General features: G+C 37.0%; 208 protein-coding genes, 1 tRNA gene, 2 other RNA genes and 1 other annotated feature (2 of these 212 only partly in view). Of the genes, 103 read left to right on the plus strand and 108 right to left on the minus strand.

Features of this window, described 5'->3' with window-relative positions:
- The 4 genes from O3793_RS00260 to thiI form a co-directional block, all read left to right on the plus strand.
- Positions 1-1,476 carry the 3' portion of a LysM peptidoglycan-binding domain-containing protein gene (locus O3793_RS00260; RefSeq protein WP_371444712.1) on the plus strand. 405 nt of this gene lie to the left of the window's left edge, so 1,476 of the gene's 1,881 nt are visible here — the last part of the coding sequence; the start codon falls outside the window, past its left edge; it ends in the stop codon at positions 1,474-1,476.
- Between the two features lie 18 nt (positions 1,477-1,494).
- Positions 1,495-1,689, plus strand: a binding site (T-box leader).
- 46 nt (positions 1,690-1,735) lie between these two features.
- Positions 1,736-4,150 carry a leucine--tRNA ligase gene (gene leuS / locus O3793_RS00265; protein WP_371444713.1) on the plus strand — a complete coding sequence of 805 codons (2,415 nt, stop codon included), beginning with the start codon at positions 1,736-1,738 and terminating at the stop codon, positions 4,148-4,150.
- A 22-nt stretch (positions 4,151-4,172) separates the two neighbouring features.
- A complete protein-coding gene (locus tag O3793_RS00270; protein ID WP_371444715.1) occupies positions 4,173-5,297 on the plus strand; it encodes a cysteine desulfurase family protein in 1,125 nt (374 codons plus the stop codon).
- A gap of 13 nt (positions 5,298-5,310) precedes the next feature.
- Positions 5,311-6,528 carry a tRNA uracil 4-sulfurtransferase ThiI gene (gene thiI / locus O3793_RS00275; RefSeq protein ID WP_371444717.1) on the plus strand — a complete coding sequence of 406 codons (1,218 nt, stop codon included), beginning with the start codon at positions 5,311-5,313 and terminating at the stop codon, positions 6,526-6,528.
- Positions 6,529-6,580: 52 nt separating this feature from the next.
- Here thiI and O3793_RS00280 read toward each other — a convergent pair whose 3' ends face one another.
- Positions 6,581-7,996: an N-acetylmuramoyl-L-alanine amidase gene (locus O3793_RS00280; RefSeq protein WP_371444719.1), complete on the minus strand. Its 1,416-nt coding sequence runs from the start codon at positions 7,994-7,996 to the stop codon at positions 6,581-6,583.
- Positions 7,997-8,139: 143 nt separating this feature from the next.
- On the opposite strand from O3793_RS00280, the gene O3793_RS00285 reads away from it, so the two are divergent.
- From O3793_RS00285 to O3793_RS00375, 19 genes are all read left to right on the plus strand, one after another.
- Positions 8,140-9,042, plus strand: a complete 903-nt coding sequence (locus O3793_RS00285) for a deoxyribonuclease IV (RefSeq protein ID WP_371444721.1) — start codon at positions 8,140-8,142, stop codon at positions 9,040-9,042.
- 1 nt (position 9,043) lies between these two features.
- A complete protein-coding gene (locus O3793_RS00290) occupies positions 9,044-9,538 on the plus strand; it encodes a Fur family transcriptional regulator (RefSeq protein ID WP_285252198.1) in 495 nt (164 codons plus the stop codon).
- 157 nt (positions 9,539-9,695) lie between these two features.
- Positions 9,696-9,869, plus strand: coding sequence for a 30S ribosomal protein S21 (gene rpsU / locus O3793_RS00295; protein ID WP_005605651.1), 174 nt, complete (start codon positions 9,696-9,698; stop codon positions 9,867-9,869).
- A 95-nt stretch (positions 9,870-9,964) separates the two neighbouring features.
- The gene (locus O3793_RS00300; protein WP_371444723.1) at positions 9,965-10,411 is read left to right on the plus strand and encodes a GatB/YqeY domain-containing protein; all 447 of its coding nucleotides are present in this window, start codon (positions 9,965-9,967) and stop codon (positions 10,409-10,411) included.
- A gap of 22 nt (positions 10,412-10,433) precedes the next feature.
- Complete coding sequence (locus O3793_RS00305; RefSeq protein WP_371444725.1) at positions 10,434-11,441, plus strand: PhoH family protein; 1,008 nt, start codon at positions 10,434-10,436, stop codon at positions 11,439-11,441.
- The gene (locus tag O3793_RS00310; protein ID WP_371444727.1) at positions 11,413-13,614 is read left to right on the plus strand and encodes an HD family phosphohydrolase; all 2,202 of its coding nucleotides are present in this window, start codon (positions 11,413-11,415) and stop codon (positions 13,612-13,614) included. The genes O3793_RS00305 and O3793_RS00310 overlap by 29 nt, the downstream gene beginning before the upstream one ends.
- Positions 13,615-13,747: 133 nt before the next feature.
- On the plus strand, positions 13,748-14,236 hold the full coding sequence (ybeY, locus tag O3793_RS00315) for an rRNA maturation RNase YbeY (RefSeq protein WP_371444729.1): 489 nt from the start codon (positions 13,748-13,750) through the stop codon (positions 14,234-14,236).
- Positions 14,226-14,606 (plus strand): diacylglycerol kinase family protein, encoded by a 381-nt coding sequence (locus tag O3793_RS00320; protein WP_371444731.1) that lies wholly within the window; start codon positions 14,226-14,228, stop codon positions 14,604-14,606. Before ybeY ends, O3793_RS00320 begins: the two co-directional genes overlap by 11 nt.
- A 9-nt stretch (positions 14,607-14,615) precedes the next feature.
- A complete protein-coding gene (gene era / locus O3793_RS00325) occupies positions 14,616-15,524 on the plus strand; it encodes a GTPase Era (protein ID WP_371444732.1) in 909 nt (302 codons plus the stop codon).
- 11 nt (positions 15,525-15,535) lie between these two features.
- Entirely contained in the window at positions 15,536-16,318 is a 783-nt protein-coding gene (gene recO, locus O3793_RS00330; RefSeq protein ID WP_371444733.1) for a DNA repair protein RecO, read from the plus strand.
- Between the two features lie 285 nt (positions 16,319-16,603).
- Positions 16,604-16,846 (plus strand): hypothetical protein, encoded by a 243-nt coding sequence (locus O3793_RS00335; protein ID WP_371444735.1) that lies wholly within the window; start codon positions 16,604-16,606, stop codon positions 16,844-16,846.
- 14 nt (positions 16,847-16,860) lie between these two features.
- Positions 16,861-17,745 (plus strand): glycine--tRNA ligase subunit alpha, encoded by an 885-nt coding sequence (gene glyQ / locus O3793_RS00340; RefSeq protein WP_005605637.1) that lies wholly within the window; start codon positions 16,861-16,863, stop codon positions 17,743-17,745.
- 20 nt (positions 17,746-17,765) lie between these two features.
- Positions 17,766-19,835 (plus strand): glycine--tRNA ligase subunit beta, encoded by a 2,070-nt coding sequence (gene glyS / locus O3793_RS00345; protein WP_371444736.1) that lies wholly within the window; start codon positions 17,766-17,768, stop codon positions 19,833-19,835.
- Positions 19,836-19,866: 31 nt separating this feature from the next.
- Entirely contained in the window at positions 19,867-21,174 is a 1,308-nt protein-coding gene (gene obgE, locus O3793_RS00350) for a GTPase ObgE (RefSeq protein WP_371444738.1), read from the plus strand.
- A gap of 12 nt (positions 21,175-21,186) precedes the next feature.
- A complete protein-coding gene (locus O3793_RS00355) occupies positions 21,187-23,010 on the plus strand; it encodes an acyltransferase family protein (RefSeq protein WP_371444740.1) in 1,824 nt (607 codons plus the stop codon).
- Between the two features lies 1 nt (position 23,011).
- Positions 23,012-23,956: a ribonuclease Z gene (rnz, locus tag O3793_RS00360; RefSeq protein ID WP_371444741.1), complete on the plus strand. Its 945-nt coding sequence runs from the start codon at positions 23,012-23,014 to the stop codon at positions 23,954-23,956.
- Positions 23,943-24,740, plus strand: coding sequence for an SDR family NAD(P)-dependent oxidoreductase (locus O3793_RS00365; RefSeq protein ID WP_371444743.1), 798 nt, complete (start codon positions 23,943-23,945; stop codon positions 24,738-24,740). Before rnz ends, O3793_RS00365 begins: the two co-directional genes overlap by 14 nt.
- Positions 24,741-24,752: 12 nt before the next feature.
- A complete protein-coding gene (gene recJ / locus O3793_RS00370; RefSeq protein WP_371444745.1) occupies positions 24,753-27,077 on the plus strand; it encodes a single-stranded-DNA-specific exonuclease RecJ in 2,325 nt (774 codons plus the stop codon).
- Positions 27,078-27,092: 15 nt separating this feature from the next.
- Positions 27,093-27,620 (plus strand): adenine phosphoribosyltransferase, encoded by a 528-nt coding sequence (locus O3793_RS00375; protein ID WP_371444747.1) that lies wholly within the window; start codon positions 27,093-27,095, stop codon positions 27,618-27,620.
- A gap of 47 nt (positions 27,621-27,667) precedes the next feature.
- On the opposite strand, the gene O3793_RS00380 is transcribed toward O3793_RS00375, so the two are convergent.
- Entirely contained in the window at positions 27,668-28,948 is a 1,281-nt protein-coding gene (locus tag O3793_RS00380) for a hydroxymethylglutaryl-CoA reductase, degradative (RefSeq protein ID WP_371444749.1), read from the minus strand.
- 116 nt (positions 28,949-29,064) lie between these two features.
- Between O3793_RS00380 and O3793_RS00385 the strand changes: the two genes are divergently transcribed.
- The 8 genes from O3793_RS00385 to O3793_RS00420 all read left to right on the plus strand — a co-directional run bounded on the left by O3793_RS00385 (position 29,065) and on the right by O3793_RS00420 (position 34,059).
- Positions 29,065-29,655, plus strand: coding sequence for a hypothetical protein (locus tag O3793_RS00385; protein WP_371444751.1), 591 nt, complete (start codon positions 29,065-29,067; stop codon positions 29,653-29,655).
- A gap of 21 nt (positions 29,656-29,676) precedes the next feature.
- Positions 29,677-30,420 (plus strand): acyl-[acyl-carrier-protein] thioesterase, encoded by a 744-nt coding sequence (locus O3793_RS00390; RefSeq protein ID WP_371444753.1) that lies wholly within the window; start codon positions 29,677-29,679, stop codon positions 30,418-30,420.
- A gap of 205 nt (positions 30,421-30,625) precedes the next feature.
- Positions 30,626-31,237 (plus strand): 30S ribosomal protein S4, encoded by a 612-nt coding sequence (rpsD, locus tag O3793_RS00395; RefSeq protein ID WP_005605618.1) that lies wholly within the window; start codon positions 30,626-30,628, stop codon positions 31,235-31,237.
- A gap of 111 nt (positions 31,238-31,348) precedes the next feature.
- Entirely contained in the window at positions 31,349-31,765 is a 417-nt protein-coding gene (locus O3793_RS00400) for a GNAT family N-acetyltransferase (protein ID WP_371444755.1), read from the plus strand.
- Between the two features lie 70 nt (positions 31,766-31,835).
- Positions 31,836-32,135 (plus strand): HesB/YadR/YfhF family protein, encoded by a 300-nt coding sequence (locus O3793_RS00405; protein ID WP_371444757.1) that lies wholly within the window; start codon positions 31,836-31,838, stop codon positions 32,133-32,135.
- Between the two features lie 115 nt (positions 32,136-32,250).
- Entirely contained in the window at positions 32,251-33,396 is a 1,146-nt protein-coding gene (gene tgt, locus O3793_RS00410; RefSeq protein ID WP_371444759.1) for a tRNA guanosine(34) transglycosylase Tgt, read from the plus strand.
- A 66-nt stretch (positions 33,397-33,462) separates the two neighbouring features.
- Positions 33,463-33,780: a preprotein translocase subunit YajC gene (yajC, locus tag O3793_RS00415; RefSeq protein WP_371444760.1), complete on the plus strand. Its 318-nt coding sequence runs from the start codon at positions 33,463-33,465 to the stop codon at positions 33,778-33,780.
- 3 nt (positions 33,781-33,783) lie between these two features.
- Positions 33,784-34,059, plus strand: a complete 276-nt coding sequence (locus tag O3793_RS00420) for a post-transcriptional regulator (protein WP_371444761.1) — start codon at positions 33,784-33,786, stop codon at positions 34,057-34,059.
- Positions 34,060-34,112: 53 nt separating this feature from the next.
- Here the strand turns inward: O3793_RS00420 and O3793_RS00425 are convergent, their stop codons facing one another.
- Positions 34,113-34,967 (minus strand): IS3 family transposase, encoded by an 855-nt coding sequence (locus O3793_RS00425; RefSeq protein WP_371445090.1) that lies wholly within the window; start codon positions 34,965-34,967, stop codon positions 34,113-34,115.
- Complete coding sequence (locus tag O3793_RS00430; protein ID WP_371444763.1) at positions 34,943-35,497, minus strand: transposase; 555 nt, start codon at positions 35,495-35,497, stop codon at positions 34,943-34,945. The genes O3793_RS00425 and O3793_RS00430 overlap by 25 nt, the downstream gene beginning before the upstream one ends.
- A 295-nt stretch (positions 35,498-35,792) precedes the next feature.
- Between O3793_RS00430 and adhE the strand changes: the two genes are divergently transcribed.
- The 7 genes from adhE (at position 35,793) to rny (ending at position 48,371) form a co-directional block, all read left to right on the plus strand.
- On the plus strand, positions 35,793-38,426 hold the full coding sequence (adhE, locus tag O3793_RS00435) for a bifunctional acetaldehyde-CoA/alcohol dehydrogenase (protein ID WP_371444765.1): 2,634 nt from the start codon (positions 35,793-35,795) through the stop codon (positions 38,424-38,426).
- A 108-nt stretch (positions 38,427-38,534) separates the two neighbouring features.
- Positions 38,535-38,939 carry a metal-dependent transcriptional regulator gene (locus O3793_RS00440; RefSeq protein ID WP_371444767.1) on the plus strand — a complete coding sequence of 135 codons (405 nt, stop codon included), beginning with the start codon at positions 38,535-38,537 and terminating at the stop codon, positions 38,937-38,939.
- A gap of 129 nt (positions 38,940-39,068) precedes the next feature.
- A complete protein-coding gene (locus O3793_RS00445; RefSeq protein ID WP_371444769.1) occupies positions 39,069-40,385 on the plus strand; it encodes a DRTGG domain-containing protein in 1,317 nt (438 codons plus the stop codon).
- Between the two features lie 2 nt (positions 40,386-40,387).
- On the plus strand, positions 40,388-41,350 hold the full coding sequence (locus tag O3793_RS00450; RefSeq protein ID WP_371444771.1) for a bifunctional oligoribonuclease/PAP phosphatase NrnA: 963 nt from the start codon (positions 40,388-40,390) through the stop codon (positions 41,348-41,350).
- A gap of 85 nt (positions 41,351-41,435) precedes the next feature.
- Positions 41,436-42,398, plus strand: a complete 963-nt coding sequence (locus O3793_RS00455; protein ID WP_371444773.1) for a bifunctional oligoribonuclease/PAP phosphatase NrnA — start codon at positions 41,436-41,438, stop codon at positions 42,396-42,398.
- A 178-nt stretch (positions 42,399-42,576) separates the two neighbouring features.
- Entirely contained in the window at positions 42,577-46,593 is a 4,017-nt protein-coding gene (locus O3793_RS00460) for a Cna B-type domain-containing protein (RefSeq protein ID WP_371444775.1), read from the plus strand.
- 215 nt (positions 46,594-46,808) lie between these two features.
- Positions 46,809-48,371, plus strand: coding sequence for a ribonuclease Y (gene rny / locus O3793_RS00465; RefSeq protein ID WP_371444776.1), 1,563 nt, complete (start codon positions 46,809-46,811; stop codon positions 48,369-48,371).
- 136 nt (positions 48,372-48,507) lie between these two features.
- Here rny and O3793_RS00470 read toward each other — a convergent pair whose 3' ends face one another.
- Complete coding sequence (locus O3793_RS00470; protein ID WP_371444777.1) at positions 48,508-51,012, minus strand: transglycosylase domain-containing protein; 2,505 nt, start codon at positions 51,010-51,012, stop codon at positions 48,508-48,510.
- A 13-nt stretch (positions 51,013-51,025) separates the two neighbouring features.
- On the minus strand, positions 51,026-51,610 hold the full coding sequence (gene recU / locus O3793_RS00475) for a Holliday junction resolvase RecU (protein ID WP_371444778.1): 585 nt from the start codon (positions 51,608-51,610) through the stop codon (positions 51,026-51,028).
- Positions 51,611-51,826: 216 nt separating this feature from the next.
- Here recU and tig point away from each other — a divergent pair, with 216 nt between their 5' ends.
- From tig to O3793_RS00525, 10 genes are all read left to right on the plus strand, one after another.
- Positions 51,827-53,107 carry a trigger factor gene (gene tig, locus O3793_RS00480; protein WP_371444779.1) on the plus strand — a complete coding sequence of 427 codons (1,281 nt, stop codon included), beginning with the start codon at positions 51,827-51,829 and terminating at the stop codon, positions 53,105-53,107.
- A gap of 132 nt (positions 53,108-53,239) precedes the next feature.
- Complete coding sequence (gene clpX, locus O3793_RS00485) at positions 53,240-54,478, plus strand: ATP-dependent Clp protease ATP-binding subunit ClpX (protein ID WP_285252061.1); 1,239 nt, start codon at positions 53,240-53,242, stop codon at positions 54,476-54,478.
- Between the two features lie 106 nt (positions 54,479-54,584).
- Positions 54,585-55,862 (plus strand): MFS transporter, encoded by a 1,278-nt coding sequence (locus O3793_RS00490; RefSeq protein WP_371444782.1) that lies wholly within the window; start codon positions 54,585-54,587, stop codon positions 55,860-55,862.
- A complete protein-coding gene (yihA, locus tag O3793_RS00495) occupies positions 55,852-56,439 on the plus strand; it encodes a ribosome biogenesis GTP-binding protein YihA/YsxC (protein WP_371444784.1) in 588 nt (195 codons plus the stop codon). Before O3793_RS00490 ends, yihA begins: the two co-directional genes overlap by 11 nt.
- A gap of 157 nt (positions 56,440-56,596) precedes the next feature.
- Positions 56,597-58,429 (plus strand): DNA primase, encoded by a 1,833-nt coding sequence (dnaG, locus tag O3793_RS00500; protein WP_371444786.1) that lies wholly within the window; start codon positions 56,597-56,599, stop codon positions 58,427-58,429.
- 49 nt (positions 58,430-58,478) lie between these two features.
- Positions 58,479-59,570 carry an RNA polymerase sigma factor RpoD gene (gene rpoD / locus O3793_RS00505; protein ID WP_371445092.1) on the plus strand — a complete coding sequence of 364 codons (1,092 nt, stop codon included), beginning with the start codon at positions 58,479-58,481 and terminating at the stop codon, positions 59,568-59,570.
- A gap of 163 nt (positions 59,571-59,733) precedes the next feature.
- The gene (locus O3793_RS00510; protein ID WP_371444787.1) at positions 59,734-60,696 is read left to right on the plus strand and encodes an ABC transporter permease; all 963 of its coding nucleotides are present in this window, start codon (positions 59,734-59,736) and stop codon (positions 60,694-60,696) included.
- Complete coding sequence (locus O3793_RS00515; protein ID WP_371444788.1) at positions 60,693-61,670, plus strand: iron chelate uptake ABC transporter family permease subunit; 978 nt, start codon at positions 60,693-60,695, stop codon at positions 61,668-61,670. Before O3793_RS00510 ends, O3793_RS00515 begins: the two co-directional genes overlap by 4 nt.
- Positions 61,660-62,418 carry an ATP-binding cassette domain-containing protein gene (locus tag O3793_RS00520; protein WP_371444790.1) on the plus strand — a complete coding sequence of 253 codons (759 nt, stop codon included), beginning with the start codon at positions 61,660-61,662 and terminating at the stop codon, positions 62,416-62,418. The genes O3793_RS00515 and O3793_RS00520 overlap by 11 nt, the downstream gene beginning before the upstream one ends.
- Positions 62,394-63,395 carry a siderophore ABC transporter substrate-binding protein gene (locus tag O3793_RS00525; protein WP_371444792.1) on the plus strand — a complete coding sequence of 334 codons (1,002 nt, stop codon included), beginning with the start codon at positions 62,394-62,396 and terminating at the stop codon, positions 63,393-63,395. The genes O3793_RS00520 and O3793_RS00525 overlap by 25 nt, the downstream gene beginning before the upstream one ends.
- 79 nt (positions 63,396-63,474) lie before the next feature.
- On the opposite strand, the gene rnjA is transcribed toward O3793_RS00525, so the two are convergent.
- The 4 genes from rnjA to def all read right to left on the minus strand — a co-directional run bounded on the left by rnjA (position 63,475) and on the right by def (position 66,721).
- A complete protein-coding gene (gene rnjA / locus O3793_RS00530) occupies positions 63,475-65,172 on the minus strand; it encodes a ribonuclease J1 (RefSeq protein WP_048712102.1) in 1,698 nt (565 codons plus the stop codon).
- A 1-nt stretch (position 65,173) separates the two neighbouring features.
- Entirely contained in the window at positions 65,174-65,389 is a 216-nt protein-coding gene (locus O3793_RS00535; protein WP_005605573.1) for a DNA-directed RNA polymerase subunit epsilon, read from the minus strand.
- A 74-nt stretch (positions 65,390-65,463) separates the two neighbouring features.
- Entirely contained in the window at positions 65,464-66,171 is a 708-nt protein-coding gene (locus tag O3793_RS00540; protein WP_371444795.1) for an HAD family hydrolase, read from the minus strand.
- The gene (def, locus tag O3793_RS00545) at positions 66,161-66,721 is read right to left on the minus strand and encodes a peptide deformylase (RefSeq protein WP_048712097.1); all 561 of its coding nucleotides are present in this window, start codon (positions 66,719-66,721) and stop codon (positions 66,161-66,163) included. The genes O3793_RS00540 and def overlap by 11 nt, the downstream gene beginning before the upstream one ends.
- 173 nt (positions 66,722-66,894) lie before the next feature.
- Between def and O3793_RS00550 the strand changes: the two genes are divergently transcribed.
- The 11 genes from O3793_RS00550 (at position 66,895) to O3793_RS00600 (ending at position 80,984) form a co-directional block, all read left to right on the plus strand.
- Positions 66,895-67,668 (plus strand): isoprenyl transferase, encoded by a 774-nt coding sequence (locus O3793_RS00550; RefSeq protein ID WP_371445094.1) that lies wholly within the window; start codon positions 66,895-66,897, stop codon positions 67,666-67,668.
- Positions 67,669-68,469 (plus strand): phosphatidate cytidylyltransferase, encoded by an 801-nt coding sequence (locus O3793_RS00555; RefSeq protein WP_371444797.1) that lies wholly within the window; start codon positions 67,669-67,671, stop codon positions 68,467-68,469.
- Positions 68,470-68,483: 14 nt separating this feature from the next.
- Positions 68,484-69,749, plus strand: coding sequence for an RIP metalloprotease RseP (gene rseP, locus O3793_RS00560; protein ID WP_371444799.1), 1,266 nt, complete (start codon positions 68,484-68,486; stop codon positions 69,747-69,749).
- 61 nt (positions 69,750-69,810) lie between these two features.
- Positions 69,811-74,145, plus strand: a complete 4,335-nt coding sequence (locus tag O3793_RS00565) for a PolC-type DNA polymerase III (protein ID WP_371444801.1) — start codon at positions 69,811-69,813, stop codon at positions 74,143-74,145.
- A 131-nt stretch (positions 74,146-74,276) separates the two neighbouring features.
- Positions 74,277-74,750 (plus strand): ribosome maturation factor RimP, encoded by a 474-nt coding sequence (gene rimP / locus O3793_RS00570; protein WP_371444803.1) that lies wholly within the window; start codon positions 74,277-74,279, stop codon positions 74,748-74,750.
- Positions 74,751-74,769: 19 nt separating this feature from the next.
- Positions 74,770-75,870 (plus strand): transcription termination factor NusA, encoded by a 1,101-nt coding sequence (gene nusA / locus O3793_RS00575; RefSeq protein ID WP_371444805.1) that lies wholly within the window; start codon positions 74,770-74,772, stop codon positions 75,868-75,870.
- A gap of 17 nt (positions 75,871-75,887) precedes the next feature.
- Positions 75,888-76,193, plus strand: a complete 306-nt coding sequence (gene rnpM, locus O3793_RS00580) for an RNase P modulator RnpM (RefSeq protein ID WP_048712070.1) — start codon at positions 75,888-75,890, stop codon at positions 76,191-76,193.
- Complete coding sequence (locus O3793_RS00585; protein WP_263089572.1) at positions 76,177-76,503, plus strand: ribosomal L7Ae/L30e/S12e/Gadd45 family protein; 327 nt, start codon at positions 76,177-76,179, stop codon at positions 76,501-76,503. Before rnpM ends, O3793_RS00585 begins: the two co-directional genes overlap by 17 nt.
- Positions 76,504-76,515: 12 nt before the next feature.
- Positions 76,516-78,984, plus strand: coding sequence for a translation initiation factor IF-2 (gene infB, locus O3793_RS00590; protein WP_371444807.1), 2,469 nt, complete (start codon positions 76,516-76,518; stop codon positions 78,982-78,984).
- Between the two features lie 371 nt (positions 78,985-79,355).
- Entirely contained in the window at positions 79,356-79,715 is a 360-nt protein-coding gene (gene rbfA / locus O3793_RS00595; RefSeq protein ID WP_371444808.1) for a 30S ribosome-binding factor RbfA, read from the plus strand.
- A gap of 114 nt (positions 79,716-79,829) precedes the next feature.
- On the plus strand, positions 79,830-80,984 hold the full coding sequence (locus tag O3793_RS00600) for a DUF819 domain-containing protein (RefSeq protein ID WP_371444810.1): 1,155 nt from the start codon (positions 79,830-79,832) through the stop codon (positions 80,982-80,984).
- A 45-nt stretch (positions 80,985-81,029) separates the two neighbouring features.
- Here the strand turns inward: O3793_RS00600 and O3793_RS00605 are convergent, their stop codons facing one another.
- Positions 81,030-81,878 carry a DegV family protein gene (locus O3793_RS00605; protein ID WP_371444811.1) on the minus strand — a complete coding sequence of 283 codons (849 nt, stop codon included), beginning with the start codon at positions 81,876-81,878 and terminating at the stop codon, positions 81,030-81,032.
- Positions 81,879-82,018: 140 nt separating this feature from the next.
- Between O3793_RS00605 and truB the strand changes: the two genes are divergently transcribed.
- The 7 genes from truB (at position 82,019) to O3793_RS00640 (ending at position 87,642) form a co-directional block, all read left to right on the plus strand.
- Complete coding sequence (truB, locus tag O3793_RS00610; protein WP_371444813.1) at positions 82,019-82,921, plus strand: tRNA pseudouridine(55) synthase TruB; 903 nt, start codon at positions 82,019-82,021, stop codon at positions 82,919-82,921.
- A 13-nt stretch (positions 82,922-82,934) separates the two neighbouring features.
- Entirely contained in the window at positions 82,935-83,885 is a 951-nt protein-coding gene (gene ribF, locus O3793_RS00615) for a riboflavin biosynthesis protein RibF (protein WP_371444815.1), read from the plus strand.
- Positions 83,886-83,891: 6 nt separating this feature from the next.
- Complete coding sequence (locus O3793_RS00620) at positions 83,892-84,323, plus strand: GNAT family N-acetyltransferase (protein ID WP_371444817.1); 432 nt, start codon at positions 83,892-83,894, stop codon at positions 84,321-84,323.
- Positions 84,324-84,332: 9 nt separating this feature from the next.
- Positions 84,333-85,628 (plus strand): adenylosuccinate lyase, encoded by a 1,296-nt coding sequence (purB, locus tag O3793_RS00625; protein WP_048711164.1) that lies wholly within the window; start codon positions 84,333-84,335, stop codon positions 85,626-85,628.
- 85 nt (positions 85,629-85,713) lie between these two features.
- Entirely contained in the window at positions 85,714-86,277 is a 564-nt protein-coding gene (gene efp / locus O3793_RS00630) for an elongation factor P (protein ID WP_005605540.1), read from the plus strand.
- Positions 86,278-86,341: 64 nt separating this feature from the next.
- Positions 86,342-87,004 carry a glutamate racemase gene (locus tag O3793_RS00635; protein WP_371444820.1) on the plus strand — a complete coding sequence of 221 codons (663 nt, stop codon included), beginning with the start codon at positions 86,342-86,344 and terminating at the stop codon, positions 87,002-87,004.
- Positions 87,001-87,642 (plus strand): HI_0552 family protein, encoded by a 642-nt coding sequence (locus O3793_RS00640; protein ID WP_371444821.1) that lies wholly within the window; start codon positions 87,001-87,003, stop codon positions 87,640-87,642. Before O3793_RS00635 ends, O3793_RS00640 begins: the two co-directional genes overlap by 4 nt.
- Positions 87,643-87,688: 46 nt before the next feature.
- Here O3793_RS00640 and O3793_RS00645 read toward each other — a convergent pair whose 3' ends face one another.
- Entirely contained in the window at positions 87,689-88,414 is a 726-nt protein-coding gene (locus O3793_RS00645; RefSeq protein WP_371444823.1) for an LPXTG cell wall anchor domain-containing protein, read from the minus strand.
- Between the two features lie 153 nt (positions 88,415-88,567).
- A complete protein-coding gene (locus O3793_RS00650) occupies positions 88,568-89,251 on the minus strand; it encodes an LPXTG cell wall anchor domain-containing protein (protein ID WP_371444825.1) in 684 nt (227 codons plus the stop codon).
- A 235-nt stretch (positions 89,252-89,486) separates the two neighbouring features.
- On the opposite strand from O3793_RS00650, the gene hrcA reads away from it, so the two are divergent.
- The 4 genes from hrcA (at position 89,487) to dnaJ (ending at position 94,257) form a co-directional block, all read left to right on the plus strand.
- Complete coding sequence (hrcA, locus tag O3793_RS00655) at positions 89,487-90,530, plus strand: heat-inducible transcriptional repressor HrcA (RefSeq protein WP_285252147.1); 1,044 nt, start codon at positions 89,487-89,489, stop codon at positions 90,528-90,530.
- A gap of 17 nt (positions 90,531-90,547) precedes the next feature.
- Positions 90,548-91,102, plus strand: a complete 555-nt coding sequence (grpE, locus tag O3793_RS00660; RefSeq protein WP_285252146.1) for a nucleotide exchange factor GrpE — start codon at positions 90,548-90,550, stop codon at positions 91,100-91,102.
- 48 nt (positions 91,103-91,150) lie between these two features.
- The gene (gene dnaK, locus O3793_RS00665) at positions 91,151-92,986 is read left to right on the plus strand and encodes a molecular chaperone DnaK (protein ID WP_285252145.1); all 1,836 of its coding nucleotides are present in this window, start codon (positions 91,151-91,153) and stop codon (positions 92,984-92,986) included.
- A gap of 89 nt (positions 92,987-93,075) precedes the next feature.
- Positions 93,076-94,257, plus strand: a complete 1,182-nt coding sequence (gene dnaJ, locus O3793_RS00670; protein WP_371444828.1) for a molecular chaperone DnaJ — start codon at positions 93,076-93,078, stop codon at positions 94,255-94,257.
- Between the two features lie 43 nt (positions 94,258-94,300).
- Here the strand turns inward: dnaJ and O3793_RS00675 are convergent, their stop codons facing one another.
- Positions 94,301-94,795 (minus strand): cupin domain-containing protein, encoded by a 495-nt coding sequence (locus O3793_RS00675; RefSeq protein ID WP_371444829.1) that lies wholly within the window; start codon positions 94,793-94,795, stop codon positions 94,301-94,303.
- A 117-nt stretch (positions 94,796-94,912) separates the two neighbouring features.
- Here O3793_RS00675 and mgtE point away from each other — a divergent pair, with 117 nt between their 5' ends.
- The 3 genes from mgtE to O3793_RS00690 are packed head-to-tail and all read left to right on the plus strand — an operon-like array spanning position 94,913 to position 99,537.
- Entirely contained in the window at positions 94,913-96,244 is a 1,332-nt protein-coding gene (gene mgtE / locus O3793_RS00680; RefSeq protein WP_048782000.1) for a magnesium transporter, read from the plus strand.
- Positions 96,245-96,295: 51 nt separating this feature from the next.
- Positions 96,296-98,125, plus strand: a complete 1,830-nt coding sequence (lepA, locus tag O3793_RS00685; protein ID WP_371444832.1) for a translation elongation factor 4 — start codon at positions 96,296-96,298, stop codon at positions 98,123-98,125.
- 56 nt (positions 98,126-98,181) lie between these two features.
- Positions 98,182-99,537 (plus strand): MATE family efflux transporter, encoded by a 1,356-nt coding sequence (locus tag O3793_RS00690; RefSeq protein ID WP_285252526.1) that lies wholly within the window; start codon positions 98,182-98,184, stop codon positions 99,535-99,537.
- A gap of 30 nt (positions 99,538-99,567) precedes the next feature.
- On the opposite strand, the gene O3793_RS00695 is transcribed toward O3793_RS00690, so the two are convergent.
- Complete coding sequence (locus O3793_RS00695) at positions 99,568-101,025, minus strand: sucrose-6-phosphate hydrolase (RefSeq protein ID WP_371444834.1); 1,458 nt, start codon at positions 101,023-101,025, stop codon at positions 99,568-99,570.
- Positions 101,026-101,219: 194 nt separating this feature from the next.
- Here O3793_RS00695 and O3793_RS00700 point away from each other — a divergent pair, with 194 nt between their 5' ends.
- The 3 genes from O3793_RS00700 (at position 101,220) to O3793_RS00710 (ending at position 104,457) form a co-directional block, all read left to right on the plus strand.
- Positions 101,220-103,115, plus strand: a complete 1,896-nt coding sequence (locus O3793_RS00700) for a glucose PTS transporter subunit IIA (RefSeq protein ID WP_371444836.1) — start codon at positions 101,220-101,222, stop codon at positions 103,113-103,115.
- Positions 103,116-103,214: 99 nt separating this feature from the next.
- Positions 103,215-104,102: a fructokinase ScrK gene (scrK, locus tag O3793_RS00705; protein ID WP_371444838.1), complete on the plus strand. Its 888-nt coding sequence runs from the start codon at positions 103,215-103,217 to the stop codon at positions 104,100-104,102.
- A 121-nt stretch (positions 104,103-104,223) separates the two neighbouring features.
- Entirely contained in the window at positions 104,224-104,457 is a 234-nt protein-coding gene (locus O3793_RS00710) for a YneF family protein (protein WP_005605509.1), read from the plus strand.
- Between the two features lie 61 nt (positions 104,458-104,518).
- Here O3793_RS00710 and O3793_RS00715 read toward each other — a convergent pair whose 3' ends face one another.
- Positions 104,519-105,142 (minus strand): lysophospholipid acyltransferase family protein, encoded by a 624-nt coding sequence (locus tag O3793_RS00715; RefSeq protein ID WP_371444841.1) that lies wholly within the window; start codon positions 105,140-105,142, stop codon positions 104,519-104,521.
- Between the two features lie 139 nt (positions 105,143-105,281).
- Between O3793_RS00715 and O3793_RS00720 the strand changes: the two genes are divergently transcribed.
- The 12 genes from O3793_RS00720 (at position 105,282) to O3793_RS00775 (ending at position 120,885) form a co-directional block, all read left to right on the plus strand.
- Positions 105,282-106,562, plus strand: a complete 1,281-nt coding sequence (locus tag O3793_RS00720; protein ID WP_371444842.1) for a hypothetical protein — start codon at positions 105,282-105,284, stop codon at positions 106,560-106,562.
- 24 nt (positions 106,563-106,586) lie between these two features.
- Positions 106,587-107,879 (plus strand): hypothetical protein, encoded by a 1,293-nt coding sequence (locus O3793_RS00725; protein ID WP_371444844.1) that lies wholly within the window; start codon positions 106,587-106,589, stop codon positions 107,877-107,879.
- 14 nt (positions 107,880-107,893) lie between these two features.
- Positions 107,894-108,307, plus strand: coding sequence for a hypothetical protein (locus O3793_RS00730; protein WP_371444846.1), 414 nt, complete (start codon positions 107,894-107,896; stop codon positions 108,305-108,307).
- 163 nt (positions 108,308-108,470) lie between these two features.
- On the plus strand, positions 108,471-109,241 hold the full coding sequence (rpsB, locus tag O3793_RS00735) for a 30S ribosomal protein S2 (protein WP_039848780.1): 771 nt from the start codon (positions 108,471-108,473) through the stop codon (positions 109,239-109,241).
- Between the two features lie 115 nt (positions 109,242-109,356).
- Positions 109,357-110,238, plus strand: coding sequence for a translation elongation factor Ts (gene tsf, locus O3793_RS00740; protein ID WP_371444848.1), 882 nt, complete (start codon positions 109,357-109,359; stop codon positions 110,236-110,238).
- Positions 110,239-110,314: 76 nt separating this feature from the next.
- Positions 110,315-111,037 carry a UMP kinase gene (gene pyrH, locus O3793_RS00745; RefSeq protein ID WP_048712948.1) on the plus strand — a complete coding sequence of 241 codons (723 nt, stop codon included), beginning with the start codon at positions 110,315-110,317 and terminating at the stop codon, positions 111,035-111,037.
- A gap of 3 nt (positions 111,038-111,040) precedes the next feature.
- Positions 111,041-111,601: a ribosome recycling factor gene (frr, locus tag O3793_RS00750; protein ID WP_048712951.1), complete on the plus strand. Its 561-nt coding sequence runs from the start codon at positions 111,041-111,043 to the stop codon at positions 111,599-111,601.
- A gap of 53 nt (positions 111,602-111,654) precedes the next feature.
- Complete coding sequence (locus O3793_RS00755) at positions 111,655-112,299, plus strand: thermonuclease family protein (RefSeq protein WP_371444851.1); 645 nt, start codon at positions 111,655-111,657, stop codon at positions 112,297-112,299.
- 125 nt (positions 112,300-112,424) lie between these two features.
- A complete protein-coding gene (gene nrdH / locus O3793_RS00760) occupies positions 112,425-112,661 on the plus strand; it encodes a glutaredoxin-like protein NrdH (RefSeq protein WP_039848779.1) in 237 nt (78 codons plus the stop codon).
- Between the two features lie 129 nt (positions 112,662-112,790).
- Positions 112,791-116,360 carry a PD-(D/E)XK nuclease family protein gene (locus O3793_RS00765; protein ID WP_371444854.1) on the plus strand — a complete coding sequence of 1,190 codons (3,570 nt, stop codon included), beginning with the start codon at positions 112,791-112,793 and terminating at the stop codon, positions 116,358-116,360.
- Positions 116,357-120,052, plus strand: a complete 3,696-nt coding sequence (addA, locus tag O3793_RS00770; protein WP_371444856.1) for a helicase-exonuclease AddAB subunit AddA — start codon at positions 116,357-116,359, stop codon at positions 120,050-120,052. The genes O3793_RS00765 and addA overlap by 4 nt, the downstream gene beginning before the upstream one ends.
- Before the next feature lie 206 nt (positions 120,053-120,258).
- Positions 120,259-120,885, plus strand: a complete 627-nt coding sequence (locus O3793_RS00775; protein ID WP_371444858.1) for a DUF624 domain-containing protein — start codon at positions 120,259-120,261, stop codon at positions 120,883-120,885.
- A 70-nt stretch (positions 120,886-120,955) separates the two neighbouring features.
- On the opposite strand, the gene phnE (O3793_RS00780) is transcribed toward O3793_RS00775, so the two are convergent.
- The 14 genes from phnE (O3793_RS00780) to lspA all read right to left on the minus strand — a co-directional run bounded on the left by phnE (O3793_RS00780) (position 120,956) and on the right by lspA (position 132,680).
- Positions 120,956-121,765, minus strand: coding sequence for a phosphonate ABC transporter, permease protein PhnE (gene phnE / locus O3793_RS00780; protein ID WP_371444859.1), 810 nt, complete (start codon positions 121,763-121,765; stop codon positions 120,956-120,958).
- Positions 121,766-121,777: 12 nt separating this feature from the next.
- Positions 121,778-122,596 (minus strand): phosphonate ABC transporter, permease protein PhnE, encoded by an 819-nt coding sequence (phnE, locus tag O3793_RS00785; protein WP_371444861.1) that lies wholly within the window; start codon positions 122,594-122,596, stop codon positions 121,778-121,780.
- Positions 122,586-123,347 (minus strand): phosphonate ABC transporter ATP-binding protein, encoded by a 762-nt coding sequence (gene phnC, locus O3793_RS00790; protein ID WP_285252281.1) that lies wholly within the window; start codon positions 123,345-123,347, stop codon positions 122,586-122,588. Before phnC ends, phnE (O3793_RS00785) begins: the two co-directional genes overlap by 11 nt.
- A 72-nt stretch (positions 123,348-123,419) precedes the next feature.
- The gene (locus O3793_RS00795) at positions 123,420-124,478 is read right to left on the minus strand and encodes a phosphate/phosphite/phosphonate ABC transporter substrate-binding protein (RefSeq protein WP_371444864.1); all 1,059 of its coding nucleotides are present in this window, start codon (positions 124,476-124,478) and stop codon (positions 123,420-123,422) included.
- Between the two features lie 253 nt (positions 124,479-124,731).
- On the minus strand, positions 124,732-125,583 hold the full coding sequence (locus tag O3793_RS00800) for an L-ribulose-5-phosphate 3-epimerase (protein ID WP_285252283.1): 852 nt from the start codon (positions 125,581-125,583) through the stop codon (positions 124,732-124,734).
- Positions 125,573-126,262, minus strand: a complete 690-nt coding sequence (locus tag O3793_RS00805) for an L-ribulose-5-phosphate 4-epimerase (RefSeq protein ID WP_048711881.1) — start codon at positions 126,260-126,262, stop codon at positions 125,573-125,575. Before O3793_RS00805 ends, O3793_RS00800 begins: the two co-directional genes overlap by 11 nt.
- 14 nt (positions 126,263-126,276) lie before the next feature.
- Entirely contained in the window at positions 126,277-126,561 is a 285-nt protein-coding gene (locus O3793_RS00810) for a PTS sugar transporter subunit IIB (RefSeq protein ID WP_005605475.1), read from the minus strand.
- Between the two features lie 85 nt (positions 126,562-126,646).
- On the minus strand, positions 126,647-128,143 hold the full coding sequence (locus tag O3793_RS00815) for a PTS ascorbate transporter subunit IIC (protein ID WP_048781965.1): 1,497 nt from the start codon (positions 128,141-128,143) through the stop codon (positions 126,647-126,649).
- Between the two features lie 2 nt (positions 128,144-128,145).
- On the minus strand, positions 128,146-128,595 hold the full coding sequence (locus O3793_RS00820) for a PTS sugar transporter subunit IIA (protein ID WP_371444867.1): 450 nt from the start codon (positions 128,593-128,595) through the stop codon (positions 128,146-128,148).
- Between the two features lie 102 nt (positions 128,596-128,697).
- Complete coding sequence (gene ulaG / locus O3793_RS00825) at positions 128,698-129,759, minus strand: L-ascorbate 6-phosphate lactonase (RefSeq protein ID WP_005605469.1); 1,062 nt, start codon at positions 129,757-129,759, stop codon at positions 128,698-128,700.
- An 18-nt stretch (positions 129,760-129,777) separates the two neighbouring features.
- Complete coding sequence (locus tag O3793_RS00830; protein ID WP_048711867.1) at positions 129,778-130,416, minus strand: 3-keto-L-gulonate-6-phosphate decarboxylase UlaD; 639 nt, start codon at positions 130,414-130,416, stop codon at positions 129,778-129,780.
- A gap of 330 nt (positions 130,417-130,746) precedes the next feature.
- Positions 130,747-131,283: a bifunctional pyr operon transcriptional regulator/uracil phosphoribosyltransferase PyrR gene (pyrR, locus tag O3793_RS00835; RefSeq protein ID WP_371444870.1), complete on the minus strand. Its 537-nt coding sequence runs from the start codon at positions 131,281-131,283 to the stop codon at positions 130,747-130,749.
- A gap of 11 nt (positions 131,284-131,294) precedes the next feature.
- Positions 131,295-132,221, minus strand: coding sequence for an RluA family pseudouridine synthase (locus O3793_RS00840; RefSeq protein ID WP_371444872.1), 927 nt, complete (start codon positions 132,219-132,221; stop codon positions 131,295-131,297).
- 9 nt (positions 132,222-132,230) lie between these two features.
- Complete coding sequence (gene lspA, locus O3793_RS00845) at positions 132,231-132,680, minus strand: signal peptidase II (protein WP_371444874.1); 450 nt, start codon at positions 132,678-132,680, stop codon at positions 132,231-132,233.
- Positions 132,681-132,913: 233 nt separating this feature from the next.
- On the opposite strand from lspA, the gene O3793_RS00850 reads away from it, so the two are divergent.
- Complete coding sequence (locus tag O3793_RS00850) at positions 132,914-133,552, plus strand: YkyA family protein (RefSeq protein ID WP_371444876.1); 639 nt, start codon at positions 132,914-132,916, stop codon at positions 133,550-133,552.
- A gap of 5 nt (positions 133,553-133,557) precedes the next feature.
- Positions 133,558-134,760 (plus strand): putative glycoside hydrolase, encoded by a 1,203-nt coding sequence (locus O3793_RS00855; protein ID WP_371444877.1) that lies wholly within the window; start codon positions 133,558-133,560, stop codon positions 134,758-134,760.
- 48 nt (positions 134,761-134,808) lie between these two features.
- Here the strand turns inward: O3793_RS00855 and parC are convergent, their stop codons facing one another.
- The gene (gene parC / locus O3793_RS00860) at positions 134,809-137,274 is read right to left on the minus strand and encodes a DNA topoisomerase IV subunit A (protein WP_371444879.1); all 2,466 of its coding nucleotides are present in this window, start codon (positions 137,272-137,274) and stop codon (positions 134,809-134,811) included.
- Position 137,275: 1 nt separating this feature from the next.
- Entirely contained in the window at positions 137,276-139,336 is a 2,061-nt protein-coding gene (parE, locus tag O3793_RS00865; protein ID WP_371444881.1) for a DNA topoisomerase IV subunit B, read from the minus strand.
- Positions 139,337-139,501: 165 nt separating this feature from the next.
- Here parE and plsY point away from each other — a divergent pair, with 165 nt between their 5' ends.
- The gene (gene plsY / locus O3793_RS00870; protein ID WP_371444883.1) at positions 139,502-140,122 is read left to right on the plus strand and encodes a glycerol-3-phosphate 1-O-acyltransferase PlsY; all 621 of its coding nucleotides are present in this window, start codon (positions 139,502-139,504) and stop codon (positions 140,120-140,122) included.
- 19 nt (positions 140,123-140,141) lie between these two features.
- On the opposite strand, the gene O3793_RS00875 is transcribed toward plsY, so the two are convergent.
- From O3793_RS00875 to O3793_RS00945, 15 genes are all read right to left on the minus strand, one after another.
- Positions 140,142-141,014 (minus strand): aldose 1-epimerase family protein, encoded by an 873-nt coding sequence (locus O3793_RS00875; protein WP_371444885.1) that lies wholly within the window; start codon positions 141,012-141,014, stop codon positions 140,142-140,144.
- A 15-nt stretch (positions 141,015-141,029) separates the two neighbouring features.
- On the minus strand, positions 141,030-141,833 hold the full coding sequence (gene codY / locus O3793_RS00880; RefSeq protein WP_371444887.1) for a GTP-sensing pleiotropic transcriptional regulator CodY: 804 nt from the start codon (positions 141,831-141,833) through the stop codon (positions 141,030-141,032).
- A gap of 18 nt (positions 141,834-141,851) precedes the next feature.
- On the minus strand, positions 141,852-143,258 hold the full coding sequence (hslU, locus tag O3793_RS00885) for an ATP-dependent protease ATPase subunit HslU (RefSeq protein WP_371444889.1): 1,407 nt from the start codon (positions 143,256-143,258) through the stop codon (positions 141,852-141,854).
- A gap of 12 nt (positions 143,259-143,270) precedes the next feature.
- Positions 143,271-143,801 carry an HslVU peptidase proteolytic subunit gene (hslV, locus tag O3793_RS00890; RefSeq protein ID WP_371444891.1) on the minus strand — a complete coding sequence of 177 codons (531 nt, stop codon included), beginning with the start codon at positions 143,799-143,801 and terminating at the stop codon, positions 143,271-143,273.
- Positions 143,798-144,751, minus strand: coding sequence for a tyrosine recombinase XerC (xerC, locus tag O3793_RS00895; RefSeq protein ID WP_371444893.1), 954 nt, complete (start codon positions 144,749-144,751; stop codon positions 143,798-143,800). Before xerC ends, hslV begins: the two co-directional genes overlap by 4 nt.
- A 412-nt stretch (positions 144,752-145,163) precedes the next feature.
- Positions 145,164-147,236, minus strand: coding sequence for a type I DNA topoisomerase (topA, locus tag O3793_RS00900; protein WP_371444895.1), 2,073 nt, complete (start codon positions 147,234-147,236; stop codon positions 145,164-145,166).
- Positions 147,237-147,395: 159 nt separating this feature from the next.
- Positions 147,396-148,262, minus strand: coding sequence for a DNA-processing protein DprA (gene dprA, locus O3793_RS00905; RefSeq protein WP_371444897.1), 867 nt, complete (start codon positions 148,260-148,262; stop codon positions 147,396-147,398).
- Positions 148,263-148,326: 64 nt separating this feature from the next.
- Complete coding sequence (locus tag O3793_RS00910) at positions 148,327-149,094, minus strand: ribonuclease HII (RefSeq protein WP_371444899.1); 768 nt, start codon at positions 149,092-149,094, stop codon at positions 148,327-148,329.
- Positions 149,094-149,954 (minus strand): ribosome biogenesis GTPase YlqF, encoded by an 861-nt coding sequence (ylqF, locus tag O3793_RS00915; RefSeq protein ID WP_371444901.1) that lies wholly within the window; start codon positions 149,952-149,954, stop codon positions 149,094-149,096. Before ylqF ends, O3793_RS00910 begins: the two co-directional genes overlap by 1 nt.
- 174 nt (positions 149,955-150,128) lie before the next feature.
- On the minus strand, positions 150,129-150,785 hold the full coding sequence (locus tag O3793_RS00920; RefSeq protein ID WP_371444903.1) for an NAD(P)H-dependent oxidoreductase: 657 nt from the start codon (positions 150,783-150,785) through the stop codon (positions 150,129-150,131).
- Positions 150,786-150,907: 122 nt separating this feature from the next.
- Positions 150,908-151,609: an MgtC/SapB family protein gene (locus O3793_RS00925; protein ID WP_048711194.1), complete on the minus strand. Its 702-nt coding sequence runs from the start codon at positions 151,607-151,609 to the stop codon at positions 150,908-150,910.
- 136 nt (positions 151,610-151,745) lie between these two features.
- Positions 151,746-152,408 (minus strand): signal peptidase I, encoded by a 663-nt coding sequence (gene lepB / locus O3793_RS00930; RefSeq protein WP_371444906.1) that lies wholly within the window; start codon positions 152,406-152,408, stop codon positions 151,746-151,748.
- A 15-nt stretch (positions 152,409-152,423) separates the two neighbouring features.
- Positions 152,424-153,926 (minus strand): S41 family peptidase, encoded by a 1,503-nt coding sequence (locus O3793_RS00935; protein WP_371444908.1) that lies wholly within the window; start codon positions 153,924-153,926, stop codon positions 152,424-152,426.
- 27 nt (positions 153,927-153,953) lie between these two features.
- On the minus strand, positions 153,954-154,658 hold the full coding sequence (gene deoD / locus O3793_RS00940; RefSeq protein ID WP_048711192.1) for a purine-nucleoside phosphorylase: 705 nt from the start codon (positions 154,656-154,658) through the stop codon (positions 153,954-153,956).
- Between the two features lie 370 nt (positions 154,659-155,028).
- Positions 155,029-155,343, minus strand: a complete 315-nt coding sequence (locus O3793_RS00945) for a winged helix-turn-helix transcriptional regulator (protein WP_371444910.1) — start codon at positions 155,341-155,343, stop codon at positions 155,029-155,031.
- Positions 155,344-155,629: 286 nt separating this feature from the next.
- Here O3793_RS00945 and O3793_RS00950 point away from each other — a divergent pair, with 286 nt between their 5' ends.
- Positions 155,630-157,000 carry an MFS transporter gene (locus O3793_RS00950; RefSeq protein WP_371444912.1) on the plus strand — a complete coding sequence of 457 codons (1,371 nt, stop codon included), beginning with the start codon at positions 155,630-155,632 and terminating at the stop codon, positions 156,998-157,000.
- Between the two features lie 349 nt (positions 157,001-157,349).
- Positions 157,350-158,015: a hemolysin III family protein gene (locus O3793_RS00955; protein ID WP_371444914.1), complete on the plus strand. Its 666-nt coding sequence runs from the start codon at positions 157,350-157,352 to the stop codon at positions 158,013-158,015.
- 56 nt (positions 158,016-158,071) lie between these two features.
- On the opposite strand, the gene O3793_RS00960 is transcribed toward O3793_RS00955, so the two are convergent.
- The 26 genes from O3793_RS00960 to mnmA form a co-directional block, all read right to left on the minus strand.
- A complete protein-coding gene (locus O3793_RS00960; protein WP_371444916.1) occupies positions 158,072-159,070 on the minus strand; it encodes a 2-hydroxyacid dehydrogenase in 999 nt (332 codons plus the stop codon).
- Positions 159,071-159,131: 61 nt separating this feature from the next.
- Complete coding sequence (locus O3793_RS00965) at positions 159,132-160,178, minus strand: AEC family transporter (protein WP_371444918.1); 1,047 nt, start codon at positions 160,176-160,178, stop codon at positions 159,132-159,134.
- Positions 160,179-160,280: 102 nt separating this feature from the next.
- A complete protein-coding gene (hemW, locus tag O3793_RS00970) occupies positions 160,281-161,441 on the minus strand; it encodes a radical SAM family heme chaperone HemW (protein ID WP_371444920.1) in 1,161 nt (386 codons plus the stop codon).
- Between the two features lie 18 nt (positions 161,442-161,459).
- A complete protein-coding gene (pcp, locus tag O3793_RS00975) occupies positions 161,460-162,095 on the minus strand; it encodes a pyroglutamyl-peptidase I (protein WP_371444921.1) in 636 nt (211 codons plus the stop codon).
- A 9-nt stretch (positions 162,096-162,104) separates the two neighbouring features.
- Entirely contained in the window at positions 162,105-163,820 is a 1,716-nt protein-coding gene (locus tag O3793_RS00980; RefSeq protein ID WP_371444922.1) for an NFACT RNA binding domain-containing protein, read from the minus strand.
- 31 nt (positions 163,821-163,851) lie between these two features.
- Positions 163,852-165,078, minus strand: a complete 1,227-nt coding sequence (gene pepT, locus O3793_RS00985) for a peptidase T (protein WP_371444924.1) — start codon at positions 165,076-165,078, stop codon at positions 163,852-163,854.
- Positions 165,071-166,216 (minus strand): Nif3-like dinuclear metal center hexameric protein, encoded by a 1,146-nt coding sequence (locus O3793_RS00990; RefSeq protein WP_371444926.1) that lies wholly within the window; start codon positions 166,214-166,216, stop codon positions 165,071-165,073. Before O3793_RS00990 ends, pepT begins: the two co-directional genes overlap by 8 nt.
- A complete protein-coding gene (locus tag O3793_RS00995) occupies positions 166,203-166,910 on the minus strand; it encodes a tRNA (adenine(22)-N(1))-methyltransferase TrmK (RefSeq protein WP_371444928.1) in 708 nt (235 codons plus the stop codon). The genes O3793_RS00990 and O3793_RS00995 overlap by 14 nt, the downstream gene beginning before the upstream one ends.
- Before the next feature lie 24 nt (positions 166,911-166,934).
- The gene (locus O3793_RS01000; protein ID WP_371444930.1) at positions 166,935-167,702 is read right to left on the minus strand and encodes a DeoR/GlpR family DNA-binding transcription regulator; all 768 of its coding nucleotides are present in this window, start codon (positions 167,700-167,702) and stop codon (positions 166,935-166,937) included.
- A gap of 34 nt (positions 167,703-167,736) precedes the next feature.
- Positions 167,737-169,494, minus strand: a complete 1,758-nt coding sequence (gene aspS, locus O3793_RS01005) for an aspartate--tRNA ligase (protein ID WP_371444932.1) — start codon at positions 169,492-169,494, stop codon at positions 167,737-167,739.
- 14 nt (positions 169,495-169,508) lie between these two features.
- The gene (gene hisS, locus O3793_RS01010; RefSeq protein WP_371444934.1) at positions 169,509-170,825 is read right to left on the minus strand and encodes a histidine--tRNA ligase; all 1,317 of its coding nucleotides are present in this window, start codon (positions 170,823-170,825) and stop codon (positions 169,509-169,511) included.
- Positions 170,826-171,194: 369 nt separating this feature from the next.
- Positions 171,195-172,004 (minus strand): Cof-type HAD-IIB family hydrolase, encoded by an 810-nt coding sequence (locus O3793_RS01015; RefSeq protein WP_371444936.1) that lies wholly within the window; start codon positions 172,002-172,004, stop codon positions 171,195-171,197.
- A gap of 101 nt (positions 172,005-172,105) precedes the next feature.
- Complete coding sequence (locus tag O3793_RS01020) at positions 172,106-173,182, minus strand: 3D domain-containing protein (protein ID WP_371445095.1); 1,077 nt, start codon at positions 173,180-173,182, stop codon at positions 172,106-172,108.
- A 114-nt stretch (positions 173,183-173,296) separates the two neighbouring features.
- Positions 173,297-173,782 (minus strand): nucleoside 2-deoxyribosyltransferase, encoded by a 486-nt coding sequence (locus O3793_RS01025; RefSeq protein ID WP_371444937.1) that lies wholly within the window; start codon positions 173,780-173,782, stop codon positions 173,297-173,299.
- Positions 173,783-173,866: 84 nt separating this feature from the next.
- Positions 173,867-175,492, minus strand: a complete 1,626-nt coding sequence (locus O3793_RS01030) for an ABC-F family ATP-binding cassette domain-containing protein (RefSeq protein ID WP_048711337.1) — start codon at positions 175,490-175,492, stop codon at positions 173,867-173,869.
- A 127-nt stretch (positions 175,493-175,619) separates the two neighbouring features.
- Positions 175,620-175,871, minus strand: coding sequence for a helix-turn-helix domain-containing protein (locus tag O3793_RS01035; RefSeq protein ID WP_048711335.1), 252 nt, complete (start codon positions 175,869-175,871; stop codon positions 175,620-175,622).
- Positions 175,849-176,109 carry a hypothetical protein gene (locus O3793_RS01040; RefSeq protein ID WP_048781895.1) on the minus strand — a complete coding sequence of 87 codons (261 nt, stop codon included), beginning with the start codon at positions 176,107-176,109 and terminating at the stop codon, positions 175,849-175,851. Before O3793_RS01040 ends, O3793_RS01035 begins: the two co-directional genes overlap by 23 nt.
- Positions 176,110-176,218: 109 nt before the next feature.
- Positions 176,219-177,850, minus strand: coding sequence for a Na/Pi cotransporter family protein (locus tag O3793_RS01045; protein ID WP_371444941.1), 1,632 nt, complete (start codon positions 177,848-177,850; stop codon positions 176,219-176,221).
- Between the two features lie 72 nt (positions 177,851-177,922).
- The gene (locus tag O3793_RS01050) at positions 177,923-179,140 is read right to left on the minus strand and encodes a DUF438 domain-containing protein (protein ID WP_371444942.1); all 1,218 of its coding nucleotides are present in this window, start codon (positions 179,138-179,140) and stop codon (positions 177,923-177,925) included.
- Positions 179,141-179,374 carry a DUF1858 domain-containing protein gene (locus tag O3793_RS01055; RefSeq protein ID WP_371444944.1) on the minus strand — a complete coding sequence of 78 codons (234 nt, stop codon included), beginning with the start codon at positions 179,372-179,374 and terminating at the stop codon, positions 179,141-179,143.
- 11 nt (positions 179,375-179,385) lie between these two features.
- Positions 179,386-180,399, minus strand: coding sequence for a lysostaphin resistance A-like protein (locus O3793_RS01060; RefSeq protein WP_371444945.1), 1,014 nt, complete (start codon positions 180,397-180,399; stop codon positions 179,386-179,388).
- Entirely contained in the window at positions 180,400-181,755 is a 1,356-nt protein-coding gene (locus tag O3793_RS01065) for an MATE family efflux transporter (RefSeq protein WP_371444947.1), read from the minus strand.
- Positions 181,756-181,764: 9 nt separating this feature from the next.
- Positions 181,765-182,487, minus strand: a complete 723-nt coding sequence (locus O3793_RS01070; protein ID WP_371444949.1) for an HAD family hydrolase — start codon at positions 182,485-182,487, stop codon at positions 181,765-181,767.
- A complete protein-coding gene (locus O3793_RS01075; RefSeq protein WP_065426994.1) occupies positions 182,487-182,927 on the minus strand; it encodes an ACT domain-containing protein in 441 nt (146 codons plus the stop codon). Before O3793_RS01075 ends, O3793_RS01070 begins: the two co-directional genes overlap by 1 nt.
- Positions 182,928-183,031: 104 nt before the next feature.
- Positions 183,032-185,440, minus strand: a complete 2,409-nt coding sequence (locus tag O3793_RS01080) for an ATP-dependent RecD-like DNA helicase (protein WP_371444951.1) — start codon at positions 185,438-185,440, stop codon at positions 183,032-183,034.
- Positions 185,441-185,465: 25 nt separating this feature from the next.
- On the minus strand, positions 185,466-186,590 hold the full coding sequence (gene mnmA / locus O3793_RS01085) for a tRNA 2-thiouridine(34) synthase MnmA (RefSeq protein ID WP_371444953.1): 1,125 nt from the start codon (positions 186,588-186,590) through the stop codon (positions 185,466-185,468).
- A 217-nt stretch (positions 186,591-186,807) separates the two neighbouring features.
- Between mnmA and O3793_RS01090 the strand changes: the two genes are divergently transcribed.
- Entirely contained in the window at positions 186,808-187,044 is a 237-nt protein-coding gene (locus tag O3793_RS01090) for a helix-turn-helix transcriptional regulator (protein WP_048713376.1), read from the plus strand.
- Positions 187,045-187,121: 77 nt separating this feature from the next.
- On the opposite strand, the gene O3793_RS01095 is transcribed toward O3793_RS01090, so the two are convergent.
- Together O3793_RS01095 and O3793_RS01100 are read right to left on the minus strand one after the other, a co-directional pair.
- The gene (locus tag O3793_RS01095) at positions 187,122-187,469 is read right to left on the minus strand and encodes a cysteine desulfurase (protein ID WP_048713379.1); all 348 of its coding nucleotides are present in this window, start codon (positions 187,467-187,469) and stop codon (positions 187,122-187,124) included.
- A gap of 70 nt (positions 187,470-187,539) precedes the next feature.
- Positions 187,540-188,646 carry a cysteine desulfurase family protein gene (locus O3793_RS01100; RefSeq protein ID WP_371444955.1) on the minus strand — a complete coding sequence of 369 codons (1,107 nt, stop codon included), beginning with the start codon at positions 188,644-188,646 and terminating at the stop codon, positions 187,540-187,542.
- 140 nt (positions 188,647-188,786) lie between these two features.
- Here O3793_RS01100 and O3793_RS01105 point away from each other — a divergent pair, with 140 nt between their 5' ends.
- The 3 genes from O3793_RS01105 to O3793_RS01115 all read left to right on the plus strand — a co-directional run bounded on the left by O3793_RS01105 (position 188,787) and on the right by O3793_RS01115 (position 190,917).
- Positions 188,787-190,055 (plus strand): replication-associated recombination protein A, encoded by a 1,269-nt coding sequence (locus O3793_RS01105; RefSeq protein ID WP_371444957.1) that lies wholly within the window; start codon positions 188,787-188,789, stop codon positions 190,053-190,055.
- Positions 190,056-190,128: 73 nt separating this feature from the next.
- A non-coding RNA gene (ssrS, locus tag O3793_RS01110) (6S RNA) lies at positions 190,129-190,318 on the plus strand.
- Positions 190,319-190,458: 140 nt separating this feature from the next.
- Positions 190,459-190,917, plus strand: coding sequence for a universal stress protein (locus tag O3793_RS01115; protein ID WP_371444959.1), 459 nt, complete (start codon positions 190,459-190,461; stop codon positions 190,915-190,917).
- A 48-nt stretch (positions 190,918-190,965) separates the two neighbouring features.
- Here O3793_RS01115 and dtd read toward each other — a convergent pair whose 3' ends face one another.
- The 4 genes from dtd to prmA all read right to left on the minus strand — a co-directional run bounded on the left by dtd (position 190,966) and on the right by prmA (position 195,410).
- Positions 190,966-191,415, minus strand: coding sequence for a D-aminoacyl-tRNA deacylase (gene dtd / locus O3793_RS01120; RefSeq protein WP_371444961.1), 450 nt, complete (start codon positions 191,413-191,415; stop codon positions 190,966-190,968).
- Positions 191,416-191,424: 9 nt separating this feature from the next.
- Entirely contained in the window at positions 191,425-193,641 is a 2,217-nt protein-coding gene (locus O3793_RS01125) for a bifunctional (p)ppGpp synthetase/guanosine-3',5'-bis(diphosphate) 3'-pyrophosphohydrolase (RefSeq protein WP_371444963.1), read from the minus strand.
- A 78-nt stretch (positions 193,642-193,719) separates the two neighbouring features.
- Positions 193,720-194,466 carry a 16S rRNA (uracil(1498)-N(3))-methyltransferase gene (locus O3793_RS01130; RefSeq protein WP_371444965.1) on the minus strand — a complete coding sequence of 249 codons (747 nt, stop codon included), beginning with the start codon at positions 194,464-194,466 and terminating at the stop codon, positions 193,720-193,722.
- Entirely contained in the window at positions 194,466-195,410 is a 945-nt protein-coding gene (gene prmA, locus O3793_RS01135) for a 50S ribosomal protein L11 methyltransferase (RefSeq protein ID WP_371444967.1), read from the minus strand. Before prmA ends, O3793_RS01130 begins: the two co-directional genes overlap by 1 nt.
- A 165-nt stretch (positions 195,411-195,575) precedes the next feature.
- On the opposite strand from prmA, the gene gpsB reads away from it, so the two are divergent.
- The 3 genes from gpsB (at position 195,576) to O3793_RS01150 (ending at position 197,615) form a co-directional block, all read left to right on the plus strand.
- Positions 195,576-195,989, plus strand: a complete 414-nt coding sequence (gene gpsB, locus O3793_RS01140; protein ID WP_048781860.1) for a cell division regulator GpsB — start codon at positions 195,576-195,578, stop codon at positions 195,987-195,989.
- 40 nt (positions 195,990-196,029) lie between these two features.
- Positions 196,030-196,387: RNase P RNA component class B (gene rnpB / locus O3793_RS01145), an RNA gene on the plus strand.
- A 79-nt stretch (positions 196,388-196,466) separates the two neighbouring features.
- Positions 196,467-197,615 carry a class I SAM-dependent RNA methyltransferase gene (locus O3793_RS01150; protein ID WP_371444970.1) on the plus strand — a complete coding sequence of 383 codons (1,149 nt, stop codon included), beginning with the start codon at positions 196,467-196,469 and terminating at the stop codon, positions 197,613-197,615.
- A gap of 51 nt (positions 197,616-197,666) precedes the next feature.
- Here O3793_RS01150 and clpB read toward each other — a convergent pair whose 3' ends face one another.
- Complete coding sequence (gene clpB, locus O3793_RS01155) at positions 197,667-200,273, minus strand: ATP-dependent chaperone ClpB (RefSeq protein ID WP_371444972.1); 2,607 nt, start codon at positions 200,271-200,273, stop codon at positions 197,667-197,669.
- A gap of 139 nt (positions 200,274-200,412) precedes the next feature.
- On the minus strand, positions 200,413-201,525 hold the full coding sequence (locus O3793_RS01160; protein WP_371444974.1) for a hypothetical protein: 1,113 nt from the start codon (positions 201,523-201,525) through the stop codon (positions 200,413-200,415).
- 98 nt (positions 201,526-201,623) lie between these two features.
- On the opposite strand from O3793_RS01160, the gene O3793_RS01165 reads away from it, so the two are divergent.
- On the plus strand, positions 201,624-202,571 hold the full coding sequence (locus O3793_RS01165) for a diacylglycerol kinase family protein (protein ID WP_371444976.1): 948 nt from the start codon (positions 201,624-201,626) through the stop codon (positions 202,569-202,571).
- Between the two features lie 32 nt (positions 202,572-202,603).
- On the opposite strand, the gene O3793_RS01170 is transcribed toward O3793_RS01165, so the two are convergent.
- The 21 genes from O3793_RS01170 to O3793_RS01270 form a co-directional block, all read right to left on the minus strand.
- Positions 202,604-202,966 carry a DUF956 family protein gene (locus O3793_RS01170; protein WP_371444978.1) on the minus strand — a complete coding sequence of 121 codons (363 nt, stop codon included), beginning with the start codon at positions 202,964-202,966 and terminating at the stop codon, positions 202,604-202,606.
- Between the two features lie 23 nt (positions 202,967-202,989).
- Positions 202,990-203,916, minus strand: a complete 927-nt coding sequence (locus O3793_RS01175; RefSeq protein WP_048710437.1) for a PTS system mannose/fructose/sorbose family transporter subunit IID — start codon at positions 203,914-203,916, stop codon at positions 202,990-202,992.
- A 14-nt stretch (positions 203,917-203,930) separates the two neighbouring features.
- Positions 203,931-204,746 carry a PTS mannose/fructose/sorbose transporter subunit IIC gene (locus O3793_RS01180; RefSeq protein ID WP_371445097.1) on the minus strand — a complete coding sequence of 272 codons (816 nt, stop codon included), beginning with the start codon at positions 204,744-204,746 and terminating at the stop codon, positions 203,931-203,933.
- Between the two features lie 17 nt (positions 204,747-204,763).
- Positions 204,764-205,756 (minus strand): mannose/fructose/sorbose PTS transporter subunit IIA, encoded by a 993-nt coding sequence (locus tag O3793_RS01185; protein ID WP_371444980.1) that lies wholly within the window; start codon positions 205,754-205,756, stop codon positions 204,764-204,766.
- Positions 205,757-206,080: 324 nt separating this feature from the next.
- Positions 206,081-206,959 carry a YitT family protein gene (locus O3793_RS01190; RefSeq protein WP_371444982.1) on the minus strand — a complete coding sequence of 293 codons (879 nt, stop codon included), beginning with the start codon at positions 206,957-206,959 and terminating at the stop codon, positions 206,081-206,083.
- Positions 206,960-206,971: 12 nt separating this feature from the next.
- The gene (locus O3793_RS01195; RefSeq protein ID WP_371444984.1) at positions 206,972-207,865 is read right to left on the minus strand and encodes a YitT family protein; all 894 of its coding nucleotides are present in this window, start codon (positions 207,863-207,865) and stop codon (positions 206,972-206,974) included.
- Positions 207,862-208,740 carry a VOC family protein gene (locus O3793_RS01200; RefSeq protein WP_371444986.1) on the minus strand — a complete coding sequence of 293 codons (879 nt, stop codon included), beginning with the start codon at positions 208,738-208,740 and terminating at the stop codon, positions 207,862-207,864. Before O3793_RS01200 ends, O3793_RS01195 begins: the two co-directional genes overlap by 4 nt.
- Before the next feature lie 67 nt (positions 208,741-208,807).
- Positions 208,808-209,737 (minus strand): manganese-dependent inorganic pyrophosphatase, encoded by a 930-nt coding sequence (locus O3793_RS01205; protein ID WP_048710458.1) that lies wholly within the window; start codon positions 209,735-209,737, stop codon positions 208,808-208,810.
- A 138-nt stretch (positions 209,738-209,875) separates the two neighbouring features.
- On the minus strand, positions 209,876-210,637 hold the full coding sequence (pflA, locus tag O3793_RS01210) for a pyruvate formate-lyase-activating protein (protein ID WP_371444989.1): 762 nt from the start codon (positions 210,635-210,637) through the stop codon (positions 209,876-209,878).
- Positions 210,638-210,794: 157 nt separating this feature from the next.
- A complete protein-coding gene (gene pflB, locus O3793_RS01215) occupies positions 210,795-213,023 on the minus strand; it encodes a formate C-acetyltransferase (protein ID WP_371444991.1) in 2,229 nt (742 codons plus the stop codon).
- A gap of 336 nt (positions 213,024-213,359) precedes the next feature.
- Positions 213,360-213,433 (minus strand) — tRNA-Arg (locus O3793_RS01220).
- A 57-nt stretch (positions 213,434-213,490) separates the two neighbouring features.
- Entirely contained in the window at positions 213,491-213,718 is a 228-nt protein-coding gene (locus O3793_RS01225; RefSeq protein WP_371444993.1) for a hypothetical protein, read from the minus strand.
- Between the two features lie 2 nt (positions 213,719-213,720).
- Positions 213,721-214,491 carry a TrmH family RNA methyltransferase gene (locus O3793_RS01230; protein WP_371444995.1) on the minus strand — a complete coding sequence of 257 codons (771 nt, stop codon included), beginning with the start codon at positions 214,489-214,491 and terminating at the stop codon, positions 213,721-213,723.
- Between the two features lie 4 nt (positions 214,492-214,495).
- Positions 214,496-214,861 carry a hypothetical protein gene (locus O3793_RS01235; RefSeq protein ID WP_371444996.1) on the minus strand — a complete coding sequence of 122 codons (366 nt, stop codon included), beginning with the start codon at positions 214,859-214,861 and terminating at the stop codon, positions 214,496-214,498.
- Entirely contained in the window at positions 214,827-216,014 is a 1,188-nt protein-coding gene (locus tag O3793_RS01240) for a DEAD/DEAH box helicase (protein WP_371444998.1), read from the minus strand. The genes O3793_RS01235 and O3793_RS01240 overlap by 35 nt, the downstream gene beginning before the upstream one ends.
- 134 nt (positions 216,015-216,148) lie before the next feature.
- Positions 216,149-216,796 (minus strand): amino acid ABC transporter permease, encoded by a 648-nt coding sequence (locus tag O3793_RS01245; RefSeq protein WP_048710510.1) that lies wholly within the window; start codon positions 216,794-216,796, stop codon positions 216,149-216,151.
- A gap of 13 nt (positions 216,797-216,809) precedes the next feature.
- Positions 216,810-217,685 (minus strand): transporter substrate-binding domain-containing protein, encoded by an 876-nt coding sequence (locus O3793_RS01250; RefSeq protein ID WP_048710478.1) that lies wholly within the window; start codon positions 217,683-217,685, stop codon positions 216,810-216,812.
- Between the two features lie 141 nt (positions 217,686-217,826).
- Positions 217,827-219,602: an excinuclease ABC subunit UvrC gene (gene uvrC / locus O3793_RS01255; protein ID WP_048710481.1), complete on the minus strand. Its 1,776-nt coding sequence runs from the start codon at positions 219,600-219,602 to the stop codon at positions 217,827-217,829.
- Positions 219,603-219,622: 20 nt separating this feature from the next.
- Positions 219,623-221,122, minus strand: a complete 1,500-nt coding sequence (locus tag O3793_RS01260; protein WP_371445000.1) for a hypothetical protein — start codon at positions 221,120-221,122, stop codon at positions 219,623-219,625.
- A 40-nt stretch (positions 221,123-221,162) separates the two neighbouring features.
- Positions 221,163-222,341 (minus strand): iron-containing alcohol dehydrogenase, encoded by a 1,179-nt coding sequence (locus O3793_RS01265; protein ID WP_048710485.1) that lies wholly within the window; start codon positions 222,339-222,341, stop codon positions 221,163-221,165.
- Between the two features lie 111 nt (positions 222,342-222,452).
- Positions 222,453-222,779 carry a hypothetical protein gene (locus O3793_RS01270; protein WP_371445002.1) on the minus strand — a complete coding sequence of 109 codons (327 nt, stop codon included), beginning with the start codon at positions 222,777-222,779 and terminating at the stop codon, positions 222,453-222,455.
- Between the two features lie 150 nt (positions 222,780-222,929).
- Between O3793_RS01270 and O3793_RS01275 the strand changes: the two genes are divergently transcribed.
- Positions 222,930-223,964 (plus strand): glycosyltransferase family 4 protein, encoded by a 1,035-nt coding sequence (locus tag O3793_RS01275; protein ID WP_371445003.1) that lies wholly within the window; start codon positions 222,930-222,932, stop codon positions 223,962-223,964.
- An 11-nt stretch (positions 223,965-223,975) separates the two neighbouring features.
- Complete coding sequence (locus O3793_RS01280; RefSeq protein ID WP_217950528.1) at positions 223,976-224,602, plus strand: TVP38/TMEM64 family protein; 627 nt, start codon at positions 223,976-223,978, stop codon at positions 224,600-224,602.
- 46 nt (positions 224,603-224,648) lie between these two features.
- Here the strand turns inward: O3793_RS01280 and O3793_RS01285 are convergent, their stop codons facing one another.
- The 6 genes from O3793_RS01285 to O3793_RS01310 form a co-directional block, all read right to left on the minus strand.
- Positions 224,649-226,157 (minus strand): serine hydrolase, encoded by a 1,509-nt coding sequence (locus tag O3793_RS01285; RefSeq protein ID WP_371445005.1) that lies wholly within the window; start codon positions 226,155-226,157, stop codon positions 224,649-224,651.
- Positions 226,158-226,247: 90 nt separating this feature from the next.
- On the minus strand, positions 226,248-226,847 hold the full coding sequence (locus O3793_RS01290) for a hypothetical protein (RefSeq protein WP_371445006.1): 600 nt from the start codon (positions 226,845-226,847) through the stop codon (positions 226,248-226,250).
- 114 nt (positions 226,848-226,961) lie between these two features.
- Positions 226,962-227,948 carry a GMP reductase gene (guaC, locus tag O3793_RS01295; protein WP_048710500.1) on the minus strand — a complete coding sequence of 329 codons (987 nt, stop codon included), beginning with the start codon at positions 227,946-227,948 and terminating at the stop codon, positions 226,962-226,964.
- Positions 227,949-228,098: 150 nt separating this feature from the next.
- The gene (locus tag O3793_RS01300; protein WP_371445009.1) at positions 228,099-228,815 is read right to left on the minus strand and encodes a Bax inhibitor-1 family protein; all 717 of its coding nucleotides are present in this window, start codon (positions 228,813-228,815) and stop codon (positions 228,099-228,101) included.
- A gap of 35 nt (positions 228,816-228,850) precedes the next feature.
- Positions 228,851-229,855 carry a signal recognition particle-docking protein FtsY gene (ftsY, locus tag O3793_RS01305; RefSeq protein ID WP_371445010.1) on the minus strand — a complete coding sequence of 335 codons (1,005 nt, stop codon included), beginning with the start codon at positions 229,853-229,855 and terminating at the stop codon, positions 228,851-228,853.
- 14 nt (positions 229,856-229,869) lie between these two features.
- Positions 229,870-230,686 carry the 3' portion of a Cof-type HAD-IIB family hydrolase gene (locus O3793_RS01310; protein ID WP_371445012.1) on the minus strand. It continues 5 nt past the right edge of the window, so only the last 817 of its 822 coding nucleotides appear in the window; the start codon falls outside the window, past its right edge — the gene reads right to left on this strand; its stop codon occupies positions 229,870-229,872.

Consider the following 230,686-nt stretch of genomic DNA (forward strand, 5'->3'; position numbering starts at 1 on the left):
TACTATGGTATTTACGATAACTTCAGAAAATATCCTTCTTACAAAGAGTCTATGGATGACTATGTAGATAAAATCATCAACGGTATTAAAGGTGCACCATTGTTCTATTCAGGTGCTTGGAAGAGCCGTACAAACAGCTATCAAGATGCTACACGTTATTTAACAGGACGTTATGCAACAGATACTGCTTACTATGCAAAATTAAACCGTATCATCGAACAATACGGATTAACAAAATATGATAATGGGACTGCAACTGCGATTGCTGCTAGTATTGAAGAAAGAACTTCTTCTACTGGCGGACAATATACAGTTCAAGCAGGTGATACCTTATACGGTATCAGTCGTAAAGCGGGTGTAAGTGTAGACCAATTATTAACTGTGAATGGTTTATCAACTTCATCAGTGATTCGTCCTGGTCAATCATTATCTTTAGGCACACCAGCAAAACAAACAAATTCTACAGTAGCTACAACAGTAAGCACAAAATCAGTTTCAAATACTGCTAAAGCAACTGCAAATGGATACTACACAGTTAAAGCAGGGGATACATTATATGGAATTAGCCGTAAATTTGGTATGAGTTTATCTCAATTAGTTTCAGCAAATGGAATTTCTACTTCAAGTGTAATTCAACCAGGTCAAACTTTACGTGTTGTAGGTGGAGAATCTGCATCAACAGTCGTTAAAACAAATACTGCTTCAACTCGTACAAGCTCTGGTAACTACATTGTTCAACCAGGTGATACTTTATACAGTATTGCACGTCGTTCAGGTATGAGCTTAAACACATTATTAAGCATTAACGGATTATCACAATCATCAGTGATTTTCCCTGGACAAAGCTTAACAGTTGGTCAATCAGATGGACGTACTGTATCTGCAGGATACACACCATCTAAAACAACAGCGACTTCAACATCAACTTCTGGAACATATACAGTTCAAGCAGGTGATACTTTATACAGTATCGCTCGTCGTTCAGGCATGAGCTTAAATACATTATTAAGCATCAATGGATTATCACAATCTTCAGTAATCCGTCCTGGCCAAACATTATCTGTTTCAGGAAATGCTAGCCAAGCAACTGCTACACAAGTAAGCTACCAATCAGCTGGGTCAACATCTGGTAACGGTACTTATACTGTTAAAGCAGGAGATACTTTATACCGTATTGCTTACAACCACGGTATTTCATTAACAACATTGTTATCAATCAACGGCTTATCAGAAACAAGCACAATTCGTCCTGGTCAACAATTAGTAGTATCTGGTTCAGCAAAAGCAACAACTTCAACTACTAAAGCGACTACAGTAAGCTATTCAACTGGTGCATCAACTCACACAGTTCAAGCAGGTGATACTTTATTCCGTATCGCTAAGAATAACGGCTTAACATTATCTGAATTAAGAGCTTTAAACGGCTTAACTTCAAATACTATCCGAGTTGGTCAAGTGTTGAAAGTTTCTAAATAATCTGCTAGAATAATACTCACAAAAGCAGATAGAGGAATAGTAAGTTTCTTTGATAGACGTAGAGAGTGCATGGTTGGTGAAAATGCATCATTTCAATAAACTGAACTCGCCTTTTAGCCGAACTCTGAACTGATAGTAAGAGTATCCGCCTCGCCCGCGTTACAGGTAAGATGAGTAAAATTATTAGGTGGTAACACGTATTGCGTCCTATCTGTCAATGACAGGTGGGGCGTTTTTTATTTTGAAAGGAGTGAATCAGATGACATTTAATCATCTAGAAATCGAGCCTAAATGGCAAAAATATTGGAAAGAACATCATACGTTCAAAACAACAGAAGATCCTTCTAAGAAAAACTTCTACGCGTTAGATATGTTCCCTTATCCTTCAGGACAAGGACTTCACGTAGGACATCCAGAAGGTTATACAGCAACAGATGCCATTTCTCGTATGAAACGTGCACAAGGATACAATGTACTTCACCCAATGGGATGGGATGCATTTGGACTTCCTGCAGAACAATACGCTCTTGATACAGGAAATGACCCAGCAGAATTCACGAAAGTAAACGTTGCGAACTTCAAACGTCAAATTAATGAATTAGGGTTCAGCTATGACTGGGACCGCGAAATTAATACAACGGATCCAGAATACTATAAATGGACTCAATGGATTTTCACAAAATTAGTGGAAATGGGACTTGCTTATGAAGCTGAAATTCCAGTGAACTGGTGCCCAGCGCTTGGAACAGTACTAGCAAACGAAGAAGTTATTGATGGTAAGAGTGAACGTGGAGGACATCCTGTTTACCGTAAACCAATGAAACAATGGATGCTTAAAATTACTGCATACGCTGATCGTCTTTTAGAAGATTTGGATGATTTAGATTGGCCAGAAAGCATCAAAGATATGCAAAGAAATTGGATTGGTCGTTCAGAAGGAGCTCAAGTTCGTTTCAACGTTAAAGGTACAGACGAAAGCTTCGAAGTCTTCACAACACGTCCGGATACATTATTTGGAGCGACTTACAATGTATTAGCGCCAGAACATGAATTGGTTCAAAAGATTGTCACTCCTGAACAAAAAGAAGCAGTGGATGCTTATATTGCAGCTGTTTCTACAAAATCAGACTTAGAACGTACAGAACTTTCTAAAGAAAAAACAGGGGTATTTACTGGTGCGTACGCGGTTAACCCAGTAAACGGAAAAGAAATTCCGATCTGGATTGCAGACTATGTATTAAGTACTTATGGTACAGGTGCGATCATGGCTGTTCCAGCTCACGATGAACGCGACTACGAATTCGCTAAAGTATTTGGATTAGACATCATTCCAGTCATCGAAGGCGGAAACGTCGAAGAAGAAGCATACACTGGTGACGGTGTGCATATTCATTCAGATTTCCTAGATGGATTGAATAAAGCTGATGCGATTGCAAAAATGAATGAATGGCTAGAAGAACATGGCGTAGGAGCAGCTAAAGTAAGCTATCGTCTACGCGACTGGTTGTTCTCACGCCAACGTTATTGGGGTGAACCAATTCCAGTGATTCATTGGGAAGACGGTACTATGACAACTGTTCCTGAATCTGAATTGCCATTAGTATTGCCTAAAACAGATAAAATTCGTCCTAGTGGTACTGGGGAATCTCCACTGGCTGCAATTGAAGACTGGCTTTATGTCACAGACCCTGTAACAGGTAAGAAGGGTCGTCGTGAAACAAATACAATGCCACAATGGGCAGGAAGCTCATGGTACTTTGTACGTTATGTTGATCCACATAACAAAGAAAAAATTGTAGATCCAGAGAAAGTAAAACAATGGTTACCAGTTGATTTATATATTGGTGGTGCGGAGCATGCCGTTCTACACTTACTATATGCTCGTTTCTGGTATAAAGTGTTATACGATTTAGGCGTTGTTCCAAACAAAGAACCATTCCAAAAATTATTTAACCAAGGGATGATTCTCGGTGAAGGTAATGAGAAAATGTCTAAATCTAAAGGGAACGTTGTAAACCCTGATGATGTTGTTCGTGAATATGGTGCGGATACATTACGTGTCTATGAAATGTTCATGGGACCTCTTGACGCATCGATTGCTTGGAGTGAAAAAGGACTTGAAGGTAGCCGTAAGTTCCTAGATCGCTTCTGGAGATTGATGATTGATGATAATGGTAAGATGCGTGACCGTATCACAAAACTAAACGATGGTAAATTGGATAAAGTGTACCATCAAACAGTGAAGAAAGTGACAGAAGACTTCGAAGAGTTGCATTTCAACACTGCAATTTCTCAAATGATGATTTTTGTCAACGAAGCTTATAAAGCAGACGCATTGCCATTCGATTACATGAAAGGTCTTGTACAATTGATTGCGCCATTAGCACCACATATGGCTGAAGAAATCTGGAGTAAATTTGGATTTACAGAATCAATCAGTTATGAACCATGGCCAACTTACGATGAATCTAAATTAGTCGAAGATGAAGTTGAAGTCATTTTCCAAGTGAATGGTAAGATTAAAGCACGCGTAATGGTTCCAACCGACGCAGATGCTGCAGCTCTTGAGGCACTTGCCAAAGACCATGAATCAGTGAAATCTGCCATCGAAGGAAAAACAATCCGTAATGTGATTGCCGTTCCAGGACGTTTAGTAAACATCGTTGCAAACTAATGGAGTTTGAAAGGAAAGTAGAATGATTTATTTTGATAATGCAGCAACAACGGAAATTTATGATGATGCATTAACGAGCTATGTTCAAGTTAGCCAAAAGTTCTTCGGAAATCCATCTAGCTTACATCAATTAGGAGTCGATGCATATCAAGTGTTGACCAAGGCAAGAGCACAAGTGGCTAGTTTATTATCAGTTCAACCTGAGGAGATTTTCTTCACCTCAGGCGGGACTGAATCGAATAACTGGGCGATTAAAGGGACAGCGCTTGAGAAGTCTGTTTTTGGGAAACATATCATCACCACAAAAATTGAACATCCATCAGTCCTTCAAACGTGTAAGCAACTCGAACGCTTCGGGTTTGAAGTAACTTATTTAGATGTCGATTCAAAAGGAATTGTAAATGTAGAACAATTAAAAGAGAGTCTTCGCAAAGAGACGATTCTAGTAAGTGTGATGGCTGTCAATAATGAAGTCGGAGCAGTTCAACCAATTGCTGGAATTGCTAAAGTACTTGAGGAATACCCATCGATTCATTTTCATGTGGACGCTGTTCAGGCAGTGGAACGCGCAAGTCAGCTCCTTGCCATTGGACGTATTGACTTATTGAGCCTTTCTGCGCATAAATTCCATGGACCACGAGGCGTTGGGATTATGTATAAGAAATTTGGACGAAAGATTCAAGCGCTCTTAACAGGTGGCGGACAAGAAAAGGGGGAACGTAGTACGACTGAAAACCTTCCAGGAATTGTAGCTACAACAAAAGCTCTACGAATGGCTTTAGAAGAAAAGTCAGTTACAGGAGAACTTCGTAGCCAACTATGGAAGGAGCTTGCTACAAAACCCGAAATCCGCATCTTCTCGCCTGAAGATGGAGCAAGTCATGTATTATGCTTTGCTATTAAAGGCGTTCGTGGAGAAGTGGTTGTCCATGCCTTTGAAAATCACGGCATTTATATTTCTACGACTTCTGCTTGTTCAAGTAAAAAAGCAGATTCATCTAGTACGCTTTACGCGATGGATGTGCCAACTGAATGGGCGACAGGAGCTGTTCGTGTAAGCTTCTCAAACGACAATACAAAAGAAGAAGTAGAACAGTTTATAAAGGTTCTGCATCAGTTAATGAAACAATTTTCGTTTTTAAAATAAAAGGAGGAAATCGTTGAAAACTAGAATTTTGATTCGCTATGGTGAACTTTCTACAAAGGGTAGAAACAAAAAAATGTTCACTCAAAAATTAGCGTCAAATATTAAAAAAGCCTTAGTAGACTTTCCTCAGGTAAAGGTGATTCCTGATTATGACTTTATGTATTTAGATTTACATGAAGCACCTGAAGAAGCAGTCATCGAAAAGGTAAAACCAATTTTTGGGATTCAGTCTATTTCGCCAGTATATATTGTTGAAAAAGATATGGAAGTGGCTAAAAAAGTTGTTCTAGACTTATTAAGCCAAGAAGATCTTGAAGACAAAACATTTAAGATTATGACAAGACGCTCGGATCACACATTCGAGATGGATACGAATCAAATCAACTTGTTTTTAGGGGATGCTGTTTTAGAAGCTTTTCCAGATATCAAAGTTCAATTAAAACAACCGGATATTACGGTCCGTATCGATGTGCGCCGTGAACACTTAATGGTGAGTTTGAAGACTATCCAAGGAGCAGGGGGACTTCCTGTTGGTACAAGTGGTCGCGCGATGCTTATGCTATCTGGCGGGATTGATTCACCAGTAGCCGGATATCTTGCGATGAAACGTGGAATGGAAATTCAATGCGTGCACTTTGCAAGCCCACCGTATACGAGCCCACAAGCGTTAGAGAAAACAAAACTCTTAGCAGCTAAAATTGCTCGTTTTGGTGGAAGTATTCAATTCTTAACGGTACCTTTTTCAAGAATTCAAGAGGAAATCAAGAAGAGTGTACCGGAAGCGTATTTAATGACAATTATGCGTCGTTTCATGCTTCGTATTACGGATCAACTTAGAGAAAATGCACGTGCTCTTGCGATTGCCAATGGGGAATCAGTGGGGCAAGTGGCTTCTCAAACATTAGATAGCATGGTGGCGATTAATGATGTGACCAATACACCAATTATCCGTCCAGTAGCTACAATGGATAAACTCGATATTATTAAAGTTGCTGAAGAAATTGATACATTCGAGTTATCGATTCAACCGTTTGAGGATTGTTGTACGGTGTTTGCGCCGCCAAGTCCTAAGACAAAACCGAAACTGGAGAAGGCACGTCAATATGAAGCACGTCTTGATGTGGAAGGGTTAATTAAAGAGGCTGTAGAGGGGACAGTGATTGAAGAAATTACTGCTAACTATACAACTCCAGTAGAAACAGTAAGTCAAGAGATTGACGATTTATTTTAAGATAAAAAGAAGCGATGCTATTCCGTTCGGAGTAGCATCGCTTTTCGTTTGTCTATTGGAAATATTCTTTTAGAGCATTTGCAATACTTTTAGCGATGTTTTGTTGATATTCTTCAGAAGAAATCACTTTATTATCGCCTTGGTTATTTAAATATCCAAGTTCTAAAAGAATCGATGGACGAGCATTATCACGAAGAACCATGAAGTTTTGGAATCTGCTTCCTTGGTTTTTCAATGGAAGATTTCGAGCTAAGTATTTATTCACAGTCTGACTGAGACTTTCGCTCTTATCACTGTAGTAGTAGGCTGTTGTTCCGCTTGCGCTATCATCTTCAGACGAGTCGAAGTGAATACTAATAAATGCATTTGCATTATTTTTATTACTAATTTCAGCACGTTCAGCAAGTGAAACAGAAGTGTCGCTTGTTCTAGTCAAGATAACTTTTGCTCCCATTGCTTCGAGTTCTTTCTTCAAAAGAAGAGCGGTTGTTAATGTATGGTCTGCTTCGTGTTTTTCACTGAAGTTTACAACAGCACCTGGATCTTCACCACCGTGCCCTGGATCGATGACAATTGTTGCATTCTTAATCCCTTGAGGAATCGTTTCATCTGTTTCGATTCCGGCAAAGTTTGTAGTCACTAGCCAGTAAGGAATATAACCGTATTTTCCATTACCAACAGATACTTTATAGAAATCGCCTTCGCGGTCTTCATACACAAATTGTGTTCCTTTATCTACTGTACCGATTAATTCGGAAGTGACGTTGGAAGCTGAGTAAATAGGTGTTTCTTTTAGTTTTGTAACAAACATTTTGTTAGAGTCAATGGTTGTTGGAAGACTAGCTTGTTTGTTGAGAATTTCTTGAATCAATTCAATCGCGTAGTTTGTAGAGTCGCTATCTACATAACCTTCTTTATCAAAGTAACGAACTTTTAAGACTTTATCGTTCAATTCTTCAATGAGGTAGAAGAGTTCGCCGTTAGGAATCGTTAAGAGAACTTTTGAATTTTCATCCTGTGTTTCGCGTAATTTCAATCCGCCAGAAGCATATCCTTTCATCATCGTAGTAAGAAGGATATCTTTATCCTCGATATAGGCTACTTGATCGTCATATTGAACTTGAATCCAACCGTTATCGAGTTTATGCAGGGCCAACAAGTATTGGTTCTTCGTAATTTCACCAACTGGAATGCCTTTAGCATCCATCGTATGGTATACCTTTAACGCCTTATCGCTTGTATTGACTGCGAATTCTACAATTTTATTCTTAACTACTGTAGATGTTTGAGTAGCCGTATTGCCACTATTCGTATCCGTATTTGCTTGGTGCGTATTTGCTTGCGGTTTTATTGTTGAACTTTCACTTACTAATGGATAGGCGATAATCCACAGAAGTAGAAGAGAAACAAGAAAGCCCAGCAGTTGCTGTATATTTTTCTTCTTAAAGAATTTCAGTAATGAATCCATAAGGGCTCCTTTTTATTTGTATATTTCTTCCTTATTATACCAATAAAAGCGCTATTTGTGTATAAAAAATAGCTTACAGCTTGATTGCAGAAGAATTATTTTAGTAAAATGATAGAGAATAATGAAATATTTGGAGGATGATTATGTTAATTGGGTCTCACGTTTCGATGAGCGGAAAAGAAATGCTCTTGAATTCAGCAAAGGAAGCAGCAAGTTATAACGCAAATGTCATGATGGTTTATACAGGTGCTCCGCAAAACACAAGAAGAAAACCAATTGAAGAGTTAAATGTTGAAGCTGGGAAACAGTACATGAAAGAGCATGGGATTGAAGAAGTTGTTGTTCATGCTCCTTATATTATTAACTTAGCCAACACTACAAAAGAAGGATATATTGATTTTGCAATCGAATTTTTAAGAGAAGAATTGAAACGTGCAGAGGCGGTTGGCGCTACACAAGTTGTTCTACATCCTGGTTCTCACGTAGGGGCTGGTGTGGATGTTGGTTTAAATCAAATTATCTACGGATTAAATCAAGTTTTAACGAAAGACCAAAAAATCCAAATCGCATTAGAAACAATGGCTGGAAAAGGAACAGAGCTTGCTCGTACCTTTGAAGAACTAGCTCGTATTATCGACGGAGTAACGCATAATGAACATTTATCCGTAACGTTTGATACTTGCCACGTTCATGATGCAGGGTATGATATTAAAAATGATTTATCAGGTGTGTTAACACAGTTTGATAAAACCGTTGGACTTGATCGAATTAAAGTACTTCACGTAAACGATTCAAAAAATCCAGTTGGAGCTCATAAAGATAGACACGAGAACTTTGGTTTTGGAGAAATAGGTTTCGACGCATTAATGAACGTTATCAAAGTTCCTGAATTCAAAAATCTTCCAAAAATTCTCGAAACACCTTGGATTAAAGTGGAAGATAAAGTTCAAATTGCGCCATACAAAGAAGAAATTGAAATGATTCGTTCTGGAAAATTTGATCCAAACTGGATTGAAGAGTTATTAAAACAAGAAAGAGGGAAGTAATATGCATTCACACGATCATTGCTGTGGTCACGACCACTCAGGTCATAAAGAACATCATCATCATGACCATTCACATAATCATGTAGAAGAAGCGTTAGAAATCTTAAAAGAAGCGGGTTATAAACATACGAATAAACGCCAACGTCTTGTTGAAATTTTAAATGATGCCAACCGTTACTTGTCAGCAAAGCAAGTGCAAGAATTGATTGCGCCTGAATTCCCACAATTAAGTTATGATACGATTTATCGTAATTTATATACTTTTGTACAATTGAATATTTTAGAAGAAACAGAATTGAACGGTGAAAAATTATTTAGATTCCGTTGCCAAGCTCATGGCCATCATCATCATTTCATTTGCGAAAAATGTGGTAGCACAAGAGAGATTGATATGTGCCCAATGGATTTCTTTAAAGATCAATTAGAAGGATGCGAAATTCATTCACATCGTTTTGAAATTTTTGGTCTTTGCGAAAAGTGCGCGGCAAAAGCGTAGTTTAAGGCTTTCCTAAAAAAGTTGAAAGAACCTTAGTAAAGTTGATTGACATTTTATGGAACCTTTCCTATAATAAAAAAAGGACATTTCGTTTGTTTGGTTATTCTATTCAAAAGAAAACAGTTACTTTTTATTGCTCGGAGGGAGGGAATAGGATATGTCAAAAACAGTTGTTCGTAAAAACGAATCACTTGATGATGCTCTTCGTCGCTTCAAACGTACTGTTTCTAAAACCGGAACTTTACAAGAGGCTCGCAAACGTGAGTTTTATGAAAAACCAAGTGTAAGACGTAAGAAAAAATCAGAGGCAGCTCGTAAACGCAAGTTCTAGTCAACTCTGTGTATCATAGACTATGTCAGGCTGGGGCTATTAGTCCCAGTCTTTTTTTATCAATCAAACGAAATTAAAAGAATGGAGCGATTATAATGTCATTAAAAGAAACAATTAATAACGATATCAAAACAGCGATGAAAGCAAAAGACAAAGAAACATTAGCTGTATTACGTATGATTAAAACAGCGATTCAAGCTGCTGAAATTGACAAAAAATCAGATTTAACACCTGAGGAAGAATTGACAATTTTATCTCGCGAAGCAAAACAACGTCGTGATTCTATTGTTGAATTTGAAAAAGCAGGCCGCCAAGAATTAGTTGAAAAAACACAAGGCGAATTAGCAATCGTTGAGAAATACTTACCAGCACAACTTTCACTAGAAGAAGTTCAAGCGAAAATTGCCGAAATTGCTGAACAAGTAGGAGCAACAACACAAAAAGAATTCGGTAAATTAATGGGTGCCGTAATGCAAGCTCTTAAAGGGCAAGCAGACGGTAATGTCATTAAAGAACAAGTAAAAGCACACTTAAATAAATAAGTGTGGATTGGAGGATAACTGATTGGAAAAAGAAACCTTTAAAGCAAGTGTTGAATTAAGCGATAATCCTCAATTAATTCAATTATTTGGTTCTCAAGATCAGAATATTCGTTTTATTGAAGATTCATTCCAAGTACAAATTACTCATCGTGGGGAGCAACTCTTTATTACTGGAGAAGAAGAGACTGTTTCGCAAGTAAAAGAACTGCTGAATCAGCTTCAAGACTTAATTGCACGTGGAATCAGTATTTCAAAAACTGATATCATTACAGCTGTAAAGATGGCCAAACGTGGGACTTTGGATTACTTTGTTAATTTATATAACGAAGAAATCGGACGCACATTTGCGGGAAAAGCGATTCGTGCCAAAACGTATGGTCAACAACAATACATTCATGCGATTAAGAAAACGGATGTGGTATTTGGTATTGGGCCTGCCGGAACTGGTAAAACATTCGTAGCCGTAGTGATGGCTGTTCAAGCGTTAAAAAAAGGCGAAGTGAAGAAAATCATTTTGACACGTCCAGCCGTTGAAGCCGGTGAAAATTTAGGGTTCTTACCAGGGGACTTAAAAGAAAAAGTGGATCCATATTTACGTCCGTTATACGATGCTTTATATACCGTATACGGTATGGAGCACACAAATCGTCTTCTAGAACGAGGCGTCATCGAAGTGGCACCACTAGCGTATATGCGTGGGCGTACATTAGAAGATTCATTTATCATTCTAGATGAAGCTCAAAATACAACAAGAGCGCAAATGAAGATGTTCTTAACACGTCTAGGATTTGGCTCGAAAATGATCGTCAATGGAGATAAATCGCAAATTGACTTACCAAAAGGACATCAAGCTAGTGGTCTTCTAGATGCAGAACGAAAACTAAAAGGAATCAATGGCATTGCCTTTGTAGAATTTGATGCAGGAGACGTTGTGCGTCATCCAATCGTATCTGAAATTATTAATGCCTACTCAGCTTCTAATAGTACTGAGAAGGAACGAGGTGAAGAAAGTGAGACAAAAGCTCCGTAAATTTCAAGAATCATTAGGGATTTTCTATTTACCTGCACTATTAGGTGTTACATTCCTATTCTTATTAATATTGGGATGGAGTAATGTCCAACCAACCTCTTATTCATTTGAATTAAATCAAGTTGCAAGAGAAACAATCCGCGCGCCAAGAACTGTAGAGGATAAAGAACAGACTGAAAAGAATCAGCAGATGGCGATGGATGGTGTTGGTGATATTTATGTATTTGATCAAAATCGCGAGCAACAACAAATCGACAAAGTGAAACAATTTTTCCAAGCGATTAAGACAGTCGCAGCAAAAGCTTCAAGCGAAATTTTTGCAACTGATTCTACAACTACGACTTCTGGTGAAGTATCAACAAAAGTAGCAACGATTCAAGATCGACTTACTTATTTTAAGAAGAGTTTAGAATCTGAAAATAAAGCGATTCGTGATTTTGCATTGTATATTCCAGATAGCGTCATTGTTCAATTGCTTTCTGTAAGTTCAGATAAATTGGATAGTTATGAGTCTGCAATCGAAAATGCAATTCAAGACCAAATGGATCATTCCATTACAGAATCCAATTTGCTTCAAGCACAAGAAGCAGCTAAAAAATCGCTCTTTAACGGAGGATTTACAGATAATGAACGTGAAATGCTTGGACAACTGTTAACGAATAGTATCGTTGTCAATAATGTCGTAGATAAAGATGCAACCAATAGCGCTAAAGAAAATGCCAAACAAAGTGTTTCACCAGTCCGTATTTTACAAGGGCAAGTGTTGATTCAAGAAGGGCATATCATTACTCAAGAAGATTTACGTCTTCTAAAATTATTAGGTATCGATGGCAACTCAAGTAACTACCATCAATTGTATAGTTACTTAATCTTCTTAACGATTTTATTTGCATCATTATTAGCTTTCTCGTTCCGTTTCAAAGTGGGAGCATCGAGCAAAGAGTGGGATACACGCGTTAATGAACTGACTGTTTTCTCAGTTGTATTTACGATTGGGGCCATCCTACTTAAAATCTTATCATTCCTACAAAATCGTGGAATTGATTATATTGGTATAGTATTCCCAATTGCTGGATTTATCTATATCATCTATAAGTTAACATCGAAGTTTTATTTTACGATTATTGCGATGTTAGTTTATCCAATACTCGTATGGTATATGTTTGGTAGCGATAGTATTAACACCGAAATCGCGTTAACGACTGTTTACTTCTCACTCGCAGCATGGCTTGGTGTCATTCAAGAGGTTTACTGGAAAGATTTATCGTGGTTTAAACAATTACTATTACAAATCATTATTCCATTAGCATTAATGCTTCCATTTGTATTCTTTAGTAATTATGATTTGGTATCAACGCAATCAGCGTGGTTATTCGCGTTTGCGGCAGTGAGTGGATTCTTATCATTCCTTATTCCTGTCATCTTGATGCCGTACTTTACGTATTTATTCGAGGATAGTTCCGTACTCTTATGGTCAGAATTATCAAATCCAAATCAACCGTTGTTAAAAGATTTGATTACAAAAGCTCCAGGAACTTATCATCATAGTTTGATGGTGGCAAACATCTCAGCCAACTGTGTGGAAGCCATTGGTGGAGATTCACAATTGGCGAGAGTAGCTTGTTATTATCACGATATTGGTAAGACAGAGCATCCGTTCTTCTTTATCGAGAACTTACCAGCGCATATGGAAAGTCCTCATAAGATGATTGGACCATATGAATCGAAAGAAATTATTTTTGATCATGTTCGTAAAGGGGTAGAAATTCTTAAACAACATCAATTGCCACAATCAGTGATTGATATTTGTGCAGAACACCATGGAACGACATTGATGAAGTATTTCTATGCTGAAGCCTTAAAAGACAATCCAGATGCGGATGAGGCAGATTTCAGATATCCAGGTCCTAAACCTCAAACAAAAGAATCTGCGGTCATCAATATCGTGGATAGCGCTGAGGCTGCGACTCGTGCGATGAAAGAACCAACGCTTGAGAAAGTTCAAAACTTAGTGCATTCGATTATTATGAATCGCTTGGAGGATGAACAATTTGTTGAATGTGATATTACGTTGAAAGAACTAGCGATTATCGAAAAGAATATCGTGGCTTCGCTAAACGGAACATTCCATTCAAGAATTGAATATCCAAAACTTCCTAAAAAACAATCTTAAAAGCAAGCTCCCTTCAACTTGAATTAGTTGAGGGGAGTTTTTTTGTAAAAGATAAGCTTTAAAGACCGTCAAAGTTCCAATAATGTAGGTAGTTTGTTACAATATTAGTGACGCTAAAAAAGGAGTTTTTAATATGATTATTGAAATTATCGATGAAACAGAAGTAGTACCAGAAAGCCATCAAGAACTTGTGCATAATGTGGTTAGTTTTGCTGCGGATTACTTAAAAATCCCTGAAAACAAAGAATGTAGTATCTCATTTATTTCTAGCGAACGTATTCGTGAAATCAACCGTGAGTTTAGAAATATTGATAAAGTGACAGATGTGATTAGTTTTGCGTTAGATGATTCAGATGATGACTTTGAAAGTATGAAATCCATTATGGAAGAAGACGATAGTTTTGTAACGTCTATCGGTGATATTGTGATTTCTTTAGACCGTGCAAAAGAACAAGCAGAAGACTATGGTCATTCGCTTGAACGTGAACTTGGATTTTTAGCACTTCATGGCTTCTTACACTTAAACGGTTATGATCACCAAACAGAAGAAGAGGAAGCTGAAATGACAGGATTGCAAAAAGAAATCCTAGAAGCATATGGGTTGAAACGTGATGACGCATAAACAAACAGAAAAGAATTCTAACTTTTTGACGTCCCTAAAGCATGCCATAGATGGTATCAAAACAGTGATTCAAGAAGAAAGAAACATGAAGGCGCATCTCTGCATTGCAGGGCTAGCGATTATAATTAGTTTTTTCTCTGGTTTATCAGCAGTCGAATGGTGTTTTATTTTACTGTGTATTTTCATTGTGTTTCTCATGGAAATCTTAAACACCGTTGTCGAAAATTTAGTCGATTTACTAGTGAAAAAGGAATATCACATTGAAGCAAAGAAGGCGAAAGATATTGCAGCTGGTGGAGTGTTGCTCAGCGCTAGTTTTACAGTAGTTATTGCAATCATCATTATTTTGCCAAAATGGATTCATTTTTAAGGAGAGAGTATGACAAAACCATTTAACTCAGGATTTGTAGCGATTGTGGGTCGTCCTAATGTCGGCAAATCAACATTTATGAACTATGTGCTTGGTCAAAAGATTGCAATCATGTCTGACAAAGCGCAAACAACAAGAAATAAAATTCAAGGGGTTTATACGAAAGACGATGCGCAAATCGTCTTCTTAGATACTCCAGGGATTCATAAACCAAAGCATGAACTCGGAGAATTCATGGTGAAGAGCGCCTATTCAGCATTAAAAGAAGTAGATGCCGTTTTATTTATGGTGAATGTTAGTGAAAAACGTGGACCAGGAGACGACTTCATTATTGAAAAACTAAAAGGAATTAAGACACCGATTTTCTTAGTATTAAATAAGATTGACCTTGTCACACCAGAAGTGTTATTAGAACGAGTTGAAAGTTATAAAGATGCACTTGATTTTGCTGGTGTATTCCCAATTTCAGTACTACAAGGTAATAATGTGAACGAACTAATGGAAGGTCTGATTAACGCACTTCCTGAAGGGCCACAATATTATCCGGCTGACCAAATCACAGATCATCCTGAGTATTTTGTTGTATCAGAATTGATTCGTGAGAAAATTTTACAGTTAACACAGGAAGAAATTCCTCACTCAGTGGCTGTAACAGTGGATAAAATGCAAAAAGATGAATTCGATAAAGTTCATGTTTATGCAAATATCATCGTTGAGCGAAAATCGCAAAAGGGCATTATTATTGGTAAAGGTGGACGTCTCTTAAAAGAAATCGGGACGCGAGCGAGACGTGATATTCAACAGTTACTCGGCAATAAAGTATATCTTGAATTGTGGGTAAAAGTTGAAAAAGATTGGCGTAAACGTAAGAGTAACTTACAAGAATACGGATATCGAGATACAGACTATAGAGATTAGGATGAATACAAATGGATTATTATCACTATTTTGATGGAATTGTCTTAATGAGACAGGCGTATCGCGAGAAAGATATGCTTGTTAAAATTTTGACGAGAGACCATGGAAAGTTGATGTTCTTTTTACGATATGCACAGCAAAGCAATCATCCATTAACAGCTGCGACACAGGTGTTTACAAGAGCAACTTTCCTTGGGCATATTCATCAAAATGGGTTTAGTTTTCTTAAGGATAGTCACGATATAAAGCCTGCGACGATTGTTTTACAAGATGTAAAGGCACAAGCAGTATTAGCGTATTTAACACAATTAACAGATGCGGTGATGGATGACCATATCGTGAATAAGACGGTCTTCCAATTGCTTTGGGATTGTATTGAAGCGATTAATAATGGTGTTAATGCAGAAGTGATTTTACACTTCTTTGAAATCAAAATTTTACGTTATTACGGTGTAGAACTGGAGTGGCAACATTGTGTTGTGTGTCATAAAGATAGGGACTTAGTTGATTTTTCTATACAGAAACACGGATGCCTGTGCAGTAACCATTTAGACGAAGATGAGTACCGCATGCAACTATCTAGAAAAGCATTATATGTAGCAAGGCAATTAGCTCTTGTGAATTCTCCAAAACAAATCGGCTCTATTCAGTTGTCGAGTGAGACTACAAGTGAATTAAGACGCCTGTTTGACACCATTATGGAAGAGTATGTGGGCATTCGTTTGAAGAGCAAAAAATTCTTAGATCAGATGGTCGAATGGGAAACGTTAATGCAGAAAAGAGGACAAGATTAAGAGTAGCGCAAAACGCTGTCTTTACTTGACTTTTTAAGCAATTATCGGTACTATAGTGAAAGATTAATAGGACGTTGACAGTGAGATTTTTAATGATAAAATGTCAAAGAGAATATGGGCTGGTGGAATCCATATCATGGTTCATTAAAAGTGGCGCACTTGAGTCTATCAACAATGAAGCTTGGTTTTAAACCAAGAAATTAGGGTGGAACCGCGATTAGTCGTCCCTATGTATGCTTTTTGTGTACATAGGGACTTTTTTATTTAATCAAAGGAGGAAGTAGTATGGATTTTACAATGATCATTCCGGCTTCAGAATTCAAAGATTTTCAATTGAAAGTTGTCTCTCTTGCACCGATTAAAGTCAGTGTGATTGGCCATGAGGATGAAGTGTTGGAAGAATTCCAAACAAGTGCTAATCATTCAATGTACGGTTTTAAAACAAAGAATGAAGCGATTAAAGAAGTAAAATGTGAAGTGATTCCTGGAGTGATTTATGAATTCTATCCAGTAGTGAATGCACAATAGAAAGGGGAACAATTATGGCAAAAAAACTTAGTGTTCAAGAAATTATTTTAACATTACAAAATTATTGGTCTAACCAAGGATGCTTGCTTCTTCAAGCATACGATACTGAAAAAGGGGCAGGGACAATGAGTCCTTATACATTCCTTCGTGCAATTGGACCAGAACCTTGGAATGCGGCATACGTGGAACCTTCACGTCGTCCTGCAGATGGACGTTATGGAGAAAATCCAAACCGTTTATTCCAACACCACCAATTCCAAGTGGTGATGAAACCATCTCCTGAAAATATTCAAGAATTATATTTAGGAAGCTTAGAAGCTCTTGGAATCAACCCGTTAGAACACGATATTCGTTTCGTAGAAGATAACTGGGAAAACCCTTCACTTGGCTGCGCTGGTTTAGGATGGGAAGTATGGCTTGATGGAATGGAAGTGACTCAATTTACGTATTTCCAACAAGTAGGTGGATTAGAGTGTCATCCTGTAACAAGTGAGATTACTTACGGTTTAGAACGTCTTGCTTCATACATTCAAGAAGTGGAGAGTGTTTATGATTTAGTTTGGACTGGAGATGTTAAATACGGAGATATCTTCACTCAACCAGAATATGAACATTCTAAATATGCTTTTGAAGAAAGTAATGCAGAATTATTAATGCAATTATTTACAGACTTTGAAAAAGAAGCCACTGTATTAATGGAAAAAGGCTTAGTTCACCCAGCTTATGACTATGTATTGAAATGCTCACATGCATTTAATTTAATGGATGCTCGCGGAATTATTTCAGCAACAGACCGTGCTGGATTCCTTGGCCGTATTCGTAAAATGGCTCGTACCATCGCGAAAACTTTCGTGGCTGAACGTGAAGCTTTAGGATTCCCATTATTGAAAGAGAAATAAGAGAGTTTGGAGGAGAGAGAATGACACAATCATTATTATTAGAAATCGGTTTAGAAGAATTACCTGCTCAATATGTTCGAACAAGTTCTGAACAATTAGCAAAACGTGTGGAAGACTTCTTCAAAGATGAAAATTTAGCATTTGAATCCGTAGAACCATTTGCGACTCCAAGAAGATTGGCAGTTCGTGTCAATGGATTAGTAGAAGAACAAGCAGACCGCGAAGAAATCTTTAAAGGACCATCTTTAGCAATTGCGAAAAAAGACGGTGCTTGGACAAAAGCGGCTGAAGGATTTGTTCGTGGAAAAGGATTAACAACAGATGACATTTATGTTGAAGAAGTGAATGGTGTTGAATACATTCATGTAAAACAACATATTACTGGTAAATCAACAAAAGAAGTTGTTAAAAACCTATCTTCTGTGATTACAGATATGAAATTCCCAGTAACAATGCGTTGGGCAGCTCATACATTTGAATACTTACGTCCAATTCACTGGATTGTTGCGTTATACGACAATGAAGTCATCGAAGAAATCGGCGTATTAGAGGTAAAAGCCGGACGTACTTCAAGAGGTCATCGTTTCTTAGGAAAAGAAGCAACCATTGAAAGCCCAGAAAGCTATGAAAAAGCTTTGGCTGAACAATTTGTCATCGTGAACCAAGAGGAACGTAAAGCTTTAGTTCGCAAGCAAATTGAAGACCTAGCTGCTAAAAACAACTGGATTATTCCAATTGATGAAGATTTATTAGAAGAAGTAAGCTCAATCCTTGAATACCCAACAGCATTTGCGGGTACTTTCGATGAAAAATACTTAGTCGTTCCAGAACCAGTATTAGTTACATCAATGAAAGAACACCAACGCTATTTCGTTGTATATAACCAAGAAAAACAATTATTACCATTCTTCGTTTCTGTTCGTAACGGTAACGACTACATGATTGAAAACGTTGCTAAAGGAAATCAAAAAGTATTAACAGCTCGACTAGAAGATGCTTTATTCTTCTATGAAGAGGACTTAAAGATTCCGATGACAACTTTCTTGAAGAAATTAGAAACATTAAACTTCCATGCTAAAATTGGTTCTATGACAGAGAAAATGGATCGCGTGCAATTACTTGTGGGACGTCTTGCAAAAGAATTGAACTTACCAAGTGATGTTGTTGTTACAGCGCAACGTGCAGCTTCTATTTACAAATTCGACTTAGTAACAAACATGGTTGGTGAATTCCCTGAATTACAAGGAATCATGGGTGAAATCTATGCGTTGAAACAAGGAGAAACTGCTGAAGTAGCTCAAGCAATTCGTGAACACTATATGCCAACAAGTGCAGATGGTGAATTGCCTTCGTCTGTTCCAGGTGCCTTACTTGCGGTTGCAGATAAGTTAGATACATTCTTGAGCTTTACGGCTGCTGGAATGCTTCCAACTGGTTCAAACGACCCTTATGCATTACGTCGTCAAGTAATGGGGCTCGTACAAATCCTTGCAGCTTTTGAATGGAACATCGAAATTGAAGACTTTACTAAATTATTATTAGGTCTTGATTACGCAGAATTCTTATCAGGTAAAGAGGAAGAAGTTGAAGCGTTTATCTTAAGCTTTATTCGTGAACGTGTAGCACAACGTATCGCTACGATTACAAAACGTCATGATATTATTGATGCCGTTGTAAACAGCAATACTTCATCAGTTCCTGAACAATTGAAGGCAGCAAAAGTTCTTTCAGCCGTTTCAGAATCAGAAGAATTCAAAGGAATTACAGAGGCCTTAAATCGTGTTATCAATATTAGTGCGAAAGCTCAAGATGATGCGAGTGGCGAAATTTTAGAGGAACGCCTTGAAACAGAAAGTGAACGTAACTTAGTGAAAGCTATTCAAGAGTTGAATGAAAAAGTAGGTTCATTAACGCCTGAAGAATTATACAGTCATTTAGAAGTAATGGCACCAAAAATCAATGATTTCTTCAATGAAAATATGGTTATGGTAGACGATGAAGCAACTCGTCGTAACCGCCTAAGATTCTTAGGATTGCTATCTCAAATTATTTTAGATTTCGCAGATTTCACATCATTAATCGTTAAATAAGAACCCTCACACAGAAAGGAGAGTGAATGAAATGGCAGTATTTTATGATCGTGCCACGATTCAAGTCAAAGCCGGAAAAGGTGGAGACGGAATGGTTGCGTTTCGTCGTGAAAAATACGTACCAGATGGAGGTCCGGCTGGTGGAGACGGCGGTAAAGGCGGAAGTGTTATTTTTAAAGTCGATTCAGGACTTAGAACCTTATTAGATTTCCGTCATAAACGTCATTTCAAAGCAAAACCTGGTGAAAACGGCATGAGTAAGAGTATGTATGGCCGTGGAGCGGAAGACTTAATCGTTAAAGTTCCACCAGGAACAATCGTTAGAAATGCGGAAACAAAAGCACTGATTGCTGACTTAGTAGAAGATGGGCAAGAAGTAGTAGTTGCTAAAGGAGGTCGTGGTGGTCGAGGAAATATTCGATTTGCAACTCATAAAAACCCAGCTCCAGATATCGCTGAGAACGGGGAACCAGGGGAAGAGTTTGAACTCGATTTAGAATTAAAAGTTTTAGCTGACGTTGGGCTAGTTGGATTCCCATCAGTAGGGAAATCAACTTTACTATCCGTGATTTCAAGTGCAAAACCAAAAATTGCAGACTATCACTTTACAACATTAAACCCTCAATTAGGAATGGCGCAGTCTCCAAATGGTGAGCAATTCGTTGTAGCAGACTTACCAGGATTAATTGAAGGAGCACACACGGGTGTTGGGCTTGGAATCCATTTCTTGAAACATATCGAACGTACAAAAGTATTACTTCATGTGATTGATATGGCCGCTATGGAAGGCCGTGATCCTTTTGAAGACTACAAGATTATTCAAGAGGAATTAGGAAGTTACCACTTGCGTTTATTGGAACGTCCAATGCTGATTGTGGCGAACAAGATGGACCAACCACAAGCAGAAGAAAACTTAGAGAAGTTCAAAAAAGATTTAGCAGATAGTCTGTCCGAAGAGCAAGAAATGCCTGAGATTTTCCCGATTTCTGCGTATCGTCGTGATGGACTTCAAGCATTACTTGCTAGAACGGCTGAAGTGTTAGAAGAAACAGAATTCTTCCCATTAAACGAAGAAGTAGTAGAAACACATATCGTTTATGGATTAGAGGAAGAAGAAGCACCGTTCAAAGTGACAAGAGATCCAGATGGTACTTGGGTACTGTATGGTGACAAGATTGAAAAACTATTCAAGATGACAAATATGGAACATGATGAGTCAGTAATGAGATTCTCACGTCAATTACGTGGAATGGGTGTGGATAGCACTTTACGTGAAAAAGGCGCTGAAAATGGCGATTTAGTACGTATTCTAAACTTCTCATTCGAGTTTGTTGATTAAGGAGTTTTGAATATGATTGATAGAAGTGAGATGGAAAAACGTTTTTACGTATCTTCATTTGACGGCCTAAGAGCGATAGGAATTCTTAGTATTATTATTTATCACTTGTATTCTTATCGCCTGCCGGGTGGATTTCTTGGGTTGGACATCTTCTTGATTTTAGCGGGGTACTTTATGACGAACCGACTAATGACAAGTTTGATGAATGATGGCAAAATCCCTTTGAAGCAGTTTTTATTAAAACGTCTAGCACGTATTGCACTTCCTTTAATTGCAATGCTCGTTCTAGTATTCATTTATATTACGCTGTTTCAAAATGAAATGTTGGTGAATCTAAGAGGATCATTTACTTCCAGTTTAGTTTTTTTAAATAACTGGTGGCAGATTTTCCAAGCTCAAACGTTTATTCCAAACTTATTAACGGAAAATCCATTTGAACACTTATGGTATATTTCATTAGCCTTTCAGTTTTACCTATTGTGGCCAATTGTATTTGCATTCTTAAGTTTATTCCTTAAGAAGCATAATTCATTATTTGTGGCAATTGTAGTGTTAGCTACTGCTTCATTTGGATTAATGCTCTTTAGTTATAAAGGTGCAGATTCATTAACGTATGTCACAATGAGCACAGGAACTCGATTATTCTCAATGCTGATTGGTTCATGTACGGCATTGCTATATCCTTTAGATCGTTTCCAAAAGGAACATAAATCTAGAGTGCCATATGAGCAATATTTAAGATTAATTCCGATCGTGTTAATGTTCATCTTGTTATTTACACTTGGACGTAACGAAGATATTACGTATCGTGGAGGAATGTTGATCTTTGACCTAACAGTAGCTGCTGTTATTTTGATGAGTGTACATCCTAAGGTAGGAACGGGGATTTTATTCCGTTTCAAACCATTAACTGTGATTGGTCGTAGAAGTTTATCGTATTACTTATGGTTCTTACCAATTATTGTGTTATACCAAGCAAAAATTGGGATTGCTGGTTCGAGTAATTTAATTCAAGGCATCATCCAATTAGTACTCATTCTTTTCTTTGGAGAAGTTTGGTATCAAGTGTTTGAGAAGAGACGTTATCTACAAATAGTTCGAAAATTGATGGGGCTGTTGAACGAAAAAACAGCTTATGGAAAACAAATTTTATTTGGGATCTGTGCAGTGCCACTCATTATTTTAGCGGTAGGACTTGTACAGTCTACAAGTAAATTATCTGAACAAGAGGCCACTCTTACAGAATTAATCCATACGAACCAAACAATTGTGGATAATACCCAACAAACAGATAAGAAACTATTGAAGACGATTAACAACGTGGTTGGATTAACGCGTGAAGAAACAGTCTTTAGCAGTAATAGTTCGATTACCTTTATTGGGGATCAATCGCTACTTGCAATTGCGAATGAACTAACAACGATTTATCCAAATGCTGTGATGCATGCGACACCGATTGCCCAAGTAACAGATTTAGCTTCAACCATTAATGAACTGAAAGCAAAGAATCTATTACATGACACTGTTGTTTTAATGTTTGGTGCCAATAGTGCCTTTACAAAAGGACAATTGGAACGTGAATTAAAACGTATTGGGATGGAAAAACAAATCTTCCTTGTTACGACAACAACGTCTAAAACATGGAGAGACGATGTGAATAATGTCTATGCTTCTGTTAGTGAGAAGTATTCGAATGTCCATGTTCTTGACTGGAATGAATATTCCAAAGACCAAGATTGGTTCTATTCACATAAATCATATGTAACAGAAGTAGGAGCTCATGAAGAAGCGCTCTTCTTTGCGAAGAAAATTTATGAAACATTGAGAGGAAATTAAAATGGAATTGCAATTTCTAGGAACAGGCGCTGGCGTGCCTTCTAAAATGAGAAACGTCACTTCAATTGCATTAAAGCTTCTCGATGAGATTAATGAAGTGTGGTTATTCGATTGCGGAGAAGCTACACAGCAACAAATTTTAAATACAAATATTCGTCCAGGAAAAATCAAGAAGATTTTTATTACTCATATGCATGGTGATCATATCTTTGGGTTACCTGGACTACTGACGAGTCGTTCTTTCCAAGGGGGAGAAGATGATTTGACCCTCTATGGTCCTAAAGGAATTAAGAACTTTATCGACACAACGATTCAAGCTTCTTGTTCGAAATTGGGATATCCTTTAAAAGTGGTTGAATTTGAAAAAGAAGGACTGCTTTTCGATGATAAACATTTTAAAGTGGAACTAAAACGACTCGAACATGGAATTCCTTCATATGGCTTCCGTATTACAGAAAAAGATCAACCTGGCGAATTGCAAGCTGACCGTCTAAAAGAGTTAGGGATTCCTTTTGGGCCACTCTATGGCAAGTTAAAAAAAGGGGAGACAATTACTCTAGAAGATGGAACTGTCGTGAATGGACAAGATTATATTTCTCCAGATATTAAAGGACGCGTTGTGACCATTTGCGGAGATACTCGTAAATGTGAGGCTAGTGAAATCTTAGCGTATCATTCAGATGTTCTTGTTCATGAGGCAACATACGAAGGAGATAAAGGGCAACAAGCCTACCGTCATTTCCATTCGACGAGTCTTCAAGCGGCTGAAGTTGCCAAAAATGCCGAAGTTAAGCGACTTTTGTTAACGCATATTAGTGCGCGCTATATTGGAAAACAATCTCAAGAGTTGGAAAGCGAAGCAAAAACCATTTTTGAGAATGTTCAAGTTGTAAAAGATTTCGATATTGTGAGTGTTGAAAGGATTAAACATCATGAAGGATGCTAAATGGTTTTCAAATCAAGTGGTTCTTGTGACGGGAGCTAGTGGTGGACTAGGTGCACAAATTGCGCTTGAATTGGCCAGAAGAGATGTACAGTTAATTCTTGTGGCTCGTAATGAATCAAAGCTAGAACAAGTAGCAGCAGAGTGCAAATCGTTCACTTCTAAACCGGTTGATATCTATTCGTGTGATTTAACCAATGATGCGTCTGTTAATGAGTTACTAGCGACTCTTGATGAATCATATAAGATTACGATGGTAATCAACAATGCAGGTCTAGGGTACTTTAAATTAGCTAAAGACCTAAGTGAATCTGAGATTAGTCAAATGCTTCAGTTAAATTTGAATGCATTAATTAAAATCACGCAGCATTTTGTTCCTCGTTTTATCGAAGCAAAAAGCGGAGTAATTGTGAATGTTGCGTCCCAAGCTGCAAAATCAGCGACTGCTAAATCGTCCGTGTACTCAGCAACTAAATTTGGAGTGTTAGGATATTCGAATGCATTGCGTTTAGAATTAAAACCTTATGGCATCCATGTGATGACCGTCAATCCTGGACCGATTGCGACAGATTTCTTTGATAAAGCGGAGCCGACCGGGAAATACTTAGAGCAATTAGGCTCTGTCGTACTAGATCCAGTGAAGGTAGCAGGAGAAGTTGTTAAAGGGATTGAAAGAGAAAAACGTGAAGTGAATTTACCAAAATCGATGAACTTTGCGAGTAAATTAAATGTATTATTCCCGAAAACAGGAGACAAACTATTAGGGAGTATTTTCGATAAAAAGTAGAGGAGGTGTACGATGAGTTTTGCAAATTATGCATGGAAGTTAAAAGAGAATGTGGATGAAGAACTCGTAACATCTCTTTCAAGTGAAAGTGGCGTATCCGAAAATCTCGTTCGTTTATGTGTGGAACGTGGCGTTCAAACTATAGAAGAACTACAAGAGTTTCTTTCGCCAACCCCACATCTTATCCATGATCCTTTCTTGTTACATGATATGGATAAAGCGGTAGCACGTATTCAAGAAGCTATTGAAAATGGTGAATTAATTCATATATATGGCGACTATGATGCAGACGGGATTACGAGTACAACGATTCTCTATGAAACTCTTGAAATGCTAGGGGCTCAAGTATCGTACTATTTACCGAATCGCTTTACAGATGGCTATGGTCCCAATATTCCAGCGTTCCAACGCGCTATAGAAGAAGGGCATACACTCATTATTACGGTAGACTGCGGAATTGCTTCGCGTGAACCAATTCATTATGCGATGGAAAATGGGTGCGATGTGATTTTGACGGACCACCATGAGATTCCAAGTGAACTTCCAGAAGCCTATGCCGTTGTTCATCCTCGTCATCCAGAGGCAAACTACCCGTGCGGAGATTTATCAGGTGCTGGTGTTGCATTTAAGCTTGCTCACGCGCTTCTAGGAGAGTTTCCAGAAGAAATGGTAGAATTAGCCGCGATTGGAACCATTGCGGACTTAGTGAGCCTTACAGACGAAAATAGAACAATCGCTAAACTAGGTATCAGTCAAATGAAACAAACGCAGCGTATTGGCCTTGTTACTTTGATTGAGAAGTTATCCGTTAAAGTTGATAAATTAGATGAAAAGACGATAGGCTTTCAGATTGGACCACGCCTAAATGCATTGGGTCGACTTGGAGATGCTACTCCAGGGGTTCAATTGTTGACAACGTTTGATGATGAAGAAGCAGCGAGTATTGTTGACTTTATGCAATCTGAAAACGAAAGACGTCAAACAATTGTGAATCAAATTGTTGAAGAAGCCACTCCGCTTATTCACGAACAGATGAATCAACCAATTCTTGTATTAGCTCAACCAGGCTGGCATGAAGGGGTTCTTGGAATTGTAGCGAGTCGAATTGTCGAACAGACTGGTAAACCAACGCTTGTGTTAGGGATTAGTGAAGACGGCTTAACAGCCAAGGGTAGTGGTCGTTCGTTTGGAGAATTTAATCTCTATGATGCGTTAACCAGTGTGAAAGACCACCTTCTAAAATTTGGTGGGCATCATATGGCGGCTGGTTTGACAGTTGAAACGATTGTGCTTCCAACGATTATCGAAGGCCTTGAGCAGTATGCAAAAGACCATCAAGACTTGTTAGATGCGAAAGCTACTTTGACAATTGATGAAATTCTTCCATTAAAAGAGATTACGGTTGATTGGATTGAATCATTAGCCAGTCTCAAACCATTTGGTACGGATAATCCAGAACCGGTTGTTTCTCTAGAAGGCATCCAAGTGGCGTCAACACAATTACTTGGTGCGGATAAACAGCACTTGAAGCTTAATTTGAAAGAGGCCAATTCGTCAAATACACTTCAAGCGATGGCGTTTAGTAAAGGGGAATGGGCAGCTTCTCTTCAGCCAAATACGAAGATTAGTATTGCTGGGACTTTAGAGATTAATGAATGGCAAAATAACAGACTTCCTCAATTAATGGTGAAAGATATTGCTGTTAAAGGTAGAGTCGTGATTGATTGGCGCACTTCTAAGATTACAAAAGATCATCTTGCTGTTGAAAATGCACTTTATCTAGCTACAAACGACGTATACTTGAAGGAACTAGAAACAAGAATTCCAAGTACTTCAAGTGTGATGGATTTTGCATCATTTGTAGCTGCAAACGAAAACCCAACTGCTAAAGCAATTGTGTTATTCGACCTGCCAGAAAAGATTGAAGAAGTGGAAGCTTTCTTTAAAATGGAATGGACACAGCCACTTTATGTCATCGCATATACGAAGAATTCGGTTGTGACAACAGGCATACCTGATAAGCCTAAGTTTGGTCTGGTGTACAAATATATCCAATCTCATGTGCAAATTCCTTACAACGAAAAACTAGTTTCGGTGGCTAGATTCCTCAAAATTCCAGTTGAACAGTTCCGAGTGATATTAAAAGTGTTTTTTGAGTTGGAATTTGTTAAAATAGTAGATGGACATTTAATGATTAACGAAAGACCAAAAACAAATGACTTAGAAGAGTCAACCTTATTGAAAAAGTTAAATGAACAAATGTTGCTTGAAAAGAAATTCAACTATAGCCAGTTCCAAGAACTTAAGAGTTGGATGGATTCACAACAAGGTAAATAAAAGGAGGAGTTCTCAATGAACTTGAAAGAATATATTGCTAGTGTTCCAAACTATCCTAAAGAGGGTATTATTTTCCGTGATATTTCTCCATTAATGGCGGACGGAAAAGCTTATCAATATGCAACACAACAAATTGTTGATTACGCTCGTAGAATTGGCGCTGAAATGATTGTTGGACCAGAAGCACGTGGATTTATCGTTGGATGTCCTGTAGCGTATGAGTTAGGAATTGGATTCGCACCAGCTCGTAAAAAAGGAAAATTACCTCGTGAAACAGTGGCTGTAGAATACGATTTAGAATACGGTTCAGCTGAATTGCACTTACACAAAGATGCTGTAAAACCTAGTCAAAAAGTTCTAATTTGTGATGACTTATTAGCAACAGGTGGAACAATGGCTGCCGCTGCTAAATTAGTTGAAAAGCTTGGCGGTGAAGTAGTTGGTTTAGCTTTCTTAATAGAGTTAACAGACTTAAAAGGTCGCGAAAAAATTAGCGAATACGACATCTTCACATTGATGGAATACACTGAAGACGAAAGATAATAAATAAAGAAGACTTCCTTAGCCAGTTGCTAGGGAAGTCTATTTTTTTATTTTCTCAATTCTTCTAATAGAGCTTTGGCAGTTTCTTGATTTAAGTGAGTAGCTTTAGCGAGTAAGTTCATAAGATGTGGCAGTTCTTCTTGGGTTGCTCCAACTGCAAGTCCCAATGATTTTGCTTGGAGTCGCATATGTCCTTTTTGAATGCCGTCCGTCACAAGAGCTCTTACAGCAGCAAGGTTTTGCGCTAAACCAATCGAGGCAATAATTCCTGCTAATTCAACAGCACTTGGATGACCGAGTAACTCGTGTGCAAATTGTGCACCTGGATGAATGGAAATAGAACCTCCAACCGTTCCAACAGGAAGTGGAAGAGTGATAGTACCCACTAAGTTTCCACCTTCATCCTTTGTCCAGCTTGTCAGTGGTTGATATTTCCCGCTTAAACTTGCATAGGCATGAGCACCTGCTTCGATTGCTCGCCAGTCATTTCCGGTAGCGATGACGACAGAATCAATACCATTCATAATGCCTTTATTATGCGTTGTTGCACGGTATGGATCTGCTTTTGAAAATTCACTTGCTAAAACGATTCGATTGATCACGTCTTCACCTTTAGTCGTTCTAGTATCTAAGATTCTTGGTGAGAGGACACATCTAGCTGTCACAACTGAATTTGTTGCAAGATTCGAAAGGATAGCCATAATACTTTCACCACAAGTCGTCGCTTCAATTGGAGACACAAGGGATTCGAGAATGGTGTTCAGCATATTTGCTCCCATCGCTTCCTGTGTATCAACAGATACATAGAAAATGTAGAATCGTTCCTTGTCAGTAGACTTTTCTTCTACCCAGATATCTCGTATACCACCACCGCGCTTCACGATAGAAGGGTGCGCGTTATTAGCAATTGTAAATAATGATTCTTTCTGCTCCTTAAGTTTAGCATTTACTTCTTCAAGTGTTAGAGGAGATTTTACAATGGCAATTTCTCCAATCATTTCACGCTTTTCTTGAATCGTTGTAGTTCCACCAGCCATGTTGATTAGTTTTGAAGCATAGCTTGCTGCGGCAATTACAGAAGGTTCTTCCGTTACCATTGGAACAATATAGCTTTTTCCATTCACAATTAATTCTGGAACGATTCCATACGGAAGACCGTATACTTCAATTTGATTTTCTACCATTTGGTTAGCAATGGACTCTGGTAGTACAAGACCTTTTTCGAGTAGTGCTTTGGCTTCGTTCGATAAGTTTGGATGATTTAATAAAGTTTCTTTTCTTTCTTCAAGAGGCTTTTGATAAAACTTGTAAAAAGGGTTGTTTTGCATCGATGTGCTCCTTTCATGCTTTCATTCAGTATAACAAATTTTTAGTGTTTGCGGGTATGATACAGGTAAATTTTTCGAAAATGAGGTACACTAGTAAACGTGAAAGGAGAGATTTTATGGAATTAATTCGTGAATTGAATGGTCGCCGTTTGATTTTAACGGCAGATGAAGAGTATCAAAAAGAAGCAGAAGATATGCTCTCTTTTGTAGAAGAATATTTTGAGGAGAATTGGGACGAGGTAGACACTTTAATTCCAATCCATTATGGACAAGTGAAAGTCATTCCAAAAGAAGAAGATTTCCAAGTAGTAGTTCAAAATTACGAACATAAACTATTAGATGAATGGGTAGAAGATTTCTCTTATTTCTTAGATATTATTCGTAAAACGATTCAAACTGGAAAACGTACGAAAACATTAGGACGTCTCATTCCATTCCGCTTTGATGGACCTTTAGTGATTGCCAACCATACTTTTGAAGTGGATGAGTGGTATGCGCATCGTTTTGATGACGAAACTTGGTATATTGCTCCAATCGATCAAACGATTGATCCGCAACCGATAGAAGGAAATCAAGCGTATGAAATCTTTCCAGATTACCCAGAATTATATGAAATAATGCATTTACCAACCGACTATATTATCTTATTCAAAGGGCATGAAATAGTTTCAGTATTGAATACAGATAGTGTCGATGTGTGGGACTAGTCAATTACGAAAGGATGTACTATGGTAGAATCAATTTGTCGTATGAATCATGTTGTGAAGGCGTATGAGTGTAACTGGAAAGGAGAGTTATCTCTTAGCCATGTCGTTGGGATTATGATGCTTGCATCGCGTAAACAAGAACGCAATCTAGCACATCCTGATTTGATCTATCAAAAAGGCTTATCGTGGATTGTGATTCAAAACCAATTAACGGTGAACCGCCTTCCCAAATTAGAAGAAGAAATTATTATCGAGACAGAACCAGTTGGATATAACAAGTTCTTCACGTTCCGTCGTTATACGATTTTGTCTCTAGACGAAGAAGTACTAGTAGACGCAATAACGACATTTTCAATGATTAATATTGAAGAGAGAAAACTCATTTCATTAGATGAAGAAGTATTAAGTGAATATCCAATTGAAAATAAAAAGGATAATCGCCGAAATCCAAGAGTTCCAAAAATTGATTTGGACAACGCAAGTGTTCAAACTTACCGTGTTCGCCTCAATGATATCGATTATAATCACCATGTGAACAACGCGAAGTATTTTGATTGGGTAATGGATAGCCTTGGAATGGAATTTATTAAGACACACAGTTTAAAATCAGTCCTTGTAAAGTATGATAAGGAAATTCTTCCAGAAGCGTCCGTTAAGAGTTTTTATGAAGTTCGACAAACTGAAAACGGGGTTCAAACATTACATCAATTGGAATCAGATGAACAAAAATGTTGCCACTTATCTCTTGAGTGGGAAACAAAGTAAAATCCTTGTATTTTCAGAGGAAATAGGGTACAATACTTTTTGTGTAAAATATGCAGCAGAAATATAGAAGCTCGTCAACAGTCCTAGCCTTTAGGGTAAGGTAGTAACCGCGGCTGCAAAGGTGAACCCTTGTAGCGACTGCACGAATCGAAGATTTCGCGATTATTTTACTCCAAAAAATAAACAATTATTGGAGGAATGTTCAATGTCACGTTACACTGGACCAAGCTGGAAGTTATCTCGTCGTTTAGGCATTTCACTTTCAGGAACAGGAAAAGAAATCGCTCGTCGTCCATACGCACCAGGTCAACACGGACCAAACAGCCGTAAAAAATTATCTGAGTATGGTCAACAATTACAAGAAAAACAAAAACTACGTCATATGTACGGTATGAACGAACGTCAATTTGCTACTTTATTCAAAAAAGCTGGCAAAATTAAAGAAGGTAAACATGGTGAAAACTTCATGGTTCTTCTTGAACAACGTTTAGATAACGTAGTATACCGTTTAGGTTTAGCAACTACTCGTCGTCAAGCACGTCAATTAGTTAACCACGGTCACATCACTGTGAACGGCAAACGCGTAGATATCCCTTCATTCCAAGTACAAGTTGGCGATGTTGTGGGTGTTCGTGAAAAATCACGTAACTTAACAATCATTAAAGAAGCTTTAGAAGCTTTATATGGTCGTCCAGAGTTCGTTACTTTCGACGAAGAAAAATTAGAAGGTTCATTAAACCGTCTACCATTACGTGACGAGTTAACTTCTGAAGTTGACGAATCACTAGTCGTTGAATACTATAACAAACTTGGCTAATCTTATTAGACAATTTCAAAACTGGAATTCACTATTGTGGATTCCGGTTTTTTTATTTATAATTTTTATGAAAGCACAGTAAATAATTATGATAGAAAGAGGTTGAATCAAATGATCCGTTATGTTGAAAATCCAGTTGTCACTTTAGAAGCGATTCTGCCTTTATATGAAGCAGTAGGGTGGACAAATTATACACAGAATCCAACCATGCTTAAAGAAGCTTACAAAAATTCTCTTCATATATTAGCGGCGCTTAATGAAGAAGGAAAACTCGTTGGTGTATTGCGCGCGGTTGGAGATAGGGCGTCTATTCTGTTTATTCAAGATATTTTGGTAACTCCTGAATACCAACATGAGGGGATTGGTACAAAATTGTTACAATTGACGTTAGAAAAGTACAAGAATGTGTATCAAATTCAACTAGCAACAGATGATTCAACGAAAACAGTTTCTTTTTATGAGTCTAATGGATTCACAAGTTTAACTTCTCTAAATTGCGTTTCATTCATATATACAGGAAATAAGTGAGCAAACTTTACCGACTTTTTACGATTCTATGATAGAATGAGAGAGTAAATTAGAGGAAAGAGTTGATACAATGCAATTAACAATCGATAAAAGAGCGCAAGCATGGTTTGAAGAAGAAATGGGTGTATCTAAAGAACGTGGTGTTCGTTTCCTAGGAAAGGTATACGGATGCAGTCCGATTAATGAAGGATTCTCACTAGCAGTTGAAGTAGATGCTCCAAGCAATCCTTATGTGAGCGTTGTTGAAAATGGAATTACTTATTTTGTGGAAACTGGTGACGAATGGTTCTTCCATGGTCATAATTTAGAAGTAGGCTTTGATGAAAAATTAAAAGAACCAAGTTACAGTTATACAAAAATTGTAGACTAATATTTATATAGAAGAAACAGGGGGTGAGGCTTATACTTACTCCCGTTTTTATTGGACATTTTTGCCTTTGTAGAGTACAGTTAGGTAGTTATGAAACGAAGAAAGGATATATAAAATGACAGAACCTGCAGTAAAATATAGACTGATTAAAACTGAAAAACATACAGGCGCTCGTCTTGGAGAAATTATTACACCACATGGTACATTCCCAACACCAATGTTTATGCCGGTTGGGACACTTGCTACGGTAAAATCAATGTCTCCGGAAGAATTAGATGAAATGGGCGCAAATATCATTTTAAGTAACACCTATCATTTATGGTTACGTCCTGGTGCGGATATTGTTGATGAAGCTGGTAAACTCCATAACTTCATGAACTGGAAGAAAGGGATTCTAACCGATTCAGGTGGATTCCAAGTATTCTCACTTAGTGATATGCGTCGTATTGAAGAGGAAGGAGTTCATTTTAGAAACCATTTAAATGGATCTAAATTATTCCTATCTCCTGAAATCTCAATTGATGTACAAAACAAACTCGGTGCGGATATCATCATGAGTTTTGATGAGTGCCCAGATTTCCACCATACGCATGATTATGTGAAAGATTCAATTGCTCGTACGACTCGTTGGGCAGAGCGTGGACTAAAGGCTCATAAATCACCAGATACACAAGCGTTATTCGGAATCTTACAAGGTGCTGGTTATAAAGATTTACGTATTGCTCATGCTAAAGACATGGTTTCTCTAGATTTCCCAGGATATTCTATTGGTGGATTGTCCGTTGGTGAAACAAAGCAAGAGATGAATGAAGTGTTGGATTACTTAACACCACTCATTCCAAATAATAAACCTCGTTATTTAATGGGAGTGGGGTCACCTGACTCATTAATTGATGGTGTTATTCGCGGAGTTGATATGTTTGACTGTGTACTACCAACACGTATTGCTCGTAATGGTACTTGTATGACAAGTGCTGGGCGTCTTGTAGTGAAGAACGCGAAATACGAGCGTGATTTCCGTCCATTGGATGAGAAATGTAATTGTTACACATGTCGTAATTATACACGTGCTTACATCCGTCATTTATTTAAGACAGACGAAACATTTGGATTACGCTTAACAAGTTATCATAACTTGTACTTCTTATTAAACTTAATGAAGCAAGTTCGCCAAGCGATTATGGATGATAACTTATTAGAGTTTAGAGAAGCTTTCTTTGAAGAATATGGCTTCAACAAAGAAAATGCTAGAAATTTCTAAAGAGTATAGAAATAGAGCAATTTTTTTGATAAAGTAAAAACATAAAATTGGAAATGAGGTAAGATTATGGATCAAATGACATTATTAATTGCGTATATCGTTGTAGCAGGGGGAGCATTCTGGTTCTTCGGACGTAAGCAACGTCAACGTGCTAAAGAAATTCAAGCGCAAAGAGATGCGATGAAAATTGGAGATAAAGTAGTTACAATTGGTGGATTACACGGTGAAATCTACAATATTGATACTGTAAAGCATACAGTTGACCTTGATTGCGAAGGAGTTATCCTTACATTCGAACGCGCTGCGATTCATCACGTTGTTACTGAATCTGCTGCAACAAATAATGAAGTTTATACTGATGAAGTAGCAACTGAAGAAGAGTAGTCAATGGATAAAGAGAGTTTAAAAAATCAATTTAAAACTTGGTTGTATTATAAAGTCAGCGAGTTTAATGACTTAGGCTATACAACAATTGAAACGGAAGATCTCGCACATTATTTTGCGGATTACCGCTGGAAGAAGACTCTTCCTGATAATCTGTTTGAGCAAATCTTTCAGATTAATCAATTAAACATTAATGAGTATTTTGATTTTGAATCTTTAGAAGCACAAACCAATAAAGAAATCACACTTGAAGACATCAATTTAAGTGAATTGTTTTAAATAAGAAGCTAGCATTTGTGATATGTACCCAGAATCCTGGACACATTTTTAAATTAAGCTGAACACATGGATGCTTCCCTGTATTGAACAGGTGGCATCCATTTTGTTTTTTCTTGAATTCTTTTGTTATTGTAATAATCTATATATTCTTCCACAGCTGTTTGAAATTCCTTAAAAGTAGAATATTCCTTTTCAAAACCGTAGAACATTTCGTTCTTCATTCTGGCGAAAAATGTTTCTATAATGCAATTATCATAACAATTTCCTTTTCGGGACATTGATTGAATAATCCCTCGTTCTTCTAATGACCTTTGATAAAATGCGTGTTGATATTGCCAACCTTGATCAGAATGAAGAATCAATCCATTAACATCAGGGAATTTTTTGAAAGCTATATTTAGCATCCTTTGAACCTGTTCTAAGTTGGGATTTAGAGAAAGATCATAGGAGATTATTTCATTAGTAGACATATCTAAAATTGGAGAAAAGAAACATTTTCCCCAAGAAAAAGTGAATTGAGATACATCTGTACTCCATTTTTGAAGTGGCCTATCGGCCGTAAAATCTCTGTTAATAATATTAGCAGCAACTTTCCCAACATTGCCTTGATAAGAATGGTATTTTTCTTTAGGGCGTTTTCCAAACAATCCATTTACATGCATAAGACGTTGAACTCTTTTATGATTAACAACGAAGCCTCTACGACAAAGTTCTTGATAAATTCTTCTAACGCCATATATACCTTTATTTTCATGAAAGATTTTTTTGATTTCTGATAATAAATCACAATTCTTCTCAGCTACAGCATCAACTCTATTCAATTCAAAATAGTAAGTAGATTTAGCCATTTTCATCGCTTTAAGAAGATGTTTTAGTTGGTATCCTACTTCTCGTAATTCCTTGATGATCGCTGCTTTCTCGCCTTGAGAAGCGCAGCTTCCTGTTCTTTTCTCAAGGCCCTCAGTTTTTTTATAACAGCAATTTCAGCTTCTAAATATGCATTGCGTTCACGTAATCGAACTAATTCTTCTCGTTCAGATTCTGAAAGGTTATCAAGCACAGCTTTTTTATTCATAATAGGCTCCTTAGATAATGGTCGTCCTCTTTTCTTATTCTCTAAACCATTATATCCATAAGTTAGATACTTGTGAACCCAACAACTTAATAATCCATCACTTATTCCCGCTGAAAAAGCAACCTCTGTTAGAGCTTTCCCATTTAAAATCTGTAAAACAAATGTCAATTTTTCTTCTACCGTCCAATTTCTTTGTTTTTTAACGCGCTCCAATCCTTTAGGGCCGTGAATTTTTTCAATTTTATCCCAATTCAGTATTTTTCTTCTAAAACTCTGTTGCTTAACTTTTTCAGGCGTTTCTACCCATATTCCTTGTCGATACAATTCTACACATTTCATTTTGAATTCAAATGAGTAACGCATAATAAATACCCCCTTTACTGGTTTGTCCAGTAAAGGGGGTACATATCATTGCTAAGCTTCTTTTTTATACTAAAAATAAGGTAAAGGCTTTCAAAAAATCCGCATAAAGTATTGATATTTTAGGAAAAATGACTAAAATGAAGATATAGGTTAGGAATTTATTATGAAAGGGGAAATGAAAATAAATGAATATGTTTTCATTAATAATTTTTTTAATGAAAGTCATTTACATTTACCGAAAAATAGTGTAAGATAAGAATGTGATAAAAATAACAAACACTGGGGGAAATCACAAGTGAGTGAAGAAAAAAACAACAACCAAGTACAACAAGAAATCAACCGTCTCGTGGAGAATGGGTTGAAAGCCTTAGATGAGTTCTGCTTGTTAAATCAAGAACAAGTTGACTACATTGTGGCAAAAGCATCAGTTGCTGCGTTAGACCAACACGGTGTATTAGCACAACATGCAATCGAAGAAACAGGACGTGGGGTTTTCGAAGATAAAGCTACGAAAAACTTATTTGCCTGTGAACACGTGGTGCACAACATGCGTCACACTAAAACAGTTGGCGTTATTTCAGACGATGACGTAACTGGATTAACTTTAATCGCAGAACCAGTAGGGGTTATCTGTGGTATCACACCTACAACAAACCCAACTTCAACTGCAATTTTCAAAGCGTTAATCGCATTAAAAACACGTAACCCAATCGTGTTTGCATTCCATCCATCAGCTCAACAAAGTTCAGCACACGCAGCTCAAATCGTTCGCGATGCAGCAATTGCAGCAGGAGCTCCCGAAAACTGTGTGCAATGGATCGAACATCCATCAATTGAAGCAACAAACGCTTTAATGAACCACGATGGAATTGCTACTATCCTTGCAACAGGTGGTAATGCAATGGTTAAAGCTGCATACTCTTGCGGTAAACCAGCTCTTGGGGTTGGTGCAGGTAACGTACCAGCTTATGTTGAAAAATCTGCTAACATTCGTCAAGCAGCTCACGATATCGTAATGAGTAAATCATTCGATAATGGTATGGTGTGTGCTTCTGAACAAGCAGCAATCGTTGATAAAGAAATTTACGATGACTTTGTTGAAGAATTAAAGAGCTATCACACTTACTTTGTAAACAAAAAAGAAAAAGCATTATTAGAAGAATTCTGCTTCGGTGTAAAAGCAAACAGCAAAAACTGTGCTGGTGCTAAATTAAATGCGAACATCGTTGGTAAGCCAGCAGCATGGATCGCTGAACAAGCTGGATTCTCAGTTCCAGAAGGAACTAACATTCTTGCTGCAGAATGTAAAGAAGTTGGCGAAAAAGAACCTTTAACTCGCGAAAAACTTTCTCCAGTAATTGCAGTACTTAAATCAGAATCTCGCGAAGACGGTATTGAAAAAGCACGTCAAATGGTTGAATTCCACGGTTTAGGACACTCAGCAGCGATTCATACTGAAGATGCTGAATTAGCTAAAGAATTTGGACGAGTTGTTCGTGCAATTCGTGTGATTTGGAATGCTCCTTCTACTTTCGGTGGTATTGGGGATGTTTATAACGCATTTATCCCATCATTAACATTAGGTTGTGGTTCTTACGGACGTAACTCAGTTGGGGATAACGTAAGCGTTGTAAATCTATTAAATATCAAAAAAGTAGGGAGACGTAGAAATAACATGCAATGGTTTAAAGTTCCATCAAAAATCTATTTCGAACGCGATTCAATTCAATACTTACAAAAAATGAAAAATGTAAGCCGTGTAATGATCGTAACTGACCAAGCAATGGTTAAATTAGGATTCTTACAACGTGTTATTGAACAATTAGAATTACGTCCAAACAAAGTAATTTATGAAGTATTCTCAGACGTAGAACCAGATCCAGATATCACAACAGTAAACCGTGGGGCTGAAATCATGAAGAGCTTCGAGCCAGATACAATCGTTGCACTTGGTGGTGGTTCTGTAATGGATGCTGCGAAAGTAATGTGGATGTTCTACGAACAACCACAAGTGGACTTCCGTGACTTAGTTCAAAAATTCATGGATATCCGTAAACGTGCATTCAAATTCCCAGAATTAGGAGAACGTGCTAAATATGTTGGTATCCCAACAACTTCTGGTACAGGTTCTGAAGTAACACCATTCGCGGTAATTTCAGATAAAGCAAACAACCGTAAATATCCATTAGCTGACTACTCTCTAACACCAACAATTGCTATTGTTGACCCAGCGTTAGTTATGACAGTTCCTGATTTTGTAACAGCTGATACTGGTATGGACGTGTTAACTCACGCAATTGAAGCGTACACTTCAACACTAGCAAACGACTATACTGATGGATTAGCATTACAAGCAATCAAATTAGTATTTGAAAACTTAGTAAGTAGTGTGAAAAATGCTGATTTCGTATCACGCGAAAAAATGCATAACGCTTCTACAATGGCTGGTATGGCATTTGCCAATGCATTCTTAGGAATGAGCCACTCTATGGCTCATAAGATTGGTGGATTCTTCCATACAGTTCACGGACGTACAAATGCGATTCTATTACCTTACGTAATTCGTTACAATGGTACTCGTCCTGCTAAAGCAGCTACATGGCCAAAATACAACTACTACCGTGCGGATGAAAAATTCCAAGATATCGCTCGTATGTTAGGATTACCATCTTCAACTCCTGAAGAAGCAGTAGATGCACTTGCTAAAGCTGTTTACGAATTAGGGGAAGCTGTAGGTATCGAAATGAACTTCAAAGCACAAGGTGTTAACCACAAAGAATGGTTAGCTACAATTCATGAAATTGCAATGCTTGCTTATGAAGATCAATGTTCACCTGCGAACCCTCGTTTACCAATGGTAGCTGATATGGAAGAAATTCTTGCTGACGCATACTTTGGATATAAAGAACGTCCAGGTCGTATCAAATAATTCATTTTGAATCTAAAGAGTCTTAGGAGTTTTCTAAGGCTCTTTCTTTGCTCTGTTTTTCAGCCGTAAAATATGCTATACTGTTAGGGAAATGAAAGGAGATGGCTTATGACACCCAATAAAGAAGATTACATTAAAACAATCTATAAATTAGGCGGTAAAGATGAATTCGTTACGAATAAAGCCATCAATCAAATGTTGGACCTTTCAGCAGCTTCAACGACAGAGATGTTAAACAAGCTTGTCCATGATGGTACGGTAGAATACATCCGTTATAAAGGTGCCAAATTAACAGGGAAGGGAATTAAAGTTGCAGAACGCCTGATTCGTTCTCATAAAATCTGGGAAGTCTTTCTAGTAAATTCTTTAGGGTTTAGTGGCGAGTCTGTTCATGATCAAGCTGAAGTCCTAGAACATACCTCAACCGTTGAAATGACAGAGCGATTAGCGGAATTTTTAGGAAATCCAACGCATTGTCCTCATGGAGAAGAAATACCACCATTTTCAGAATAAAATAGCAATAGAACTGGTCTTTTTTGACCAGTTTTTTTATTTTGACTCTAGTATTTGTTGCAAAATTTTAGTACAATAATAGTACAGTTTAAGTAAGGTGTTTCATTTTTTTAATACAGAGGGGATATTATGACATCAAAGCATCAACAAATTATTCGTTATATTGAATCGTTGCCAGTGGGAGAGAAAATCTCTGTGCGTTCAATTGCGAAGAACATGGAAATGAGTGAAGGTACCGCTTATCGTGCCATTAAGGAAGCAGAGAATATTGGGATTGTTTCAACCATTGAACGTGTTGGAACGATTCGTATTGAACGAAAAACAAAGGATAATCTTGAAAAACTTTCTTTTGGTGAAATTATTAAAATCATCGAAGGAGAAGTTTTTGGTGGTCACGAAGGATTAGATAAAATTTTAAACCGCTTTGTTATTGGTGCGATGACTTTAGACGCCATGACGCGTTATATTCAACCAGAATCCCTTGTGATTATCGGGAACCGTGAAGATGCGCAATTACTAGCATTGAATCAAGGAGCCGCTGTTTTAATTACTGGGGGATTCCAAGCAACGCCACAATTAATTCAAAAAGCCGATGAACTTAAAATTCCATTGATGGGAACAACGTACGATACATTTACTGTTGCCAGCCTCATCAACCGTGCAATGACCGATCAATTGATTAAGAAGAAAATCATGATTGTCGCGGATATTTATAATGATATCGAAAACACGAATTATTTAAAAATGGATCAAACTGTTAAAGAGTATCGCGATTTGAGTCAAAAGACTGGAAATTCACGCTTCCCAGTTGTCAATCATTCAAACAGACTAGTAGGGGTTGTTTCTGCTAAAGATATTTTAGGAAAAGCGGATTCTCTGACGATGGAACGTGTGATGACAAAGAATCCATCTGTGTCAAAATTACATGCTTCTGTAGCCAGCGTAGCACACTCAATGATTTGGAACGGGTTAGAGATGTTACCTGTTGTTCAAGACAATATGGAACTAATAGGAATTATTTCAAGACGTGATGTTATGAAGGCAATGCAACTGACACAACGACAACCACAAGTTGGAAATACATTTGAAGATGATGTAAGTGAAAACTTAGAAATCGTTGAAGTGAATCCAACTGCTGCAAATTTCAGCTTTACGGTAACACCACAAATGACGAATAACCTTGGGATGCTTTCTTTTGGTGTATTATGTGAAGTGGTCTCTGTAGCTTCTAAAGAATTTATTCATAGAAGTCAACGACGAAACACCGTGATTGAACAATTAGAAATGCACTATTTGAAGATGATTCCAATCGAAAGTCATATTGTGATTCAAATACAAATGCTCGATAATGGTCGTAAAGTTTCGAAATTAGATATTTCGGTTTTATTGGAAAATTCAATTGTTGCTAAAGCAATTATGTCAAATCAATTAATGGAAAGAAACTAAGAATGAATTACAAAGAATTATTACAAGAAATCATCACAGAGATTGGAAAAGCCGATTCAATTGTGATATTAAGACATAGAAAGCCAGACCCAGATGCTTTAGGGTCACAAATAGGTCTAAGTGGACTCATTAAGGCAACCTATCCAGAAAAATCTGTTTACGTTATTGGAGATATGCCAGAAAACTTGAAGTATATCGGCGACATGGATGAAATCACTCAAGAGGTGTTCGATAACTCGCTTGTTATTGTTGTCGATTGTTCTACAGCGAGACTTATCAATTGTCCATTTGAAGTGAACGTCGATGAAGTAATTAAGATTGATCACCATCCAAATGTGACACCGTACGGAAAGATTTGTTATGTGGATACAACCGCAGCCAGTGCCAGTGAAATCATGGCAGAGTTTGCTTTTGACGAAGCAACTCCATTTCAAATGAATAAGTCAGCAGCTAACGTGATTTACGCAGGAATCATCGGGGATACCGGTCGATTCTTATATCCGTCAACCACTTCGAAAACTTTTGCACTTGTATCAAAATTGATACAACACGATGTAGATTTGGCTGGAATTGCCGATAAAATGATTACAAAACCACTGAACGTGAATCGAATGACAGGATACATTTACGAGCATCTAGAAGTATCTCGTGAAGGAATGGCGAGTGTAGTTTTAACAAAAGAAGTGCTTGAACGTTTCCAAGCTACTGACCAATTAGCGTCCCTTGTAGTTTCAGTTCCTGGAACGGTTGAAGGGATTCTGGCGTGGAGTATGTATGTGGAACAAGAGGATGGCAACTTTAGAGTTCATTTGCGTTCAAAAGGGCCAACCGTGAATCATATTGCGCAAGCTTTTGGCGGTGGAGGACATACGCTAGCATGTGGCATTCCATCTGTTACGAAGAGTCAAATTTTAGAAGTAGATGCTGAGTTAAAAGCGGCAGTGAAAGCCTTTAAGAAAAATTGAAATTACGCACAAATAAGAGTATTATAAGATGTTGTATTTACAATAAAAATCAGTCCAATTATTGGATGAAAGGAAATATTAAATAATGAATTATACAGAGTTTTTTAAAAAGATTGATGCAGAAATTAAAAAAGCAGATTCAATTGTTATCTTGCGTCATGAATCACCAGACCCAGATGCAATTGGTTCACAAGTAGGGTTAAGAGAAATTATTCGTGCTACTTATCCAGAAAAAACAGTGTATTTATTAGGTGAAATGCCAAGTTCACTAAGTTATATTGGAGAAATGGATGAAATTACACAGGAACAATTCGATGCTGCACTGATTATTGTTTTAGACTGTGCAAATACACCACGTATTGACTGCCCATTTGAAGTAGATTCATCGAAAGTAATTAAAATCGACCACCATCCAGATAGAGATGTTTATGGTGCGATTTCATTTGTAGATACGAATTCAAGTAGTACAAGCGAAATTTTATGTCGTTTTGCATTTGGTGAAGAAAGTACTTGGAAAGTCTCTAAAGAAGCAGCAAATGCATTATATGCAGGTATTGTAGGAGATACAGGTCGCTTCCTATATCCAGCAACGACAGCTGTAACATTTGCAATGGTATCTAAATTATTAGAATTCGATGTAGATATTTCAGGCATTGCTTATCATATGATTACAAACCCCGTTTCAGTTAGCCGTTTAGCAGGTTATATTTACCAAAACATGGAAATTTCTGAGAATGGCGTTGCAGCTACTATTTTAACGCAAAAGGATTTAGAGCACTTTGGAATTGAAGAAGATCAAACACATGGTGTTATTTCACTTCCAAGTACGGTTGAAGGCATTCATTGCTGGGCGTTATTTGTTGAGCAACCAGATGGAAGCTACCGAGTAAATCTTCGTTCTAAAGGCCCAATCGTGAATGTAATTGCTCAAAACCATGGTGGTGGAGGACATCCATTAGCATCAGGTGCGATTGTTCAAACTCTTGAAGAAGTAAACGAAATCGTAAAAGAATTGAATGCATCTTCAAAAGAGTATTTAAGTAAATAATATGGAAAGAGTCGGTTTATCCGGCTCTTTTTTCTTGATTTGGGTTTCAAATGTGAAAAATAATTCTTTTTAAAGGAAGAAAATTGGACTTGATTCTCTCTTGGATAACTCACATTAATGCAGTATAATATATATGAATTTTTATAGAAAAATATTTTTAAAAAAGAAGGAGAACTAGATGAAAAGGTTTATTCATAAATTATCAACTACATTATTAATATTCACATTATTAACGAATCAAGTAGCGCCAACTTTTGCCTATGCGCAGGAGATTAGTCAACCTACAACAGTAGAGACAAGTAATACAGAAACTAGTGAAACACCAGCAGTTGAAACTACGGTGAGTACAGAAAATACTACTTCTGAAGCAAACGAAGCCGCAGCTACAGGTGCTTTAGGGGTAAATGCACAAATCGGTCAAGTAAAAGTAACTGCCACAAACTCAACTGGTAGTGACGAACAATATACAACAAAAAATCGTCAAGGGGATGTTCAATTAGACGGCTCTTTAGTGAGTGAATCTATTGTTGGCGGCTATATTGAGTTTACCTATCCTACAGAATATATCGAGAAATTTACAGTTGCGACTGGTGGACCAGTGATGAGCGTAGATAATTCGACACCAGGTCTATTAAAAGTATACTTGTCAGACATTACGCAAACAACCACAGCAAGTTTTCCTTTTACATTTAAATTTAAGGACCGTGTAACTCCAGAAGGTTATACATTCTCTCCGAAAATCGTGTTAAAAGATAGTACTGGAAACACATTAAAGGAAGTAACGGATTCATTAATTTATAAAGTAAAAGTCGATAAACAGTCATTGTTTAAATATAACGGCACAAATACTACACAAGCGTATACTATTGATAACCGTGAAATTTATGGTGGGAAGGCAACGGGGGAAGCAATTACAAAAGCCTCAGATGTTACTTTCCAATTTAGTTTATCAACGAATACTTTAGGTGGTGGACAAACTCAAAACTGGGGAAATGGAAAAGCACAGACACGTGCTGCAAAAACAATTACAATTACCGACACATTACCAACATATGAAAAAGCTGACGGGACTACAGGAACAGCTGTCTTTGATCCTGCAAAAAATCCAGGATGGACATTAAATGCAGATGGTACTGTTAGTAAAACCATTACTGGTAGCGACACTCTAAATGACACAAATAGTGAAGCGGAACTTGCTTTACGCGAGGAGAGACTTGTTTTAAGTTTTCCAAATGCTAAAACAAAAACGAACATTGTTAATAACGCAAAAACAGAATTGACGTTTATTCAACACGGAGAATCAGAACCAAAATTAACAGTTAGCGATGATATTCAATTTAAACTCATTGGACAATTGATTAGTGATTCTTCTTTCCGTAAATCTAATAACGATAAACAAACTTTAAACGTTGATGCTGGTGCTCCAGATACATCTGTAGCGACATGGATTCTTGGGTTTACGAATACTTCTCCAAGTACAATTTCTAAATTAACATTAGTTGATGAAGACTTAGATGAAAGAATGTATTTCTACTCAGTCGGTTCTCCTGTTTCCAATGCACCATTTGATATGGATGTATATGGGGTAAAAGCAGATGGTACCGAAGTGAAATTAGGAAGTATTGCTAAAGGTAGTAAACAAATTGTGATTGTAGACGAAGATGCCTATAATAAAGTCACAAATCAAGCAAAACAAATTTATGCAGGAACTTTAAAGAAAGACGCCTATCAAAAAGTAAATCGTACTTATGACAGTATAAAAATAAAGCTTCAAGATGGGAAAGTTCTTCAAGCAGGAGAAATTACATCTACATTTATCCAAACGAAATTATTAAATCCATTTGACGAAACTGAACGTAAAGAACCTGTTAGATACAATAATAGTATGCATGCAGAAGGTTTAGTGGATGGCTATGGGGAAGACGGAAAATTCTCTACAAACAAGAGTGAATCATACGAAGATGTAAAAGTGAAAGAAGAAGAAATTCGTATTTCTAAGATTACTCGTTCAAATCCAACAGGTGATTTAGGAGAAGTTGTTGAATATAGTGTTACTGCTGATTTTAGTAACTTATCAGTCAACCGTCGTGTAAATGGAGCTCAAGTGATTGATGTCTTACCTGAGGGAATCACTTATGAAGGGTACTATATTGATAAAAAAGAGCATAGAAACATGGTGAAGGGTGAACCAAGAGTCGTTGAAAATTACAATGGAAGCGGTCGTCAAGCGGTAATATTTGAGTTAAAAGATCTTGATTTCTACAATGACCAAACGATTGGTCGTGACTTTACAGCAATTGTTTCAGCAACAATTACGAAAGAGGCAATGCCAACAGCAGTTCAAACGGCGGATGATTATAAGAAAAATACAGATAATCATGTGTTCTTAGTTGCAAAAGAGTTTTCTCCTTTAGCTAGTAATGTAACGTCACAAACAATGTTAGACAATGTGTTTAAGATTAAGACGCCAGATGGAAAAGTTCCAGATAGAATCGTAGCAGCAAAATCTTCTACGATTGTAAACTTACCGACTGAAATTCGTTCTGAGAAATTTATTTCGACAAAAGATGGAAGTTGGACTCAAAACATGGTTCAACAGAACTATGGTCAAGAGTATAAATATCAGTTGCAAACGAAAAACTATAGTACGTACGATATCGAAACATTTACGTTGTATGATCGTCTTCCATACGCAGGAGATCAAAATGGTTCTGGATTCACTCCGGTTCTCACAAAAGCTTTAAACGTTGAAAGTAAATATACCGTTTATTATCATACGTCAACAAGCTTGCCAAATTCTCCATATGATGCAACGCAGGCGAGTGGCTGGGTCACAGCAGATCAAATTGCTGATTTTACAAAAGTAACAGCCATCAAGGTTGTATTGAATAAAGGTGAAAAGATTGTTCCAGGAGAAGTTGTGAACTTCGTAGTGGAAATGAAAACTCCAGAATACACAGATGGTGCAACAGATACACTAACAGCAACGAATGTTTTCTATACAAACCGCAATGCTGAAAATCCATCTGTTTTTGGTGAAACAAATACCGTTTCAAACCAATTGCCACAATACATTCCAGTTGCTAAGGTTTGGAGTGGGGAAAAAGATGCTTCTATTTCAAGTATTAAAGTGGAATTAAGCAGTAAGAGTAATCCAGATGTTGTTTTAGCAACAATAGTCTTAAATAATGCCAACGACTGGAAAGGTATCTTTAAACTAACAATTGATGGTAAGACATTAGATCCAACTGTGACTGATTACCAAGTGAAAGAAGTCATTGAGGAAAACTATGGTAAAGATTATGAGACAGTCATTACCGGCGAAGGATCTCAAAAAGAAGGATTTACAATCACAAATACACGTAAAACGACAACGCATACTGTTAAAAAAGGATGGGAAGATAATGACAATAAACTTGGCTTACGTAAAGCTATTAAAGTTCAATTGAAACAAAATGGTGAAAACTATGGTGAAGCCATTGAATTGTCAGAGGAGAACCATTGGGAACATACTTTCACTGATTTACCGGCATCTAGTAATGGAGTAGCTTATGAGTACACAGTCGAAGAATTAGATGTTCCAGAAGGTTATACTCATGAAGTGGTAACGAAAGGGACAAACTCAGTTATTACTAACCGTATTCTTTCAGCCATTAAGCAAGACCTAACGTTTAAAAAAGAATTAGAAGGTCGTGATTTAGTAGAGGGAGAATTCACATTTAATCTATTAGATGAAAATGGAAATGTTATTCAAACGGCCAAGAATGCTGCTGATGGAAGCATTACCTTTAAAGATGTGGCATTCGAAAAGGCTGGAACTTACAATTATTCAGTAGTAGAGGTTAGTGGTGATGATGCGCAAATCACTTACGATAAGAGCGTTAAAAAGGTATCAATTGAAGTGAAACAAGAAGATAAAGCGTATGTTGCTACAGTAACTTATGATGCAGATACAACATTTAAAAACAAGTATACCGCACCTGTTGTACCAACCCCTGAACCTTCTAAACCTCAAAAAGATTTACCAAATACTGGTACATCATCGCTTGTTGTACCAACCCCTGAACCTTCTAAACCTCAAAAAGATTTACCAAATACTGGTACATCATCACTTGTAAGTACAATGTTTATTGCAACTTTACTAGTAATGATTGCTTTAGGTTTTGTTTTTACAAACAAACAAGAAAATGAATAATATAATTTTGAAAACATCGATTAGTCGTATGGCTAATCGATGTTTTTATTTAGCTGTTGAAAGCCTTTTGTTTTTTTGAAAAAAATTCTTTAAATGAATTGACTTTAACACGTTTCAAGAATAAAATAATATTATGTGTTAAATCACATTTAACCATAAAAATTATCAATGCAATTTATTTTGATTAAAAATTTAATAGAGACGGAGGTGACTCAATGGACTCAGTAGTAGTAGGTGGCCTCGCGATCTTAGCTTTAATAATTGGAATTGTTGCTGGATATATTGGTTTCAAATCAAATTACGAGAAAAAGTTAGTAGCAGCTCGCGAATCGGCTGAAATGATTATCAAAGATGCAGAAAAAGATGCTGACCGATTAAAAAAGGAAGTATTATTAGAAGCAAAAGAAGAAAATCATAAATATCGTGCTGAAGTTGAAAATGAGTTAAAAGAAAGACGAAATGAAGTACTTCTTCAAGAAAAGAGAATGATTCAACGTGAAAAGAATTTAGATCGCAAAGATGAAATTCTAGAAAAACGTGAACAATCAATTGAAACGAAGGAAACAAAAATCCAAGAAAAACTTGAGAGAGTAACAGAAAAAGAAAATCAAGCTGAAGCTCTCGTTGCAAAACAACAAGATGAATTGGAACGTATTTCTACAATCAGTAAAGAAGAAGCGCAAGAGATTATCATGAAGGACATGACCGAACAATTAAGTAAGGAACGTGCCATCATGATTAAAGAGTCTGAGCAGCTTGCAAAAGATGAAGCAGATAAAAATGCTAAAAATATTATTCTTCAAGCAATTCAACGTTCCGCAGCGGACTTAGTTTCAGAAAATACAGTAACCGTTATGACGTTACCAAGTGATGAAATGAAAGGACGTATTATCGGACGTGAGGGACGTAATATTCGTACCCTTGAATCATTGACAGGAATTGATGTGATTATCGATGAAACACCAGAAGCGGTGGTATTAAGTGGTTTTGACCCAATTCGTCGTGAAATCGCTAAAATGACACTAGAAAAATTAATTTCAGACGGTCGTATTCATCCTGCTCGTATTGAAGAAATGGTTGAAAAATCTCGTAAAGAAATGGATGAGCGTATTCGTACAATCGGTGAACAAGCAACGTTCGAAGTTGGAATTCACTCATTACATCCTGATTTGATTAAGATTTTAGGTCGTTTATACTTTAGAGCTAGTTACGGTCAAAACGTATTGAACCACAGTATCGAAGTGGCTAAGCTTGCTGGAGTGATGGCAGGCGAATTAGGTGAAGATGTGAATCTTGCAAAACGTGCAGGTTTACTTCACGATATCGGTAAAGCACTTGATCATGAAATTGAAGGTTCTCACGTTGAAATCGGAGCAGAAATTGCTCAGAAATATAAAGAGAATAAGATTGTTGTTAATGCAATTGCTTCTCACCATGGAGATGTAGAGCCAACTTCAACAATCGCAGTACTTGTAGCAGCAGCAGATGCTTTATCAGCAGCTCGCCCAGGTGCAAGACGTGAATCAATCGAAAATTATATTCGTCGATTAGAAAGATTAGAAGCTATTGCAACAGAACATGAAGGTGTTGAACGCAGCTTTGCGATTCAAGCCGGACGTGAAGTTCGTGTAATGGTACAACCTGACAAGATTAGTGATGAAAAAGCGATTATTTTAGCGCATGACATCAAAAATCAAATTGAGGAAGAACTCCAATATCCAGGACATATTAAAGTTACAGTTATTCGTGAGACAAGAGCAGTCGAATATGCTAAGTAATCATTGATTGACTTTGACTCTACTGTGAGGTAGATGTAAAACTGTAAACCCCATGACAAGTTGTCATGGGGTTTTATTTTGGCGTTGAATAAGGGAAAAGGCAAGTCTCACAAGGAGAATTGCCTTTTCATTTGAACTATTGATTACGAGCTTCTTGAGTCGTTTGTTCATTATTATTGTTGTTATTATTGTTGTTATTATTGTTGTTTTGCTGACGATTGTTCTGTTGCTGGTTTTGTTGAGTCGTCCGTTCCTCAGCTGTTGTTGGCTGTTCTAGTTGGAACTCATTTGTAATAGGATCTGAACTATCTTTACCAACTGTTACAACTAGAGTCACCGATACGCTAGGTCCACTGATGTTTTGTAATGTCACTTTATTTGTTGATACAGTTTGCGTTTGTCCGTTTACAGTGACTTTGTATTGTGGCTTGTCTTTAGAGTTTGTTTGATAATTATCCCACGTTACAGTGAGCGTCTTTTTACTCTTATCGTAAGTAGCTTTCAAACCAGTAGGACCTTCAATCTTCGTTCCATAGTTCTTAGATTGTTGAGTAGGGACATGACCTTTAACAAATAACTCTGTTGCAATCATATTTGCTGGAGTTCTTGGCCCAGGTAAGCTTAATGGATCAGAACCGATTTCAATCTGTTGTTTGACAACACTATCAGGTTGAACCCAATCGTCTCCGCTAGAAGATTCAGCCATATATTTCATTAAGTAATAATAAATCATTCTTGAGTATTCTTGTTCGGTCGTGTCTACACCGCCACCTTGTTCATAGGGGTTATCATAACCAGTCCATGCAGAAATTGTATAGTCGGTAGAGTAGCCAATAAACCATGAGTCAGGAATGATATCTTCATAATCACTAGCTCCCATTGCACGTTTTTGTTCAACGGTGTAGTTCGATGAACCAGTTTTGGCAGCTGTAGGTAATCCAGGAATAGTTGCTTGTGTTGCGAACCCATATTTGAATGAATCTTTGAGTACATCCGTAATCATGTAAGCTGTTGAATCTTTCATTGCTTGTTTTTGTTCAGGTTTAAATTCAGTCACTTGACCATCACGAGTTGTGACTTTTCTTACCGTATATGGTTTTGAATAAGTACCATAATTACCAAATGTGGCATATGCTGCTGCCATCTTGATTGGAGAAATATCTGCACCAATCGAGTTGCTTTCTACTAAATAGTCTTGACCATCATTTTTAATTTGAATATCTAGATTGTTCAAGAATGATTTGATATTTGTTTCGCCAACAGCTTTAAAGGTTTGTAATGCTGTTGTATTTCTTGAGTAAACGAGGGCAGTACGTAGTGTCATTGCACCTTTGTGACTGAAATCCCAGTTGTTTAATTCAACACCATTTGAATATGTTGTTCTTTGGTCCATGATGGTTTGACCAGTTGAATAGTTGAGGTATTCGATGGCAGGACCGTAGTCTATGACTGGTTTAATCGTTGAACCAGTACTACGTGTATTGTCAGTTGCACGGTTATAACCAAGTAGAGTCGTTTGCTTACGACCACCGTTGACTGCGCGAACTGCACCAGTTTTTGTATCGAGCATAACAACGGCATTTTGAATTTTATCATTTACATATTGAATGTAATCATTTGTATTCACGATATCGTATAAACGTTGTTGTGCTTTAGAGTCGATAGTTGTTTCAATCGTAAGTCCGTCGTTATAAGGATCCAGACCTGTTTTTTCTTGAACTTCTTTTAACACCATTGTTACGAACGAATCATAAACAAGAGCTTTATCGTCACTATTCACATTATTATTATGTGCGATTAAACCATCAGTGACTGGAGTAGCAACTGCCTGGTCATATTGCTCTTTTGAAATCTTTCCATTTTCTTTCATGGAATAGAGTACTAAGTCACGTCGTTCTTTTGCTTGATCCGCATTTGCATATGGATCGTATGAATTCGGTGCTTGTGGCATACCAGCAAGTAAGGCCACTTGGGCTAGACTTAATTCAGATAACTCTTTATTGAAGTAGTAGTGTGAAGCAGTACCAAATCCATAAACATTATTTGCCATATACACTTTGTTTAAGTAGTACGTCAGAATTTGTTCTTTAGAGTAATTACGTTCTAATTGAAGCGCAAGCATGATTTCTTGAATTTTACGTTTATAGGTTTGGTCTTCTTTTTTAGTAGAGAATACCGCTAATTTCACTAACTGTTGAGTAATCGTACTACCACCTTGAGTGATTTGACCAGCTTTTGCGTTTCGTAGGAATGAACCAGCGATACGGATTGGGTCAATCCCCATATGAGAGTAGAAACGTTTATCCTCGATTGAGGTGATGGCATCTTTTAGTAATTGAGGGACTTGTTCACTAGTGATAATATCTCGTTTTTCACCACCAAGTGAATAAATCAGTTCGCCATCTTTATCAAGGATTTTAGTTTCAGTAGCTCCTTCTAAATCACTAGCTTGAATGGTAGGAGCAGTCGCACCGTAGTAAGCGAATATTGCAACGATAGCAATAATAGCTACAGTCACAAAAGCAGCTAGACCAATTAAAATTTTCTTCCACAATTTCTTTTTATTACTAGAACTTGGGTGCTTCTTCCTTGAATTTCGATGCTGAGATGAACGACTTTGTTCAGTATTGTTTTCAGTCATAGATTGACCTCCTTTATAATAGAGCATCTACTGCGTCTAAATAATTTAGAGTCATTTGCAGCGATAGCTCGATTGGTTGACCGTGTTCTTTGATATAGGTCAACGGGATTGATTGACGTTTCTTGCTTGAATCATGAACGAATTGTTCAATCCATTTATATTCAAGTAAATAATATTCTTTCAAACTAGAAAAATAAAAAATAACCAAAGCGATACCGCCTTGTTCACAGCACTCTTTCATATGTTCTAGTTGATGCTCATGAATATTTTTTAGTGGGAAAGAAGTTTTGTTCTTCGTTTCCTTTGCTTCAAAGTCGATGTATCTTCCTTTATACACACCGTTATAGTCGGTTGTAGACGCCTGACGAAAATAGGCTTCCGTAATCTGCGCTGCGCTTCTTGCAGGGTAGTTTACTTTAACGACTTGAATCGGTGTCGGTTTCTTGTGGATGACCGCTCGTTTTTGAAGGCGATAGAGTTCATTGGTTTGATTCAATATGTTCTCTAAACCCATACCGCGACTACTATAATTTGTTTGCATTGTTTGAGACCGAGTAGCCCGTGATAATTTTTTTTGTCCTTTTGGATATTGAATCATTTTATCCCTCCTATGGCGTCTATTATAACATTTTGGCCGAAAAATGAGAAAAACTATTGCTTTTGTTACCTTTTCTTAATCTCTATTCAAAATTCTTGTTAAATTACTGTTGTTTAAGTCAATTATGTTTTACAAAAGAGGAAGAGTATTGTAAAATAAATGAGTATGTAAATCCATTCATCTTTTAGATGAATAATGAATTTATGGAGGAATAATATGACAGCAAAATTCGAAAAAGTTGAAACAAATAAAGTTGTTTTAACATTTGAAATCTCACAAGAAGATATTAAAAAAGGTTTGGACCAAGCGTTTAACCGCGTTAAAAAGAACGTGAACGTACCTGGTTTCCGTAAAGGTAAAGTAAGCCGTCAAGTATTTGAAAAAATGTACGGTGAAGAAGCTTTATACCAAGATGCATTAAACATCCTTTTACCAGATGCATACGATAACGCAGTTGAAGAAACTGGTATTTTCCCAGTAACTCAACCAACAATCGATATCGAATCAATCGAAAAAGGTAAACCATGGGTTATTAAAGCAGAAGTAATTGTTAAACCTGAAGTTAAATTAGGTGAATACAAAGGCTTAACTGTTGAAAAACAAGATCGTACAGTATCTGAACAAGATGTTGAAGATCGTCTATTACAAGAACAAGCTCGTGCAGCTGAATTAGTTGTAAAAGAAGATGCAGCTGAATTAGGTGACACAGTAGTGATTGACTTCGAAGGTTTCTTAGGTGACGAAGCTTTTGAAGGCGGAAAAGGTGAAAACCACTCATTAGAATTAGGTTCAGGTTCTTTCATCCCAGGTTTTGAAGACCAATTAGTTGGCGCTAAAGAAGGCGATGAAGTAGAAGTAAAAGTGACTTTCCCAGAAGAATACCATGCTGAAAACTTAAAAGGTCAAGAAGCATTATTCAAAGTTAAAGTTCACGAAGTAAAAACTAAAGAATTACCTGAATTAACAGATGAATTCGCTAAAGATGTTGATGATTCAGTTGAAACATTAGCAGAATTAAAAGAAAAATTCCGCAAAGAATTAGAAGAAGCTAAAGCAGCAGCTGCTGATGAAGCAGTAGCAGACGAAGCTTTACGTAAAGCAGTAGAAAACGCTGAAATCGTTGAATTACCACACGAAATGGTTCACGACGAAGTTCACCGTCAAATGGAACACTACTTAAACGATATGCGTCGTAACGGAATCTCTCCTGAAATGTACTACCAAATCACTGGTACAACAGAAGCTGATTTACACAAAATGATGGAAAAAGACGCTGACGTTCGTACTAAGACTAACTTAGTATTAGAACAAATCGTTAAAGAAGAAGGCATCGAAGCAACTGATGAAGATGTAGCTAACGAAGTGAAAGAATTAGCTGCTCAATACGGTATGGAAGAAGATGCAGTTCGTGCTGCTGTTTCAGTAGATATGTTGAAAAACGACATCTCAATGAAGAAAGCATTAGCTGTAATTACTGATTCTGCTAAAGAAGCTTAATTTTATGAAATTAAATAGAAAGGCGCCGGTTTCGCTAGAGACCGGCGCTTTTTGAAATAACATTTCTTGTTGAATATAGTGACTTATGGTACTCTTAAATTGAGAAATCAGGAAAAGAATGGGGGTTTCAGATTGTATAAAGATGAAACAAAACAAGTAAGATGTTCATTTTGTGGAAAATCACAAGAACAAGTAAAGAAAATTATCGCTGGTCCTGATGTATTTATTTGTAATGAATGTGTTGATTTATGTAAAGAAATTATCGATGAAGAATTTTCTTCTATGACAATGGATGAAATGATTGAGGTATTAAAGCCTCAAGAAATTCTAAAGGTATTAAACGATTACGTCGTTGGTCAAGATCATGCAAAGAAATCATTAGCAGTAGCGGTTTACAATCACTATAAACGTATTAATCACTTATTTAGTGAAGATGACGACGTTGAATTACAAAAGAGCAACATTTGTTTAATTGGACCAACTGGGTCTGGTAAAACTTATTTAGCTCAGTCATTAGCGCGTATTTTAAATGTTCCATTTGCGATAGCAGATGCGACTACATTAACTGAAGCTGGTTACGTTGGTGAGGATGTTGAAAATATTCTTCTAAAACTATTACAAGCGACAGATTATGATATTGAACGTGCTGAAAAAGGGATTATTTATATTGATGAGATTGATAAGATTGCCCGTAAGAGCGAGAATGTATCTATTACTCGTGATGTAAGTGGTGAAGGGGTTCAACAAGCCTTACTGAAAATCTTAGAAGGGACTGTTGCGTCTGTTCCACCTCAAGGAGGACGTAAGCATCCACATCAAGAACTCATTCAAATCGACACAACGAATATTCTATTTATCGTTGGTGGAGCTTTCGATGGCATTGAAACAATTGTGAAAGAACGTCTTGGTGCTAAAGTGATTGGATTTGGATCTTCGAATAAAAACTTATCAAGTCACGAAAGTTTAATGCAACTGATTATCCCAGAAGATTTACAAAAATTCGGGTTAATTCCAGAGTTTATTGGACGTCTTCCAATTACTGCAGCGTTAGAACCGTTAAGTAAGGACGATTTAGTTGATATTTTAACGAAACCCAAGAACGCCTTAGTGAAGCAATATCAAAAACTCTTTGCAATGGATAATGTGGAACTAGAGTTTGAACCAGCAGCGCTTCAAGCAATTGCTGCTAAAGCAATCGAACGTCGAACAGGTGCGCGTGGTTTAAGAAGTATCATTGAATCCGTTATGATGGATTTAATGTTCGAAATTCCAAGTCGTGAAGATATTACAAAAGTAGTTGTGACAGAAGCGATTGTGAACGGAACTGGGGAACCTGATTTGTATGATGAAGAAAATCGATTGATTTCCTAGGGATTTTTAACAAAATATGTTAGGATAGAATGTGATATAGTGGGTGCATTATATTGCATTCTATTTTTTATTAAGAGTTATTACATGAATTGAAGGAGACAACAATATGAAAGGATTGAAATCCTTAATAGCGAAACATTATACAAAAGAAGAATTTGCTTGGATTATGCAAGACTGGGCTAATTCGGTTTATTCTTTAATGATTACAACCGCCATCTTCCCGTTATATTTTAAGACGGTATCATCAAACGCCGGCATTAGTGCGGCTGATTCAACTGCATTTTTAGGATATGCAAACTCGATTGCGACATTTGCCGTTTCTATTATGGCGCCGGTTCTTGGAGCTTTAGCGGATTATAAAGGCTATCGAAATCCGATGTTTACTTGGAGTACATTACTAGGTGTATTCTCAGTTATTGGAATGATGTTTGCAGAAACAGATCAATGGATTTTATTACTAGCATTGTATACTTTATCGGCTATTGGATATTCAGCTTCAAACATTTTCTATGACAGTTCGATTATGGATGTCACAACTTATGATCGAATGGATAGAATTTCTGCAGCGGGCTATGGATATGGCTATATTGGAAGTGTCTTTCCATTTGTATTATTTATGATGATTATGCAATTCAGTGGATTAAATTCAAATGCAATCGTTATGATTGGATTCTTTATAACAGCCGCATGGTGGTTTATCTTTACCGTTCCATATTGGTTATATGTGAGTCAAAAATCATTTATAGAGAAACCAAAAAATCCAGTTAAAGATAGCTTTATTCGTTTATGGGGAACCATTAAACGTATTGGAGAACATAAGCAAGTGTTCTTATTCTTACTCGCTTACTTCTTCTATATTGACGGAGTAGGAACTATCATTAAAATGGCGACAGCAATCGGTTCGGATATGGGACTCGATAGCAATAGTTTGATTGTCATCTTATTAATTGTTCAAATCGTGGCATTTCCATTTAGTTTACTTTATGGTTACTTATCCAAACGATTCGGTAACAAAAAAACATTATTCCTTGGAATCGGTACTTATATTTTAATTTGTGTGATGGCATTGTGGTTAAATTCATACACAGATTTCCTTATCTTAGCAATCCTTATCGGTACTGCTCAAGGTGGGGTACAATCACTGAGCCGTTCCTTATTCGGTCAATTGATTCCAGCTAACAGAGCTAACGAATTCTTTGGATTCTATAATATCTTTGGTAAATTCTCATCCATTTTAGGGACAACATTACTTGGGATTACAGCTCAAATGACAGGAAATTCATTAGATGGTGTGTTCTCTTTAATCATCTTGTTCTTAATCGGTTCAGTCTTACTATTCTTCGTGAAGTTGCCAACTCAGAAAGGATTAGAAAATGAAGGTTAATAAAGCCGAATTTACAATTAGTGCTGTAGGACCAGCGCAATATCCTTCTGGAAATCTTCCAGAAATAGCATTATCAGGTCGTTCAAATGTTGGGAAATCTTCTTTTATTAATAAGTTGATTCAACGAAAAAGCTTAGCCCGTACCTCAAGTAAACCTGGTAAAACACAAACATTGAACTTTTATCATATTAATGAGCAGTTCTATTTTGTAGATGTGCCAGGATACGGATATGCCAAAGTATCTAAGAAAGAACGTGAAAAGTGGGGGAAGATGATTGAGGAGTATATTACGACTCGAGAGCCACTTCGTTTAGTGCTTATCTTAGTAGACTTTAGACATGAACCAAGTCAAGAAGATGTTCAAATGCGCGAATTTTTAGAGTATTACAATATTCCATATCGAATTGTGATGACGAAATGTGATAAGATTCCTCGTGGAAAATGGAATAAACATGTCAGCGTGATTCGAAAAGCATTTGGCAAACCACCAGAAGATCTTTTCTTAACATTCTCATCTGAAACAGGTGAAGGAGTAGAGAAAGCTTGGGCGTGGATTGAACAATTTATTGCCGACTAAAATAACAAGTGATACCGTATACGGTATCACTTATTTTGTTTTAAAAAAATGAAGCCACTTGTAAGGAAAATAAAACTTGCTCCATTGCATTAAATCGCGAATTGTGATATATTATATGCTGTATCATTAGGCGTAGTGTATGGAGGGAGTTTTTTTTATGAGTCAACGATTATCAAAAGAAACGATTCAAAGTATACAATCGCAAGTGAATATTCTCGATATTGTAGGACAGTTTGTTCAATTGAGAAAGCAAGGAAAGAGCCTCTTTGGCCGTTGTCCTTTTCATGATGAAAGAACACCTTCATTCACCGTCACAGAAGAAAAACAGTTATTTCACTGTTTTAGTTGTGGACGCGGAGGAAATGTTTTTAACTTCATGCAGGAATTGGAAAGTTTATCTTTTCCAGAATCGGTTGTTAGGGTAGCAGAACTTGCACATATTCCTCTCGATGTAGAAATTCCTTCTAGTCAACAAGCAATTCCTCAAAAAGAGAGAAAGTTGTTTGTCGCACATGAAAAAGCGAGTGAGTTTTACTCGCACGTCCTATTTAATACAAAAGGTGGACAAGAAGCACTTCATTATTTAACGGATCGTGGTTATACGATTGATACGTTAAAAGAATTTGGATTTGGTTTCTCATTAAAAGACCGCACGCAGCTGACACAGCTCTTACAAGATTTAGAGCTAACAGAACAAGAAATGGAAGCGACAGGTCTATTCGTTGAAAGTCAATCAGGGTTCTTTGATCGTTTTAATCAGCGAATTATGATTCCTCTCCGTAATGAACATGGACAAATCGTTGGTTTCTCTGGACGTGTGTTGCCAGGTTATTCGGATGAGTTCGCTTCCCAGGCTAAATATTTAAACAGTCCTGAAACACCGCTCTTTGCGAAAAGAAACTTCTTATTTAACTTTGATTTAGCAAAGAAGAATATTCGTAAAGAAAATAAAGTTATCCTTTTTGAAGGATATATGGATGTTATTTCTGCTTGGCAAGCGGGAGTTCAACTAGGGGTAGCCTCAATGGGAACGTCTCTGACACCAGAGCAAATTCAAAAGCTTCGTCATGTGACGGATACGATTTTGATTGCTTATGATGGTGATAGAGCAGGTTTGGAGGCAACAAACCGAGCGATTGAAATGATTCAATTAACGAACGCTTTTAGTATCGGCATTATTCCATTTGATAATGGTCTAGATCCAGATGAGTTTATTAAGCAACGTGGTCCCCAGGCATTTATTGATTTAGTTGAACACGGGCAAGAAACCATCTATCAATTTAAAAAGAGATTCCTTTCTAAGAAATATCAGTTACAAGTTGAGAGTCAAAAAATTCAGTATATCGAAGAGATGATTATTGAACTGGCGAAACTCACAAATGATGTGGAAAAGAATCTAGCAATGAAGTCTCTTGCGGATGAGTTTAATCTTGATTACACAACGATTCAAAATCAAGTGAAACAAAAGCAAGTTCAAACTTCACAGAATTTACAAGCTCCACCTATACCAAGTGTGGAAATGCAACAAGTGCCCGTAATGAACAGACCGTTTATTAAAAACGAAGGTATTCAAAGACATTTAATGTACCGCTTGATGCATCATAATGAAGCTTGGACATATCTGAATCGTATTAATCCAGAATTCTCTTTTCCAGACGCATTATATGAGCAATTATATTTACACGTTCAGGCGTTTAGAAATGAAGAAGAGGAATTTGATGTTCAAGAATTTATGTTGTTTTTAAACGATAAAGATTTAATGAACAGAAATCTGGTATCTGAAATCGAACTAGGTCAGTTTCCTCCAGAATGTACGGAACAAGAGATTCAAGATTTAGTATATGTACTTTCACAAAAGAATACTCTGAAAGAGCAGTTAGCACAAAAAAAGGAAGAGTTGAATCGAGCTGCTCTTGTGAACGATGATGAAACCAGAAAGAAATTGATGGTCGAAATCATGGAGATTCAACGTCAATTAAGGAAAAGATAGAATGGAGGAATGGTGAATGACAGTTCAAAAGAATGAAAAAGGTCAAACACTGAATGAAGCAACTTCAACGCTTCTTGCAGAACGAAAATTATTCGGTCAAATTTTATACGATGATTTATCTGCGCAAATCGCAATCCCATTTGAGTTGGATGCGGAAGGAATGGATAAATTAATTCAAAAGTTTGAGGATGCAGGGGTTAGTGTTGTAGATGCTAACGGTGAACCAACAAGCCAACAATTGTCAGCAGAAAGCCAACGTGAAGCTGAAACTGGCGTTGTTGAAGATGATACTGCCTTATCTTCAAATACGAAGATTAATGACTCCGTTCGTATGTATTTGAAAGAAATCGGACGAGTTCCACTTCTTAGCGCGGATGAAGAAGTTGCATTAGCACTCCGTATTCAAGAAGGTGATACAGAAGCCAAACAAGAGTTAGCGGAAGCCAACCTTCGTTTAGTAGTATCTATTGCAAAACGTTATGTAGGACGTGGAATGCAATTCTTGGACTTAATACAAGAAGGAAACATGGGCTTAATGAAAGCCGTTGAGAAATTTGACCATACAAAAGGGTTCAAATTCTCAACTTATGCAACATGGTGGATTCGTCAAGCAATCACTCGTGCCATTGCAGACCAAGCGCGTACAATTCGTATTCCAGTACATATGGTTGAAACTATCAACAAATTAGTACGTGTTCAAAGACAACTATTACAAGATTTAGGACGCGAACCTACACCGGAAGAAATCGGTGCAGAAATGGATTTACCAACTGAGAAAGTTCGTGAAATTCTTAAAATCGCTCAAGAACCAGTATCTCTTGAAACTCCAATTGGGGAAGAGGACGATTCACATTTAGGTGATTTCATCGAAGACGACAACGCAACAAGCCCAGCGGATCATACAGCATACGCATTGTTGAAAGAACAACTCGATGAAGTTCTTGAACAATTAACAGACCGTGAAGAAAACGTACTTCGCCTTCGTTTTGGTCTTGATAAAAACGGTGAAATCCGTACGTTAGAACAAGTAGGGCAAGTATTTGGGGTTACTCGTGAACGTATTCGTCAAATTGAAGCGAAAGCATTACGTAAATTACGCCATCCAAGCCGTTCTAAGCAATTAAAAGACTTCTTAGATTAAGAATGAATAACAGAAGCAGTCCTTAGGGATTGCTTCTTTTTTTGTTTGCAATTTTTGTGAAATCTCTATTATTTTCATGGAAAAGGGTTTAAATCTAGTGAAGAATTTGGTAAACTAACCAATGTGGTAATTGAGAATGATTATCAATTAGAAAAGAGAAAAAATGAAAAGAGTTAGTTATTTATTTATATTATTACTTATTTTAAGTGTTATTTCGCTCTCAGTCGGAGCGTCAAATTTCTCTTGGAACGAATTGTTTAACGGAGGAGAAAGTGCAACACAATTGTTTTGGCTATCTAGAGTTCCAAGATTATTCAGTATCCTATTATCTGCCTCAGCCATGAGCGTATCTGGATTATTGATGCAGACGATTACTCAAAATGAGTTTGCTGCACCAAGTACCATTGGAACGGTAGACGCCGCCAAGCTAGGACTGATGATAAGTTTATTATTGTTCCCATCTCCTGGATTATTAGAAAAGATGGCGACGTCATTTGTGTGTGCTATTGCCTTCTCGGCACTTTTTATAGCGTTGCAGCATCATTTATCCCTGAAGCAAAAATGGATGATTCCATTAATTGGGTTGATTTTTGGCGGTGTGATTGGCGCTTGTACTCAGTTTATAGCGTATCAATTTCAACTTGTCCAAAGTTTATCGTCATGGATGCAAGGTTCATTTTCAATGATTCAAACGAATCAGTATGAATGGTTGTACTTATGCTTGTTTGTCTTAGTGATTAGTATTATTTTTGCCCATTACTACACAGTTGTTAGCATGGGGGGAGATATTAGTCGAAATCTTGGCGTTCCAGTTAAGCGAATGGAGTCTTTCACACTAGTGTTAATCGCGCTAACAACGAGTGTAACCATGATTACAGTTGGGAGTTTGCCGTTCATTGGAGTGATTGTTCCAAATATCGTCCGCATGAGATATGGCTCTCAGATGAAAGTTTTAGTACCGTTGACAATGCTTGTGGGTGCCTGCCTTGTTTTAACTTGTGACATTATTGCTCGCATAGTGATTTCTCCTTACGAAATTTCCGTAAGCATCATCTTAAGTATCATTGGCGCTGCGCTCTTTATTTTCCAAGTGATTCATTTGGAAAAGGGAGGAGAAAAGCTATGAAAAGAAAAACAAGAATTTTACTAGGGTGCCTTCTAGCGGTCGCTGTTTTATTGGTAGTTGCCTATTTGTTGATTCCAACAAAGAATAGTACTACGGTATCAAGTTTCATATTCCATAGACGATTATTAAAACTACTGGTCATTCTCATCGTATCTTTTGCGATACCAATTTCGACCATTAGTTTTCAAACAGTGGCGCAAAACCGATTTTTAACACCTGGGGTTTTAGGCATTGAGAGTTTATTTGTCTTTATTCAAAGTGGTCTCTATTATTTTGAGAGTTTAATAGGATTAAAAGTAGAACAGTCAGCTCTTATTTATGCTGTTACAATTACTATTCAGATAATCTTGTTACTTTTATTAATGAACGCATCTAAAGGGATGCTTCTTTCTAATTTTAAAGTGTTATTGTTACTAACAATGGCATTTTCGATGTTGCTTCGAAATGCTAGTACATTCTTACAAGTCTTAATGGATCCAAACGAATTTGATAAATTACAAAGTTCGCTTTATCCATCTTTTCAAAAGATGAATGCACAACCATTATTGATATTTGGAGCTCTAATATTATTTGCGATATTAATGATGGTGCTCTTTAGATTAAGACATATGCTCGATGCACTTCATTTAGGAGTAGATGGAGCTAGAATGTTAGGAATCAACACGAAACGACTTAGCAATGTAGTGATTGTCATTGTCATTATTATGACGAGTCTATCTACGATACTAGTAGGGCCACTTCAATTTTTGGGGTTTATGATTGCGAATTTATCCTACCAGCTGACAAAAGAATACAAACACGGCGTATTATGGCTATTTTCGGCTATTTTAGGGCTTGTGATTGTACTTTCGGCTCAATTGATTGTTGAGAGAGTATTTCTTCTTACCATACCGATTAGTGTATTTATTGAGGGGACTGGCGGAGTATTGTATTTAATCTTATTAGTGAAAGGAGAAAAGCTTGATGCAGCTTAAAGGTGTTACAAAAAAATATCGCCATCCAGTAGTCGCTCATGTAGATTTAGAAGTCTCAAAACATCTACTGACATCGTTCATTGGTCCAAATGGGGCTGGAAAATCTACGCTATTAGGGATGATGAGTCGGCTTCTTCCAAAAAACGAAGGTCTAATTTATATAAACGGCCAAGAAATTGAAACGTGGAACTCAACAGAATTGGCAAAAGAACTCGCTGTTTTAAAACAAAACCAGCAGGTACATGTCAGTATGACAGTTGAAGAGTTTGTTCGCTTTGGTCGTTTTCCATATACAAAAGGGAAGATTACAAAATCAGATGAACAGATTGTTGAAGAGGCACTTAAGAATACGAATTTATTAGACTTTAGAACTCAAGATATTGGTACGTTATCTGGGGGACAGTATCAACGAGCGCTGATTGCGATGGTTTTAGCTCAAGATACGGAATGGATTTTACTGGATGAACCATTAAACCATCTCGATCTAAAGCAGGCGTATGAGGTGATGAACTTACTACGATTCTTAGTTGACGAAAAAGGAAAATCGATTGTCATTGTGATGCATGATTTAAATATGGCAAGTAATTTTTCAGATGAAATTGCTTGTTTTAAAGAAGGAAAATGTATCATCCATGATAAAGTCGATACAGTTATGAAAGATGATGTGTTATCAGATTTATATGAGATTCCACTTGAAGTCATTGAAATAAATGGTAAAAAAATATGTATTATAAAGAACGGAGAATAACATTGAAAAAATTTTTAGCCTTATTAAGTTTAGTAGCTGTATTTATTCTTACAGCATGTGGACAAACAACAAAAACAGATGCAACAACTACAACTGCATCAACTACACAACCAGCAGTTGAAGAAAAGAGTGAAGTAACTCTTACAAATGGAAAAGAAGACGTAAAGGTTAAGACAAATCCAAAGAAAATCGTTGTATTTGATTTAGGTGTCGCGGATACGATTCGTGAACTTGGATTTGTGGATTATATCGTAGGAATGCCGTTAAAAACATTGCCTGCTTACTTAAAAGATTTACCATCAAGTATTCAAACTACTGGATCAATGGTGGAGCCTGATATCGAAGCCATCGCTGCATTAGAACCAGATTTAATTATTGCTTCAGGTCGTACGAGTAAATATTTAGACCAATTAAAAGAAATTGCGCCAACTGTTATTTTCTCAGTAGACCAAAAAGACTATTGGAATTCAGTTTCAAAAAATATCCGCTTAGTAGCATCATTATTTGGGAAAGAAGCCGAGGCAAAAGCAGAGGAAGAAATTAAATCATTAGAAGCTTCAATTAAGAAAATTGCAGATACTAATGAAAAATCTAATGATAAAGCATTAACCTTAATGCTTAACGAAGGAAAAATGTCGGCATTTGGTGCAGATTCACGTTTCGCATTCCTTTATCAATCACTTAAATTCAAAGCAACAGATGCAAAAATTGAAGATAGCAAACACGGACAAGAAATGAGTTTTGAAACGATCAAAGAAATCAATCCAGATACAATCATCATGCTTAATAGAACTTTAGCAATTGGTGGAGATAACTCAAATGCTGACACAGTTTTAAATAATGCACTATTCAAAGATACAAACGCTGTTAAGAATAACCGAGTGATTCAATTAACTTCTGATCTATGGTATTTAAGTGGCGGGGGATTACAATCTACTAAATTAATGATTGAAGACATTCAAAAAGTACTCCAATAATGAAACTAAACAATAACAGCTATGTTTAGTCAAAAAGAAAAGAGGTGTGCCGCCATTTGCGGTACACCTCTTAATTTATTTACTCTAAAGTATCTGCTTCAGTAACTCCTAAAATTACAGGAAGAATCATTGGATGACGTTCTGTTTTCTTAAATAGGAACGGACCTAACACATCCGTAATTTTATTACGTAATACACGTTCATTTAATACTTCTTCGGAATCTGCCAAGAGTTCTTCAAGTTCATCACGAAGAATAGCTTGAGCTTCGTTTAGAAGTTGTCCGGATTCTTTCATGTAGATAAATCCACGAGAGAGCATATCTGGACCTGCTACTAATTCACGGTTTTCGTAGTCAACAGTGGCTACACATATGACTAAACCATCTTGTGAAAGTGTTTTACGGTCACGAAGAACGATGTTTCCGATATCTCCGATACCATTCCCATCAACGTAGACATCACCTGCAAAGAAGTGACCAGCTCTACGTGCAGAGTCAGCAGTAACTGCAAGAACATCACCATTGCTTAAGATAAATGAGTTTTCTTTTGGAATTCCCACTTGAGTCGCAAGATTTGCTTGGATCTTCTGCATACGATATTCACCGTGGACTGGTACGAAGTATTTAGGCTTCATTAAGCGAAGCATTAATTTTTGTTCTTCTTGAGAACCGTGACCAGAAGTGTGAATATTGTTTACTTTACCATGAATCACTTCAGCACCAGCTTCTGAAAGAAGGTTGATAACGCGGTTAACGCTTGAAGTGTTTCCTGGAATAGGTGAACTAGAGAAGATAACTGTATCACCAGGTTGAATTGAGATTTGGCGGTGAGTTCCATTTGCGATACGACTAAGTGCCGCCATTGGTTCCCCTTGAGACCCTGTACATAAAATAATGACTTTTTCAGAAGGGTATTGGTTAATTTCACGTCCATCGATAAAAGTATCATCTGGAGCCTTAATATAACCTAATTCACGAGCAGTGCGGAAGCTGGCTTCCATACTACGTCCAAATACAGCTAATTTACGACCAGTTGCTACAGCCACATCCGTTACTTGTTTTAGACGAGAAACGTTTGATGCAAATGTCGCAAAAATGATACGTCCATCAACGCGTTGGATAATCTCTTTTATCGATTTTCCAACGACTTGTTCTGATTGAGTAAATCCAGGGACTTCAGAGTTCGTACTGTCTCCTAAAAGAACTAGAACACCTTCTGAACCAATTTGTGCCATACGGTGAAGGTTAGCTGGTTCTCCAACTGGAGTAAAGTCAAACTTATAGTCACCTGTAAACACGATATTTCCTGGAGGAGTCTTAATCACAATCCCGAATGCATCTGGAATAGAGTGGGTTGTGCGATAGAAACTCACTTGTGTTTTACGGAATTTAATGACGCTATCTTCATCAATTTCGTGAAGAATCGCATCTCTTAAAAGACCGTGTTCTTCTAATTTATTTCGAATCAACGACATCGCAAGTTTTGTTGCATAAATAGGGATGTTCGCTTGTTTAATTAAGAAAGGAATCCCACCAATATGGTCTTCGTGTCCATGCGAAATAAATAGACCTTTTACTTTATTAATATTTTGAACGATATAACTGTAATCGGGAATCACATAATCGATTCCTAGTAAATCATCCTCAGGGAATTTAATACCGGCATCCAAAATGATCAGCTCATCTTGGAATTGAACGCCATATGTGTTTTTACCGATTTCACCTAAACCGCCAAAAGCAAATACGCCCGTTTCGTTATTTTTAATATTTGGCTTCATGTTACTTGAACACCGTTAATTTAAACTCAGGGTTTTGTTTTTCGTAAGCTAAGTGTTTTTCATCTAGCTCTTGGATAAACTCTACGTTGTATTCAGTGTTTTCATCCACAAGGCGGCGGGCTTCTACCTTGTCACTAGCTTCAATATATAAAGCTTCTGTGTTCTCACGACGTGGAGCTTCCGTTTTAGTTGGTTGGTAAGTAATTTTAAAAATCATGTATGTACTCCTTTAAATTTTTTTCATAATGTTTCTATCATATTTTATCATAGAATGCTTATTTTTTCATAATCTTAAAGGCTGATAAGTGCCTCTTTTTCCAATTTTAAGAGTAATTCTTTTGGATTTGAAAGGGGTTTAGCGTTCACATCAGATTTCTCTTCACCAAATTTGAAATAAATGGTGTTCCAATCTCTGTTTCTAGCACCTTCAATATCATTTGTAAGGTCGTCCCCAATCATCCAGAAGTCATTTCTTCTCACATCTGGAAAGAGTCGTTCTACACTCATAAAGGCTTCTGCTTGTGGTTTTGGAACACCCGTTGTTTCTGAAATGAAGATTCTAGAAGAGTCAAACCATTTTTCTAATCCAAGTGATGTAATTTTTTTCGACTGATGGCTCGTAGGACCATTTGTTAGAAGAACGAGAGTAGATCGGTTTGTTACTTTGTAAAAAAAGTCATACCATTCTTTATCTAATTCGATGTGATCCATCACATATTGATAGGTTTCCTTAAAATGAATAACTGATTCTTTTGAAGAATCCAGTCCAAGAGCCGAAAGTGTGCCTTCAACTCGTGATAAGTGGTTTTCTTCTAATGTGATTTGTCCGTTTGTAAACAACTCAAAAGCAATCTCGCTTTTTTCTTGGTAGACCTTGTACACATCGATATCCGTTGTAAATGTTGGATAGCATTGCTTTAAGGCGGTCAAGAAGACTTGTTGTTTTGAGTAAAGTGTATCATCTAAATCGAATACCAAAATGGGTGTCTTATTCGCCAATGACAACCGCTCCTTTAGGGATATACATTGGTTGTGTTTTATTGATGTGGTCATAGAACATCACACCGTTTAAATGGTCAATTTCATGTTGAACAACGATGGCTTCGTAGTCTGTTAATGTACGAACGAATTCATCACCATTCACATCTTGATATTTTACTGTTACGCGTTCTGAACGAAGGACAATTCCAGGCACGTCACGTTCAACTGAAAGGCAGCCTTCGCCTTCTTTAAGGCAGGCTTTTTTCACTGATTCACGCATAATACGAGGATTAATCCATACTTCGTTTAAGATTGGTTCTTCGTCTTCAAAACCTGGAACGAGAAGAGCAATCATTTGAATAGATTTCCCAAGTTGTGGTGCTGCAAGACCGACACCAGCGCGCAATTCATATTTTTCTGCGATTTCTGGATTTTGGCTATTGTGTAAGAATTCTAGCATTTCTTTAGCTAATTCTTGTTGTTCTTCAGTTAGTGGGAAAGTAAGCTTTTCAGCACGTTTTCTGAGTGCTGGATGTCCCTCTAACACGATATCTTTCATTGTAATCATGGGTAACTCCTTTATTGGTTCTTAAATCTGTTTCTAAGTATACCATTTTTCGCCCTAGAAACCAATCAGGGCCTTTGTTTTTGTAATTTTTTCATAAGGAAAAAGAGAATACTATAAATGACCTTGAACTTCTGTTACAATAGAAAAGAAATACGTGTAAAGGAATGGATAAAATGCTTTTTTGGAAGAAAAAATCAAAACCACAAGAAACAACAGAATCTGTTTCAATTGATCGAGAGAATATCCCACAACATATTGCTGTTATTATGGACGGTAATGGTCGTTGGGCTAAGAAACGCAATCTTCCTAGAATTGCGGGGCATAAAGAAGGCATGAGTACGGTTAAACGAATCGCAATTGCTGCCGATGAATTAGGGGTAAAAGCGATGACCTTATATGCGTTTAGTACTGAAAACTGGAAACGTCCGACAGAAGAAGTAAGCTTTTTAATGAAACTACCAGGAGATTTCTTTGGTACGTTTATGCCGGAACTTCAAGAAAGAAATATGAAAATCCAACTGATTGGATTTATTGATGAATTACCAGAATCTACAAAACAAGTAGTGCTAAAAGCCGTTGAAGATACAAAAGACAACACAGGTATGGTGTTAACATTTGCGTTAAACTACGGCTCACGTGCTGAAATTATCGAAGCGACGAAAGCTCTAGCAAACGAGGTTAAATCTGGAGAAATCTCAGTGGAAGATATTAACGATGAAGTTTTTGCTAGCAAATTACAAACAAGTTTCCTTGGAAACTTACAAGATCCAGATTTAATGATTCGTACAAGTGGAGAAGTGCGTTTAAGTAATTTTTTATTATGGCAATTAGCATATAGTGAATATTACTTTACGGATATTTTCTGGCCAGACTTTTCAGAAGAAGATTTACATAAAGCCATTCTGACGTACCAAGGAAGACATCGTCGTTATGGAGGGCTTGCATAGATGAAACAACGTGTCATTACCGCACTTATTGCTTTAGGTATATTCTTGCCAATTCTTTTTGTAGGCGACCTTTGGCTTAGAACACTTTTAGCAATGTTGGCGATTGTTGCGATTTATGAATTCTTCCAAATGAAGAAAATGAATATTTTCTCTATTGAAGGAGCTTTAACATTACTGGCAACATTATCATTTTTATTCTCACAGAAGCCATTAGTGGCCCTGCCAAGAGGAATTGATTATTTCTTCTTTTATTTCTTAGTCGTAATGCTACTGATGACATTAACTGTATATAAGAGTGAACGCTTTTCTTTTGAAGATGCGGCATTTTGCTCGCTCATTTCTTTATACGTTGGTGGTGGATTCTCTGGGATTCTGTTTGTTAGAAGTATTAGTTTTGGAATGGCGATTTTTGTCTTCTTAGTTATTTGGGGGACAGATTCATTCGCGTATTTAGCTGGACGCAGATTTGGAAAACATAAATTAGCTCCGGATATTAGCCCAAATAAAACAATTGAAGGTTCTATTGGCGGAGTTATCGGTTCTGTATTATTAGGATTATTGGTAGTTCCATTTTATAATCCAGTTCAATTTTCAGTATTTGAATTTGTGCTCTTAATGGTTTGCTTATCCATTTTTGGACAATTAGGTGATTTAGTAGAGTCGGCATACAAGCGACAATTTAACGTAAAAGATTCTGGAAACTTATTCCCAGGGCATGGAGGAGTATTGGACCGTTTCGATTCAACATTCTTTGCTATGTTAATGTTCCAGATTGTATTTAAATTCTTTGGGGATATTTAAAAGAGGTGAAATAATTGCAAGGATTAATAGCATTTTTATTCGTATTTAGCATCATCGTGATTATTCATGAATTTGGTCATTACTATTTTGCAAAAAAAGCAGGTATCTTAGTTCGCGAATTTGCGATAGGGATGGGACCGAAAATCTTCCAAGTTCGTAAGGGAGAAACAGTATATACGCTTCGCTTATTACCAATTGGTGGATATGTTCGTATGGCTGGTCATGATGAAGATGAACAAGAAATCAAACCCGGGATGATGATTACTATCGTCCTAGATAGTGAAAATATTGTTCAAAAATTAAATTTTGACGATAAACTCATTATCGAGAATTCTGTACCTTTCCAAATCGAAGATGCAGACTTACATAAGGATATGACATTAACTGGTTACTTCATTAATTCAGAAGAAAAAGTGACACTAACAGTTTCGAAGACAGCAACAATTGTTGAATCTGATGGAACAGAAGTAGTCGTTGCGCCAGTGGAGCGTCAGTTCAATTCAGCAACATTGTGGAATAGAATAAAAACAAACGCTGCTGGTCCGATGAACAACTTCATTTTATCCATTTTAGTATTTATCATTGTTGGTTTCATGCAAGGTGGAGTTCCATCTAATGATGCGGTTATCGGTCAAGTAACGGATGATTCTGCAGCCTTTGTTGCAGGTCTTAAAGAGGGGGATAAAGTCCTGTCCATTGATGGAGTTGAAATTCATTCCTGGGATGAAATGACAAAAATTGTCCGTTCAAGTGCGGATAAAGCTCTATCTGTTTCGATTGAACGTAATGGTAAAACAGAGGAAGTCCAAGTAACACCAAAAGCAGTAGAAGCATCAGATGGTTCAAAGATAGGGCAATTTGGAGTCACAAGAGTTCTTAAAAATGATATTTTATCAATTCTTGCTTATGGTTTTACTCAAACAATCTCTGTCGTTGTTCTAGTTCTTTCTGCGTTAGGTTCACTCTTTACACGAGGATTTAATTTGAATCAACTCGGGGGACCCGTTGCTATTTATTCGATGACTTCGCAAGTTGCTAAAAATGGATTCCTTGATTTGTTAGCATTTATGGGGATGATTAGTGCCAACCTTGGTGTAATGAACCTTTTACCGATTCCAGCATTAGACGGTGGAAAATTAGTTCTGAATGTTATCGAAGGAATTCGTAAGAAACCACTCGATCCTGAAAAAGAAGGGTATTTAACGATTGCGGGAGCAATTTTCCTCTTTGCGTTAATGCTTCTTGTGACATGGAACGATATTATGAAATTATTTAATTAAACAAGAGAGTGTCTCTACGAAGGTGGAGCACTCTTCTTATGTAATAAAAAAGGAGGAAACCATGAGTCAATCACAAAAAGATTTAATGAAAAAAGTGATCGAGCAATTTAATATTGCAGACACAAGTATTTTTTCTCCAGAATTTGATGAAGCAAAACTAGTTCGAATTGACATTTCAAAGTTGGATAAAACATGGACTTTTCACATCCATAATCCAGTCATCTTTATGTATGAAAAGTTCAGACTATTTACGGATGCGCTCAATGACACTTACCGTCAATTCGGTGGAAAAGCTGTTATCACAACTGATGCTGGTGCTGAGGTGACAGAAGAGTTAGTTCAGTCTTATTGGGAATATGTTTTAGAGACATTAAAGGATGAATCTGCAGTTTCTCATCAAATTTTAGCGGATCAAACTCCAAAATATGAGAAAAATCAAATTCAACTGCATTGTCCAAATGAGTTAACAAAGACTCACTTAACAAATAATTGCGTGCCGAATATTCAACAAGCTTATATCGAAGCTGGATTCCCTAAATTAGGCATTCAAATCCATGTAGATGGTGAATTGCAAGATCGATTAGCTGAAGAATTTATTCAAAAAGAACAACAGATTGAGCAAGCATTTAATGAAGCTCAAAAAGCAGCGCAATTAGCAGCTGCTCAAGCTCCTCAAAGAAAATCTGGAGCGCCATCTTCTTCTAAACCAGAAGGCGTTATTTACGGCAAACCAATCAGGTCCAATAGTGAAGTTCGTGCACTTGCAGATATTTTTGAAGAAGAGCGCAATGTCGTTATCGAAGGTAAGATTTTTGATATCGAACTTCGACGCGGTAAGGCAAAAGGAAAGTTATTCGGAAATATTAAATTAACGGACTATACTTCATCCATTAGTGCGACTCTATTTCCTTCAACTCCAGAAGACGAACAAGCGCTTGAAGGGTTGAAAAAAGGGACTTGGGTGAGAGCGTTCGGTACGATTGAAGTGAATAAATTCTCTCAAGAATTAGGTATGATTATTCGCGATATGACTGCTGTAAACCACGAGGGTAGAAAAGATACAGCAGAGGGCGAAAAACGTGTCGAGCTCCATATGCATACGAATATGTCTGTAATGGATGCAACGAATTCTCCAAGCGATTTGATTAGTCAAGCTGCTAAATGGGGACATAAAGCAATTGCGATTACAGACCATGCGAACTTACAGGCTTATCCAGAAGCGCACGGAGCAGGGAAGAAAAACGGAATTAAGATTCTGTATGGTTTAGAAGGAAATATCGTTGATGATCATGTTAACGTGGCTTATAATCCACAACATATTCTCTTAGAAGACGCGACTTATGTAGTCTTTGACGTGGAGACAACAGGGCTTTCTGCGATTTATGACAGCATCATCGAGCTAGCCGCCGTTAAAATGAAAAACGGTGTCGTGGTTGACAAGTTTGAAGAATTTATCGACCCAGGACACCCATTATCTGCAACAACCATTCAGTTAACAGGAATTACTGATGAGATGGTTAGAGGTTCTAAACCAGTAGAGCAAGTATTGAAAGAGTTCCACGAGTTTTCTAAAGATTGCATCCTTGTTGCGCATAACGCAAGTTTTGATATGGGCTTCTTAAATACAGGATATGAAAATGTGGGAATTCCAAAAACAAATCAACCCGTTATAGATACTTTGGAATTGTCTCGTATGCTTCATCCACAACTGAAGTCTCATCGTTTAAATACTTTGGCGAAACGTTATAATGTTGCACTTGAACAACATCACCGTGCTGTGTATGACTCTGAAACGACAGGTTACTTATGTCATATCTTCTTAAAAGAAGCAGCGACAGAACATAATTTGTTGTATCACGATGAATTAAATACTAATATTCATCCAGAAGAAGTCTTTAAGAATGGACGTCCATTCCATGCCACGATTTTTGCAAAAGACCAAGCTGGACTAAAAGAATTGTTCAAGGTCGTATCTCAATCGAATATTGAGTATTATTACCGCGTCCCTCGTATTTTAAGAAGTATGCTTTCAAGCCGTCGTGATTCATTCTTACTAGGATCAGGATGCGCTGAAGGTGAAGTTTTCGAAGCGATGATGCAAAAAGGATATAACGAGGCTAAAGAAAAGGCTAAATTCTATGACTATATTGAAATTATGCCCAAAGCCATCTATCGTCCTTTAATCAAAAAAGAATTAATTCGTAATGAGCACCACTTAGAAGAAATCATTCAAAACTTAGTTCGCCTAGGGGAAGAATTAGGAAAACCAGTTGTAGCAACAGGGAATGTTCATTACTTAAATCCAGAAGATAAGATTTATCGTGAGATTCTTCTAACTTCATTAAACAATGGTGTTCCTCAAGAATATCCTGATGCTCATTTAAGAACAACAGACGAAATGCTGAAAGAATTTGCTTTTCTTGGAGAGGAAAAAGCTTATGAAGTGGTCGTGAAAAATTCAAACTGGGTTAGCGAACAATTGGAAGAAATTACTCCAGTTAAAGATGATTTATTTACTCCTAAAATCGAAGGCGCCGCTGACGAAATCACTAAATTAAGCTACGATAAAGCACATGAATGGTATGGAAATCCTCTACCTAAAATTGTGGATGATCGTATTAAAAAAGAGCTAAAGAGTATTATTGGAAATGGTTTTTCGGTAATTTATTTAATTGCTCAAAAACTTGTATTAAAGAGTAATCAGGACGGTTATTTGGTTGGATCACGTGGGTCGGTTGGTTCATCCTTAGTAGCTACTTTAACTGGAATTACTGAAGTGAATCCATTAGCGCCACACTATCGTTGTCCTCAATGTCAATTATCAGAATTCTTTGATGATGGATCAGTAGGCTCAGGTTTTGATTTGCCTGAAAAAAACTGTCCAAGATGTAATACGAGGATGGTTAAAGATGGACACGATATTCCGTTTGAAACCTTCCTAGGATTCTACGGAGATAAAGTTCCCGATATCGATTTGAACTTTAGTGGGGAATATCAACCACAAGCGCATAACTATACAAAAGTACTGTTCGGTGAAGATTACGTGTATCGTGCAGGAACCATCAGTACGGTAGCCGATAAGACGGCCTTTGGGTATGTAAAAGGATACGAGCGGGACTTAGGTCTAGAGTTCCGTCAAGCAGAAATTGAACGGTTAGCGAGCGGATGTACGGGAGTTAAGAGAAGTACAGGTCAGCACCCGGGTGGGATTATTGTAATCCCAGATTATATGGACGTGTATGATTTTACGCCAATTCAATACCCGGCCGATGATTTGAGTGCTGAGTGGAGAACAACCCACTTTGACTTCCACTCAATTCACGATAATGTGTTAAAACTCGATATTCTTGGACACGATGATCCGACTGTGATTCGTATGTTACAAGACTTATCAGGAATGGATCCAAAGTCGATTCCACCAGATGATCCTGAAGTAATGAAAATCTTTGGTGGTACTGAAGTGTTAGGAGTGACTCCTGAACAAATCGATTCCAATACAGGTACACTTGGGATTCCGGAATTTGGGACTAAATTCGTTCGTGGAATGTTGGAACAAACAAAACCTTCAACATTTACCGAATTGCTTCAAATTTCAGGGTTGTCACATGGTACTGACGTATATCTTGGAAACGCCGAAGAGTTGATTCGTCTTCATAATATCCCACTGGCCGACGTTATTGGTTGTCGTGACGATATCATGGTGTATCTAATTCATAAAGGCGTTGAAGAAGGGATTGCATTCAAAATCATGGAAGGAGTCCGTAAAGGGAAAGGAATTCCTGATGACTTCCAAGCGATTATGAGAGAGAATAATGTACCAGAATGGTATATTCAATCTTGCTTGAAGATTAAATATATGTTCCCGAAAGCCCATGCGGCGGCTTACGTTTTAATGGCGTTACGTGTAGCTTGGTTTAAAGTTCATAAACCATTGTTATACTACTGTGCTTATTTCTCAGTGCGTGCGCAAGATTTCGATATCGTTGCCATGTCACAAGGGAAAGAGATGATTAAGAAACGTATTAAAGAAATTCGCGAAAAAGGAATGGAAGCAAGTACGAAAGAACAAAACTTGTTAACCGTTCTCGAATTAGCCAACGAGATGGTTGAACGTGGTTTCCACTTCAAGATGGTCGACGTGGATAAATCTGAAGCAAGTAACTTTGTGATCGAAGGTGATTCACTCATTGCTCCTTTTAGAGCGATTCAAGGATTAGGGTTAAACGTAGCCAATAAGATCGTTGAAGCAAGACAAGAACAACCATTCCTATCGAAGAAAGACTTAGCAACACGTGGTAAAGTGTCTAAGACACTCATAGACTATATGACAGAAAATAAAGTCCTAGACCACTTACCAGATGAAAACCAATTATCACTATTCGATGATTTGTTCTAATATCACAATAGTTGGTATTTTAACAAAGTATATGGTATACTAACAAAGTAGAATAGTAGTTGAGAGGAGAGTGAGCGGAGACGCTCACTCTTTTTATCGACATGGACTCAAGTAGCAAGGAGGTTGAGGCTATGAGTAAAGTAACTGAGACGGTAACAGAGCTTACTAAAGAGGTCATCGAAAAAGAAGGCTTTGAGTTATTCGACTTAGAATTTGTAAAAGAAGGAAAGAATTGGTTTCTACGTTTTTACTTAGATAAACCAGGAGGAATCGATTTAGATGACTGCGCGTTTATGAGTGAAAAATTTAGTGAAATTCTTGATGCGCAAGATCCAGATCCAATTTCACAAGCTTACTTCTTAGAAGTTTCTTCACCAGGTGCAGAGCGCCCATTAAGAACCGAGGAAGAATTAAAAGCAGCCATTGGTTCATACGTACACTTATCGTTTTATCAAAACGTTGAAGGTGAGAAATTCCTTGAAGGAACTCTTCTTTCAGTCGATGAAGAAACGGTAACGTTGAAGGTACAAATCAAAACAAGAACAAAAGAATTTTCAATTGAGCGTAAGAATATTGCAAAAGCACGTCTTGCAATCAAATTCTAAGGAGTAAAGGAGTAAACACATGAGTAAAGAAATGCTTAGAGCATTAACTGTTCTCGAAGAAGAAAAAGGAATCTCTAAAGATGTTGTCATCACAGCTTTAGAAGCAGCATTAGTGTCTGCATATAAGAAAAACTACGGACAAGCTCAAAACGTAGAAGTTGAGTTTGATCAAAAGAAAGGCAACATGCATGTATATGCCGTAAAAGAAGTTGTTGAATATGTATTCGATTCAACTCTTGAAGTTAGCCTAGAAGAAGCACATGCGAAAAACAAAGCATATGAAGTTGGCGATAAAATTCGTTTTGAAGTAACACCTAAAGACTTCGGACGTATTGCTGCTCAAACAGCGAAACAAGTGATTATGCAACGTCTTCGTGATGCTGAACGTACAAACATCTACAATGAATTCATCCAATACGAAAATGAAATCATGACAGGTGTTGTTGATCGTCAAGATTTCCGTTATGTATACGTAAACCTTGGTCGTATCGTTGCTGGTATGGCAAAACAAGACCAAATTCCAACAGAAGAGTACTTACCTGATCAACGTATCAAAGTTTTAGTTTCTAAAGTAGATAACACTACTAAAGGCCCTCAAATTTTCGTAAGCCGTACTCATCCAGATTTATTAAAACGTTTATTTGAACAAGAAGTTCCTGAAATTTATGACGGTGTTGTAGAAATCGTATCTATCGCTCGTGAAGCAGGGGACCGTGCTAAAGTAGCTGTTCGTTCAAATGATGCTAACTTAGACCCAGTTGGAACTTGTGTGGGACCACGCGGACAACGTGTTCATAACATCGTTGAAGAATTAAACGGTGAAAACATGGATATCGTGGAATGGAACGAAGATCCAGCAGTTTACATCAAGAACGCATTAAACCCAGCTCAAGTGCTTAAAGTTGAATTTAATGATGATAGCAATGGTTGTATCGTTGTTGTACCAGATCACCAATTATCTCTTGCAATTGGTAAACGTGGTCAAAATGCACGTCTAGCTGCGAAATTAACAGGATACCGTATTGATATTAAATCTGAAACTGCTTATGAAGAGTATTTAGAAAACTTAGCAAATCCAGTTGTTGAAGAAACAGAAGAAACTTCTTCTGAAGAAGAATAAAATACAGGAGGTGCACGATGAAAAAGAAAAAGATTCCGATGCGCCGTTGTATCGCTTCTGGTGAAATGATGCCGAAGAAAGAGTTGGTTCGTATAGTTCGTAACGCTGAAGGTGTTGCACAAATCGACCCAACTGGTAAAGTAAACGGCCGTGGCGCTTATATTACTCTTGAACCTACATTAGTAGAGAAAGCTTGGAAAAACCGTCTATTTGAAAAACAATTAGAAATTGAAATTCCAGATGCATTTTACGAAGAACTTCTCGCTTATGTAGAACATCAAAAAGCAAGAAAAGAGTTGTTTAGTGATGGAAGAGCTCGTTAAACAAAGAGCTTTGAATTTACTTGGAATGGCAACAGCTGCTCGTAAACTTATTAGTGGTGAGGAGCAAGTTATCCAAAGTATTCAAAGACAAAAAGGAAATTTAGTGATTTGTACCAAAGATTGTAGTGCAAACACGGTTAAAAAAATCAAAAACAAATGTGAATATTATGAAATTCCTTTTGTTCAGCAATTTGAAACAGATGAATTGTCTTTAGCAATTGGCAAAAGACGTTCTATCGTTTTAGTTGATGATCGAGGGTTTACAAAGAGTCTACTGAAGATGAAGGGATTTAACGATATGAACGAATAGGAAGGTGAGACTATGTCGAAAACTCGCGTATACGAATTAGCGAAAGAATTAAACGTGGCTAGTAAAGAAATTATTGAAAAAGCAAAAGAAGTAGGTATTTCATACAATAGCCATATGTCTACTATGGAAGAAGCTGAAATCTCAAAAATTAAAGGAGCTTGGAATTCTAAGCCAGCTGCTAAACCAGCACCAAAAGCTGAGAAGAAAGAAGCAAAACTTGCTCCAAAACAAGAAGTGAAAAAAGCTGAACCTAAAAAAGAAGTAGAAAAAGGTCACGCTCCTAAGAAAGAATTTACAAAGAGAGAAGACCACAGTCCAAAACAAGGACAACACAAACAAAATCAAGAACGTAACCATTCTCAAAATCAAAGACGTCATGAACAAAACGATAAGAGAAATCAAGAACGTCCAAATCAAAAGCAACAAAATGCGAATGGTAACCGTCCTTCATTTAAGAAAGAACCAGCACGCAATGAAGCTCGTTCAAACCAACAAGGACAAGTAGAACGTCCACGTAACAATCAAAAACAAAACAACAATAACGATCGTTTCGAATCACCAAGAAACAATCGCAATAACGATAGAAGAAACCAACAACGTTTTAACGATTTTAACAATGATGGTTTTGGTAAGAAGAACCGTAACCAAAAAGGTAAAAAAGGAAATCGTCGTGAAGAACAAAAAGCGAAGCCAGCTGTTCCAGCACGTAAATTCCACGAATTACCAGAAGTATTAGTATATACAGATGGAATGACTGTTGCTGAATTAGCGAAGAAAATCAAACGTGAACCAGCAGAAATTATCAAAAAATTATTCCTATTAGGAGTAATGGCGACATTAAACCAAGGTCTATCTAAAGACGCGATTGAATTATTAGCAGCAGACTACGGTATGGATGCAGAAGAAAAAATCGAAAAAGATATTTCTGATTTAGATGTATACTTTGAAGAAGCAGTTGCTGAAAGCGAAGAAAGCACAGTACGTCCTCCAGTTGTAACAATCATGGGACACGTTGACCATGGTAAAACAACATTGCTTGACCAATTACGTAACTCTTCAGTTGTAGCGGGTGAAGCAGGTGGTATCACTCAACATATCGGTGCGTACCAAATCAAAATTGATGGCAAACCAATTACATTCTTAGATACTCCAGGACACGCGGCCTTCACAACAATGCGTGCGCGTGGAGCGGATATCACTGATATTACAGTTATCGTAGTAGCAGCCGATGACGGTGTAATGCCACAAACAATCGAAGCGATTAACCATGCGAAAGCAGCAGATGTTCCAATTATTGTTGCTGTGAACAAAATCGATAAACCAGCAGCGAACCCTGGACGTGTAATGCAAGAACTTTCTGATTTAGGACTTGTTCCTGAAGCATGGGGTGGAGACACAATTTTCGTTGAGATTTCAGCGAAATTCAACCAAAACATTGAAGAGTTATTAGAAATGATTCTTTTAGTAGCTGAAGTTCAAGAGTTGAAAGCAAATCCTAACCGTTTAGCTTTAGGTACTGTAATCGAAGCTCGTTTAGATAAAACAAAAGGACCTATCGCAACATTATTAGTTCAAGAAGGAACTCTTAAAGTTGGGGACCCAATCGTTGTTGGTAATACATTTGGACGTGTTCGTGTAATGGTGAATGACCAAGGACGTCGTGTGAAAACTGCTTTACCAGCGACTCCAGTTGAGATTACTGGTCTTAACGCTTCACCTCAAGCCGGTGACCGCTTCGTAGTATTCGAAGACGAAAAGACTGCACGTTCAGCTGGTGAAGAACGTGCGAAACGTGCCTTAATCGAACAACGTAACGCTTCAAGCCGTATTACATTAGATAACTTATTCTCTACATTAAAAGAAGGAGAATTGAAAGAAGTTAATGTCATCATCAAGGCTGACGTACAAGGTTCTGTAGAAGCATTAGCATCAAGCTTACAAAAGATTGAAGTAGAAGGCGTGCGCGTGAAGATTATCCATACAGCTGTAGGGGCAATCAATGAGAGTGATATTACTCTTGCTACTGCAAGTAACGCGATTATCATTGGATTTAACGTAAGACCTACGCCGCAAGCGAAGATTCAAGCTGAATCTGATCAAGTAGATATTCGTTTACACCGTATCATTTATAACGTAATCGATGAAATTGAAACAGCGATGAAAGGTATGTTAGATCCAGAATTCGAAGAGAAAATCACTGGTCAAGCTATCGTCCGTGAAACATACACTGTATCTAAACTTGGAACAATTGCTGGTTCATACGTATTAGAAGGTGTTGTTAAACGCTCAAGCTCAGTTCGTTTAATCCGTGCTAACATTGTTATTTACGAAGGTGAATTAGCAAGCTTGAAACGATTCAAAGACGACGCTAAAGAAGTTAAACTTGGATTCGAGTGCGGTATCATGATTGAAGGCTACAACGATATTAAAGTAGACGATATCATCGAAGCATACGAAATGGTCGAGATTAAAAGAAAATAGTGCGAGACCGACTGTTTAGCTTTGGAACACTGGAGTTAAGGAGAGGAAAATCGCAAAGATTTTACGAAGCTTAACGAAGTGGACGCCAAAGCTAGGAGGTCAAGCCGTTATATAAATAGTGCGAGAAAATTCGGGTTGAATCGAACCGTTGGACCGGAACACCGTAAGCGACTAGAATAGTCGTGCGGATGTTTCTGGAAACGCACGTCGATTCAGAATTTTCAAGCCGTTATCCAAATAGTGTGAGACCGACTGTTTAGCTTTTGCGAGAAAATTCGCTTTGAATCGACCAAATTTAAGAAGAAATTTATGATTTAACTAGAACAAAGAGGGACTGATTGCAGTGCCTCTTTCGTTGGAAAGGAGACAAAATGGCAAACTTTAGAGTTGGACGTGTGTCACAAGAAATTTTACGAGAAGTAAATGATATCCTATCTAAAAAAGTGCGTGACCCACGTGTACAAGAAATTACAATTACTGAAGTAGAAGTAACTGGTGATTTGCAAATTGCAACTATCTACTATACAACACTTCAAAAATTAGCTAGTGAACGTCAAGCGACTGAACGTGGTTTAGAAAAATCAAAAGGCTTAATCCGTCGTGAATTAGGCAAACGTCTTTCATTGTACAAGACTCCAGAATTGATTTTTAAACGTGATCAATCAGTGGATTACGGTAATCATATCGATGAGCTTTTAAAATCAATTCAAGAAGAAGACGAACAAAGATAATAATTTTAAGGGCAAAAGGACATCAAACAGAAAACAACTCTTTTGCCTTTTTAGTAAAAAATTATCATATATGATAATTTTCGTGTGTATTTAAAAAGCCAGAAGAGGTGTTTTATGATTGATGCAAATAATACATGGGTATTGTGGTCTATTATCGTTGGGATTGCGACTATCAGTATCTTTTTAGAAAATCGATATAAATGGGCTGCAAAGATTAGTGGAGCGATTATAGGTCTATTAATGGCAGCAACATTGAGTAATTTAGGCGTTATTCCAACAGATTCACCTGTATATGATCAGGTTTGGGGAGTTGTTGTGCCTTTAGCCATTCCGATGCTTTTATTCCAATGTGATTTAAAACAAATTTGGAAAGAAAGTGGTCGATTATTAGCGATTTTCTTAATCAGTTCTGTAGGAACCGTTCTTGGGGCAGTATTAGGATATTTAGCCTTGTCCAAAGCTATCCCAGTTCTAAACCATATCGCTGGAATGATGGTTGGAAGTTATATCGGTGGAGGAGTAAACTTTGTTGCTGTTTCATCAGCCTTTGATATTCCTAAAGAACTCATTTCTGCAGCTACAGTAGCTGATAACTTGTTAATGGTATTCTACTTCTTAATTTTACTGATGATTCCTTCGATTGGATTCTTTAAGAAGCATTTCAAATTTGCGTATACAGAAGGTGTCAAAGAGGAAGAAGAAAAAGCTTATGGCAAAGATACAGTTATCACTGTTCAAGATGTAGCATTTGTTTTTGCGATTTCTGTTATTATCGTAACAATTAGCTTTACTTTATCTGAAATTATTTCAGGTCTAGGGGATAACAGCTTTATCCAACTAGTATCGAATAAGTATTTAATTCTAACTACTTTAACAGTAGCTTGCTCAACGATTTTTGCAAAATACTTCAAGAAGATTAGTGGAGCAAATGAAATTGGAACATTCTTGATTTACTTATTCTTCGTAGTTATCGGAATTCCAGCTTCAATCGGAGCAATTATTGAAAAGTCACCATTGTTATTGGTGTTCTGTGCAATCATGGTTTTCGTGAATATGGCAGTGACATTTGCTGGGGCGAAAATTTTCGGATTCACAGTGGAAGAAGCCATTCTTGCTTCAAATGCGAATATTGGTGGACCAACAACAGCTGCAGCGATGGCTATTTCTAAAGGATGGCATCGTTTCGTAGCTCCTACAATGCTTGTTGGGACGCTAGGATACATTATCGGTACTTATGTTGGTATCTTTATTGGACAGATCTTAAACTAACAAAAAAGCAACTAATTCTGAAAGCCAGAATTAGTTGCTTTATTTTTATTTATTTTCTAAGTAAGTAATCGCCATTGCATCAACGCCTGTGTGGCTCATGATGATTGGTGAAGTTGTTACAATTGTGAGTGGCACATCAGGGAAGAGTTCACGCACACGAGCGATATTTCCTTCGTTAAAGTCACTTAGTCCTGCATGCATAATCCCAATTTCTTGGATGCCATTCGGAGTCGCTTTCATTTGTTCGAAAATCTCGTCATATTTCTTTTGAAGTGATTTTAAGCCACGTCCTTTTTGGATAATTTCAATCTTGCCATTAATGACTTGTAGGAATAATTTGATATTGAGTAAGTTTGAGAACATTCCCATTACTTGGCTTATGCGTCCACCTTTAATTAAGTTGTCTAAGTTTACTACAGTTAAATATAGAGTAGTACGTTTCTTAGCATCTTCAACAATTTCAAGAATTTCTTCTACTGTTTTACCTTCTTGTGCTGCCTTAGCTGCCTCTTTAACAATCATTCCCATAGATCTAGAAGTAAAGTCTGAATCGACAACAGTGACATTTGTTTCTGTGATGTCAGCTGCTTGGCGAGCGGCATCCACAGTACCGCTTATTGAACGCATCATCTGAATTGAAATCACAGAATCCCCGTTTTTGCCAAGTTCGTCGTATACTTCTACGAAACGACCGATAGAAGGTTGTGCTGTTTTTGGAAGTTCAGCACTTGCAATCATTTTTTGTTTAAATTCATCTTTAGTAATAGTAACCCCATCGATATAATTTTCATCATCGATTGAGATATTCATTGGAACGATAGAGATTTCAAATTGTTTTACTTCTTCTTCAGTTAAATCTGCTGTTGAGTCCGTTACAATATATACTCTTGACATTAAAGTCACTCCTATCAAATAAGTTTACTCACCTATAATACCATATTTTTCGCCTAAAAGCTATATTCATAATCTATGTGGAAAAGTGCGAATTATGATACAATAAATAAGCAAATGTAAAGCGTGAAAGGATGAATGGGATGGACGGAATCCTTCCGTTATGGAAAGAGAAAGGCATGACGTCGTTCGACTGTGTCTATAAGGTTAGAAAGTTATTAAAAACAAAAAAAGTCGGGCATTCTGGTACGCTGGATCCTGAAGTGAATGGAGTGTTACCAATTTGTGTTGGTAAAGCGACTAAGGTTGTTGAGAATCTTCATGAAGCCAACAAAATCTACCAGGGAGAAATTACATTAGGCTTCTCAACTGAGACAGAGGATGCACATGGAAAAGTTGTTTCAACAACACCTATCGAAACGCTGTTTTCAGTGCAAGAGATTGATGAAAAGATGCAAAATTTTATTGGAGAGATTACTCAGATTCCACCGATGTATTCTGCTGTAAAAGTGAACGGAAAACGTCTTTATGAATACGCAAGAGCAGGAGAAGAAGTGGAGCGTCCTGTTAGAAAGGCGACCATCTATGACTTCAAACGTATTTCAGAACCAGTTTATAATGGTGAAACGAAGACACAATCATGGAAGTTTGAAGTGAGTTGCAGCAAAGGGACCTATGTACGCACACTTTCTGTCGATTTAGGGAAAGCATTGGGCGTTGAGGCACATATGTCGCAATTAACCCGTGTAAAAAGTGGCCCTTTCCACTCTGATGACTGCATTACATTAGAACAACTAAACGAGCTTGCTCAAAATGATAAAGCTCAAGAAGCCTTAAAACCAGTTGATTTAGTATTTGAAGACTATCCTCGAATCGACTTAACTGAAGATGAATATACGCGTTTTAAAAATGGTGCAATTTTATCTCAAGCTGAATTTCCTCAGATTTTCGCTCCGACAGCATGTTATTTTGAAGAGGAACTTATTTCGATTTACGGTCCTCATCCTACGAAAAAAGGCTTATTAAAACCAATTAAAATGTTTTAGAAAGGAGAGAAGAATGCAAACAATAGAGTTAACACACCCTTACAAAAAAGAGTGTATATTTCAAGAACCGATTGTCCTCGCTTTAGGATTCTTTGATGGAATCCACTTAGGTCATAAAGAAGTCATTACTACTGCCAAAAGAGTTGGACAGGAACGCGGGCTTAAAGTAGCAGTAATGTCTTTTAATCAGCATCCATCTGTTATTTTCCAAAACGTTGATCCTGAAAGCATTCAATACGTCTCGCCGCTAGAACGTAAGAAAGAATTATTAGAAGAACTTGGTGTGGATATTTTCTATTTAATGGATTTCACAAAAGAATTTGGGGCACTTACACCGCAAGAGTTTGTCAATCAATATATTGTTGATTTTAATGCTAAAGTAGTTGTAGCGGGATTTGACTACACATACGGCAAGAGAGACATCGCGAATATGGAATTATTACCGAAGTACGCTTCGAATCGATTCGAGATTATTACAATTGATGAGCAAAAGAACGATAGTGGAAAGATAAGTTCGACAGCAGTTCGAGATTTATTGCTACAAGGTGATATCGAACAAGCCAACGACTTGTTAGGATACGACTACATCATGGATGGGGTTGTTGTTCACGGCTTTGGACGAGGTAGTAAAATGCTTGGATTCCCAACTGCCAATATCGAAGTTTCAAACGATACTTTCCTCCTTAAAAATGGAGTATATGTTGTTGAAATGTATGTGGAAGGTAAATGGATTCCTGGTATGGCGTCTATAGGAATTAACCCAACTTTTGATGACGTTCATAAAGTAACGATTGAAGTGAACTTACTCGATTTCGACAAGGATATTTATCACCTTCCTGTTCGTGTGAAATGGTTAAAATATTTAAGACCAGAATTGAAATTTGACGGTATCGATGCGTTAATCGCTCAATTAAAACAAGACGAACAAGATACAAGAGATTATTTTAAAACAAAGAGAGGTTGATTCTCGATGTGGTATTTAAAGAACTATGATGAACTAACGAAGGAAGAGATTGTTGCGATTTACAAAGCCAGAATCGAAACCTTTATTGTCGGCCAAGAGTTGAATTATCAAGAAATTGACGATACGGATAAAAAATCTTGGCATCTTTTTGAGATGAATGATGATGGAGAAGTCATTTCTTATTTACGAATCATTCCTGAAAAGGATAAAGTGCGTCTTGGTCGAGTGTTAATTGACAATCGATACCGAGGTAAAGGAAAAGGTCGTGCGTTGTTAGAACGAGCTAAAGAAGTCTGCAAAGAGTGGTTTGTAGATACCGTAATTGAGGTTCACGCACAAGCGCATTTAGTAAAATTATATGAATCACTTGGATTTGAAGTTGTTTCAGAACCGTATGACATTGTTGGCATTTCACATATTACGATGGAATTGTATTAGGAGGAAATCATGATTACACGTTACACACGTCCAGAGATGGCGAAAATTTGGTCTGATGAAAATCGTTATAATTGTTGGCTCGAAGTTGAAATCTTAGCCGATGAAGCTTGGGCAGAATTAGGAGAAATCCCTAAAGAAGACGTAGAAAAGATTCGTAAAAATGCGAAATTCACAGTTGAACGTATTTTAGAAATCGAAGAAGAGACAAGACATGACGTCGTTGCGTTTACAAGATGTGTCTCTGAAAGTCTTGGAGAAGAAAAGAAATGGGTTCACTATGGTTTAACGAGTACGGACGTAGTAGACACAGCGTACGGTTATCAATTAAAACAAGCTAACGACATTCTACGTAAAGACTTAGCAGACTTCCTAGAAATCATTAAAGAAAAAGCGTTGGCGTATAAAGATACAGTTTGTATGGGAAGAACGCATGGAGTTCATGCTGAACCAACCACTTTTGGCTTGAAATTAGCCTTATGGTATTCAGAAATGAAACGCAATATCGAACGCTTCGAACGCGCAGCACAAGGTGTTGAAGCTGGTAAGATTAGTGGAGCCGTTGGAACGTTTGCCAATATTTCTCCAGAAGTAGAAGCATATGTGTGCAAAAAACTTGGGATTCGTCCTCAAGAAATCTCAACACAAATCTTGTCTCGTGACTTGCATGCGGATTACATTTCTACAATTGCTTTAATTGCGACAAGTATTGAGAAATTTGCGACAGAAATCCGTGGACTACAAAAATCTGAAACACGTGAAGTAGAAGAGTTCTTTGCAAAAGGGCAAAAAGGGTCTTCAGCAATGCCACATAAACGTAATCCAATCGGATCTGAAAATATGGCAGGACTTGCCCGTGTCATCAGAGGGCATATGGTTACAGCGTATGAGAACGTGAACCTATGGCATGAACGTGATATTTCACATTCTTCAGCAGAACGAATTATTATCCCTGATAGCACGATTCTACTTAATTATATGCTTCGTCGTTTCGGTAATATCGTTAAAAACTTGACGGTGTTCCCAGAAAACATGTTACGCAATATGGATGCCACATTTGGACTTATCTACAGTCAACGTGTGTTATTAAAACTGATCGACAAAGGCATGAGTCGTGAAAAAGCTTATGATTTAGTGCAACCATGTACAGCAAAAGCATGGGACGAAAAACTTCCATTCCGCGCTGTTTTAGAAGAACAACCAGAAATTACAGCTACTTTAAGTAAAGAAGATTTAGATGATGCGTTTGATTATCACTATCATATTAAGAATGTAGATTTGATTTTTAAACGAGTTGGAATCTTATAATTTTGAAAAACATGCTGAAAAGAGTGCATTTTCAATAAAAATATGGTATAAATAGAAAGTAAAATTTAACAAAAGGAGTCAGAAAATGATTAACGTAAGTGATTTAAAAGCTGGAATGACATTCATTCTTGATGGAAAATTAATTAAAGTGTTGGAAATCAGCCACCACAAACCAGGTAAAGGGAACACTGTAATGCGTATGAAAATCCGTGACGTTCGTAACGGTTCAACAGTTGATACAACAATGCGTCCTGATGAAAAAGTAGAACGTGCACACATCGATACAAAAGATGTTCAATACTTATACAGCCAAGATGGCGTTGGAGTATTCATGGACTTAGAAACATACGAACAATACGAAATTCCTGAAGAAACAATCGAACAAGAATTAAAATACATCCTAGAAAACATGGAAGTTAAAATCCAATTCTACGGTTCAGAAGTAATCGGGGTTTCATTACCATCAACAGTAGTATTACAAGTTACTGAAACTCAACCATCAATCAAAGGTGCTACAGTTACAGGTTCTGGTAAACCAGCAACAATGGAAACAGGTTTAGTAGTTAACGTTCCAGACTTCATCGAAGCAGGAGAATACTTAGAAGTTAACACTGCAGAAGGTACATACGTACGTCGTGCAACTAAATAATGATTTATTGAAACAAGGATGAGCCAAGCGTTCATCCTTGTTTTTTTATAAAGGAGAAATGTGTATGCGGATTGCTGTGATGGCAGGAACACCTATGGACACGAAGTTAGGCGTTGATTTATTAAATAAAAATGGCTTCAATCAAACCATTTCTGTTCCGATTTCTAAAAATCCGGTCGAACAAACGACTTTTCAAGCGTTAGAAGACGAAGAAAGAGAACATTATATTAGAAGTGTGATTGACGGGCTGAAAAACGATATTGACGCTGTATTTGTGTATTGTAACTCACTCAGTTCAGTTGTGAATTTTGATTCCTTGCAAGAAGAATATAGACTTCCTATGATTACTCCGATGCAAATGTATCGCACACTAGGCGTCGAACATAATTATTTAGCAGTAATGGCCGCGAATTCTCATGGATTAACAGGAGTAGAAAATAATTTATATATCGCAAACCCAAATTTGAAAGTGTTTGGTGTGACGATGTTAGAATTGGTTAAAGCGATTGAAACTGGTAAACCACAAGAAGAGATTATTAAGCAATTCGACTTCCATAGTTTATTCCATTATTTCGAAAGTACAGAGATTGAAGCTGTCGTACTAGGATGTACGCATTTCCCATATGTAAAAAAAGAGTTGGAGCAACTTTCAAGGATTCCAATTATTGATGTGGGTGTCTATATGATTGACCGATTGAAGAGCCACGTTAAGGAGGAAAAATCATGATTTCAATCGAAAAGATGAGTTATTTCTTTCGTTATGACAAAGTGAAATATAAAATTCCCGTAAAGTTTCCTGAAATTGCAGAAGAAATGGAACAGTTGAAGAAAGCTGGCCAAGATGCAAGACTTGAGTTCACGAAGTTAACAGAAGCGTTTCAGAAGAACTTTAAGTCATTTCGCATGGACCGAGTTAGTCAATGGATGAATCAAGCCCAAGTGGCAAGACCCGCTTTTTGGAGATACTTTATCGAAGAGGGGCAAGATGAAGGAAATCCATCCTTTGCATTACGGTTGTTTTATAATGACGATAAATTGGGCGTATATGTAGAATTGAGTTTTATCGAACGTAAAATGAACGAACGCTCTCTGAGGTTACAAAACAAAGTGTTGGAATGTGAACCTAATCGTGACATTCTATACGTAGCATCTGATTTTCAAAAGAATGCAACAGCATACGAAGGAAACGTATCTAATAGAGATGAACTAATAGAAGCTGTCAAAGAAGGAGAAATACGTAAAGTCATTTTAAGAAGGCCAGTATTTCTTGAAAGTACCAAAGGTGGAATTGAGGAAGAACTTGCAGACGCATTGAAGGAATTAATTCCGTTTTATGAAACCATTTATATGAATGAAGTAAATTAAAAGAGGTAGATCTAAAATCTACCTCTTATTGTATTTATAGACTTCTTTAAGCTGGAGCAGGAGTACCTGGCTTTATAGTTACTTCTTCTTCAGATTCAGTTTGCTCTGTAGTTGTTTCTTCTGTAGTTTCCTCAGTGGTTGTTTCACCAGTTGTTGGACCTTCAGTAGTAGGTGTCTCAGTTGTATGTGTTTCAGTCGTTGTTACTTTAGTTGTTCCACTTTCAGTAGTAACCGTTGTTGTTTCGTCACCTTTAACAATGATATATCCAACATATTCATAACAGTCAATTTCATCTACAGGAATTTCTTCTAATTGTGAAATAGAGACTACTTTAGTTTCGCCGTTTAAGATTACTTGAGAAGCGTCTACAGATCCAACAAGGATGCTACCAGCTCCAATTACAAATAAAATAGTAACAAACTTTTTACCTTTATTTGATTTTAATAAAGCATAGGCTGCGCCTAACACAAGGATTCCAGCACCAAGTGTCACTAAACCTGTTGATGTTCCAGTGTTAGGAAGAGACGGTTTATCAACTGGACATCCCACTGTTTTGTAAACTAATTTTACAGAAGTAGTAGAGTTAACGACTCCTGTTGGTTTCCCAGAAATAATTAATTCTTTTTCAAAATTAGAAAGTGAAGCAATATCAACATTCGTGATATTCACTTGAGTCGTACCATCTGCGTAGGCAGTAGTGAAATTAGAAGCGAAAATTGCTGTTAAAAAAGCTAAAGAAATTAGCGCTACTAATTTTTTGAATGATTTCATAATAAATCCTTTCCTTTTTTATTCTTTTTATTTATGAAATTATAATGGAAATAATGAAAATTTGCAAAGGAATGTGAAATCATTATTTTTCCTTTCAAAGGAAAATATTGAAATAAAAACGGACAGCTAGAACAGCTGTCCGTTGTATTTTGTTTAAGGTGGAGATGGTGTCCCTGGGAGAACAGTTACCTCTGTCTCTGTTTGAGCGGTTGTCGTTTCCGCTTCGGTAGTTGTTGTTACAATTGTTGTAGTTTCAGTTGTTTCAGTAGTCTCAGTTGCTACAGTTTCTGAAGTTGTTGACTCAACAGTCGTCGTTTCTACAGTAGGTATAATGTAACCAACATACTCGTAGCACTCAATTTCTGGAATAGTAATATCATTCAAAGCTGAAATAGAAAACAGTTTAGTTTCACCAATTACTTCAATTGTCGAAGCTATTGCAGGAGTTGCAAGCGCAATACTTGAGCCACCTAATACGAAGAGTATGATTAATTTTCTTCCTTTAGAAGACTTAACTAAAAGTAAGCTAGAAACTAATAGCAGTGAACCGAAAATGATTGCTGCTAAGTTACTTGTAACCCCAGTATTTGGTAATGTTGGCTTTTCAACAAGACATGCTTTCTTCTTATAAACTAGTTTTACAGTAGCGTTCGAAGAAACCGATCCCGAAGGAGTACCATTTATCATATTGCTTAATTCAGTTGGGGTTAATGTATCTATATCCACCGTAGTTACATTAACAGTTTGACTTTCAGCAGCTTTTATAGAGCTGTTATAGAAAAAGAAGCCAAATAGGAAAACTGAAAGAAAAGCAAGTGTGAAATGTTTAAGCTTCATTTTGATGTTCCTTTCTATAAACTTATAGATTATTCTATAAAAAAATTATAAAGGAAAACCAAAAGACATTCAATATATAGTAGGAATGCCTTATCTACGGCAATAGTTGTAGTACAAAACCTTCAAAAAATCAGTCTAAAGTCCTAGTATTTTTATATTGACTTAATTTGACCAATGTGTTAAATTATAAATGTGGTTAGCACTCGTCTTAGTCAAGTGCTAAAGAGAGGTGACTATGATGTTAACCAATAGACAATTGCTAATCTTACAATTAATCATACAATTATATACGGAAACTTTGGAGCCGGTCGGGTCGAAGAAGTTGATGGAAGTTGCAGAATTACCATTTAGTTCAGCGACGATTCGTAACGAGATGATGAAGCTGGAAGAGATGGGCTATCTTGAAAAGAACCATACTTCTTCTGGGCGAGTTCCTTCTAATAAAGGATATCGTTACTACATCGACAACATTCTACCTAGACAAAAGCAACCTGTTTCTTTAAGCGTTCGAAATCAAATTCGTGAAGTTTTCCAACAGTCAACATTAGAGATTCAAGATGTATTTCGTTTATCTGCTGACATACTAGCAACATTAACGAACTACACCGCAATTTCTTTTGGACCGGAAGTGAAAACTGCCACGTTATCGGGATTTAGACTTGTTCGCCTAAACCCAAATCAAGTGATGGCAATCATAGTCATCAGTAATGGTTTAGTTGAAAATAAAGTCTATACAATTCCTGGTGGAATTGACGATAGTGATTTAGATAAAGTGGTTCGCATCATTAATGAAGAATTAATTGGAGTACCGCTAGATATCGTTGCTAAACGATTAAAAACGGATCTTCCAATCCTTATGAATCGCTATATGAATTCACAAATTCAAATCGTCAAAGTGATTCAAGAAATGATGAATCGTTTCGAAAATGATCGAATGCATGTCGCAGGAAGAAGATATTTGTTAAATTACTTTGATCATCACGCTAATGTGGATCAACTCAAGGGAATTTATCAATTGATGGATGATCAGTCTAAGTTACATCAACTAGTAACCAATGATCATCAAGATATTCAAATTAGGCTCGGGTCAGAAATGGATCATCCGTTACTTGGTGACTTTAGTTTGGTAACTGCTAGTTACGAAACTCCAAACCAAGATACAGGACTGATTGCACTTCTTGGACCAAAGAATATGCCGTATTCGAATGTATTATCAATTGTAAAAGGACTCAGGGAAGAGTTAGCAACCACGATAGAAGATTATTATCGTAACTTATAGAGTAAGGAGATGAAATCTTGGAAACAAATGAACAAAACAATAAAGAAGAATTAAAAGAAGAAAAAATTGTTGCAGATGAAGCTCCTCAAGAAGAAGTTACTGAAGAAACCACAACAGAACTTACGAATGAAGAGAAATTACAACAAGAAGTAGAGAAGTTGAACGATCAAGTATATCGACTGTCTGCTGAAATCTCGAATATCCAAAAGAGAAATGCAAAAGAAAGACAAGATGCTGCAAAATATCGCAGCCAAAGTCTTGCACAAAACTTATTAAATGTGATTGATAACCTTGAGAGAGCCATCGCTTCTCCAAGTGAATCAGAAGAAGCTCAAAACCTTAAAAAAGGGATTGAGATGGTGTATGAAGGTTTCCTTTATGCGCTAAAAGAAGAAGGCATCGAAGAAATTGAAGCCTTAAACCAACCATTCGATCCAACTTTACATCACGCTGTTCAAACCGTTCCTGTTGAGGAAGGGCAAGAAGCAGACCGCGTGGTACAAGTGTATCAAAAAGGATACAAATTAAAAGATCGAGTATTACGACCAGCAATGGTCATCGTATCACAATAAGAAGACGAAACTTAAAACAATATTATAAATAATAGGAGTGAATTAAATATGAGTAAAATTATTGGTATTGACTTAGGAACAACAAACTCAGCAGTAGCTGTTTTAGAAGGTAACGAAGCAAAAATTATTGCAAACCCAGAAGGAAACCGTACAACACCATCTGTTGTAGCGTTCAAAAATGGTGAAATTCAAGTAGGTGAAGTTGCAAAACGTCAAGCTGTAACAAACCCAAATACAATTGCATCTATCAAACGTCATATGGGCGAAACAGGATATAAAGTAGAAATCGAAGGTAAATCTTATACACCTCAAGAAATTTCAGCAATGATCCTACAATACTTAAAAGGATATGCTGAAGAATATCTTGGAGAAAAAGTAGACAAAGCAGTTATTACAGTACCTGCATACTTCAACGACGCACAACGTCAAGCAACTAAAGATGCTGGTCGTATCGCTGGTTTAGAAGTAGAACGTATCGTTAACGAACCAACTGCAGCAGCTCTTGCATATGGTCTTGATAAAGTTGACCATGAAGAAAAAATCTTAGTATTCGACCTTGGTGGTGGTACGTTCGACGTATCAATCCTTGAATTAGGAGATGGCGTATTCGACGTATTATCAACAGCTGGTGATAACCATCTCGGTGGGGATGACTTCGACCAAAAAATCATTGATTTCTTAGTAGAAGAATTCCAACGTGATAACGGTATTGATTTATCAAGCGATAAAATGGCAATGCAACGTTTGAAAGATGCTGCTGAAAAAGCTAAGAAAGACTTATCAGGTGTTTCTCAAACACAAATCAGCTTACCATTCATTTCTGCTGGTGCAGCTGGCCCATTACACTTAGAAGTAACATTAACTCGTGCTAAATTTGATCAATTAACTCATGATTTAGTAGAACGTACAAAAGAACCAGTTCGTCGTGCATTAGCTGACGCAGGTTTAACAGCTTCAGATATCGACCAAGTATTATTAGTTGGTGGATCAACTCGTATTCCAGCAGTTGTTGAAGCTGTTCGTAACGAAACTGGTAAAGAACCTAACAAATCAGTAAACCCAGACGAAGTAGTAGCGATGGGTGCTGCAATCCAAGGTGGGGTTATCTCTGGTGATGTGAAAGATATCGTATTATTAGACGTAACACCATTATCACTTGGTATTGAAACAATGGGTGGTGTGTTCACTAAATTAATCGATCGTAACACTACAATCCCAACAAGCAAATCACAAGTATTCTCAACTGCAGCGGATAACCAACCAGCAGTAGACGTACACGTATTACAAGGTGAACGTCCAATGGCAGCGGACAACAAGACTTTAGGTCGCTTCCAATTAACAGATATTCCAGCTGCTCCTCGTGGTGTGCCTCAAATCGAAGTAACATTCGATATCGATAAAAACGGTATTGTAAATGTTCGTGCTAAAGATTTAGGAACTGGTAAAGAACAAGCTATTACAATCAAATCTTCTTCTGGTTTATCTGATGAAGAAATCGAACGTATGGTGAAAGATGCAGAAGCAAATGCTGAAGCAGATAAAAAACGTAAAGAAGAAGTAGATTTACGTAACGAAGTTGACCAATTAATCTTCACTGTTGATAAAACATTGAAAGATTTAGAAGGTAAAGTAGATGCTAGCGACGTTCAAAAAGCAGAAGCAGCTCGTGATGAATTAAAAGCAGCTGTTGAAGCAAATGACTTAGAAGCAATGAAAGTAAAACGTGATGCTTTAAATGAAGTGGTACAAAACTTAACTGTAAAACTTTATGAACAAGCAGCTGCAGCTCAACAAGCAGCAGGCGCTTCACAAGAAGGCCCAACAGAACAAGCATCTTCAAATAACGATGGCGTTGTAGACGCTGACTTCGAAGAAGTAGACTAATATTTGCTAAAATGATAGGGTGTAAGACTACTTAGTGGCCTTACGCCCATATCCTTTGTAAACTATGAAAGAAAAGGAGGGGCAATTCAGTGGCCAAAAGAGATTTATATGAAATTTTAGGCGTATCCAAAGATGCCTCTGAAGCAGATATTAAGAAAGCTTATCGTAAATTATCAAAGAAATACCATCCAGATATTAATAAAGAACCTGGAGCAGACGAAAAGTTTAAAGAAATCGCTGAAGCTTATGAAATTTTAGGAGATGCACAAAAGCGTGCAGCGTATGACCAATACGGACATGCTTCTTACGATCCAAATTCTGGATTCAGTGGAGGCGGATTCGGTGGTGGATTTGAAGGGTTCGGCGGGTTCGACGGTTTTGGCGGTAGTGGAAACTTTACTGGCGGATTCGAAGATATCTTTAGTAGTTTCTTCGGTGGCGGAGGCAGTCGTGCTGATCGTGCAAACATGCCGCGTCAAGGGGCTGATCTTCAATATGTCATGGATTTAACTTTTGAAGAAGCTATCTTTGGTAAAGAAGAAACCATTCATTATCACCGAAGCGATGAATGTCAAACCTGTCATGGTACTGGTGCAAAACCTGGTACGCATCCTACAACATGTTCAAAATGTCATGGTGCAGGTGTGATTAACGTTGAAAGAAATACACCATTCGGTCGTATGATGAGCCAAACAACCTGTGATGTGTGTCATGGTACAGGACAAGAAATTAAAGAAAAATGTACAACGTGTCACGGTCATGGTCAAGTAGATGAAACGCATAAAGTGAAAGTAAAAGTTCCTGCTGGGGTTGAAGATGGAAATCAAATGCGTCTTCAAGGCCAAGGGGAAGTTGGTTTCAATGGTGGCCCATATGGTGACCTTTATGTCATCTTCCGTGTTGGACAAAGTAAAACGTTCAAACGCCAAGGAGCAGATATTTACTATCAACTTCATGTAAACTTTGCTCAAGCGGCTCTAGGAGACGAAGTAGATGTACCAACTGTTCATGGTAAAGTGAAATTAAAAGTACCTGCTGGAACACAATCAGGAACAATTTTACGTTTACGTGGTAAAGGTGCTCCAAAACTTCGCGGTACAGGAAACGGTGACCAACATGTAGAAGTCATCGTAGACACTCCTAAGAAACTGACAGATAAGCAAAGACAAGCGTTACAAGTATTTGCTAGTGAGGAAGGTACGGAACTTCATAATGGCGAAGAGAACTTCTTCGACAAAATGAAGAACGCCTTTAAAGATACATTTGAATAAATAGAAAAAGAACTTAGCATTTGGTTGCTAAGTTCTTTTTATTTTATTTAGAAGCAACAGCAAGGCGACGAATAATTCCTTCGTGCTCAGGATATTTCTCTAATAATTCGTCTTGTGTATAGAGTTTGAAGTCTTCGTATTCAAAACCAGGAGTAACGCCGCAACTCACAATCGCAAAGTCTTCTTCGTTGTCCGATTCAATAGTAGATCCAAAGATGACTCCAGCAGGAACTGTAAATTGGAGCTTTTGTCCGTTTCCAGGTCCAATCTCAACCGCTACATATGTACCATCTGGATGTATCATATGCACGGTAAGCGCATGACCGGAGTGATAGTACCAAATCTCATCAGAAGAAAGTAAATGGAAATGAGATGGGTTTTGATTCGTTAATAAAAACAGAATAGAGGTGGAGAGTGCACGGATACGATTATCTGGTAATTCTACCGTTTCAATCGCTTTATAAGTCTGACGGAAATAACCACCTTCCACATGTGGTTCTAAGTCTAATTCTTTAATCCATTCTTCTTTCGTTTTCATAGGAGACCTCCAGTCATTATTTTCTATTATTATAGCGTAACTTTTTCTACTTGTGAATTGTTGATAGAACGGTAATTATGCTATACTAGTACTATTGGAAAAGAAAGGAGAAGAGTCATGAAAGATAATATCGCTTTAATTGTTTCTAATAAAGACGTTAAGAAAATTAGAGAGCTTTTTAATGAGAATTATCCAATTGATATCGCCTTGGCGTTAGAAGAAGTCGATGATGATGTTTTAAAGAATTTCATGTTCTCTATCTCAAATACCAGATTAGCTTCAATCTTAGAAGTTGCTGAACCTGAATTCCAATTACGAATGCTTGAGAAACTCCCATTTAGACGGGTAGCTTTACTATTCCAACAAATGTCAAACGATGATGTCGTGGATATTTTAGGAAATTTACCTGTTGGAATCCGTAAACGTTACATCAATATGATGAAACAAAGTTCTCAAGATGATATCCAAACGATGTTAAATTACGCTCCGGATACTGCCGGAGGGATTATGACCACTGAGTACATTACGGTAAAAGAACACTTAACCGTTGAAGAAACATTATCTAAATTAAGAGAGATTTCTCCAAACTCAGAAGTCATTAACATTATTTTTGTGACGAGTTTACAACGGAAATTAATCGGTTGGATTGATATTCGCGATCTATTTACACACGATTTAGACGAGAGTTTACATGACGTGATGCATACGAATATCATCTCTGTTTTACCAGAAGAAGACCAAGAAGAAGTGGCTCGTATTTCAACGAAGTACGACTTATCTGTTGTACCTGTAGTCAATAAGCAAAATGTGTTACTTGGGATCATCACCATCGATGATATCGTTCACGTCTTGCAAGAAGAGCACCACGAAGATATGTTATTAATCAGCGGGGTTGAAGGAACAGAACGAATCGGTGGACCTTTTAATGAATCGATTCGAAAACGGACACCTTGGCTATTGATTAACTTGATAACTGCCTTTATGGCGAGTGCAGTTGTCGGTTTATTCCAAGATACCATCGAACAAGTGGTAGTTCTTGCGGTCGCAATGCCAATTATTACTGGGATGGGTGGAAACTCAGCCTCTCAAACATTAGCACTCGTTATCCAAGAGGTAGCGATTGGACAATTAACGTGGGAAAAAGACAAGAAGTATGTATTAAATGAAATTTGGCTTGGATTAGTCAACGGAATTATCACAGGGATTTTTGCAGCGATTGCGCTCTACATCCCATATCAAAACTTTTTCTTATCGATTATCGTCATTTTAGCGATGGCGATGAACTTAATGGTAGGGGCGTTCTTCGGATTCTTCGTACCTTTACTTTTGAAGAAACTAAATCTAGACCCAGCCATTTCATCAACGATTTTTGTAACAACAGCTACAGACGTATTAGGATTCTTTATTTTCTTATACTTAGCTGAATTGTTCTTGCCATTATTATTGTAGTTTGATAGAATGATTTGAATTTTATTGTAGTAGTGTATTAAGGAGTTATTCATGAATTTAGAAGAAATGAAAGAAAGACAGAAGCGCATTCGAAACTTCTCGATTATTGCGCATATAGACCACGGGAAGTCAACGTTGGCCGATCGTATTTTGCAAGCGACTGATACTGTTGCTGACCGTGAAATGCAAGACCAACTATTAGACTCAATGGATCTTGAAAGAGAACGTGGGATTACGATTAAATTAAATGCCGTCGAATTAACATATGATGCAAAAGACGGTACGGAGTATATTTTCCACTTAATCGACACTCCAGGGCACGTGGACTTCTCTTATGAAGTATCACGAAGTTTAGCAGCCTGTGAAGGTGCGATTCTTGTAGTGGATGCGGCTCAAGGGATTGAAGCACAAACATTAGCGAATGTTTATTTAGCGATTGATAACGATTTGGAAATCTTACCAGTTATTAATAAAATCGATCTTCCTGCAGCAGACCCTGAACGTGTTCGTACGGAAATAGAAGATGTCATTGGGATTGATGCAAGTGAAGCGGTTCTTGCCAGTGCTAAAGTTGGAATTGGGATTCCAGAAATCTTAGAACAAATTGTCGAAAAAGTCCCAGCGCCAACTGGGGACCTTGAAGCGCCATTACAAGCGTTGATTTTTGACTCAGTCTATGATGCGTATCGTGGGGTTGTCTTAAATGTCCGGATTCAAAACGGAATTGTCAAACCTGGCGATAAGATTCAATTAATGAGTAATGGAAAGACTTTTGATGTAGTGGATGTTGGTATTTTCTCTCCAAAACCAATCAGTCGCGATTACTTAATGGTTGGGGATGTAGGTTATATTACGGCTTCCATCAAGACTATCCAAGATACTCGTGTAGGGGATACTGTTACTTTAGCCAACAATCCTGCAGCTGAACCGTTAGATGGATATCGTAAAATGAATCCGATGGTATACTGTGGTTTATATCCAATCGATTCATCGAAATATAATGACTTACGTGATGCGTTAGAAAAATTACAGTTAAATGATGCGGCGCTTCAATTTGAAGCAGAAACATCACAAGCGCTTGGATTTGGTTTCCGTTGTGGTTTCTTAGGATTACTTCATATGGACGTTATTCAAGAACGTTTAGAGCGTGAATTCGACTTAGATTTGATTACAACAGCTCCGTCTGTAATTTATCATGTGCAAAAGACTGACGGTACAGAAGTAGTGGTTTCAAACCCTGCAGAAATGCCAGACCAATCAAGCGTTCAATCGATTGAAGAGCCTTACGTAAAAGCATCTATTATGGTGCCAAACGAGTACGTAGGTAGTGTTATGGATATTTGCCAACGTAAACGTGGAACGTTTGTTACAATGGATTACTTAGATGAATATCGTGTAAACGTGATTTACGAGATGCCACTTTCAGAAATCATCTTTGATTTCTTTGATTCATTAAAATCAAGCACAAAAGGGTATGCTTCTCTTGACTATGATTTAATCGGATACCGTGCTAGCAACCTTGTGAAGATGGATATCATGTTAAATGGTGAAGTAGTCGATGCCTTAAGTATTATCGTGCATAAGGAATTTGCTTATAATCGTGGTAAGGCGATTACTGAGAAGCTTAGAAAACTTATTCCTCGTCAACAATTCGAAGTTCCAATTCAAGCAGCGATTGGGAATAAGATTTTATCTCGTACGAACATTAAAGCGTTGCGTAAAAACGTACTTGCAAAATGTTACGGTGGGGATATTTCTCGTAAACGTAAACTGTTAGAGAAACAAAAAGAAGGGAAGAAACGTATGAAGCAAGTGGGTTCTGTTGAAGTTCCACAAGAAGCCTTCATGTCTGTTCTAAACCTAAACGAAGAAGAAAAATAATTAATTGTAAAAGAGCGTTTATTGCGCTCTTTTATTTTGAATGAAAGGGGATAGTAATGGAAAAAGAAAACAAACATTTTTATAGACAAATGCTTGCAATCGCAATTCCGGTATCGCTACAAAGCTTATTAACGTCATTTTTGAATACGCTAGATACAATTATGATTTCCTCTCTTGGGGATGCTAGTATCGCGGGGGTCGGACTTGCAAACCAAGTATTTTTCTTGTTTACATTAATTTGTTTTGGAATTCATACGGGTTCTGCAGTACTTTTCTCCCAATATTGGGGGATTAAAAATACGCATAAGGTTCAAGAAGTGAATCAAATGTCACTGATTTTATCAACAGTTGTCAGCGTTGTGTTCATGTTTCTTGGGGTATTATTCCCTTATGAAATTCTACATATTTTTACAAAGGATCCACTGGTGATTCAAGCCGGCGGAGATTACTTACGTGTGGCTGCTTTAAGTTATGTATTTACAGCGTGGAGTTTTGCGATGACAAACGCTCTTCGCACGACTGGAAGTCCCAAGGTTCCTCTTATTGCAACAATTTGTAGCTTTGTGACGAACGCCGTCTTTAACTATGTATTTATTTTTGGGAAATTCGGTGCACCTGCTCTTGGTGTTGTCGGGGCAGCAGTAGCGACATTAATCGCTCGTGTTGTTGAAGTGAGTGTTCTTTTTGGTGTGGTATTTTCATACAGTGGACCAATCCGACTACCAATCGGTCGCTATTGGCATCATATTTCAAAAGGCTTATGGATGAATTATTGGATTACAACTTATCCAGTTATTATTAATGAAACGTTCTGGGCTTTGGGGCAAGTGTTTTATAATGCAGCGTACGCAATGGTTGGGACACAGGCGACAGCAGCGATTCAAGTGGCTGTAGCTGTACAAAATCTATCGTTTATTCTTGTTCGAGGGATTGGTAGTAGCTGTAGCATTATGCTTGGAAACCGAGTTGGACGTAACGAAGTCGAACAAGCTCAAAAAGAAGCAAAACGCTTCGTTACAATTTCCCTTGTTGTTGGAGTGGTCATTGGTGGTATTCAAAGCCTAACTCCACATTGGACACTATTGATGTTTGCTCATCTAAGTCCTGAAGTGTTCCTTATCGGTCAACAATTACTCCAAATTATGGGTGTGATTTTCGTATTTAAAACATTAAACTCAATTATCTTGGTCGGGATTCTTCGAGGTGGTGGAGATACGCAGTACGGCATGAAACTTGAAATGGCTTGTGTTTGGCTAATAGGAGTGCCTTTAGCGTTACTTGCTGCCGCAGTATGGCACTTCCCAGTACAATTAGTTGTTATCTGTGCTGGTGCTGAAGAGTTATGTAAAGCCTTTATTGGATTACGAAGAGTCTTTTCTGGAAAATGGATTCACCGATTAGTTGAAGCATAAAAAAAGAAGATCCTATCGGATCTTCTTTTTTTAGTTTGGATTTGTAAATGAAAGCAGTGGATAATAGACTCCTGTTGGTTCGCCTTGTAAGATCGAAATATGTGTTTGATCCGCGCGAGGGAAGACACGACCAGAAAAGACCATTTCTCCATCATTAATAAAGATTTCAAAGACAGAATTATCAATAAAAATACGCGCTGTAGTGTCTGCTGGAGCAATTGGTGCTGTACGAACACTACTATATTCTGTAGCAAAGGCTTCTCCAACTTTACTACGGTCAACTACAACCTCACCATCTACAAGATTAAAGATGAGGGATAGTCCATTGTCATCCTTGTCTGAGAATAGAACAAGTTCATAAATCATATCGCCTTCTAATTTAAGGTTTAACTCGTAGCAATTTGATGTGTTTTTAATATACTTATTAAACGGAAGTGAAGATTGACGAAGTTTTTCGATTCCTTTTACTGGAGTTTGATATAACTTACCATTTTTAATGGAAAGTTCTTTCACTAATGATAAGATCCCTTGGTGTTCGTATACATCGCTAGGATAAGAAACATCAGGTAATCCAAGCCAGCTAATGCAAAGCGCACGACCGTCCGGTGCGTTAAATGCTTGAGTAGCATAGACGTCAAAACCGTAATCTAATTGATGGAGCTCAGAAACGGGTGTGATTGTCGCATTTTCTGGGTTGAATGTTTCACCGATTTTATATAAGTTTGGATAAATATTATCGTAGTGGAATACGTCTTTATCTAATCCTTGAGGGCAGTAAATGAGTACGGGTTTGTCATCTACGAATACTAAATTCGGACATTCCATCATATAAGCGGTATTGTCATTCTTAAAATCTAGATTTCCAATTTCTTCCCAATTTGTATAGTCGTTATTAACAGCTCGGTAGAGTCGAACGAACCCTTTTTTATCTAGATTTTGACCACCTACAATCGCATAATAATGATCTTTATATTGGAAAATTTGAGGGTCTCTAAAGTGACCAGTAGCATCACTAGGCTGAGGGATCAAATCTTTTCCAAGTTTTTCAATATGGCCGTCTTTATCCATCAGTGCCCCTAATTGGTAAGGGTGGCGAACCCAATTTTCATCTCTCACATTTCCTGTATAAAATAAAAACAATCTATCACCAAATTGCATTGCGCTTCCTGAATACGCACCATGACTATCGAGTGGAGTATCTGGTAGTACCTTGACTCCAGTTTCTTTAAAGGTCACAAGATTATCACTTTCTAGTTGAACCCATGATTTTAATCCATGAGCAGCGCCAAAAGGAAAGTTTTGGTAGAATAAAATCCATTTACCATCAAAATAAGAAAATCCGTTTGGGTCATTTAATAAACCGCTAGATGGTTCTACGTGGTATTTCGCTCTCCAAGGGGACTTTTCCATTGTAGAGTTTAATTGATTTTTTTCAGCCTCTGACCAATCATCATAGCGTTTATATCTCAGTTCTGTTGTCCATTTCATGATGGATTCCTCCTCTAAAATTGTATCTTTACAATACGTGTTTTTTCGCATAAATGCAAGCTTTTTTGGATTAAGTGTTCTTTTTGTGATTCATTATCAGATGTAACTTGACTTATAACGGTATAATGATACAATTCGAAATGAAATAAATGTGCTATTATTAGTAACAATTTTTATAAAGGAGAGTGTAATGGATGAATAATACTGAAATTGCAAAAAGTGTTATCGAAGCCATTGGTGGCAAAGACAACGTGAGTAGTGTAGCGCACTGTGCAACGCGTCTTCGTATCATGGTAAAAGATAAAGAAAAAATCGATACAAATAGAGTCGAGAATATTGAGAAAGTTCAAGGGGCATTCTTCAACGCAGGGCAATTCCAAATTATTTTTGGTACAGGAACTGTAAATCGTATTTATGATGAAGTGGTATCTCTTGGTTTACCAACTTCAACAACAAGCGAAATGAAAGCTGAAGCAGCAAAACAAGGTAACTGGTTCCAACGTGCTGTTCGTACATTCGGGGATGTATTCGTTCCAATCATTCCAGCGATTGTTGCGACAGGTCTTTTCATGGGTCTGCGTGGATTATTAGAGGCTTTTGGGGTTGTATTACCATCTGATTTCTTAATCTATTCTAAAATCTTAACAGACACTGCCTTTATTGCATTGCCAGCCTTAGTAGTTTGGTCTACGTTTAAAGTGTTTGGTGGAAATCAAACAATCGGGATCGTGCTTGGTCTGATGTTAATTTCTGGCTCTCTTCCTAATGCTTGGGAAGTTGCAAAAGGTGGGGAAATTGTTCCAATTAAGTTCTTCGGTCTTGTGGATGTCGTCGGGTTACAAGGTTCTGTTTTACCAGCGTTTATCATCGGGGTTGTGGGTGCTAATTTTGAAAAATGGGTAAGAAAATATGTTCCAGAAGTATTGGACTTATTAGTAACACCATTTATTACATTATTTGTAATGTCAATTTTAGGGCTATTTGTATTAGGACCAATTTTCCATCAAGTAGAGAAAGTCATTCTATCTATTACGACAACTGTTTTGTATTTACCATTTGGTCTTGGTGGACTAATCATTGGTGGTACACATCAATTAATCGTTGTTTCTGGTGTTCACCATATCTTCAACTTGTTAGAAATCAACTTACTATCAGCAACTGGGCAAAACCCATTCAACGCGATTATTACTGCAGCTATGACGGCTCAAGGGGCTGCAGCGGTTGCGATTGGTGTTAAAACGAAGAGTCCAAAATTAAAAGCATTAACATTCCCGGCGGCTTTATCAGCTTTCCTAGGAATTACTGAACCTGTTATCTTTGGGGTGAACTTACGATTCCGTAAACCATTCGTACTTTCATTGCTAGCCGGTGCGTTAGGTGGAGCACTTTCAGCCTTACTTGGATTAGCAGGTACAAGTAACGGTATTACAATCATTCCTGGTTCAATGCTATATGTCGGAAATGGACAATTACCACAATACTTATTCATGGTTGCAGTATCATTTGCATTAGGATTTACGTTTACTTATTTATTCGGTTACGACGATTCAATGTTAGATACACCTGTTGAAGCAGAAGGACCTTCTTCACAAGAAGCTCAAGAGGAAGAACCTGTTGTAGCAACGACTGAACGTGCTGATGAAAAATTACGTTCACCAATCGTAGGTGAAGTTGTGGCTTTAAACGAAGTGAACGATCCAGTATTTTCTAGTGGAGTAATGGGTCAAGGGATTGCAGTGAAACCATCTAAAGGGGTTGTATACGCACCAGCAGATGCTGAAATCGCAATTGCGTTTCCAACAGGCCACGCCTATGGATTAAAAACAGACAACGGAGCTGAAATTCTTATTCACGTTGGAATCGATACTGTTTCGTTGAATGGAGAAGGATTCGAAGCCAAAGTATCTCAAGGAGACCGTGTAAGAGCAGGAGATATCATCGGAACATTTGATTCTGAAGTGATTGCTGCAAATGGTCTAGATGACACAACAATGGTGATTATCACTAACACCATGGATTATGCAGAAGTAACTCCAATTGCTACTGGTTCTGTTACGAATAAAACTCGTGTATTAGAATTACATGTATAATTTTTTCTAGAAGACGAATTCTATTATAGGATTCGTCTTCTTTTTTTTGGGTTAAAATATGATACAATAATAAAAAATAACCAAGGGAGCTTTAGGCCTATGACAAACTTATATGGAAGTTTAGAAGCTGGCGGCACAAAGTTTATTTGTGCGGTAGCAGACGAAGAATTCAACACGGTTGAGGAACTACAATTTCCAACAACGACTCCACAAGAGACTTTAAAGAAAACAGCTGATTTTTTTGCTAAATTCAAAAATCTAGCAGCCATCGGGATTGGTTCTTTTGGACCGATTGATGTGGACCCTAAATCTAAAACATATGGGTATATCACTACAACACCAAAACCAAATTGGGCAAACGTGGATGTTGTAGGTGCATTGAAGAAGAGAGTAGATGTCCCAATTTACTTTACAACAGATGTAAATAGTTCTGCATACGGAGAAGTATATGCACGTAATAATCGTGGAGAAAATATCGAAACGCTTGTCTATTACACAATTGGTACTGGTATTGGAGCAGGTGTGATTCAACGTGGTGAATTTATCGGAGGAACTAGCCATCCTGAAATGGGGCATGTTTATGTAAGTAAGCACCCAATTGATGTAGCAAATAACTTCGATGGCGTTTGTCCTTTCCATAAAGGATGTCTTGAAGGTTTAGCAGCTGGCCCAAGTTTAGAAGCTCGTACTGGAGTTCGTGGGGAACATATCGATATCGCTAGTGATGTTTGGGATATTCAAGCTAGTTATATTGCACAAGCAGCTCTTCAAGCAACATTAACTTTCCGTCCTGAAAAGATTGTTTTTGGTGGAGGAGTTATGGCTCAAAATCATATGTTAGAACGCGTTCATCGTATGTTTGAGGAATTACTAAACGGATATGTACCAACACCACCAGTAAAAGACTTTATTGTTACTCCAGCCGTTGATAATAATGGTTCAGCTACTTTAGGGAACTATGTTTTGGCAAAAAGCTTAGTAAAATAATTTTTCAATGTGTTGCTGATTTGCAAAATTAACAAATGAAAACTTTACCGCAAGACTTTTCATTTTCCTCATAATCTAGTACAATAGATGAGGATACACATATTGAAGGGAGAGAAAGCCAATGTCAACAGGAGCATGGATTTTAATCGTGATTCTTGCTGCAATCGCAGGTGCGATCGGTGGTTTCTTTATCGCACGTCGTACAATGATGAACTACTTTGCAGAAAACCCACCATTTGATGAAGATATGATTCGTAGTATGATGACTCAAATGGGTCAAAAACCATCTGAACAAAAAGTTCGTCAAATTGCTGCTTCAATGAAAGCACAAGCTAAAAAAAGAGCTAAAAAATAATAAAGAAAAACCATCGGAAAATTCCGATGGTTTTTTTCGTTATACCGTATACGGTATAACGTTATTTTTTTACAGGTAATTCATATACATAATTTGGATCAATTTCTTTATCGAGTTCATCGAATATTTGAATCAGTACTTGATCGTAATTTGCGATTTCTTCTTTTGTTAGTTTTTGGTCTGCGATATAGATTGGGTCGCCAATTCGTACATGCATTTTTTTACGTTTAATAATATCCTTGAATGTTAACGGTCCTTGATACACCATTGGAACGATAGGGGCTTTTGCTAAACGAGCAATCATGACTGCTCCACCTTTCATCTCGTTTGAGTATCGTGTTCCAGTAGGGAAGATAACAAGGGCTTTTTTGTTTTCTTTAATTTGTTGAACAGGATATTTAATTGCGCTTGGTCCTGGTTTTTCACGATTTACCGGGAAAGCACCAAGTTTTTTAATAAACCAACCGAATGGTTTTGGTTTGAATAATTCTTGTTTTGCCATTAAGACAAGAGGTTGAGGATAAACAGCAATCGCCATCATCACAGGATCTAACCATGAACGGTGAGGGGCTACAAGCACATAACCTGTGTCTTTAGGTACTTTTTCTCGACCTTGGTAATCGCCAAATCCATTTAATAGAACTAGTAGTCCGCGAACTATCCAAATAGTGATTTTGTATATCATAACATTCTCCTTTATTTCATCTGTAATTGTAGTATGCGTGAATTCAGCAGTTTTTGCAAGTTCAAAACACTCATGGAAACCCTCTCTTTTTTCGTTATATATGGTATAATAATGGTAACAATTTTACGGGGGATTTCCTATGAAAGAATATAAAATTAGCTATTTTCGACTTAGTTTAGTCTTATTAGGATATTTATTATACAATATTATCTATTTTTTATTGGATTATTCTGGTGGCTACGCGTTCTTTATCGTCTGGCCAGTCTTCTTTTTATCTTTGGCAATCATTGTGTTAGGGAATATTTTTATTTTTAGAGATATAGTAAAAAACAGAGATACTTACCAAAAGAACAAAACGATTCAATTAACCAGTATGATTCAACTCATTGCAGCTTGTATTGGCTTCTGTTTGCAACTGACGAATTTAGCTTATGGAAATTGGTGGCCTATTAATTATGTGGAACATTATCCACTTTTAGTTGCAACATGCATCCTCTATTCGGTAATTTTCATTATCGGTGTTATTCAAAAAAGAGTAGTAGAGCAACAAGAAAAGTCATCATCCATTTTCAGTTTAGTTTTTGGGGCATGCGTGGTCTTACTGTGTAACTTCTTACTTTTCACGAATAGTAAAGCGTCTGTCTTCGATGCAAACAAACAATATGTACAGGAGTTTAAAGATTTCGGATTTACCGGAAAAGTAGAGGTCCGAGAGAAAACTCAATTAATTGAACCGTATGTTGGTTCTCGTACAACTTTACATTATGATGAGAAGTTATCTGATGGCACTTATTTCTGGGAGTTAATTGATATTGCTGAAGTTCGCAACGGGACTCACGTAACGCAGTTGGATGATCAACTCGCACAGGAGATTAGTAAGTATCTGGATACTGATGAGGAAAAAGAGTTGTTCGATAAAGTAAAGAAACAAGAATTTCAATTTGTGCTATTCCTTTATAAGGACTTAATTAGAAAACGTAAAATTGATACAGACCTAATCGATAAAGTGAATAATGCGGTAGGGTTCAAACTAGTAGAAAAATACGGTTTAAGTCTTTATCCAAAAAATCCTCCTGAATTTTATAGCTTGATTATTAAAAACGCTCTGAAAAATAGAGCAAACGGCGATAATGAAGTTGCTGGATTTTATAATATTGATATTCTAAATAAAGCGATGATTGCCAACTTTGGTTATGTTAATTACCTTGAGTTAGATCAATTTCTAAAAGATAAAAATGCAAGTCGTGTCGATTATCTTAAAAAGATACTATCTGAGATTCCATCAGGAACGCTTGAGGATGGAACCTATAAGTTTGGTGGGACTACTAAAATTGATGGTAAAGATCAGTGGGTCACGGTCACGATGGTAATTGAAAAAGGAAATAGTCATTTTGAAGAAGACGAAATGAGAAATCCGTAAACTGATAAGTAAGGAGGAACTTTTATGAAACGAAATACAGTCAGTTTTTTCCGGCTGAGTTTAGTCATCATTGGATATATAATCTATAATGTTATTTTCTATTTATATCCATCTGGAGAGATTCCTTCTTTTGCAGGGTTCTTTGTTATCTTATCGTGTGCACTGATTGCTTTTGGAAATCTCTTTTTACTCATTGAGCCAATCCGTTTAATGCTAGGGTTTAAAGAGGACAGAAATATTCGAAATTCAAGTATTATTCAATTGGTTCTTGTAATTGTAAGTTACTTTATTCAGAGCGCTGAATTAGTGAAAGGCAAATTGAAGATCATTAATTTCATGCATCATTTTTCTGAAACATTTGCCTTAAGTTTAATTCTCACATTAATTTTTATCATCGCGATTTATCAAAAACTATGGCTGCATAGAGAAGATAATAATGATGCAAAATACCATTTTGTATTTAGCTTGCTATTAATCGTTATTACAAATATTTTGCTAGTCTCAACTGCATTTTCAACAATTTCCGCACCAACACTTTTTAATTCTGGGAAAAACTATCCTCAAGAGTTTAAAGACTTCGGTCTGAACGGGACAGTGAAAGTAAAAAATAAAAAACATGCTTTTGAATTACGGGGATATGAAGTGAGTTTGGAATATACAGAGCAATTTTCGGACGGCTATTCTTATTCAAAAAATTATACGATTTCTGAAGAGGCTGGAGATCAATATGAATTAGCAATTTCAAATGAGAATGTTCAAAAAATCAAAGAACTATTAACAACTGATAAAGAGCGCGAACGTCTTGATAAAGTAAAATATGAGGAATTCAACTTCTTACTCAGCCTTTATAAAGAAAAATTAAATAAATTAAAAGTGCCTTATACGATTGCTGATACCATTAATACAGCTTTTAAAGTTGAGCTGGTAAAAGAGTCTAGAGTTGATTTTTATCCAACAGACGGATATGAATTTACGGCATTTTTAATTGCTGAATCTCTTCAAAATGTCGAAAAAGGGGATCAAGACGCTGCTGGTTTTTACAATATTGATGTAAAGCAAGCTATGAAGAACGATCAAATTTACGCTAATATTGATCTCATTTTCTATTCTGTATTAACTTCTAAAGCGCAGAAAGCAGGGTTATCTAACTTAGAATACTTTAAAGAAGTACTTGAAGGATTACCAAGAGGCACCTTCTGGGATGGAGTCTATCAATTCAAGGGTAGTGCTGAGGTGAATGGAAAAACTAGAGACGTGATTAGTACTTTTGTTGTGGAAAATGGGTTAGGGTATTTTGAGGAAGATGAATTGAAATAGAAAAGGAGGTTTTTATGAATAATAAAAAGATTCAGTATATTAACTTATTACTTCCAACTATTCTTTATTTCGTCCTATTTATGCTTGAAGTTGTTATTGGGCATGGAATTACAAAAGCATTATTTACAGTTTATTTTATTGTTTTTATCATTTTGTTTTTTGTAATTCTATTTGCTGTATTGCGTGAACTCTATATTATTAACTTTGTTGTTGCAAAAGACAATGCAAAGGTCCGAATTCCAGGAACTATGGCGTTTGTTCTATTCTTATATTTTACATTTAACGAATTAAAATATCCTTTTACGGTGATTATGCCATTTGAATCTATTGTTACTGGAAATAGCGGAGCAGTATTAACGTTTATTCTATTATTAATATTTAATCTTTTGTGTTTAATGATTTACGTTTTCGCAGAAGGAAAACAATAGAATTTCCTTGCATTTTAAATAACTTTCATGTACAATCATTGATGGTGTAAAAACCAAAAAAATTCACACCTAATTGGATGTTAAGATTGGTGCTTCTTTTAGAAGAGGTCTTATCGCTGAAAATTGGGGAGGAAAATATAAACCAAATTGGAGGAAAACAAAAATGGCAGTTATTTCAATGAAACAATTGTTAGAAGCTGGTGTACATTTCGGTCACCAAACACGTCGCTGGAACCCTAAGATGAAGAGATACATCTTCACAGAAAGAAATGGTATCTATATCATCGACCTACAAAAAACTGTTAAATTAGTGGACGATGCATACAACTATATGCATGAAGTTGCTGAAAACGGTGGTATTGCATTATTCGTTGGTACTAAAAAACAAGCACAAGATGCTGTTAAAGACGAAGCAATCCGTTCAGGTCAATACTACGTTAACCATCGTTGGTTAGGTGGTACTTTAACTAACTGGGATACAATCCAAACACGTATCAAACGTTTGAAAAAAATCAAAGAAATGCAAGAAGACGGCACTTTCGAAGTATTACCTAAAAAAGAAGTTGGTATTCTATTAAAAGAATTAGACAAACTTGAAAAATACTTAGGTGGTATTAAAGATATGCCACGCATTCCTGATGTAATGTTTATCGTTGACCCTCGTAAAGAACGTATTGCAGTTCAAGAAGCTCACAAATTAAACATTCCAATCGTTGCTATGGTTGACACAAACTGTGACCCAGATGAAATCGATGTTGTTATTCCATCAAATGATGATGCTATCCGCGCGGTTAAATTAATCGTTGCTAAAATGGCTGATGCATTCATCGAAGGTAACCAAGGTGAAGACGTAGCAGTAGACGTTGAAGACTTAGATAAAGATACTTCATTAGAAGATATCGAAAAATTAGTTGAAGGCGACAACGCTGAATAATCACTAACTGTTAAGCTGTTTGAATCAGAAAGAGGCGAAATAGACTTTTCAATTCAAACAGCTTTTTTTAAAAAGTTTGAAAAAATTTAAAAGCAAATTATAGGAGGAATTGAGAATGGCTCAAGTTACAGCTCAATTAGTAAAACAATTACGCGACATGACTGGCGTAGGTATGATGGATGCTAAAAAAGCATTAGTTCAAGTTGAAGGAGATATCGACAAAGCGGTTGACTACTTACGTGAAGCTGGTTTAGCAAAAGCTGCTAAAAAAGCAGACCGTATCGCTGCAGAAGGTATCACTAATGTTTTAGTTGAAGGAAACCGTGCAGTTATCTTAGAAGTAAATGCTGAAACTGACTTCGTTGCTAAAAACGATAAATTCCAAGCATTAGTTAAAGAAGTTTCTGAAGCAATCTTAAAAGCAAACCCTTCAACATTAGAAGAAGCTCTTGAAGTTGAAACTCCAAACGGTAAAATTTCTGACGTAATTGCAGAAGCAACTACAGTTATCGGTGAAAAAATCACTTTACGTCGTTTCGAAATCGTTGAAAAATCTGATGCAGATGCTTTCGGTGCATACTTACACATGGGTGGACGTATCGGTGTGTTAACTGTTGTTGAAGGTTCTACAGACGATTCAGCAGCTAAAGATGTTTCAATGCACATCGCTGCAATCAATCCTAAATATATTGACCGTTCACAAGTTTCTGAAGAAGAATTAGAACATGAAAAGAAAGTTCTTACTGAACAAGCATTAAACGAAGGTAAACCAGCTAACATCGTAGAAAAAATGATTGCTGGACGTTTAAACAAATTCTTAGCTGAAATTAGCTTAAACGACCAACCATTCGTTAAAGATCCAGATCAAACTGTATCTAAATTCGTTGCTTCTAAAGGCGGAAAAGTTAAATTATTCCACCGTTATGAAGTTGGTGAAGGTTTAGAAAAACGTGTTGATAACTTTGTTGAAGAAGTTATGGGACAAGTTAAAAAATAATCACTGTTCATTGAGGGAATATGGTAGATAGCTACCCGCTATTCCCTTTTTTTATAAAGATTAAGGAGATAAAGCAATGGTTGAACCAAAATACAAACGTGTTGTTTTAAAATTAAGTGGTGAAGCATTAGCAGGTAAAGCAGGCTTCGGTATTAACCCACCAACGATTAAAGAAGTTGTGAAAGAGTTAAAAGAGGTTCATGATCTTGGTGTTGAGATTGCAATTGTTGTCGGTGGTGGTAACATTTGGCGTGGCGTTACTGGTGAAGAAGTTGGTATGGAACGCGCTCAAGCAGACTACATGGGAATGTTAGCAACTGTTATGAATGCATTAGCACTTCAAGACGCACTAGAAAATGTAGGAGTTCCAACTCGTGTTCAAACTTCTATTGATATGCGTCAAATTGCTGAACCATATATCCGTCGTAGAGCTGTTCGTCACTTAGAAAAAGAACGTGTTGTGATTTTTGCAGGCGGTACAGGGAACCCTTACTTCTCAACAGATACAGCCGCTGCTTTACGTGCTGCTGAGATTGAAGCAGACGCAATCTTAATGGCGAAAAACAATGTGGATGGTGTTTATAGTGCCGACCCACGGGTAGACGTCAATGCGAAGAAATACAATGAATTAACACACTTAGATGTTATCCAAAAAGGTTTGAAGGTTATGGATACAACGGCAAGCTCACTTTCTATGGATAACGATATTCCTTTAGTGGTGTTTAATTTAAACGAACCAGGAAATATTAGACGCGTTGTATTAGGGGAGAACATTGGTACAACAGTTAGGGGGAAATAGGTAATGTCAACTAGCGAAATTTTAGCTCATACGAAAGAACGTATGAAAAAATCTGAAGATGCACTTCAACGTGAATTAGGCTCAATCCGTGCTGGACGTGCAAACGCAAGTCTTTTAGACCGTTTAGAAGTGGAATATTACGGAGCATTAACTCCAGTAAACCAATTAGCTTCAATCACTGTTCCAGAAGCTCGTATGCTTTTAATTACACCATATGATAAATCTTCATTAAACGACATTGAACGTGCGATTTTAATGAGCGATATCGGAATCACTCCAACAAGTGATGGTTCTGTTATTCGTTTAATTATTCCACAATTAACAGAAGAACGTCGTAAAGAATTGGCTAAACAAGTAGGTAAAGAAGCTGAAAGTGCAAAAGTAAGTGTACGTAACATTCGTCGTGATGCGATTGACCAAGCGAAAAAGGCTGAAAAAGCTAAAGAAATTACTGAAGATGAATTACACACACTTGAAAAAGACATCCAAAAAGTTACGGATGACAGTGTTAAAAACATCGACAAATTAGCAGCAAATAAAGAAAAAGAACTTTTAGAAGTTTAATTTGAATAGAAAAGGGGCTTTTGCCTCTTTTTTATTTATTAGGGAGGAACAAAATGACACAAAAACAATGGAAAATGATTAGTACAATTATTTCAATTATTATTGTGGTTGTATTTGCTCTTTACAAGGCTTTTGGAGAGCAAAAGGCAACGAATAAATCCAATACTCATTCTTCATCGAAAACGTCTCAAAACGCTTCTAATTCCTCATTTACAGGAAAGAATTTTGATTACTTTGAGAGCATGAAAAAATATCCTTTCAAATATGTATACGGAGCAGATGGAGATACATTCCACCTCAGTTATGAAGGGAAAGAATTTAAAGTGCGTCTACTCATTGTAGATGCTCCCGAAACAGCAAAAGAGGGTAAAGAAGCTCAACCTTTTGCAGATGAAGCGAAGAAACGTACTGAAGAACTATTAACAAACGCGAAGAAAATCGAAGGAAGTTTCGATGTCGGTGATCATGCGGATAAGTATGATCGTGCATTAATGTATGTGTATGTCGACGGCAAATTACTTCAAGATATTTTAATTGAAGAAGGACTTGCCAGAGTTGGGTATGCCTACGAACCAAACACGAGCCTTTTAAAACAATTCCAAGAAATTGAAAAGAAAGCAAAAAAACGTAAGAAAAATATTTGGGAAAAAGACGGTTACGTGACTAACAAAGGCTTTGATACCAGCGTTTATAAGTAATCTGTCTAAACTATATATTGTGTTTTAAAATGAAAATGCATTTTCATAAGAACTATATATTGTATTTTGATTCAAAATGATGTATGATATCTTCTGTCAGAAAAAATAAAAAGGGGAGAAGTAATATGTCAAATCGCAATATTATTCTTTATTCAAAACCAAATTGCATGCAATGCAATTTTACAAAACAATTTTTCGAAAATAACAACGTGGAATTCACAGTAAAAGATGTTTTCGAGTCAGAAGAAGCATTAGCAGAAGTGAAGGAATTAGGCTTCCAATCATTACCTGTTATCGTAGCTGATGGCGTAGAACCATTCTTCGGATTCCGTCCTGATCTTTTAGAAAAATTAGTGGGATAATTTTAACTATAAAAGAAAAGTGCACTTTTAGTAGGAAACTGCTAAAAGTGTTTTTTTATTTCAATTTTTAAAGCGCTTTTTCCAGATTTCATGATATACTAAAGAAGACTTAAAAAGGAGGACGCATCAATGGGATTTAATGCTGTTATTTCAAAGAAATCCGTTAATAAATCAAAGAAGATTGCCGAACGTTTTGCGCAGTGGCTTAAACAAGATGAAGCACATCAGGTTTACTATATTGTTCCTGATCACATTAAGTTTACTGCAGAAATGGAAATGATTCGACAAGTCGGAGAGTTATTAACGGATTCCACGTCTCGTAGCTACGCTTCAACAAGACTACAAGTATACAGTTTCAAACGTTTATTATGGTATTTACTAAGAAATGAAGCCATTACAGAAAAAACATCGATTTCAAAAGTTGGAATTACAATGCTTTTGAAATCAATTCTAGAGGAACATTCAGAGGACCTTGTTCTCTTTAAAAATGAAGCTCGTCATAAAGGTTTTCTTGAACAATTAAGCAAGGTAATGAATGAATTTCAATCTGGAGGAATTGAAGTTGAGGATTTCTCTAGCTTTTTTGAAGCGTCCACTCCTTCAGAAAACGAGCAACGATTAAAAGAATTTGGGATTATTTATCGTTACTATATAGAAGCACTAAAAGAAGATTTCGTTCATCAAGAAGAAAGCTATGCGCAATTATGCATCGTAATTGCTACTAAAGATTTGTCTAATACCTTTATTGCAATTGATGAAATGGTGACGTTAACGAAGGCTGAAATGGAAGTGATTGAAGCCTTAGTAGGAAGTGGGGCAACCGTTGAATTTCATGCAACATTAACGACATATGGAGTCCATACCGCTAAAAACGAAGCAGGAGATTCTTTATTTACTTCAAACAGACTCCTCTTAGAAAGACTCTCAAGATGGGTGAATAGGGGAGAGGACTTAGCTCGCATCATCGAATGGGAAGAAAGTGATTCTCTTTTTGATGATGAATTTAAAGAGGTTGAAAAGTTCTGGCTTGAAACGAATGGTGGACTTCCAAAAGTGAAGACACCGGCCAAAGATAAGCTCTCATTGCAAAAGATCACTTTTACTAAGTACACAGATGAAAGAGAAGAGTATCAAGAGACATTTGCCCAAATTAAGAGAATGGTACAAGAGGGTAAAGTTCGCTATAAAGACATCCAAATTTTAGGACGTAATTTAGAAGAAAACCATTTATTCTTGGAATCTCTTTTGAAACAATATGATATTCCTGGTTTTATCGATTTATCCGACTCAATGGAGCATCATCCAATTATTCAAGTTCTGGATGCACTCTATAATATTTGGCAATACGATTGGCGTTATTCCGATATTATGAGTCTTCTTCGTAGCGAATATGTCTTGTGGCATAAAGGCGATGAAACGCCTCTTAAGGACCAATTACAGGCCTTTAGACAGCAATTAGATGAAACGGAAACAGTTATTCTTGCTAATGGTTACGAAGGTTATCAATGGACGAATGGAAAACCTTGGGCCTATGTGGAAGATTCTATTGACGAAGATTCTAAAGTTGAAGTGACAGATAAAAATACGCAAATTCTTTTAAAAGCGCAAGAACTTCGAGATGAATTAACAAGCGTATTACTACCTGCATTCAAGAAAATAGAACAAGCAGCCACAACGACTGAAGCAGTTACTGTACTATATCAATTATTGACGACTCTAGGATTAGATCAATCGGTCATTTACTGGAGAGATGTTGCTGCTGAAGAAGGAGACGTCGAAACAGCAAGACGTCAAGAGCAAGTGTGGTCTGAATTTATCCGCTTACTAGATGAATATATCTATATTTTCGGAGATAAATCCTTTGATTGGGAAACCTTTATGATGTTACTTCATACAGGATTTGAACAAACACACTATAATTTAGCTCCATCTACATTAGATGAATTAACCATTACAGGAATGGATTCAGTTCGTTATACACCAAAGAAAATCACCTTTGCAGTGGGACTTACGCAAGGGGTAATGCCACGAAATATTGATGAAACAGGGTTATTAACGGACGATGAACGTGAGCTATTCTCAAATCAACTAGATAGTGGGCGTTTCCTAGCGCCTACAACAGGACAACTGCAGTCCGTTGAACCATTTGTGTTCTATCAGTTACTCATGAGCGCAACAGAGCATCTTTATCTATCTTGTGCTATTTCAAAAGATGGTAAGGAACAACTTGTTTCAAATTTTGTTCAACGCTTACTAAAACAGTTTGAAATTAAAGAAATCGATGGATCGTTGAACCGACAAAACCGTTTAGAACAAGGAGATTTCGTCGTTCCGTTTGAACTCTTTACAACGCTTCTATTGAAGATGAGAGCAAACAAGTTTAAAGAAATGAAAGAGATTGATATCTTATGGATCTTAATTCCTCATCTACTAAAAAATGACGCAGCGTTCAGTGCGGACTATCATGCGTTACTGGCATCTGTCTTCAGACTAAATGTAGCGAGTAAATTACCAATTTCTCTTGCGCAAGAGCTTTATGGAAATCAATTGAATTTATCAACGTCTCAAATTGAGACTTACTATAAAGATCCATTTAGTCATTTCTTACAATATGGATTAAGACTGAAAGAACGCCAAGAATTCGAGCTATCACCAGCAAATACAGGGGAATACTTCCATGAATTCTTTGATCAATTTATTAAAGAATTAAATGCACGTGGACTATCACTAAGAGAATTAACATTCGAACAAAAAATAGCCATTGAGCAAGAAATCTTCAATCGAATGAAAGACAATCCGAAATTTGCGATTTTAGGCTCTTCTAGACGTTTAAACTTCGTCCAAGGATTGTTACACCAAACTCTAATACAAACGACAAATGCGCTTCAAAGACAAGCCTTAGCGCTAGAGACAAAACCTTGGATGACCGAAGTGGTATTCGGGACTTCTGGAAACTATCCTATTCACATTCCAATTGGTAAGGATCAATCGATTCATTTACGTGGGAAAATTGACCGTATCGACTTACTACAGTCAGATAACGGAATTTATAACGGAATTATTGACTATAAATCTTCTGAACAAAGATTCGAGATTGCCAAACTCATTGCAGGAGTTCAAATCCAATTATTAACGTATTTGAAAGTATCAGAAGAAATTATTCGCAGTGAAACAGGTACGGTTCCAACGCCGCTAGAAGCAAGCTATATCCATGTGCATAATCCAAAATTCAGCAGTAAAGAAGTGCCAACGGAAGATAAGTTTATGCAAGAATGGACTAAAGCCTTTAAACACCGTGGATTAATCAATTCTGATGAGATCGCTAGACTCAATCCGGAGTTATTTGAGACAAGTAAATCAAACGTATTAAATGTCGTTTTGAAAAAAGATGGTGGCATCAGTGCTACTTATAAAAATGGCGTTTATACCACAGAAGAATTGAAGTTATTCAAAGATTTCGTATGGGAAAAGATTCAAGAAGCGGGTAGAGGCATCTTGTCTGGAGATATTACACTAGCTCCATACGAGGACTTTAAACAATATGCAGATTCTGTATCCGGTAAATTTAGTAGTATTGCCCAGTTCGATGCAACAAACCCAGAAAACAGATATCGTACTCTTCCAAAATTTGAAAAAGAAGAGGGGATTGCATTTATTCAAGATGAATTACAAGAGAAGAAAGGAGAGACAGAAGAATGATTCCAGAGAAACCAAAAGGATTACAAGCAACACCTGATCAATGGAAGGCAATAGCTACTCGTGGGAACAATCTTCTTGTTTCTGCCTCAGCTGGTTCAGGTAAAACAAAAGTTCTTGTAGAACGTATTTTGACGCATATTCAAGAGGGAATTGACATTAATGAATTGTTAGTTGTGACCTTTACGGAACTTGCAGCAAAGGAAATGAAGGAGCGCCTTCGTTCTAAATTAGAAGAGGCGATTGAAAAATCAACGGATGAAGTCCTTCAGCAACGTTTCGCGAAACAATTACAACTGATTCCGTCTGCTATGATTTCGACAATCCATAGTTTCTGTATGAAAGTGATTCGTCGTTATTTCTACTTAGCGGGTATTGATCCAGTATTTACGATGATGGATGAAATAGAAGGGCAACTATTGCAAGAAAAAGTCTGGAGAACTCTTGAGGAAGAACTTCTTGAACATCCTGAATTTGAAGAAGTATTTGCAACGTTCTCAAACGACCGTTCGGACGACGGCATTACGAATACTGTCTATCGCCTATATCAATATTCTCGTTCAAAAAGAGAACCTAAAACATGGTTATCTAATTTAACAGAGAACTACTCTGTTGGAAACGATTATGCTTCAACAGCGTTTGTTAAAACATACGTGAAACCAGCATTAATCGAAGAGTTAAGTTACCTTGTTACTCAATATGATCAACTTCTTAAAGATATCGAACTTCTTGGAGCTCCGAAGCATCAAGCGGTTTTAGAAGATGATTTAGACTTTGTTAAAGCTGTTCTGGTGCATATCCAAGAGGAGTCTTATGTCTTTGCGTATCAAACATTTGAAGATCGAAAATTCAAGAACTGGTCTACAGCTAAAGTGGATGAGACCGTTAAAGAAAGCTTAGATGAGATTAAAGCGATTCGCGAAGGCTTGAAAAAAGACTTCCAAAAAATCAAAGAGGATTACTTTGCGATTTCTCCAGAAGTTCAGCTGCAGCAAATGACGAAAGTAAATAGAATTCTATCGAAACTTTCAGATATAGCTGTGATGTTCTATGATCGTTTCCAAGATGAAAAACATCAGTTAAATAAGCTTGATTTCTCAGATTTAGAACATGATACTCTGAGAATTTTGACAAAATTAGATTCAAATGGTCAAAAAATTGCTTCAGAATACTATCAAAATCACTTTAAAGAAGTAATGGTGGATGAATATCAAGACGTTAACCGCGTCCAAGAAGCGATTTTAGAGTTCGTAAGTAAGCCAGATAACCGCTTTATGGTAGGCGACGTGAAACAATCTATCTACGGTTTTCGACTAGCAGATCCGTCTCTATTCCGTGAAAAATACGAAGCGTATGCCGAAGGAAAGAGTGGGGAAAGAATTGTTCTAGCAGAGAATTTCCGTTCTAGAGATGAGGTTCTTTCCTTTACAAATAAAGTTTTCCAACAAATTATGAATAAAGATTTGGGGCAAGTGGAATATGATGACGTTGCTGCGCTTAAAACAGGGAATCTCTCTTATTCTCAAGATGACGACAAATCCAGTGAAATTATTTTAATTGAAGACGTGAATTTAGATGAAAACTCGGATGATTTAGACGATGCTGAAGGATTCGAAAAAGTAGAAAATGAGATTCATTATGTTGCGCAACGCATCCAAGAGATGATAAAGACACCTTTTGAAGTGATGAATGATAAAGCAGATGCAAAACGTCCAGTAACTTATGGAGACTTCGCTATTCTTTCTTCAACAAAGAGTAACAATGATAAGATTGAATCGATTTTTGCGGCATATGGAATTCCAGTAAACGTTCAAAAGGCGCAATCATACTTTAAACGTACAGAGATTACGACGATGGTTTCTTTACTAAAAGTAATTGATAATCCACTACAAGATATTCCGCTAGTAGCTGTATTACGCTCTGGACTTATCGGACTAGATGAGATCGCTTTGGCTCACATTCGTAAGTTATCGAAAAATACAAGTTACTACGAAGCAGTTTGCCAGTTTGTTTCTGACTTTAAACTCCAAGAAGTCGACTACTATGATTCTAAGCAACAATTATTACTTAAAGAGCGACTAGAAGGCTTTATAACATTATTAAATAAATGGAGAGACAGCGCAAATAACGAATCCATCGCTCAGTTAATCTGGGAGATTTATATGGATACGCATTTCTTAGAATATGTCCATGGACAATCTAACGGTGCGCAAAGAGCTGTAAACTTACACGCTTTATACGAGCACGCTCACCAGTACGAATCAAGTAGTTTTAAAGGCGTTCGTAACTTTATTCGCTTTATAGAAGCACTACAAAAGAAAGAAAAAGACCTAGACGAAGCACCGATTGCAAGAGAATCAAACGCTGTACAAGTGATGACGATTCACGCAAGTAAAGGGTTAGAGTTCCCTGTTGTATTCTTAATTGATACCAATCGTAAATTTAACATGCAGGACTTAAAAGCATCTATTATGTGCTCTGATGAGATTGGTGTAGGCACGAATTACTTTGATTTAAGCACACGCATTACGTATCCAACAGTTCAGGCTGTAGCTACAAGAAACTTCGAGAAGAAGAAATTATTATCTGAAGAGATGCGTAAATTATATGTAGCAATGACGCGTGCACGGGAAAAGCTAATTGTTGTCGGTACGCTTAAAAACTACGAGTCCTTTAAGAAGAAATACGCCTTTTTAATCAATGAATCTAGCGAAATTTTACCATATCAAGCACGGTTCAAGAGTGGCACATTCCTTAACTGGATGCTACTGAGTGCTATTCGCGAACAATATAAGATTACTCCTGAAATTGTTACGAAAACGGATATTGTATCCAATAGCAAACAATATATTCACGAAATCAGTGGTAAGGAAGTCTTCCAAGAAGATTGGCATGAATACTACAGTGAAGCCGATTCTCCACGTGAATTGAAGTCTCGAGTGCAACAAATGCTTCAAACCATTCAAGAAGACTATCAATTTGAAGCCGAAAGTAAAACAACAAGCTATCAAAGTGTTTCTGAATTGAAACGGGTGCTTGAAGATCCGGTTATCGAAGAATTATCTCAAAATAGCTTGATAGAAGAGGGGAGAAGAGCGATTTACCTCTCTCCTACATTGGAGCAACCACGATTTATGGAAACCGCTACAGCATCGGTTTCAGGCGCACAAAGAGGTAGTGCTCTTCACTTATTAATGCAGAAGGTAGACTTTGCAAGTGAAATTACATTAGAGTCATTGGAACAATTACTCAAAGTTTTAGTGGATTCCAATGAAATTACACCAGAAGTTGCTGCAAAAGTCCCTGTAACACAGGCTTACGAATTTTTCCAATCACCATTTGGTCAATGGATTGTGCAAAATTCACATGCATTAGTACGGGAGCAAGCATTTTCGTATGTACTGGAAGCAAATGAATTCTTTAAATCCATTCAGACAGATGATTTGATGATGATTCACGGGATTATCGATGGATATATCGAATTAGATGATGAGATTATTGTATTTGACTATAAGACAGATTATGTTGTGGATTCTACAGAAGGAATTCAAGGCATCGTGCGTAAATATAAAGAGCAACTGAATATATATGCAGATGCATTAGCCATTAGTTGTAACAAAAATGTTACAAGAAAAGTTTTATGTTTATTATCGATTAATAAGAATATCGATATTGATACATTAGAAGTTATATAAATGATTATACGCTCAGTGTTACTTATAAATGCTGGGCGTATTGATTTATGATAGAGGATATAGAAACTTTTCGATATATAACTTAGTATAATATATATTATGTAAACCTATATATGTATCTGAAAAAGAATAAAGAAACATCATTGCATTTTAAAGCCCCTCAACGTATACTTATTAAAGTAATTAATTAATAAGGATGGTCTCACATGCAATATAATCAAGACAGCAAGTTCTGGCATTTCGCTACATTAGTTGCTGATTTTATTTTATTAAATCTTTTATTTATCTTTCTATGTATACCTATTATAACTATTGGTCCTGCATTAGCTGCATTAATGCATACGACACTTAAGCTTTCTGAGGATGAAAATCGCACACTCGTTAAGCCGTTTTGGAATGAATTTAAACGTGATATTACTAAAAAGATTCTTCTATGGATCGTATATTTAGTTCTAATTGCTGCTATGGTTTATATGGCTCAATTTTACTGGAATTTTGCTAATAATAATGCTGATATATTTAGAATCATTGGTTTTATGTTATTTATGTTATCAGCGTTAATTTTAATCGTCACTATCGTAGCTTCAATTATTGGTCTTGCGATGACGACTCAGTATTTTAGTCCTATAAAACGTCTCGTTAAAAATAGTTATTTACTTATCATCGTAATGCCTGTGCAATCACTGATTATGGCTGCAGTTCTTATTGCTGCAATTTTATTCGCTATTTATCAGACAGTGCCTGTATTATCATTCTTTTTAGTGATTGGCTTTGCAGCTGTTGCGTATAGTTTCGCACCGTTAATTCGTGAAATTTTCACAAAGGTAAAATAATCATTTTAATAAACAAAAACGACCTACAGAGATGCTCTGTAAGTCGTTTTTTTGTTATTTAATAGATTTATTAACCACGTGCTAAACGTGTACGAATCTTCGTAGATACGAACTCAATGAATAATACTAGAATGATTAATCCACAAAGAATTGCCCCTACTTCATTCCATTTGTAAGCACTCATGGCAAACATTAATGGCGAACCGATACCACCGGCACCAACCATCCCTAGAACCGTCGCATCTCTTAAGTTCATATCAAAACGATAAATCACTGTTGAGATAAATGAAGGAATTAACTGTGGTAAGATCCCAAAACGAATCTTTTGATATAAATTACAGCCACTAGCGTCTAATGACTCTAAAATCTTGTAATCTAAGTCTTCGATAGCTTCAATATAAAGCTTAGAAATCATCCCGATTGATGCTACAGACATCGTTAATAATCCTGTGAACGGACCTGGTCCAGTTACACGGATAAACATTAATCCGTAAATCAGAGTTGGTACCGTACGAATGGCCATGATTACTGTACGGAAGATTAATGCTACTGGCTTTGGAACGATATTCGTTGCAGATAAGAACGCAAATGGGATTGCTAAAATCGAACCAACTAATGTTCCTAGAAACGCAATACAGATTGTTTCTAATAAAAGATAAGCGACACCTTTATTCGACATATCGAATAACAAAGTTGTATCTGGTGTGAAAATCCCTTTAATAATATTTTTAGAGATTTCTGCCCCATTTTCAGGAATTTTACTTAATTCAATCGTTGTTCCAGACCAAGCAACAAGTGTTACAAGAATTAAAACAACAATTAATTTTACGATCCAAGTACGAGGGGCTTTTTGATATTGATTTAATACTGCTTCATTCATAGTTGTCCCCTCCTACGCTAATTTAGTACGTAAATAATAACTAATACTTTCGATAATAACTACAGTAAAGAATAAAATTACTAAAATCATACCGACATTGCTATATTCACGCCATCCTAAGTTTTCGTTTAAGATAATCCCGATACCACCGGCACCAACATACCCAAGAATTGAAGCGTAACGAACGTTCCCTTCAAAACAGTATAAAGAAGATGCGATGTATCCTGGTAAAATTTGAGGAATAATAGCATTAGAGAATGCTTTTCCTTTTGTTGCTCCTAGTGCTTCTGCAGCTTCGAAAGCGCCCATATCAACTGTTTCAATTTGTTCATATAGTTGTTTACCGCAATACGCAAATGTATATGTAGCAATCGCAAATGTACCAGCAATTGTACCTAAACCGAAGATATAAGTCGCAATTAAGGCTGTTACTAATGTAGGTAATGTACGAACCACACTTAAGAACAAACGGCTTAAACTAATGATAAATTTGTTTTTTACAATATTACTTGAAGCAATAATTGCAAATGGAATTACTAAAATCGACCCTAGTAATGATCCAAGTAATGACATCTTAATCGTATCAATTAATGGATCCCAGATAGAACTTGAATATTCCCAATTTGGTGGGAACATTTTACCGATAATAACGAAGAACTGGCCTCCGCGAGTCATCAATGTTTTTAAGTTAAAACCAGTAATCTTACCTGCAAAGTACATTGCAATTAATAGTAAGATGGTAATAAAAATCACTTTAGAGCGTGGTTCTTTTACCGTTGTCCCGTTTTCTAATGTATATTCTTTCGGTGCGAAGAGTTTTTTAAGCTTCATTTAACTCCTCCGCCTTTCCTTTATAAATTAGATCCAAGACTTCTGGTGTTACTTCTGAACTAGGACCATCATATACGATTTCACCATCTCTAATTCCGAGGATACGATCCGCGTATTCAAGTGCTAATTCAACGTGGTGAATATTTAAAAGGATTGAGATATTCATATCCTTGTTAATGCGTTTAAAGTCTTCCATAACGCGTTTTGCTGTCACTGGGTCAAGAGCCGCAACTGGTTCGTCGGCAAGAATAATTTCTGGATTTTGAGCCAATGTACGAGCTAAGGCCACACGTTGTTGTTGACCACCTGATAATTGGTCTGCACGAATAAATGCTTTATCTACAATGCCAACTTTATCTAACGCTTCCAATGCATGTAATTTCTCTTGTTTTGTATAAATACCGAATAACGAACGGAAGAACGGAATATCCGGAACAATAGATGTCAATACATTTTTAATAACTGTTGTTCTTGTTACTAAGTTGAATGATTGGAAGATCATCCCAACCTTATTTCTACGGAATTTACGTAGAGATTTCCCTTTTAATTTCGTAACATCGATACCATCAACTGTTAATTTCCCTTCGCTGATATCTAGCATTCGGTTAATCGTACGAATTAATGTTGATTTACCGGCACCAGAAAGCCCGATAATCGATACGAATTCTCCTTGTTCAATTTCTAAATTAATATTTTTAAGACCTTTAACCCCGTTTGGATAAGTCTTAGATACGTTCTCAAATTTAATCATTTTATTGCCTCTCTCTCAAAAAAGGGTCAGGAGAAATATCCTAACCCTCATTTGATATTCATTACAAATTTATTAGTTACCTGATTTTAGTTTTTTAAGTAATTTTTGTGCTTCACGTTCTTTATCGTAGTCGCTAGCGTTAGCTTTCTTATAGCCTTTATGAGAGTAGATCTTGATAATTTCTTTACCTTCATCTGTCTTAGCGATATTCATCATTGCGTTTGCAAATGCTTCTTTAAATGCATCGTCTACGATTGGAGAAGCTTTACTTACTGAAATTGTGTCGTTGTAAATATCTGGAGTAACACCGATAACGTTTGTTTCTTTGAAGATGTCTTCTGAACGGCCGTAATCGCTAGTCCATTTCTTAGCGTAGTCATTACGAACGTCAGCATAACCAACCATGATATCAATTTGTCCTGATGCTAAACGAGCTGCAGAACTTGCGTATGAGTCAGATTGTACAACGTTTTGTAAGTCAGAAATACCTTTACCGTATTTATCTTGTAACCATAATGTTGGGTAGATATAACCTGAAGAAGATGAAGTTCCTAACACTCCCCATTTAGCAGAGTTTAAGTCATCCCAAGTTAATTCTTGACCGCTATTGATTTTAGCTGCTAATTCTTTCCCTTTCTCAGTAGGACCAGCAATGATTAAACCTTTATATGAAGTTGCTTGCTCTGTTCCGCGCTTAGTTTCTAAGCCATCGTTCCAGTCTTTAGGATTAGAAGAATCTTTTAATAAGTTATCACGAGTAGCTGTTAATAATACGTCAACTTCTTTGTCGTATAAAACATAAGTACCACCAGGTAAGAAACCTACATCCGCACTACCAGATGCTAATGCTTCCCCTACTGCGTCAAAACTTGTTCCGACAGTGATGTCCACGTTTTTAACATCGTAGCCCTCTTTTGCTAATTCTTGTTTTAATAGTTCTTTTAATGGCTCTGTAGCAGTAACAATTGCTTCAGGATCACGAGAAGGTACGAATGCTACCTTTAAAGTATCGATTGATTTTGAACCACTTTCTTTTGATTCAGAACCAGAACCTGAATTGCTTGAACATCCAGCTAAAAGAGCTAATGATGATAAACCAATTGCTAATTTAGACCAAAAAGACTTTTTCATAAAAAAATATCCTCCTAAGATACGGTTATATAGTTAGAAATTAAGATATTCTTAACCCCTTCTATAATCTTACAAGACATACACGAAAATTACAACCCATAACATTGTAAATATGAGTATTTTCATACATTTTACATATTTCAAACACTGTAAAAATAATGTAAGCGTGTGAAACACGAACTATAAAACACGAATGTTCGGTATTTAAGACCAAAAAAAGAAACCTCCCTAATGTAGGAAGGTTTCAATCTTATTATTTATTTGGAAAATGAGATCTTAAGAATTGGTTTGCGAACTTAATGTCTTCTAACCAGTTTTCTTGACCTACATACCAGAATTCACCAGTGAAACGATTTACGCCGATTGATAAGAATGTATCAACCATGCGTTTGAAATCGATTTGGCCAGTACCAAATGGAATTTCACGGTAATGTCCAGGAATTGTTTCTTTTAAGTGAGCTGCAACAATATGCCCTCTTCCTAATTCGATATCTTCATAGACATTTTTTGCACCAGGTTCTAATGATGCGTTCATTAAGTTACCTGAGTCTGGATATACTTGTAAGTATGGAGATTTCACTAATTCAACAAAACGCATAGATTTTTCTACAGTATTCATAAATGGGGTTTCCATTGTTTCGAAACCAAGAAGAATTCCTTTTTGAGAAGCCATTTCAGTAGCTTTCTTAAGGTTTTGAATGAAGTAATCTAATGTTACTGCATCTCCTTCTTCGTAATAAACATCGTATCCAGCTAATTGGATTACACGAACACCTAAATCATCTGCTAATTGAATCGCTTTTTCCATGATTTCTAGACTACGTGCACGAGTAGCTTCATCGTGTGATCCAAATGGATATTTACGGTGGCCACTTAAGCACATTGAACGAATTGGAACACCAGTTTCAAACATATCGTTTACTAATTGTTGGCGTTCTTCTTTAGTCCATTCTAGACGACTTAATTTTTCATCAGTTTCATCAATACTGATCTCTAAAAAGTCAAATCCAGTTGCTTTTACTGTTTCTAACTTTTCTTTAAAACTAAGTGTGTTTGGCATTGATTTTTCATACAAACCAAGTTCATAAAACTTTTTATTGTCCATAGTAAGCATTCGCTCCATGTTTTCTTAAGTAGTGTTTATCTAAAATTGTTTGTGACATTGGCTTCATATTTGGGTTTAAAGCAAAGTTATGCCATGCCATGTTTGCAACGTATTCTAATACAGTAATGTTGTGTACTGCATCCATTGCGTCTTTACCCCATGCAAATGGTCCGTGGTTGAATACTAAAACTCCAGGAATTGCATTTGGATCTTTATCTTTGAAAGTCTCAACGATTACTTTACCTGTTTCTAACTCATAAGCACCTTTAATTTCAGCTTCAGTCATTTCACGAGTGCAAGGGATTGTTCCGTAGAAGTAGTCACCTTGTGTTGTTCCAAATGCTGGAATTTCTTGTCCTTGTTGAGCCATCGTAGTAGCCCATAGAGAGTGAGTATGCACTACTCCATTTACATCTTTGAAATTACGATAAATTTCTAAGTGAGTATCTAAGTCTGAAGAAGGTTTTAGAGCTCCTTCTACTTTATTTCCGTCGATATCCACAATTACGATATCATCAGCAGTTAGTTTATCATAGTCAACGCCTGAAGGTTTGATCGCAATAACCCCTGCTTCACGGTCGTACTCTGAAACGTTACCCCATGTAAAAATAACTAATCCATGTTTTGGTAACTCTAAGTTTGCTTTAAATACACGTTCTTTTAATTGTTCGTATGCCATTGTAGAACCCCTTCTTATAGGCCTAAAGCTTCAGAAATTTTTTCAGTCATTTCTTTTTCAGATAATAAGTTTTGTAAGCCTACAATTTTAGTGTTTGGTAAATCTAATCCATCAAATACTTCTAATAAAGCTGATGAAATAACTACTAAATCATAGTTTTTAGCTGAAGATTTTGCTTCAGAAACTGCACAGTGGTGAACTTCTAAAGGAATGTTCAATTTTCTGAACACGTTTGTTAATTTCATTTTGATAATTTGGCTTGAACCCATTCCGCTTCCACATGCTGCTAATACTTTCATATTTTACATCTCCTTATATTGTTAGAGTATCGGATAGAACACTACCCGATACCCTAATTTTACTATATTCTTTTTCTTTTTAAAATTAGTTTTGCTTAGACTCTAAGTATGTTTCATAGTCTTCAGCAATAGTAAAGTAATGTTCTTTGTTTTTGCTGTATTGTAATTGAGGGATTACTAATAAGATTAATAATACGATACCTAAACCAATGTATTGGAAGTTTTGCATTAAGAATCCGAATCCAACCCAAATTGTATCCCAGTCAAAGTTACCATGCCATCCACCGTATGCAGCTAAACCAAATGCACCTGCGGCAATTGCTCCACCTAATACTTGGATCACACCTGATAAGAATGTCAAGATTGAAGCAGCACGTAAACCACCTTTATGGTTAGCGTATACTGCGAATGTAGCGTTGTCGAAGAATACTGGTACGAATCCAGTGATGATTAATACTGGAGATTTGAATACGATTAATCCTAAGATTGCTACGATTTGTCCTAATACCCCGAATAAGAAACCAACTGTTACAGCGTTTGGAGAACCGAATCCGTAAACTGCAGCACAGTCAACCGCTGGCATAGAACCTGGTAATAATTTGTTAGAGATACCTTGGAACGCTTCTGATAACTCAGCAACGAATAAACGAACCCCTAATTGTAAGATTTGAACATAAACAGTGAATGTTAATGCTGTTTGTAAAATGTAGAAGAAGAAGTCGTCTGATGCTTTTAATGTAGTCATTTTGAATTTAGAAGCAGCAACTGTTAATTCTTGTCCATTTACGCCTACTAAGTAGTCTTTACCTAATACTAATAAGATTGCACCGAAGAACACGATCATTAAGATTGATGTTGCAACGATTGATTCTTTGAAGATTGATAAGAAACCTGGTAATTCAAGATCTTCAATCTTCTTGTCGCTTTTACCTGAGAATTTAGGAGCTAATTTGTCAACTAACCAAACCCCAAACATTTGTTGGTGACCAATTGCAAATCCGCCGCCTTCTGTTAATTCTTGTGTAGCTTCTACTGTTAAGTTTGCAGCTACTGCCCAATATACACCTAATACAATACCTAATAAGATTACAAATTGTAATTGGTTTACGTTATCACCTAAAGCTAAAGCCATTAACCAAGTTGCTGTAGCAGATTGTTGCACCATGATGTGACCAGTGATGAATACTGTACGAACTTTAGTTAATTTACGGAAGATAACTAATACTAAGTTAGTTAAGAACGCAACTAATAATACTTGTACTGTTAAACCTGTTGCATGACCAGCTGATTTTAATGCAGCTTCTGCAGCAGCTTGACCGAAGTATGGGTCAATAACAGCAGCTTGTAATCCGAAACGATCCCCTAAAGCTGCTAAAACTGGACGGAAGTTTGAAACTAATCCACCAGCGGCTACGTTTAAGATCATGTAACCTACAACTGCTTTAATAAAACCTGCTAATGCATCGTACCATTTACGACCTAATAGTAAGTAACCAACTAAAACGATTAAACCAACAAAGTATTGTGGTTTAGTAAAAATGTTAGCATAGAAGAATTGCCAAAAACTGAATAAAAATTCCATTATTATTCACCTATTCCTTTTAAAATTTTTTCTAAGTCCTCTTTTGAGCGCGCTTCTACAAACGCATTGATAATTGTTTCATCATCTAATAATGTCACTAACTCTGATAAGTTGTTTAAGTGTTTTTCATTATCAGTTGATGCTAAAACGAAGAATAAATGTGGTTGGTAGTCAGCACCTGGTCCAAAGTCCACAGCTTCTTCAACGTTCATAAATGCTACAGCAGTATCATTTACCCCTTTTCCTTCTTGAGCATGAGGGATACAGATTTCTGGAGCAATTACGATGTAAGGTCCAAATTCATGAACATTACTAATAATGTAACCTGGGTATTCAGGTTCAATGATCTTTTGTTCTAATAAAGGTTGGCAAGCTTTTTTAATAGCTTCTTCCCATGTTAGAGAACCTTTTTGGAACGAAAATCGACCATTTTCGATAATCTCTTTTAACATATGTTCCTCCTTGTGTTATTAAGAAATCGTATTCATTATTACACTTTGGTAAAGCCTAGAGTGGGTTAGCTCTAGGCTCTCCAAATTTATTTAATGACAATATTATAAGAATGATGGGAATGGCACATCATTGTCGATTGAGAATACATCGTCAAATCCACGGTAGAAGTTGAATTCTAATTTATCTTTGTCAGTTGGGTAAGTATATTTACCACCAACTTGCCAAATGAATGGTTTGAATTTGTATTCTAGGCGATCTTTCTTGAATTTCCAGATTTCTGTAATTTCTTTTGGATCAGCTTGGAAGTTAGCCCAAATGTCATAGTGAACTGGGATAACAACTTTAGCGTTTAATGATTCAGCCATACGTAACATATCCACTGAAGTCACTTTGTCAGTGATACCACGAGGGTTTTCACCGTAAGCACCTAAGCACACATCGATTTCATGTTCGTTACCATGTTTAGCAAACATGTTTGAGTAGTGAGAATCTCCTGCGTGATATAAGTTACCACCACTTGTTTTGAATAAGTAGTTAACAGCGATTTCGTCCATATCTTGAGGCATTTTACCTTTAAGAACTTCACCGTCTTTAGCTGTTACTAAAGCTGTACGGTCAAATGCTTCTAAAGCAACGATTTCGATGTCTTTGATTTTAACTGAGTCTCCTGGGTGTACAACGATTGTACGTTCAGCAGGAACTCCCCAACCTAACCAAGTGTTTACTACTTCTTGTGGTCCTACGAATTTAGCTTCTGGACAGTTGTTAGCAACTGCAGCAGCTGTGTTAATGTCTAAGTGGTCTGAGTGAATGTGTGTTACTACTAAAGCGTCAACGTTTTTCACTTCGAATGGATCGATTACGAATGGTTGAGTACGTAAGTTTGGTTGTAAGTTTTGGCAACCACTCATACGTTGCATTTGGTGACCAGTTTTCATTTTTCCGTTGCCGTGGCTACGTTTACCAGTTCCGCACCATAAGTCGCATAAAATGTTAGTGTTTTTTTCTGATTTTAACCAGATACCAGTACATCCTAACCACCACATAGCGAATGTTCCAGGTTTCACTTCTTCGCGTTCGATTTCCTCGTTTAACCAAGTTCCCCACTCTGGGAAAGTTGATAAAATCCAAGATTCTTTTGTTACATCTTTGATATTTGCCATTGTTTTTCCTCCTTGGGATTAACCCCAGATACGTTTGATTTCTTCTTTAAATTCACGAGCAGATTGCGCTGGGTTTTCAGTAGCGTAAATTCCGCGTCCTGCGATGAATGTGTAAATTGGAATTCCTTCAAACACTTTTAATGTGTCTTTTGTTAATCCACCTGTTGCTGAAACTTTGAATCCCATGTCGATTAGACGACGGATTTTATTTAAATCAGATTCAGTCCAAGTAGCTCCTGCAAATAGAGCATCACGGCTTTGGTGGAAGATTGCTTGATCGATACCAGCGTCTCTCCATTGTTGTGCTTGTTCAAATGTCCAATCACCATACAATTCAACTTGTAGTGATTTTACTTCTTTGTTAGCAGCTTCCATAGTTGGGATAGTTGCGCAACAAATAACTGTCATCCAGTCAGCTCCAGCAAGTGCAACGTTTTTAGCGACAGTTGTACCAGCATCAGCACATTTTGTATCAGCAATGATTACTTTATCAGGGAAAGCGCTGCGTAAGCATTTAATCGCTTTGTCTCCTTCGTTTAAAAGTAAAATTGTTCCTGCTTCAATAATGTCTACTTCGTTTCCAACTGCAAGAGCATCTTTTAATGCATCTTCGATACGGTTGTGGTCCAAAGCAACTTGTAAATTAGGAATTGCCATTATATCATTCTCCTTTTCTATCTTGCCTTAAACAATCATAAAATCATAACGTCTTACGATAATGATCATTTAATAAGTTACGGTACCAATTCATGTTATTAGTATAGTATAACCAATTTTGGGTTACAACCGTTTACAAACAAGTAATCGAATAATCAGTTTTATGATTGTTTGCGTTTACTTTACGAACGTTTGGAAATAGTCAATATAGTTACTTATATAGGAAGAATTCGTGTTTTTGAGTTTTTAAATCGACTAAAATACGTGTTTTGATCATTTTAATTTGTAAAATAAAAATACCTTCTCTATCACTGAGAAGGTATTTTAGAATTATTTTTCAATGATGACTTCTTCAGAAGTATCATCTTCCGTTAATCGAACATGAATGACTTCATCTAAAGAAGTTGGTACATTCTTTCCAATGAAATCCGGACGAATTGGAAGTTCTCGATGTCCTCTATCAATTAGAATCGCTAAACTGATTCTCTTTGGTCTATCTACATCCATAATTGCATCTAAAGCAGCTCTGACAGTTCTTCCGGTAAATAATACGTCATCTACTAATACTACTTGTTTACCTCTAATATCGCATGGAATATGCGTTCCGTTTAAAACTGGAGCTTCAGTTTCTTCACTATTATGTCTATCATCTCGGTATAATGTGATATCCACTTCACCAACTGGAACTTTTATTTTTTCAATTGCCGAAATCTTTTCAGTAATGCGTCTCGCTAAGGTGATTCCTCTTGTTTTAATTCCAATAATCACTAAATTAGACAAATCTTTTTCTCGCTCGATAATTTCATATGAAATTCTAGTTAAAGCTCTGTTAATGGCGCCTTCGTCCATAATTCTAACTTCTTTCATTGTCGTCTCCTCTACTCTGAAAAACGTCCCTTATGCACTTGGATAAATTCCTCAAATTCTTTTGGTGGTTCCACTTCGAAGTTTAACTTTTCTCCAGTCACCGGATGTGTGAAGCTAAGTGTTTTTGCATGTAAAAATTGACCAAATGGTGTCGCATGTTTCCCTTTTGGATGATACAAAGGATCATTTACAATTGGATGTTTGATAAACTCCATATGCGCTCTGATTTGATGAGTACGACCTGTTTCTAAACGACAAGACACTAACGAATAATCAGAGAATGAGTCTAGAACTTCAAAGTGAGTGACCGCACGTTTCCCACCTTTTTCTACAACACGTTTTAAACGGTTAGTCTGATGACGAGACAATGGAGCGTCAATCACGCCTGTTTCATGTGCAAAGTGTCCATCTACAATGGCAATATACTCGCGGTTCATCTTATTTTCAGCAATCTGCTGCGCTAGCTTTTGATGAACTTCATTATTTTTGGCAACTACTAATAAACCACTTGTATCTTTATCGATGCGGTGCACTAATCCTGGACGATAGATTTCTTCGCTTCTGCTATCCGATAAACTATTCGAATGGTACAACAATGCGTTTACGAGAGTTCCACTATAGTGCCCCTTAGATGGATGGACAACCATTCCGCTTGGTTTATTCACAACCATTAATGAATCGTCTTCAAATATAATATCTAATGAAATATTTTCAGGCTGTATGGTAATGGCTTCTTCCTCTTTTTGAAGAATCGTTACTTCGTCCCCGTTTTGTGCCTTGTAGTTTGATTTCACGACTTCTCCGTTTACTAAAACAAGATCTGATTTTAGCCAATTTTGAATCGTACTTCTGCTTAATCCTAATTCAGCCGTTAAGACTTTATCTAATCGTTCTGTCTTTTCTAAATTAAGTGTTAATTCCTTAAATACTGATGTCATAACGTTCTCCTATTTTGATTGTTCTTTAAAAATAACATAATAGAATAAGAAGATTACCCCAAAAGTTAAACAAATATCAGCTACATTAAAAATTGGAAAATCAATAAATTCAAATTTAAACATATCAACTACATAACCTAAACGAATACGGTCGATAAAGTTTCCAACTGCTCCAGCTAAAATAAAAGCATATGCTGTCAATAATAATTTTGATTTTCCTTTCTCCTTAAACATTAAGTATAAAAGTGTTCCAACAGCTACTGCAGTAATTGCGTAGAAAAAAAACATCTTCCCTTCGAACATTCCCCATGCTGCTCCGGTATTTCGAACGTATAAAAGGCTCACAATTCCATTAATAAACTGCATTCCATCATGTAAGCTAAAGTTATTTACAATCCATAATTTCACTAATTGATCTGCAATAATTAGTAAAGCACTTAAAATTAAATATAAAAACATATCGACTCTCCATTTCTTTTCAATAATAGTATTGTACAAAGAAGTCAATGGTTAGTCAACGAACTGAAAATGACGTTAAAATGAAACACTTTTTTCCACTCAAGGGGTAAAAATAGGTAAAATTTAACTGAAAATGGGGAGAAAGTCCTAAAAATCAACCAAAAGATTGAAAAATCATTAAAATACACGTATAATATCAACAAGAAAACGCATTACTGTTAAAGGAGTGTAATATGAAAAAAATCGCAGCCAAGGTATTCTTGATTAGCGCTGGGTTCTTATTTTTAGGAGCTTGCGGTAATACAAAGAAAAGTGCCGAATCTACTGTTCAAGAAGTACAAGATACCTTACCTGTTGTCGTTCAACAATTAAATGACATTCAAGCGTTAGAAAATTCGTTACAATCTGATTGGGAAGCGGATATCCATGAAGATTACACGATGGCTAACTATGCTAAGAAAACGGGTAAAGTATTCACCAATATTCAAGAACGTCAGCAATTGTTGAAGTCTATGCAAAAATCGCTCAAAGTATTAGCAGATGATGCGACTAGACTAAGTAACTTGAAGGATAAGAACCTCCCTTCTGCTGAGATTCAAATTGTAGTTTCTAATCTTCAATCGATTGTTTCTAAGTTGAAAAACTACTCTGAAATGTCTCAAAAACAATTAGAAAAGGAAGCTGAGTTCTTCGTCAGCATTTCTGGAGGCAAACAAACAACCGATGAATTAAGAGCGCTAATTATTGAAGTGAATAACTCTGCTAATGAGCGTCAACAAATTATCGAAGAGATTAATTCTCCTATTAGTGAGTTAGATCGTCCAATTCGAATTCTAAAAGCACGTTTGGCGAATAACGGAAAGGGTGAGTAACCATTATGAAGAAAAAGGCTATATTAACAAGTGTTCTCGCTGTGGCTTCTGTTAGTTCTCTACTCGCTTTCTATCCAATCGCAAACGCACAAGATGCTGCTGATAGTAAGTTGAATTTAAGAACAAATAGTTTGCTTAGAATGCCTGCAAATATTCCGCAAGAACATATTTATGATTCAGGTATTTCTATTCCATACCCTGAAGACGGTGTTAAAGGCGTGTATTTACAAGCTTTCCGTGCAAAAGGACAAGACTTAGAAAACATGATTCAATTCGTGAAGTCTACTCCAATTAACTCACTAGTTATCGATGTACGTGATGGTTATGGACAAATTACCATGCCTCTTGATACAGATAACCAACTCGTGAAAAAACATACCGTCAATGAAGTGACAGATACGACTGCTCTTCTAAAACGACTAGAGCAAGAACAAATCTATCCAATTGCGCGTATAGTATGTTTTGGAGACCGTTACGTTCCAAAGGAAAACCCTGAGCGTTCATTCAGAAATGCATTAGGCCAACTGTGGTATACGGATGACGGTGAAACATTCTTAAATCCATTCCTTAAAGAAAACTGGGAATATATCGCTGAAATCGCAATTGGTGCTGCTAAAGCTGGATTTAAAGATATCCAATTAGACTACGTTCGTTTCCCTCTCGGATTCGAGACAGTATCTGACGACTTAGTATTTGATAAAGGTGACTATGCTCACATAAAAAACGATGATGAAGCTCGTATCGCAGCTATCACTGACTTTGTAGCGTTCATTCGTGAAAAATTACAACCATATGGTGTTCACCTATCAGCGGATATTTTAGCGCATGCGATTACTGAATCGAAAATCGGTGGTATTGGACAAAAGTTTGTTAACATTGCGGATAAAGTAGATGTGATCTCTCCGATGATTTTCCCAAGTCACTGGGTGAATTACGCGTTAGATGTAAAAGATCCTGATAAAGATCCTTACGAAATCGTGAAACGTTATATGGTAATTGAAAAAGGCTATGTGAAGACATTAAATCCTTCTCCTATTTCAAGACCTTGGATTCAAGCCTTCACGGCCGACTTCCTCGGTGAAGGAAATTATCAGCTCTATACTGCTGATGTCATCAGTGAAGAGATTCAAGCTCTAAAAGAAGCCGGTGTAACTGAGTATCTTCTCTGGAACGCAGCTTCTCAATATTCAACTGAAATTAAATTCTAATCAAAAAGGACTTCCAAATGATTTTGGAAGTCCTTTTCTATGGCTTTTTTATTGTGTTAATGAACTATAGTCGAAGTTTGCTAATACTGCTTTCACTTCTTGGTCAGTATCTCCTAAAAGCGCTGAACCATTACTTGTACGGTCGACAAGTGTTAAATCCATTGGTCTAACAACTTTTGATTCGCCGTTTCCAGCAACAATCGTGTATTCGTTCGTTGAAGTAATTTCTCCATCTAAAAATACGACGCGATGCGGTTTAGTTTTCAATTCACGAAGAACCATCAACCCACGTTTTGCACGTGTAAGCATTGAGATTTCTAATACATTGAATCGTTTTACAGCTCCGCGTTGTGTTGTAAGAAAGGCAGAAACAACTTTATGCTCTAATGAGTAAACCATCGCTCCAGCAACAAAATCCTCTTTACGAAGATTGATTGCTTTCACACCGCTGGCTACTGTACCAACGACTGGAATTTCGCTTAATTCATAGCGTAAGCCAAATCCGCAGTGCGTTACAATAAATACTTCTAGCCCTTCTGGATTCGTTACAACTACTTTAACAACTTCATCGGTCGTTGTCTTAAGTTTCATCGCATTACTTGTACGAGTCTTGTATCCTCGGTACGTTGTAAACTCATTGAATAATGTTTGTTTCACTAAGCCCTCTTTTGTAAAGAAGACAACCGTCCACTCTTTATAAGAGTCATCACTATCTTTAGATTTAATGAATCCAGTTAGAATAACTTCATTGCTACCTAAAGAAATAGACTGGCTTAAGTGGTTTCCAACATCTTTCCATTTCGCTTCTGGAATTTCATGCACTGGTAAGTGTAAGTAATTTCCTTTTGAAGTAAATAGAATAAGGTTATCTAATGTCGAAGCTTTTTGGCAAAGGATTACTTCATCCCCTTCACGCATTCCGTTTTCTTCTGGAGCGCTTGAAGCAAACGAACGTTGGCTAACACGTTTGTAGTACCCTTGTTTAGTAGCAACAACATACACTTCTTCTTCAGTAACTAACACTTCAGTTTCAATCTTAATCTCTTCGATTTCTGCTTGAATTTGCGTTAAACGAGGAGTTGCATATTTCTTTTTCAAGTCTCGCAATTCACTCTTCATCACTTGAAGAAGTGTCTTTTCAGATTTTAAGATACTTAAAAATGTCGCGATTTGCTCATTTAAATCAAGCTTTTCATTTTGAAGGATTGTTATATCCGTATTCGTTAAACGATATAATTGTAAACTTACAATCGCTTCTGCTTGAATCATTGTGAAATCGTATGTCTCTACTAAACGTTCTTTAGCATGTTTCTTATCTTTACTATTACGGATTAAGGCGATTACTTCATCTAAAATCGATAAAGCCTTCATCAAACCGTCTACGATATGCAAACGATCTTGAGCTTTCTTCAAATCATACTGTGTACGTCTTGTAATCACTTCTTTTTGGAAGTTGATATACGAAGTTAGAATTGTTTTTAATCCGACTTGTACTGGACGGCGCTCATCGATAGCGACCATATTGAAGTTATAGTTGACTTGTAAGTCTGTATTCTTCAGTAAGTAGTTTAGAATTCCTTCTGCGTTGGCTTCTTTCTTCAATTCAACAACGATTTGAAGCCCTGTACGGTCAGATTCGTCCCTTACTTCAGCAATCCCGTCAATCTTCTTATTCAAGCGAATTTCATCAATTTTCTTCACTAATAAAGCTTTGTTTACTTCATACGGAATTTCAGAAATGATGATTTGCGATTTTCCACCTTTAATCGGTTCGATTTTCGTTTTCGAACGAATAACTACTTTACCGCGTCCAGTTTCATACGCTTGTTCCAACTCTTCAATCCCTTGAATAATTCCTCCGGTTGGGAAATCAGGGCCTTTTACAAACTGCATTAATTCTTTCACAGTGGCTTTAGGATGGTCAATTGCATGAATGGTCGCGTCAATCACTTCTCCTAAGTTATGCGTTGGAATTTCTGTAGCATAACCAGCTGAAATTCCTGTAGCTCCGTTAACAAGAAGGTTTGGATAACGAGCAGGAAGTACAGTTGGTTCTTCTTCGGTATCATCAAAGTTCAATACGAATTCAACGGTTTGCTTATCTAAATCGCGGAGTAATTCTTCTGAAATTTTAGATAGACGAGCTTCCGTATAACGCATCGCAGCGGCTGGGTCGCCGTCCATACTACCGTTATTTCCGTGCATTTCAATTAACACATCACGAAGCTTCCAATCTTGACTCATACGAACCATTGCTTCATACACTGAAGAGTCGCCGTGTGGGTGGAAATTACCGATTACGTTACCGACTGTTTTAGCTGATTTACGGAATTGTTTATCGCTAGTATTTCCATCGATAGACATCGCATATAAAATACGACGTTGTACTGGTTTTAAACCATCACGGATATCAGGAAGAGCACGGTCTTGGATAATGTATTTTGAATAACGTCCAAATCGGTCGCCCATTACATCTTCCAGATTCAATTCTTGAATATCTTGAATTTGACTCATACTATTCCTCCTCTCCTAGTAACGACAATTGTTCTACATGATCAATTGTTGATTCTTTTTTCTTAACTGATGGTTTCTTTTCTTCTTTTTTCGGACTAGCTGTTGTGCTAATAGCATTTACGTCTGATTCTAAAATGCTCTTATCTTCTTCTAGACCAAACTCAACGTGACGTTCAATCCACTTACGACGAGGTTCAACTTTATTCCCCATCAATGTGCTGACACGACGTTCTGCTTGTGCTTTATCGTCGATCACAACACGAATTAACGTTCTTGTATCTGGATTCATGGTCGTATCCCATAATTGGTCAGCGTTCATTTCCCCAAGACCTTTATAACGTTGTAATAAGTAGCCTTTTCCGACTAATTTAGTCTTCTCTTCAAGTTCTTTTTCTGTCCAAGCATACTCAACGACTTGTTTCTTACCTGTCCCTTTAGAAATCTTATATAAAGGTGGTAATGCAAGATATACTTTTCCTGCTTCAATCAATGGTTTCATATAGCGGTAGAAGAATGTTAATAGTAAAACTTGAATGTGGGCACCATCGGTATCCGCATCGGTCATAATGACAATCTTGTCATAGTTACAATCTTCAATCTTAAAGTCACTACCAACACCGGCACCAATCGTATAAATAATTGTATTGATTTCTTCATTCTTCAGAATATCTGAAATTGATGCTTTTTCAGTATTGATTACTTTACCACGCAACGGAAGAATCGCTTGGAATTTACGGTCACGACCTTGTTTTGCAGAACCACCGGCAGAATCTCCCTCTACTAAGTATAGTTCATTCTTCTTAGGGTTCTTGCTTTGCGCAGGCGTTAATTTACCAGAAAGAAGAGTTTCTTTCTTCTTGCCCTTCTTACCATTACGGCTTTCTTCACGGGCCTTACGACTCGCCTCACGCGCTTCACGTGCTTTAATGGCTTTACGAATTAATTCCTGTGCAATTTCACCATTCTCCGTTAAGAAGAATCCTAATTGCTCAGAAATCGTATTATCCACAATCCCACGTGCAGCAGGTGTTCCTAATTTATCTTTTGTTTGTCCTTCGAATTGTAGGATTTCTTCAGGAATACGAAGCGAAATAATCGCTGTTAACCCTTCACGGACATCGCTACCTTCAAGGTTTTTATCTTTATCTTTTAATAGTCCAACTTTACGTGCGTATTCGTTAAATGCTTTCGTTAAGGCACTCTTCATTCCCACTTCATGAGTACCACCGTCTTTTGTACGAACATTGTTAACAAAAGATAAAATCGTTTCTGAATAGCCATCGTTATATTGGAACGCGAATTCAGTTTCAACACTATCCACTGTGCTATCAAAATCAACTACAGGAGATAATGTATCTTTTTCTTCATTTAAATATTGGATGAAATCACGAATTCCTTCTTCATAATGGAAAGTTTCAGATTCACCTGTACGTTCATCAGTCAATACAATTGTAAGACCTTTTAATAAGAATGCAGATTCTCTTAAACGTTCTGCTAATGTTTCATACGACCAGTTCGTCGTAGAGAAAGTCTTATCACTTGGTAAGAAAGTTACTGAAGTTCCAGAACCGCGTCGGCTTGTTTTCTCTTTCTTAACCGTTCCTACAGGTTCTCCACCGTTTTTGAACGACTGTTTGTATAAAGTACCGTCACGTAACACTTCTACTGTTAACCAATCTGATAACGCGTTAACAACAGACGCCCCAACACCGTGGAGACCACCTGATGTTTTATAGCCACCTTGGCCAAATTTACCACCTGCATGCAGTACAGTAAAAATAACTTGAATCGTTGGAATTCCAGAAGCGTGTTTCCCAGTAGGCATCCCACGACCATTATCTTTTACAGTAAGCGATTGGTCTTTATGAATTGTAACTTCAATTTTTGTTGCATAACCTGATAAAGCTTCATCGACTGCGTTATCCACAATCTCGTAAGCTAAATGATGAAGCCCGCGGTGATCTGTTGATCCAATATACATCCCTGGACGTTTACGAACAGCTTCAAGACCTTCTAAAACCTGAATCGCATCATCATTATATTGATTCGTTACTTTGCTCATTTAATACGCTCCTTTTTTTGTCATCTTATCTATAATACTTGTTTTTCGCGATTTTCGCAAGATTTCTCCTTAGAAATGGCGCTAAATTAACCTTTCTCATCCGTTGTATAGACAGCACCTTTTATGTTAAACTGTCACTAGACTGTTTTAAGGAGAAATGAGTTTATGTCATTTACTTTTATTATAGGTGCTGCTGTAGCGTACCTACTCGGGTCTATTCCATCTGGATTATGGATTGGACAAACATTCTTTCAAAAAGATATCCGTGAATTTGGTAGCGGGAATTTAGGATCTACAAACGCGTTCCGTGTTCTAGGCGCAAAAGCAGGTTCTGTTGTGTTATTTTGTGACGTATTCAAAGGGTCTCTAGCAACAATTCTTGCAATGACTATCTTCAAACAACCAAGTATTTCACCGCTTTGGATTGCATCTTTTGCAGTGATTGGTCACACTTTCCCACTCTTTGCTTCATTCAAAGGTGGTAAAGCCGTAGCGACTTTTGCTGGAATGATTTTAGCCTATCAACCATTATTATTACTCTACGGATTAATTATTTTCTTGATACTATTAGCAATCACGCGTATGGTTAGTTTGACTGCAATGGTGACCATTTCTTTAGGTGTTCTCTTATCATTACTCTTTAATGATTGGGTACTAACAGCATTTGCACTTGCTATTGATATTTTCATCATTTATCGTCACAGAGCCAATATTCAACGAATTCTTAATGGAACTGAAAATAAAGTCCCAATGCCTTGGGATAAGAAAAATAAAGACACTAAGTAAATCTTAGTGTCTTTTCTTTTTATTCGAATACAAATGTCGCACATGATTGATATGGTGTATTTTTAGTGATTCGGAGAATATTTTTCTTTTCTTCCAGATTTAAGGTAGTCTCACTTGCTAAGTCTGGATAACCATCCCATGGTTCAAAACAGATAAATGGTGAGTCATCTGGCATTGTCCAAACACCAACGGCTTCGATTCCATTTAGATGAACCGTTACACTTCTCTTTCCTTTAGGAGAATACAATTTTCCTTTAAACTTAGGGTCTTTTGATTTAAATAACAATACATCATTTGTAAATAAATCATGATGCAATGCAAAGTCTCCTTTGGTAAAGGGAACTCCCTCTAAAGATGCTAGATAAGGGATTTCAAGCTCCAATTTCGAAACAGGAGCTTCACTCTCTAATTGAATATGATAATCTTCAAAAGTAAGACCTTCCTCAAGAGGTACTGCGAATGCAGGATGCCCACCAATTGCAAAATACAACTCTGGACTAGTAGTTAATACGCTATAAGTCATCTTTAATTCATTAGATTCTAAAGTATATTGAAGTCTCAGTTCAAAGTTAAACGGATATTCTTCCTCTATCATTTCATTTGTTAGTAAGAACGTAACGAAACTCTCGCCTTGCTCTTCTAGTCGGAAGGCATAATCCCGTGCAAATCCATGCTTTCTAGCAGGGTATCTCTTTCCTTCATATACAAATGAATTTTCTCTAATAGCTCCAATATTTGGGAAAAGAATTGGGGATTGCTTATTCCAATGGATTCCATCTGGTTGATACATATATTCTGTATTAGTTTCTTTTGAAAAAACTGAAGTGAGTTCTGCTCCAAACAGCTTAATTCCAACTTTTAAGTGCTCATTTTCAATAAAGATTTTTTCCATAATCATCGCCCCGATTTACGCGTGTTTTAATTCTGACAATAGTGAAGACTTAATATTTTCATTCTTAATTTTTATGTAAGTCCCTTTCGTACCTAAACTTCTGCTTTCGATAATACCAGCTGATTCAAGCTTACGGATTGCATTCACGATGACTGTACGAGTGATATGGTATTCTTGAGCAATTTTTAGAGCAGTGAAACGCAAATCCATTCCATCGAATAGACCTAAAATTACTTTAATGGCTTCTAATTCACTATAAGACAATGAGTTAAGCGCGAGATGTACATTTTGTTGCTCACGTTTTTCTTGCTCAATCTTGCGAGTATACCAATGAAGCATTTCTGTTCCGATTACTGTAGCTGCATGCTCCGCCAAGATTAAATCATCTGTAGAGAAAGGTTGTCCTTCTTTCCCCATCACAACGAACCCGAGTTGTTTTCCTGAAGCAAAAATAGGAATTACGGTAGTCATCGCTTCTTGGAAGTTATCATGCAGTTCAACAGGGAAAATTGTCAAGTTATCTGTTACTGGAATATTTTCCTTTGTGAACTTTAAGGTCGTCAATTCTTTCATATAAAAGTCCGGAAATTGACGATTATCCTTATATTCTTTCATACGATCGTTGTTCACTTGGAACTCATCATGAATTCCTAACATTCTCCCGTCGATTGAAGCAATATATAAATCGACCTTTAGCAAAGCTCCTAAGATTTCCGTTAACTTATTAAATGGTAAGTCCGCAGTTTCTGAGTCTCTCCACACGTTGTCGTATTGCACAATCTCGTTTATTTTTCGTAAATCAGCTAATATTGTACGCACAAGTGTATTCTCCTTTTTTTATAAAATGTATTTCGTTAAATCTTGATCCTCACGAATCGCATTTAGTTTACTTTCAACATATTGTTCTGTAATTTGAATGCTTCCCATTTGCATAGATGGCGCTTCAAATAACAATTCTTCAAGTACTGTTTCTAAAATCGTATGAAGACGACGAGCACCGATATTTTCCATTGTGCTGTTCACTTCAAAAGCAATTTCAGCTAGTTTAGATACCGCTTCTTTTGTAAAGATGACTTCAACATTTTCAGTTGCTAGCAATGCTTTGTATTGTTTTAATAAAGCATTTTTAGGTTCTGTTAAGATACGTTCGAAGTCTTCTTTTGATAAATCTTGTAATTCAACACGGATTGGGAAACGTCCTTGCAATTCCGGCATCAAATCACTTGGTTTAGCAACGTGGAAGGCACCAGATGCGATAAATAAGATATGATCTGTGTTAATCACACCGTACTTCGTATTCACTTGGCTTCCTTCAACAATTGGTAAGATGTCACGTTGAACCCCTTCGCGAGAAACCTCACCGCCGTTATGTCCCTTAGCAGCAATCTTATCAATCTCATCGATGAAGATAATCCCTGACGTTTCAGCTAATTTTAGAGCCTCTGCATGCATATCTTCTTGATTGATTAAGTTGTTCGCTTCTTCTTCCGTTAATAGTTCTAAAGCTTCTTTCACCGTAACAGTACGGCTAATTTTCTTCTTAGGAGTCATTTGGTCAAGAACTGATTGAATTTGCATCATTTGTTCCATTTGATTGCCAGAGCCCGCCATACGCATTGGTTTCTCTGTTAATTCAATGGTTACTTCTTTAGAATCGAGAAGGCCATTTCTTAATTGTTGCTCAATATCACGTCGTTTTTGGGCAATCTCTTCTGTGACTTCTTCTTTCATCTCAGGTTCAATACCAGGATTTTGGATTCCCATTTGTTGGAACATACTAAGGAGTGAATCTTGTTGCGGATTCGAAACCTTTTTCATAATCCCAGGTTTAAGAATCTTCGCTAGTTTCTTAACGGCCTTATCAAAAGCTTGTGGTTTCACTTCTTCTTGTTTTAATTTTGTAACGATTTGAATCGCGTTTTCGACTAAGTCACGAACCATCGATTCTACGTCACGTCCAACATAACCGACTTCCGTAAATTTAGTGGCTTCCACTTTTGCAAATGGTGCATCGACTAATTTAGCAAGACGACGAGCTAATTCGGTTTTACCCACCCCAGTAGGCCCAATCATCAATAAATTCTTTGGAGTGACTTCTTTTTTCATTTCTTCGTCTAATAATAAACGACGGTAACGATTTCGAAGAGCCACCGCTAAAGCACGTTTAGCATCGTGTTGCCCAACGATAAATTGATCTAATTCGGACACCACTTCTCTTGGTGTTTTACTAATATTTGCTTGCATACAACCTCTTCCTTACGCTAACGTTTCAGTGATGATATTATCGTTTGTAAAAATATCAATTTCTGAAGCGATTTTTAAACTTTCACGAGCGATATCTTCCGCTGTTAAACTTGCATCTCCAAATCTTAGGAGGCCTCTAGCAGCAGCTAAAGCGAAGTTACCACCAGAGCCAATTGTTAGAATTCCATCGTCTGGTTCAATGACTTCACCCGTCCCTGAAACAAGGAGCACTTGTTCCTTATTCATTACGATTAACATCGCTTCTAATTTTTGTAAACCACGGTCACTTCTCCATTGCTTCGCCATTTCAATAGCAGCACGTTGTAAGTTCCCTTTAAATTGTTTGAGTTTATCTTCAAACATTTCCTCTAAAGTGATAGCATCAGCAACGCCACCCGCAAATCCAACAAGTACTTGATTGTCGAAAATACGACGGATTTTACGAGCGGTTCCTTTCATAATCACTTTTTCACCCATTGTTACTTGGCCGTCACCAGCCATCGCAACTTGGTTATCTTTTTTTACTGCACAAATTGTAGTCATGATTTTCCTCCATTGTTCTTATTAAAGGCACTTGCATCAAATTCACTCTTCCCAGCTTTAGACCTTGGAAAATATAAATGGTAATTTTGTTGAAGGGCTTCCTTCGTCACATGCGTATAGATTTGAGTTGAACTGAGACTTACGTGTCCTAAGAGTTCTTGCACTGTTCGCATATCTGCACCATTATTTAACAGATGCGTCGCAAACGTATGTCTAAGCATATGCGGATGAATCTTAAGGGTCAGTCCACTTTCTTGAATCAGTTTTTCTAAAATATAACGAACTCCATTCGTTGTAAGTGGGTCTCCTAAATGATTTACAAAAACAAAGGAATGTTCTTTACGCTCTTTAGCCATCAAATCTTTACGCCCTTCTTCAAGAAAGGTCTCTAAGGCAGTTCTAGCAAAGTCCCCAATTGGAACGTAACGTTCTTTGGAACCTTTACCAATCACCAGGATAATACTATTTTCAAGGTCTAATTGCGCAAGAGTTAAATTCGTTAACTCACTGACACGCATACCTGTAGCATATAATACTTCGACTAAAGCTTTATTACGTTGGTCTAAAGACTGATTTCCATCAATAGAATCAATAAATTTTTCAATCTCATCTTCATAGAAAAATTCCGGTAAACGCATTTTACCTTTTTTGTAACTGACAGACGCAAACGGATTCGTTTCTACAACGCCTCGTTCGACAAGAAAATGATAAAATGATCGTAAACTCGAGAGAAAACGAGAAATACTTGAACGGTTATAGTTCTCACGGTGTAATACCCCAAGATAAATCCTAACATCTACAACAGTTACATCATTCCAAGAATGAATCGGAACTTCTGTTAAATAATCAAAGAAATGGTGAATATCACGGTCATACGCATGAATCGTCTCTGGCGAATAGCGTCGTTCAACTTTTAAATACGTTAAAAACTCTTGCATTTCGTTCTTCATCGTCTTCCTCCCCTTGTTAACTTTAGCACAGAAAGCACTTTCTTACAACCGAATTGTCAAAATTATTACGACAATTAAAGTAAATTTAACATTTAGGATATGAGGAAAAGCGTTTTGAAACGAATCACTGGAGACAAACACCGCAAAGGACTCGGAACGAGTCGTGTGGATGTTTGTCGAAGTGGACGTCGTTTCTGCTTTTCCGAGTTCAACTCCACAGGATGGCAGAAAGACAGAAGTAAAGAATATTTTTGCTGTGCAAGAATATTCTACTTCGTAGTCTTTCGCCCGCAAAGTTTATTAGACGTTCTTGAATCATGAGTGATGAAAAGAACGTCAATAAACCACTGCGCCTGAGTAATATTTCAGCATACAAAAAGAGCACCTAGATTTCTCCAAGTGCTCTTTGTCTTTATTTTTGAACAGCTTCTTTATAATCACAGTTACTACATGCAATTTGTTTTCCACCGCGACCTTTTTTCTCTACTAAGTAGTGGTCACATTTTGGACAATTACGTCCGATTGGTTTATCCCATGATACAAATTCGCATTCAGGATAACGATCACAACCGTAGAACAAGCGATTCTTCTTCGATTTACGCTCAATCACTTTCCCTTTTCCACATGTCGGACAAGTAATACCAATATCTTTCACGATGGCTTGAGTATGGTGACATTCTGGGAAATTACTACAAGCGTAGAATTTACCGAAACGACCTAATTTGATAACCATTGGATGTCCGCATTTTTCGCAGTTAAATCCAGCTGGTTCGTCTTTAATTTGAACTTTCTCGATTTCGACTTCCGCTTTATCCACTTCTACTTTAAATGGTTGGTAGAACTTATCGATAACTTGTACCCACTCTTCTTTTCCTTCTTCAACTAGGTCAAGATTATCTTCCATTGAAGCAGTGAAATGAGTATCAACAATATTCGGGAAGTATTGTTCAATCATTTGGTGAACAACATATCCCAGTTCTGTTGGTTCAAAACGTTTAGAAACCAATTTTACGTAATAACGCTTTTGGATTGTTTCGATTGTTGGCGCGTATGTTGACGGACGACCAACACCGATTTCTTCTAATGTTTTAATTAAAGTCGCTTCAGAATAACGTGCAGGTGGTTGCGTGAAATGTTGTTCAGGATTTAGTTTAGCTAATTGAACTTCATCTCCAACTTGCATTTCAGGAAGTACATTTCCTTTTTTCGCTTCTGCATTATCTTGATAAACTTTTTGGTATCCAGCAAACTTGATTGTTGATCCGTTCGCCTTAAACACATGATTGTTCTGTTCTAAGTCCACTTGTACAGTGTCATAAACTGCTGCAGTCATTTGACTAGCAACAAATCGAGACCAAATCAACGTGTATAATTTTAATTGATCTTTCGTTAAATAACTTGCGATTGAATCTGGTGTACGAAGAACTGAAGATGGACGGATTGCTTCGTGCGCATCCTGAGCTCCCTCAGCATTCTTTACAGCGCGTTTAGTCGCTAGACAGTATTCTTTACCAAACTCTTTTTCGATGAACTCAGAAGCCTCATTTTGAGCAGATGCTGAGATACGAGTTGAGTCTGTACGCATATACGTAATCAACCCGACAGATCCACTACGCCCAAGTGATACCCCTTCATAAAGTTGTTGGGCTACCATCATCGTTTTACGTGTTCTGAAGTTTAATCGGTTTGACGCATCTTGTTGCAAACTACTTGTTGTAAATGGTGCTGCAGGATTACGACGACGTTCTTTCTTCGTCACTTTAGTAACCTTGAATGGTTTCTTATCAGAAAGTTCTGCCATTACTGATTTTACAGTTGCTTCTTTTTCTAAAGCGGCTTTCTCAGATGTTGTACCATAGTAATTTGCTGTGAAAGCTTTCTTCTCTTTCTTGAATTGTCCTTCAAGTGTCCAGTATTCTTCTGGGACGAATGCTTTAATTTCGTTCTCGCGGTCAATAATTAATTTCACAGCGATACTTTGAACACGCCCTGCACTGAGACCTTTTTTCACTTTCTTCCATAAAATAGGAGATAAAGTATAACCCACAAGACGGTCTAAAATACGACGTGCTTGTTGCGCGTCCACTAAATCCATATCAATCTTTCTAGGATTCTTGAATGCTTCTTTAATTGCATCTTTTGTAATCTCATTAAATTCCACACGAATAGGTGCGTTTAAATCAAGTCCTAATAAATGAGCTAAATGCCAAGAAATAGCTTCCCCTTCTCTATCCGGGTCACTCGCGAGATAAACAGCATCTGCTTTTGCTGCTTCTTTTTTAAGTGATTTGATTAAATCACCTTTCCCACGAATTGAAATGTAATGAGGTTCATAATTATGTTCAATATCTACGCCCATTTTGCTTTTAGGCAAATCACGTAAGTGCCCTTTACTAGCAACTACTTTAAAGTTTTTCCCTAAATAGCGTTCAATGGTTTTAGCTTTTGTAGGAGACTCTACAATTACTAGATTTTGCTTCACCATTAAATGGCTCCTTCCCTAATCCACTCTATCTATCAGTTTTCTCAAGCTTGGAAAGCCCGAGAATAGTGAGATTGCTTAAATTATCTTTTGTCATCATATCTAAACACATTCTTTTTGTCAAGGCAACAAAACAATCTCCTAAACTGTTCAATTTCATTTTTAAGGGAAATACTTAAGATTTTTAGAGATCGTTTCACCACTCGAAACAAGACAAGCTCCTGCTTCAATGAGGCTATTTGTCCCCTTTGAATGGGTAGAAAAAATACTTCCTGGGACTGCAAAAACTTCTCTATTTTCACTTAAAGCTAAGTTTGCAGTAATGAGACTTCCACTTTTCTCTTTTGCTTCAATGACACATACTCCATGACTGAGTCCAGCGATGATGCGATTGCGATATGGAAAGTGAAATTTTAAAGGTCGACTCTCTAGTGGATATTCAGAAAGGAGTAATCCTCTTTTCGCAATCATGTCATAAAGATTTGCGTTTTCCGGTGGATACACAACATCTAAGCCACTACCAATAACCGCAATGGTGTTTCCGCTAGTTCTAAGTGTTTCTTCATGCGCCAATGTATCGACACCACGCGCTAATCCACTGACAACTACAATGCCATCATTAACGATGGTTGGGATTAATTCATGAATACAATCTTTTGCATATTTAGAATGGTCTCTTGAGCCTACAATAGCAACAGCTCTCTGATTTATGAGCGACAAGTTCCCTCTATAAAATAATACAATAGGAGGCAAGTATATTTCCTTCAACCTTTGAGGATAAGCGCCATCCAAAATGGTTAACACCTTAATTTTTTGTTCTTGTAATCTTTTAATCTCCAAATCCCAATCCATTGACTCTATCCACTTGTTTGTTTCTTCAGGTAATGAATACTTTAAATCCCCTAAAACAAAGGATTCGTTTAGAGCCATATCTTCTTCCAGCCGAATAAATAATTCATAGAATTGCTTACTGGTTAGAGTATCACTCATTGCAACAGCTATCAGTAATCTACGTTTTGTCCAAATCATAAAAAAACTCCCTCTCGAAATAGTCTTTCAATACTATTTACGAGAAAGAGTTCTGTTTTGGTTTTTATTGATAATCTTTGACTGGTGCAAAAGTCATGCGGTGAATCGGTGTTGGACCTAATTTTTCAAGGCCTTCAAGATGAGCTTTCGTACCATAACCAGCATTTTGCGCAAAGCCGTAACCAGGATACAACTGTTCGTAATCCTTCATCATTTGATCTCTGACCTCTTTAGCAACAATACTTGCTGCAGCGATTGAAATGCTCTTCGCATCTCCTTTAATGATTCCTTCTTCTGGAATTCCTGTTTCAAGTTTCATTGCATCGATCAATAAATAGTCAGGTTGTTCTGGCAATAATTCAATCGCTCTCTTCATCGCTACCTTACTAGCCTCATAAATATTAATCTTATCAATCGTAAATGCATCTACAATACCGATACCGATTGCGATAGCTTGTTCCTTTATAATTTCAAAAATCTCAGCACGCTTCTTGGCACTTAATTTCTTTGAATCATCCAGACCGATATCTTCCATTCCTTCAGGAAGAATGACGGCAGCAGCTACCACTGGACCAGCAAGTGGACCGCGACCCACTTCATCAATTCCTGCAATCATTTTGTAGCCTTTTTGTTTAGCTGCACGTTCAAAGCGTTGCATTTCTTCAAAGTGAGCAGCACGTTCAGCTTTTTTAGCGTACTGACGTTCAAATTTGGCAATTAAATCTTGAACTCCTTTACGCTCGTCACTTCGAAGTTCTGTTAAACGCTCATCCGACAACGTTTGAATTTCTTCAAGAATCAATTTAATTTCTTTGATGGAACGTTTTTCCATTATGCTTCCCCCGTTAACGATACAGGCGCTTGGTCTAATGTATAACGACCAAGTTTACCTGAACGAATATCAAACACGATTCGTTCACTTGCCTTTTCATAATCTTCTTTAAAGCCTAAGTTCTTTGTAATTAACATTAATAAATCTACATTTGAGAGTTCTAAATCACCATCCGTTAATCGATAAGCTTTCTTTAAATACTCTGGATAATCCAATTTAAACTGACTAAGAGCAAATAATGCGATATCATCCATATGAAGGAGCGCGTCTTTAATAGCTCCAGTTAACGCTAGTTTATTTCCAACTTCTTCACTTTCAAACTTCGGCCATAGAATTCCTGGTGTATCTAATAACTCAAAATCATTTCCTATTTTCAACCAACGTTGTCCCTTTGTAACCCCTGGACGGTTTGCAGTTTCCGCTTGGTTTTTATTAATCATACGATTGATAAAGGTTGATTTGCCGACGTTTGGAATTCCAAGAACCATTAAGCGAATCGGTCTTGGACGGATTCCTTTTTCTAGATTCTTTTCAAAGACTGGTGCCATTAATTCCTTAATAGCGGCCTTTACTTGCTTAATCCCTTTTCCGTCTTTTGCTTCTGTTGTAAGAACTTTAATTCCTTGGCTAGTAAAATAATCATTCCAACGTTTTGTTTGAGATGGATCTGCCAAATCTACTTTGTTTAATAAAATTAACTGTTTCTTTTGTCCTTTAATTTCTTCGATAATAGGATTGCGACTTGATTCTGGAATACGAGCATCTACCATTTCAATCACAACATCGACTAGTTTTAATTTTTCTGTTGCTTCCCGGCGCGCCTTTGCCATATGCCCAGGGAACCATTGGATTGTTGCCATACGTTTCGAATCCTTTCTATTTAATCTTTAATAAATCATTCATATAGAACCATCAAACATTATACCATGTTTTCATTCTTTTTTCCGTTCTCTTCCTCATCCCTATAACGAAAAATCTCAGTACAACAACGATTCCTTGTCATTGCACTGAGATTTCATTTATATGCAAAAATTTTAGTCGATTACTTCGTAAATACTTTCTGTATTCCAACGAACTTTTGGTTTAATCTCTTCGTCTCTATAACCAAAAGCACACATAACAGATACTCCAAATTCTGATGTATCCAAAACGCCTTTTTCTTCTAAATAAGCTTCTACTTTATCTTTATCGAATCCTTCGATTGGACATGAATCCATCCCCATTAGAACTGCCGCATTCATCATATTTGTCATTTGGATATACGTTTGTTTACTTGCCCAGTCAAAGAGTGAACGTTCATCGTTCAGCTTTGCATCACTTTCTTGGAAACTCTTAATACGATGCGCATAAGCAGAATCGGGATCATAACTTCTATGTCTTACTTCTTGCATTAATTTTTCGATATAAGGAGTTTCATAGTTCACGCCTTTACGAGCTAGATAAATCACAAAATGACTAGCACCATCAAGCATTGAAACAGCGCCCCAAGCCATTGATTTTAAATCTTGCTTCATTTCTTTGTTATTTAATAAAAGCATTTTCCAAGGTTCAAAACCAAGCGAAGAAGGAGCTAATCTACCTACTTCCACAAGTGCTGCCCAATCTTCATCAGAAATGCGACGAGTTGGATCAAATTTTTTAGTAGCATAACGTTGGTGTTGTAATGCAACGACTTCTTCTCTATTCACCATACAAGTCTCCTTAAGTGTAAAATTTACACACAATATATATCATTAGTTTAACAATTTAGAAATAGAATAGCAATCCACCTAGTTAAATTAAAAGAGACTGAATTGCTTCAGTCTCATCTTTACTATTGAGGATTGTTTTCTGACGACTTGAACTTCACTTTCTTAATCTTGAAGTCAATATGTCGCTCCCTGATGGTTGCTTCAATATCATCAATCGAAATTTGTTTATCATTTTCAATCTGAATGTTAATTTCATATTTACCACCGATATCTTTTACATCAACATTCGCAATTTGATATTGTTTTAAATCACAGTATTGATAAATATCATGAACGAGCGAGATATCACCTACCGTCCCATTGATGCTTGCTTGGTAGATTTGATGTTGTTTTGTAAAATCATGTGTTAGCCATTGGATCAACATAACGAACACGCTACATACGAGACCAAAGAACCATAATCCTCCACCAATCGCCATACCGATACCGGAGGTCGCCCAAATACCAGCTGCTGTTGTTAGTCCACTAATTTTCTTGTCACGCATGAAGATAATTCCCCCACCGATGAAGGAAATACCACTAACGATTTGTGCTGCGACACGTGTTGAATCAAAGTCATGAGTATCAAGAAACGCTTCTTTGGAAATAATCATCATCAATGCGGAAGTTAAACAAACAATAACGTGGGTTTTAACACCGGCTTGTTTATTTCTGGCTTTTCGTTCGTATCCAATTAACAGTCCGCAAATACATGCGAGGATAATTGACGTAAAATGTCTTAACTCTAACATTGCGTCAAATGAACGCACAAAAATTTGATCCATACTCTTCCTCCTTTAAAAATGTACCTTTCTATTTTACGCATATTTCGATAGAAAGTCAACAATAATGAAATCGTTTTCTAATCATAGTTATTCTACAAGCAAAAGAAAAAGAGACAGAAATCTGCCTCTTTACTCTCTATTGATATAAATTCGAATAGTCTTTCAATCCACCAATACGGTTAAGCGGCCATACTGTAAATACGGCTTTTCCTTCAATGGCGGACTTATCAATAAATCCAATCATTCGACTATCTTTCGAAACGCCTCGATTGTCTCCCATGACAAAGTATTTACCTTCAGGAACCTTGTCCTCTCCAGTCAACTCTTTCAATGTAAAATCATCGATGAAGACTGTCTTCTTGTCGTTATTTGTGTTAATAAATGGTTGCTCCACTTCTTTTCCGTTAATATACAGAACTCCATTTTTCGCTTCAACCGTATCACCAGGCATTCCGATGACGCGTTTGATATATTCTTTATCTTCGTCTGGAGCTTTCAATACAACCACATCAAAACGGTTAATACCGCCAATTTTTGACATAATCATATGATCTCCATTATGAAGGGTTGGATACATCGATTGTCCACTAACTGTAAATGGACGACCTACAAAGAAGTAGAGAATCGCCATAATGATACTTGCAACAGCAATAGACCAAATCCAACTAAGAATTTCTTCTAGAATTTCTTCTAGAATCGGATGTTTTTTCTTAGGTTCATTCCCTTTATTCTTACGAGAGTTTAATCTCTCTTCGATAGAAGCTAGGGCCGAATTTTCCACTTGGTTATCTTCGTACATTCCCATCCTCCTTTGTTATTGTAAAGCTTTTACAGCAGCTTTGTATTGAGTATCGTTTGCTTTCAATGCATCCCGAATCGCACTCATTAATGCTGTACCAGTTTTTTCATCTACTTCGCCAGTTTCAGATAATCCTTTTGATTTTTGGAATTCTTTTACAGCTTCAGTAGTTTTACTATCAAAGTATCCATCTGCAGTAACATCGTATCCTAAACCTTTAAGGATTGTTTCAATTGTTTTCACATTGTCAGACACAGCGCCTTCTTTTACAACTTCACGCGTGTCGATAATCGTGATGTTGTAATAATCTGGCATTGAGACTTCTTCTGTTGGTTCAATACCTGTTTTATGAATCCATGTTTTGTTAGGTGTTAACCATTTTGCAATTGTGTATTTCAATTCAGCATTTTCACCAACTTCAATTACAGACTGAACGGTACCTTTACCATAAGTCTTCTTACCGATTAATTGAGCATCAGCAGACTCTTTTAAAGCTGCTGCTAAAATTTCAGATGCAGAAGCACTACCTTCGTTTACAAGTAATACATATGGTTCAGTAATCTTGAATGTTCCATAGTCTTTAGAAGCTTTATAAGTCTTAATTTGCCCATCACGATTTTCAACATTTAGGATTGTTTTTCCTTCTTCAACAAACATATTGGCAATCATAATCGCTTGATCTAATAGACCACCAGGATTATAACGAACGTCAAAGATAAATTTCTTAACACCTTTTTCACGTAAATCTGTCACGGCTTTTTCAACTTCTTTGGCGGTGTTTTTTGCAAATGAATTAATTTGAACATGGCCAATTGTTGCGTCTGTTGCATCTACAGTACCTTTAACCGTTTCAATGGCAATTTTAGCACGTGTAATCTTCACTTCTAATTCTTGTGTTCCACGTTGGATTGTCAGTGTGACATCTGTTCCCACTTCCCCACGGACTTTAGAAACAACATAAGAGATGCTCTTACCTTCCATGTCTTCTCCATCCACTTTTAGAATAGCGTCATTTTCTTGAAGACCAATTTTTTGAGCTGGTGTTCCTTCACGAGTATTGCTAATAATCACACGGTTGTTTTCAGAACGTAATTCCGCACCAATTCCTCCAAATGAACCTGTCATCGTTTCATCGATTGCAGCAGTTTCATCGTTTACTAAATAGTTCGTATATGGATCACCTGTAGCTTCTGCCATTCCTTTTAAGGCTCCGTTGATAATATCATCTTTGTTAATGTTTTTATCAACGTATCCAGAAACAAGTGTATCATATACAAGTTCTAATTTTGCCAAATCGTCATTTGTAAGAGTATCACTTGATTTTCCAGTGACATTGTTTGAATCATTCTTTGTTTCAGATTGAGCCACTTGATTTTGAGAAGTTCGAGCAGCATAGCTCGTTCCAAAATAAGTGAATACTCCTGTTAATAATACCGCTAAAAATAATATCCAAACGGAAACTTTTTTTGACTCAAGGTCGTTTCGAACGGCACCTTGAGGTTTTGGATTATTTCCCATTCGGGTTCCTTCTTTCTACTTCAAAATTTATGCACGAACAGTTTCTAACGCGATTTCCATCATATCGTTAAATGTTTGTTCACGTTCTTGTGCAGTTGTTTCTTCACCTGTTAATAGGTGGTCACTAATTGTAAGAATCGCTAACGCTTCTTTTTTGTGTTGTGCTGCTAACGCATATAATCCAGCAGCTTCCATTTCTACGCAAAGCATTCCGTAATCCATTAATTTCTTCTTGTCTAATTCAGCGTTATAGAAACGGTCAGATGACAATACATTTCCTACGTGAACGCCAACTCCACGGTCTTTTGCTAAGTGATACGCTTTATCTAATAAGTTAAAGCTTGCAATTGGAGCAAAAGTTACTTGATTTTGGAAAATGTTATTGAAGATTGATGAATCTGTTGTAGCTCCTTGCGCTAAAACGATATCACGAACTTTAACATCTTCTTGCATACCGCCGGCAGAACCGATACGGATGATGCGCTCTGCACCAAACTCAGTGAACAGTTCGTTCGCATAAATCATAATAGATGGAATCCCCATTCCACTACCTTGAACAGATACACGTTGACCTTTATACAAACCAGTGTAACCAAACATGTTACGGACTGCATTGTATTGTTCTACTTCTGTTAAATAATGTTCAGCAATAAATTTTGCACGCAATGGATCTCCTGGCATTAAAACTGATTCAGCAACTTGGCCTTTTGTAGCATTAATATGAACACTCATTTTTTATTCTCCTTTTATGGGAAACCCCGTTATTGATATATTTACTATTCTACTATAAAAGTACAACTATGAAAACTTAAAAAGGTTTACTTAATGGTTACAATAGCTTTTGTTTGAATAAATTTAAAAAATCTTTAATACTCTATTTTCAGATTTTTCTGAAAATAACACTTCATTTAACCTTTACTAAGATTATCTGAACGGTGCGTCTTTTAACTATAAAATACGCAGATTTAACAAATCTATACCTAAAATTCACAATATTATTTAGACTATTTTAAACTGCTTGTTTTTGCTTAAGTGTTTACCCACTACAAAATATAAATCCAGAAACAATAAAAATATTAGTAATTAACCATATAAATTCTATTTAATCACCATAAGTTTTCTCCCATTTTTTCATTTCGTCAACGATACTTCTTAGAGCTATACCTTTATTTGTCATTTTATATTCAACCTGTGGGGGTGATGTCGGTAAAACTTTTCTTGATAAAATACCTTCTTGCTCAAAATCGCGTAATCGTTGAGCTAATATTCTAGGATTAATGCCTTCTACACTACGCAAAAGAGTACCATAATGAATATTACCATCAATAATTTCTGATAAAATCTCAAGAGTATATTTACCCTTTAGTAAATTCAAGACACTTCTTGCTGGACAAATTGATTTCTTAACAGATTGCATCCTCTTAGTCTCCGTTCGTTTCCTACTATTTGTATAGTTACTATACTTTTTTTCCCTTCTTGTTTCAGAAATAATTAAGTTATAACCTATTATTATATATTTCGAAGGGAGGAAATACTATGTATATTATAACTAAGTTTGAACGGATTGAAAATATACTCGGAAGTAGTTAAGAAACATACTTTATTAATTGATATACTCAAGCAATTATTTCCCTACAAAGATAAAAATATTACTTTTGATTAATTAACGAAGATTTGTTTGACTAAATAACGGAGGAAGCATGATGAAAAAAACAAATACAATAACGCCAGTTTATCTACTTTTTATACTGTCCCTAGGATATATTATGGCAGTTCTTGATACGACAGGAGTGGTTCTTGCAGTGCCTCATATTGAAACAGATATGAGGGTATCATTAGGGCAATCCATTTGGATAATTAACGCTTATACACTAGCTTTAGGATCTTTACTCTTACTTTCAGGAAATCTAACAACAAAATATGGTGCAAAACGAATTTTATTGATTGGAATGACACTTTTTACACTTGCCTCATTAGGTTGCTCTTTTTCACCAGATATTGAAACTTTGATTTTTCTTAGATTCATTCAAGGTTTTGGCGCATCCTTATTTATGCCAAGTTCATTAGCACTTTTATTTATTTCATACCCCGACTCTGCTAAAAGAGCACGTATGTTAGGGATTTGGACAGCAATCATTTCTGTCGCAACCGGTACTGGTTCTTTTATTGGTGGGATAATTATTAACTACTTCGGATGGAGAGGTATTTTCCTAATCAATATTCCGTTGGGGGTTTTGACGGCGATTTCAATATTAGTCCTCGTGAAAAAAAATATTGCTAATCCTAAGACAAAAATTGACATTTTTAGTAATCTATTTCTAGTTGCAACTATCGGAAGTCTAGTTATTTACCTTGTTGAAGGGAATCAATACGGTTATAGTAACTCAAATCTCTTATTGCTTCTTCTCCTATTTATATTATTTTCTATTGGTTTAGTAATCCACGATAAAAAAAGTAAAGCACCTATTGTTCCCCACCAACTGTTAAAAAATGCTAACTTTATTGTCTCTAATCTGTTAGGTTTAGTAGTTAACATTTCATTATACGGTATTGTTTTGGTATTAGGACTTTATTTTCAAACTTATTTAAATCTCTCGTCAATGGTTTCTGGACTCCTCATTCTACCAGGAATGATTGTCTTAATTATTGGTAATTTATTCTATGCACGTGCTGTAAAACGAATTTCCGTAGGAAGCCTCGCTACTGTCTCAATTATTTTTGCCATTGTAGGAGCAGCAGGGATTTTTGGAATTGGAGTTCTTTTTCATGAAATTCAACTATACATCCTAATCCCTTTATTTTCTTTAATGAGTCTAGGTATCGGAGTGTTAACTCCAGCAACTACAACTATTCTTATGGAATCTGCTGGTCAAGAATTATCTGGAATTGCTGGTGCAACTTTAAATGCTAACAAACAGATTGGTGGACTTTTTGGTACAACAATCATGGGAATTGTAACTACTAATTTATCCCATGATTGGAATATAGTCATCGTTGTCGCATTTATGATTAACGTAATAATGTATATTGCTACTTGGTTAATAGCTAATCGTTACCTTTATGGAAAAAAATAAAACTAAACTGAACGCAATCAACTTTTAAATTGATTGTGTTCTATTTAGTTTTCCAGTCCAATTATCCCTATCATCATAATTTATTTGATAAAGAATTTGATTAATTATAACCGCAAAGATTTTAGAACAAAAAAACAACTCTCACCTTCACAAAACTATGAAAATGCATAATATTTACTTAATGTTATAAATTAGTTACTACTCATAGAGTCCCTTGACTATCCAAATTTTGATTAAATTTTTCTTAAGATGGTATGAATTCCTATTTCATAGAAAAGTCTTTGAAAGTCTGTTGGACAAAAGATGATTTGCCTTCTATAATGAGAGTTATCGAAAGGAGCGTGAGTTCATGAAAGAAACCACTCTAAAAAAAGCTCGTAAAGTACAATCCATTAAGTCCGAAATCATCGGTGAAGTACTTAATGCAGTCACTCACGGCATCGGTGTCGCCTTAGCGATTACTGCTCTTGTACTTCTCTTAATGAAGGCAGTAGCAGTCAATAACACCACTCAAATTATTGCATTTAGTGTTTATGGCGCTTCGCTTATCTTGTTATTTCTAGCATCGACACTCTACCATAGTTTTAAATTTACAAAAGCAGCAAAAGTATTTCAACGGATTGATCACTCTTCCATTTACTTATTAATCGCCGGGACCTATACTCCGTTCTGCTTGATTGGAATCGGAGGTCAACAAGGATTAACCTTCTGTATTGCTATCTGGGCCTTCGCGATTGGGGGCGTCATTATTGAAGCATTCTTCTTAGAGAAATTCTCTAAAATTTCAGTATTTCTCTATTTAGCAATGGGATGGGTATCCATTTTCACATTGAAGCCTTTATATGAAAGCATGGGCTGGGGCGGCATCCTCTATCTCTTCCTTGGAGGATTGAGCTACTCTCTTGGTACAATCTTTTACAAACGGAAATATCATAATTTCTATCATGTCATCTGGCATCTATTCGTACTAGCTGGAGCGGTTTTTATGTTCCTAGCAGTGTTCAAATATTTATAATTAAACGCAAAAAAATCTCTTAGATTACTCTAAGAGATTTTTTCGTTTGTTTTCAATTAGCATTGAATGTCATTTTTACATGAACCAGTTTCAACATATTCTTTTAAGTTTTCAAAACTTGTTTCAACCATGTTTAATACTGCTTCATCAGTGTAACTACCCATATGAGGTGTTAATAATACTCGTGGGTATAATTCAACTAATTTACGAATAGCTGGATTTTTGATTTCTTGACCACGTAAGTCTTTGAAGAATACTTCGCTTTCTCCTTCTAATACGTCTAAACCAACACCACGTAAGTGACCAGATTCTAAAGCTTCGATAATAGCATCGATATCTTGTAATTCACCACGAGCAGTGTTTACTAAGATAGCACCTGGTTTCATTTTGCTGATGAATTCTTTAGTGATTACTTTTCCGTTTGCAGGAATGTATGGAGCGTGAATTGAAATCACGTCTGATTTCGCTAATAACTCATCTAAAGGTACTTGAGTACAGATATGGTCAACGCCTTCTTTAGGGAAAGCATCGTATGCTAATACGTTAGCACCTAAACCTTTGAATAATGTAGCTGTTGTTAAACCGATACGTCCGATACCAACAACCCCTACAGTACAGTTACGGATTTCTTTAGCAAACATTTGAGTGTCTACAGTGAAATCTTGTTGACTTGTTTTGGCTGCAGTGTACGCAACGTTACGTAATAATGTCATTGCTAATGTTACAGCTAATTCACTAATTGCGTTTGGAGAATAGAAAGGAACGTAACCTAATTTCATTCCTAATGATTTTGCGTATTCAGCATCGATGTGGTTTACACCAACAGTACGAGTTAATACGTACTCTACTCCTAATTCTTTGTAGATATCTAAAGTTTCTTTGTTTGCCCAGCAGTTACCACGTAAGATAACAGCTTTGAAACCTTCTGCTTTACGAGCAGTTTCTTCAGAATTTAAGTATTCTGGAATACATGTTAATTCGTATCCAAATTTTTTGTTTACTTGTTCGAAAATTGGTAATTCAACTTCACGAACACCATATGCTAAAACTTTCATTTTACATCCTCCATTTTATATAAATTGAAAAGTAGACCGAGAAACGATCTACTTTTATGATTTAACCTACTCCAGGGAAAATAACAGATCCAACAACAATCCAGAAGACGATTGCGAATACTGCTAATACAGTTCCTAGTAATGAAGCATTACTTGCAAGTGCTGCCTCTTTATCGTATTTGATAGCGTAAGCCACTGCAACTGTTGCTGGTGGTGTAGCTAACATAATAAGAATACCTTTTGAAGCTTCAGGAGCCATTGGTAAGAATGGGCTAACTGCAAAGATAATTCCAACGAATACTGCAGGAACTAAGATTAATTTAACAATGCTGTAGTACCAAACCATCTTATCTTTAACGGCTTCACCTAAAGAAATGTTTCCTAAAGTGATACCGATTGCTAACCATGCAAGTGGTGAGCTTAAGTCAGCTAAGTAAGTAATAGCTTTGAATAACCATGGAGCTGTCTTATCGATACGTAAGAAAGCGTACATAACTTCTTTAGTTTCTTCACCAACTTTAACTTGAACAGCTACTTGTGGTAATGAAGATTGGAAGATCCAGATTAATAATCCGGCAAATGTTGCGATAACGATGACATTACCGAAAATCATTTTGAAGTTTTTCTTCTCGAATTTTAATCCGCTCATACGAATTAATCCGTAAGAATATAAGAACACACGGTAAGCTAAGTTGAAGATGTTAGCATATAAAATACCAGCTGCTCCTAATAAACCGTTAATAATTGGAATACCAAAGAAAGTTGTTGAACCGAATGTTGTTAATACTGATAAAGTAGTTTTACGGTCACCTTTCTCCTTAATAAAGAATAATTCTCCTAAAAGAATTAAAATTACATAAGCGATAAAGCCAAAAATAAACACGTTTAAACCAGTTGTGAATGTTTTGTCGTTAATGTCAACCATGAAGGCTTTGAACGCTAACGCAGGAAGCGCAACTGAAAGTAAAACGTTAGATAAAACTTTACCACTGTTTGCATCAACAATATTTTTCTTGCGGATGAGATAACCCACTAAGATAATAGAGATTGTTGAGAAGATAGCAGACACGAATGCTGGTGCTGTTAAAATCTTAACGATATTTTCCATTGGATAGATATCCCCTTTTCTTTTAATTTATTTTATGCATTTAAAATGCCATAAGATATGATACCATATTCTTTAAGAAATGTTTAACAATATCCCCTATTTTCAAAAAGTTTCATTCTGATTTTCATCAATCAAAAACGATTGGAAAACGTTATTTCCAAGAAACTTCCCTTGGTGAGTTAGAACGTACCCATCAGAAGTTGTTGTGAGCAACCCTTCTTCTATCAACTCCTGAATCACTTCTGAGTATATTTCATCCATAGAATTTCCAAATCTTTCCATAAATTCAATCTTTGATACACCTGAAAACTTTCTTAAACCTAAGAACATAAATTCCTCGATGAGTTGTTTTTTTGTTAACAATGTCTCTGAAAAAATTGGCAATTTGCCCTCTCTTAACGGTGCAAGATAATGTTGAATAGGACCATTGTTTTGATAACGAACACCATTCACATAACCATGAGCCCCTGCACCAAAGGCAAAGTACTCATCTGCTTTCCAATAATGGAGGTTATGTCTCGATTCATATCCAGGAACAGCATAATTACTAATTTCATAATGATGTCTGCCAAACTCTTCCATTGTTTTCATGGCGAGTTCAAACATATCAGCTTCTTCATCCTGCGTCGGCAACGGAAGTTTCCCTTGTCTCATTAGATTATAGAAAACAGTCTTCTGCTCTAAAATAAGGGAGTAAATGGAATAATGAGGCAAGTCTAGCGCCATCGCCATTTTTAAACTCTCTTCAAAATCTGCAATCGTTTGTTTTGGAAGTCTGAAAATTAAATCGATACTCATGTTCTCAAATCCGACTTTTCGAGCGTTTTCAATAGTTCGAATTGCCGTTTCTTTAGTATGTTTACGACCAATGGCTTTCAGTAAATCATTATTGAAGGTTTGGACTCCCATACTAAGCCGATTCACTCCACCCTCCTTCATGACCGAGAGAAGTTCAGGTGTGCCGTCATCTGGATTGAGTTCCATTGTGAACTCTGCACCCTTTTGAAGCGGTAAATATTCATGAATGCCATCTAAAAGCCGTTCCATTTGTTGTGGATTTAATGAAGACGGCGTTCCACCACCAACATATAATGTTTCAAGCGGCTGAATATTATATTTTTGTTTAGTCAGTTCCATTTCGCGAATCAGTAATTCAATATACTCATCGACTGGTTGCCCTTCAATAAAGACTTTATTGAAATCGCAGTAATAACAAATATGCGAACAAAAAGGGATATGAATATATGCAGCTTTTGGTGACATTATTCATCTCCCTCCTTTCTAAAAAATGGCTCCCTCTTGAACCTTAATATCTTCATCATGTAAATAATCACGGATTGTCTCAATCGCAATCTGTAAAGCTTTTGTGCTCTTATCAAGCGATAGAGACGGTTTATCCGTCGTTTGCTCTGGAATAAACGGAATATGCATAAATCCTGCTTTAAATGGCTTAACAGCCTTTGTCGCAGCAAATAACGCTTGGTACATAATGTGGTTACACACAAATGTTCCAGCAGTATTTGAAACTTCCGCTGGAATTCCCGCTTCACGAATCGCTTTTACAATTCGTTTGATCGGTAAAGTTGTAAAGTACGCTGCTTCACCTTTTTCTTGAATCGCTTCATCGATTGGTTGTTGACAGCTATTGTCTGGAATTCTCGCATCATCTACGTTAATCGCGATACGCTCCATTGTAATCCCAGGTCTTCCACCTGCTTGGCCAACACTTAAGACCGCATCTGGTTTCACATCATTAATGACTTCATTCAAGCGGATAGCTGATTCCTTAAATACAGTTGGTAATTCTACGCGAAAGAGTTCCACTCCCTCGATTTCTGGAAGAGCTTTGACACATTCAATCGATGGATTAATCTTTTCCCCTCCAAAAGGGTCAAATCCTGTCACAATAATTTTCATAGCATCCCTCTATTTCGGTTTATTATTTCTTAGCGCTTCAACCTTTAATGGGTCAGGCGTAATATACGTGTTTTGCTGCCCTTCGTATACTACAAATCCTGGTTTAGCGCCATTTGGTTTACGAATTTTCGATACTTGAACATAATCCACAGGAACCGTCCCGGAAAGTCGATATTTCGAGTAGTATGCCGCAAGCATCGCACCTTCACCAATTGTTTCTTCAGCTGGGTCACTGGATTCGATAATGACGTGCGATCCTGGAATATTTTGCGCATGAAGCCATAAGTATTCCTTCTTCGCTTGTCTGAGTGTCAATTGGTCATTTTGTAAATTGTTACGTCCGACAAGGATACGAGTCCCATCAGTTGCGTAGAACACATGTGGTTTTGCGCCACCTTGTTTCTTAATACCTTTTTTCAACGCAGAACGTTTTAAGTAGCCACTCTCAACAAGTTCTTCACGAATCGCTTCTAAGTTAAATACATCCGCTTCTTCAATTTGGTAAATAACACTCTCGAGGTAGTCCATTTCATTCTTCGTTGCTTTTTGTTGCTCATGTATATGCGTTACTGCATTTCTAAGTTTTTGGTATTTTTTAAAATACGCCTGGGCATTTTGAGAAGCCGTTAATAATGGATTTAATGGAATCGTCACTTCTTCATAATCCGCGTAGAAGTTTTGAACCGTTACACTAATTGCACCTTTTTCAATCTGGTGTTGGTATGTGTTAATCAAGTCTCCATATACGCGATAATGATCTGCATCTTCTGTTCTAGCTAAGTCTTCATCGAGTTTTACCATTTTCTCACGGTTCTTTCGAAGTTCAGATTTCAACATTTGTAACAGGTGCCCTGCTAATTGCTGAATCTTCTCTTCTTGAATCTTCTGTACATAGTATGCACTTAGTAATTCAGATAGGGTCTCAAAACTTTGGGATTCACCCGTCTTACTCAAATACGGAAACGGTAAAAAGTACGTCTTCCCATCCTCTGCTTTTGTAAGTGTAGGCTGAATTGCCGTATTCCCTTCTTCGAGATAGTGATGCAAGGCCTCGGCTAAGCTTTGGCCCTCTCTCTCACTACGTTCCACAATTTCATGAGCTGACTGTTTACTAATCCCTTGAAAGACATTCATCAACGTTCTTTCACCAGGTTCTCCAATAAATGGATGAAGTAAACTATCTAATTCAAAGAGCGAATACTCAAAAGGATTTTTCTTCTGCGTTTGAGGTGGCATCACATAGCTTGCACCTGGTTGTAAGGTACGATAACTATTCTGCCCAAGAGAAACACGCTTCACACAATCGATAATCGTGTTGTCTTCTTGATTCACTAGAAATAGATTACTATGACGTCCCATCATCTCAATGGTAAAACGATACCCCGCCTTATCCCCAAGCTCATCACGTGTAGAAACATCCAAATGTAAAATACGGTCATTTTCTACTTGAGTGAACGATTGAATAATAGCCCCTTCTAAATACTTACGAAGAATCATACAAAAGTTAGGAGCAACTTCTGGATTCTCTGGTTTCTCAGAAATAAATTGTACACGAGCCATCATTGGGTGTGCCGAACAAACAAGTAAGTAGTTCTTACGGTTGGCACGAATGGTGAATTGTACATCGTATGGTAATGGTTGATGAATCTTTGTAATACGTCCTCCAACTAATTGAGGCGCCACTTCGTCCATCATCCATTTGGTGAAAATACCATCAAATGTCATGAACTCACTCCTTTCTTTTTACTGTTAAAAATTATAGCGCTGCTAAACGAGCGATTTCGATAATTACTTGTGTTGCTTTATCCATTGATTCCACAGCAACATATTCATAGCGTCCATGCATGTTTTCTCCACCAGCAAAAATGTTTGGTGTTGGTAATCCCATGAATGAAATCTTAGAACCGTCTGTACCACCACGGATTGGTTTAATAATTGGAACGATATCTAAGTTTTCTAATGCTTGTTTTGCCACATCCACACAACGGAAATCTTTCTCGATGATTTCAGCCATGTTGTAGTATTCGTCGTGTAAATCAACAGTAATACGGTCTGTATCCAATTCTTTATTCATACGAGAAGCGATACGTAGCATCATGTCTTTCTTCGCATTGAATAATTCACGGCTGTGGTCACGTAAAATGTAGACTAATTTAGCTTCTTCTACAACCCCTTCAGCTGCTACTAAGTGGTAGAAACCTTCGCGTCCTGTCGTATGTTCTGGAACTTCGAACTCAGGAAGTGCGTTTTGGAACTTACGAGCTAATTCAAGTGCGCTGACCATTGTATCTTTCGCTGTACCAGGGTGAACGTTCTTACCTTGGATACGAACGGTTGCACGACAAGCGTTGAAGCTTTCGTACTCTAATTCGCCAACAGGCCCGCCGTCCATTGTATAAGCATAATCACATGCAAATTGGTCAACGTCGAATAAATCAGCTCCACGTCCGATTTCTTCATCTGGACCAAAAGCTACGCGAATTTTTCCGTGTTTGATTTCAGGATGCTGTAATAAATAAGCACCTGCTGTAACAATTTCTGTCACACCAGACTTATCATCAGCACCTAGTAAAGTTTTACCATTTGTTGTGATTAATGTTTGGCCAACATAATTCTTTAAGTTCGGGAAGTCTTTTGGATCTAATACGAATTTTCCTTCTTCGTCAAGGACGATTGCTTCACCATTATAGTTTTCGTGAATTTGTGGTTGAATATTTCTTGCTTCAAAGTCAGCTGTGTCCACGTGAGCAATGAACCCAATTGTTGGAACTTCATGGTCAACGTTTGATGGGATTGTTGCTGTTAGGAAGCTGTTTTTAGGATTCAAGTAAACTTCTTGGAATCCTAATTCATTTAATTCTTGTTCTAAGTCCTTTAAAAACGCTGTTTGAGAAGGCGTTGTTGGGACTGTTTGACTTGTTTCGTCAGATCTTGTTTCTTTCTTTACGTAACGGATAAAACGTTTTGTTAATTCTTTATGCATTTTCTTCACCTGCTTTATAAAATTCAAATGGATCTGTAAAAGTTTCACTTTCAATCACTGTTACATCCCAGTTGTTTTCTTCTTTCCATTCACGAGCCCATTTGGCTAATTGTTTTCGACATACAACTTCGATATGATGCCCAGCATCCACTAGGAATAATGAAGTCTCTTCTATATCATGCGCTGTATGGTAGAAAATATCACCTGTTACAAAGGCATCTGCACCATTTTTCAGTGCATCCATGTAGTAATTTCCACCAGAACCACCCATTACAGCAACTCTTGAAATGAGTCCATCTGGATTCACACGAGAAGGAACATAGCGGAGTCCCTTCAACTTGAAACGCTCAGTAACAAAATTGATAAATTCTTCCCCAGTCATTTCTTTTGGAAGATTTCCAACTCGACCAAATCCTAATGTTTTGCCTGCTTTCTTCAATGAGAAGACGTCGATTGCTGGTTCTTCATATGGATGTGCACCTCTTAAGGAGCGTAAAACATCACTTAATACCTCTTCCGAGCAAACAACTTCTAATTTCACTTCCTCTACGAATTCCTGCTGATTCAATGAACCAATAGCAGGATTCGCGCCATCAACTGGTGTAAATTGTCCAATACCAGAACTTTGGAATGCACATTCTTTATAGTTATCACCGATTGTCCCAGCACCTGCTTCAAACATCGCTTCTAAAACTTTCTTTGCGTCATTTTTAGGAACATAAGTAACAACTTTGACGGAAGGAATCGTCGTAGTTGGAGACATCACCGTTACATCAGTTAATAACAATTCCTCTGCCAACCAATCATTCACTCCACCTTCTACCACATCAAGGTTAGTATGTGCTGCGTACACCGCAATATCATGCTTCAAAATTTGCTGGAACATTTTGTTTTGTGGAACGGTTAAATCAAATAATGCCACCGGTCTGAAAATAGGTGGATGATGCGCGATAATTAAGTCAACGTTATTAGCAATCGCTTCTTCTATGACACTTGGACGAATATCCAGCGTTGTCATGATTACTTTCACTTCTTGATTCCAATCTCCAAAATGTAGTCCAATTGGATCTTTTGGGACCGAAAGACTCTTGGGCACGCGTTTTTCAAAACGACTTACCACATCTCTAACTGTTGGCACGATCAATCACTCCTTGCAATTCATTAAATGCTTTTTCAAACTGCTCAACTTTTTCATGTTGAGGAGTCTTACTCTTTTGTAATTGTTCCAATATCTCTTTGTTTTTACGGTTCATTCGAGTCCACTTTGCAACAGATAATTCTGTTGGTTCTTTTAATAAAATAGGACCGTATTTTAATTCGAGTTCTGTATATTCTAAACGTTCATTTACTGGTTCAGCGACAATAATTTCATACAAACGATGATTATCTTCAACTACCGTCTCATAAGTAATGCGGTACGAATGCTTCATTAACCATTCACGTACGAAATGCTCTGCGACGTTCGGTTGAAGAATGAGTCTTTCACGACCATTTAGATGACTCCCACTGTATCCAGCTTCAAGAATCCTAGAAATGAGTTCTCCACCCATTCCACAAATCGTGACTGCCGTAATTTCATCTTCTTTTGAAAGAATCTGTAGTCCGTCACCAAGGCGAACTTCAATACGGTCTTCCATTCGATAATCACGAACCGTTTGTTTAGCAGATAAGAATGGTCCTTCCACGACTTCTCCTGCGATTGCGCAACTGATTTGGTCGTTTTGGATTAAGTACACTGGTAAATACGCATGGTCACTACCAACATCGCATACCTTAGAACCATTCGGAACAAAACTAGCGACACGAGTTAATCGTTCTCCTAATTCAATCATTTTATACCTCTACATTCTTTTTCACTACGAAATAAACAACACTTTCACACCAATGCTCTTTAAATAAGCAACAGTTTCTAGATCTGCTGTGTGGTCTGTAATTAAATGAGTAATCATATTACAGTCAGCAGTATGAAAATTCGAATCACGACCAACCTTAAACCCTTCAGTGACGATAATGCGGTGTCCTGTAGTACGTTCTAAAATCACACGATTCACAGCTGTTTCTGGAAGTGCGTATGTTGAAATACCATTCTTACTAATTCCTCCAACGCCTAAGAAACAAATGTCTGCACGAGCTTTTGAAAATGAGTTAATCGCAAAATCCCCAACAAGAGATTTTTTCTGTTCGAAAATTTCCCCACCACTAATCACAACGGATGCTTTCGTAGATGGTTTTTTGAAGATAGAACGACCATTATTCGTTAAAATCGTTACATTTGCATCCGCTAGAAAATTTAATAATAAAAAGGCAGTAGAGCCTGAGTTAATAAAGACCATATTATGATCTCGTACTAATCCCGCGGCTCTTCTTGCGATGTTTTTTTTCATGGAATTATATTGAATTTGTTCCACATTTTCTCTTTTTATTTTCCCAGCAAGATACCGGGCGCCTCCATAGAAGCGCTCGATAACTCCTTGATCTTCAAATTGTTGCAAATCTCTTCGAATGGTGATTTCAGAAACTTCTAACTCTTTTGATAAGTCTTCTACAGACATCTCATGATTTTCTTGTAATAGTTGTAGGATACGTTGTTGTCGTTTAAACACAACTCCTTTACTACTCTTCAAAGTTTCTTCCTCCTTTTAACATTCCATTCAGGTTTTATTTAATTTTTAATGAAAGCTCATCTAATTGTTTTTCTGACACTTCACTTGGAGCTTGTGTCATTGGGTCAACAGCTGAGCTATTCTTTGGAAACGCGATGACTTCACGGATGTTGTCTTCACCAGCTAGTAACATTACTAAACGGTCTAAACCAAGCGCGATTCCTCCATGTGGTGGGAATCCGTAATCTAGGGCATCTAACAAGAATCCGAATTGACTTTCGGCAGATTCTTTTGTAAATCCTAAAACTTTGAACATCGCTTCTTGCATGTCGCGACGATAAATACGTAATGAACCTCCACCTAATTCATAACCGTTTAATACGATATCGTAGGCTTGTGCTTTCGCAGAGGCCGGATCATCGATTAACGCTTGGAAATCTTCGTTCACTGGACGAGTGAATGGGTGGTGCATTGCTACATAACGGTCTTCTTCAGCGTCATGCTCTAATAATGGCCAATCAACAACCCATAAGAAGTTAAATTTAGTATTATCGATTAAATCATGTTTCTTACCGAAGTGTAAACGTAATTCAGATAATGATTGTGCAACCACTGATGGTTTGTCAGCACAGAAGAACACGATATCTCCTACTTCAGCGTTGATACGTTCACGGAAAGCAACTTCTTGGTTCACGATGAATTTCGCGATTGGTCCTTTTAGGCCGTCTTCTTCAACTTTAATCCATGCTAACCCTTTAGCACCAAATTTCGCTACAAAGTCCGCTAAGCTATCTGCATCTTTACGAGAATACTCTGAAGCTAGACCTTTTAAGTTAAGAACTTTCACTTCGCCTCCGTTTGCAACACATGAACTGAATACTTTAAGGTCTGAATCTTTCATAATGTCACTCACGTCGATTAACTCTAAATCAAAACGAGTATCAGGTTTATCGTTACCATAACGAGCCATCGCTTCAGCAAATGAGATACGTGGGAATGGAGTTTGAACATCCACATCCAATGTGTCTTTCATGACTTTCTTCAATAAGCCTTCCATCATTTCTTGAATTTCTTCAGCGGATAGGAAACTTGTTTCGATATCGACTTGTGTAAATTCTGGTTGACGGTCTCCACGTAAGTCTTCGTCACGGAAGCAACGAACGATTTGGTAGTAACGGTCTAATCCAGCACCCATCAACAATTGTTTAAATGTTTGTGGTGATTGAGGTAAAGCGTAGAAGCTTCCTTCGTGAACACGTGAAGGTACTAAGTAGTCACGTGCTCCTTCTGGTGTAGATTTAGCCAAAATTGGAGTTTCAACGTCGATGTATCCTTCACCATCTAAATATTCACGAATTGAACGAGTAGCTTTATGACGTAAGCGTAAGTTTTCTAATACTGGGCGACGACGAATATCTAAGTAACGATATTTCAAACGTAATTCTTCTGATGCTTTTTGTTCATCATCGATATAGATTGGAGAAGTTTTTGCTTGAGAGAACACTTCTACTTCATCGACTAATAATTCAAATTCACCCGTTTTAAGGTTTGGGTTTTCTAAGCCTTCACCACGATACGCCACTTCACCAGTGACTTGAATCACGTATTCAGAACGTAATTTTTCAGCGATTTCAAACGCTTCTTGGTTACGTGCTGGGTTAAAGACCACTTGCATAATGCCTTCACGGTCACGTAAGTCGATAAAGATAACTCCGCCATGGTCACGACGTTTTGCCACCCAACCATCTAATGTCACTGTTTGTCCTACTAATTTTTCACTTATTAATCCACAGTATTCTGTTCTTCTTTTCATATCCATCCCTCTTTCTATTTACCAAAGTACTCGTCAATGGCTGTTGTATCCATTGTGATTTGACGATAAATGCTATCGAAATCTTCATAGAGTTCTTGTAAATTAATTTTTACTTCTTTACCAGTTTTCATTACTTTCACTGGTACTTGTTTTGTTTCTAATTCTTCTTCACCTAGCGTGATAACCACTTTAGCGCCATATTTTTGAGCGTTCTTGAATTGTGGTTTTGCTTTACGTCCGAAGAAATCACGGTCTACTGAGTACCCTTGTTGACGAAGTGAAATAGAAAGTTTTAATACTTCCTCCTCTGTTTCTTCACCAAGACCAACAACATACACATCTAGTTCCTGTAATTCAGGAACTTCAACTTGTTCGTCTTTCATTAATAACACAAGACGTTCGATTCCAAGACCAAATCCAAATCCTGGAGTTTCAGGTCCGTCGAGTTCTTGTACAAGACCATCATAACGTCCACCACCACAAATCGTCGTTTTAGCACCGAATGATTTAGAATCTGTCATGATTTCAAAAATTGTATCTTGATAGTAATCGAGTCCACGTACCATTGTTTCATCGATTTCAAATGGAATCTCTAATGCGTTTAAGTATTGTTGTACTTTTTCAAAGTGAGTGCGTGCTTCGTCTGATAAGAATTCTAAGATGCGTGGTGCATTTTTAACAATTTCAATATCACGTTTGTCTTTACTATCTAATACACGTAATGGATTTTTGTGAAGACGATTTTTTGAATCTTCACTAAGTTCATCTGCAAATGGTTCTAAGTAACTAATTAACGCTTCACGGTATTTAATACGGTCCGCTGTTTTACCTAGTGAGTTAATCACTAAGCGCATATTTGATAATCCGAGTTCTTTTAATAAATCCCAAGCCATCGCGATCGTTTCTACGTCTGTAGCAGGATTTGTAGAACCAAACACCTCAACTCCTAATTGGTGGAATTGACGAAGACGTCCTGATTGTGGACGCTCATAACGGAACATTGGAGCCATATAATACACTTTATAAGGTTTCTTATGCTCTGGTCCGTATAATTTATTTTCTACATAAGCACGAACAATCGCTGCAGTTCCTTCTGGACGAAGTGTAATGTGACGATCTCCTTTATCGTAGAAATCATACATCTCTTTTGAAACGATATCACTCGTATCCCCAACACCACGGCTAAATAAATCGTAGCTTTCAAACATTGGTGTACGCATTTCTTCAAATTGATAATCGCCTAAAATGATGCGTGCTGTTTCTTCGATATAGTGCCAAATTTTGAGTTCTTCAGGTAATAAATCGGCTGTCCCTTTTGGTTTTTGAATCATATGAATCATCCTTTCTTTCGATAAAAATAAAAAAATCCCAACTTCAATAGAAGTCAGGACGAAATTTTCGTGGTACCACCTTAGTTCGGAAAGAGCTCTTTCCCTCTTAATGATAACGGAATTACCGGAATAACTTTGCATTATTCTCCTCAAGAGTGTCTTTCCTTGTACGATTAGAAGCTTTCAGCCACGGCTTCTATCTCTTTAGTGTACGTTTTATGTCTCTGTCTAAGGATTTATATTGTTGCTATAAAGAATACTAGAGGAATGCCTATTTGTCAAGAAAATCTAATTATTTTTTAATCTCATAATCTACTAAAAACGAAAAACATAATGTAACATAAAAGTTACATTTTGCTTTTTAAACTCTTACTGAATTAACTTGTCAATCGCCTTAATAACGCCATTGTTATCATTAGTATCTGTGACGATATCCGCAATAGCTTTTACTTCTTCGCTAGCATTCCCCATTGCAATGGCAAGTCCTGCGTATTCTAACATTTCGATATCGTTAGCAGCATCCCCAATAGCCGCGATTTCACTCGGTTGAATATTTAGTTTTTGGGCTAATTTTTCTAATCCAAAAGCTTTATTTACACCTTTTGTTAGTACTTCAACTAAATATTTTTGGCTACGAACCACATAAAATTCGTCTCGCCACTCCTCTGGAATAAATGTTTCAAACTCATTGAGTTGTTCTTCATCTCCCATTAGTAGGATTTTATAGAAATCAGTGTTTAAAGACTCTTTGGTTGGAATTCTTTTCAACTTGCCACTCACAAGTTTTACATCAAACTCCATCCATTCAGTTGGATCTTCATCGAACGAATAATAGTAATCCACTCCGGCACCCATCACGCTGATTCCATGTCTCTTTCCTAATTCAATCCATTTTTGAATCGCAGTAGAATCAACGAACGCATCCATCACACGTTTACGTGTTTGACTCTCGTAAATGTTGGCGCCATTTTGACTAATAATATAGTGGTTTTCTTCTAAATATCCTAAGTCTTTTAAATATGGACGAATTCCTGTTTCAGGACGACCTGTACAAAGCACTAATAAAGTTTCAGTGTTTTTGTTATGAAAGTTCTTGAAATATTGTTTCGTCTCATCTAATAATTCTTTTTTACTGTTTAATAGTGTGCCATCCATGTCGATAGCAATTAATTTAATCATTACAACTACTCCTTATTATTAATACAAAAATATTTTATCACAAAACCTCTATTGAAAACATACCCAACAAAAAACACTCTCTAATCGAGAGTGCTTTTCGTTTAGTTTAAAATTCGAATCGTAACGTTTCGTCTTCCCCATTGATTTGCTTGATCTACTGTCGTGAAGTGAAGGTCAATGATATTTCCTTTAATCGCTCCACCAGTATCTCCGGCAATGGCAATTCCGTATCCAGGAACTTCAACTAAGCTTCCTAAAGGAATCACGCTTGGGTCAACCGCAATGACTGTTGGATTCTTACGTAAGTCGATACCAGTTGCTGTATAAGGGCTTAATCCTGGTTCATTATAAGAATATCCAGTTGCTTGAACGTTTAATGTTCTTCCACCAGATTGATTGCTTGCTGCAGCTGCTTGTGTCGTTGGTGTTTCTGATGTAGCAGGTGCTTGCGTTTGGGCAACCGTTGTAGCTGGTTCAGCTGTTGCAGCTTGAGTAGTTGGTGTTTGCTGCGTAGATGAGGCTACAGCTGGTTTGTCTGAAGTTAATTGCGCTACTGCTGTAATAGCTGAGGCAACCACTGCAGATGATTCTTTCTTTTGTTCTTGAACTTTTGCAAGAGCTTCTTTGTTATCAGCAATTAATTTTTTCAAATCATTGACTGAACCTTCGAACGCTTGACTCTCAGCAGTAAGTTGTTCTTTTTTTGCGACTAAGTCAGTTGACGCTTGTTCTGCTGCTGTTTTCAGGCGAGATAATTCAGCTACTTGCTCTGATAAGTTCTTCAACACTTCTTCATCCGATTGGAATAATTGTTGAAATACAAATAATCGATTTAAGAAATCTGAAATACTTTCTGAATTTAATAAATGTAAAATACTATAAGAAACAAAGTCAGAAACTTGAATTTGTTGCAATCGTTTGGCTGCCACTTGTTTACGTTCTTCCACTTTTGCTTCTTGAGTCGTAATCTTTTCAGCAAGTGTTTCTTTTTCTTTATTGAGAGAATCGATTTGTTGGTTTAAACTTTCAATTTCTTGATATTTCGTATTCACTTTTTGTAATTCTGAAGTTAATTGTGCTTCTAGTTTTTGGATATCCGTTTCCTCCGCAAATACTGAAGGTGCTAGTGGTCCAGCGACTAAGATAAAAGCCATTAAAGTCAGAACAATCTGTTTCATCTTTTTCAAAAGTGATTTTCACCACACTTTCTCCAACTTACCTCACATTTTACATGAGAAACATATTGAGAAAGTATCAGTTATATTACAGAACTGTAACAAAACTTTACAATTTTATGATTCCTTAAGATAGGCTTTTAGTGCTTCAAGGAGCTCATCGCTGCTAGAAACAATCTCCCCACGAAGCTTCACAAGGCCCGCTGTATAAAGGTTTACATAGCTAAATTGTGACTCTGCTACTTCTTGTAAAGCCTCTAATTTTTGAGGATTATCCGCCCCTTGTTGACGGCTATCTGTGTATAACCCAAGAATTGGCATATCTGCGTGATACGCTACCCCAATTTCACTAGCTACACCAACATCGATAGTTGCACCGTCTAATACTGCGATCATTAAGTCTGATTCTAATAAGGCATCTGTGTCATATTGGGCGATCATTGTTGAGTCCGCATACGAGCTCTTATCATTAATCGCCATTTGTTCTTGTGGTAAGTATACCTCTACCCCTGGGAACTGGTTGCGAATTTTTTCTACGAGTACTTTGTTAAAGGCTAATTCCATTTCTGAGAATAATGGACTTGCAAAATAAATTTTTGTCATTTGAATACCTCCTCTATTAACCTTATCCTACACTAAATACAGCAAAAAGACCAGAAGACTTTTCTCTTCTGGTCTAAACATTTATTAATTGTATAAAGCATCTACACGTGCTTGAACAGCTTCATCTTCAAGGAACTCATCATAAGTAGAACCAAGACGGTCCACAATGCCTTTTGGTCCGATTTCGATAATGCGGTTCGCTGTTGTTTGAATGAACTCGTGGTCATGACTTGAGAATAGTAATGAACCTTTGAAGGCAATTAAGCCATCGTTCAACGCAGTGATTGATTCTAAGTCTAAGTGGTTTGTTGGGTCATCTAAGATTAACACGTTTGCTTTAGATAGCATTAATTTAGATAACATACAACGAACTTTCTCTCCCCCTGAAAGAACCGTTACTTGTTTCATAACATCGTCTCCAGAGAATAACATACGACCTAAGAAGCTACGTAAGAATGTGTTATCTTGTTCTTCTACTGGTGCGTATTGACGTAACCATTCTAAGATATTTAAGTTCTCGTTTGAGAATTCGTCTGTCATATCTTTTGGCAAGTACGCTTGACTTGTCGTTACACCCCACTTGAATGTACCGCTGTCTGCTTCCATTTCGCCTGTTAGGATCTTGAATAATGTTGTAATTGCAATATCTGAACGGCTTAAGAACGCTACTTTATCGTCTTTTGATAATTGGAAGCTTACGTTTTCGAAAATAACTTCGCCATCAATTGTTTTTGATAAGCCTTCGACTAATAATAAGTCATTCCCGATTTCACGCGCTGGCGAGAAACCAACGAATGGATATTTACGGCTTGAAGGCTGAATGTCATCCAATGTAATTTTATCCAACATTTTCTTACGAGAAGTCGCTTGTTTTGATTTAGAAGCGTTCGCAGAGAAACGAGCGATGAATTCTTGTAACTCTTTGATTTTTTCTTCTTTCTTCGCGTTTTGGTCAGCTAATAGTTTCGCAGCTAATTGGCTTGAATGTAACCAGAAATCATAGTTACCAACGAATAATTTAATCTTACCAAAGTCAACGTCCGCCATATGCGTACATACTTTGTTTAAGAAGTGACGGTCATGGGATACAACGATGACTGTATTATCAAAGTTGATTAAGAACTCTTCTAACCATGCAATTGATTTTGCGTCCAAACCGTTTGTTGGTTCGTCTAATAAAAGAACGTCTGGTTTACCGAATAATGCTTGTGCAAGTAGCACTTTAACCTTATCCGCTTCGACTAATTCGCTCATTAGTTTGTAGTGTTGGTCTTCAGTGATTCCTAAGCCTTGTAATAATTGTGAAGCATCACTCTCAGCTTCCCAACCATTTAATTCAGCAAACTCCCCTTCAAGTTCAGCAGCACGGATTCCATCTTCATCAGAGAAGTCTTCTTTCATGTAGATAGCGTCTTTCTCTTTCATGATGTCATATAAATGTTTATGTCCCATGATAACTGTATCAATAACGCGTTCATCTTCGAATGCGAAGTGGTCTTGTTTTAAGACAGTTAAACGTTCATGTGGATCTAGGATAACTTCACCAGTTGTTGGTTGTAATTCCCCAGATAAGATTTTTAGGAATGTTGATTTTCCGGCACCATTCGCACCAATAACCCCATAACAGTTTCCTGGTGTAAAAGTGATGTTAACATCGTCAAACAATTTACGGTCTGAAAATAATAGACTTACATTTTGTACTTTTAACATTTCGATCTCCTTTGTTTATGAATTCGATTCATTCTATCATACTCTAGCTGTTTTTTAAACCTTTGTACTAACTGTTACACAAAATAAGCTAGTCTGCTGTAGACTAGCTCAAATAGTACTCTGTGTCTTACTTTGTAAATTTCAGTTCAACCTTATATCCATTCTTCGCGGCCATTTCGATAATAGTTGATAAGCGTGGATTCGTTTTCCCTTTTTCTATTGCAGAAATTTTATTTTGTAACAGCTGATTCTCTTCGGCATAGCGACTTTGAGAAAGACCGGTTTCAAGACGTAACTCTACAAGTTGCAATGCAATCTTTTGCTTCGAATATTCTTTATTAAAATCAGATACAAAATTAGGATACGTAGTATTTAACATAGTGTATAATTTCTTCTGGTATTGTCCCATTTGGTACACCCTCCTTATAGTCTCTTGAAACCTCAAAGCGTAAATACTCCCGTTTATTCTTTCCTGCTCCCCATTTTTCCCAGACGGCTGGCGTGAGACCTTCTTCTTCAACGATGGTTAGTACCGCTAATATTTTTACCAATTTATCATAAGGAAGATCTTTAATATCCTCATATTTTGATTCACTTATTTCAAATGTTTCTCCCATAAACATCCCTCCTAAACACATTATACCGTATAAGGAATATACCGTATACGGTATATCTTACTTTTTATAAAAAAAATCCGTAGACAAAATTGCCTACGGATTAACACTATTATTCAGTTACAATAACTGGACGTTTTAAGCGTTCCACCGTTTCAGAAATATTTCTGAAGTGGTCGCTGACACGTTCTAAGTTACTTAATAAGTCCATTACGAAAATACCTGATTCGGCAGAAGCAATACCTTTGTTCATACGTTTCATGTATTTATCGCGAACTTCAATCTTGAGTTTATCAATATCACGTTCGATTTGAATGGCTTCTTGAACTTTGTTTTGGTCACCAGTTGATAAGGCATCAATTGATAACGCGAACCCTTTTTGAACAAGTGCATATAAGCCGTCAAGTTCGTAAGCAGTATCTTCATCTAGGAAGATTTCACGTTCGATAATGGATTTTGCAAAGTCTGCAATGTTTTCTGCGTGGTCCCCGATACGCTCGATATCATTTGCTGTACTAAACAACTCATCGATTGTTTGTTGGTCTTTCGCAGAAACACTTTGTTGAGAAATTTCAACTAAATACTTCACGATAGCTTTTTCATACGCATTGATATTTTTCTCATTTTCTAGAGCTTTTTTCACGAGTTTCTTATCACGTGTACGAGCCGCACCAATTGCATTTTCTAAAGCACTACTTGTTTCTTGAGCCATCGCAGCAAATTCATACATTGTGTTTTCTAACGCGATTGATGGAGTTACCAAGATACGTTTATCAAGATAACGCGTAATGCTTTCTTCCTCGTCTTCTCCATCTGGAATAATCATTTGAATCAACTTCACTAAAAGATTTGTAAATGGGAATAAGACAATTACGTTAACGATATTGAAAATCGTATGTGCATTGGCAATCTGACGTGCAACATTACTAGGATCAATAGATTCAACAACATTCACAAGAATACCGCGAAGGAAAAGCATAAAGTAAACTGTACCGATAACATTAATCATTAAGTGGAATAAAGCAACTTGTTTTCCACGACGAGAAGTACCTAAACTACTAATTAAAGCAGTTGTACATGTTCCGATGTTATCACCGAAGATGATAAACACCGCTGTAGTAATAGGAAGCACACCTTGACTAGCAAGAGCGATTAATACCCCAATCGTTGCTGAAGAACTTTGTAAGACAAGGGTCATTAAAAGACCGATTCCGACACCAATAAATGGATTGCTACCGTATTGAAGAATCCAGTTAGTAAATTCAGGCAATTCTTTTAACGGTTGTAAAGCAGAACTCAATGAGCTCATACCAATAAATAAAATACCAAAACCAATAAAGATTTCACTAGCTTCTTTAACTTTTGGATTTTTAGTAAGCATGTTCGCTACTAAACCAGAAGCGATGACGATAGGTGCCCATTGTGACAAGTTAAAGGAAACCATTTGCCCTGTAATCGTCGTTCCGACGTTTGCCCCAAAGACAACACCTACTGCTTGCGCTAATGTCATTAGCCCAGCATTTACGAAACCTACAACCATTACTGTCGTTGCTGATGAACTTTGAATGATTGTTGTTACAAACATCCCAACAAGTACTGACATGAATCGATTTTTCGTTAATTTACGAATAATCCCTTTCAAGCCTTCTCCGGCTACTTTTTGTAATCCGTCGCCCATCAATTGCATCCCGTATAAGAATAAACTTAGACCAGCAATTGCACCGAGAATCATCGTCGTATACATAAGTCAATAACTCCTTTAAAGTTAAGTGTAATGTGGAATGTATCCACGTGCATTGTAACATATTAAAAGTCATTAAGAAAGAGTTCGCTTCACATCTGCTTGGTTAAAATGATCCACTAACGATTGGATGTTTTGAACATATTCCAGACACCCTACATAGTTATCTTCTTCATCCCAAACAGCGTGATACGTTATGTGAACCATTAACCCGTCTTTCTTAAACCACATCTCTTCTTTTTCTTTTTGTTTTGACTTTAATTGTTCGAAAATCGTTTGGACCGTTTCGTGTACTTTAGGCGGGTGGCATAATATCACGTCACGACCAATCGCACTTGGGGTCCGCTTGAAGATTTTCTCTTCACCATTTCCTTCATTGTAGTATTTCACGATATTATTGTGGTCTACAAACGACAATTCCATCGGTAATAAATTCAAAATCAGATTGAGTTGCTTCAAGGAAAGCGAACCTGTCGATAAAGGAATATCTCCTTCTGCTTCAATTTCAGCTTTTACCTTTACAGGAGCAAAGTCTTTCTTGACCGCCCACTCTTTTTCAGGTTTTACAATACAATAGCCATATTCTGGAGACTGAGAAGCAATCAATTCCCAATCATCGACATGGAAGACTTGTTCTACCATCGGAATCAGAATATTTTCTTCTTTTTGAATCATCTCCAGTAGTTCATCACGAACGACTTCAAATTCTCCTAGTACATTCTCTTGTCCGTTAGAAAGAGCCTTCTTAAAATCTTTATATAAGTCACGAATTTGGTCATCGACTCCCCACATTACTTTAGGGGGTACTGTGATTCCCTTTTTCTCCATAATTGGAAACATCGCATATTCTTTACGTTGATAGTGATTATCGAATTGGTCAAGGAGTGAAATTTGGCGATTCAAGCCTTTTTTAATGGTTTCATCCTTCGTCTCTAGATAATTCTTTAGCAAACGTTCCACACGGTCTAAAGCACCTCTAATGGCTAAATTTTCCATCTTCATCACATGAACCGGATGACCAGGTTGTTCAAAATCAGCAACCGTTGTTTCTGTATTCACTTTTGACCCCATCAAGTTTGCATGAACATTACATAGGCTCATAATTTCAGCAAAGGTAATTCCTTCGCTCATAAGATTGCGTTCCATTAACTGGATTTCATAAGGAGTGATTTCGTCAAAGGCTTCATTAAATTCTTTTTGAATGACTTCTTTATCTTCTCCTGCGTGAAGACGAAGCATTAAATCTTTTAAAATCTCCTGACGCTCTTCCATCGTGTAATCATCTTTAGCCATCTAATCCCTGCTTTCTTTAACGATGTATCCATTCATTTCTAATGTCTCTACAATTGTTTCTAAGGGAATTTTTGCAATTTTTGAACCCTTAACAAGATTCGTGATACGACCAACCGTATGAACCATCTGTGGTTGGTTGAGAGGTTTAAAACCAATCTCTACAAGCAAATCCTTCACTTCTGGATGTTCAGTGATGGTTGTATAGACACTATCTTCTAAATAAATTGTATTCAAAGTAGCTCCTCCTATCTAAAAACCCAAGTATATACAAAAAATGGTGCAAACGTACGGAATAAAAGATAAATAATATATAAAACAATTGTTACTCTTGTAAAAGTAATTTGTGAGATGCCATAAAATCCACGATTCACATCGATGTATTCTTTAATATCTTTCCATTTCAAAATAACTACGATCACTAAGATGATAAACCCTACTAAATCTAGAACTTGTACAATTGAAAAGTCTCCTAAATTCATCATTCGTGCCAGATAAATATCAAGGACAACTGCAAATATGAAGTTATTCATCATATGGGCGACTACTGCCCATTGGAAGCCGTATTCGAGAGCAACATAAGCAAAAACAATACCAGCCATAAATGTGAAGACTTCTTGTGTAATGTTGGCATGGAATAGTGAGAAAATAAGAGCCGTAAATAGAATCGTAAATACTTTCCCGTAACGCTCCAGACGATATCCAATGAACCCTCTAAAGATAAATTCTTCTACAACAGGAGCCATCACTCCCAAATACAGTACAAAAATGATACTTGATGTCAACTCTTCACTTGAATTTGCTACAAGTGTTGCTGGAATGCCCATCTCAAGAAGTAATTTCTCAATTCCCCCTAAAATTAATTTTGAGATAAAACGAACCCCAAATAAACTAGCACACACCATCACAAACGACTGTATCGTCATTTTTCTTGGAGCAACGTGTTCATAAATACGTTTTATTGGGAATTTTTTAGAAAAAGCCCAAATAAGTAAGCTTAGACCAGCGGCAATAAATAACCCAACACCCCAAATTGAGTAATACTCTTGTGTAGTTACTGCTTCGTCGTGTGCTGCCAGTTGACCAACAGTAGCGAAAAAGAAGAAAACTAACATATAACCAATTAATCTTCTTCCAATGGAAGTAATGTCCTTTTTAAACGATTGTTCCATATCTTCTTTGTAAAACTTATTTTGTGGGTCGAAGTCTTCAGACCCTCTTTGTTCATCAAATGTTACTTCTTCTTTATATGATTCAAACATTTACACACCTCGTGTTTCCTTATATTTTTTAAATACTTTTCTTAATCGGAATACCAAGAATATACAACTACTCATTAATCCGATGATGAGTCCAATCCAATAAGAATATGGACCTGCATTAAATGCATTATCTAAAATAAAACCGATTGGTAATCCTATAATCCAATATCCAATTAAAAACAGGATGAATGGCATTTGGACGTCTTTAAAGCCTCTTAGCGTTCCTTGGATTGGAGCTGCCACAGCATCAAACAGTTGGAACAGGAGACTATAGGTTAAAAACACAACCGTTAATTGAATAAAGTCTGGGTCCGTACCGTAAAGTGCGGCCACTGAATGAATATTGAGCGCTAATAAGGTTAAAGTCACAATAGCAAGTGTCACAGCCGTCGCAATTCCAATGGTTGCAAACTGCATTGCGGAACGAATATCCTTTCGACCGACTTCGTATGAAACTATAATCGTGAGCGCCGTGGAAATGCTAATTGGGAATGCATAAACTACCATCGCAAAATTCATTGCAGCTTGGTGAGATGCGATAATGGATGTTCCAAATTTCGACATGAGTAATCCTACAAATGCGAAAACAGCAACTTCCGCAAATACCGATAATCCTATCGGAAGCCCAATCTTAAATGGTTCCTTCCACATTTTGACATCAATTCCGCTCCATTTTAAAACATCATATTCTTTTAATACTGGATGTTTTCTAAACACTATAAATGCTACAACGAGCAACCCCCAGTAAGCCAGTGCGGTTCCAAGTCCAGCCCCAGCTCCTCCCATTTCAGGAAAGCCAAATTGACCGTAAATCAGTGAATAGTTAAAGAACATATTCAGTGGAACCACTAATACCATGAGCAACATCGATACTTTGGTTAATCCTAAAGCGTCCACAAAAGATCTTAAGACACTAAAGAGTAATAATGGAATAAACCCTAAGGATAACAACGTTAAATATCCTACTGCTACAGCTTCCACTTCTTGTTCTAAATTCATCAATCCTAAAACAGGTTTAAGAAATAGGAGTCCAAAAACAAATAGTCCAATGGCTAATACGACGCCAATGATTAAGTATTGACGCATCACCTGCTCTATTTTATCCATTTTCTTCTGTCCAAAATATTGTCCAACAATCGGCACCAGCCCTGAAATCGTCCCTGTCAATAATGAGAAAAATGGCGCATACAAGCTCCCACCAATCGATACTCCGGCAAGATGGACTTCGTTATATCGTCCAGTCATGACCGTATCAATAAATTGAGCCGAATAATTGGCAATTTGATAAATTAAAACTGGAATTAAAATGGTTAGTAGCGCTTTGAATTTATGATTTTCTTGTATCGTACTATTCATCATTTCCTCCTAACTTAATTCATCAATTGATTTCACTTTAAAGATTGCACTAGGAAGAACTTCTAGATTATTAGGTTCGCTTGTCACAGCAATAAACCCAGCAGTATTTTTGGCAAACTCTTCATCTACAGTGGAGTCTCCAATGTAAATCATCTCGTCGAAAGAGACGCCAAATTTGCTTTGGATTGCATATAGTGAATCTGTAGCTGGCTTTGAAGGAAATTCATCAGTTGTACCAACAAAGTCAAACAACTCGCCAATTCCAGCAACCTTTAATACAGCCTCTGCCGGCAAGCGAGAATCATTCGTTACTAACGCAATGATATATCCTGTTTCCCTCAGATTCCAAAGAGCCCTCTCTACATTTCCAAGCGTTTGGATTTTCTCTGGATGAGACAAAATATAGTCAGCAAAGTATTGCACCACGAAGTTATAATTTTCTTCGATATCGATTGTTCTAAATTGATTTAAAACCTCTAACATATCTCGAACGCTACCAGAGGCAATAACGCTATTTTCTATGATGTTTGTTTCTGTGATGCCAAGACGGTTAAATAACTCGCCATGCTCTGCATTCGTTAGATTCATCTCATTACGATTCACTAATTCGTCAAGAACTAAAATCGTTGGTTCAAACCATAACGTGGATGTATCCGTCAATGTGCCATCTTTATCAAAAATCAACACTCTGATATCATTTTCTGTTAAATAATTTAAAAATTTATGTTTCATTATTCGATACTTTGTAACTCCACAGAAATAATGTTATCTAGTGCGTTAATTTCTTTGATAACATCTTCAACACTTACCGTTGCCTCTGAAATATCAATCATAATTTGCACAACAGCAACACTATGGATTGCCAGCCCTTGGAAAATCGTCAATATGTTCATATCACGATTTGCAAATACTTCCAGCGTCTTCGTCAGTGTTCCTTTGATATTTTTCATATGAATATTAATGGATGCTTTTCTTCCTGCATTCACAGAAGAGAAACCTTGTACTTTACGATAATACTTATAATAAACACTGCGCGAGATGCCAACCATCTTCACTACTTCAGTGACGTCTTTTGCTTGTCCTGTTGCAAGTAGTTCTTTTGCTTGCAAAACTTTAGCAAATACAGGAGGAACAGCATCTTCAGAAACTAAAAAATGTTTTTGTCGATTCATTATTTGTCCTTCTTTCATAATCATTTGTTCCCATTTTACCCTACATCATGGACAGATGGCAATTAATTCCGGCTGAAAAAACACGAAAAAAAGAAGCTAGAAAACTAGCTTCTTGTCATAAAATCGTATGGTGTGACATCGTCCATTCCAATCATCGGAGAAATAAGTCCATCTTCAATTGCTTGGATGGTTAATTGGATTTCTTTGCCTTCGAATGAGTTGTTAGACTCCTCTGGTGACGATTGCGTTTCTCTCTCCTGTTTTGTCGGAGTATCTTCTGTCGTTACTAGATCAAAATTCGTTAAGAACTCTTGTAAGAAAGTCGCTCGTTTTGGAGGGATGGTAGTTGCACTCTTTTGGAACGCTCCTGCTTCCCCACACATGATGAGATACTGCTGACTTCTTGTCACTGCTGTATACAATAGATTTCTTTGTAACATCCGTGAGTACTGATTCACCATTGGTAAGATGACCATCTTGAATTCAGACCCTTGTGCCTTATGAATTGAGCAGCAATACGCCAGCGTCAATTGTTGCCAATCCGTTCGATGATACTCGACTTCCGTTTGATCGAATAAAACAAAAATCTTATCTACTTGGTCATCGTTCTCTTTTGCAAATTGAATTGCTGTGATTTCTCCAATATCCCCATTATAGACATTTTCTTCAGGTAAATTCACCAGTTGAAGGACTTTATCTCCTACGCGGAAGACTTTATCAAAGGACTCCACTTCACGAACCGAATTTCCGATTTTAGGGTTTAAGATTTCTTGCATCATCTGATTGATGGCATTAATCCCAGCATCTCCTTTATACATCGGAGCCAGTACTTGAATATCTCGCTTCGTATAGCCCTTCTTAAGAGCTGCTACAACGACTTGTTCAATAATCGTTACCAATCGTTCTGTTGAACATGGTAAGAAACTGCGGTCTGTTTGCTTCTCCATAAAGTTACGAGGTAAGAATCCATCTTTAATGCTATGGGCTAATTCCACGATAGAAGATTGTTGTGTCTGACGGTGAATTCTTTTTAGTTCAATGGCAGGCACTTGATTCGTTTCCAGTAAATCCGTTAAAACTTGCCCTGGACCCACCGAAGGCAATTGATTGCTATCTCCGACTAGTAGAATCTTCAATCCTTCTGGAGCAGCCTTAAACACGCGGTTCATTAACCACGTATCTACCATCGACATCTCATCGATAATTAAGAATTCTCCAGTGATTTCCTTATCTTCAAAACTATCATCCACACTATCGATTGCAATCCCCAACAAGCGATGAATCGTTGAAGAAGGATATCCTGTCAATTCATTCATCCGTTTTGCCGCTCGTCCAGTTGGCGCCGCAAGAACAATCGCTTCTTCAATCTCATCGTCATGCTCTAATTCATTTAGCTGAGCATAGACATCAATAACGGCATTAATAATCGTTGTCTTCCCAGTACCAGGTCCACCCGTTAAAACAAATAGTGGCTCCGTCATAATCCGATAAATAGCCTCTTTCTGAGACGCATCATATTGAATATCGTATTTCTCCTGCGTTTTCTCAATTGCTTTTTCAATTTTCTCTTTACAGATTTCTACTTTAGAAGCTGTAATTCGTTTTGACAAGGCGTTACTAATGCCAAGTTCAGCGTAGTATAAAGACGCAATCGCAATACGATTTTCATCAGAAAACACAACACCTTCACGGATTAATTCATTCAATGCATCTACTAGTCTATCTGGTTCGATTAAGTAATTTTGGCATGACTCGAGTAATCGCTGTGCTTGCGTAATTAACACTTCTGCCATCAAGTAAGTATCTCCTGTTTGATAGCAGAAATCTCTTGTCACAACAAAGAGCGCACCCTTAAGTCTTGAAGTATCGTCTGGATCAATCCCCATGGACTGGGCAATACTATCCATTCGTCTAAAACCAAGTCCTTCAATTCTTTGAAGAAGTACATAAGGATCCTCGTCTAAGACAGCTCTAGCCTTATCTTTATACATGCCGATAATTTTCTGAGCAATCGCAGGCGTAAAGCCAAGATTCGTCAGTTCAAACATCAACTTCTCAGTGCCCTGGTTTTGCTGAATGACTTCTCGAATCATTTCTTTTTTCTTTTTCGTGAGGCCTGTAATCCCATCAAGCGCAGTCTCGTCGTTTAAGATACGCTCCATGGCCTCTTCGCCTAACTTCTCGATAATCTTCTCAGCCGTCTTCTCCCCAATTCCTGGAAAATGAGCACTGGATAAATATTGAATAAGCCCTCTTTTACCAGTTGGTTGCGTCTGTTGATAATTATCTGCTTGGAATTGTTCCCCGTATTTTGGATGAGAAACAATCTTCCCATTAAAACGATAGGAGATATCCGAATGAATTTGTCCGAAAATCCCAGTCACAACAATCTCATCATCCACATCCACGCAATTAGATTCGATGACGCGAACGAGCATAACTTTATAGAAGTTTTGCGGATTCTCGAAAAAAGTCGTTAATACTTCCCCTACAATATAAGGTGTATCACTCATTTGGAATCTCCTTTCTTTATTTTATTTATACGTATTGACGTTCTTCTCCGTTCATATACGCTTTATCGATGATACCTCCACCAAGGCACTCTTCGCCGTCATAGAATACAACGGCTTGACCAGGTGTAATCGCACGAACTGGCTCTTCAAAAATCACTGTAGCCAGTGTTGGATCCTTTTCATCCAATACAACTTTCACTTTTGTATCTTGTTGACGATATCTAAATTTAGCCGTACATTCGAACGTATTCTCTCTTGGTAAATCATTTGTAAATTGAATATCTGTAGCCGTTAAGCTGTCTGAGTAAAGGTTTGGATGATGGAATCCTTGACCAACATATAATGTATTCGTTGATAAGTCTTTCCCGATAACAAACCATGGATCATTTGTCTTACCTCCGCCACCGATACCAAGACCTTGGCGTTGACCAATCGTATAGTACATGAGTCCGGCGTGGTCACCCTTTACTTCTCCATCAAGAGTCACCATTTTTCCTGGTTTAGCTGGTAAATAGTTTGATAAGAACTCATTGAAGTTACGTTCTCCAATAAAACATACACCAGTAGAATCCTTTTTCTTCGCAGTCGCAAGATTATACTTCTCAGCAATCTCGCGGACTTCTTTTTTCTCTAAGTGACCAATTGGGAACATCGCTTTTTCTAATTGTTTTTGATTCAATTGGCTTAAGAAATATGTTTGGTCCTTATTGTTATCTTTTCCTCTTAATAGATGAACAATTCCATTTTCGTCTTTTTCAACTCGTGCATAGTGACCCATTGCCACATAATCTGCTCCTAGTTGCAAGGCATAATCTAGGAAGGCTTGGAATTTTACTTCTTTATTACACATTACATCTGGATTCGGTGTACGTCCTAAGCGGTATTCACGAAGGAAATATTCAAACACACGATCCCAATATTCTTTTTCAAAGTTTACTGAATAATACGGAATACCGATTTGTTCTGCAACTGCTGCGACATCTTTGTAATCTTCCGTTGCTGTACAAACGCCATTTTCGTCCGTATCATCCCAGTTTTTCATAAAAATACCGATGACATCATATCCAGCTTCTTTTAATAGTAAAGCTGTTACAGAGGAGTCAACTCCTCCACTCATGCCAACGACAACTCTTGTTTTTTCGTTACTCATTCTTTCACCATCATTTCTATTTATTTCCTGAACTAGTCGATTTGAAGGTCGAGTTATCAGAATTTACCCTAATTTTAAATTTATTTTTATTTTTTTCAAAATTTTTGCTTGAAAATCATTGAAAATGCGATAGTACTGGGATTTTTGCCCAATTGTGTTTTTGACAAACGGTTGCGTTTTCACTATAATTAAGTTGAGAAAAAGGGGGCGAAGGTGTATGATGATCTCTTTACGAGCAGCACGGGTTAATCGTAATTTAACACTATTAGAAGCCGCCAAATATCTTAAAATAAACAAAGATACGCTTACGAAGTATGAAAAAGATTCAACTAATCTTCCATATTCTTTAAGCAAAAGGATGCAGGAACTATATGAAGTTCCTAGCGAGAATCTTTATTTTGGCGACACTCAAAGCTTCGTAGCACAATTTAAGCCGCTACCTGAAGTCGAATAAATACAGCTACAGGGAACACCGCCCGTGCATGATAAACGAGACAGTTCAATTTTGAACTGTCTCTCTTTTCTTATACACTATTTTGTTGTTACTTCGAGAACTCCTCTTTCAACAAGCCCTTCTAAAATAAACTCTAACTTTTCTACAGCCATAGCAGTATTTGCTTTACCGTATAAGTCAACTGTTTGTAATCCATTCTTCGTTACTGTCGAAATTTTCAATTGTTTCTTATCTTTATCCACCATGACTTTTAATTTTAATCCACGGTGATCATCAATTGTTTCGTCTAAACTACGAATTAATTGGAAGTTCCCAGATTTTGTTTCTGTAAAACCATTATCACGTAATGTATATCCTTTACATGTTGGACTAACCGAAAAGACTTGGTTTGATCCTTTTAATGATGCAGTTGGTGTAAATGCCATATGCGCTTCTCCTCTTTCTTTTTCTACAACGTTAGTTTACCATATTTTTCCTGTAAACAAAAGCTCTCTCTTAATGTAAAGCGTCCACAAAGGCATCAATATCTTCTTTTGTAGAACCCATTCCAAATGAAAGTCTGATTGATTGTTCAAGCCTACTGTTTTCACTAGGATACATGGCAGATAATACTGGACTGATTTGCACACTTCCAGCTGAACATGCGGATCCAGCAGATACTGAAACATCTTGTAAATCATTAAAGATTAAGGTTTGTGTTGCTTTTCTACCCTTTAACCAGATATTACAAATATGGGGATTCTTTGGATTTGCTACGCCGTTAAACTCAAATTCAATGCCTCTTTCAGACAACTTCGCGAATAAATACTCACGTAACTCTTGATAATTTTTAACGAGCTCATCTCTTTTCGCCACAACGATTTGCATTGCTTTTTCAAGACCTAAAATATAAGGAACATTTTCCGTTCCAGCTCTAAATCCTAACTCTTGTCCTCCGCCTTTAATTAAAGCGTGAATTGGCGCATCTTTGGATTTATATAGGAATCCAATCCCTTTTGGTGCATAAATTTTATGTCCTGAAGCCGTTAAATAGTCAATGCCATCCACCGTTAATGCTTCTTGTGCAAAGGCTTGAACAGCATCTGTATGGAAATAAGTTGGCTTGTCTTTTAATAAAGCAGCAATCTCTTCAATTGGGAATCTTGCGCCTGTTTCATTATTAACCGTCATAATCGAAACTAGACGTGTATCCTCTCTTAGAGCCTGCTCAATTTCAGAAACTGTCACAATGCCATCTTTATTTGGAGCTAAATACGTCACTTCAAAGCCTTCTTGTTCTAAAAATTCAGCAGGTTTTCGAACGGAAGGATGCTCTACTGCAGAAACAATAATATGCCCTTTTTCTTTTGCGAAATGCTCACGAATACTTTCAAACACTAAATTGTTTCCTTCAGAACCTGAACTTGTAAAGATAATGGCATCGTGTGGAGATGCTTGTAGTTCTGATAGAATAGCTTTCTTCACACGTTCGATTTTTTGCTTTTGTTCACGACCAATACGATAGACACTCGAAGGATTTCCAAAAGAAGCCATTTCCTTTGTAATCACTTCTAACACTTCCGGGTTAACTGGTGTTGTTGCTGCATAATCTAAGTAATTCACCTTGCACTCTCCTCACTTTCAAACAATACTATTATACGGGATGACTATTTATTGTCCTAATAAGTTGTTTTAATCTTTCCTATTATATCATTCTTTCAACTTATGATACACTAAACATAAAGAAAAAAGGAGGAACTGTCATGAACCATCAACCGCTCGCTTACCGCATGCGACCTCGTACGATTGACGAAGTGATTGGTCAAGAGCATCTTGTCTCTCCTGGAAAAATCATCAATCGCATGGTTGTGGCCAAACAATTATCATCCATGATTTTATATGGGCCTCCAGGAACTGGGAAAACAAGTATCGCTAGCGCCATTAGCGGAAGTACAAAAGTGGCTTTTAGACAACTAAATGCCGCAACCGATACAAAGAAAGACCTACAAATCGTAGCTGAAGAAGCAAAGATGTCTGGTAGCGTCATTCTACTACTCGATGAAATCCATCGCCTTGATAAAACGAAACAAGACTTCTTATTACCACATTTGGAAAATGGTCGAATTATTTTAGTCGGAGCAACCACTGAGAATCCATACATTTCAATCAACCCAGCGATTCGTAGCCGGACTCAAATCTTTGAGCTCAAACCACTCTCTTCGCAGGATATTCAAAAAGCACTTTTAAAGGCGATCGAAGATGAAGAACGAGGTTTGGGTAAACTCGATTTAGAAGTCACAGAAGAAGCTTTAAATCACTTTGCTAGTAGTACAAACGGAGACGTTAGAAGCGCCCTAAACGCTCTAGAACTTGCCGCTAAATCAACTGAAGCTAGTGAGGATGGAAAGATTCAAATTTCCATTCAAATCGCAGAAGAATGTATTCAACGAAAAGCCCTCTCCTATGATAAAGATGGTGACCATCACTACGATGTCATCTCCGCACTTCAAAAATCGATTCGAGGATCAGATGTGAATGCTGCACTTCATTATGCTGCTCGTTTAATGGAAGCTGGAGATCTTACAAGCTTAATGAGACGTCTTTTAGTGATTGCCTACGAGGATATTGGACTGGGAAATCCACAAGGTGCCGCTCGTGCTGTCTCTGCTGTGCAAGCCGCTGAACGTCTTGGTTTACCTGAAGCTAGAATTCCACTAGCAAACGCGATTATCGAGCTCGCCCTTTCGCCAAAATCAAACACAGCTATACGTTCTATCGATAGTGCCTTGTCTGATGTCAGAAAAGGTCGTGCGATTAGTATTCCAGACCACTTAAAAGATGCCCACTATTCAGGCGCTCAAAAATTAGGCCGTGGCGTTGGCTACAAGTATCCACATGACTATCCAGGACACTTTGTGAAGCAACAATACTTGCCAGATGCGCTTAAAAATGAAGAGTATTTCAAGGGTGACCCTACCTCTTCTTATGAGGATGCATTGATGAAACAATACCAAAAATACCGTCAAAAATAATTAGTGATTTCTTAAGAAATCGGTACCAAACTTTTATTGCAATCGTCCTATTCTTGTGCTACTATAATGACATAGAGATCTAAGATGTGCGCGGTATTTACTAAGTGTTGACCGAACAATTTACGACTTTTTAGGGATTCAGATTGATATTACAGATAACAAGCCCTTTCACTTGGTAGTTAGGAAGTAATACATAGAAGCCCACCTGCTTTAGATGCGGGTTCAAACTAACAAATACATCAAACGGCATCACTGGAAATCTATATAAAGTTATTAACTTTAGGCCACTCTTTATGAGTGGTTTTTCTTTTTGCCAAAATCCCTATATTATCCGTTTTGGTTCCCTTTTCATTCGTTTTATTTAGGTGTATAATGTAAGTATCAAGAATAAGGATGTGATGATATGTTTCATGAATATGAAAAAATTCTCGTTCCGATCGATGGTTCTAAGGAAGCTAAACTAGCCTTTGACAAAGCCATTGAAGTTGCTAAACGAAATCATGCAAAGCTTGTGTTAGCACACGTCATCGATACTCGTTCACTTCAAACACCAACTGGATTTGAAGGCAATTTCTCAGACGAGATTCGTAAACAAGCTGAAAACTTATTTGCAGAATATGTAGAATACGCTAAGACTCATGACTTTACTGATGTTGAAACAGTTCTTGAATATGGTTCACCAAAAGCAATCATTTCTAAACAACTTCCAAAAGACTATGGAATCGATCTTATTATGATGGGCGCTACCGGTTTGAATGCGGTGGAACGTCTCTTTATTGGTTCTGTATCTGAATACGTGATTCGTAACGCCTCTTGCGATGTTCTAGTTGTAAGAACGGACTTAGAAAACAAACGTCCTTAATCATTTTAACGAAATAAATAAGCACAGGATTTCTCCTGTGCTTTATTTTTATTGATTTTTAGTATCTAGAATAATGGTCACGGGTCCGTCATTCACAAGACTCACTTGCATATCTGCGCCAAACTCTCCTGTTTCAACCGTTAACCCATACTCGGTACGTAGTTTCTCATTGAATTCTTCATAGAGTTTTGTAGCGTGCTCTGGACTGGCAGCTCCTGTAAAAGAAGGTCTATTTCCCTTCTTCGTATCTGCGAACAATGTAAACTGCGAAACGGATAAAATCTTTCCTCCGATTTGATCAATCGATAAATTCATTTTCCCATTTTCATCGCTGAAGATACGCATCCCTGCAATCTTTCTAGCTAAATAAGACGCATCATCACTAGTATCTTCAGGTCCTACTCCCACTAATAACAGGAATCCTTGGCTGATTTCACCAACAACTGAACCTTCGATTGATACACTAGCGGACTTCACTCGTTGTAATACAATTCTCATGAACTCCTCCTATGAAATCACACGACGTACACTATATACATCTGGTATTTGCTTAATCTTATCCACGATAAAATCTAATTGTTGCGTATTCATAATTCCGATATTGACAGAAATCGTCGCCATCTTATTCGCATCAACTTTACCGTTTACTGAATTTAATGATTTAGTCGTACTGTTAATCACATTTAAGACTTCGTTCAACAATCCATTACGGTTATATCCTTCAACGACTAACTCTGTATCATATTGTTGACCCGTATTAGCTGCATCTTCCCAATCCACTTCAATTAGACGGTTTTGTTCACTTTCAGGTAGTTGAACGTTAGGACAGTCTTTTCTATGGACTGAAATTCCACGACCTTTTGTAATATAACCAACAATTGCGTCTCCAGGTACAGGATTGCAACAACGGCTTAGACGAATGAGAAGATTATCTACCCCTTCGATAATGACGCCACCCTCGTGACGGATTTTCATCTTTTGGCTTTCTTTCTTCTGACGTTGAGGAGTTGTTTTCTCAAAGGCAGTCTCCACTACTTTTTGGTCTTCGATTTCTCGACGAGCCTTTTCAGTCATCTTATTGGCAACCGTTTGATACGAAATCTCACCAAATCCAATCGCAGCAAATAAGTCTTCTTCCGTTCCGAAATTGAAACGAGTGGCAATATCCTTCATTCCTTGTTTGGTCATGAAGTCCTTGAAATTAAATCCAAGTTCTGTAATTTGTTTTTCTAGTAATTCGCGACCCTTAATAATATTCTCATCACGGTCTTGTAACTTGAAGAATCGTTTGATTTTATTTTTTGCACGAGTCGTAAATACTAAATTTATCCAGTCACGTGAAGGTCCAAATGAATTCGCAGACGTTAATACTTCTACGATATCTCCAGTCTTCAACTGATAGTTCAATGGAACAATCTTATTATTGACTTTTGCACCTACAGTTTTGTTTCCAACTTCAGTATGGATATTATACGCAAAGTCAAGCGGACCAGACCCTAAAGGAAGTTCTGAGACATCTCCTTTTGGTGTAAATACATAGACCTTATCGCCAAAGATGTCTTCCTTCACGCTATTCATGAAGTCTTTGGCATCTTTCGTTTCATTTTGTAGTTCGATTAAGTCTTTAAACCAATCCAATTGTTTTTGCAATGGATCGTTCGTCACTTTTTCTTTATTTCCTTCTTTATATGCCCAGTGAGCCGCAACCCCGTATTCGGCAACTTGATGCATTTCGAACGTACGGATTTGAATCTCCACTGGTCGTCCGCCCGGCCCAATGACGGTTGTGTGGATGGACTGATACATATTCGCCTTTGGAATCGCGATATAGTCTTTAAAACGGCCTGGCATTGGTTTCCATTTTGTATGAATGGCTCCAAGAACAGCGTAACAATCTTTAATGCTATCGACTAATACACGAATCGCAAGTAAGTCATAAATCTCGCTGAATTGTTTCTTTTGGTCTTTCATCTTACGGTAAATGGAGTAAATATGTTTTGGACGTCCATAAATAACCGCTTCGATATCCAAATCTTTTGTCGCTTCTTTAATATTCTCAATTGTCGTATTAATGTACTCTTCGCGCTCATCACGTTTTGAATTCATTAAATGCACGATACGATAATATTGCTGTGGGTTTAAATAACGAAGAGACGTATCTTCTAATTCCCACTTAATTTTATTCATCCCTAGACGATGCGCGAGCGGTGCATAAATCTCAAGTGTCTCTTCTGCAATCATGCGTTGCTTTTCAGGTTTATGAAATTTCAACGTACGTAAATTATGCAAACGGTCCGCCAATTTTACCATGATTACACGAAGGTCGTTTGCCATCGCAAGAAGCATCTTACGGTGATTTTCCGCTTGTTGCTCCGCATGAGATTTATATTTGATTTTCCCTAGCTTTGTAACACCTTCAACGAGAAATGCAACATCTTTTCCAAATTCGTATTCAATATCATCAATACTAAACCCAGTATCTTCGACGACATCATGAAGAAACCCAGTCGCAATCGTGTCTGGATCCAACTTTAATTCAGCAAGAATTCCAGCTACTTGAATGGGATGCACAATATAAGCTTCTCCAGATTTACGAATTTGTTCTTTATGAGCATATGTCGCAAAATAGATCGCTTTTTCAATAAATTTAATATGTGTTTCGTTCATGTACTCCTTACACATTGCAAGGACATCATCTGCGGTATAAGTCTTATTTTTAGACATTTGTAAACTCCTTAAGCATTGCGCTCTAATGTATTCCTAATAGTACCGCGACAATAGACTATCGTCAACTATTGGTTCCTATAATAATTCACATTGATATGAAACTGCTGCTAGTGCATATAACGGTGCTGTTTCAGCGCGTAAAATACGTGGCCCTAGAGAACATGGAAGATATCCACTTTTCTCTAGCAACTCCACTTCTTGTTCTTCGATACCACCTTCTGGACCAAAGACAAAAATGACACGCTCATTTTCCTGTAATGACTGTAAACTCTTTACCAATTGAAGGCCTTCTCCAACTTTAGCAGACTCTTCATAGGCAATTAACTTTTGTTCAAAATTCGAAGTATAACTAGCCAATTCTTTTAGCGTCATCACGCTTGTTACTCGTGGGACTTTGATACGATGCGATTGTTCGCTGGCTTCTTCGGCAATCTTTTGAAGTCGTTCGATTTTTTTAGATGACTTGTCTCCTGTCCATTTAACCACGTTTCGTGTCATAGAAAGCGGAATGATTTCACTTACACCGAGTTCTGTCGCCTTTTGTACAATCCAGTCCAGTTTATCTCCTTTAGAGAGCCCCACTGCAATCGTAACCGATACAGGAAGTTCTACTTTTTGCTCCAAAAGTTCAACCACTTTCACTTCGAATGGCTCTAATTTCGTCACTTCAACGATGGCTAATTGATTGGTATCATCCACCACCTCGAGTTGTTCTCCTACACGAACACGCATCACTTTCTTCAACTGATGGACTTGCTCTTTTGAGAACTCTAAAGAATGCGTCGTTTCACTTACAATTCCTTTTACAAAATACCGTTGCATTATTCTACATCCTTTTTCATTACAAAGCAGTTCCACTCTTTCATCGTCATGCGTTCAACGAGTGTGAAACCTGCTTTTTCATATGCTTCTTGTACTTCTTTTGCTTTTGATTCAATAATACCAGATAGAATTAATGTTCCATTTTCGCTCAAGTTACGATAGGCATCTTCAGGCATTTGAACTAAAATCTCCGCTAAAATATTCGCTACGATTAAATCACTCTTTTGGTCTACACCAACGAGTAAGTTGTTTTCATAGACATCGATTGCCCCAATTGTTGGGTTCAATGCAATATTTTCTTTTGCTACACGCGTAGCCATTTCATCAATATCAAAGGCTGTTACTTGTCCGGCTCCTAATAGTTTAGAGGCGATACTTAATACTCCAGAACCAGTACCAACATCTAATACGCTTTCCCCACCACGAATCGTTTGTTCAAGTGCTGTGAGTGAGAGCTGTGTCGTTGGATGCGTTCCTGTTCCGAATGCAAGTCCTGGATCTAATTCAATTAAGAGTTCATCTCCTTGTTCTTTTTCGTAATCGACCCAACTAGGAACAACTGTTAAATAGCGTGTTACACGTACTGGGAAGTAATATTGTTTCCACGCCGTTGCCCAGTCTTCCTCTCCAACCTCACTAACACGAACGGTTAATGGTCCTGTTTCTAGGCCGTAATTTTCAAGCTCTTTTAACTGTTCGTCTAACTGAGTTTTGGCTTCTTCTGTCCATTGGCTTGGTTGGAAATAACCTTTCACAATCACTGTATCTGTTTCGTATAAGTCTTTTTGTTGTACTTTCAACCATTCCAATTGTTCATCTGTTAATTGGTAATAGTCTTGAGGGTCATCGATAGAGACTCCTTTTGATCCTAATTCAATTAAAATCGAACTTACGACTTCGACACTCTCAGAATGCGTATTTACTGTGAGTTCTAACCAGTTCATGTTAACCCTCTTCTTTACTTGTATTTTTTAAAAATTATAACAAATTTCATTAAAAATAACTAAAAATAACCCTATCCTATTTGTATTTTTGCATGGATTTTAGTATCATTAAGAAGATAAATTAATTAATGACTATTTGACAGATTAAAAAAGGGGAAAGCAATTATGGCACGTATTTCATTAAGTACAAAAGATATTTTACAAAAACAATTCAAACGCTCATTCAGAGGTTTCGACATTGAAGAAGTCGATGCATTTTTAGATTTAATTATTCGTGATTATGACACATTCCAAAAAGAAATCAGCTTCTTACAAGCTGAAAACGAACGCTTATTAACTAAAGTAGATGAACTCTCACGTCAAGCTACAGTTTCTAAAACAAACCGTTCAAGCAATGTATCTTCATCAGGAGTTACAAATTTTGATATCTTAAAACGTTTATCAAACTTAGAAAAACACGTTTTCGATTCTAAACTAGAAGAAGACAACTACTCTTCTCCTTCTCAAGATGTTGCAGAAGACGATGACGATTTCTACAAAACACGCGTAATTACACCAGTACGCGACAATAATTATTAATATATCAGATTTGATATAACGAACTTTTTTAAATTTAGTAAACTTTGAGTAATCGCGGCATTAATTTGCTGAGGAAAGTCCATGCTCGCACAGGCTGAGATGCTTGTAGTGATCGTGCTTAGCGAAACAATAAGCTAAGGCAACTTTAGGTTGACGGCAGAAAAACGAGCTACAGCAATGCTATGCTCTAGTATTCTTGAAAGTGCCACAGTGACGAAGCAATTTTGGAAACGGAATTGGTGGAACGCGGTAAACCCCTCGAGCGAGCAACCCAAACTTATGGTAGGGGCACTCTAATTAGGAAATGAACGAAAAAAGAGACACATGATGTGTAGACAGATGATTACTGAAATTTAATAGATCCTGCTATTAAATGGAACAGAACATGGCTTACAGAAGTTTACTTCAGGATTTTAGCGAATTGTAAGGAGTGTGGCCTTGTGTCCACTCCTCTTTTTACGAATAAAGGAGAAATCTATGACAAAATATAAATTAGTAGCAACTGCTGCTGCAGGCATCGAAGCTCTTGTTGGTAAAGAATTACGCAACATGGGTTACGAAGTTCAAGTAGAAAACGGTAAAGCCTTCTTTGAAGGTGATGATTACGATATTGCTCGCACAAACATTTGGCTTCGTACAGCAGACCGTATCAAAATCATTATGGGACAATTCACTGCAAAAACATTCGACTCGCTTTTTGAACAAACAAAGGCGATCCCTTGGGAGAAAATTCTTCCAGTCGATGCGGAATTCCCGGTATCAGGTAAATCTGTGAAATCAACGCTTTACAGTGTCCCTAACTGCCAATCGATCGTTAAAAAAGCGATTGTCAATCGTTTAAGCGAGGCTTACCACCGTCGTACTCACTTACCTGAGTCTGGTGCCCTCTATCCTATCGAAGTGGCAATTTTAAAAGATGTTGTGACACTTACAATCGACACAAGTGGAACAAGTCTCTTTAAGCGTGGTTACCGTACAGAAAAAGGTGGCGCACCATTAAAAGAGAACATGGCTGCTGCTCTTGTGATGCTAACAAGCTGGTATCCAGACAAACCTTTCTACGACCCTACTTGCGGTTCTGGTACGATTCCAATCGAGGCTGCACTAATCGGTAAGAATATCGCTCCAGGATTGAACCGTTCATTTGCCGCTGAAAAATGGACTTTCTTTACTCCTGGTGTCTTCGATAAAGTCAGGGAGGAAGCTAAGAAAGAAATCCGCACTGAACTTCAACTCGATATTCTAGGTGCCGATATTGATGGCTCGATGATAGAAATTGCCAAACAAAATGCCATTAAAGCCGGTGTCGCAGACCAAATCGAATTCAAACAAATGCAATTAAAGGACTTCCGTACAAAGAAAGAAAATGGAATTATTGTGGCAAATCCACCATATGGAGACCGTCTTCTTTCGGAAGAACAGGCTCAAGCTATCTATAAACAAATGGGTGAAACATATGCTCTACTTGAAACTTGGAGTAAATACATCTTAACAAGCGACTTAACATTCGAAGACCACTATGGTAAAAAAGCGACGAAGAAACGCAAACTCTATAACGGTGCTATTCGTACTGACTACTTCCAATTCTGGGGAGTAAGAAAACGTCGCGTTCAAGAAGACAAATAAAGCAAAAAATAACGCAATGGACAAAAGTCCATTGCGTTTTCTTTTTACCTATTATTCATTCTTTCCAATGACTTCAAATGTCACATGATCGATTCCTAAATCACATTTCACTTGGTCTCCTGGAAGGATGCTTGCACGAATGATTTCTTTTGCAAGTGGTGTCTCAATTTCACGTTGAATGTAACGCGCAATTGGACGAGCACCATACACTGGATTATACGCATTATCTGCAATCCAATCTTTTAATTCATCTGTGAAGCTTAAGACGATTTCTTGATCTTCCACACGTACTGCTAATTGGTTCAACATCTTCGTGATGATACCACGAATGTTGTCTTTAGAAAGCGGTGTGAAGAAGATTGTTTCGTCGATACGGTTTAAGAACTCTGGTTTGAAGGTTGATTTTAGAACACCCTCAACAGCCGTACGAGTTTCCTCATCAATTCTATCGCCTTGATTTTCAAGCAAGAATTGTGAACCGATATTACTTGTCATAATCATCACTGTATTCTTGAAGTCTACTACACGTCCTTTAGAATCTGTTAAACGTCCATCATCTAATACTTGTAACAAGATATTAAATACATCTGGATGTGCTTTTTCAATTTCATCTAAAAGAACGATTGTATATGGATTACGACGAACAGCTTCTGTTAATTGGCCCCCTTCTTCGTATCCAACATATCCTGGAGGAGCCCCCACTAAACGAGACACTGAATGTTTCTCCATATATTCACTCATGTCGATACGAACCATATGGCCTTCTGAGTCGAATAAATCTTCTGCAAGAGCTTTCGCAAGTTCTGTCTTACCAACCCCAGTAGGTCCAAGGAATAGGAAGCTTCCGATTGGACGGCTAGGATTTTGCAACCCTGCACGAGAACGAAGTACTGCTGAAGCCACTTTTTGTACGGCTTCATCTTGACCAATGACACGTTCATGAAGAATATCTTCTAAGTGAAGAAGTTTTTCACGTTCGCCTTCCATTAGTTTAGTTACTGGAATACCCGTTAAGCGTCCAACAACTCGTGCAATTTCTTCAGAAGTTACTGATTCTTGAACGAGACGTTGTGTGCTTTCAGCATTCGCTTTATTTTGGTCTTCTAGTTCTTTTAACTCATGTTCTAGAGCTGGAATACGACCGTGACGAAGTTCAGCAGCTTTTTCAAGGTTGTAGTCTGCTTCTGCTTGTTCTAATTCACGTTTAGCATGATCGATTTCTTCACGTTTATTACGGATCTTATTGACTTCTTCTTTTTCGATTTCCCATTTCATTTTGAGGTTATTGGCTTTTTCACGTTGTTCCGCTAATTCCTCTTGTAAAATAGCAAGACGTTTTTGAGAAGCGTCATCTTTTTCCATCTTCAACGCTTGTTCTTCGATTTCAAGTTGCATCAAACGACGTGTCACTGCATCTAGTTCGGTTGGCATTGAGTTCATTTCAACACGAATCGTTGCACAGGCTTCATCGACTAAGTCAATCGCTTTATCTGGCAAGAATCTGTCAGTGATATAGCGGTTTGATAAAGTCGCAGCAGCTACTAACGCACTATCGTGAATGTTTACACTGTGGTGGATTTCGAAACGTTCTTTCAATCCACGAAGAATTGAAATCGTATCTTCAACAGTTGGTTCTTGCACAAGCACTTTTTGGAAACGACGTTCTAACGCTTTGTCTTTTTCCATGTTTTCACGGTATTCGTCAAGAGTTGTGGCTCCAATACAATGTAACTCACCACGAGCCAACATTGGTTTTAGTAAGTTACCAGCATCCATTGAGCCTTCTGTCTTACCAGCACCGACGATAGTATGGATTTCATCAATAAATAAGATGATGCGTCCTTCTGATTTTGTTACTTCTTTGAGAACGGCTTTCAAACGTTCTTCGAATTCACCACGGTATTTTGCTCCCGCGATTAAAGCCCCCATATCTAATGAGTAGATTAATTTGTCTTTTAAGTTTTCCGGTACGTCCTTTTTAACGATACGTTGCGCTAATCCTTCAACGATAGCCGTTTTACCAACACCAGGTTCCCCGATTAAAACAGGGTTATTTTTTGTTTTACGAGATAAAATACGAATCACATCTCGAATTTCCTCGTCACGTCCAATGACTGGATCTTGTTTACCAGATTGAACAGCTTCATTTAAATTACGTGCATATTTTGATAATGCTTCATATTGTTCTTCTTGATTTTGACTAGTCACACGTTCTCCCCCTCTTAGCTCTTCAATTCGAGCTCTCAAATTTTCTTTTGTTACGTGATGTTGTACTAAATAACGAGTCAACGGATGATTTTGTAATTCCATCAACGCAAGTACAACTACCTCTGTAGATAAGTAATCGTCTTTAAAGCTTTCTCTAATCTTTTCAGCTTCTGTAAAGAGTCGATATAAGTTTTGACTCATACTTTGACCATATTGGACATTTTGTCCTTCCACTACAGAAATACGGTCTAATTCTTTATCAATTAATTCCTCAAATTCTTTATCATTCACTTGTAAATCACTATATAAATTTCTAGCAAAGTGATTTGGTTCCATAAATACTTTCCATAAATGAGGAATATCAATTTCTTGATGTTTACGTACCATCGCAATTTGTTGCGCTTGGCCTAATGCTTGTTGCATTGTTGTAGTCATTTTTTCAATATTCATCTTCATTCCTCCTTTTGTGGTCTCTTGACCATGATTAAAGTATACACCTTTAGTCAGGAAAGGTCAATAATTTTATTTGACTTTTTTTGACTTTAATAAATATTTAAAAAATCAGCCACCACTGTGACTGATTTCATCATTACATTTCAATTCGAATCGCTCGTCTTGCACAGTAATAGCCTGCTGCAAGATGCCCATTAGGATCGACTAATAACGGTAAATTCACCGAATAATAAGAAGACAATGGCAGTAAATTTAATACTGGCGCCTTGAAGTTTTCTTCAAGCCATGCTCCTTTTGTATAAGGTCTACCCTCGATTAATTCTGGGCCAAATTCCGCATTTGCAATTTCCAACCCAAACATATTTTCATTCCATAAAGGAGAATTCTCTTCATCTTGAATAAGGGAACGATGCAACTGATTTCCCCATTTAAAGAGACGACGAGTACCACTGCCGCAGCAATACTCCCACTCATCTTCGTTTAAGAGGCCCATACCAGTCCGTTCAATTTCTTTACGAGCTTCTTCGTATCCTACCGGATCTGCAACGTAGCAAGCAAAATTATCAGGATTCTTAATGTCTTGTTGCATAAAATACCGATCTACACGTACCGCTCTTGGAAAATCTTGGAATAAAGCTTCCATCGAATTATCTGGAGTCACCGCTTCTTCTAAAATCTCAAGTGTTTCACGTGAAGGTTCTTCAGCACCTGTGAGTTGGCCAGTGACCACAGAATAGTTTCCGATAAAGCGTAGTCCCACAAAATTCGGTTTCTTTTCGACTAACATTGCTGGAATATCGACCTTTCTTAATTCAGAGGTCATCAAATTAATGCCATCTTCAACGATTTGAGTCGTCAATTTTTCACTCGATAAGTCTTTTTCTTGAACATCTTGATTCAGAAACATAAAGCCAGTTAGATGTTGATTTAAATACCGTTTAAAGGCATAACGAAGCTCTTGACGTTCTTCACTACAGTCAAGACCAGATAGCCCTGACAAGCCGCTGTCCCAGCCTAAAATGACCTCATTTTGTCCAGAAACAAAGACAAACTCTCTTCCATCAATCGTGACTTCAAAAGTTTCATTGGTGATTCCACCAAATTCGAATTTGACGCTTCTTAAGTTCTCAATGGTTGACATTGGATTTACAAAATATCTTAATACATTTCGAAAGACCACTTCTTTCGACTCACTAGGTAAATTCTTCCACGTTGGATTTAATACGTGTTCAAAAAAATCATTTGCCATACTTTCACCTCGTCTCTATTATACGGCATTCCGAAAAAATTGCACTCTATTTCCACTACTTTTATGCTATAATAGTGGCAATTGAAAGGATGTTAATCATGAATTTATTTATTTTTGGGAATCCAATGTCTGGAAGTCATTCCGGACAACTTCAAATTAATCAAATTGTGGAAGCTTGTACAAAACATAGTATCCATTTTAAGCTATTCCAAACACAAAGAGCTGGTGAACTACCTGAGCTTCTTGAAAAGCATTTACCAGAAAGAAATGAGCACACTAAAGTCGTCATTATTGGTGGAGATGGGACACTGAATGAAGCCTTACAATATTTGAAACAACATCATCTCATTGTCCCACTTTCCTATTTACCAGCAGGAACGGGAAATGACTTTTCACGAGAAATGAATCTGATTCATGATGCTGAGCAGTTTGTCATGAACCTTCAAACAGCTCCAACAGTAGATTTAGAATTCCTCTCCTACCATGAAAAATATTCAGATAAATCAGGCGTTGCTTTAAACTCACTTGGTTTTGGAATCGATGCGGCTATTTGCGAACTAAATCAGCATCAACGCCAAGCTGTTCTTGAATCCAACGGCATTAAAAAAGCATCTTATCTCACACCCATTTTAAAGGCATTTAGAGAGCGTGAAGAATTTGATGCGATTATCACTCTAAATAGCAGTGAAAGTTTCTCAGTGACGCAGAATCTGCTTGTAGGAGCATTTAATCATTCCTACTTCGGTGGTGGAATTCGTTTTGTTCCAACAGCCAAACAAGGAAATCATTCTTTTGAAATAGTGATTGCGCGAAAAGTAAGTGCATTTACCATACTTAAAGCCTTCCCGTTTATTCTAACAAACGGAACTCACTTTAAGCATTTCCCTAATAACTTACAAAAATATAATTGTACTTCTGCACGTATTCAAATTAATGAACCAATCAAAGCTCAAACGGATGGAGAATTTATCATATATGATAAAGTTGATTTAAACATCTCATTAGAGTACTATCCATTTATTGTTACTTATATCCAGCAAAAATAAAAAGGCGAATGTTTTACACATTCGCCTTTTCTTTATCTTTTGAAAAGTTTTTTAAAACTGATTAACGGCTCTGTCTTAACGATTTTATCGTTCCCAATAAATTCCCGCATCACTTTTAGAGTACGTCCAGAATCTTTAGATACAAACTGAAATGTTTTAGAGGAATTCGTGTCAATGAAATACGCACGAATAAACTTCCCTTTAAACATAACATGAGCTCTTACCAGTTTAATTTCTTCCCAAGGAATTTGAAGATAGCTTTCTGGATTTTGACGATTGTAAAATTCAAAAGCACGATCTCCAATCAGAATATCCCCATTGGTATATCCAAAGCCCCCATTAAATAGGTTTGCTTTTGTTTTATAAATGGCTTTTGTATTTAACGATACAACCATAATCTACTCTCCAGTCCTCTCTATTAAGGAGCCATTACTCCTGTTAATCCAGCTAAAATACCTAATGCAAATAGCCCAAAGATAATGTAAATTGGTTTTACATTTTTCTTCAATAACCACATTACGAAGAATGTTAATAGTAATGCAGCTAATCCTGGAATCAACTTGTTTAAGTTGTCTTGAAGAGTTGTCACAGCTTCTGGTGATAATGTTTTACCACCTAATAATTTAGTAACAATATCTCCTAATTGACCTCCAGTAACAACGTCATCTGCTCCAGGTAATTGAATATATTGCTCTGGTTTCAATTCTACTCTCGTTAACACAAGTGGGAATTTCATACTTGTCCAACGTTGTACTAAGATCCCCATTACAAACATCCCCACGATTGAAGATACTTTTGTAATAGATTGTAAAATACCACCTGATAAGTCTTTTGTGATTTCAGAACCTTGACGGTATCCTAATTCTTGTGTAGACCACATGAATGCGATACGGATTAAGTTCCAAACGATGAAGAAGAACAATGGTCCAATGATAGAACCTGTTGCAGCTAACCCTGCAGCAATTGCTCCTAAAATAGGACGAATTGTAAACCAGAATACTGGGTCACCGATACCTGCTAAAGGTCCCATCATCCCAACTTTAACCCCTTGAATTGTAGCATCATCGATTTGCGCCCCATTTGCACGGTCTTCTTCTAGGGCTAATGTTACCCCAAGGATTGGTGAAGCAATATATGGGTGTGTATTAAAGAATTCTAAGTGACGTTTTAACGCTGCTTTTGAATCTTCTGGATTTGGATATAATTTTTTCAATGCTGGAATAAGCGAGAATGCCCAACCACCATTTTGCATACGTTCATAGTTCCAAGAACCTTGTAAGAATTGTGAACGTAGCATAACGCTTAAGCGGTCTTTTTTCGTTAAAGATACTTTTTTCTCTGTCATGTCATTCACTCTCCTTAATAGTCATTTAAAATGTCACCAAGTGGGTCTCCTGAACCAGAATTTCCACCCGCTGAACCATTTCCACTGTTGTTTGATAAGTTTAAATAAATAAATGCTAAGCTTAATGCGATAACCCCTGTAGCGATTAAAGTTAATTCGTTTAAAGGAGCAATTGCAAACCCGATGAAGAAGAATGGCCATGTTTCTTTTGAAGCCATTAAGTTAATAACCATTGCTAACCCTACAGCTACAACCATGTTACCACCAATTGTCATCCCATTTGCAAACCACTCTGGAATTAATTTTAAGTAGCCTTGAACCACTTCTGAAGAAACGAATAGAAGTGCTCCAGCAGGAATCATAATACGTAAACCTTGCATTGATAATGATACATAGTGCCAGAAGGCTACTCCTCGGAAGTCTCCTTTTTCAGCTGCAGCATCTGCTCTGTGAACTAAACCAACTGCTAAAGTACGTACAACCATTGTTAATACAAGACCAACTGTTGCTAAAGTAACTGCAGTACCAATCGCTAAGTTACGACCAGCATCAGAGAAGTCATTCCCTTTGATATAAATAATAGCTGAAGCTACTGATGCTAAGGCAGCATCTGGTGCAACTGCAGCCCCAACGTTAGCCCAAGCAAGTGCAATAATTTGTAATGCACCACCAAGAACAATAGCTTCCGTTAAGTGCCCTGTTGCAAGTCCAATCAATGTACATGCAATAATTGGTTGATGGAATTGGAATGCGTCTAAGATTCCTTCCAAACCAGCTAAGAATGCGACAATTAGGACTAAAATAATTTGAATTGCATTAAAATCCATAATAATCTCCTATCTGTATGTTATAGTTTTAAGCCTTCATTAGACTTTGCTTCAATTAATTTAAAGATATCCGCTGGAGAGTCAGAAACTACTTTACGAACATCCATCTTCACGCCTAAGTCACGAAGTTTCTTATAAGTTTCTACATCATCTTGGTCAACAGATAATGCATTACTAATTTGAACTTTACCAACTGAGTGCGCCATTGAACCAATATTCAATTCATCAATTTTAACACCTTGTTCAATCACTTCAAGAGCTTCTTGAGGTGTTTCGAATAATAATAATGCCTTTGTATCCCCAAAACGAGGGTCATTATACACTTCCACTAATTTCTTAAGTGGAATAACGTGAGCACGAACTCCGGTTGGAGCAGCTTGCTCGATTAATTTTTTACGTAAATCATCTTTTGCAACTTTATCAGAAACAACGATGATACGATTTGGGTTTGTAGCTTTTGTCCAGCTTGTTGCAACTTGTCCGTGTAATAGACGAGTATCCACACGTGCTAGAACAAATTTAATTTTACCGTCCCCGATAACTGTTCCTTCTGGGATTGCCCCTGTTGAAACTGGAGCAGCAGATTCCGCTTTCTCCTCTTTTTTCTCCTCAGGTTGAAGAGATTCTGGACGAATCTTTACACCTTCAATTGCTGTTGGAGCAATTGCTTTTGCAATTTCATGAGATGTATTCATTGAAAAACGACTAGCGTATGATTCAATTAACATCGGCAAGCTTAATCCTGCTACAATTGCGCGGTGTTCTGGATCTTCTTCAAACAAGATATTCGCTTGGTTGAATGGACTTCCACCCCATAAGTCTACTAGAAATAGAATTTCTTCAGTATCTAGCTTTTCAACTGCTTCGCGCAGTTTTCTTTGTAAGTCTTCAGGTCCTTCGCTGGGCATAAAAACAACAGATTCAACTTTTTCTTGATTTCCGAAAATCATTGAACCTGATTGTTTAATACCATCTGCAAATTCACCGTGACTTGCAATGATAATTCCTACCATAAAGCTACCTCCTTTATTTAAATTAAATCGCTTTTATGATTTAGTCTATTTTACCATAACTATACACTCACTTAAAGAAATCTTAACTTTTAAATTGTTTTTTATCGGTTCCAATTCCCTATTGTTAAAGAAAAAAAGCTAATCCCTGAGGACTAGCTTTCGTATCATTTTATTTATATTGAGGACGACCATATCCAATGATATATCGTGCCGATAATCTATGAGATTTACGAACGACTTTTGATTCGTCATAATTACGATCACTTGTATTTCCTTCAATAGTAATAATATGTTCTGATTGAAGTGATAGTTTCAAAAAACATTTTAATGATGTAATTTATTTCCGTTATCATCAAGATAGAATGTAAATCCTTCTCCAATAACTTGATTCACGTCTGTGATGATTACAAACGCTTCTGGATCATACTCGTGAATAATCCGTTGAACTGGCATCAATTGTTGTCGACTTACAACAACGTATAAAACTTGTCGCTTCTCTTTTGAGTAGAAACCGTGTCCATCCAACACTGTAATTCCACGGTCTAAATCCATTTGGATTCGTTGTCCAATTTCATCATATTTATCTGAAATGATCATAATCGCTTTACGAGGATTAAAACCTTCTAAAATAAAGTTAATTACTTTACTTGCGATAAATAACATGATTAATGTGAGAACAGCTTTTTCAAGACCAATGACAAGAGCAAGTGGTGTTACAATAATGAAGTCAATCATTAGTAGTGAAGAGGATACGCTCCATCCTAAATATTTATGCATCATCATTGCAATAATATCTGTACCTGCTGTTGTTCCTTTTCCTAGGATAACAAGACCTAATGCTACACCTACCAATACTCCTGCTGCCACACCAGCGACAACTAGGTTTTCTGGAACGAATACCGGCCAGTCTTGTGTCACTTTTAAAAAAGTTGGTAATTCAATAACTGCTAACACAGTATAGATCATTGTTTTTCTTTCAAGATAACGATAACCAACGATTAATAAAAATCCATTCAAAATTAAGTTGGATAAGGCTGGGTCAATTTGTAATGTATAATACCCTAACAAAGTAACCCCAGTAATCCCACCTTCACCAAAGTGGTTAGCAATGATAAAAGCGTTAATCGTGTATGAAAATAAGAAACAGCCTAATGTAACCAGGATGAAGGATTTTAAAGTATCTTTGTTGAAATATTTCTCCAATTAAATTCCTCCTTATTCTGGTTCCCTATGGAATCGTCCATAGAAGTTTTCTGTGCTAATTTGATTAATAATCGCTCGAGGATCCGCTTCCTTAATCACAGCAACCGCATCAATCACTTCATAAGAAGATAACACTGTATGCAGCAAATACATTCTTTCGCGACTAAAGCCACCGATGGCTTCCACACATGAAATCCCATGACGAACTGTCTTTAAATAGGCATCCATGACGTCTTCACCATAACGTGTTGTGATTTGTAACGTAACTTTATGATAACGTTGGTGGAAGGTGCTAATCACTTTAGTAGAAATATATTGGAAGATAATCGAATATCCCGCATGTTTCCAGCCAAATAACGCACCGAATATTAATAGTAATGCTGTATTAAATAGGAAAACTTCTTGCCAAATTGTTTTACCATTACGGTTTGAAACGTATAACGCCACAAAGTCCATTCCACCAGTAGAAGCATTTCCCTTCAAGGCCAGTGAAACATATAAACCATTTAATACCCCACCGAAAATCACGTTCAGCATAGTATCATCCACAAATAACGGCTCAAAATTCAATACTCGAATAAAGAAACTTCCCACGAATACTTGTAGAATCGAATAAAACGTGAATCGTGGACTGATTCCGCGGTAACATAAAATTGCAACTGGAATATTGAGCATAATCAGTAACATTGAGATCGATAATTCTACCCCAAAGAGTTCTGCGATTTGATTCATTAAAATCGATACTCCAAGGAACCCACTAGACAATAGATTCGATGGTTGAATAAATACTTTCAGTGTAAACGCCTGTAGAAAACCAGAAATGACAACAGCTAACAGTGAAAGTACATGCCTAATCATCTTGTTTTTTCGATATTTACGATAAGAAGATGGGTTTAGAAAACTCATGCATGATCACCCACTTTGAAACAATATTGGATGCCATTTGCTGTTGGAACTTTCAACACAGCATCATAATAATGAAACGGCACTTTTTTCGATTCCAAATTCAGCACAAGATTTTCTAATTCTCGCATATTCGGAACACGCCATTCAATTTCAGAAACACCATAAAAATCTTGATGTGAATGAGGAATGAATTCCCATGCGTTAATTGCTAGTGAGTATCCATCTCGATTCACTTTAAAATTCTTACGACGAGTCACATAATCATAGGTAGTCTTGAATAAAAACGCTTCGGTTAAAAACGCTCCTGTTTCTTCAACATCGGACACATTATAGTGCACTTGTGCGATACTAGCGGTTGGTGGAAATTCTTCTGCCATCGCATCAACTCCATCGATAAACTCATGAAGCGAACGATTCATTTCTGTCCCTTCAAGATATTCATCAACGAGTTCAGAACCACTCTCGCTTTCAATCATAAACTTCAAGCGATTTCCTTCAGGATCTAAGATATAAAAGTTATCCGTATAGCCATCAAAACCTGTCGCAGTGATTGTTTGTTCTTCTAAAATCAATCGATTAATTAACTCGCCCATTTGGAATGGTTTTGTTAATTTAAAGCCGATATAGTACGTTGTTAGAATTGAATCTCTACTTCCTTTACCTTGAACTAAGCGAAGCAAAGGAACGCTACCCCTACTGTGACCAATAAGGATTTCGTTATCAAAGTCCTGCAGTACAACAAGACCTAAAACTTGCGTATAAAATTTCTTCATCACTGAAAGATTACGCACCGTTATCGTTACAAGAGAAATCGTCCACTCTTTTTTTGATTGTGGTACAAGCGCATCTTTCACTAACTGTAATAGATTTCGCATTTTCCTTTTCCTTTACTAAAAAAGTGGGGAGGACTTAAAGGATGTTCCTCACCCACTCCGTTAATTTTTATCCTTCAAAAGCCACTGTTAAAGGTGGGACAACTTGTTTCTTACGAGAAACAACTCCTGGTAGTGTTAGTACACCGTCTGTGTAGCTTGCGTTAAACGCTTGAGCCACTTTATCTAAATGGTCACCAACAACTAATACTGTTGAGACGCTTGTTAAGATGTTTGTAATGACAAATACGAATGTATCATATCCGTTTTTATCGTTTGCAACACGCATGCTTTCTTCTAATGCATCGCGACGTGCTAATAATTCTTCAGGATCCACTACGTTTACTTGCGCAATACGTAAGTTTGCTCCTCCCATTGGGAATGATTTCGCATCTAAGTCGATTAAATCATCTTCTGATTTATTTCCTAAGTTTGTACCAGCTTTTAGCATTTCTAAACCATATACATTCACATCGATTTCAGCAATGTTTGCTAAGTCTGTTGCTGCTTCGATATCTTGTTGTGTGCATGTTGGTGATTTGAATAATAATGTGTCTGATACAATGGCTGAGACCATTAATCCTGCGATATCTTTTGGAATATCTACTCCATATTCTTTGTACATTTTGTATAGAATTGTATTTGTACATCCTACTGGTTCTGCACGGTAGAATAATGGGTTTGCTGTTTGGAAGTTTGCGATACGGTGGTGATCCACAACATATTCTACTTCCACTTTTTCAACTCCTGTAGCACTTTGTTGAACTTCATTGTGGTCTACTAATGCTACACGATTTGTTTCTTCTGAAACATCTCCAATCACGCGTGGAGCTTCTTTTTTGAAATATTCTAAAGCGTATTGTGTTTCTTCATTTGGAGTCCCTAGGGCAACTGCTTCTGCATCTTCTCCTAAATGACGTAATAAGTAAGCATATGAAATTGCTGATGTAATTGCGTCTGTATCTGGATTTTGATGTCCGAAAACTAATAATTTACTCATAATTTGGCCTCTCTCTATATAAATTTACATTGACAATTTTAACATAATTATCACTTAAAACCAATAGATAATGCATTATTTCTAAGATTTCTAGAAAAAAAGAACTGTTATAGCTTTTAAACTATAACAGTTCATTCATTATGCATTTAAATAACCTTTATATTCGTCTGTTCTTAAAATACGACGAGCATTGTCCACACGTTCTTGTGTTGGTGGTTCAATATGGTCTAATTTATATGGAATTCCTAAGTTCTTCCATTTATACACACCCAATTTGTGATAAGGTAAAATTTCAAACTTCAATACGTTTTTCAATTTACTTACAAACTCACTTAATCGGATGAGATATTCATCATAATCTGAACGTTCTGGAACTAACACGTGACGAATCCATACCGGTTGTCCTTTATCTGATAAATACTCTGCTAGTTGAAGAATATTTTTATTCGTCCACCCTGTTAATTTCTTATGTTGTTCATCATCAATATGTTTAATATCTAATAAAATAAGATCCGTATATTCTAATAACTCTTCGAATTTTGAGAAGAATGGTTCATCATACGTAAATGGCATTCCACAACTATCTAATGTTGTATGTACTCCAGCTTGCTTGCAACGTTTAAAGAAATCGATTAAGAAATCAATTTGCAATAAAGGCTCTCCTCCACTGACAGTTACGCCACCTTTACGTCCCCAGAATGCACGATATTGCAACGCTTGATCGAGTAATTCTTGAGAAGTAATCGGATGACCGCCCCCAATATTCCAAGTATCTGGGTTATGACAAAACTCACAACGCATACGACAACCTTGCATGAAGGTTACAAAACGGATACCTGGTCCGTCTACAGAACCAAAACTCTCTGTAGAATGAATATATCCAGTTACTGGTTCACTCATCATTATTCCTCCTATCTTTTCTCTACTAGTATATCACAATTCGTGTACTTTAGGGCCATTTCGATTAAAAAACGGATGGACGATTTTGCCCATCCGTTTTCTTAATTTCAGCAATCTAGTTTGGTCTACTTCTAACAGTCGACCTCACACTTTATGATTACATGCTTTCGTGCATTGTACGGTTGATTACGTCTAATTGTTGTTCACGAGTTAATTTAATGAAGTTAACTGCGTAACCAGATACACGAATTGTTAATTGTGGGTATTCTTCTGGGTGTTCCATAGCATCTAATAATGTATCACGGTTGAATACGTTGATGTTTAAGTGGTGACCACCTTTAGAAGCATAACCATCTAACATAGCAACTAAGTTTTCTTCTTGTACATCTAATTCACGTCCTAAAGCTTTAGGAATGATTGAGAATGTATTTGAGATACCATCTAATGCATATTTGTAAGGTACTTTAGCAACTGATGATAATGAAGCTAAAGCTCCGTGTGTGTCACGACCATGCATTGGGTTAGCACCTGGTGCAAAAGGTTCGCCAGCACGACGTCCATCAGGAGTGTTACCTGTCTTCTTACCATAAACTACGTTAGAAGTAATTGTAAGGATAGAAGTTGTATGTTTAGCATTACGGTAAGTTTTATGTTTTTTAACTTTAGTCATGAATTCTTTCAATAACCAAACAGCGATTTCGTCAGCACGATCATCGTTGTTACCATATTTAGGGAAGTCGCCTTCTACTTCATAGTCAACAACAACGCCATCTTCGTCACGAATAGTTTTAACTTTCGCATATTTAATAGCTGATAATGAGTCAACTGCTACTGAGAATCCAGCGATACCAGTTGCCATTGTACGTAGAATTTCAGTGTCATGTAATGCCATTTCAATTCTTTCGTAGCTGTATTTATCATGCATGTAGTGAATGATGTTTAATGTGTTTAAGTATAAACCACAAATCCATTCCATCATGTCGTTGTATTTAGCCATTACTTCATCGTAATCTAAGTATTCTGAAGTGATTGGTTGATATTTAGGACCAACTTGTGCTTTAGATTTTTCATCGATACCACCGTTGATCGCATATAATAATGTTTTCGCTAAGTTAGCACGAGCACCGAAGAATTGCATTTGTTTACCGATACGCATAGCAGATACACAGCAAGCAATTCCGTAGTCGTCGCCCCACTCTGGACGCATTACATCATCGTTTTCATATTGGATTGCAGATGTATTAATAGAAGTTTTAGCTGCAAACAATTTGAAGTTTTCTGGTAAACGAGTTGACCATAGAACTGTTAAGTTTGGTTCAGGAGCTGGTCCTAAGTTTACTAATGTGTGTAAGAAACGGAAACTGTTCTTAGTTACTAATGGACGTCCGTCTTCACCAACACCGGCGATTGATTCTGTTACCCAAGTTGGGTCTCCTGAGAATAATGCGTTGTATTCTGGTGTACGAGCGAATTTAACTAAACGTAATTTCATAACGAAGTGGTCAACAAGTTCTTGTGCTTGTTCTTCAGTTAATGTTCCGTTTTCTAAGTCACGTTGTACATAGATATCTAAGAATGTTGAAGTACGTCCAAGAGACATAGCCGCACCATTTTGTTCTTTAATAGCTGCTAAGTATCCTAAGTATAACCATTGGAAAGCTTCGCGAGCGTTAGAAGCTGGTTTAGAAATATCGAATCCGTAGATGTTACCTAATTCTTTTAATTCTAATAATGCACGGTATTGTTCTGAAACTTCTTCACGTAAACGAATTACATCGTCTGACATAGTGCCATCGCCAATGTTAGCGAAGTCTTTTTGTTTTTCAGCGATTAAACGATCAACCCCGTATAAAGCTACACGACGGTAGTCACCGATGATACGTCCACGACCGTAAGCATCTGGTAAACCTGTGATAACACCTGATTTACGAGCTGCACGCATTTCTGGAGTGTAAGCATCGAATACACCTTGGTTGTGAGTTTTACGCCAGTCACGGAAGATACGAGAAATTTCTTCGTCGATCTTGAATCCGTAAGCTTCAGCTGATTGTTCACTCATACGGATACCACCAAATGGTTGTAAGCTACGTTTGAATGGTTTTTCAGTTTGGAAACCAACAACTGTTTCTAAATCTTTGTTTAAGTAACCAGGACCATGTGAAGTGATTGTTGATACAACTTTAGTGTCCATATCTAAGACACCACCAGCTTCACGTTCTTGTTTGTTCAAGTCCATTACTTGTGCCCATAAAGCTTTAGTAGCTTCAGTAGGTCCAGCTAAGAAACTGTCGTCTCCTTCATAAAGTGTGTAGTTTTCTTGGATAAAGTCACGGACGTTAACTTCTTCTTTCCATACTTTACCTTTGAAACCGTTCCATTGTTCCATAAATTTTTCCTCCTTAGATAATTGGTTGTGAAACTTATAACAGCTATCTACATGAATATTATAACACAATAAAAATTAGTTGCAATACTTAAGTGTAAAAAAATACAAAGATTTTGTTAAATATTGCTATAATCGCGATTTTAAAGTGTTAAAAGTTGTGAAAGATGTATTATAACAGTGTGTTTCGCTGTACTATTTTTTTGAAACAGAATGAAAAATTTCACAATCTATGGTTCTGTATTCACAATATGTCTCTTTTCTTATTTTATTTTCACTAAGCAAAAATAAAAAAAGAGCATTACCGAAATAAATCCGATAATACTCTTTATAATTTAGCGTTTCAGGAGGGATTCGAACCCCCGACCGTTCGCTTAGAAGGCGAATGCTCTATCCTGCTGAGCTACTGAAACAGTACTAAATTAGTATACCTAAAGACGAACATTCTGTCAATTGATTTTACAGCTTTATTACGACTCTTCTGTTTCTTTTTCTTTGCTCTCTGTATTCTTCTTTTTAGATAAAAACATGCTGATATAGATAACGAACATCACTACTGCCATAATTAGCACTCTTGCTGCTAAGGCAAAATTATATAATGCTGCAATCGCACTTAAGGCAAAGAAAATAATAGTCATATTTCTAACCGTTTCAAGAATTGGGCGTTTCCTTCCCATTGGATTTGGTCTATTATCCATTGTTACTCCTTCTTCTCTTTCGTTTTATACATTAATAGCGCCGAAGCAATAGCGACGTTTAGTGACTCTGCTTTTCCAAACATCGGAATTGTCACTACGACATCTGCTAAATCAATCACGTCATCAGAGACGCCTTGGCCTTCATTACCAACGACGATGGCTACATCCGTTGCTCCTTGTAAGATAGTGTAATCTTTTGAATCACGGTGAAGTGCCGTTACTGCTACTTGCACACCTTTATCTTTAAGCGTTGGCAAGTAATCTTTCAAATTCGCTTGAAAAACTGGGATATGGAAATGGCTTCCTTGCATCGAACGAAGAACTTTATCGTTATATAAATCAACCGTTCCTGTTCCTAATACAACCGCATCAAATCCAGCAGCATCAGCCGTTCTCACAATCGTTCCTAAATTCCCTGGATCTTGAACTGCATCTAACACAATGAAGCGACCGCTATAAGGCAATGAATCCTGTTTAACAATCTTCACAACTGCTAAAATCCCTTGAGTGGTTTCAGTCATTGATAACTTATGGAAGACATCTTGAGAGACAACTAGCACCTGTACATCACTTTGATCTAACAGATTTTGGTAGTCTGCAAGACGATTACTAGTAACCACAATCAATTCAATCGGAGCTTTCTCTTTAATCGCTTCTTCTACAAGGTGCTCTCCTTCGAGAAGATACATCTCTGCTTTTTTACGACCTTTTGCAGTCTGAAGTTTGACAAGCTCTTTAATTTTTTCATTTTTAGGTGAACTAATGATATCCATACAACTACCCTTTTAATCCTTCTATAGTATTCATAAGTTTCTTGACTTCTACTTTTTGATTTTGATGAAATCCACATTTCATAGGTAAGACATAAGTTTCCTCTTTATCAAGATATTGCAATGTTAATTTGGGATTTCCTAAAAGTTTCTTCTCAACGGAAACCTTTTGAATGCGTTCTGAAGGGATAACGATTGGTCTATTCGCTCTCCATACACCTTCTTTAGAAGTTTCAAATAGAACGAAACCATCTTTAGCCCAATAGAGTACAAAGGTTTGCTCCTCTTTTTCCAAAGCCACTAAGCTATCAGCATCCGTCATTTCGAATCCAAAAAAACTAATTTGACTTTTTAAATCCTCGATGATTTCCATTCTTATTCCCCTTCTTTCGTTTCTGAGTTGGTTTCTTAGAACTTACTTCTTTCTTTTTCGGTTGTGTCACTGGTTTTAATTGTCCTGCATATAGTTCAAACTGAACTAGTTTATGTTTCCCTGCAACCTTCTTCAAGTCTCTTAGTTCGCGGTCATTCACTAGACTAAGAACTAACCCTTCTTTTCCCATACGTCCTGTACGTCCAGAACGATGGGTATATTGTTCTGTTGAATCTGCAATATCATAATGAATGACAAGTGGTAAATCTTCAATATCAAGACCGCGTTGTGCGACATCGGTACTCAGTAAGAATGGAATCTGTCCTTTCTTAAATAAGTCGATAGCTTTCTTACGTTCCGTTTGATGAGCATCACTTGAAAGAAGTGCAACTGGAACTTGATGATACGCTAACTTTTCACCAAGTAACGCAGCATTTGCAATCGAATTAACAAAAACCAACGCTTGGTTTGCATTTTCGGAAAATGCAAGCTTTCTTAACACTTCATCACGTTTTCTTGTTGGACACTCGATGTAACCATGTACCACATTTGACTTCGCTCCACTTCCCTCAGTCACTTCGACAAAAGTTGGCAACATATTAATCCATTTATTAACTTCTTCTAAATTCTTATTCTTTGTTGCAGAGAAACAAAGAACTTGTCTTTCAGAAGGAAGCTTCTTCACAAGTTCTCTCGTGTTATTCAATTGCTCAGGATCGAGTAAATAATCCGCCTCATCTAATACAAGCAGTTCTACTTGATGTAGCTTTAATTTACGAAGTTTAGATAATTCGAGTAATCGTCCTGGTGTCCCTACAACGATTTCTGGTTTTTCTTTTAACTTCTCAACTTGTCGTTTAACGTTTGCCCCACCTGCTAAAACTTGCACACGAATTTCAGGTGTTTTCCATTCTCTAATAACTGCACCAATTTGTTGAGCTAATTCTTGAGAAGGAGCCACAATCAAAGCTTGTAGCGTTTTATCCGCTTTTACTCGCTCCGAAATAGGAACGACATACGCTAAAGTTTTCCCAGTACCTGTTGGCGAAATTGCTACTACATCTGTTCCTTCTTTGATCAGTTCTTGTGTCTTTTCTTGTATCGGTGTTAATGTGTGGAAGCCATGTTGCTCCCAAATAGTCTTTGTATTCATAAGGTTCCTTTCCGATAACCATTGTTCTTTTGAGTCCTATTCATTTTATCGAAGAAACGGCTATACTTCAAATAGTTTCAACGTTTTTATAAAAAAAGAGAACTGTTCTTACACAGTTCTCTGTTCTATTTCAATTAAAGTGCCATTTTCTTTTCTAAATATCGTTGTCCTTGTTCAAAAAGCAAACAGATAATCCAGTAAATAATCGCCACTAAAATATAAACCGTCATATAGTTTTGTTCACGTCCACCCACAATTTTCGCATTTTGGAAAATGTCAGGTAGTGAAATCATCGCAACAAGAGACGATCCTTTAATCATATCCAGTAACACATTACTTAATGGCGGAATGGCGATTCGGAATGCTTGTGGAACGATGACCTTTTGCAACGTTTGTCGGTAACTCATTCCAAGAGACATCGCTGCTTCCCATTGACCATTATCCACTGCGTCCATGGCCGAACGCAACACTTCAGAAATATACGCACTACTTGCGATACTAAAGCAAAGGAGCGCACAGACTAAAGCCGGTAACGTTATTTTTAAAAATGGTAACCCAAAATATAGTAAGAATAAAAATACTAAAGTTGGTGTTCCGCGCATAAAGGAAACATGAAATGTCGCAATCCATCTTAATAAACGGAATCTTGAACGTCTCATTAAAACAAGAACGAATCCTAAAATCGTTCCGAAAACAAAACTCGTTAATGCAACTCCTAATGTATATCCCAATCCACTAAGAATAAACCAAAAGTTATTGATTGCAATATTGATATCGAAAATTTTATTTAACATATTAGTCTACATCTGAAATATCGATTTTTTCTGTTTTGAAATCTTTAGGTTCTGTTACGTCTTGACCAGCGAAGAATTGTTCAGAGATTTTTTTCAAAGTTCCGTCTTTCTTCATCGCATCCATAGCTTCATTAAATTTGTCACGTAACACAGTGTTGTTTAGTGAAATTGAGAAACTTGCGCTATATGGGTTTGCATAAACGCCTTCGTTAATCTTAATGTCATATTTATCTTTAGCAAAAGCAACGGCGATTGATTGTAAGTAGTAATCGTTGATAATTACATCAGTACGACCGTTTACTAAATCAGACATATATACGTCATTTGTTACGTTGTCATATACGACTAATTCAGCACCAAGTTTTTTAGCAATCTTCATGTAGTTTGTACTTGCAGCACCTGCAGCTTTTTTACCTTTTACATCTTCCCAAGAATGAATTCCTGAATTGTCGCTTCCACGAACAACCATTGATGTAAATGAGTATTTATGAGGTGTAGTGTGTAAGTATGCGTCGAAGTTTTTCGCACCTTCTTCAATTGAGTAGTTTGCGATATCTGTCATACCACTGTCTAAAGCTGTTAACATTCCGTCAACACCCATTTCAGTAAATTCAACTTTAAGGTTTAAGCGTTTCGCAACTTCCTTCATAATTTCCACATCGTAACCCGTTAATTCGTTCTTATCATTATGGAATGATTGTGGATATAAAGTACCTGCAGTTGATACTTTAATGACACCTGATTCAACAATTTTGTCCCAGTTCGCTTGCGCTTCTGAAACTGATACAGTTGTTTCTTGTGTTTTAGTTGTGTTTGCTCCGCATGCTGCTAATAATGTAGCCACAGCAACGAAACCAGCTTTCATCCATTTTTTCATTGGTTTAACCACCTTTTGTTTATTTTTTCAACATAGTGAACGATACCATACTCCGCTTTAAAACACAATGAATAAAGCTTGAAAAACAAAATAAAAATGAAACAGATTTTACAACCTGTTTCATTTCGAAATAATATATAGTTATTTACCTAGTTCTTCAAGAATATTTCTGGCTACTCTTTCAGAAATTCCGATAGATTGTAACTCCTCAAGACTGGCTTGTTTCATTGCTGTTATCGTTTTAAAATGACGCAATAGTTTCTTTCTTGTTTTCGGTCCGACACCATCAATCATTTCCAATTTCGAAGCAAATGTATTTTTACTTCGTAGTTGTCTGTGGAACGTAATCGCAAATCGGTGAACTTCCTCCTGGACACGTTGTATTAGTTGGAATGCTTGTCCTTTTCTATCCAAATCAATTTCCTTATAGTCTTCACCATACAGTAATGTAGCGGTTTTATGTTTTTCATTTTTCACCATTCCACATACTGGAATTTCTAATCCTAATTCATCTTCCAGAACTTCTAGCGCAGCTCTCATTTGGATTTTACCACCATCCATTAAGATTAAATCTGGAAGTTTAGCACCTTCTCTTAGTAATCTTGAATAGCGTCTACGGATGACTTCTTGAGTCGTCGCAAATTCGTGACTTCCTACAACAGTCTTCACTTTAAACTTACGGTAATTTTTGCGGTCTGGTTTTCCATCCTTAAAGACTACCATCGCAGATACTGGATTGGTCCCTTGAATATTCGAATGGTCAAAAGATTCAATCACTGAAACTTTTTCTAACCCTAACGCTTCTGAAAGTTCTTCCAAGGCACCTTTTGTCTTCAACTGACTTTGCTCTTCTCTTCTGAATTTCTCATTTAATGAAATCTCACTATTTTGAGTAGCAAGGTCTAACATTCGTTTCTTAGAACCTCGTTTTGGTGTCATCACCTTCACACCGAGCGTTTCTGATAATAGTTCTTGGTCAATCGCTTCTGGAACCAAGATTTCTTTTGGAAGAATATGGTTTTGGTCTTCATAAAACTGAATGATAAATGATAGGACTTCATCTTCTATCTGGTCATAAATTGGAAACATCGCTGCTTCACGTTTAATAATCGTCGACTGTCTGAGTAAGAAGACTTGAATAGAAATCCATCCTCTATCAACGACATAAGAGAACACATCTCGGTTCGTGAAATCTGCGTTCATGATGTTTTGTTTCTCGACGGTTGCTTCGATGTACTTAATTTGATCACGATAATCCATTGCTTTTTCAAAATCGAGTCTTTCGGAAGCTTCATTCATCTTCGAAGTCAAATCATCTTTAATCGTCTTCACATCTCCGTTTAAGAATCGTTGGATTTTCTTGATTTGCGCATCATACTCTTCTTTTGAAACTTCATGATCACAACAACCAATACATTGCCCTAGATGGTAATAGAAACAAGCTCGTGTTTCATTCTTCCCACATTTTCGAAGTGGATAGATTTTCTGGATCAGTTGCTGCGTTCCTGTTGCTGCAGTGACATTTGGATAAGGGCCAAAATAAATCCCCCCATCCTTTTCTACCTTATGAGAAATCACGAGTTGTGGGTCTTTCTCAGATGTAATTTTTAAGTAAGGATACATCGTTCCTTGCTTTAACTTAATATTGTAGTGAGGTTGATATTTTTTAATCAGGTTAATTTCAAGCAAGAGAGACTCTTTATTTGTCTTTGTCACAATATACTCAAAATGGTGAATTTCGCTTACTAATTTTTCCGTTTTAGTATCATGGGCGCCTCTAAAATAAGAGCGAACACGATTTTTTAGATTTTTCGCTTTACCGATATAAATAATATCGTCATTAGCATTTCGCATTATGTAACAACCTGGTAAATCAGGAAGATTCTTTAGTTTACTTTCAATTAATTCACTTGCCATTCAATCTTCCTTTCTAAACATTATCGCTGCCATACAATTTTTTCGAATTCATCTTTTAATTCACGGTCCATTTCATCCTTATATACAGGATATAAGAATAATCGCACCTCTTTTTTACTCAATAGTTTTAGCGTTTTTAATAATTCTATCACTTTCAAGCGCACTAGATGGTCTGGAAAATGAAGCACTTGCCAAATATAGTCGTAATCGATGAGTTGAAACTCAATCATCTTATTTAAAATGACTTCATGCCATTTCGAAAGCGCGAAGAATTGAGGAGGTAAAACCAAAGTCGAATGTTGCTTCATATAGTCATAAACTTCGGGTCTTACAACTCCTTTTATGTAATCAATCGTACCTTCGATAAAGACTTTTGAAGTTGATTTCTCAATGTACTCTAATGCCGTTAGCGATAATGGATCTTTTTCTAACAGTTTGTTGAACTTTGAAAATCGTAGTTTACTATTCGTTTTGCTTAGTACAAATAAAATGATGGCATCATCACGATTGTCTGATTTCAACGAAGCCTCTATTATAGATTCAACTTTTGACTGCGACGACCAAATAACTTTGTCCACTAGGCCTTTTAAGTAATGATTTTGATGGAACTCCTCAGATTCCACATCTGTGCAAGTGGATAGTTCTAATTCTAAACATTCTTTCATTCGACATAATAGTGCTATCGATTCTATAGTGAAACTGCGATTCTTTTTCGTTAAAAATGACAATGGATAAATGGATTCAACCAACCACTGGATAAACTGTTCATCACTCGTTCCATGCAATACACATAGTTGATAATTGCGTTCAACCTCAGGAGTCATTTCATGGGCCATAATGACACGAAGTAGTTTTGGATGATACATACAACTTCTGGCAGCAATAGGTCGCATGCTGACTTGTTTCATCATCACATTCAGCAAATAAAAAGCATCTGCCTTCGTTCTGATTGGATAGAAAAATAAGTAATATAAGCGTCCATATCCACTAAGAGAAGGCTCCAATTTTTCTAAATAGTCTCTCCACTGACTTTCGTGAATAGAGTAGGATTTTGCAAATACAATATAGAAAGTATACGAACTATGTTTCTCGAAGTATTGAATCTTCCGCTGAGTGATTTCATTATCAAAGAATACTAGTAGCATTAACACTAATCTAAATTCTTCTTTTACTGTAGTGACTTCAAGTAATACCGTTAATCGATCGCATAGGAAGTCCTTCATTTCGGAGGATAACTGGTCGACAAACTGCTTCCAATGGATAAGTAGAGGTTCTATCCAGTAAATCACAGGAATATCAAACTTTAGAATTCCCTCGCATACTTCCACATTTGGATTCAGTAGTTTTGTCATCGCATGATAGAATTGCGGTAATCTATCTTGACTCTTCACTCGTTTTCCAAGTGCAAAGGCAAAGAACTCTCCCTTTCCATCCACGGCATCTTTCATGAATGAATACGGAATTTTTGGATACATCTTTCTATTTCGAAGAAACTCTTCGTAGATGGACTGATTACCCATTTCTATCCCCTCCTACGGTTAGAAACACAAAACACCTATCCTATAACGCTTCTTTATACACTTCCATTGCAACTTCTGGCGTCAAATCACCATGCTCAGATAATTTCACTTTCTTGTGACGTGTTAAGCCGTCCACTAAAGCTTGTAAGACATCTTCACCTAGATTCACATCGCTAAAGCGAATTGGAGCTCCTAATGATTTAAAGAACTCTTCTGTTTTAGCAATCGCCTCATCAACAATCTCTTCATCGCTTCCTGATAAATTCCATACACGTTTTCCGTATTGTACTAATTTATCAAATTTCTGCTGTTTTCTAACTTTCATCATTGCTGGTAAGACAATCGATAATGTACGACCATGGTCAATTCCGTGGTTCAATGTAATTTCATGTCCTAATGCATGTGAAGACCAGTCCGTTGGTACACCTAGGTTAATCGTTCCATTTAATGCATTTGTTGCGCACCACATAAATGTTCCACGGTCATTGTAATCAATATGGTTCGTGTCAATAACACGAGGTGCGATTTCAATTAGAGTTTGTAAGATACTTTCTGCATAGCGATCTTGAAGCAATGCTCCTACTGGATAAGTTAAATAGTTTTCCATCACGTGGATAAATGTATCCAGTAACCCATTCACTAATTGTCGTACCGGTAATGTATAGGTCAATTCAGGCTCTAATACTGAAAATACAGGGAATGTCTTAGGTCCACGGAAACTTACTTTTGCTTTTTTCTCAACAAGTGTAATCACCGCACCTGAGTTCATTTCCGAACCCGTTGCAGGAAGTGTAAGAATCGTCCCAAAAGGAACAACTTCTTGGACAGGTAATCCTTTACCTACACCCCATCCAAATAAATCAACTGGATCTTCTGTAAAGAGACTTGCTGCAGAAACAAATTTAGTCCCGTCAATCACAGAACCGCCGCCTATAGCTAGTAAATAAGTAAAGTTACCTGCACGGACTTTCTCAACAGCTTTCATTAATGTTTCGAATGTTGGGTTGGCTTCAATTCCTGAAAACTCATCCCATTCACGATTTCCTAAAGCTTTAACAGCACGATCAAATGCTCCGTTTTTCTTAACAGAGCCGCCCCCGTAAAGGACTAATACTTTAGCGTCTTTAGGAATTTCATTATCAATATCTTCAATACGATTTCTTCCAAATAAAATCTTTGTTGGATTTTGGAATGTAAAATTTTGAATTTCATGTGTCATTTCAAATCACCTCGTTACTTCTTACTTTAATTGTACCAAAACTAATAGACCCTTTCTAAAATATCGGCTTTAAAAACAAAATAAACTGGACAATTGCCCAGTTTATGATTCTTAATTTATTATTTTTGATTCGATGTATTTTTTCAGGCGGTCTGCTGAGATTTCCTTTTCTAATTTAGAAACTTCAACAGGGCTTAATGTGACTTCACACGTTAAAACTCCGTCTGCATCATAAGAAACGACAACTTCTCCAACATCTTCTCTAGATTCTCTTGTCACTTTTGGAAACAACGCTGCTAATTCCTTTTCAACCTCTAGCGCACAGTGTTCTCTAAGTAAGCGAAACTGTTCTGCAATCACTGTTGGAATATAATAGCAGTCCACTAATGTCATTTCTTCATCTTTAGATTTTCGGTTTGACTTTTTCGCTTTTTTCATAAATGACCTCGTTTCTTTCTTCTTGTCTAGTATACAAAAATTCACCCGAGAAGGCAAAAACATTAAATTTATCCAAAGATTATAAACCTATTTTCCAAATGCGCGATTTCATGGTAAAATAGCTATGAATCACACTTATAAGGAGATACTATGCTTACAATCAATATGCTAACTCGTGCAGACAGCGTTAAAGGTCAAGGAGTTATGTCTGCGACAGAGGAACAAATAAACCTTGTAACAGAAGGATTAAAGGGCTATAACGTTGTTGTAAATCAGCTTAAAATTGCTGATATTAACCACATCCACACTATTAATCCAGATTTTCTTTTCAAATCATTTTTAAACAATAAAAAGCAACCGACAATAGCGTCCGTTCACTTTTTACCAGAAACATTAGAAAAAAGTATTTCTCTTCCAAAACCAATTAAAGAGTTATTCTATAAATATGTTTTATCATTTTATAAACAAGCAGACTATTTAGTAACTGTAAACCCTCGTTTTATTGATGATTTAGAAAAGTATGGGGTCGATCGTTCTAAAGTAACGTACATTCCAAACTTCGTATCTCGTGAAACGTTCTATAAAATTACAGACCAATCCAAAGCAGACTTACGTAAGAAATTCGGATTAGATCCAGACAAATTTACCGTTGTCTCTGCTGGTCAGCTTCAAATGCGTAAAGGCGTTCTTGAGTTTATCGACTTAGCAACTAAAATGCCAGATATCCAATTTGTTTGGGCTGGTAACTTCGCTTTTAAAGGTATCTCTGAAGGTCGTAAAGAAATTATGGAACACATGGATGATCTTCCAGATAACGTTCACTTCCTTGGACTTGTGGAGCGTGATCGTATGAATGAGTTCTTTAATATGGGTGATGTCATGCTTCAATTGTCATTCGAGGAGTTATTCCCAATGACGATTTTAGAATCGATGAACGCAAACATCCCACTACTCTTACGTGATTTACCAGAGTACAAACCAATTTTATTCGACTACTACTTAAAAGCAAACAGTCAACAAACGTTTAAAGACGAATTAACAAAACTAAAAGAAGGCGCCGATTATTACGCTAAAGCCTGCGAAGGTTCAAAACGCGGCGAACAATTCTATTCAAAAGAAAGTATTCTAGAACAGTGGCAACAATTTTATGATAAAGTTGCAACAGAAAGAAACTTGTTATCATAAAAGGAGAAATAATGACTACAGAAGAAATTAAACAAGGAAAACCACTTTCCCCTACGGCTCAAAAAGTCATGAACATTGCTTCAATTCTCGGAGCAATTGCGACAGTGGTCTTTATCGTTTGGGCATGGCAAAAAGGGCTATTCACGTCACAAGAGACGTTATCAGCCTATATGCTTCAAGCGGGAATTTGGGGCCCACCAATTTTTATCTTTTTACAAATTCTACAAACCGTTGTTCCAATCATTCCAGGAGCGCTCACTAGTATCGCTGGTGTTTATATTTACGGTAACTGGATTGGAAACATTTATAACTACATCGGTATTGTGATTGGATCAATCATTGCCTTCTATCTTGCAAGACAATACGGTCAGCAATTCGTAAAATCAATGGTTAGTGAACATACGTATAATCGCTATATCAATTGGTTAGATAAAGGACAATGGTTCGACTACTTCTTTGCATTCATGATGTTCTTCCCTGTTTCACCGGATGACTTCTTATGTATGCTCGCTGGTTTAACAAAGATGACTTATAAGAAATTCATTATTATCATCTTAGTCTTTAAACCATTTACACTGGCTGCCTACACAATCGGCCTACGATTTATTATCGACTGGGTCTGGGCATTCTTCCAATAAGCAAAAACAAACCCTTGAGAAATTTTCTCAAGGGTTATTTTTTATGTTAATCTTTCTTTTTAAAGACTTGAACAGTTGCAAGAACAATTCCACTAATAAATACGCTGAGTGTTAAAATAATACCCGCTAATAATAGAGGATTTTTGCTTAGGCTTCTTAACCAGTTCGCAAATGTTCCTAGATCACTATCTTCATCAAATGATAAGATTCCACCATTCGTTGAACCTTCTGTTGATGAAACTTCTTCTGTCGTTGTTTCTTCAACCACTTTTGTCACTTTAAACACATTTGACTTAATCTCTTTTGTTAAAGTTGGGAAAGTATGTTCCACAATGATTTCATCTCCAACAAGTTTATATGTTGGTTTTTCATCGCCTCTTGTTAAAACTTTGATATCTTTCTCTACTTTAATCTTTTGACCATCAATTTCATGAACCCCAGCTTTTAAAACTGTTTCTTCATGATATTCAGTAAAGCCTTTTTCTAAAAGAGCGTTCCCGAATTGTGCACGGTAAAATACACTTGTGTTATAGTCGCTCCAGCTACCAACACCCATTAATACTTCAATCAGACGACGGCCTTTTCCTTTTGCAGTAATCACATGGTTTAAAGCTGCATTTGGTGATGAACCTGTCTTAAATCCATCTACATCAAAATATCCTTGAGGCATCCCACTTGCTAGTTGATTCAATGTATAGAACGTTTCTTCTACAGGAGTTCCTTCCATTGTTGTAACAGCTGGTTCTCTTGTAATTTCTAAGAATTCTGGATAGTTCTTTAAGAAGTAATATGCTAATGTTGCTAAATCGCGAGCTGTTGTTTGGTTGTACTTATCTGGTACACCTTCAACAACATATAATCCACGAAAAGCTGACACAACAGCTCCACTTGGATTATAGAATTTGGAATTTGTCATTCCTAATTCTTTCGCTTTATCATTCATCATCTTAATGTATTCTTCGTTTGACTTACTAATCGCGTGTGATAACATCACTGTCGCAACGTTTGAGGAAGGATACATCATCAGATAAAGTAAATCGCGCACTGGATATTCAATCCCTGCTCTGATTTGGTTATTACTAATATCATCGATAGTAGAAATCGCTCTATCTTCTTCTGTTGCCGTAATTTTGGTATCTAATGTGAGCTTGCCTGCTTTAATCGCATCATACACAAGATACGCTGTCATTAATTTAGTTGTACTCGCTGGATCCCATGGTTTATCAATATTATCACCATAAAGAATTTGACCAGTCTCAGCATCGACTAAAATAGCCCCTTCAGGTTTGTAGTATTCACTAACATCATACCCATAACGAGCTGTAATCTCGAAAATATCTTCTTCAATCGGAAGGTCTTTCGACGTTGTTGTTGTCGTTGTTTGCTCTGTTGTCTCTGTTGCTACAGTTGTTTCTGGAGCCTCTGTTTGTTCAACAACAGTAGTGCCTTCTCCCGGTTCTTGTGTTGTTTCTTCAGCAGCAATTGGCGCTAAAGCAGAAAGTGCGAATGCACATGTCATTAATCCCAAAAGAAACTTAAATTTACGTTTTTCCATTCCTATCCCCCTTGTAATTCAATTTATTTTACAAAGAAATTCTTAAGATTTCAAATAGAAAGAAGCAAATTCGTAACATTTTTGTAATCTTTACGAAATTTGCTTCCAACTTTTTTCAACATTATTCATTAAATTGTTGAGACGTTCTACTCTTCTTTCTAATATCGAAAAAATTAAAACATTCTCATCATCCAAATCAATCGTACCTAATGCGATTCCCGCTTGTTGTAATTTTGCAGAAACACACTCTAAATACTCTGATACAGAACACTCTACAGAGCAAGTCTGCAATTCTTGCTGTGCGATTCCTTTTAACAACTTTAATTTGGGAAGCTTACTGGCTAAAGTACTAGCATTATCTCTCCAATAAATTTGAGTTGCATAGGATTCTTTTTCAAGTGTTAATAGCATTAGTAACCAATAGTCGTCTTGCGCTTGTTCCAATAGGTCAGCGAACTCATCATTCCAGTCCACATCATCTTCTCGTAGTTCTTCAATCAATAAATCAGGATTATCAAAATAACTCTCTAAAAGTTGTCTGATACGTTCACTATGACCAGTAATGATATCGGCAATTTGATGATAAGCTTCGTCATCAGAATCACTATCCACTTCCACAGATTCACTATAAAACGTTTCTTCCATTTCAAAGTCATCTTTACGTTTATTTTTTCGATTAAATAACCACATAGATCGCGCCTCACTTTGACTGAGTTCTTTTCCATAGTATATCAAACATATTCCGAAGAATAAATACGAAAAACAAAAAAGCAGAAAGATTTCTCCTTCTGCTCGTTAATAATTCTAAATTGAATCTCCGTTAAAAATTGAGTTTTTAACGATGACATAATCTACTTTGCGGATAGCTTCAATATCTTTACCACCTGCATATGAGATTGATGATTGTAAGTCTTGTTGCATTTCGATAAGAGTATCTTCTAAAGAACCTTTATAAGGAACAACGATTTTCTTACCTTCAACGTTCTTACGTTCACCTTTTTGGAATTCAGATGCACTACCGAAGTACTCTTTATAAAGCATTCCATTCACTTCTACAGTTTTACCTGGTGATTCTTCGTGACCTGCAAATAATGATCCAATCATGACCATAGTCGCACCAAAACGAATGGATTTAGCAATGTCTCCGTGAGTACGGATTCCACCATCCGCAATCAATGGTTTACGTGCAGCTTTTGAGCACCAACGTAGTGCAGCAAGTTGCCATCCACCAGTACCAAAACCTGTTTTAATTTTCGTAATACATACTTTACCAGGTCCAATCCCTACTTTAGTAGCATCAGCCCCAGCATTTTCTAATTCACGAACGGCTTCTGGAGTACCTACGTTACCAGCAATAACAAATGCTTCCGGTAAATGTTTTTTAATGTGCTTAATCATGTCAATAACTGAATTTGAATGACCATGCGCAATATCAATTGTAATGTAATCAGGAACAAGTCCATTTTCTTTTAATTCTACAATAAAATCATATTCTTGAGGTTTTACACCTACACTAATTGATGAGATTAATCCACGTTCTTTCATTCGTTTAACAAATGGTAAACGGCTTGCTTCATCAAAGCGGTGCATAATATAAAAATATCCGTTTTCTGCTAAAAATTCAGCAACAGATTCATCAATAACGGTTTGCATGTTAGCAGGAACCACTGGTAATTTAAAAGTGTGTTTCCCTAATTTAACCGTAGTATCACACTCCGAACGACTATTTACAATACATTTATTTGGGATTAATTGAATATCCTCATAATCGAATGCATTTAATTCAAACATTTAACATCCTCCTAATTCGTTAATGCGTACTTATGTAGTATACATGAATTCACGTGAAAATGCATTAAATTCTTTTCAGAATCTTTCAAAAACTTCTTGAATGAAGGCAAACAAAAAAGCCTAGGCGAACCTAGGCTATAAAAGTATTGATTAGTCTTTTCTGCTTCCGAATAAACGTAAGATATCTAAGAAGATATTGATGAAGTCTAGGTATAATTCTAACGCACCTAGAATCGCAATTCCTTCTAATGCTGATTGTCCTTCGTAGTAGTTGTACATATTTTTTAGTTTTTGAGTATCATACATTGTTAACACGGTAAAAATGACCAATGAGATACCAGACATGATTAATTCAACTAATGAACTATGGAAGAAGACCAAGTTAATTACGCTAGCAATGATTAACCCTAATAAAGCTCCCATTGCTTGACGACCAAAACTTGTTAAGTCTTTCTTCGTTGTAAATCCAACGATTGATAAACCTGCGAATAACGCACAAGTAGAAATAAACGCTTGTACGATACTTCCTAACTCATAAACTTGTGTTACTATGAAGAATGTAAATCCTGTTAATGCTGCATATAAACAATATGAAACAATATAACGAATTGGTCTACCAAGTTCTTCATAATTTGGACGCATTACAAATACAAGTATTAATTGCGCAATAAAGATAACCCACATTCCGTATCCCTTAGTCGTTACCATGAAATTGAAGAATGCACTATAAAGCGCTGGAACTGTACTGAATAGGTAAGCAACTAAAGCAGAAATTGCTAGTCCTCCAAACATCCAAGCATACACTTTCATAAAAAATTGATTTCTTCCAGCAATACTGGATTCAACACTATAATGATTATTTTCCATTTTTTCGCCTCATTTCAAATTTTATTATAGATATATTATAGCATATCTTTTACTAAACCGTAAATAAATTGTTCTGGTTCAAATGGTTGTAAGTCATCCATTTGCTCCCCTAATCCGATAAATTTCACCGGAATGTTTAATTCGTGACGAATTGAGAGAATCACTCCTCCTTTTGCAGTCCCGTCTAATTTCGTTAAAATCAAACCAGTAATGTTAATCGTCTCACCGAATTGTTTCGCTTGAACAAGAGCGTTTTGACCAGTCGTTGCATCTAACACTAATAATGTTTCATCAGCACCTGTTTCGATTTCACGAGAGATAATACGATTCATCTTCTCTAACTCTTTCATCAAGTTCACTTTATTTTGAAGACGACCCGCTGTATCGATTAACAAATAATCGAAGTTCTCTTCTTTTGCTTTCTTAATCGCATCAAATACAACTGATGATGGATCCCCACCTTCACGACCGGATACTACAGGAACACCTACACGTTCGCCCCATACTTCTAATTGTTGGATGGCACCGGCACGGAACGTATCTCCTGCAGCTAGTAATACTTTATTGCCTTCTTGTTTTAATCTCCAAGCTATTTTACCGATTGTGGTTGTTTTACCAACCCCATTCACACCGACAAACATTAATACAGTTGGACGACCTTCTGCTTTCTTCAGCGCAGATAAGTTGTCTTCCCCTTTTTCGTAAATATCGACCATCTTCTCTATGATGACTTCTTTTACTTGGCCAGAAGTCGTTGCATTTTGCAGACGAACTTCATCACGTAAGGCATCCGTAATCGCTAATGTCATCTCGAAACCTACGTCTGAAGAAATAAAGGTTTCTTCTAAATCTTCAAAGAAGTCTTCGTCGATTTCTCTAAAATCAGCAAGAAATTCGTTTAAACGATCTGAGAAACTACGACGCGTTTTCTCCATCCCTTTCTCATATTTCTCAATGACAATCGACTCTTTCGTCTCCTCGTGTTTAATGACTTCATCTTCACCGGTAAAGGCACGTTTAATTCGATCAAATAATCCCATGTTTTCCCCTCACTTTACGCTTGTTTATTCATTTCTAAAATATGATAAATGGCCTGCGCAACACCAGATTCTTCATTTGTCGCTGTCACATATTTTGCCACTTCTTTGACTTCTTTTGAGCCATTGCCCATGGCTACAGGATAACCAACAACCGTTAACATCGGCAAGTCATTTTCCTCATCACCACATGCAGCCATTTCATCCAACGAAATACCAAGAATTTCTCCAAGCATACGAAGACCGTTTCCTTTTGAGACATGTTTAGGAACGACTTCTAATAAGAATGTTCTTGATTTCATACAGTTGAAGCGTTCGAAGAATTCTTTAGGTAATTTTGCAATTCCTTCATCTAAAATATCTTGTTCGATACAAAGAACAGCTTTATTAAAGATATGTCCTTCTTCAAAATCTTCTGGATTCTTTTGTTCAAATGTAATTGGGTGTGGTAATGTGTTATAAATTGACGGACGTCCTGCTGGAGGCGTTGGCTCGTAAGCTCTCACCGTATCAATCATCACTAATGGAAGACCAACTTTTGTCACTTCTTCATGGCAATACTTCATATCCTCAACAGTATGTCCTGTTTCATAGACGATTTCTCCATGTTTTGTTTTTTGAATTAAACCACCATTGAAGTTAATCGCGTAATCATCGTCCCCCATTAGGTCTAATTCTTCCAGTAAGTGAACAATACTTACAATTGGTCGACCAGTACAAAGAACCACTTTAATTCCATTTTCTTTGGCCAATTTAATGGCTTTTTTATTTTCTTCTGTTATTTTCTTTTCACCAGTTAATAATGTTCCATCTAAATCTAGTGCAATTAGTTTA

This window comes from Granulicatella sp. 20925_1_28, from assembly GCF_041433575.1.
In the GTDB taxonomy this organism is placed as follows: Bacteria; Bacillota; Bacilli; order Lactobacillales; family Aerococcaceae; genus Granulicatella.

Bases quoted from the DNA above. Each gene is read 5' to 3' on its own strand.
- O3793_RS00815 (WP_048781965.1), bottom strand. From the start codon at position 128,143: ATGGAATTTTTATTCAGTTTTTGGCAATTCTTCTATGCTAACATTTTT.
- O3793_RS00875 (WP_371444885.1), bottom strand. From the start codon at position 141,014: ATGGAAAAAATCTTTATTGAAAATGAGCACTTAAAAGTTGGAATTAAG.
- rbfA (WP_371444808.1), top strand. From the start codon at position 79,356: ATGGCAAACTTTAGAGTTGGACGTGTGTCACAAGAAATTTTACGAGAA.
- tgt (WP_371444759.1), top strand. From the start codon at position 32,251: ATGACAGAACCTGCAGTAAAATATAGACTGATTAAAACTGAAAAACAT.
- O3793_RS00285 (WP_371444721.1), top strand. From the start codon at position 8,140: ATGTTAATTGGGTCTCACGTTTCGATGAGCGGAAAAGAAATGCTCTTG.
- O3793_RS00960 (WP_371444916.1), bottom strand. From the start codon at position 159,070: ATGAAAGTTTTAGCATATGGTGTTCGTGAAGTTGAATTACCAATTTTC.
- O3793_RS00690 (WP_285252526.1), top strand. From the start codon at position 98,182: ATGGAAAAAGAAAACAAACATTTTTATAGACAAATGCTTGCAATCGCA.
- O3793_RS00830 (WP_048711867.1), bottom strand. From the start codon at position 130,416: ATGGCAATTCCTAATTTACAAGTTGCTTTGGACCACAACCGTATCGAA.
- infB (WP_371444807.1), top strand. From the start codon at position 76,516: ATGTCGAAAACTCGCGTATACGAATTAGCGAAAGAATTAAACGTGGCT.
- O3793_RS00375 (WP_371444747.1), top strand. From the start codon at position 27,093: ATGAACTTGAAAGAATATATTGCTAGTGTTCCAAACTATCCTAAAGAG.
- O3793_RS01240 (WP_371444998.1), bottom strand. From the start codon at position 216,014: ATGAATACAAAGACTATTTGGGAGCAACATGGCTTCCACACATTAACA.
- O3793_RS01060 (WP_371444945.1), bottom strand. From the start codon at position 180,399: ATGTTTGAATCATATAAAGAAGAAGTAACATTTGATGAACAAAGAGGG.
- O3793_RS01065 (WP_371444947.1), bottom strand. From the start codon at position 181,755: ATGAATAGTACGATACAAGAAAATCATAAATTCAAAGCGCTACTAACC.
- O3793_RS01050 (WP_371444942.1), bottom strand. From the start codon at position 179,140: ATGGCTAAAGATGATTACACGATGGAAGAGCGTCAGGAGATTTTAAAA.
- parE (WP_371444881.1), bottom strand. From the start codon at position 139,336: ATGAGCAAAGTAACGAATCAATATAATGATGATGCGATTCAGGTTTTA.
- leuS (WP_371444713.1), top strand. From the start codon at position 1,736: ATGACATTTAATCATCTAGAAATCGAGCCTAAATGGCAAAAATATTGG.
- O3793_RS01175 (WP_048710437.1), bottom strand. From the start codon at position 203,916: ATGACAGAGAAAAAAGTATCTTTAACGAAAAAAGACCGCTTAAGCGTT.
- rpsU (WP_005605651.1), top strand. From the start codon at position 9,696: ATGTCAAAAACAGTTGTTCGTAAAAACGAATCACTTGATGATGCTCTT.
- O3793_RS01250 (WP_048710478.1), bottom strand. From the start codon at position 217,685: ATGAAAAAATGGATGAAAGCTGGTTTCGTTGCTGTGGCTACATTATTA.
- O3793_RS01225 (WP_371444993.1), bottom strand. From the start codon at position 213,718: ATGGATAATAGACCAAATCCAATGGGAAGGAAACGCCCAATTCTTGAA.
- O3793_RS01260 (WP_371445000.1), bottom strand. From the start codon at position 221,122: ATGGGTAATCAGTCCATCTACGAAGAGTTTCTTCGAAATAGAAAGATG.
- O3793_RS00820 (WP_371444867.1), bottom strand. From the start codon at position 128,595: ATGTTAAAAGAGATTATCGAAAATGGTCGATTTTCGTTCCAAAAAGGT.
- pepT (WP_371444924.1), bottom strand. From the start codon at position 165,078: ATGCATAAAGAATTAACAAAACGTTTTATCCGTTACGTAAAGAAAGAA.
- O3793_RS00945 (WP_371444910.1), bottom strand. From the start codon at position 155,343: ATGCAATCTGTTAAGAAATCAATTTGTCCAGCAAGAAGTGTCTTGAAT.
- rpsD (WP_005605618.1), top strand. From the start codon at position 30,626: ATGTCACGTTACACTGGACCAAGCTGGAAGTTATCTCGTCGTTTAGGC.
- efp (WP_005605540.1), top strand. From the start codon at position 85,714: ATGATTAACGTAAGTGATTTAAAAGCTGGAATGACATTCATTCTTGAT.
- O3793_RS00700 (WP_371444836.1), top strand. From the start codon at position 101,220: ATGAATAATACTGAAATTGCAAAAAGTGTTATCGAAGCCATTGGTGGC.
- uvrC (WP_048710481.1), bottom strand. From the start codon at position 219,602: ATGGCAAGTGAATTAATTGAAAGTAAACTAAAGAATCTTCCTGATTTA.
- O3793_RS00450 (WP_371444771.1), top strand. From the start codon at position 40,388: ATGAATTACAAAGAATTATTACAAGAAATCATCACAGAGATTGGAAAA.
- O3793_RS00775 (WP_371444858.1), top strand. From the start codon at position 120,259: ATGCAATATAATCAAGACAGCAAGTTCTGGCATTTCGCTACATTAGTT.
- O3793_RS01130 (WP_371444965.1), bottom strand. From the start codon at position 194,466: ATGCAACGGTATTTTGTAAAAGGAATTGTAAGTGAAACGACGCATTCT.
- gpsB (WP_048781860.1), top strand. From the start codon at position 195,576: ATGGCACGTATTTCATTAAGTACAAAAGATATTTTACAAAAACAATTC.
- yihA (WP_371444784.1), top strand. From the start codon at position 55,852: ATGAAGGTTAATAAAGCCGAATTTACAATTAGTGCTGTAGGACCAGCG.
- O3793_RS00300 (WP_371444723.1), top strand. From the start codon at position 9,965: ATGTCATTAAAAGAAACAATTAATAACGATATCAAAACAGCGATGAAA.
- O3793_RS00725 (WP_371444844.1), top strand. From the start codon at position 106,587: ATGAAACGAAATACAGTCAGTTTTTTCCGGCTGAGTTTAGTCATCATT.
- O3793_RS00920 (WP_371444903.1), bottom strand. From the start codon at position 150,785: ATGGTGAATAGAGAAGAAGTCGTTGCATTACAACACCAACGTTATGCT.
- O3793_RS00280 (WP_371444719.1), bottom strand. From the start codon at position 7,996: ATGGATTCATTACTGAAATTCTTTAAGAAGAAAAATATACAGCAACTG.
- phnE (WP_371444859.1), bottom strand. From the start codon at position 121,765: ATGAATGAAGCAGTATTAAATCAATATCAAAAAGCCCCTCGTACTTGG.
- O3793_RS01025 (WP_371444937.1), bottom strand. From the start codon at position 173,782: ATGACAAAAATTTATTTTGCAAGTCCATTATTCTCAGAAATGGAATTA.
- nrdH (WP_039848779.1), top strand. From the start codon at position 112,425: ATGTCAAATCGCAATATTATTCTTTATTCAAAACCAAATTGCATGCAA.
- O3793_RS00535 (WP_005605573.1), bottom strand. From the start codon at position 65,389: ATGATTTTTAAAATTACTTACCAACCAACTAAAACGGAAGCTCCACGT.
- O3793_RS00320 (WP_371444731.1), top strand. From the start codon at position 14,226: ATGACGCATAAACAAACAGAAAAGAATTCTAACTTTTTGACGTCCCTA.
- O3793_RS00710 (WP_005605509.1), top strand. From the start codon at position 104,224: ATGTCAACAGGAGCATGGATTTTAATCGTGATTCTTGCTGCAATCGCA.
- O3793_RS00810 (WP_005605475.1), bottom strand. From the start codon at position 126,561: ATGAAAGTATTAGCAGCATGTGGAAGCGGAATGGGTTCAAGCCAAATT.
- deoD (WP_048711192.1), bottom strand. From the start codon at position 154,658: ATGAGTGTTCATATTAATGCTACAAAAGGCCAAGTTGCTGAATCAGTT.
- mnmA (WP_371444953.1), bottom strand. From the start codon at position 186,590: ATGAGTAACGAAAAAACAAGAGTTGTCGTTGGCATGAGTGGAGGAGTT.
- O3793_RS01095 (WP_048713379.1), bottom strand. From the start codon at position 187,469: ATGGCATTTACACCAACTGCATCATTAAAAGGATCAAACCAAGTCTTT.
- def (WP_048712097.1), bottom strand. From the start codon at position 66,721: ATGATTACAATGAAAGATATCGTGTTAGAGGGACATCCAGCACTCAGA.
- O3793_RS00490 (WP_371444782.1), top strand. From the start codon at position 54,585: ATGAAAGGATTGAAATCCTTAATAGCGAAACATTATACAAAAGAAGAA.
- O3793_RS00290 (WP_285252198.1), top strand. From the start codon at position 9,044: ATGCATTCACACGATCATTGCTGTGGTCACGACCACTCAGGTCATAAA.
- O3793_RS01270 (WP_371445002.1), bottom strand. From the start codon at position 222,779: ATGAAAAAAGCGAAAAAGTCAAACCGAAAATCTAAAGATGAAGAAATG.
- plsY (WP_371444883.1), top strand. From the start codon at position 139,502: ATGTCATTTACTTTTATTATAGGTGCTGCTGTAGCGTACCTACTCGGG.
- O3793_RS00270 (WP_371444715.1), top strand. From the start codon at position 4,173: ATGATTTATTTTGATAATGCAGCAACAACGGAAATTTATGATGATGCA.
- frr (WP_048712951.1), top strand. From the start codon at position 111,041: ATGTCAACTAGCGAAATTTTAGCTCATACGAAAGAACGTATGAAAAAA.
- lepA (WP_371444832.1), top strand. From the start codon at position 96,296: ATGAATTTAGAAGAAATGAAAGAAAGACAGAAGCGCATTCGAAACTTC.
- O3793_RS00755 (WP_371444851.1), top strand. From the start codon at position 111,655: ATGACACAAAAACAATGGAAAATGATTAGTACAATTATTTCAATTATT.
- hisS (WP_371444934.1), bottom strand. From the start codon at position 170,825: ATGATTCAAAAACCAAAAGGGACAGCCGATTTATTACCTGAAGAACTC.
- hemW (WP_371444920.1), bottom strand. From the start codon at position 161,441: ATGTCACCAAAAGCTGCATATATTCATATCCCTTTTTGTTCGCATATT.
- O3793_RS00800 (WP_285252283.1), bottom strand. From the start codon at position 125,583: ATGGACAATAAAAAGTTTTATGAACTTGGTTTGTATGAAAAATCAATG.
- O3793_RS00840 (WP_371444872.1), bottom strand. From the start codon at position 132,221: ATGACATCAGTATTTAAGGAATTAACACTTAATTTAGAAAAGACAGAA.
- truB (WP_371444813.1), top strand. From the start codon at position 82,019: ATGGACGGAATCCTTCCGTTATGGAAAGAGAAAGGCATGACGTCGTTC.
- guaC (WP_048710500.1), bottom strand. From the start codon at position 227,948: ATGTTTGAATTAAATGCATTCGATTATGAGGATATTCAATTAATCCCA.
- O3793_RS00950 (WP_371444912.1), top strand. From the start codon at position 155,630: ATGAAAAAAACAAATACAATAACGCCAGTTTATCTACTTTTTATACTG.
- O3793_RS00765 (WP_371444854.1), top strand. From the start codon at position 112,791: ATGGGATTTAATGCTGTTATTTCAAAGAAATCCGTTAATAAATCAAAG.
- O3793_RS00645 (WP_371444823.1), bottom strand. From the start codon at position 88,414: ATGAAATCATTCAAAAAATTAGTAGCGCTAATTTCTTTAGCTTTTTTA.
- rny (WP_371444776.1), top strand. From the start codon at position 46,809: ATGGACTCAGTAGTAGTAGGTGGCCTCGCGATCTTAGCTTTAATAATT.
- O3793_RS01230 (WP_371444995.1), bottom strand. From the start codon at position 214,491: ATGGATATCATTAGTTCACCTAAAAATGAAAAAATTAAAGAGCTTGTC.
- rnjA (WP_048712102.1), bottom strand. From the start codon at position 65,172: ATGAAGCCAAATATTAAAAATAACGAAACGGGCGTATTTGCTTTTGGC.
- era (WP_371444732.1), top strand. From the start codon at position 14,616: ATGACAAAACCATTTAACTCAGGATTTGTAGCGATTGTGGGTCGTCCT.
- O3793_RS00380 (WP_371444749.1), bottom strand. From the start codon at position 28,948: ATGCAAAACAACCCTTTTTACAAGTTTTATCAAAAGCCTCTTGAAGAA.
- O3793_RS00520 (WP_371444790.1), top strand. From the start codon at position 61,660: ATGCAGCTTAAAGGTGTTACAAAAAAATATCGCCATCCAGTAGTCGCT.
- O3793_RS00565 (WP_371444801.1), top strand. From the start codon at position 69,811: ATGAGTCAATCACAAAAAGATTTAATGAAAAAAGTGATCGAGCAATTT.
- O3793_RS00955 (WP_371444914.1), top strand. From the start codon at position 157,350: ATGAAAGAAACCACTCTAAAAAAAGCTCGTAAAGTACAATCCATTAAG.
- O3793_RS00805 (WP_048711881.1), bottom strand. From the start codon at position 126,262: ATGGCATACGAACAATTAAAAGAACGTGTATTTAAAGCAAACTTAGAG.
- scrK (WP_371444838.1), top strand. From the start codon at position 103,215: ATGACAAACTTATATGGAAGTTTAGAAGCTGGCGGCACAAAGTTTATT.
- O3793_RS01125 (WP_371444963.1), bottom strand. From the start codon at position 193,641: ATGTCTAAAAATAAGACTTATACCGCAGATGATGTCCTTGCAATGTGT.
- O3793_RS00365 (WP_371444743.1), top strand. From the start codon at position 23,943: ATGAAGGATGCTAAATGGTTTTCAAATCAAGTGGTTCTTGTGACGGGA.
- O3793_RS01300 (WP_371445009.1), bottom strand. From the start codon at position 228,815: ATGGAAAATAATCATTATAGTGTTGAATCCAGTATTGCTGGAAGAAAT.
- O3793_RS00980 (WP_371444922.1), bottom strand. From the start codon at position 163,820: ATGACATTTGATGGTATTTTCACCAAATGGATGATGGACGAAGTGGCG.
- O3793_RS01200 (WP_371444986.1), bottom strand. From the start codon at position 208,740: ATGCGAAATCTATTACAGTTAGTGAAAGATGCGCTTGTACCACAATCA.
- O3793_RS00715 (WP_371444841.1), bottom strand. From the start codon at position 105,142: ATGATATACAAAATCACTATTTGGATAGTTCGCGGACTACTAGTTCTA.
- obgE (WP_371444738.1), top strand. From the start codon at position 19,867: ATGGCAGTATTTTATGATCGTGCCACGATTCAAGTCAAAGCCGGAAAA.
- O3793_RS00795 (WP_371444864.1), bottom strand. From the start codon at position 124,478: ATGAAAAAGTCTTTTTGGTCTAAATTAGCAATTGGTTTATCATCATTA.
- aspS (WP_371444932.1), bottom strand. From the start codon at position 169,494: ATGAAAAGAAGAACAGAATACTGTGGATTAATAAGTGAAAAATTAGTA.
- rpsB (WP_039848780.1), top strand. From the start codon at position 108,471: ATGGCAGTTATTTCAATGAAACAATTGTTAGAAGCTGGTGTACATTTC.
- O3793_RS00650 (WP_371444825.1), bottom strand. From the start codon at position 89,251: ATGAAGCTTAAACATTTCACACTTGCTTTTCTTTCAGTTTTCCTATTT.
- O3793_RS00585 (WP_263089572.1), top strand. From the start codon at position 76,177: ATGGAAGAGCTCGTTAAACAAAGAGCTTTGAATTTACTTGGAATGGCA.
- O3793_RS00420 (WP_371444761.1), top strand. From the start codon at position 33,784: ATGGATAAAGAGAGTTTAAAAAATCAATTTAAAACTTGGTTGTATTAT.
- lepB (WP_371444906.1), bottom strand. From the start codon at position 152,408: ATGTACGAAGATAACCAAGTGGAAAATTCGGCCCTAGCTTCTATCGAA.
- pcp (WP_371444921.1), bottom strand. From the start codon at position 162,095: ATGAAAATTATTGTGACAGGATTTGACCCTTTTGGAGGGGAAAAGATT.
- O3793_RS01280 (WP_217950528.1), top strand. From the start codon at position 223,976: ATGACTACAGAAGAAATTAAACAAGGAAAACCACTTTCCCCTACGGCT.
- O3793_RS01205 (WP_048710458.1), bottom strand. From the start codon at position 209,737: ATGAGTAAATTATTAGTTTTCGGACATCAAAATCCAGATACAGACGCA.
- ulaG (WP_005605469.1), bottom strand. From the start codon at position 129,759: ATGGCAAATATCAAAGATGTAACAAAAGAATCTTGGATTTTATCAACT.
- O3793_RS00385 (WP_371444751.1), top strand. From the start codon at position 29,065: ATGGAATTAATTCGTGAATTGAATGGTCGCCGTTTGATTTTAACGGCA.
- lspA (WP_371444874.1), bottom strand. From the start codon at position 132,680: ATGTTTTTATATTTAATTTTAAGTGCTTTACTAATTATTGCAGATCAA.
- O3793_RS00635 (WP_371444820.1), top strand. From the start codon at position 86,342: ATGCGGATTGCTGTGATGGCAGGAACACCTATGGACACGAAGTTAGGC.
- O3793_RS00440 (WP_371444767.1), top strand. From the start codon at position 38,535: ATGACACCCAATAAAGAAGATTACATTAAAACAATCTATAAATTAGGC.
- O3793_RS01195 (WP_371444984.1), bottom strand. From the start codon at position 207,865: ATGAGTTTTCTAAACCCATCTTCTTATCGTAAATATCGAAAAAACAAG.
- O3793_RS01090 (WP_048713376.1), top strand. From the start codon at position 186,808: ATGATGATCTCTTTACGAGCAGCACGGGTTAATCGTAATTTAACACTA.
- O3793_RS01080 (WP_371444951.1), bottom strand. From the start codon at position 185,440: ATGAGTGATACACCTTATATTGTAGGGGAAGTATTAACGACTTTTTTC.
- O3793_RS00720 (WP_371444842.1), top strand. From the start codon at position 105,282: ATGAAAGAATATAAAATTAGCTATTTTCGACTTAGTTTAGTCTTATTA.
- mgtE (WP_048782000.1), top strand. From the start codon at position 94,913: ATGAAAGATAATATCGCTTTAATTGTTTCTAATAAAGACGTTAAGAAA.
- hrcA (WP_285252147.1), top strand. From the start codon at position 89,487: ATGATGTTAACCAATAGACAATTGCTAATCTTACAATTAATCATACAA.
- ftsY (WP_371445010.1), bottom strand. From the start codon at position 229,855: ATGGGATTATTTGATCGAATTAAACGTGCCTTTACCGGTGAAGATGAA.
- O3793_RS01285 (WP_371445005.1), bottom strand. From the start codon at position 226,157: ATGGAAAAACGTAAATTTAAGTTTCTTTTGGGATTAATGACATGTGCA.
- tig (WP_371444779.1), top strand. From the start codon at position 51,827: ATGACAGCAAAATTCGAAAAAGTTGAAACAAATAAAGTTGTTTTAACA.
- O3793_RS01045 (WP_371444941.1), bottom strand. From the start codon at position 177,850: ATGTATACGACGATGATTCTCGGTGCAATTGCTGGTCTAAGTTTATTC.
- purB (WP_048711164.1), top strand. From the start codon at position 84,333: ATGATTACACGTTACACACGTCCAGAGATGGCGAAAATTTGGTCTGAT.
- O3793_RS00515 (WP_371444788.1), top strand. From the start codon at position 60,693: ATGAAAAGAAAAACAAGAATTTTACTAGGGTGCCTTCTAGCGGTCGCT.
- addA (WP_371444856.1), top strand. From the start codon at position 116,357: ATGATTCCAGAGAAACCAAAAGGATTACAAGCAACACCTGATCAATGG.
- rnpM (WP_048712070.1), top strand. From the start codon at position 75,888: ATGAAAAAGAAAAAGATTCCGATGCGCCGTTGTATCGCTTCTGGTGAA.
- glyS (WP_371444736.1), top strand. From the start codon at position 17,766: ATGACACAATCATTATTATTAGAAATCGGTTTAGAAGAATTACCTGCT.
- O3793_RS00855 (WP_371444877.1), top strand. From the start codon at position 133,558: ATGAAGAAAAAGGCTATATTAACAAGTGTTCTCGCTGTGGCTTCTGTT.
- pflA (WP_371444989.1), bottom strand. From the start codon at position 210,637: ATGAGTGAACCAGTAACTGGATATATTCATTCTACAGAGAGTTTTGGT.
- O3793_RS01170 (WP_371444978.1), bottom strand. From the start codon at position 202,966: ATGGTTGTATCGTTAAATACAAAAGCCATTTATAAAACAAAAGCAAAC.
- recU (WP_371444778.1), bottom strand. From the start codon at position 51,610: ATGATTCAATATCCAAAAGGACAAAAAAAATTATCACGGGCTACTCGG.
- O3793_RS01075 (WP_065426994.1), bottom strand. From the start codon at position 182,927: ATGAATCGACAAAAACATTTTTTAGTTTCTGAAGATGCTGTTCCTCCT.
- O3793_RS00390 (WP_371444753.1), top strand. From the start codon at position 29,677: ATGGTAGAATCAATTTGTCGTATGAATCATGTTGTGAAGGCGTATGAG.
- pyrR (WP_371444870.1), bottom strand. From the start codon at position 131,283: ATGAAAGAAGTTAGAATTATGGACGAAGGCGCCATTAACAGAGCTTTA.
- O3793_RS01185 (WP_371444980.1), bottom strand. From the start codon at position 205,756: ATGGTAGGAATTATCATTGCAAGTCACGGTGAATTTGCAGATGGTATT.
- O3793_RS00510 (WP_371444787.1), top strand. From the start codon at position 59,734: ATGAAAAGAGTTAGTTATTTATTTATATTATTACTTATTTTAAGTGTT.
- O3793_RS00525 (WP_371444792.1), top strand. From the start codon at position 62,394: ATGTATTATAAAGAACGGAGAATAACATTGAAAAAATTTTTAGCCTTA.
- O3793_RS01070 (WP_371444949.1), bottom strand. From the start codon at position 182,487: ATGAAACATAAATTTTTAAATTATTTAACAGAAAATGATATCAGAGTG.
- O3793_RS00850 (WP_371444876.1), top strand. From the start codon at position 132,914: ATGAAAAAAATCGCAGCCAAGGTATTCTTGATTAGCGCTGGGTTCTTA.
- O3793_RS01035 (WP_048711335.1), bottom strand. From the start codon at position 175,871: ATGTTAAATACTACGTATCCTAATTTTGTATCTGATTTTAATAAAGAA.
- O3793_RS00925 (WP_048711194.1), bottom strand. From the start codon at position 151,609: ATGGATCAAATTTTTGTGCGTTCATTTGACGCAATGTTAGAGTTAAGA.
- ylqF (WP_371444901.1), bottom strand. From the start codon at position 149,954: ATGGCAACAATCCAATGGTTCCCTGGGCATATGGCAAAGGCGCGCCGG.
- O3793_RS01265 (WP_048710485.1), bottom strand. From the start codon at position 222,341: ATGACACATGAAATTCAAAATTTTACATTCCAAAATCCAACAAAGATT.
- clpB (WP_371444972.1), bottom strand. From the start codon at position 200,273: ATGAATATTGAAAAAATGACTACAACAATGCAACAAGCATTAGGCCAA.
- dnaK (WP_285252145.1), top strand. From the start codon at position 91,151: ATGAGTAAAATTATTGGTATTGACTTAGGAACAACAAACTCAGCAGTA.
- O3793_RS00400 (WP_371444755.1), top strand. From the start codon at position 31,349: ATGATCCGTTATGTTGAAAATCCAGTTGTCACTTTAGAAGCGATTCTG.
- O3793_RS01115 (WP_371444959.1), top strand. From the start codon at position 190,459: ATGTTTCATGAATATGAAAAAATTCTCGTTCCGATCGATGGTTCTAAG.
- tsf (WP_371444848.1), top strand. From the start codon at position 109,357: ATGGCTCAAGTTACAGCTCAATTAGTAAAACAATTACGCGACATGACT.
- dtd (WP_371444961.1), bottom strand. From the start codon at position 191,415: ATGAGAATTGTATTACAACGAGTGAAGTCCGCTAGTGTATCAATCGAA.
- O3793_RS01290 (WP_371445006.1), bottom strand. From the start codon at position 226,847: ATGTGGTTATTTAATCGAAAAAATAAACGTAAAGATGACTTTGAAATG.
- recO (WP_371444733.1), top strand. From the start codon at position 15,536: ATGGATTATTATCACTATTTTGATGGAATTGTCTTAATGAGACAGGCG.
- nusA (WP_371444805.1), top strand. From the start codon at position 74,770: ATGAGTAAAGAAATGCTTAGAGCATTAACTGTTCTCGAAGAAGAAAAA.
- O3793_RS00995 (WP_371444928.1), bottom strand. From the start codon at position 166,910: ATGATTGAATTAGGAGAACGATTAACTCGTGTCGCTAGTTTTGTTCCG.
- topA (WP_371444895.1), bottom strand. From the start codon at position 147,236: ATGGTGAAGCAAAATCTAGTAATTGTAGAGTCTCCTACAAAAGCTAAA.
- O3793_RS00935 (WP_371444908.1), bottom strand. From the start codon at position 153,926: ATGGGAAATAATCCAAAACCTCAAGGTGCCGTTCGAAACGACCTTGAG.
- O3793_RS00405 (WP_371444757.1), top strand. From the start codon at position 31,836: ATGCAATTAACAATCGATAAAAGAGCGCAAGCATGGTTTGAAGAAGAA.
- recJ (WP_371444745.1), top strand. From the start codon at position 24,753: ATGAGTTTTGCAAATTATGCATGGAAGTTAAAAGAGAATGTGGATGAA.
- O3793_RS01020 (WP_371445095.1), bottom strand. From the start codon at position 173,182: ATGAAACAGATTGTTCTGACTTTAATGGCTTTTATCTTAGTCGCTGGA.
- O3793_RS01165 (WP_371444976.1), top strand. From the start codon at position 201,624: ATGAATTTATTTATTTTTGGGAATCCAATGTCTGGAAGTCATTCCGGA.
- O3793_RS00910 (WP_371444899.1), bottom strand. From the start codon at position 149,094: ATGGAAAAACGTTCCATCAAAGAAATTAAATTGATTCTTGAAGAAATT.
- pflB (WP_371444991.1), bottom strand. From the start codon at position 213,023: ATGGAACAATGGAACGGTTTCAAAGGTAAAGTATGGAAAGAAGAAGTT.
- O3793_RS00965 (WP_371444918.1), bottom strand. From the start codon at position 160,178: ATGGAAAATATCGTTAAGATTTTAACAGCACCAGCATTCGTGTCTGCT.
- rnz (WP_371444741.1), top strand. From the start codon at position 23,012: ATGGAATTGCAATTTCTAGGAACAGGCGCTGGCGTGCCTTCTAAAATG.
- O3793_RS01105 (WP_371444957.1), top strand. From the start codon at position 188,787: ATGAACCATCAACCGCTCGCTTACCGCATGCGACCTCGTACGATTGAC.
- pyrH (WP_048712948.1), top strand. From the start codon at position 110,315: ATGGTTGAACCAAAATACAAACGTGTTGTTTTAAAATTAAGTGGTGAA.
- yajC (WP_371444760.1), top strand. From the start codon at position 33,463: ATGGATCAAATGACATTATTAATTGCGTATATCGTTGTAGCAGGGGGA.
- ybeY (WP_371444729.1), top strand. From the start codon at position 13,748: ATGATTATTGAAATTATCGATGAAACAGAAGTAGTACCAGAAAGCCAT.
- phnE (WP_371444861.1), bottom strand. From the start codon at position 122,596: ATGAAGCTTAAAAAACTCTTCGCACCGAAAGAATATACATTAGAAAAC.
- O3793_RS01015 (WP_371444936.1), bottom strand. From the start codon at position 172,004: ATGATTAAATTAATTGCTATCGACATGGATGGCACACTATTAAACAGT.
- O3793_RS00640 (WP_371444821.1), top strand. From the start codon at position 87,001: ATGATTTCAATCGAAAAGATGAGTTATTTCTTTCGTTATGACAAAGTG.
- hslU (WP_371444889.1), bottom strand. From the start codon at position 143,258: ATGCAAGCAAATATTAGTAAAACACCAAGAGAAGTGGTGTCCGAATTA.
- O3793_RS00600 (WP_371444810.1), top strand. From the start codon at position 79,830: ATGATTGATGCAAATAATACATGGGTATTGTGGTCTATTATCGTTGGG.
- glyQ (WP_005605637.1), top strand. From the start codon at position 16,861: ATGGCAAAAAAACTTAGTGTTCAAGAAATTATTTTAACATTACAAAAT.
- O3793_RS00460 (WP_371444775.1), top strand. From the start codon at position 42,577: ATGAAAAGGTTTATTCATAAATTATCAACTACATTATTAATATTCACA.
- hslV (WP_371444891.1), bottom strand. From the start codon at position 143,801: ATGACTACAATTTGTGCAGTAAAAAAAGATAACCAAGTTGCGATGGCT.
- O3793_RS01235 (WP_371444996.1), bottom strand. From the start codon at position 214,861: ATGGAAATCATCGAGGATTTAAAAAGTCAAATTAGTTTTTTTGGATTC.
- phnC (WP_285252281.1), bottom strand. From the start codon at position 123,347: ATGATTAAATTTGAGAACGTATCTAAGACTTATCCAAACGGGGTTAAA.
- O3793_RS01150 (WP_371444970.1), top strand. From the start codon at position 196,467: ATGACAAAATATAAATTAGTAGCAACTGCTGCTGCAGGCATCGAAGCT.
- dnaG (WP_371444786.1), top strand. From the start codon at position 56,597: ATGAGTCAACGATTATCAAAAGAAACGATTCAAAGTATACAATCGCAA.
- O3793_RS01030 (WP_048711337.1), bottom strand. From the start codon at position 175,492: ATGTTAAAAGTACAAAATGTAAGTCTATTATTTTCAGACCGTAAATTG.
- dprA (WP_371444897.1), bottom strand. From the start codon at position 148,262: ATGATTTGGACAAAACGTAGATTACTGATAGCTGTTGCAATGAGTGAT.
- rimP (WP_371444803.1), top strand. From the start codon at position 74,277: ATGAGTAAAGTAACTGAGACGGTAACAGAGCTTACTAAAGAGGTCATC.
- O3793_RS00470 (WP_371444777.1), bottom strand. From the start codon at position 51,012: ATGACTGAAAACAATACTGAACAAAGTCGTTCATCTCAGCATCGAAAT.
- O3793_RS01275 (WP_371445003.1), top strand. From the start codon at position 222,930: ATGCTTACAATCAATATGCTAACTCGTGCAGACAGCGTTAAAGGTCAA.
- O3793_RS00355 (WP_371444740.1), top strand. From the start codon at position 21,187: ATGATTGATAGAAGTGAGATGGAAAAACGTTTTTACGTATCTTCATTT.
- ribF (WP_371444815.1), top strand. From the start codon at position 82,935: ATGCAAACAATAGAGTTAACACACCCTTACAAAAAAGAGTGTATATTT.
- O3793_RS00605 (WP_371444811.1), bottom strand. From the start codon at position 81,878: ATGTCAAGAGTATATATTGTAACGGACTCAACAGCAGATTTAACTGAA.
- O3793_RS00695 (WP_371444834.1), bottom strand. From the start codon at position 101,025: ATGAAATGGACAACAGAACTGAGATATAAACGCTATGATGATTGGTCA.
- O3793_RS00455 (WP_371444773.1), top strand. From the start codon at position 41,436: ATGAATTATACAGAGTTTTTTAAAAAGATTGATGCAGAAATTAAAAAA.
- O3793_RS00730 (WP_371444846.1), top strand. From the start codon at position 107,894: ATGAATAATAAAAAGATTCAGTATATTAACTTATTACTTCCAACTATT.
- O3793_RS00620 (WP_371444817.1), top strand. From the start codon at position 83,892: ATGTGGTATTTAAAGAACTATGATGAACTAACGAAGGAAGAGATTGTT.
- O3793_RS00550 (WP_371445094.1), top strand. From the start codon at position 66,895: ATGCTTTTTTGGAAGAAAAAATCAAAACCACAAGAAACAACAGAATCT.
- parC (WP_371444879.1), bottom strand. From the start codon at position 137,274: ATGAGTCAAATTCAAGATATTCAAGAATTGAATCTGGAAGATGTAATG.
- O3793_RS01040 (WP_048781895.1), bottom strand. From the start codon at position 176,109: ATGGGAGAAACATTTGAAATAAGTGAATCAAAATATGAGGATATTAAA.
- O3793_RS01160 (WP_371444974.1), bottom strand. From the start codon at position 201,525: ATGGCAAATGATTTTTTTGAACACGTATTAAATCCAACGTGGAAGAAT.
- O3793_RS00555 (WP_371444797.1), top strand. From the start codon at position 67,669: ATGAAACAACGTGTCATTACCGCACTTATTGCTTTAGGTATATTCTTG.
- O3793_RS00335 (WP_371444735.1), top strand. From the start codon at position 16,604: ATGGATTTTACAATGATCATTCCGGCTTCAGAATTCAAAGATTTTCAA.
- prmA (WP_371444967.1), bottom strand. From the start codon at position 195,410: ATGAACTGGTTAGAACTCACAGTAAATACGCATTCTGAGAGTGTCGAA.
- O3793_RS00430 (WP_371444763.1), bottom strand. From the start codon at position 35,497: ATGCGTTACTCATTTGAATTCAAAATGAAATGTGTAGAATTGTATCGA.
- O3793_RS00445 (WP_371444769.1), top strand. From the start codon at position 39,069: ATGACATCAAAGCATCAACAAATTATTCGTTATATTGAATCGTTGCCA.
- xerC (WP_371444893.1), bottom strand. From the start codon at position 144,751: ATGAAGAACGAAATGCAAGAGTTTTTAACGTATTTAAAAGTTGAACGA.
- O3793_RS00675 (WP_371444829.1), bottom strand. From the start codon at position 94,795: ATGAAAACGAAAGAAGAATGGATTAAAGAATTAGACTTAGAACCACAT.